Source organism: Erwinia pyri, assembly GCF_030758455.1.
GTDB lineage: Bacteria > Pseudomonadota > Gammaproteobacteria > Enterobacterales > Enterobacteriaceae > Erwinia > Erwinia pyri.
Genome location: NZ_CP132353.1, coordinates 4,110,215 through 4,340,900 on the forward strand (window position 1 = coordinate 4,110,215; position 230,686 = coordinate 4,340,900).

Sequence of the window (230,686 nt, forward strand, 5' to 3'; positions counted from 1 at the left end):
CGCGGCAAACGCCTCGGCTACCAGATGCACGTTTTTGCTGTTCAGGCCAGCCACGCACATGCGGCCGCTGGCGATCAGGTAGATGCCAAACTCATTACGCAGGCGATCTACCTGCTCTGCGCTCAGGCCGGTGTAGCTGAACATCCCGCGCTGCTTCAGCAGATAGTCGAAGTTTTTATCCGGCATAGCCGCACTCAGCGCCTCTACCAGCGCCTGGCGCATAGAGAGAATGCGCACGCGCATCGCTTCCACTTCAGCCAGCCAGTCAGCCTTCAGCCTGGTATCATTCAGCACGGTTGACACTACCTGCGCACCAAAGTTTGGCGGGCTGGAGTAGTTGCGGCGTACCGTTGCCTTGAGCTGACCCAGCACGCGGGATGCCTCTTCAGCATCATCACACACCACTGACAGTCCGCCGACGCGCTCCCCATAGAGCGAGAAGATTTTAGAGAAGGAGTTGCTGACCAGCGCCGGCAGACCCGCCGCCGCAATAGCGCGAATGGCGTAAGCATCCTCTTCCATACCGCCACCAAAGCCCTGATAGGCGATGTCCAGGAATGGGATCAGATTGCGCCCTTTCAGTACTTCGGTAACGCTATCCCACTGGGCGTTCGTCAGGTCCGCACCGGTGGGGTTGTGGCAGCAGGGATGGAGCAGCACGATGCTCTGCGCAGGCAGCGTTTTCAGTCTGGCGACCAGCTCTTCAAACTTCACGCCGTTGCTCTCTTCGTCGTACCACGGGTAGGTTTTCACCTGGAACCCGGCACCGGAGAAGATCGCCACATGGTTTTCCCACGTCGGATCGCTGACATAGACCTCAGAACCCGGGAAGTAAGTTTTCAGGAAATCTGCACCCACTTTCAACGCGCCGGAACCGCCAACGGTCTGAATGGTAGCGATACGACCCGCCTTCAGCATCGGATGATCCTCTCCAAACAGCAGCGGGGCAATCGCGCTACGGTAAGGAGGCAGGCCATCCATCGGCAGATAAAGCGACGCGTTATGCGCGCCAGCATTCAGACGCGCTTCCGCTTCTGCTACCGCCTTCAGCTGGGGGATTTCGCCCTGCTCGTCATAATATAAGCCGATGCTCAGGTTCACCTTTTGCGGTCGCGTATCCTGCTTGAAGGTCTCCATCAGGGAGAGAATTGGATCGCCAGCATAGGCATCAACGTTTTGAAACACGGTGCAGATCTCCATTAATTGGTTGGGTCAGGCTTGCGCTCTCTTTACCGGCAGCGCACTACTTCTTTTACTTCATCGCAGGACTGCTCAGACGTCATAGCGTCCGGGCCGATGGTTCATGGCGATAATCAGATTAAGGATCACCGCGCCCGCAATGGAAGCGGCCAGCATCGGCAGTGACACCACAAACAGTGAGGCGAGCACCACGCAGGTATCCACGCCCATTTGCAGCTTCCCGGCACGAATACCGTACCGATCCTGCAGCCATAACGCCAGAATATTGATGCCGCCCAGGCTGGCTTTATGCCGGAACAGTACTATAAACCCAATTCCCATTATCACGTTACCGAACAGTGTGGCGTAAAAGGGATCCAGCGCGGAAAAGTGGATGAAAAGCGGATGCAGATGGGTAAACAGCGACACCAGCCCCACTGCGCAGAAGGTTTTCACCGTAAATGCCCTTCCCATGCGGCGAAGGGCGAGCCAGTAAAACGGCAGGTTAATGATAAAGAACGCCAGGCCGAAAGAGGTGTGCGTCAGGTAGCTGATCAGAAAGGCAATACCGGCCGTGCTACCCGTTAACGCACCCGCGGTTTTCAACAGCGTGACGCCAAAGGAGACCAGAAGCGTGCCAAACAGAATGGCCAGCGCATCTTCAACAAGCGTATGGGGGATTTTAGCGGGGTGTACGACGTTATCCATAAAAGCTGATTCCAGAGAGAGCGTCTCCGGTTACAGCAAAAATCGCACCAATCCGGCCCTGAAAAAGCGTGCCGGATGGTGCCAGCGAATTAACCCATTGAATACAAGGCGCTTTACTACCTTATTTTGTGCATGAAAGACGCGCTACATCGTCATATCACGCACTAAAATTCTTTTCGCCGCACAAGTCACGCATTAAAACGCATTTTGATGCACTATTCCGGCGCAGGCTCGCACTAAACTGGTGCGCAGATGGAGGTCATCATGCCATTCTCTTTTAAGCGGGTCAGCACCACGGAGGTTTTCACGTGGGAGACGCTCTGGTGCCCCGCCACCAGTTGGCTGATTAACGCGCTCAGCCCGGCGAGATCGGCCACGGCCACCTTCAGTAAATAGTCAGCATCGCCCGTGGTTTTATAGGCATCCACAATCGCAGAGTGCTCTGCAACCATGCGGTGAAAGCTTTCAACGTAATCGGAAGTGTGGTTGATCAGACGGACCTCAATCAGCCCTATCATCCCCAGGCCAACGGCGTCAGGCGAGAGCCGCGCGTGATAGCCCAGAATCAGGCCCGCCTGCTCAAGACTGATGCGGCGGCGTGAACATTGTGAAGCGGAGAGCCCCACCAAATCGCTCAGTTCCTGGTTGGTCAGACGACCGTTAGTTTCAAGTAAAGTCAGTATCTTAAGGTCGTAATCATCAATCTGCGTCATTATCGATCCGGGCGGCTGAACAGAAACGCTACCCGGACAGATAACCGCATTTTTCATCCCGTTGTCCAACACTATTTTCTGATGGCTAACGGGATGATGCACATTTTGTGCAGAGCGGGTTAATCGTCGTCGTACTGCGGGCCTGCGTAGTTATCAAACCGCGACCATTGCCCGTTAAAGGTCAGACGCACGGTGCCAATGGGGCCGTTACGCTGCTTGCCGAGAATGATTTCCGCAATCCCTTTTTGATCGCTGTTTTCGTGATAAACCTCATCACGGTAGATAAACATAATCAGGTCAGCATCCTGCTCGATAGAGCCAGATTCACGCAGGTCGGAGTTAACCGGGCGCTTATCGGCACGCTGCTCCAGCGAGCGGTTCAGCTGCGACAAGGCCACTACCGGTACCTGTAACTCTTTTGCCAGCGCCTTAAGGGAGCGGGAGATCTCGGCGATTTCCAGCGTACGGTTATCAGACAGCGCAGGCACGCGCATCAGTTGCAGGTAGTCGATCATGATCAGGCTCAGACCGCCATGCTCGCGGAAGATGCGCCGCGCGCGGGAGCGCACCTCTGTCGGCGTCAGGCCGGAGGAGTCATCGATAAACATGTTCTTTTTCTCCAGCAGGATGCCCATGGTGCTGGAGATACGCGCCCAGTCCTCATCATCCAGCTGGCCGGTACGAATACGGGTCTGATCCACGCGCGAAAGCGAGGCCAGCATACGCATCATGATCTGTTCGCCTGGCATCTCAAGGCTGAAAATCAGGACCGGTTTGTCCTGCAGCATGGCGGCGTTTTCGCACAGGTTCATGGCGAAGGTGGTTTTACCCATTGCCGGACGGGCCGCGACGATGATCAGATCCGAACGCTGCAAACCGGCGGTCTTTTTATTGAGATCCTGGTAGCCGGTATCCACGCCGGTCACACCATCATGCGGCGTCTGATAGAGCGATTCGATCCTGGAGATCGTTGCCTCCAGAATTTGATCGACGCTTTTCGGTCCGGTGTCTTTGTTCGCCCTGCTTTCTGCAATCTGGAATACGCGCGATTCCGCCAGATCAAGCAGATCCTCGCTGGTGCGCCCCTGCGGATCGTAGCCCGCATCGGCAATTTCATTAGCGACGGAGATCATTTCACGCACAACTGCACGCTCACGCACGATATCGGCATAAGCGCCGATGTTTGCCGCACTCGGCGTGTTTTTAGAGAGCTCAGCCAGATAGGCAAAGCCGCCTACCAGGTTAAGCTCGCTTTTGGTTTCCAGCGACTCGGAAAGCGTGATCAGGTCAATGGGTTTGCCCTGCTCCAGCAGGCGCTGCATTTCGCTGAAGATCATCCGGTGCGGTCGGCTGAAGAAGTCCAGCGCCGCGACGCGTTCAGAGACGTTGTCCCAGCGCTCATTATCCAGCATCAACCCGCCCAACACGGACTGTTCCGCTTCCAGCGAATGGGGAGGCAGCTTCAGCCCTTCCATCTGCCTGTCGCGGGGTTCACGGTTTTCACCGGATTTGTTGGTGGGTTTATTTCCTGCCATAGTGATGCAATACCGAATAGTTTGGGGACGGGCAAGTATACCCTTTTGGGCTGCTGGCGTCCTCTCTCAATGACGCGGAACCCACAGGAGTAAGCATGGCAAAACGTATACAAATCAGCCAGCATGGCGGCCCGGAAGTGATGCAGCTGATTGAGACAGCAATGCCTGAGCCAGCGGCTGGCGAGGTGGTGGTTGAGCACAAAGCGATCGGCATTAATTATATTGATACCTACGTGCGCAGCGGGCTCTATCCCGCCTCGCTGCCTTGCGGACTGGGCACTGAGGCCGCTGGCGTGGTGCACAGCGTGGGCGAAGGCGTGACGGCAGTAAAGCCTGGCGATCGCGTGGTGTATGCACAGTCCGCTTTAGGCGCTTACAGCGATTTTCACGCTGTACATGTTGATAAGCTGGCTCTGTTGCCAGATAACATCTCTTACGAGCAGGCTGCCGCCTCCTTTCTTAAAGGTCTGACGGTTCACTACTTACTGCGCCAGACCTATGTCGTGCAGCCGGATGAAATCTTCCTGTTTCAGGCAGCCGCGGGCGGCGTAGGCCTGATCGCCTGTCAGTGGGCAAAAGCGCTGGGCGCGCATTTGATTGGCACCGTGGGTTCTGCAGAAAAAGCACAGCGTGCGAAGGAGGCGGGCGCCTGGGCCACCATCAATTATCGTGAAGAAGATATCGCCAGACGCGTTGCCGAGCTGACTGACGGCAAGAAAGTCCGCGTGGTATATGATTCGGTCGGCAAAGATACCTGGGAAGCTTCGCTGGACTCTCTGCAACGTCGCGGGCTGATGGTCAGCTTTGGTAACTCTTCCGGTCCGGTCAGCGGCGTCAATCTGGCGATCCTCAACCAGAAAGGGTCACTATATGTTACCCGCCCTTCACTAAACGGCTATATCACCACGCGCGATGCGCTGACGCTGGCCAGTAATGAGCTGTTTTCACTGATTGGCAGCGGCGCTATTAAAGTCGATGTGCCGGAGCAGCAGAAGTTCGCACTGGAGGATGCGCAGCAGGCGCACAAAACGCTGGAAGGACGCGGCACACAGGGCTCAAGCCTGTTGATTCCCTGATCGCCAGACGCAAACAGGGCTTCCCGCAGGAAGCCCCTTTTTCTTTTTTATAGTTCGCGCTGGTTGTAGGGTCAGAGCGATGAATGCAGGTCAATTCAATGAAAGCATCCTGCCAGAGTTCATAAGTAAATAATATGTTTAATTTCCATTTCGTCTGAGCAATATTGCGAGCTGTGATCCAGAGCGCATTTTTGCCGCGCACTTTTCCGCCAACTCATTGATATTAACGTGATAACCACCGGTCTGCTTTAGACTTTGGCTTTTTGTAAGCGCGATATATCCAGACCGCAACCACTGCCAGCGCCAGCCACGGCAACATTTTTATAACAATAACCAGCATGCCGCCAAACAGCATCACAAACGTCGCTACTACCAGCGCGGCGACGATACCCAGCAGCGAAATGCCAGTCAGCAGCAGCATCAGGAAGAAGCCGAGCACAAACAGGATTTCCATTGAACAGTCTCCCCATATAAGAATCTGAGAGAACTGTTACAAGAATCGTGCCAGATACGGAATAAACTTAAACCATTGAATTTATTGATAACAGTAAAAAGGAGCGCGGTATTAAGTGGTTAAAAAAATCACTTATTGGTCAGTAATTAACTACGCGCTGATTATGCGCTATTACCGCCACTCTGCTAGTCAGATCGGCGCCTCCAACCTTTTCCCGATGCTTGTCCTTATCGCCCTGCCAGGCCCGGTGTTAACCAAACGGCTACACAAACCGTTACCTTAAGAGCAACACCTTTCTGCGGCGCCTGGTACTGAATTTGCATCCCATCATTAAGTAAATGGTTGTTTCGCATCAGGGGTTCTCAGTGAATTTAAATACTTATAAATATTTCAATGAAGTAGCCGCCGCAGGATCGATCCGCCGTGCAGCCGATCGGTTACACGTTGCACCATCGGCTATCAGCCGCCAGATCGCCTTATTAGAACACAGTCTGGGTATCATGCTGATTGAACGCAGCAATACCGGAATTCAGTTAACGCCTGCGGGCATGATGCTTGAACGCTATACCCGAAAAATGGTTCGGGATCTGGACCGCATTCATGAAGCTATCAAAAATCTGAAAGGGCTGCGCCAGGGAGAGGTAAAAATCTGGGTGATCGAGGCAGTGGTTCAGGCGGTTCTGCCGCGCATTATGACTGAATTCAACGAAATTTATCCCGCCATCAAATTTTCCATTAACACTGAATCTTCAGACCGCACCATTGAAGCCATTATCAATGATGAAATTGATATTGGCATTGTATTTAACCTGGGCAATCGCCCCAGTGTTGAAGTTATTAAGCAGTGTCCTGCTCCCGTTCAGTGTCTGGTGTCGCCGGGGCATCCACTCGCCCACCATCACTCCGTAAGTCTGGAAGAGATCTGCTCCTGGCCCATAGCGCTACCTGTTTCCAGCTTCGGCCTGCGACAGACGTTCGACAAAGTGACCCGCGCCCAGCATCTGGTACCGCAATCCATTGTGAATACCAACAACCTTGAACTCACTAAGGCGATGGCCATTGCGGGCCGTACCCTCACCATCGGTCCTGAACTGATCGCGACCAAGGAAATTGAACACAATTTGCTTCGTGCCATTCCCATTGATAACGATGCGATGCGTGCGGCCACGATCGAGATCTGTGTGCATCGTGACCGCTCGCTCTCATTTGCCGCGCATCACTTCCTCAAGCTGGTCTGCCGGGAATTCAGTTAGCTCACCCCAACTTTCCTGTTAACGGCGTGTACCAGAACGGGCAACACGGCGTGCTGCAAACGGCACTACTTACTGCCGTAAACAGCATGATATTTATCACTCATCGCTTAGTGCCAACGCCTGACGGGGTCAGGAAAGAATCCAGAGAGGATGAGAGATGCCGAACGTCATGACTAACGGGATAAACACGCATTATGAAATGTGTGGATCGGGTCCGGCCCTGATCTTTGTCTCCGGGCTGGGCGGCACGGCCGCCTACTGGAAACCGCAGCTTGAAGCCTTCAGCAAACGCTTCACGGTCATCACCTATGACCAGCGTGGCGCGGGCACCTCCGATCATCCTGAAGGTCCTTACAGCATCGAAACGCTGGTGGACGACCTGCAATCGCTGATTAGGACGCTGAAGCTGGCGCGTCCGCTGCTGGTTGGACACTCGACGGGTGGCGCAATCGGTCAACACCTTGCTGCCCGCGATCCCGATCTGCTGGCAGGGATGGTGCTGTACGCCAGCTGGGCTAAATCAGACAGGCACTTTAACTGGTGTTTCCGCATGCGCCGCGCTCTGCTGGTTGGCAGCCCGCTGGAAGAGTATGTCCACGGCAGCGCGCTGTTTCTCTATCCGCCTGAGCATGTGAATACGCATGCGGAGGTGCTGTCGCCGGCTCTGCTCGCTTCTGTCGCCAGCTTCCCACAGCGCGAGATCATCCTGAGCCGCATTGACGCCATTATGGATCACGACGCCACCGCCGTGCTGGCCGCCATTCAGACACCCACGCTGGTGATCTGTGCACAGGACGACATTCTGACGCCGCCTTATCAGTCACGGCTGCTGGCGGAAGCCATCCCGAATGCGCAACTGGAAATCGTGCCCCGGGGCGGGCACAGCTTTTCAGAGACTGAAACGGTTCTGTTCAACAAAATTACGTTCGACTTCCTGGTGGGCGTCCGTCAGCTAACAAATTGATCTAAGAGGTTTCTTATGTCTGGTAATGACAATTGTAACGTTGAGTTTGGTGTATTTCTTCCGGTCGGCAATGGCGGCTGGATCACCTCAACCACCAGTCCGCAGCTTCCGGCGACCTACGACTACAACAAAGAGGTCACGATCCTGGCCGAGCAGTTGGGGTTCGATTTCGCCCTGTCGATGGCGAAGTGGCGTGGCTACGGCGGCCCTTCCCGTCACTGGGATGTCACGCTGGAAAGTCTGACCACCATGGCGGGTCTGGCTGAAGCCACCAGCCGCATCGGCGTCTGGGGCACCGTTCATACCATGGTGTTCCACCCGGCAGTCGTCGCCAAAATGACCGCTGTGCTCGATCAGATCTCCAAAGGGCGCTTCGGACTGAATATTGTTTCGGGCTCGAACCCCACCGATCAGGGTCAGATGGGGCTGTGGATGGACCTGGATCATGCTGAGCGCTACGAGCTGGCGGCGGAATGGCTGACCGTGTTAAAGCGTCTCTGGACGGAAGATCGTGTCGACCATCAGGGCAAGCATTATCAGCTGACGGACTGCATGTCTAACCCCAAACCCGCCTCACCGCCGCCGATTATCTGTGCGGGCGCCTCCGACCGCGGTTTCCTGTTTACCATGGAGCACTGCACCGGCAGCTTTATGCTGGGCTCTGACCATGACGACTTCATCAAAACTGGCCTGCGCGCTAAAGAGCTGGCTGCACAACAGGGCAAGCCGGATTTCAAAACTTACGGGCTGTTCACCATTGTGCCTGGTGCTACTGATGCGGAAGCTCAGGAGCGCGTGAAGCTGTTCGATTCGGGGGTTGACACCATCGCGCTGGATAACCAGACCCGCGAATACTCCGGCGACAAGAGTTTTAAGCAGAACACCATGGCTCAGCGGTTCGTCTCGCAAGGCGAGCAGCGCAACTCCATGACGCGTGCGGCGCTGGTAGGCTCCCCGGAAACCATCGGCAACAAGCTGGCAGCAATCGTTAAGGGCGCGCAGCTTGATGGCGTAACGGTAATTGTACCGGATTTCATTGATGATCTGCGCATCGTGGGCACGGAAGTACTGGAAATACTGGAGCTAAACGGCGTTAACACCAACGCCCGAGCGTATCAGAAGTCGGTAAAGAGCTGATCTGTCGTAACCTTCAGGCTGAGAACGGCGTGTCCGCCTCAGCCCCATTATGAGTCACCTTCCCCGCTTCGCGGATTGCCAGGAGTCGAGCTATGAAAATGAAAATGATGTTAGCTTTTGCGGTTTCCGCTGCCATGGGTTGTGCTTCCGTTACTTACGCGGATGAGAGTAAACCGCGCGTGGCTGCCTTGTTTACTCAGACCGTGACGCAGGGCTCATGGGATATGGCGGGCTATGCGGCGTTCAGGTCGATGGCGACTAAAGAGGGCTTTACCCCCAGCTATCTGGAACACACCACCTATGAGTCCGCGCCTTCAGTGTTGCGCCAGCTGGCCTCTGATGGTGTAAAGCTGATTATTGCCCACTCCTCCGGCTATTCGGCGGCAATCAAAGAAGTGGCCCCTTCCTTCCCCAACACGCAGTTCGTGCTCTACTCCTATGAAAGCTCCACCAACAACCTGCCAAACTACTCGGCGTGGTCGGTTGACTGGGATGAATACGGCTTTGTGCTGGGCGTGCTGGCGGCAACGGCCAGTAAAACCGGCCATATTGCAGTGATCAGCGGCGAACCGATCCCTTCTGCAGAGCGTACCGTGCAGTTCATCAAAAAAGGCGCGGCTTACGCCAATCCCAAAGTGGTGGTGGACTCTGCCTATGTAGGCTCCTTTACTGATGTTGCCCGCGCGAAAGAGATTGCTACCGGCGCTATCGCTCGCGGCGCGGATTTTGTCATTCCTTCTGCAGATACTGCCGATGCGGGCATTCAGCAGGCAGCGGATGAAGAAGGCGTGCTGACGATTGGCTCTTACACCGATCAAGCCAAATCCTTTCCCAACTCTGTGATGACCTCCACGGTGATGAACTTTGATAAATCCTATGCGGATATCGGTAAACACTGCGCTGACCATCAGCTCGGCAACCGTATTGTGACCGAAAATTTAGCCACTAAGGGCTGGACGCTCGCTAAACCTTTTGCCCATGTCGACAAAGAGGTTGAGGAGAAAGTGTTCAAGGTTATTGATGACCTTAAGGCCGGCAAAATCAAGATTGAGGAGTAACTCCATGTCCAGCCCCGTAATCGAACTCGATCATGTTTCAAAGCGCTATCCCAACGGGTTTGTCGCGCTGGAAAAAGTGAGTCTCGCCTTTTATCCCGGGGAGATCCACGCGCTGTTGGGCGAAAACGGGGCGGGAAAATCGACGTTGATGAATATTCTGTACGGCGTGCATGAAGCCACTGAAGGCGGCGTGTTGATGAATGGCCGCCAGGTGATCCACCGTCGGCCAGCTGACGCCATCGCTAACGGCATCGGTATGGTGCATCAGCATTTCAAGCTGGTCGCGCCTTTCACCGTCGCGGAGAACCTGGCGCTGGTCGCCAGAGGTGAACGCAAAAAAACCTTCCGTCGCCCTGCCAACATTCGCGCTTTTATGCAGGCATACGGCGTTGACCTTGATCCGCACACTGTCGTGGGGCGCCTGCCGCTGGCTTTGCAGCAGCGCGTGGAGATCCTGAAAGCGCTGGTAAATGACACCCGGGTACTGCTGCTGGATGAACCTTCGACCATTCTGACGCCGGGCGAGATAGCCGAGCTCTATACCACCGTGCGCCGGATTTGTGAAAAAGGTACGGCAGTGGCGGTTGTTACTCATAACGTAGATGAAGTGCTCGCCAACGCAGACCGCTACACTATTTTACGGCGAGGCAAAACCAACGGCACCGGGCTGACCCGGGGCTGTACACCCGATGAGTTGGTGGAAAAAATTGTCGGGCGTGTTGTCGTCAGCGGCACGCGTCTCGGTTCATTACGTCAGGCTGGTCCGGAACAAATGCGGTTGAGCAACGTGAATTTGCGCCCGGCAACCGGTTCGCCAGGACTGCACGCTTTCACTCTGTCGCTACATGCACGGGAAGTCATTGGCATTGCAGGTGTGGAAGGCAACGGGCAGACCGAGCTCTTTGAGCTGCTGGCAGGGCAACGGCAGCCGCACAGCGGCGACATTACCCGTAGCGGCCCGAATATCACGGTGGCGCTGGTACCACAGGACCGGCATCACGAAGGGCTTTCGCTGGACTTACCGGTTTCCCACAACCTGCTCTACCCCAAAATTATGCAAGGCGGATACCGTCGTCTGGGATTACTTAACCATGCCGCCATTGCGGAGCGCGCCAGAGAGATGATTACCGAGTCCGATATCCGGACGCATTCTCACGGCAGCCTGGCCCGCTCTCTTTCAGGGGGGAATCAGCAGAAGATCGTGGTGGCGAGAGCCATGGCGGAAGCGGCCTCCATTATCGTTGTTTATCAGCCCACGCGGGGTCTGGATATGGCTGCGGCAGAAGCGGTATTAATCCGTCTGGCCGATGCGGCTGATGCTGGTACCACCGTGCTGATTATCTCCTCAAATATCGAAGAACTTCTTCGGGTCTCCGACCGCATCGTGGTGATGAACGGCGGCAGGATCGCTGGGGAAGTAATGGGGGAGCAAATGTCCTTTGAAAGAATCGGCACGCTGATGACTTCCGGTCGGGGCGCGCAGTCGGCTGCAGCAGGAGCAGAACATGTCTGAATCGGTAAAACCTCTGGCTGATACCGGCGCCTCGCTGCGCCGGGTACTGACCAAATTAAGCGGCTCCCGCTCGTTATGGGTCACCCTGAGCGCTTTTATCGGCTCGTTAATCCTCGGCCTGGCCCTGATCGCCGCGATGGGCGTACCGCTGATTTCCGCCATGCGGGTCGCCTTTGAAGGCGCTTTTGGCAACATCCGCAGCCTGTCCGACACACTGGTATTTATGACGCCGCGCCTGCTGGTGGCGCTGGGTGCGCTAATCGCCATCCGCGGCGGTATGTTTAACCTGGGTGGAGAGGGCCAGCTACAGATGGGTGCTATCGGCGCCATGCTGCCTTTTCTCGCTTTTGGCGACATCGGCCCGGCATTGCTGCCATGTGCCATCCTCAGCGGCGCAATCTGCGGGGCGCTGTGGGGGCTAATCCCGGCCGTGCTGAAAGTATGGCGCGGCATTGATGAAATCATCGTGACGCTGATGATGAATTTTATCGCCATCTATACCCTGAAATATCTGGTTCAGGGGCCGATGCGCCCGGCGGGTTCTAATTTCAATATGTCTGCCCAGCTGCCGCCAGACGGCGTTTTCCAGCAGGTCATTGAGGGTACGCGACTGCACTCCGGCGTGTTTCTGGCATTACTGATTGCGCTCGCTGTTTGGGTATTACTGAAACACAGCGCTTTCGGGCTGAAGCTCCGCGCCAGCGGTCAGAGTCCCCGTTTTGTGCAGTTTCAGGGAGAGTCTGCGGCAAAAAACGTGCTTTCCAGCATGGCGCTTTCGGGCGCCGTCAGCGGGCTGGCAGGCGCTTTTGAAGTGCTGGGCGTGCAGTACCGTCTGATTGACGGTTTTTCGTCAGGGCTGGGTTTTGAAGGGCTTGCCGTCTCTTTCCTGGCTGGTCTCGAACCTTTTGGGGCCATTATCGTCTCGATTTATTTTGGCGCCATTAACAGCGCCGCACTGGCACTGCAAAGCACCTTTTCAATTCCAGCTGCGTTAGCGGATGTGCTTGCCGGTATGCCGATTTTATTTCTGGCAGTAATGAGCGGCGTCATGCTGGTTAAAGGGAGGCCTGTATGGAATTCAACACTGTAACGCTGGCGCTGTTTTTTGCCGGAGGCCTCAGGCTTTGTGTGCCGGTTCTGCTGGCGGCGCTGGGGGAAACCGTTTCAGAACGGGCCGGCGTTTTCACCATCGGGCTGGAAGGCGTGATGCTGTTTGGCGCGTCGTCATCAGCGGTAGGGCTGGCGGTATCCGGCTCGCCGGTTCTGGCGCTGCTGGCCGGAGTACTTGGCGGCGTGCTGGCCGCGCTGGTTCTGGCGCTGGGCACGGTATTCGCCCGCGCTAACCAGATAGTGATGGGTATAGGCTTCAATTTGTTCGCGATTGGCGCAACCTCATTGATCCGTCAAATCTGGCTTGCTGGCGCACCCGCAGCAGGATCGATGCGCTCTGTTTCTATGTTGAAGCTGCCGTGGTTATCCGATATTCCCATCGCCGGGCGCGCGCTCTTCTCGCAAAGTCCGGTGCTCTATCTGGCGGTGGTGGTCGCCTTTTCGCTCTGGTGTCTGTTCCGCTATACACGCGCCGGTCTGTTGCTGCGGGCCGTGGGCGAGAACGCGCTGGCCGCTGATGCTGCGGGCCACGCCGTACTGCGCATCCGTTTCAGCGCCACCCTGTTTACGGGAGTGATGGCGGGATTAGGCGGAGCCTATCTCTGCATCATCGCCTCCGGCGGCACTTTCGTGGACAACATGACGGCAGGACGAGGCTATCTGGCCATTGCCGTCACCATTTTTGCACGCTGGATGCCGTTGCGGGTACTGATTGTAGCCGTCTTGCTGGGTCTGCTCGAAGCCCTGCAATTCCAGGGGCAGTATCTGGGCATTGATATCGCACCTTCCCTGCTGATGGCAATGCCGTTTGTGGTCGCGCTGGTCGCCTGGGTGATGATGGGCCGGGCAGGCGCAGCGCCGACAGATTTAGGCCGTCCTTTCCTGCGGGGCTCAGGGCGGTAGTGATTCTAAAACAGGGGGTTGCGGCCCCATTCAGGAGAAATATATGAACCAGGCAATCAACCCGGAGGGGTGGATCATTGGTAAAACGGCGACCGGCCTTAATCACCTTAACTGGGGTGTGAAAGCGGGAAACCACGTGTCGGTCGCCGGCATGCTGTCTACCGATCCTGTTGACGGCAGCATCGTAGGCGTTGGGGATATTGAAGTACAGACACGCCGTGTGCTCGACAGTATCAAAGTGGTGCTGGAGTCCGCTGGCAGCAGTATGGACCATGTTGTGATGAACCAGATCTTCCTGCGCAATCTTGAGGATTACCATCAATTCAATGAGATCTACGTCAGCTACTTCCCGCAGATCCTCCCCGCACGCTTCTGCGTGAAGCTGGAGATGGTGCGACCGGAGTTCCTGGTTGAAATCGCCGCGACAGCCATTATTCCAGCCTGATCGGAGAGATCATCAGGGAGCTGGCTAACTGTCAGCTCTCTGACCAGCAACAAGAGGGTTATGCTATGCAATACCGTTATCTGGGTCGCAGCGGGTTAAAAGTGTCAGAAATCTGCCTGGGAACCATGATGTTCGGCGGTGCAACTGACGAGACCGCTTCACGCAACATTACTGCTGCAGCAGGTGATGCTGGGGTTAATTTCATCGATACCGCCGACATGTACAACAAAGGCGAATCAGAGCGGGTTGTCGGGCGAGCAATTGCCGCAGAGCGCGACCGCTGGGTACTGGCAACCAAAGTGGGCAACCCGATGGGTGACGCGCCGAATCAGCGCGGGATGTCACGCAAATGGATTAGGGAAGCGGTTCACGGTTCGCTGACGCGGCTGGGCAGCGACTATATCGATATCCTGTATATGCATAAAGCGGATTTCGCTGCGCCGCTGGAAGAGATGGTACTCGCTTTCGCCGATCTCATTCGTGAAGGCAAGATCGGCTATTTTGCGGTGTCGAATTTTAAGGCGTGGCGGCTGGCAGAGACGGTCCGACTGGCTCGTGAAGCGGGCATTACCGGACCCGTGGCGACACAGCCGCTTTATAATCTGGCGAACCGTGAGGCAGAAGTTGAGATCCTGCCTTCTGCGGCTTACTTTGGGGCCGGTACCGTCTGCTACAGCCCGCTGGCGCGCGGCATTCTCACCGGAAAATATCGCCAGGATGTAGCCCCTGACAGTGACAGCCGCGCCGGACGCGCCGATCCGCGCATGATGGAAGCGGAATGGCGGCCAGAATCGTTAAAAGCTGCCAGCGAGCTGGCAGCTTATGCTGAGAGTACCGGACGTAAACCGGCGCATCTGGCGCAAATGTGGGTGATGCGCAACAGCCTTGTCACCAGCACGCTGATTGGACCGCGAACCTTTGAACAGTGGCAGGATGGCATTGCGGCGCTCGACTGTTCCTGGAGTGTGGAAGATGAAGCCTTTTGCGATCGGCTGGTTTCACCAGGCAAAGGCACCAGCCTGGGTCCGGTCGATCCACACCATCCGATTGAAGGCCGCATAACCCGCTGGTAATAAACAACTATTTGCCTGGCCAATACTGGCCATTACTGATACAGGTCCGTTAATGACAGAATCTACCTCCCCTGCCGCAACGAAAATGAACGCTTTAGCAGAAGATGTTGCAAAGATTGCAGAAGCCTATCGTGGCGGGATGCGCCTGCTTCCGGCAGGCGTCTGCCTGATCACCGCCAGCCGTGACAATGAGCCGGGTGGCATGATTGCCACCGCTGTGACCTCTGTCAGCGCAGAGCCGCCTACGCTGCTGGTGTGCATTAACCGTAGCGCCTCCATGTTTGCAATGATTGAGGAAACGGGCCGCTTCTGCGTCAACGTATTGACCACAGACGCGCTGCCGCTGGTTGAAATATTCAGTCGTTCCGACCGCCGGGCCGAGCGTTTTCAGACCGGAGAGTGGAGCACATCAGCCCTGGGTACGCCGGTTTGTGCAGCAGCAATGGTCTCTTTTGAATGCCGTCTGGCAAAGGTTGTAGACTGGCACAGTCACGGCATTTTTCTTGGTGAAGTAACCAGCGTTTTGCACCCCAGCGCCGGTGCCGCACCGTTACTGTATATGGATCGTCAGTTCCATGCGCTCAGTGAGCTGACGGCTGCAAAAAGCTAATTCAACTTAACCAAAAGGAGTCCGGATGCTTTCTGACGACGCAATGAATGACCTGTTTCTTGAAGCACGTTCCCACAATGGCTGGCTGGACAAAGCAGTGACTGACGAGCAGCTTGCTACCCTGTATGCTCTGACGCGAATGGGACCCACTTCCGCCAATTGCAGCCCAGCCCGATTCGTGTTTGTGCGCACGCAGGAGGGCAAAGAGAAGCTCAGGCCAACGCTCTCTTCCGGCAACCTGCAGAAGACCATGAGCGCGCCCGTCACGGTGATTGTGGCGTATGACAAAACCTTTTATGAGCAACTGCCAGCGCTGTTCCCTCATGCTGATGCCAGAAGCTGGTTCACCTCCAGCCCGGCCTTTGCCGAGGAGACAGCCTTGCGTAACAGCTCACTGCAGGCCGCGTATCTGATTATGGCCGCACGTAGTATGGGTCTGGACACCGGGCCGATGTCTGGCTTTGACCGGAACAAGCTGGATGAGGCTTTTTTTCAGGGCACCACGCTGACCACCAATCTGTTGATCAACCTCGGCTATGGCGATGCTGAAAAGCTTTATGGTCGTCTGCCAAGATTGTCGCTGGAACAGGCCTGCTCTTTTGAGTGAGTAAAAGCAAAAGCGTTCTGACGGGGAATAAAAAATGCCGCTTCAGAGCGGCATCATCACAATAATTTCAATCTCCAGCATTAATTCAGGCTCGGCCAGCGCTGAGATCTGAAAAAGCGTACTGGCGGGCAGCTCCAGCCCGGCAAAAAACCGCTCACGTACTGGATGAATTTCCGCCACCAGAGCGAGATCGGTGACGTAAGTTGTGGTTTTGACTATCGCATCCCGGCTCACGCCCAGCCCTGCCAGCAGCCTGTCAATATTATCGTAAACCTGTTCAACCTGCTGTTTCATGTCGCCGATGCCGACAACGTTACCCTGTTCATCCCAGGCTACCTGACCAGTAGGAAAAACAGGTATACCTGGCCTGATTTTGATGTGGTTATAGTAGCTGCGGGCTTTTAACCCTGCGGGATTTATAATGTTCATTGCGCGCCTCGTCATGCTCTGTCCAGCTTGCAGACTAGCATTCTCAGGCAACTGGTGAAACGCGCATTCCGGCTACGCCGCGTTGCCAGTTTAGCAACGCGGCCAGGGCTCGTTAAACGGCCGCCGGGATTTTATCCGCTACCAGCGCCAGCGCCTGCTCTACCGTTTCAATATTAGCGCCAGGCTTGTGCGCATTTTCGCTGAGATGCCGACGCCACTGACGTGCGCCAGGAATGCCCTGGAACAGGCCGAGCATATGGCGGGTGATGTGGCCCAGGTAGGTTCCTTTCGCCAGCTCTGCCTCAATATAGGGATACATGGCGCGAACCACGGCGACAGGATCGGCATCCGGCAGCGTACTGCCAAACAGTTCGCGGTCAACCTGCGCCAGCAGGCCAGGATTTTGGTAAGCCTCGCGCCCCATCATCACGCCATCAACGTGCTGTAAATGCACTTTGGCCTCTTCCAGCGACTTTACGCCGCCGTTAATGGAGATGGTCAGATGTGGGAAATCACGCTTCAGCTGATAGACACGTTGGTAATCCAGCGGCGGGATTTCGCGGTTCTCTTTCGGGCTGAGACCGGAAAGCCAGGCTTTACGCGCATGGATGATAAACGTCTCGCAGCCGCCCTGCTCTGACACCTGGCGAACGAAGTCACACAGGAACTCGTAACTGTCCTGGTCATCGATGCCAATGCGGGTTTTCACCGTCACCGGCAGAGAAACTCTGTCGCGCATCGCTTTGATACCATCCGCCACAAGTGCGGGTTCCCCCATCAGACAGGCACCGAAACGCCCGTTCTGCACGCGGTCTGAAGGGCAGCCCACGTTCAGGTTTATTTCGTTATAGCCGCGCGCCTCTGCCTGGGCGGCGCACTCTGCCAGCGCAGCAGCATCAAAACCGCCAAGCTGCAGGGCCACAGGCTGCTCCAGCTGATTCCAGGCCAGGTAATCGCCTTTGCCATGCACAATGGCGCCGGTGGTCACCATTTCGGTGTAGAGCAGCGAATGCTGCGTCAGCTGGCGCAGGAAATAACGACAGTGGCGATCGGTCCAGTCAAGCATGGGGGCGACGGAAAAACGGTGTGCAGGATAAATTGGGGTCATAAAGCGCGCAAACTCGATGTGATTAACAAATGACGATAATGTGCACAATGATAACATGCCCGACAGCGGCAAGCATTACCCGCCGGGTTACGGTAGGGCCGTGACGCAAAAAGGGCGCATCCGGGATGCGCCCTTTTTGAAGAGAAAAGTCTTCAGAAGGTGAAGTTCAGCTGAGCCACTGCACCCCAGGTATTGTCATCGCCTTTCATCCCGGCCAGATCCAGGTGCACCTTGTTAAACGGTGACAGACCAAAACCGGCGGTATAAACGTTGGTATCGTTAGACTTCATATCCGCACGATAACCGGCACGCAGCTGCAACCAGCTAAGCAGACGATATTCGGCACCCACGCCGGCATACTGACTCTCTTCCTGCGTTTTAAAACGCTTGGTTGGAGTCACATCCACATCCAGCGCGGCGGTGAGGCGTTCGGTATGGAAGGCGACGCCGGGGGTAACGAGAGGGCTAATCTGGTAAGTATCTTTGTAGCCATTCACCTCTTTCGTATCCAGATCGCGGGAGATCAGGTTCTGCGCGCTCAGGCCCAGCGTCCAGTTATCCCCTACATCCGTTGCCACGCCCGCATCAAGGTTGAAGCCGGTATCGTCGTTTTTATAACGGCCCTTCTTGAAGTCTGATTTATCGTAGTTATAAACCGAGGCGCTGTAGTTATAGAGGTAGGTTTTTTGCAGCTTAGGCGTCACGCCTACCGAGACTGGATGTCCGGCAATGGTAAATTCATGCGCAACGGCAATGCCGTAATCATAGACAATCGCGCCGCGGCCTAATCCGGCAGAGGTCAGCTTGTCCTGATCGCCAGGCAACGGGAAAACGGTGCCATCAGCTACACCCTGCAAATAATCGATATCGCTTTGGGTCACATCTGCACTGACATGTGCGGTGCCGTACGCTTTAGTCACAAAGGCAAACGGCAGTACTTCATTAGGAACAGTGACCGCAACAGCCGCTCCTGCCGTGCCCGACGCCTGATTACCTTTGATCCCGCGTAGCTGACTGGCTAAATCTCCCGCTGCTGCCTGAACTCTTGGATAATCGGCAAAGCTGGTGATGCTATCCGCCAGATCCTGATAACGGTCCACGCTATCGGTTAAGTCATCAACCTTATCAATCAGCTTGTTTTTATCCGTGACCTGCAGACCCGCTGCCGGAAGGATAATGCTTACCGTGTCATCCGGCTGCGCTTTGGTCATCAACGCCGGGTTTGCCAGTACGGCGGTGCCGTAAGTGGAAGAGGCAACACCTGTACCGCCCATTGCATCGTTGCGCGCATCGTAATAGTTACCGGCGGCCAGTGCGCTGAGGGGAGCCAAAAATAAAATGGGGAACGCTGCAGGGCGGGAAAAGCTGTTCAACTTACGGATTAATTTTGCCATTTTTACTTGAGACCCATCCAGACCAAGAGGAAAACGCCATGAAAAGCGTGAAATTTTCTGCTGCCTGAATAATGAACATAGAGGCAGCTTTTCATTGCTGTGAAGTAAGTAACAATGGTGGGGCTTTTCGGCTTATTGCCGTTTTATTTATCTGTTAGCAGGCAGATTCATAAGCTGCCCGTAACGTTTTATTTATCTTAAATGCGATATCACCGCCGGTAACAAAGTAACCATTATCAACACAAGCTGCAATTCACATTAATAAAGTTTTATGGAAATTTTATGGCACGATTTCAAAGCGCCGGATCCATTAACGCTCTTTAACAAGTCAGCCTTACGGCAAATTTGAATCAGATCCAGCGTTAGTTCAACGATTTAACCCGGTAAACCCCCGGCAAAAAATGGCAGGTTGCCTGAATTCGGCGTTTCAGGGCGGGCGTGATAACATAACAATCTGATCTGGCCTGAGGGGAATATTATGAGCATAAGCAGTCCTGAAAAAATCCTGTCGCAGGCGGAAACGATCTGCCAGCAGCGCAACGTCAGGCTGACGCCTCAGCGCCTGGAAGTGCTGCGCTTAATGAGCCAGCATCATGGCGCAATCAGTGCTTATGACCTGCTGGATTTGCTGAGAGCATCAGAGCCTCAGGCCAAACCGCCTACGGTCTATCGCGCGCTCGATTTCCTGCTTGAGCAGGGTTTTGTTCACCGCGTGGAATCGACTAACAGCTATGTGGTTTGTCATCATTTCGAACAGCCTTCCCACACCTCGGCGATGTTGATTTGCGATCGCTGTGGTTCTGTAGCGGAACAGCAGGCGGAAGGGGTAGAGAATATCCTGAAATCGTTGGCACTAACCTCTGGATTCGCCCTGGCAAACAGCGTTATTGAAGCTCATGGTTTATGCCGCGATTGCGTGGAGATTGAAGCCTGTACCCATCAGGATGCGTGCCAGCACGATCATACCGTGGCGGCAAAGAAACGTGGGCGTTAAGAAGCGCTGACGCTCTAAAGCGTGGGTAGATCTCACAGGGACAGTGCCGTACAGGGATTTTAAAGCAGGAAGATAACAGAGGGATCTTGAAGTGATTAAGTGGCACATTCCTTGTGCCTGGGTAGGAGCATCGTCCTGAAACGCTAAATTCTTGTCAGAGAATTCTCTGGCTGTCAGAAACGGTGATTGTTATGGGTTTCCCATTCACTGAGTTCTTTCTCAGCCTGATCTTTACCATAACCATAACGTTCCTGAATTTTGCCAACAAGCTGATCGCGTTTACCTTCAACAACGGTCATGTCGTCATCGGTCAGCTTGCCCCATTTTTCTTTAAATTTACCTTTCAACTGTTTCCAGTTACCGCCGGCTTCGTCTTTATTCATCTTGTCTCTCCTCGACCTTAGGTTTACACAGCTTTAGGATTATCATGTCAGCGAAACAGAGAGCAACAACATAAAACGCTGCTCAATCGCCTGACGTACAGATAATTATAGTAGAAGATAAGAATCCTGCACTGTTAAGCAAAATATTCCGCCAGACTCAGAGAAGATCTAAAAGGTGCTTCTTTAAAAAAGCTTGCAGATCAGGGGGTAACGAAGAGGCAGAGGAGAGTAACAAATGATTTCACTGCACGAACCAGCTCCCATTCTGCCAGTGGCGACGCCAGATAAGCCAGAGCGTCAGGCCGCGTAGCAGCAGGAATACCGTCACCGCCAGCCATAGCCCATGGTTGCCCAGCAGCGGGACAGTAAACAGCGTCAGGCCATACCCCGCAGCCGCAATGAACATGCCATTACGCATTTCGCTGGCGCGCGTTGCCCCGATAAACATGCCATCCAGCAGATAGCACCAGACGCCGCAGACGGGCAGTACGATTTGCCAGAACAGATAGCTGTCGGCCTGCTGCTGCAAGGCCGGAATTGAGGTGAGTAAGGCGACTATCTCCGTGCCAGCCAGGCCATAAATCAGGGAAAAAGCGAGTGCCACCAGCCCTGCCTGACGACAGGCGGCGCGCCAGACCGAGAGCAGCTTCTCTGCGTTTTTAGCCCCAAAGGCTTCGCCAGAGCACGCTTCAACGGCATAGGCAAAGCCATCCAGCGCATAGGCGGTAAAGGTCAGGAACATCAGCAGCACCGCATTCACAGCGACCACTTCGCCACCCAGACGCGCGCCCAGAACAGTCAGCGAGGCGAAGCAGAGTTGCAGCAGCAGAGAGCGCAGCATAATGTCGCGATTGAGCCGCAATAGCCGCCCAATATTGCCGCACCAGGCCGTTTTTATCAGCGGCAGCGAAATACCGCGCAGCTTCAGCACGCGCCACACCATCACCAGACCGATAATCATCGTGGCATATTCAGCTATTGCCGTGGCGGCAGCGGCGCCCTGCACGCCCCATTTCAGGCCAATCACGAACCAGAGATCCAGCGCGATATTTACCACGTTCCCCACCACCAGCAGGATCACCGGCGCCCGCGCATACTGAACGCCCAGCAGCCAGCCAAGCAGCACCAGATTCGCCAGCGTGGCAGGGGCGCTCAGCCAGCGAATATTCATAAACAGCGCGGCCTGATGCAGCACTTCTCTGTCGCCGCCGACAAGGGAAAGCGCAAGATGCGTTAGGGGAGATTTCAGCAGAACAAACAGCAGGCCAGCGGCCACTGCAATCAGAAGGGGTTGCATCAGAGCACGGGCCAGCGCGGGTTTATCCCCTGCGCCAAAAGCTTGCGCCGTGAGGCCGGTAGTACTCATGCGTAAAAACAGCAGCAGCATAAAGAGAAAGCTGGTAGCCGTGGTGCCAACGGCTACGCCGCCCAGATAGGCAGGACTGTCCAGATGGCCAATGACCGCCGTATCCACCAGCCCCAGCAGCGGCACGGTGATATTCGACAGGATCATTGGCAGCGCCAGCCGCCAGAGATGTTTATCCGAGGGGGAAATTAATCGCATTATCATCCACTGTGCGACTGGCTAATAAGCACTATCGTCGCACCAGAGCGGCGCCACGATAACAGTGGCGCACCTCTCAGCAGGTGCGCCCGGATCGGACCTTTAGAGCCAGTTACCGTTGCGAATCACGCCCACGGCCAGCCCTTCAATCGACAGCGTCTGCTGACGCAGGTCTACCACGATCGGTTGGAAATCGCTGTTTTCAGGGAGTAAATGCACAATATTACCCTGTTTTTTAAGGCGTTTTACCGTAACCTCATCATCAATGCGCGCCACCACGACCTGGCCGTTACGCACATCCTGCGTTTTATGCACGGCGAGCAGATCACCATCCATAATGCCGATATCTTTCATCGACATTCCGCTGACGCGCAGCAGGAAATCGGCGCCCGGTTTAAACAAACCTGGGTCCACCTTGAAGTGCCCTTCGATATGCTGCTCCGCCAGTAAAGGCTCCCCGGCAGCAACGCGCCCTATCAACGGCAACCCTGTCTCATCTTCCATCATCAGGCGGATACCGCGTGATGCGCCGGAGACGATTTCAATCACGCCTTTACGCGCCAGCGCTTTGAGGTGCTCTTCAGCCGCATTAGGGGAACGGAAGCCGAGCTGCGCAGCAATCTCCGCCCGCGTCGGTGGCATGCCGGTCTGGTTAATGTGGTCGCGTATCAGGTCGTAAACCTGCTGCTGCCTTGCCGTTAGTGCTTTCATCCCGCCCCCTGGTTGTTTATACAGTCGACTGTGAGTATATACAGGTATTTGCGCATTGAAAACCTAAACCTGCTTAAAAAACGACGGTTCGCTAAAATCTGGAAAACATCCCGCAATTAACCCATTAACAGCATTACCCACACAAAAATAGCGAGTAATATCGTCAGCAGCACCGCGGCAGAGCCCATATCCTTCGCGCGGCCCGATAAGGGATGGAATTCGCTGCCAATCCGGTCCACAACAGCTTCCAGCGCGCTATTGAGGATCTCGACGATAATGACCAGCACCACAGACCCTATCAGCAGCACTCGCGTCATGGCATCCACGTCGAGCCAGCAGGCAACAATGGTGGCAATCACGGCAGCAACGGCTTCCTGCCGGAAGGCCGCCTCGTTTTGCCAGGCGGCGCGTATTCCTTTCCACGAGTAGCCGGCGGCTTTTATAATGCGGGTCAGTCCGGTGACGTTATTTGCCATAATGAGGGAACCCTTTGTGATGATTAACGTCAATGTCTGGGTGGCGCACATTTTGCAACACCACAGATCTCACTGGCGCTTTCTGGTATGCTTGCGGCGCTTTGCTAACAAGAGGCTTCATGTTGTCTATGTCAGGTTGGCGTAACTTATATTATAAAGTATTGAATTTACCGGTTAAATTTCTGGTAAAGAGTAAAGCGATTCCTGCCGAGCCGGTCACTGAGCTGTCGCTCGACACATCGCGCCCTATTATGTATGTGCTGCCCTATGATTCAAAGGCCGATCTGCTGGCGCTGCGTGAACAGTGCCGCAAACAGGATCTCCCCGATCCGCTGGATCCGCTTGAAATCGACGGAACGGTACTGCCTCGGCACGTCTTTATCCATGATGGCCCGCGTGTCTTCCCCTACTTCGTGCCAAACGTGGAATCGGTGAAACTGTTCCATGAGTACCTGGATCTCCACCGCAGCAATCCTTTACTGGATGTGCAGATGGTGCCGGTCTCTGTGATGTTTGGCCGGGCGCCTGGCCGCGAAGTGCAGGGTGACGATCAGCCCCATCTGCGCGTGCTGAACGGCGTACAGAAATTCGTTGCCGTGCTGTGGTTAGGCCGCGACAGCTTTGTGCGTTTCTCACCGATGGTGTCGCTTCGCCGCATGGCTACCGAACACGGTACGGATAAAAGCATTGCCCAGAAGCTGGCAAGAGTGGCGAGAATGCACTTTGCCCGCCAGCGTCTGGCTGCAGTGGGTCCCCGTCTGCCCGTCCGCCAGGATCTGTTCAACAAGCTGTTGCAGTCGAAAGCGATTGCAAAAGCGGTAGAGGATGAGGCGCGCAGCAAGAAAATCTCCCACGAGAAAGCCCAGCAGAATGCCATTGAGCTGATGGAAGAGATTGCCGCTGATTTCTCCTATGAAGCGATTCGCCTTACGGACCGCATCATGGGCTGGACATGGAGCCGGCTCTATCAGGGCATTAACGTCAACGGCGGTGAACGCGTGCGCCAGCTGGCTCAGGACGGTCATGAAATCGTCTATGTGCCCTGCCACCGTAGCCATATGGATTACCTGCTGCTCTCTTATGTGCTCTATCACCAGGGGCTGGTGCCGCCGCACATCGCTGCCGGTATCAACCTCAATTTCTGGCCAGCAGGGCCGATTTTCCGTCGTCTGGGCGCCTTCTTTATCCGGCGTACCTTTAAAGGTAACAAGCTCTACTCCACCGTGTTCCGCGAATATCTGGGTGAACTCTTTACCCGTGGCTACTCGGTTGAATACTTTGTAGAGGGCGGCCGCTCACGTACCGGTCGCCTGCTTGACCCGAAAACCGGCACGCTGTCGATGACTATTCAGGCGATGCTGCGCGGCGGTAACCGCCCTATTACGCTGGTGCCGATCTATATCGGTTATGAGCACGTAATGGAGGTGGGGACTTACGCAAAAGAGCTGCGCGGCGCTACCAAAGAGAAAGAGGGCTTTATGTCGATGGTTCGCGGGCTGCGTAAGCTGCGTAATCTCGGCCAGGGCTACGTAAACTTCGGTGAGCCGCTGCCTCTGGTGGCTTATCTCAACAAGCACGTGCCGGAGTGGCGGGAAGCGATCGACCCGATTGAAGCCCAGCGCCCCGCCTGGCTGACGCCAGCGGTCAATGATATTGCTCAGCGCGTGATGGTCAGCATCAACAACGCCGGCGCCGCAAACGCGATGAACCTTTGCGTGACGGCTCTGCTGGCCTCCCGCCAGCGTTCCCTGACGCGCGAGCAGCTCGTTGAGCAGCTCACCTGTTATGTACAGCTGCTGCGCAACGTGCCCTACTCTTCAGACTCAACCGTGCCGGAGATGACGCCGGAAGCGCTGCTTGACCACGCGCTGAGCATGAACAAGTTTGAAATTGAGCAGGATAATATTGGTGAAATCATCGTCCTGCCTCGCGAGCAGGCGGTTCTGATGACCTACTACCGCAACAACGTGCATCACATGCTGGTGATGCCGTCGCTGATAGCGGTGATCCTGATGCATTACCGTGAGCTGACGCGGGCCGAGCTGCTGCGCCAGATTAGCGTGATCTATCCAATGCTCAAAAGCGAGCTGTTCCTGCACTGGAATAAAGAAGATCTGCCGGCGGTGCTGGATCTGCTGGTGAGTGAGATGGCGCGTCAGGGACTGTTGACGGCGGATGACCAGATGCTGCGTCTCAGCCCGGCCCGTTTCCCTACGCTACAGCTGCTGGCTGCGGGTGTGCGAGAGACGCTGCAGCGCTACGCCATTACCTTCTCTATTCTCAGCGCCAATCCGTCGATTAACCGCGGGACGCTGGAAAAAGAGAGCCGGACCATGGCTCAGCGCCTGTCGGTACTGCATGGTATCAATGCGCCTGAATTCTTCGACAAAGCGGTCTTCTCGACGCTGGTGCTGACGCTGCGTGATGAAGGCTATATCAGCGATACCGGCGATGCTCAGGTTGAGCAGACGCATAAGGTCTATCAGATGCTGGCTGATTTAATCACTCAGGAAGTGCGGATGACTATCGAAAGTGCGGGACCGCACGAGTAAATAGTGACGCTGTTAAAAAGGGTCGATGAGCAATCATCGACCCTTTTTTATGGCTTGTCACAGCCAGTTGACCAGCGGAGAGGTGCTTAACGCAATACCGATAAACAGCACTAACCCCACGTAATTGTTGTTCAGAAAGGCTTTGAAGCAGGCATCGCGTTCGCGGGCGGAGATCAGCTTCTGCTGATGGATAAAGAGCGTGCCAGCCAGCAGGATTGACCAGTAAAAAGCGCCGCCAAGCTGCATCATCCAGCCAATCAGCGCCATTAATATCAGCGTCGTCAGCTGCAGAAGGCCCACGATGAGCTTATCAAAGCGACCAAACAGGATCGCTGTCGACTTCACGCCAATCTTTAAGTCATCATCTCTGTCCACCATCGCATAGAGCGTGTCATAAGCTACCGTCCAGCAGATATTAGCGGCAAACAGCAGCCAGCAAACCAGCGGCACGGTTTCGCTTACTGCCGCCCATCCCATTGGAATAGCCCAGCCAAACGCCGCGCCCAGCACCACCTGCGGCAGATGGGTATAGCGCTTCATAAACGGATAGACCCAGGCCAGCGCCAGGCCGCCAAAAGAGAGCCAGATGGTCATGGCATTCATGGTCAGCACCAGACAGAACGAGACCAGCACCAGCCCGGCAAACAGCAGTTTTGCCTCTCTGGAGGTCACCGCGCCGCTGGGTAAAGGACGTGCCTGGGTGCGCTTAACATGCCCGTCAATTTTACGATCGGCAAAATCATTAACCACGCAGCCAGCGGCGCGCATAAAGAATACGCCAAGGGTGAACACGATCAGCACGTTAAGCGGCGGGATCTCTCTGCCTGCCAGCCACAGCGCCCAAAAGGTGGGCCACAGCAGCAGCAACGAGCCAATCGGCTTGTCGATGCGCATCAGGCGGCTGTAGGCCTGAAATTTACTCACAGGAAGCGTTCTCTCCACGTTACGGGTTCCCTTTAGCCAGCAGCGACTGATAGAGCGGCGCCGGCGGTAAAAACAGTTCGGTCAATAATAGCGGCTTGCCGGAGAGACGCAGGCGGGAACGGCGTCCCCACAACTCCTTGTGCTGACCAGGCTCGATAAAATCCCGCGTCAGCGTTGAGGAAGAAAAAAGATAGCGTCCCAGCGGGCGGGTGCCCAACTGTTGCAACATCTGCTCTGGCCCGATCAGGGTTGATTCAGGGACGATTGTCCGTCCAGCGAGCCAGGGCACACCGTCGCCGCACAGCAAAATCTCACGCAGCCAGTAGCGGGGCTCCTGAGGTAAAAATGTTACCTCCTGCGCCGCATCCTCTGCACCAATAAAGCCTTCACGCACAATGTTCACCGTCACTTTTTCACAATGACGTTCAAAACGTTGTGTCATGGAATCTTCTTCCATCAACCAGTCCAGCAGCGGAGCGGTCAGCAAGGGCGAGGAGGCAGGAAGCCACTCAAGGGCGCGCAATTGCGTCAGCGCGTTTTCAGCCATTCGGCTTCTCCGGGCAAAAATTGGGGGCCACAGTGTAACGCAGAGGTTAAGGGAGAACACAGCCTGAGAAGGGAAATTAATGCGATTTTTGGCGGGGACGTTGCGCCCCTGTCGGGGCGCGCCGGAAATTATTCACGCTTCAGGCGATTGCTGTTAGCCAGCCAGAGAGTGATTACCAGAATCAGGATAGCGACAGAGTAGGCGAGCGTATCCAGCGGATTTTTATGATCAACAATGATCAGGCGAATAATGGCCGTGATGCCGATATAGACGAAATAGCGCAGCGGGAAGTGATAGCCCGACTGAAAGTATTTTACGATCAGGGCAATAAATTCGAAGTAGAGGAAATAGATCACTATTCCATCAATCAATAAATAGGAGGAGGTCTGTTCGCCGGTGTTCAGCAATACGTTGGCCAGATGAATAGTCTCCTTGCCTAAAAACACGGCCAGAATGCAGGCCAGTCCTATCAGCCCTATGTTCAGCAGCATCTGTAATAACCAGGCGATACGCGTGGCGGTAATCATGGTAAACCCTCTGAAATCACTGTTATTGATCAGGTTAATCCTGATACGCACAATATGCTTTAGTGTGAGCCAGTTCACAAGTTTTGCTTGCTGACTGCCCCGCTTTCCGGGGTAACCCCCGGGGCTTTGAGGAAAACTTTCACGCTCTGTAACAGATGCTGAGGCAGTGGTTTGTCCCAATAAAAAAGGGCGCACAAAGTGCACCCTTTTCAGACCTTCTGGCCGGGTTAGCGGAAATCGCGGTCCCTGTCGCTGGTCATGTCATACAGCTGGTATTTACGGCCCAGCATCTGGCCGCCATCACGCGTTAACGGCGTCCAGCTTACCTGTGCACGGCCACGCGTTGGCGAAGCAGTAAACAGATCCATTGGAATCGAGATGTAGAAGCCTTTGGTGAAATCCCCTTCGCCATACTCTTCCGCCGAAACGTTAGTTTTGGTGGCGTAAGCGCCCACAATCACACCGCTGTCGAACTGGCGGGAGACATCAATTGTGGCCCCTTTATCCTCGGCCAGATACTGACCCACGCTCGCTTTCACCAGTACCTGGTTATTAAAGAATGAAGGACGCCAGTAGGCCGTCAGATTACCGACTTTTGCCGTGTAGTCGGTAAACTGCATCATATTGTCCCAGTCACGCTGTTTGACGTAGTTGGCATCAATGCCCACTGCCCAGTCAGAGTCCAGCGGACGGTAGAGCACTTCGCCCCCTACGCCACCATACATGGTCTCCAGGTAGCCGCCATAGAGCTGACCGTAGAAGCCGTTGCCCAGGGCGTGCATGTAGTTGGCCTGCAGATTGTTAACGTAGACGTTGTTTTCCACATAGTCGCGAATATGGGTACGAACGCGAGGCAGTGAAGAGTCGTTTGGCGCACCGTTGTAATTGAATTTATCGTAGTTGTTTGCCAGGTTGCCGAACACGCTACCGTCAATCAGCAGGTGCTTCGTCAGCCAGTAATTTGCGTTGGCCATTACGCCGACCTGATAGAGATAGAAGCTCTCCGGGCCGCCAACAGACTGATTCAGAACCGGCGCAATGCTGTAGTTGAAGTCATCAGCATCAATATAGTAGCCCTGCTCGGTATGGCCCGGATCGACCGGCTCCACACGCTTTTGATCCAGCGTCTGCTCTTTGCCCAGCGGATAGCCTTCCAGCTGCTGGCGCAGGCTGGCGACGTTGGTTTCCGTGGTGACCTGCGGCATCCGGTCGCGGATTTCCGTGACCTTCAGCGTGTCGATGTTAGCTGGCAGGTTATTCATCAGGATCACGTTAGCGCGATCCACCCCTTCCTGGGTATTGCGATATTTTGTCTGCCGCCCGGAGGCGTAGAGCGTGTTGCCCTGCACCTGAATATTTGGCGCATCCAGCCCGGCGTTATATTTCAGATCGGTCAGCTGGCTCGCCACGGCGGTCTGCTCAAGGAATTCACCCTGCGGCTGCGGTTGATAAGCGGGTTTTGGCGAGTCAATCGAAGCCGTATGCAGATCGTTGAAGTTGGTGCGCAGCGTGAAGCCAGCCATAAAGGTATTGCCGCGCTCGTAGCTGACATTGACGTCTGCCCACTCCGTAAGGCGATAGATTGCGCCAACGTTAACTTTGCTTTTCTGTTCAAGGCGGCCGGCAAAATCATCCTGATAATCGTTGCCTTCATATTCCGCCTTCAGGCGAAGCGGCTGCCAGGGAGTCTGATACTCCACGCCGCCGAAAATCGCTGCCGGGCCTTTAAACATATCTTTGCCGCTGACAGAACCTGCCGTCCCGTTGGTATCAGAACGGTAACAGTAGCTGCTGTCTGCTTCACAGAACGGGTTTTTCACCGTGCCGCTGTTGCCCAGATAACCAAAGCCGAGACCCAGAGTGAAGTCAAACGGTCCCCAGGCTTTGGTCGCTACCAGATATTCGCTGTCAAACAGGCCAGTACCGCCCAGATCCCGCGCCCCTACGGCCACTTCCGGCAGCCAGTAACCCTCCTGCCAGAGTCGGGCTTTCAAATCGAACGCTTTATCCTTGTAGCTCTGGCTTCCGCTGAAGCTGTCCACGGCGCTGTAGCGGCGGGTTTTCACATCCGTATAGCGAATGGTCGCTTCCAGCCAGGGGAAAAGCTGAACCGATGAAGAGTAGAAGCGATACTGATCGTTATAACGGTAGTTCAGGCTGAATTCGCCATCTTTTGCCATCCGCGCGGTGGGAACCTGCAACAGGCCCACCCCGCCGAAATCGGACTGCGAAGGCCCCACCGGATCGGGAAAGGTTGCCGCCTGAGCCTGACAGGCGCAGGCGACAGAAATAGCTAACAGGCTGAGAAGATAAGATTTTTTCATCAGTCAGGGATCCGATGCGTCAAAACAGAAACAATCTGCTGGTTAAGGTCTTCATCGTCGCCAGGCAGCGTCCATGAGGAAAAGCCAACGTAAATAGTGCTGCCAGCTTCAGGCTCAACGTGGCGGCGGTTCCAGTAAGCGACAGGCACTTCACTGGCCTCACCGTTGGGGGCAATCAGCACCGCAACGTTCCGCTCTGCGCCCGACAGGTTGTCGTGATCCTGCAGGTAATCCACCACGCTCCGGCCAGGCAGCCAGGAGGTTTTACCACTTCCGGTGATAGCGCCTGCCAGGGTGATAGTGGTGGGCTTTTGCAGCGTATAGACGCTGTAATCCCCTGCCAGCGTCCGGTTGGCAGCGGGACGTACGCGAACCCAATCGGGATCAAGATTGGTGAATTGCCGCCCTGTGACTTTCACCGCGGCCACCTGTTGCAGCACGTTATCCACCACGGCCGCAAGAGTGGCATCGCCGTCCGCATGCAGGGCATTACTCCAGGCTTTCAGGCGCGCCATAACTTGCTGCTGCTGCTGAACCGCAGCGGCGGTCGCCAGTTTTTCTGCAATCACCGTACCGGGCCACCAGGTTTTTCCTGCCAGCGCGGGGCTACTGACTAACTGGGCCAGATTCTGTGCATGAGTAACCGTCGCCGTCTGCGTCTGCCCCGGGGAGTAAACCGTTACCTGACTTTCCGCACGCACGCTCAGCGAGACGCAGGCAGCGATCCCTGCGAGAAGAAGAGTTATTTTTTTCATGATTTCGCAGGCTTCAGGATAGTGGTTTCAAGAGGGAAATAGTCACCGCCCAGCGTCTGCTGTGACTGGCGAACCTCTCCGGTGGTGGTATCAATCCAGAAGGTGTTGCGCCAGGATTTGCCCTCTGAGGGCAGCTCAACCTCCTCCTGCCAGACGCGACACGCAACGTTATTGCCTGCCAGCAGCAGAACCTGATCTTTCAGACGCGTAAAGTGGGAGGTAGCGGTTGCTGCCCGGAATTTACCTGCTTCAGTCCAGCTCAGGGTACGTGTCCAGCCTGCCCCTTCCGTCAGTTCGAGTGGATTTGACAGCGGATCCTGGCTCAGATTGGTGACATCACCGAGGTTGTCAGCCAGTCCCAGCGTTTTCACCACGCGCCCATGCTGGGTGACCACCACTGATTGATCGCGGGTGATCCATTTTTGCTGGCCGTTTTCATCGAAGCCCAGCACCACAAAAATACGCTGCCCGTTATTCACGCGCAGGTACATGCTGGCATAAGGCAGATTTTCAACTTGTTGATCGGTAACCTGAACGTCATCCGGCCCGAGCAGGGCGAGTTTTACCGTCTCTCCAAGCCCTTTTTGTGTTTGTGTACAGGCCTGGAGAAGCAGGCAGCAAAGCAGCAGTGATAGGTAGCGCACCGGTGTGTGTCCCTGAGCAAAGTCTGACAATGTCAAAAAATAACCACACAAACGTGTGGTTATGATTAATTTACCGCACTTAACGCGTGGTGCTGGTGGTGGTAGTTGTAGTGGTGCCGGTATTAGAACCGTTGCCACCACTGGATGCTGCCAGAGCAACACCAACCAGTGCGCCAAGCGCACCCACACCTACTGCCGTGGTGGTTCCGGCGGAGAGTGTCCCCGCAGTAGCACCGGCGGCAGCGCCAGCTTCTTCAGGCGCAGCAAAAGCGGCTGAAGCACTGGCTAAGTACACTATGGCTGCAGCAGCACATAAGACTTTTTTCATAACATTTCCCTTCATTAAATGAATGGATACCTCACCTGAAGGTTTTCAGGCGGCTCCAGTATAAGGCAATCAATGGCCAGAATTGAGGGGGATCCTCACCGTCGCAGAGGCCCTTTTCTTTGTCTAAAATAAGCACGCTTTGCCCACTCAGGGCAACATTTGACTAAATAATTCAATATATTAGTGTTTATAACTATGTCAGGGCCACTTATTAGTATCATTCGCTAATAATGTCCTTTAGGAAGGCGAAATCACCGGAGGTGGCGCTGAAAGCGAGTTATTGCAGTAAAGGTTTTATATTTCAGAATATTAGCAAGGGATCGGCAGCAGAACCGGGTTAAATCGCCGTTTATTCTTTCAGATTTATCCTTAAGAAAATCAAAGCAAAAGGGTGATATTTAAGATTATCCTTACCTGGCAGCCTGTGACTTTATCTATTTTTGGGGGCGATAAAGCGCTTTCACCTGCTTTAGCGACTGTCTCACGTAACGGCTATCGGGGGATGAAGAGAATCAGAGGTAATGTCAACCAGGTCCATAAACAGATAAAGTCGGATCTGACAGCGGAAAGTCGGGTGCTGGTTAGTGCCTTAAGGGAACTGAAAATTCTAAAAGCACGCCAGACATAATCATTGCCTGCCCCCCGGGATTAACTGACTACTGCCTTTCCTGAACCGACATTTGCTCAAGATCGGTAATCAGGTCCGGCCCCACCGGTTTCCATGCCAGACGCTCCCGGGTCAATGCACTTGATGCAGACATCTCCTGAACAACAAAATGACTCATCCAGCCAAAATGAGCGGAGGCATCTGAGGAGGCAATAGGCACAACGGGTACATTGAGAATAAGCCCAATCGTTTCGGCAATCTTTCGCATGGAAATACCTTCTTCTGCTACAGCATGGTATCGGCTACCGGGGCTATTTTTTTCCAGGGCCAGAATATAGAGCAGCGCAACATCACCAAGATGTACCGCCGCCCAGCGATTTTTCCCTTCATCAACGTACGCTGAGATCCCCTTCTGTCGGGCAATTTCAATCAGGGAGGTGATTAAGCCCTGCTTGCAGGGGTTATGAACCTGCGAAAGTCGGATCACAGAAACATTGACGCCTTTATCTGAGACTTCGACTCCTGCCAGTTCCGATGCCTTACGCGGATTCTGATGTTCAGGATTAAAATGGTCCTCATCAGCCAGGGCGCTTTGCCCCGCTGACCCCATCCCCACGCCAGAAGTAATAATCAACGGCCGCTGCGTGCCTTCCAGTGCTTTACCCATTGCCAGAATAGCCAGCCGATCCTTTTCACAATTCGTTATGAAGGTAGAAAAATCGTGATTGAATGCGGTATGAATAACGCCATCACTCAACATTGCGCCCCGCCGCAGGCTGTCAACGTCCTCAATATCGCCAAAATGTGCCTCAGCACCTGCAGCCTTTAAAATATCAGCCCCTTGCTGGCTTCTTGTAAGCCCGACAACCTGATACCCAGCCGCGATAAGTTGACTTACTAAAGCAGTGCCGATAAAACCGGTCGCGCCGGTGAGGAAGATACGCATTGTGAGTTCACCTTAGTGTGATTAATAACGTGCTTTTGCACCCCGCTACGCAACTCTAAGTCTTTCATGTAATACGATCTATGGTGTATGGTCGCTGTTTTATGTCCGATCGTCCGGAGTAAAGATGGATCCGCTTTCACAGTTGTTATCACTGCTTAAGCCTGAGAGCTATGTTTCGGGCGGCGTTGTCCTTAATGATGGGCTGGCAGTGCAGTGGCCGCAGCATGACGGTATCAAATGTTATGCCGTGGTATCCGGGCAGTGCTGGCTATCGGTCGAAGGCGTTGCAGATTTGATACGTCTTACTGCAGGAGATTGTTACCTGTTGCCGCCAGGCCCACCTTTCAGACTCACAACGGATTTATCGGCGAAGCCTGTAGATTTTCAGGCTGTGCGTACCACAATGACCTCAGATACAGCCTTTAAGGCGGATGAAGAGCAGAGCTGTTTCCTGGTAGGCGGCCACTTTCTGCTTGCTGGCCGCCCTGCCCAAATGCTTTTGGGTTCACTGCCGCCCATTGTTCATATTCGCAAAGAGTCAGACAGCACGGCAATGCGTTGGGCGCTTGAGCGCATGGTTCAGGAGGTAAGAACTCCTCAGCCCGGCAGCGGGCTAATCGTGCAGCAACTGGCTTTTATGCTGTTAATTCAGGCATTGCGGTTGCACGCAGATGAGAGCTCCAGCACTAACGTTGGCTGGCTGTTTGCCTTGAGGGATAAGCATCTGAGTATTGCCCTGGCATGCATGCATGATAAGCCCGGGCATAGCTGGACCTTAGAAAAGCTTGCTCTGGCGGTGGGAATGTCGCGTTCAGTATTTGCAAAACGTTTCAGGGAAACGGTAGGAACTGCGCCGATAGAATATCTGACGCAATGGAGAATGCTGCTGGCGTGCGACCGACTACAACATTCAGGCGATTCTATCCTGACTATCTCAACCTCATTAGGGTATGAGTCGGAGAGCGCTTTCAGAAAAGCATTTAAACGCGTTATCGGCTCTTCTCCGGGTCAACTCTCTTTACGCAAACAGCGGTAACTCCCTGTTTATGTGCGCTGTTCCGCCAGAAAATCGATAAATGCGCGCAGCGGCGCAGAGGTAAACCGGCTGGAAAAATAGAGCCATGGCCCTTCAAACGTGCTCCACCACTCTGGCAGCACGGGGTGAAGATCGCCGCTCTGAAAACCGGGCTGCAGCCAGTTCTCAAACGTCGCAATAATCCCCTGCCCCGTGCGGGCAAGATCGATGGCAGCGGAAACGCCATTAACGCCGACGATCAGACGCCCCGGCGGATCAACAATCAGGGTCTCTCCATCTCGCTCAAACTCCCAGCTGACCAGCGCGCCGCTGGAAAATTTCAGGCGTATGCAGTCGTGATCGAGTAAATCGCGGGGAGTCAGAGGATATCCCCGTTTTTCCAGATAAGAAGGCGCGGCCGCTAAGGCCAGCCGTTGTCTCCTGGGGCCAACAGGCACAGCTATGGTGTCTTTTGCCAGGTGCTCGCCATAGCGGATCCCTGCATCACAACCCGCGGCTATCGCATCTACCAGCCGATCCTCGACCACGATTTCCACTCTCACCTGCGGATGACGTGTAAGAAACCGGTCAAGCAAAGGGGGAAGAATATCGGTCATTACCGCGCCGGTGACGTTCAGCTTAAGCACGCCCCGTACATGTTGCTGAGAGCTTGCAACATCGTTGAGCGCGGCTCTCATTTCAGCGAGCAGCGGGGAGATACGGGACGCCAGCGCCCGGCCAGCTTCTGTTGGCATGACGCTACGGGTGGTGCGGATCAGCAGCGGCGCGCCCAGACTAAGCTCCAGTACGGAAATCCTTTCGCTGACGGTTGACGGAGAGAGGCCAAGCCGCCGGGCGGCAGCTCTGAAGTTATTCTCTTCAAACACGGCGAGAAAAATCGACAAATCATTCATGTCAGGCGGCAGGCTATTGTTCGGCATAGCGATCAGCGTATTCGTATCAGCTTATATTATCAAACACTCTTGTTCAGTTTATAAGTAGATCTCTGCCAGCGGTAAGGCATTCACCTTGCCTTTACGCATAACTGAGGGGGCTAACTTGAGTAGAAAAAATGTCGTGATTACCGGTGCCAATAAAAGCATCGGCTTCGAAACCGCCCGCCAGCTGGGCTTGCTCGGCTATCGGGTATGGCTGGGAAGCCGTGACAAAAATCGGGGATTAACAGCGGTGTCTGAACTGGCGGCCCAGGGCATTGATGCACGGCTTTTGCTGGTGGATGTAACTGATAACAAGAGCGTAGAAGCTGCGGCTGAGCAGCTCCTTAAAGAGGAGGGGAAACTGGATGTTCTGATCAACAATGCCGGGATTTCCGGCGCCCAGCCTGTCGCGCCGAGTACGCAGAGTCTTACCGATATTCAACGCGTTTATGAAACCAATGTGTTCGGTGCCATACGCATGACCCAGGCCTTCCTGCCGCTACTTAAAGCCGCCTCTGGCGCTAAAATCGTGATGGTCAGCAGCGGATTAGGATCGCTGAGCTGGGTTTCCGATGCCGCTCATCCCTATTCTCAGGTTGAGGCGATGGGTTACACCAGCTCGAAAACGGCCCTGAATGCGGTGACCGTTGCCTTTGCCAGAGAGCTTGCGGCGTCTGGCATCAGCGTTAACGCAGTGGACCCCGGCTACACAGCCACAGATTTCAATGGGCATACCGGCTACCGAACCGTTGCTCAGGCCGCCGCAGGGATCGTCTGGCTGGCAGAGCTTAACGCTGCGGATATGACGGGGGGATTTTACTTCGACAAGAACCGGGCGCCCTGGTAAAACCTGCTATGGCGGCAAGCGGCTATTTTGGCAATCCTTCGCCAAAATGTTCTGCTCAGAGCGGACGATGCGCCGTCTCTTTTGCTTTCCAGAGCGCAATAAGGGTTATGCCCAGCGCCAGGCTGACATAGAGTGAAACCCAGAGCGTGCTGCCCATCTCTTTATAGAGCGTAGTGATAATCAACGGCGCAAATCCACCGCCAATGATCCCCGCCAGCGTATAGGCCAGCGACGAACCGGCATAACGCACATGGCTGGGGAACTGCTCGGTGACAAACGCCGCCTGTGGACCATACATCATCGCATGGATCAGCAAGCCGCCAATCACGCCCAGCACAATCAGCACCGGCTGCGTGCTGTCGAGCAGCACAAAGAAGAGGAAGGACCAGACGATCGCCAGCAGCGCGCCGGTAATATAGACCGGACGCCGGCCCCATTTATCGGAGAGCGCGCCAAACATCGGTACGGTAATCGCATTACCGATGGCGCCAAGCATGGTCGCTATCAGCGCCAGCGGCCGCGGCAGATGGAGTACCGTCGTGACGTAGGTCAGCGTGAACACCACCACCAGCGCGTAGAGAACGTCAGACCCGATACGCGAGCCGCCAGCTATCAGCAGCTGTTTGGGATAGCGCACGAACACCTCTTTCAGCGGGGTGTGGGTGGTTTTTTCCGCCGCCTGCATGGCGACAAACGTCGGCGTCTCCTCAACGCCACGACGCAGCCAGAGGCCAAACAGCACCAGCAGCAGGCTCAGCAGGAAGGGAATACGCCAGCCCCACGCCTGAAACTGTTCACCGCTCATTAAGACCGTTACCAGCGTAATAAAGCCGGTACCGATCAGCGTCCCGCAGGAGGGACCGACCTGAGCAAACGAGGCGTTCCGCCCGCGCTTATTAGCATCACCGTGCTCCATGGAGAGCAGCACGGCGCCCGCCCATTCGCCGCCAAGCGCAATGCCCTGCACAAATCGCAGCGCCACCAGCAGGATCGGACTCCAGACGCCCCAGACGGCATAACCGGGCAGCAATCCCATTAATGCCGTGGTCACGCCCATGATCACCAGCGTAATAATCAGCACGGCCTTGCGGCCAGCGACATCACCGAGGTGACCAAAAACAAACCCTCCCAGCGGACGCGAGATATAGCCCACCGCATAGGTGGAGAAGGCCAGGATCGTACCCACTATCGGATCAAAGCTGGGGAAAAAGACATGGTTAAACACCAGCGCGGCCATGATGTTATAGACGGTGAAGTCATACCATTCGAGCGCAGTGCCGATCGAGCTGGCCGCAGCAAGGCGACCGGTTTTCGATTTGGTACGCTTAGCGTGCACCGCCTGATGCAGGGTAGAGTCGGTATCAGTCATGAGCCATCTCCTGTTTGGTTAACTGCCAGTTGAAGACGTAGTGCTGAATATCACCCGGCAGGCTTGCCGTGGCGGCAAAGGCCAGCTGCTGGCAGCTTTGCGCGCTGCTGCAGCTAATCAGCAGTACGGGCAACATCGGGCGGTTCTCTCTGTTTTCACGCGGCAGCGGTGAGCTGAGCTGGGTATCTGGCGTAAGCAGACGGGACGAAATATACCCCGGCGTCTGGCTCACGCTCTGCTGCCACGCGGTTAACCGCGCAGGATCGGCCTCTCCCTTCAGCGTCACCACCGCCAGGTGTTGACCGGTACCTTTACCGTGCGTATGGCTGATTGCGCAGACGCGGCGCATTGGATTAACCATCTTTTGCAGATTTGTTACCGACCAGTCGGTCTGGCGCGTAAAGGCCGCATGATAATCTGCGCTGGTAAAGGCTTCCAGAGAGGTCGTTTCATAAAGGCCAAGATATTTCCGCTCCGCATCAACAGCCTGATAGCGCGTGCCGCTCAGAAAGCCTGAAATAGCGACGCGCTCCTCAACGTGTTCATGGTCATACCACTGGTTAAAATCCGCTTCGTCTTCAGCGCCAATATTGGTGGCAACAAACAGCATGCCGTGGGAATGGGTCATGTTCAGGCTCTCCAGTTAAGGGCAGTTTCCACAGCAAGCGACCAGCTGATTAGGCGGGCATCATCGCCATAGACGGAAGCAAGGCTCAGGCCAACCGGCGCGTTGCCGGGTTGATGGCAGGGTAGAGAGAGGGCGCAGCCATCCAGCATGTTGATAACGCTGGGGTTACGCAGCATCAGGGCGTTGATCTCCATATAACGTTGCGGATCGTCCAGCGAGGCAATAGTAGGGGCGATGCGCGGCACGGTAGGCATCAGCAGCGCGTCGAATCCGACTAGCGCAAGGTTGATGCGCTGCCGCCAGGCTTCACGCTGCTGATAAAGTTCAGCGGCATCCTGCTCTGTCAGCAGACTGCCGCGCTGTACCCGCACCAGCACCTGCGGGTCATAAGCCTCCGGCTGCGCCAGGGCGGTGTGTTGATGCCACTGCCAGGCTTCATAAGCGGTGATGCCGCCGCGGGCGTTCATGGTATTCAGCTCATCCAGTTCCCGTAGCGGCAGCTCTGTCAGCGTGGCGCCTGCCTTGCGCAGCGTAGCAACAGCCTTTTGCCAGGCCAGGGTAACCTCTTCATCGAGATCGTCCAGCACGCGGGTCTGCGGAATGGCAAACTGCGCCTGGCTCAGATCAAAAGTCTGAAGCTCCAGCGGCGTAGCGGCGATCGCGCTGTCCAGCAGCCAGCAGCTGCGGACGTCATGCGCTATTACCCCAATGCTGTCGAGTGACGCAGAGAGCGGCAGAGTGCCGCGCTGATCGATACGGCTGGCCGTGGGTTTAAACCCGGTGAGGCCGCACAGCGCGGCGGGAATGCGCACTGAACCGCCGGTATCGGTACCGATGGCGCCCAGAGACATGCCGCTGGCAACCGCCACCGCCGCGCCAGAGGAGGAGCCGCCGGGAATGCGTTTCTCCTGCGGCTGCCAGGGGTTGGCTGGCGTGCCGTAGTGCGGGTTGATCCCCAGTCCCGAGAAGGCGAATTCGGTCATATTGGTTTTGCCGACAATGGCGGCGCCCGCCTGCGTTAACCTGGTCACCACGCTCGCATCAGCCGTGGCTGCCGGGGCGTTAACCAGCAGGCGCGATCCTGCGGTGGTCGCTTCGCCTTTCACGTCGAACAAATCTTTAATGCTTACCGGCAGCCCATCTATCGGACTCAGCGCTGCCTGGTTTTGCCAGCGCAGACCTGCCTGGCGCACCTCGTTTTTCGCCCTCTCCTCATAGCGTCGGATAAAGACCCGTGAGCCTTCGCCCCCGGGATCGCCTGCCGCTTGTAACGCGCTTTCGGTAAAAGTCTCGGGTGCGGATGCGCCCGCCTGAAGTTGCTGGCTCGCCTGCCACAGAGTGCTCATCATCCGGCTCCTCAGGCAACGACCGGCAACGCGCCGGTACGGTAGTGGTGTTCCAGCGTGCGGCCCAGCACCGGGTCATGCAGCGCCATACGAAACTCACTGGCGGGACGGATGCCGCCAATGGCGCTCAGGGTGCCGCAGGACATGGCAAAGCCCTCGCCGGTTTTGCTCTCTTCGGGATAGCGCGCCAGCAGATCCTGCGGCGTCAGCAGTGAGGCGAGCGTGCCCTGCTGATAAATAACCCACTCGCCCTGCTCTTTGATCCAGGAGGTCAGTTCAAGCGCATCCCAGTGTTCAGCCACCTCGCTCATGCGCCAGGCGCTGTCGGCAACCGGCTTGATACAGGCCTGTTTGGAGAGTGCCACGCTGAAGGTTTCCAGATGGCGATCGGTATGATCGGAGATAAGAGAGACCCAGTACTCTCCCTGAGTGAAAAACAGGAAAGGTTCGGCCTCACCGGAGGTGTCATTGCCGACCACTTCCAGCTGAGTTTGCTGGCTGAGCTGGTTGGTTGCGACCCGGTAGAACAGCGGCACTGCACCCGGAGCGGGCACGCCAAGCGCCTCCAGCTCCCTGATATGGTGCAACACCGCATCCCGATCGCGCCCTACCCAGCCTGCAATAACAAAATGATTAACCTCAATATCCAGCGTGGCGGCGGTTTCCACGCCTGTTGTGAACTGAAGGTGCATATGGCGATCTCCGTTTGAAAAAACACTGTGAAATTTCACTGTCATTTCAAACTAGCGATTTTCATGCCAGATTTTTGTGTAATATGTCGCATAAGCAAAAAAAGGAACGTGGTGATGAGTGATTCGGTTGCTGGAAATGAGAGCCCGGGAGGCCGGGAAAAGACGCTGTCGCTCAACGATCAAGCCTATCTGGCGTTCAGGCACAGACTGATTACGCTGCGCTACAAGCCCGGCGAATACCTGAATACCGCGCAGGTGATGGACGATCTGGAGAGAGGCCGCACGCCGGTCAATCAGGCGATCCACCGGCTGGCCACCGAGGGCCTTCTGCAGATTATTCCGCGTAAAGGCGTGATGGTGGCCCCGTTGTCGATTGACGATGCGCTGGAGTTAATCGAGGTGCGGCTGGTCAACGAGACGTTGTGCGTGCAGCTCGCCAGCCAGAAGGTGATGGCGTCACAGATCGCTCAGCTGCGCGACCTGAATCAACGGATCGCTGCGGCCAGCAAGGCGCACGACAGAGAGCAGATGATGTTGCTGGATCGCGAGTTTCACCAGATGCTGGCGGAGATTGCCGGTAACCGTCGGCTTGCCGATATCCTGAGCGTGATCCACGCTCAGGCGCAGCGCTTCTGGGCTACCACCCTCTCCAGCGTCACGCATATGGAAGAGGTTATTGCGGAGCACAACGCGATTATCCTGGCGCTGGAAGAAGGGGATACGCAGCGCGCAGCGGAAGCTGCCCGTGCCCATATTCAGTCGTTCAAGCGGGCGCTACTCGCTACCTGAGTAAAAAAGCCTGTAGCGAAGTGACGAGCCAGATAAAACAAAGGGCCGGTGCATCCGCACCGGCCCCTGGGTTTCTCAGAAAAGAGATTAACCGCGCCAGTTCTTGTAACGGTTGATTAAGCCGTTGGTCGAGCTGTCATGGCTGCTGACCTCTTCGCTGCCGGACAACTCAGGCAGGATGCGGTTTGCCAGCTGTTTACCCAACTCGACGCCCCACTGATCGAAGGTGAAGATGTTGAGGATCGCGCCCTGAGTAAAGATTTTGTGCTCATACAGCGCAATCAACGCCCCCAGGCTGAACGGCGTGATGTCGCGCAGCAGGATGGAGTTGGTTGGGCGGTTACCTTCAAACACCTTGAACGGCACAATGTGCTCAACAGATTTGGCGTCTTTGCCCGCATCGGTAAACTCTTTCTCTACCGCATCGCGTGATTTACCAAACGCCAGCGCTTCGGTCTGGGCAAAGAAGTTCGACAGCAGCTTGGCATGGTGATCGCCCAGCTTGTTGTGCGTCACCGCAGGGGCGATGAAGTCACAAGGGATCAGCTTGGTGCCCTGGTGGATCAGCTGATAAAACGCATGCTGTCCGTTAGTGCCCGGTTCGCCCCAGATGATCGGACCCGTTTCGTAAGAAACCGGCGCGCCGTTACGGTCAACATACTTACCGTTCGACTCCATGTTGCCCTGCTGGAAGTAGGCAGCAAAGCGGTGCATATACTGATCGTAAGGCAGAATCGCTTCGGTTTCAGCGCCGAAGAAATTGTTATACCAGATACCAATCAGTGCCAGGATCACCGGCAGGTTCTGCTCGGCTGGCGTGGTGGAGAAGTGCTTGTCCATCGCATGCGCGCCGCTCAGCAGCTTCTCAAAGTTGTCGAAGCCAACGGAGAGAATGATGGAGAGGCCAATAGCTGACCACAGCGAGTAGCGTCCGCCAACCCAGTCCCAGAATTCAAACATGTTGTTGGTATCAATACCAAACTCGCCAACGGCTTTACCGTTGGTAGAGAGGGCAGCAAAGTGTTTCGCCACATGCTGCTCATCACCCGCCGTTTTCAGGAACCAGTCACGCGCGCTGTGGGCGTTGGTCATGGTTTCCTGCGTGGTGAAGGTTTTTGACGCCACCAGGAACAGCGTGGTTTCTGGATTGAGATCCTTCACGGTTTCCGCGATATGGGTGCCGTCAACGTTGGAAACGAAGTGCATATTCAGGTGATTTTTATACGGGCGCAGCGCCTCAGTCACCATGAACGGGCCAAGGTCTGAGCCGCCAATGCCGATATTCACCACGTCGGTAATAGGTTTACCGGTATAGCCTTTCCAGTCGCCGCTGATAATGCGCTCAGAGAAAGATTTCATCTTCTCCAGCACCGCGTTAACCTCTGGCATCACATCTTTGCCATCCACGACGATCGGGGTGTTGCTGCGGTTGCGCAGGGCAACGTGCAGCACAGCGCGATCTTCGGTACGGTTAATTTTTTCGCCAGAGAACATCGACTTGATAGCGCCCTGCAGATCGGTCTCTTTCGCCAGATCCTGCAGCTTCGCGAGGGTCTCGCTGGTGATGCGGTTTTTAGAGAAGTCTACCAGCATCAGGTCGTCGAAGGTGGCAGAGAAGTTCGCGAAGCGATTGCTGTCTTTAGCAAACAGATCAGCGATTTGAACCTCTTTCATCTCTTCGAAATGCTGCTGCAGCGCTTGCCATGCAGCGGTTTGTGTCGGATTGATATTTTTCATAACAACACACTCTTTTTATTTAAGAACCGTAAATCAGGCCGGACGCCATGTTACCCGAGGTCTCCGCCTGGATTCCCTCTTCCTGTAACAGGCCTCAACTATCGTTGGCAGGTTTCCCCACTTTTTTGTCCGGGGCTATTTATAATTCAGGCGGCGGTCAGCTTGTCCGCTCAGCGTTTCAGTATGACTAACTTGCTGTCGAAAGGAAAAATTTTATGGAGTTCTCTGCCCCACTGTTGTTGGTTATCATTGGATTAAGTTCGCTGGTAGCCCAGTGGCTGGCCTGGTTGCTGCGTCTGCCCGCCATTTTGCCGCTGCTGGTTTTCGGCATAGTCCTGGGTCCGGTAGGCCACGTTTTGCAACCGGATGCCCTGTTTGGCAGCCTGCTGTTTCCCTTTGTCTCCCTCTCTGTGGCCATCATTCTGTTTGAAGGCGCGCTGACGCTTCGCTTCGACGAAATCCGCGGGCTTGGCAACGTGGTGCGTAACCTGGTGACCGTAGGGATGATGATCACTTTCCTGGTGATCAGCGTCGCCTGCTGGGCACTGCTCGACTTTCCGCCGGAACTGGCAGCGCTGGTCGGCTCCGTTACCGTGGTCACCGGCCCAACGGTTATCGCTCCGCTGATGCGCGTGGTGCGGCCCAATAAGGCGATCAACCAGGTGCTGCGCTGGGAAGGCATCGTTATCGATCCTGTTGGCGCTATCTTCACCCTTCTGGTGTTTGAGTTCATTGTGCTGCGTCAGAAAGCTGAATCGTTAACGCACCTGTTCTGGACTTTAGGTGAAACGGCGGCGGTTGGATTAGTCGCGGGTGCGTTTTTTGGCTGGCTGCTGGGCATTGCCCTGAAGCGCGTCTGGCTGCCGGGTTATCTGCAAAACTTTGCGGTGCTGGCCGTGATGCTGACCGCGTTTGGCCTCTCCAACGCGCTGGCGGATGAGTCGGGGCTGCTGACGGTGACGGTGATGGGTATCTGGCTGGCCAATATGCGCGAAGTCGATCTCAGCGAAATTATCGCCTTTAAGGAGGAGCTTTCAGCACTGCTGATTTCCGGCCTGTTTATTATCCTGGCGGCGAGGCTGGATCTGGCTGCGCTGCTGGCGATGGGCTGGCCTCTGGTGGGGCTGCTGCTGATTGTGCAGTTTGTCGCCCGTCCTTTATGCATTGCGCTCTCCACCTGGGGCTCGTCACTGCCGCTGCGCGACAGGCTGATGCTGAGCTGGATCTCCCCTCGCGGTATTGTTGCCGCAGCGGTCAGCTCGCTGTTTGCCCTGACGCTGGAAAAAACCGGTTTTGCCGGCGCGGATAAGCTGGTAACGGTGGTATTTGCGGTGATTATCGGCACCGTGGTACTGCAAAGCCTTACCAGCTCGGTGCTGGCGCGAATGCTGAAGGTGCAGCAGCGTGAGCCGCGTGGCGTGCTGATTATCGGCGCAAACAGCGTGGCGCGTACGCTGGCGGCTTCGCTGCAAAAGCTGGATATTCCGGTACTGGTGACGGACAGCAGCTGGGAATATTACCGGCTGGCGCGCATGGAAGGGATCCCCGCCTATTATGGCAATGCCTGGTCAGAACACGCAGAGAACTTCCTCGATCTGAGCGAAACGGCTCAGGTGCTTGCACTGTCGCCCAATCGCCATCAGAATGCGCTCGCGGTCTACCACTTCAGCCATATGTTTGGTGAAAAAAACGTGGCGGCTATCCGTTCCGGTGCCGCGCTGCGCGTGAAGCGCGACAGCGAAAGCCCGCGTTTTCGTCGTCATGAGGTGCTGTTCGGTCAGCAGCAGACCTATGCCCAGCTCAGCAGCCTGCTGGCGAAAGGGGCCACCATTAAGGCTACCCGACTTAACGAAAACTTTGGCTGGCTGGAGTATCTGGAAAAAAACCAGGGGGTGATCCCGTTGTTTGTGCAAAACGAAGCGGGCGCATTGAGCGCGGTACGGGGCGAAGAGACGCCTGCCCTGCCCTGCACGCTGATTGCGCTGGTGCAAAATGAAAATTCCTCAGACGGCAGAGATTGACAGCGGCAGCAGAAAACGCTATTTGTAGCCCGCTAGTTGCGCATCTGATGCGCAAGCCAGAAGAGGCGCGTCGCCCAGGCAGTGTGTTGGAGGAGCCGAATCCACAGAAAACACATCAGGGGGAGCGACGCCGAGGTACAATCCACGCGGCGTGGGGCGTATCGACCGCAGGGGCTGAATCCTCTGGGTTGTCACCAGGATCGTGCGACAAAAACGGTCCGCACCTGATTACGGGTCCTGCAGCCTAAGCCGCTGCCGCACCCGTAACGGGTAGACAAGGTGGGGCGCTTCTGGGTGACTCGTAGTAATCCCCTTTTCTACGTCTACCCCGTTTTCGCTCTTCCCTTGTGCCAGGAATTTAATCAGACACGAGGTATGTCAACACATGTCCCAATCTTTGATCGTGGCCAAATTTGGCGGCACCAGCGTTGCCGATTTTACAGCCATGAACCGCAGCGCCGATGTGGTACTGGCCAATCCCCATACCCGTCTGGTGGTTCTTTCTGCCTCTGCGGGCGTGACTAACCTGCTGGTGTCGCTGTCTGAAGGTCAGGAGCAGGAGCAACGGGCTTATCAGCTCGATGAGATCCGCCGCATCCAGTACGCCATTGTTGATGAACTGGCCCAGCCTGAGGTGATCCGCGAGGAAGTGGATCGCGTGCTGGAAAACATCACCATGCTTTCCGAGGCCGCCGCGCTGGCGACCTCTACCGCCCTGACCGACGAACTGGTCAGCCACGGCGAGCTGCTCTCCTCCCTGCTTTTCGTGGAAATTCTGCGTCAGCGTCAGGTGCAGGCTGAGTGGTTTGACGTGCGTAAAGTGATGCGCACCAACGACCGCTTTGGCCGCGCCGAGCCCGATGTGGCTCTGCTGGCGGAGCTGGCTCAGGCTCAGCTCGCCCCGCGCCTGGCGCAGGCGCTGGTGGTGACGCAAGGCTTTATCGGTAGCGAGGCCAAAGGGCGTACCACCACTCTAGGCCGTGGCGGCAGCGATTACACTGCTGCCCTGCTGGGCGAGGCGCTGCACGCCAGCCGCATCGATATCTGGACGGACGTGCCCGGCATCTACACCACCGATCCACGCGTGGTGCCCGCGGCGAAACGCATCGATGAGATCACGTTCGAAGAAGCCGCCGAAATGGCCACCTTTGGTGCAAAAGTCCTGCATCCTGCCACGCTGCTGCCCGCCGTTCGCAGTGATATTCCGGTCTTCGTCGGCTCCAGCAAAGATCCCGCTGCTGGCGGCACCCGCGTCTGTAATCAGACGCAAAACCCGCCGCTGTTCCGCGCGCTGGCTCTGCGCCGCAAGCAGACGCTGCTGACGCTGCACAGCCTGACCATGCTGCATACGCACGGTTTTCTGGCGGAGTTGTTCAACATTCTGGCGCGCCATAGTATCTCGGTCGATTTGATCACCACCTCTGAAGTGAGCGTGGCGCTGACGCTGGATACCACCGGCTCCACGTCAAACGGCGCCAGCCTGCTGACGCAGGCGCTGCTCACCGAGCTTTCTTCACTCTGCCGCGTAGAAGTGGAAGAGAATCTGGCGCTGATCGCGATTATCGGCAATAAGCTCTCCCAGGCTTGTGGCGTGGGCAAAGAGGTGTTCGGCGTGCTGGATCCGTTCAATCTGCGCCTGATTTGCTACGGCGCCAGTAGCTATAACCTCTGCTTCCTGGTGCCGGGCAATGACGCCGAGCAGGTAGTACAGACGCTGCACCGCAATCTGTTCGAATAATCCTCTGCAAACACTGCCGTAAAAAGAACCGGGCCTGGCCCGGTTTTTTTATTTTCTGCTCCCGGCCAGAGCCGCATTTTTAAAATATTCCGCTTTAAGATAGGAATTTTCTGCAATATTGACGCTATCTGCAGCGAAAACCTGTGTTCAGATCAATATAAATTGCAAAAAAAAGTGCATGGCTTGAATTATTCCGTTCCGTAACGATAATCCCGATCCTTATCAATAAGAAGAGTAGGGGTTTTCATGCGCAAGTTTATGGCCGAGTTTTTCGGCACTTTTGTTCTGGTTTTCGGGGGATGTGGCAGTGCAGTGCTGGCGGCAGGGTTCCCGGCGCTGGGGATTGGGTTTGCCGGCGTTGCGCTGGCTTTTGGCTTAACCGTGCTGACAATGGCTTATGCCGTGGGGCACATCTCCGGCGGCCATTTTAACCCGGCGGTCACGCTGGGGCTCTGGGCTGGCGGGCGCTTTCCTGCCTCGCAGATAGTGACCTATATTGTGGCCCAACTGCTCGGCGGCATCGCCGCTGCCGCCGTGCTGTATGTTATCGCCAGTGGGCAGAGCAGCTTTGATGCGGCGGCCAGCGGTTTCGCCGCCAATGGCTTCGGTGAGCATTCACCCGGCGGCTTCTCACTGCTCTCCGGCATGGTGAGTGAAGGGGTACTTACCGCTCTCTTCCTGATCGTTATTCACGGGGCGACGGATAAGCGTGCTCCCGCTGGCTTTGCGCCGATCGCCATCGGTCTGGCGCTGACCCTGATCCATCTGATCAGCATTCCGGTTACCAATACTTCCGTTAACCCGGCCAGAAGTACCGCCGTGGCTATTTTCCAGGGCGGCTGGGCTATGGGGCAGCTGTGGATGTTCTGGCTGATGCCGGTTATTGGCGGCATCGTTGGTGGTCTCCTCTACCGTTACCTGCTGGCGCATAAAGAGTAACCCGTAACAGTCGTGGGCCAGCGCCTCTGGCCCACGCTTCCCCGCTTCCCCCGCCGTTATTTAATGCTATGATTCGGCGTTCACTTTTTCCTCGTTCCGGGAAACGTGATCTGTCTGATGGCAAAACCTGCAAAAAATAAACACAACCTCGAAAAAAGGAAGTCTGGCTATGTTCGCCACCGTTACCCGGCTGTTCCCGTTATGGGCAGTTCTGCTCTCTGTTGCCGCCTACTACTCACCCACCACTTTTCTTGGCATCGGCCCCTGGGTCACTTACCTGCTGATGCTGATTATGTTCGGGATGGGCGTCACGCTTAATATCAACGATTTCAAACGCGTGCTGACGCGTCCGGCGCCGGTCATTGCCGGTACCTTCCTGCATTATCTGGTGATGCCTCTGGCTGCATGGGGGCTGGCTAAGCTGTTTCATATGCCGCCCGATTTGTCGGCGGGTATGATCCTGGTGGGCAGCGTTGCCAGCGGAACTGCCTCTAACGTCATGATCTATCTGGCTAAGGGTGACGTTGCGCTCTCCGTGACTATCTCCTCGGTCTCTGCCCTGGTGGGCGTGTTTGCCACGCCGCTGCTGACCAAACTCTATGTGGATACCCATATTCAGGTGGATGTGGTGGGTATGCTGCTGAGCATTGTGAAGATCGTGGTGGTGCCTATCAGCATTGGTTTGGTTATTCATCACACCATGAACAGCCTGGTCAGGCGCGTGGAGCCTTATCTGCCTGCGTTCTCTATGGTCTGTATTCTGCTGATCATCAGCGCGGTGGTGGCAGGTAGTCAGAGCTTTATCGGCTCGGTGGGTCTGATGGTGATTGTGGCGGTGATGCTGCATAACGCGATCGGGCTGTTGGGCGGTTACTGGGGCGGCAAACTGTTTGGCTTTGATGAGTCAACCTGCCGCACGCTGGCGCTGGAAGTGGGCATGCAGAACTCCGGTCTGGCGGCCACGCTTGGCAAGCTCTACTTCTCGCCGCTGGCGGCGTTGCCGGGCGCGCTCTTCTCTGTCTGGCACAACCTCTCTGGTTCGCTGCTGGCGGGCTACTGGTCAGGGAAACCGATCAAGAAAAAGTAACGTCAGAACGCGCAGGCGGGCACGCCTGCGCCACTTTCCCGGCGGGAGGTCTCTGACTGGAACGCCCATCCTGCCTGCGGTCAGTCGGTTTATTGCACAGGCAACTTGTTATCCTGCACGCCTCCCGCCCGTTTACTCCTCATCCCGCGTATCGTCAGGCTGTTCAAGCACGCTGTAGGCTACCGCGCAGAACAGTGAATTCAGACGCTTCATATCGCCCAGCAGCCCCAGATGCAGCGAGCTGGTTTCAATACTCTGCACGTTTTGCTGATGCAGGCGATCCACGTGCTTATGAGAGTAACGGCGGTTAGTGATGCGAAAGCGGTGTTTAGCCCGGCGCAGACGCTTGGCGCTGGTGATATCTCTGGATAAAAACACCGACAGGCCAAGACGCAGGTTTCCGGCCAGCTGCTCAATTAACGCGTCCAGCTCGCCCAGACCTTCTACAGAAAATGCCCGCCGCGCCGTCAGCGATTTATCGGCCACGTCGCCGCTCATCCTTTCCAGGATATCGCCAGCCATTTCCAGGTTGAGCGCCATTTCGATAATCTCCGCCCAGCGTCGGGAATCCTCTTCAGGCAGATCCTCTTTCGGCATCTGCGCCAGATAGAGCTTGATGGCGGTGTAGAGCACGTCAACGTCATCATCCAGCTTGCGGATCTCCCGCTCCTCCCGCAGCTCGCCATGCACCACTTTACTGAAGGTAGCGAGCATCTGCTCCAGTACATCGCCCATGCGCAGCGTCTCTCTGGAGGCGTTAGCCAGCGCCAATGCCGGCGTGTCCAGCGCGCTTTTGTCCAGATGCCGGGGTTTCAGACGCAGCTCGGTCTCTTTTTCATCCCCGATGAGCCGCATACAGAGCCGGGCCATGGGATCGGCGAACGGCACCATAATCAGACAGCGGATCAGGTTGTAGAAGACATGGAAAAAGATCACCAGCTCTTCATCGTTGACCGGCAACCTTTGCAGCTGATCGGCCAGCGGATCAACAAGCGGCAGCACCATCAAAGAGCCGATAAATTTAAAGAGTAAGCTGCCCAGCGCCACCCGTTTGCCCGCAGCATTCGACGCGCTGTTATTCAGCATCGCCAGCAGTCCGCTGCCCAGATTGGCACCAATCACCAGGCATAACGCCACCTTAAACGAGATAACGCCGGTCGCCGTGAGCGTGGCGGTGATCAGTACCGCCGCCAGGCTTGAGTAGCTGATAATGGCAAAAACGGCACCGAGCAGCGCATCCAGCATCACATCGCCGGTGAGCGAGGAGAAGATCACCTTTACGCCCGACGCCTGGGTGATAGGCGTAGCCGCGGCCACAATCAGCTGCAGGGCCAGCAGGATCAGCCCCAGGCCGATACTGGCGCGGCCAAGCTGACCGGCCCGCGTTTGCTTCCGGCCAAGGAAAAACACCACGCCAAACAGGATAAAGAGCGGAGAGAGCCAGGAGAGATCGAACGTCAGGATCCGCGCCATGATCGCCGTGCCAACGTCTGCGCCAAGTATGATCACCAGCGCGGGCGTGAGGCCAACCAGCTCCTGGGCCACAAATGAGGTGACGAGCAGCGTGGTGGCGTTGCTGCTCTGAACCAGCGCGGTGACGCCAATGCCGGCCACAAACGCCATTGGTTTCTTTTCCACGCTCTTGCTGAGCACGCGACGTAAATCAGCGCCGTAAACGCGCATAATGCCGGTACGTACAATGTGGGTGCCCCAGACTAGCAGCGCGACGGCAGAGAGCAAATTAAGCAGGGTTAACACCGATATCGACCTCCAACTTCTTAAACCTGATACGTCCAGAACGGGTGGCCCCATTCCGCTTACGCATTAAGTTTAGTCGGTTAGCTGAAAAAATCTTTTTAATCAGCGTGATATCCGTACCGTTATGCCACTTCCCGCAGCGTGAGTTTGTCCAGATGCAGGCCCACCCGGTAACCCGCCGGATGCAGATCTTCCACAGAACGGTTAAGCACATCCACCATCAGCTCCACGTCGCGCGCCTTAACCCGGTAACGGATGACGTTGCCCAGCAGGCTGTGGCTGAGAATTTCAGCCGGGATGCCCTGTTCCGGTCCGCAGAAAGCTACCGATTCAGGACGAAGCGCCACCTGACTCCTGAAGGTATCGCCAGTGAGCCGCGAAGCCTGCTCGGCGCTCAGCAGGTTGTAATTGCCGATAAACCCGGCGGCGAAGAGGTCAACCGGCTGGGTATAGAGGGATTCAGCATTGCCATTTTGTACAATTTTTCCTTTGTTCATCAGCACGATGCGATCGGAGAGCGTCAGCGCCTCTTCCTGGTCGTGGGTAACAAACAGTGTGGTGAGATTCAGCTCTTTTTGAATGCGGCGGATCTGGTCGCGCAGATGGCGGCGAATACGGGCATCCAGCGCCGAGAGCGGCTCATCCAGTAACAGCAGGCGCGGCTGCGTCACCAGCGAACGGGCCAGCGCCACGCGCTGACACTGGCCGCCAGAAAGCTGATGGGGATAGCGCTTCGCATAGTCGTTCAGCTCCACCAGCTCCAGCACCTCCCCCACCCGACGCTGAATATCTGCAGCGGGCAGCTTCTGCATTTTCAGCCCAAAGGCCACGTTGCGCTCTACGGTCATATTTGGGAAGAGCGCATAGCTCTGAAACACCATGCCTATGGAGCGTTTCTGCGGGGTCAGCGGCACAATGTCCTGGCCCTGCAGCAGAATTTGCCCGCTGTCGACCGAGGTGAGGCCCGCCAGGCAGCGCAGCAGGGTGGATTTTCCGCAGCCGCTCGGCCCCAGCAGTGTGACAAATTCCCCTTCGCTGGCGGTAAAGTTAATCTCCTGAAAAATAGTGGTTGGGCCGTAACTTTTGTTGAGTTGGGTGACGCTTAAATAGCTCATCTTTACTCTCGCTCGCGGTTCAGGGCATTTGCCAGCCAGGTCACCAGCAGGACAACGAAGAAATAGGAGATAACCAGTGCGCTGCTGAAGTGACCACTGGCATTGCGCACGTTATAGAGATAAACCTGCAGCGTTTCATAGCTGGTGCCCACCAGCATGTTAGCAAACACGAACTCACCGATGAGAAACGAGAACGAAAGCAGCACCGCAATCAGCGCGCCCTTGCGCAGGTTTGGCAGCACCACCAGCAGGGCCGCCTGCCAGGTGCTGGCCCCCAGCAGATGCGCGGCATCAATCAGCTCGCGCATGTTGATCGCCTGCATATTGTTGGCGATGGCGCGGTAGATAAATGGCAGCGCGATGGTGAAGTAGCAGCCAATCAGGATCCACGGCGTGCCGGTCAGCATCAACGGCGGCTCTGAATAGAGCTGCAGTAACCCTACGGAAGAGACCACTGGCGGCACGGCAAAGGGCATCAGGATCAGCACGTTCATCACCGCATCGAGTCTGGGAAAGTAGTATGCGATCACAAACATTGTTGGCAGCACCAGCATCAGCGAGAACAAGAGCGCGCCAAAGCAGATCAGCAGCGAGTGCCACAGCGCCACCAGGAAGCGCGGATCGCTCCAGAGCTGCAGAAACCATTTCAGGGTAAAGCCATCAGGTAAAATGGTGGCGCCCCAGCCGGTGGCCAGCGCATAGAGCAGCGTGGCGACCAGCGGCAGCGCAAGGATCAAAAAGACCAGCCAGACAATCACCCGATGATAGATAAATTCCGTTCGCGACATTGAGCCTCTCCGTTAGCGCGCATTCTGATAACTGCGGCGTACCAGCCACTGATGAACCACGGTAATCACCGACATCAGCACCACCAGCACCATCGCCAGCGCGCTGCCCATATGCGGATCCAGGGAGATATCGCCCGAGACCAGCGCGGCAATACGCACCGGGATAACGTTGAAGTTCCCGGTCGTCAGCGCATAAATCGTGGCGTAAGCGCCCAGCGCATTCGCCAGCAGGATCACAAAGGTGCCCAGCAGCGCCGGAGTAAGAATGGGCAGACCGATATGCAGCCAGAAGCGGAACCGGCTGGCGCCGAGCAGGGCCGCTGACTCTGCCCACTCCTTCTTCACCCCGTCGAATGCCGGATAGAGCAGCAGCAGCCCCAGCGGGATCTGAAACCAGGTGTAGACCACAATCAGACCCTGCGTGGAGTAGAGCTTGAACCCTTCCATCAGGCCATATTTGCGCATCAGCAGCGTCAGGCAGCCATTCAGCCCCAGCAGGATCACAAAGGCGAACGCCAGCGGGACGCCAGCGAAGTTGCTGGTCATGTTGGTGAAGGACATAAAGAAGCGGTGCAGCTTCCCGCTGCCGAGCTGGTGCAGCGAATAGCCGCCCACCAGCGCAATAATCAGGCCATAAAAGCTCGACCAGAAGGAGATATCCAGCGAGAAGCGGATCGCCTGCTGGTAAAAGGTAGAGGTGAAGATATCGCTGTAGTTGCTCCATCCCCACGCCTCATTCATCTCGCTGTAGAAGCTGTTGATGGCGATCCAGACCAGCGGCGCAATTTGAAAGGCGAGGTAGAAGAGCGCAAAAGGAAGCAGGCAAAGCAGCGCTATCCCCCTGCCTTTCATGATGCGTCCTCCTGCACACTCAACAGTTCAGGGCAGACAGGCTTGTCGTGATCCACGCCAAGGATGTCACATAGCGTCCCGCACAGCTCCGTTTGCAGAGGAGCCGCATCGACCTGCAATGAAAACGCGCTGCCGAAGACGAACAGCGGCACCTGCGTCTCCTCTGGCAGAGTTCCGCCATGGCTGCGGTCGTCGTTCATGCCATGATCGGCCGTCACCACCACCTGGTAGCCTTCCGCCAGCCAGTTGGGCATCCAGCGCGACAGATAGCCATCCGCCATCCGGGCGCGGTTGCGGTACTGCGGCGTGGAGAGACCGAACTTGTGCCCGGCATCATCAATGTTCATGGGATGGATCAGCAGGAAATCGGGATCAAAGCGCAGACGCAGGCTCTCCGCATCCTCAAACAGGTGCGAGTCGGGATAGCCGTCATCGTAATAAAAATGGCCATACTGGATCGGCAGCGAAATGTCCTCAGTATGGCGATCGCGGGCGGGCTGCCAGGGGGAACGATTATAGAGTTCGCTCACCCAGTGGTAGGCCGCCGCCGCCGTGGTCAGCCCGGCATCGCGCGCATAGTGAAAAATACTGCGCTCGGTGCTCAGACGAGTGACCTCATTATGGATAATGCCGCTTTTCACCGGCGTGATGCCGGTGAGAATGCATTCATACAGCGGACGGGAAAGCGAAGGAAGCTCGCAGGTCATCTGGTAGAGCTGCCCTTTCCCCTGCGCGCACTCGGCATGCAGATATCCCATCGCATGCTGAGCCACTTCAAAGCTCAGGCCATCCAGCACCACCAGAATCGTTTTCATCCCTTCCCCTTATTGCTTCATGTTGACGATGACATTTTCCTGCCACAGGCGAGGCAGCATTTTGGACGCTTTATCCCAGGCTGCCGCGTCAGCAATCGGGTGGGCGTTTTTATATTCAGAGTCAGGCAGCAGTTTTGCCTGCACATCTGCTGGCAGCGTTAAATGCCCGGCACGAATAGGGCGGGCATAGCCACGCGCCAGGTTAATCTGGCCGGCATCAGAGAAGATATATTCGCGGGTCAGTTTGGCGGCGTTCGGGTGTTTGGCATATTTGTTGATGATGGTGGTGTAGCCGGAGGTGATGGAGCCGTCAGAGGGGATCACCACCTCAAATTTGCTCTTATCAATCTGATCGCGGTAGTTCAGGCCGTTGAAGTCCCAGACCACAGCAACCTGAATTTCACCTTTTTCGATGTTAGCGATAACCGGATCGGTCACGCCCAGACGGCCCTCTTTCGCCAGGTCGCTGAAGAAAGCCAGCGCAGGCTTGAGGTCTTTTTCATTGCCGCCCATAGCATAGGCCGCTGCCAGCACGCCGTTAGCGGCCTGAGCAGCAACCCCAACGTCACCGATAGTGACCACATACTTACCTTTTTTCAGGTCAGCCCAGCTGTGAGGGATATCTTTGACCTGATCCTTATTCACGATAAAGGCGATGGTGCCGGTGTAGGCCAGCGCCCAGTTACCCTCTTTGTCTTTTGCCCAGGCAGGCACCTGCTCCCAGGTGCTGGGTTTGTAAGGCTGCGCCAGACCTTTCTGCACCGCAACCGGCCCGAAAGCGGCGCCGACGTCACCAATATCCGCCGTGGCGTTGCTCTTTTCAGCGGCAAACTTCGCCAGCTCCTGGGCGCTCGACATGTCGGTATCGCTGTGTTTAATGCCATATTTGCTGCTGATATCTTCCCAGGTTCCTTTCCAGTTGGCCCAGCTGTCCGGCATGCCGACGCTGTTGACCTGACCTTCGGTTTTAGCCGCTTTTTCAAGCGCGGCGAGATCGGTATCGGCTGCATAGGCGGCCGGGAGGGCAAGCATGATGGCACTGGCTAACACAGAGGCGAACAAAGGTTTCATAACTGCGGCTCCGGATGATAAGTTGAGTGGCCTTCTGGACTAGTCCAGCAAGATCCGAGCCAATCTAGCCTGGCGGTATGACAGTTTTATGTCAGCGCGGGCGGGGGCGTGGACCAGTCCTCTTTCTCTGATAGCAGGGGAAAGGATTTTATGCGCGAAGGTCGTGCCGTTTATGTGCAGCTTCGCACCATATTGAGGCTCAGATGTGATGAAAGCGTTAACCGTAGATGTTATTTGCCAGACGCTGGCCGGCCGGATCGCCAGCGGCGAGTATACACGCCATGGGCGCCTGCCTTCCGAGCGTGAACTGAGCGAGCATTTCTCGACGACCCGCATCACGCTTCGTGAGGCGTTGGGGCAGCTTGAAGCCCAGGGCATGATTTACCGCGAGCTACGCCGGGGCTGGTTTATTGCGCCGCCCCGGCTGGCTTATGACCCGCTGCTGCGCAGCCATTTCCATGCAATGGCGGAACAGCAGGGACGCAGAGCAGAGACCGAAGTGCTGGATGCGCGGCGGGTGATCCTCTCTGCTCCGCTGGCGCAGCAGCTTGCCATGCAGCAGGGCGAAGAGGTTTACTGCATCCGCAGGCTGCGCCGTATTGATGGTCGCGCGGTGCTGTATGTAGAGCATTACCTTAACCCGCGCTACTTCCCAGAGTTGCTGAATTTTGATTTAACCCGTTCGCTGACCACACTCTATCAGCAGGAGTATGGCATCCGCTACGGACGCGTCGGTTTTACCATGCTGCCCACTCCCTTACCGGCCCTTGCGGCTCCCGCGCTGAAAGTGGCCGCAGGCAGCCCGGCGCTGTTTATCACGCGCATTAACCGGGACCAGCAGGATCGGATTATCGACTGCGACTACGAATACTGGCGCTATGACGCGTTGTATATCGATGTGCAGGTCAGGGAAGAGGGAATGAGTGCGGCTCCGGGCGGGAACGCGGCGACGGGCTGAAGAAGGGCCAGCATAAGCGCATCTCTCCTTTTTTAAGGAGATGCAGGGGTATCCCCGAGACTGAACAAACCAGCAGAAGCAGGTTCATCCCGCTGCCGTAAAGCCGTAAAAAGATGCAGGGCAAGCCGGTCTGGCGGCTCGCCCTGTACGATCACTCTGCGTCGTAGCCGAGATTAGGTGCCAGCCAGCGCTCCACTTCGCTTACCGGCATGCCTTTACGGCGGGCGTAATCTTCAATCTGGTCGCGCTGGAGCTGCGCCACGGCAAAATATTTGCTTTCAGGGTGGCTGAAATACCAGCCGGAGACCGCGGCTCCCGGCCACATGGCAAAGGATTCGGTCAGCTTCATGCCGGTATGCGTCTCCACATCCAGCAGTTTCCAGATCGTCTCTTTTTCCGTGTGTTCTGGGCAGGCTGGATAGCCCGGCGCCGGCCGGATGCCCTGATAATTCTCCCGGATCAACTCTTCATTGCTGAGATTCTCCGTGGCGGCAAAGCCCCAAATCACCTTACGCACGCGCTCGTGCAGGTACTCGGCAAAGCCTTCCGCCAGACGGTCAGCCAGCGCCTTCACCATGATTTTGTTGTAATCATCATGCTGCGCGTCATAAGCCTCTGCCAGCGCATCCTCTTCAAGGCCGCCCGTGACGGCAAATGCGCCGAGGTAATCCGCTTTACCGCTCGATTTGGGTGCCACGAAATCCGCAAGGCAGTAATTCGCAAACCCCGCTTTCTCTGTCTGCTGACGTAAGTGATGACTTACTTGCAAAACATGGGAACGGGACTCATCGCGATAGATTTCGATATCGTCGCCGACCCGGTTAGCGGGGAAGATCCCGACCACGCCGCGCGGATTCAGCGATTTTTTCGCGCTGAGTTCATCCAGCATCGCGTTGGCATCGGCAAACAAGCGCTTCGCCTCTTCACCAACCACTTCATCTTCCAGGATGCGCGGATATTTTCCGGCCAGTGACCAGGTCATAAAGAAAGGGGTCCAGTCAATGTAGTGGCGTAAGGTTTCAATGTTAGCGCTTACTTCGCTCACACCCAGCCTGTGGGGTACTGGCGGCGTATAGTTTTCCCAGTCCAGTGCCAGCTCGTTATCCCGGGCAACCTGCAAACTCACCGGCGGCGTACGGGGCTTTTTACGCGCATGCTGGATTCGCACCGTGTCGTACTCTTTTCGCGTGCGGGCAACAAACCCCTCGTACTGCGTGGCTGACAGCAGCGCGGAGACCACGCCAACGGTGCGTGAGGCATTCTGCACATAGACCGTCGGCCCGCTGTAATTCTGCTCGATTTTCACCGCCGTATGGGCTTTTGAGGTGGTTGCGCCGCCAATCAGCAGCGGCAGCGTAAAGCCCTGCCGCTCCATCTCTTTCGCCACGTTCACCATTTCATCCAGCGACGGGGTGATCAGGCCGGACAAGCCGATAATGTCGGCATTCTGCTCTCTGGCGGTTTTAAGAATTTTATCGCTCGGCACCATCACGCCAAGATCGATGATTTCGTAGTTATTGCACTGCAACACCACGCCAACGATGTTTTTGCCGATGTCGTGCACGTCACCCTTCACCGTCGCCAGCACAATTTTACCGTTGGTGCTGCCCTTCTCTTTGCTGGCCTCGATGTAGGGCTCCAGGTATGCCACCGCCTGTTTCATTACGCGGGCAGATTTCACTACCTGCGGCAGGAACATTTTGCCTTCGCCAAACAGGTCGCCCACCACGTTCATGCCCGCCATCAGCGGACCTTCAATAACCTCAATCGGGCGGCTGGCATTCTGGCGCGCCGCTTCGGTATCTTCCTCAATAAATTCGGTGATCCCTTTTACCAGCGAATATTCGAGACGCTTTTCCACTTCCCAACTGCGCCATTCGGCCTGCGGTTTGGTGCTGCCCTCATCAGACTTTGTTCCGCGGTACTTTTCCGCCAGGTTCAGCAGCCGCTCGGTGCCGTCGTCGCGGCGGTTAAGCACCACATCTTCCACTGCTTCACGCAGGTCCGCATCCAGATCATCATAGATCGCCAGCTGTCCGGCGTTGACGATCCCCATATCCATGCCGTTGCGGATGGCGTAATAGAGGAATACGGCATGAATCGCTTCACGCACCGGGTCGTTCCCGCGGAACGAGAAGGAGACGTTCGACACGCCGCCCGAAATCATCGCGTGCGGCAGTTCACGCTTGATATCTTCGCAGGCGCCGATAAAGTCCATCGCGTAGTTGTTATGTTCATCAATCCCGGTAGCAACCGCGAAGATATTGGGATCAAAAATGATGTCTTCAGGCGGGAAACCGACTTCTTCGGTCAGGATCTGATAGGCGCGGCGACAAATCTCGATTTTGCGTTCGCGGGTATCAGCCTGGCCCACCTCATCGAACGCCATCACCACCATCGCGGCGCCGTAGCGGCGTACCAGCTTAGCGTGGTGAATAAAGGCCTCAACGCCCTCTTTCATCGAAATGGAGTTAACGATGCCTTTGCCCTGAATGCACTGCAGCCCTTTTTCAATCACCTCCCATTTTGAGGAGTCGATCATGATCGGTACGCGGGCGATATCGGGCTCACCGGCAATAAGATTCAGGAAGCGGACCATTGCCGCTTCCGCATCCAGCATCCCTTCATCCATGTTGATATCGATAATCTGCGCGCCGCTCTGCACCTGCTGAAGCGCAACTTCCAGGGCTTCGTTATATTTATCTTCTTTAATCAGCCGCTTAAATTTTGCCGAGCCGGTTACGTTGGTTCTCTCACCGACGTTAACAAACAGCGACTCCGCGCTGATGGTCAGCGGCTCAAGGCCGGAAAGACGGCAGGCGACCGGCAGCTCAGGCAGGGGACGCGGCGCGATGCCTTCCACCGCTCTGGCCATAGCCGCGATATGTTCTGGCGTGGTGCCGCAGCAGCCGCCCACGATGTTCAGGAAGCCCGATTGCGCCCATTCACCAATCTGCTCCGCCATAATGCTGGCATCTAAGTCATACTCGCCAAAGGCGTTAGGCAGCCCGGCGTTCGGGTGCGCCGTAACATAGCCCTCTGCAATGCGGGAAAGTTCCGCCACATATTGACGCAGCTCATCCGGCCCCAGCGCGCAGTTCAGGCCAAACGACAGCGGCTGAGCATGGCGCAGCGAGTTATAGAAGGCTTCGGTGGTCTGGCCGGAAAGGGTGCGGCCCGAGGCATCGGTGATGGTGCCGGAGATCATCAGCGGTAGCTCGATGCCCAGCGCTTCAAATTCGCTTTGTACGGCGAAAATGGCGGCTTTGGCATTAAGCGTGTCGAATACGGTCTCGATCATGATGATATCCGCCCCGCCTTCTACCAGCGCGCGGGTAGATTCACGGTAGGCTTCCACCAGCTGATTAAAGGTTACGTTACGGAAGGCGGGATCGTTGACGTCGGGAGAGATAGAGCAGGTGCGGTTGGTGGGACCCAGCACGCCTGCGACATAACGCGGCCTCTCTGGCGTGCGGGCCGTCCACTCGTCGGCGCAGGCGCGCGCCAGCTTAGCGGCGACGTAGTTAATTTCGGCCGACAGCGATTCCATATGGTAATCAGCCATCGCAATGGTGGTGGAGTTGAAGGTGTTGGTTTCGAGAATATCGGCACCCGCTTGCAGATAGGCGTTATGGATCTCGCTTATCACGTCCGGGCGGGTCAGCACCAGCAGGTCATTATTTCCCTTCAGGTCACTCTGCCAGTCGGCAAAGCGTTCGCCGCGAAAATCACTCTCTTCCAGGCGATAGCTCTGGATCATGGTTCCCATACCGCCATCCAGCAGCATGATACGTTTCGCCAGCTGCTGCTGCAGCGCTTCTCTTCTGTTGCTCACTCTAGCCCCTTCAACCTCAACCCAACGGCAAATATGCCAGCGGACCATACTGGCACAACTTTTGCGCAGGTAAAAGCAACTGACCATGAGACATTTTCAGCCAGCGCCTCAACACCTCTGACCAGTAAGGCGGCCGTTGCATTATCAGCCAATAAAACGAAAATGATTTCCACATGGTGAAAATTAAGGAGTCAGATATGGCGACCCCCGTCGTGGTGAAACGCGGTAAGAAACCTCGTGCCGCCGCCGCTCAGCCCGCTCAACCTGCCGGACAGGTCCAGTCGCTAACCCGTGGCCTGAAACTGCTGGAATTTATCGCCGACTCCCACGGCAGCGTAGCGCTGACCGAGCTGGCTCAGCAGGCTGGTTTACCCAATTCCACCACGCATCGCCTGCTGACCACCATGCAGCAGCAGGGGTTTGTACGTCAGGTGGGCGACCTGGGACTGTGGACGATTGGCGCCCATGCGTTTGTGGTCGGCAGCAGTTTTCTGCAAAGCCGGAATCTGCTGGCGCTGGTTCACCCGATGTTGCGCAGATTAATGGAAGATTCGGGTGAAACGGTGAATCTGGCTGTTTTGGATCTTAGCGATCGTCAGGCGGTAATTATCGATCAGGTTCAGTGTACGCAGCTGATGCGCATGTCCGCGCCGATTGGCGGCAAGCTGCCGATGCATGCCTCAGGAGCCGGAAAAGCGTTTCTGGCTAATCTGAATGATGCCCAGGTCAGTGAAGTGCTGCATCGTCAGGGACTGCACCACTACACGCCGCAAACCCTGACGTCGCCGCAAAGCCTGAAAGAGAATCTGGCACTGGTGCGGAAAATGGGCTTTTCCTTCGATGATGAAGAGCACGCGCTTGGGTTACGCTGCGTGGCAGCCTCTATTTACGATGAGCATCGCGAGCCGTTTGCCGCAATTTCTATTTCCGGCCCGGTTTCCAGGGTCACCGATGACCGCGTGACCGAGCTTGGCGCAATGGTGATCAAGGCCGCGAAGGAGATTACCCGCGAGTATGGTGGGTAAAGGGTAAGGTCAAAACCTGGATTGGTGGAAAGGCGCCACCCGTTTAATTTAGCGTTGTTGGTGGGCTTAGTGTTCATACAGATCAAAACCGGGGCGGTGAAAGGCGTCACCATAGAGCATGCGGTGTTGTCTTTGATTTCAGCGCCTGAACAGGTCAAAACCGGCTGCGGTGAAAAGGCGTCACCATAGGGCACGTTATCCGAGACGCCGTGAATCCATCCATGGAGGCTTGGATGCCGCATCCCTGCGGCATACACTCGGCTAACGTGCTCTATGGCGCCACCCAAAACATGCGTTGTTGTCTTTGATTTCAGCGCTCACACAGGTCAAAACCAGATTTGCTGCTGGATTTGGATTTTGATTTTGATGTGGGTTCGGAATCGGAATTGGATTTTGTCGTGGATTTAGGTTTTCTGTAACAGGCAACACCAATGCTGATGGGAAGGGAGAGGGGGCTGATAAGCAAAAGCTAAGCGGCATGGACGCCGCTTCGCAGCCCCCACGGAAGGGTTCACGGCGTTTTTGTGTTCAGCCCCCTCTCCCTGACCAAGCCACCTGCCCTCCAGACAACTTGCCCCCGCCAAACTTTGAAGCGGATCACAATTACCATCGAATCCCACGCATTCTGATTGCGCACGCTGTGCATTCCCTGAACAATACTAAAACGTAATGTTACCGGTAACAATGTTAACAAACGGCGTGCCTTTTCACTTTGGGAGCTGAGCTATGAGCAATCAACATCACCGAATCTATGTCGTTATGGGCGTTTCCGGCAGCGGCAAATCTGCCGTCGCCGCCAGCGTTGCACGCCAGCTCTCCGCGGGCATGCTCGATGGCGATTTCCTCCATCCGCGCGACAACATTCAGAAAATGGCGGCGGGCATGGCGCTGGATGATGGCGATCGTGCGCCCTGGCTTAGCGCCCTTAATGATGCCGCTTTTGCCATGCAGCGCACCAACAGCGTGTCGATCATCGTTTGCTCTGCCCTGAAAAAGCACTACCGCGATCGCCTGCGGGCCGGTAACAGCAACCTCTCGTTTATCTATCTGCACGGGGATTTCCCGGTTATTGAAGCGCGCCTTGCCGCACGCAGCGGCCATTTCTTCAAAACCCAGATGTTGGTCAGCCAGTTCGCTGCACTTGAGCAGCCTGGCGCGGAAGAGAGCGACGTGAAAATCATCGACATCAATCAGCCGCTGGAGCAGGTGATTGCCGATGCCGTTGAACATATTCAACACTTCCAGCCACAGGAAGCCTGCGCATGAATACCGTTCACCCCATCATTGCGCAAGTCACGCAACGCATTATTGATCGTTCCGCAGAGAGCCGAAGCGCCTATCTGGCGCGTATTGAGGCCGCCCGATCCAAAACCGTGCAGCGCGCCAAACTGGCCTGCGGCAACCTGGCGCACGGGTTCGCTACCTGCCAGCCTGACGATAAAACAGCGCTGAAAAATATGGTGCGCAGCAATATCGCCATTATCACCGCTTACAACGACATGCTTTCTGCCCACCAGCCCTATGAAACTTACCCGGATAAAATCCGCCGCGCCCTGAGCCAGGTGGGTGCTGTGGGTCAGGTAGCGGGCGGCGTGCCTGCGATGTGTGACGGCGTGACCCAGGGCCAGGACGGCATGGAGCTGTCGCTGATGAGCCGCGATATTATCGCCATGTCCGCTGCGGTCGGTCTCTCCCATAACATGTTCGACGGCGCCCTGTTCCTGGGGATCTGCGACAAAATCGTGCCGGGTCTGGTTATGGCGGCCCTCTCCTTCGGTCATCTGCCGGCGCTGTTTATCCCGGCCGGCCCGATGAGCAGCGGCCTGCCGAATAAAGAAAAAGTCCGCGTGCGCCAGCTCTATGCCGAAGGCAAAGCCGATCGACAGGCTCTGCTGGAGGCGGAAGCGGCCTCCTATCATGGTATTGGTACCTGTACCTTTTACGGCACCGCTAACACCAACCAGATGGTTATGGAAGTGATGGGTCTGCACCTGCCCGGCTCTTCCTTTGTCCATCCCGATACGCCGCTGCGCGAGGCGCTGACTGAAGCCGCCGCCCGCCAGGTGACGCGCCTGACGGAAACCTCCGGCAATTACCTGCCCGTGGGCAAGCTGATTGATGAAAAAGTGGTGGTAAACGGGATTGTGGCGCTGCTTGCCACGGGCGGCTCTACCAACCTGACCATGCATATGGTGGCGATGGCGCGCGCGGCGGGCATTCAGATTAACTGGGATGACTTCTCCGATCTCTCCGAAGCCATTCCGCTGCTGTGCCGCATCTATCCCAATGGTCCGGCGGACATTAACCAGTTCCACGCCTCTGGCGGCGTAGCTTTGCTGGTACGTGAGCTGCTGAACCACGGCTTACTGCATGAAGATGTTGAAACCGTGGCCGGATCCGGTCTGCATCGCTATACCCAGGAACCCTGGCTGGATAACGGGAAGCTGGCCTGGCGTGAAGGCAGCGAAATATCGCTGGATGAGAAGGTGATCGCATGCGTATCACGCCCCTTTGAGCAGCATGGCGGCACAAAAGTGCTGCAGGGCAACCTGGGCCGCGCGGTGATGAAGACCTCTGCGGTGCCGGCTGACAATCAGATTATCGAAGCGCCCGCAGTGGTGTTTGAAAGCCAGCATGATGTTGTGCCCGCGTTTGAGGCTGGAGAATTGAATCAGGATTGCGTGGTCGTGGTGCGCTTTCAGGGTCCGCAGGCCAACGGCATGCCGGAACTGCATAAGCTGATGCCACCGCTTGGTGTGCTGATGGATCGCGGCTTTAAGGTGGCGCTGGTCACCGATGGCCGTTTATCTGGCGCATCGGGCAAGGTGCCTTCAGCCATCCATGTCACCCCTGAAGCCTGTACCGGCGGCCTGCTGGCCAAAGTCCGCAGTGGCGACATCATCCGCGTTAACGGCCGCACGGGTGAGCTGACGCTACGGGTTGATAACGACGAGCTGGCGGCACGAACCGCCTTTCAGCCAGACCTGAGTGCTGAACATATTGGCTCCGGACGCGAGCTGTTCAGCGCGCTACGCAGCCAGCTTTCGGGTGCCGAACAGGGTGCCTGCTGCATCAAATTTTAATGGAGAACCCTTTATGAATAACTGGAAAACCAGCGCTGAGCAGATCCTGACTTCCGGTCCGGTCGTCCCGGTGATCGTTATCAATAAGCTGGAATATGCAGTGCCGCTGGCGAAAGCATTAGTGGCAGGCGGCGTACGCGTGCTGGAAGTGACGCTGCGCACGGCCTGCGGCGTGGAGGCCATCCGGGCCATTGCTCAGCAAGTGCCGGAAGCGATCGTCGGTGCGGGTACGGTGATCAATTCGCAGCAGCTGCAGCAGGTTACCGAAGCGGGTGCGCAGTTTGCGATCAGCCCCGGCCTGACGGAGGATCTTCTGAAGGCGGCCAGTGCAGGTTCGATCCCGCTGATCCCCGGGATCAGCACCGTTTCTGAACTGATGCTGGGGATGGATTATGGCCTGCGCGAGTTTAAATTCTTCCCGGCGGAAGCGAACGGCGGTGTTAAGGCGCTACAGGCGATTGCCGGCCCCTTCCCTCAGGTCCGTTTCTGCCCGACGGGCGGTATCTCCCCCGCCAACTACCGTGATTATCTGGCGTTGAAAAGCGTGCACTGCATCGGTGGCTCCTGGCTGGTGCCCAACGAGGCGCTGGAGACAGGCGATTATCACCGTATTACCATGCTGGCTCGTGAAGCGGTAGCAGGCGCCTCCGCCTGATCCTGCCGCAGAGCCTGGCTTACCGTCAGGCTCTGCGGATAACGCTGGCAAAAACGCTGTCGGCGGCGATAGGCAAACACATCTTCGATATGCCCTTCCCGGATCCGCTGTTGCAGAGCACGCCAGAATTGGGCGGTAAACAGCTCTGCATGCATCTCCTCGAACAGGCGCGCAATAGCGGGATCGACACAGAGATAATGGCGGAACTCCTGCGGAAAAATATCCTCCGGCGAGACGCTGTACCACGGCTCGTGACTCAGCTCATCTTCCGGATAACGGGAGGCAGGAATTTCACGGAAATTCACCTCCGTCATGTAACTGATTTCATCGTAATCATAAAACACCACCCGTCCGTGCCGGGTCACGCCGAAGTTTTTATAGAGCATATCGCCAGGGAAGATATTGGCGGCGGCAAGCTGCTTCACGGCGTTGCCATACTCCTCAATCGCTTCGCGGCGCTGCTGCTCATCCGCCTGCGCCAGCCAGAGATTCAGCGGCATCATGCGTCGCTCCAGGTAGAGGTGGCTGACGATCACTTTGTCACCCTGCAGCTGAATTTTCTCCGGGATCTCCTGCTGCATTGCCAGCCACAGCGGCTCGCTGATGCGCGCTCTCTCCAGCGCAAAATTTTCAAACTCCTGGGTATCCGCCATACGCCCCACGCGGTCATGCTCTTTCACCAGCTGATAGCAGGCTCTGACCCGCTCCGGCGTGACCTCTTTTTGCGGCGCAAAGCGATCTTTAATCACCTTGAACACCCGTTCGTAACCGGGCAGCGTGAAGACCAGCATCACCAGCCCCCGTACGCCGGGTGCGATGACATAAGGCTCCGTGGTGGCCGCCATGAACTGCAAATACTCACGATAGCATTCGGTTTTGCCATGCTTCTGGCAGCCAATTGCCATGTAGAGCTCAGCGGTGGTTTTTCCGGGCAGGATCTCGCGTAACCACGCCACCAGCGCGGCGGGCAACGGGGCACCGACCATAAAATAGGCGCGGGCAAAGCCAAACACGATGCTGGCTTCACGCTTGCGCGTCAGGCAGGTATCGATCAAAAGCTCACCCCGCTCGCTGCGATGTATCGGCAGCAGGAAGGCATAAACGCCGCTGCTGAGCCGCAGTTTCGCCACCAGCCAGGCCGCCTTGTTGCGGAAAAAAAGCTCGTTTGCCACTTCAAGCGATCCCTCATCCAGCTCCTGCTGTGCGAAGTTTTCCCGCAGATGGGCGATCACAAAGCCAATGTCACGCTGAAGATCCTCCCAGGGCAGACGCAGCGGCAGGTCGGACAGAACGCGACTGAGTAATGCCTGCCAGTTCTTATCAGCGCGGAACGTTTTTGCCAGCGGGCGGGAGAGGATGCGCTCTCTGTCCGGCTGCGAGCTGAAGATAAACAGCCTCTCAGGCGTCAGCAGTTGATGACCATACAGTCGGCAATAGACTGAATTAAAAAAACTTTCGGCGATTTCAAAACGAGGGTAATCAGGCAACAAGCTGGTGTAAATGGCCTTCACCCGTAACAGAAAATCACCGTCAACATCCGGCCCGCCGGTGATGTGGCGTAGCTGCTCTACCACCAGCCCCACGTGACGGTCATAAAGATGAATACGCGCCTTCATTGCGGCCTGCACGGCGCTCCAGTCCGCCTGTTCAAAACGGTGCTGGGCCCCCGATGTCACCTCCAGAAAGCGACCGTACTGCGCATCAAATCCCTGCAGGATGGTGTGTGCTATCAGCGTTTCCAGTGATGACATAAGGGCCTCCTTCAGATAATCAGAACTGCTGCTCTTCCGTCGACCCGGTCAGCGCCGTAACCGATGAGACGCCGCCCTGGATGATAGTGGTCACGCTGTCGAAATAGCCTGTTCCCACTTCCTGCTGATGCGAGGAGAAGGTGTAACCCTGTTCACGCGCGGCAAACTCCGGCTGCTGGACCTTCTCCACGTAGTGACGCATCCCTTCACCCTGCGCATAGGCCTGCGCCAGATCGAACATGTTGAACCACATGCTGTGGATCCCCGCCAGCGTAATGAACTGGAAGCGGTAGCCCATCTCGCTCAGCGCCTGCTGAAAACGGGCAATGGTGGGATCGTCGAGATTTTTCTTCCAGTTAAAGGAGGGCGAACAGTTGTAGGCCAGCAGCTTACCCGGGAAGCGGGCATGGATCGCTTCGGCGAAGCGTCTGGCCAGTGTCAGATCTGGCGTAGAGGTTTCGCACCACAATACGTCGGCATAAGGCGCATAGGCCAGACCACGGCTGATTGCCTGCTCAATACCTGCATGCGTGCGGAAGAAGCCTTCAGGCGTGCGCTCACCGGTGATGAACTGGTGGTCATAGTCATCGCAGTCAGAGGTGATCAGGTCGGCGGCATCCGCATCCGTACGGGCGATCAGCACCGTTGGCACCGCCATCACGTCCGCCGCCAGCCGGGCCGCAACCAGCTTCTGAATCGCTTCCTGCGTCGGCACCAGCACCTTGCCGCCCATATGGCCGCATTTCTTGGCAGAGGCGAGCTGATCCTCGAAATGCACGCCGCCAGCGCCCGCCTGAATCATCGCCTTCATCAGCTCAAAAGCATTCAACACGCCACCAAAACCCGCTTCCGCATCTGCGACAATCGGCAGGTAGTAATCCACATAACGCGGGTCGCCCGGCTCAATCTGATTTGCCCACTGGATCTGGTCGGCGCGCTGGAAAGTGTTATTAATCCGCTCCACGACGCAGGGCACGGAATTGGCCGGATAGAGCGACTGGTCCGGATACATGCTGCCTGCCAGATTGGCATCGGCCGCCACCTGCCAGCCGGAGAGATAGACAGCCTCAATGCCAGCTTTGGCCTGCTGCAGCGCCTGCCCGCCGCTCAGGGCGCCCAGGCTGTTGATATAGCCTTTTTTCGCCCCGCCGTTCAGCAACGTCCAGAGTTTTGCCGCCCCGTTTTGAGCCAGGGTACAGGCCGGATTCACCGAGCCGCGCAGTTTAATCACCTCTTCAGCAGAGTAAGGACGAGTGATACCTTCCCAGCGGCTATCGCGCCAGGTTTGCTCAAGCTGTTCGATTTGTTGGGTACGTGGAGTCATAGCGCTATCCCCTGTTGATCAGTGAAGTAAGCTGTAGCCGGGCAGAGTCAGGAACTCCACCAGCTCGGGTTCGGTGGTAATACGTTCCATCAGCGCAGCGGCCTCGCTGAAACGTCCCTGAGCGAAATGTTGATCGCCCAGCTCCTGCTGGATGACCAGCATCTCTTCGGCCAGCATCCGGCGAAACAGCGCTTCAGTCACCTGTTCGCCGCTGGTCAGCGTTTTACCGTGGCGGATCCACTGCCAGATAGAGGTGCGGGAAATCTCAGCCGTGGCTGCATCCTCCATCAGCCCATAGAGAGGCACGCAGCCGTTGCCGGAAATCCATGCTTCGATGTACTGCACCGCCACGCGGATATTGGCGCGCATGCCCGCCTCGGTGCGTTCGCCAGCACAGGGGGCCAGCAGCTGCTCCGCTGTCACAGGCGCATCCTCTTCACGCCGCACATCAAGCTGATTTTGCCTGTCGCCCAGCGCCGCATCGAAGACCGCCATTACCGTATCCGCAAGGCCCGGATGGGCAATCCATGTGCCGTCGTGACCGTTTGCCGCTTCCCGCGCTTTATCCGCCTTCACCCGATTGAGTACCCACTGATTGCGCTCCTGCTCTTTGCTGGGGATAAATGCCGCCATGCCCCCCATCGCCAGGGCGCCACGCCGGTGACAGGTTTTGATCAGCAGTTTTGAGTAAGCCTCCAGAAAGCCCTTTTCCATCGTCACGGAGTGACGATCTGGCAGGATGCGATCGGGATGATTTTTCAGGGTTTTGATGTAGCTGAAGATGTAGTCCCAGCGGCCGCAGTTCAGCCCGACGATATGATCGCGCAGGTTGAAAAGGATCTCATCCATCTGAAATACCGCAGGCAGCGTTTCGATCAGCAGCGTGACTTTGATCGTGCCGCGCGGCAGATCGAAACGATCTTCGGCATAGCTGAAGACCTCGCTCCACCAGGCCGCTTCCTGCCAGCTTTGCGTCTTGGGCAGGTAGAAATAGGGGCCGCTGCCTTTGGCCAGCAAAGCATCGACGTTATGGAAAAAGTAGAGGGCAAAATCGAACAGGCTGCCCGGTATCGCCGCGCCGCGCCAGGTCACATGCTTTTCCGGCAGATGCAGTCCGCGTACCCGGCAGACAAGCACCGCGGGATCGGGTTTCAGCTGATAGATTTTCCCGGCTTCGTTGCTGTAGCTGATGGTTCCGTTGACCGCATCGCGCAGGTTGATCTGCCCTTCGATCACTTTCTCCCACGACGGTGCCAGCGAGTCTTCAAAGTCCGCCATAAACACATTCACGTTGGCGTTGAGCGCATTGATCACCATTTTGCGCTCGACGGGGCCGGTAATTTCTACCCGCCGGTTTTGCAGATCGGTCGGGATACCGCGAATTTTCCACTCAGATTTTTTTATGGAATCCGTTTCCGAAATAAAATCCGGCAACTCTCCCTTATCAAAACGCTGCTGCTGCTCTGCTCTTGCCAACAGCAATTCCGTACGCCGGGGCGTGAAGCGCGCCACCAGTTCACCGAGAAAATCGACTGCTGCATCCGTCAGGATCTGCTTTTCTGCCTGAACAAATGGGCGCTGGAACACCAGCTCCGTGCTAATAACCTGTTGTGTCATAGCTCTACTCCCGTCACCGATCGCATGGGAAAGCGTCCTTTGCGGGACGCTCTGCTGCTGGGTAATTTTTAACCCGCCAGGACAAGATATAATTATCTAAAATATAAAATCAAAAACTATTTCCATTTTATTTCTTTATTCAGTTTAACTATTTGAATTTAAATGCAATTAATTTTATTAATTAAAAGAAATGGCTTTCACACTATGTTTTTATTGGCAGGGTTCTGAGGAAAAAGCATGCAGGATCAACAGGATCAGGAGATTTGCGGGTGGCGATCGTGGAGGGAAAAAAGCAATAAAAAAAGGCCCGATCCTGACGATCGCGGCCCCTTTTTGCTGTAGCGGGAATTAATCCAGGCTGGGGTTCATATGGCGCAGATCAAACGGCGTGATCTGATAAACATAGTAGTTAAGCCAGTTGGAAAACAGCAGATTACCGTGGCTACGCCAGCTGGCACGCGGCGGAAGCTCAGGATTATCCTGGGGGAAATAATTATGGGGAATTTCCGGGTGCAGACCCGCTTCATAGTCGCGATGATATTCCCCGGAGAGCGTCAGCGCATCATATTCAGGATGGCCGGTGACGAACGCCAGCCGTTTGTCTTTGCTGGCAAACAGATAGGCCCCGGTCTGCTCCGATTCCGCAAAGATTTCCAGATCGGTGTAATCACGCAGCAGCTGCGTAGGGAAATCGGCATAGCGGGAATGAGGAGCCAGGAAGGTGTCATCAAAGCCGCGCGTCAGAAGCGCATGCGGATGCAGGATCTGATGATCATAGACGCCAGATAATTTGGTTTCCCGCGTCTGTTTTGGAATGCCATACAGGATATTCAGCGCGGCCTGCACGGCCCAGCAGACAAACAGCGTGGAGGTAACATGCTCTTTCGCCCAGTGCAGCACCTTCTGGATCTGCGGCCAGTACGCTACATCATCGAAATCAACCAGTCCCAGGGGGGCGCCAGTAACGATCAGCCCATCGTAATTATCATGCTGAATATCTTCAAAATTGCAGTAGAAGTTATTCAGATGCTCCATCGGCGTATTGCGGGTTTCACGGCTGTCGATACGCAGCAGCTGAATGTCGATCTGCAGCGGCGAGTTAGAGAGCAGGCGAAGAAACTGGTTCTCGGTCTCAATCTTTTTCGGCATCAGATTCAGTACCAGCACTTTCAACGGGCGGATCTCCTGCGTGCTGGCCCTGGTTGAGGTCATCACAAAGACATTTTCGTTGCGCAGAAAATTCACGGCTGGTAATTCATCGGGTACCCTGATTGGCATAACCTTGTTTCCTCATTTAACCATTTATACGTTTAGACATCCAGACAGCCAAAGATAGCGCGGCAGCCGCTGAATGTCGAGGTCTCATCAGCTAGTTGAAAATGTTTCATCTCTGATCGCTGAACATCTCGACAAACGGCAGCGTCACCGCCGCGTCTGAACTGGCATGGCGATAAAGCAGCCAGGTACGGCTTTTTACGGCTTCTCCGCCGACCGCTATCGGCATGCGGAACAGCTCCTCTGCCAGCGGCTGATAGCTGGAAACAATGGCGTAGCCCAGTCCCCGCTCGACCATAGCCAGGCAGACTTCCAGCTTGTCCACGCTCATCGCCACCCGGGGCGCCAGCGTATAACTGGCATTCCACCATCGCTCAATCAGTTTAGTGATGTGCCCACCGTGATTGATTTTGATCTGCGGCAGATGGGGTAACAGCGCCAGATCGATGGGCTGGCGGTTGATCAGGTAATAATCATCCTCATCGACCAGCCTTTTCCCCTCTTTCCAGCCGTAATCATCTTTGACCAGCGCCAGATGCACATCCCCACGCTGAAGCTTGAGGAACATCTCTTCACTGAGACCGCTCACCAGGTGCACATTGATACCCGGATGCCGCTGGCTGAACCCGGCTAACAGATCGGGCAGCCGGTAAGCGGCATAGTTACTGGAGACGCCTATCCGCAGCTCCCCCTGCTGAGGTCCATTGAGGCTTTGCAGCGTAGTGCGTAACAGCTGAAGTTCATCCAGTACCGTCTGGGCATGCTGCGCCAGATAACGCCCCTGAGCGGTGAAGGTCAGACCGCGGCCTCCCTCTTCAAAGAGCTGGATCGCCAGCTTGCGTTCAATCTGCCGCAGGCGATAGCTCAGCGCAGGCTGGGAAGTAAAGAGCACATCCGCTGCACGGGTTATGTTCTTGTACTGCCAGACAGTGCGAATAATCAGCCAGTCTTTTTCGTTCATCGTGCCCTCGCCCCCCTGAAAACCTTCATCCATAAAATATTTTTTGCCTGCATGATGCAAGCCATAAAAAAGCTCAATTGGGCAGCGAGCAAAAAAAAGCCTATATCTTTTTAACGCTCTGGTTTTACAGAATTTAACTGCACCTAATTGGGGAGCCATTATGTCGGAACGCACCATCAGCGCGCAGAAAGATAAAATTATTTATGCGCTTGAGCAGATTAGCCCGGCAATGCGCGACCTGGCGCTGAGTCTGCATCAACACCCGGAACTCAGCTTTGCAGAGCATCGCTCTGCGGCTGAACTGATCGCCCCTCTGCGCCAGGCGGGATTCACCATCGAAACCGGCACGGGCGGCCTTGAGACGGCATTCCGGGCCAGCTGGAAACAGGGGACGGGCGGCCCGACGATTGCTTTCCTCGCAGAATATGACGCCTTGCCAGAATTAGGTCATGCCTGTGGCCATAACCTTATCGGCACTGCCTCTGTGGCAGCGGCGCTGGCGCTGAAAGCCGCGCATCTGGAGTTCAACGGATCTGTTGAGGTGATTGGCACACCTGCAGAGGAGGATGGCGGCGGTAAGATCATCATGGTTGAGAAAGGAGTATTTGATGATGTCGATGCCGTCATGATGTTTCATCCGCGCGAGAAGAATATGGTGCTGCGCGGTGCACTGGCCTGTCATGACTCCACCTTTAAATTTTATGGCAAAGCGGCGCATGCGGCTTCTGCACCGCAGCTGGGCATCAGTGCGCTGGACGCGGTTATTCATACCTTTAACGGGATCAACGCGCTGCGTCAGTTCTTTACTGATGATGTACGCGTACATGGCGTGATCACCCATGGCGGCAGCGCGGCGAATATCGTCCCGGCCTATGCCGAGGCTAAATTTATTCTGCGTGCCGCAACGGTTGGCGCGCTTAGCGAGGTACGCCGCAAAGTTTATGCCGCCGTGCATGGCGCAGCAGAGATGAGCGGCGCACGCGTGGAGATAGAAGAGGGGCTGATCTACGCCGAGCGCAACAACAATCTGGCGCTGGCGGCCCGGTTCACTGACAACCTGGCGTTACTCGGCGTGGAAAGCTACGACCCGCCGGCCAGAGGCGGCGTAGGATCATCCGATATTGGCAACGTCAGCCAGGTCACCGCCGCCATTCATCCCTATCTGCGCATTGGCGACGTCACCCCGCATACGCCTGAATTTGCGGAGGCAGCCGGATCTGCAGCGGGTCTTGAAGCCATGCTGACAGCAGCAAAAGCCTTAGCGATGACGGCGTATGACTTATGTCACGACGAAGCGCAGTTAGCCGCAGTGAAAAACGAATTTATTCAGTGGCATTCACAAACGATTCTGGCAGGAGAGAAACAATGATTAAGGTAACTCGTACTCTGGCGCTGGCCTCGCTGGCACTCTGCTGTTCCTCTGCGCTGGCGGCGGGTGAAACCCTGCGCGTGGGCGCCGACCTCACCTATCCCCCGTTCCAGTACCGTGATGTGAATGGTAAGCCGACAGGCTTTGAAATCGATATCACTAACGCCGTCTGCAAAGCGATAGCGGTAAAATGCGAATATGTCGTCAGCAGCTTTGATGCTGAAATCCCTTCGCTGATGGCAAAGAAGGTAGACTTTATTTCGCCCCTCGGCGCGACCATAAAACGGAAGAAGTCGATCGACTTCAGCCACTTCATTTATCACGTTCCTTCACAGCTGGTGGCGCATAAGGGAACAAATCTGCAGCCTACGGTTGAATCTTTGCAGGGTAAAAATATCGCCGTACAGCAGGGATCAATTCAGGAAATGTACGCCAATAAATACTGGGCACCGAAAGGCGTGGAGATCAAAACTTATCCCGATCAGGATGTGATTTATCAGGATCTGGCTGCTGGCCGCCTGGATGGGGCGCTCAGCCCGGCGGTGGCCGTTACTTTCGGTTTTCTGCAGAAGCCGGAAGGAAAGGACTTTGCCTTAACCGGCCCGGAAGTACGGGATGACGTCCTGTTCAGTATTGGCTCCGCTTACGGCCTGCGCAAGGGCGATGAGAAAACGCAGCGCATGCTGAACGAAGGACTGGCTAAAATCATGGCCGACGGCACGTGGCAGAAGATCAAGCAGCACTATTTTGGCGATATCGAAATGAAAGTAACGCGTACGGAGAAAACGGATGCTGCCGAGTGAAGCTGACAGCACCACGCTGATCTCGCTGATGGAAAGCCTGCTGGATAGCTTTGAGTCGCTTAACCGCCTGTCAGGCAGTGAAGAGGCTGAACGCTCGGTGGATATCCTTATCCGGCAGCTTCGTGCCCTCGGGCTTTCTCCGATCCGGGAAAGCTGCAAGCTGTGGCTCAGCGATCCGGTGATGGGATCGCTGACGGTACCCGATTTTCCCGGCTGGCAGGGAAAAGCAAAAACGCGATCCTTTTCCGCTTCCTGCCCTGCAGGCGCAGAGGGCGAGCTGTTCTATGATTCCCGCTCGTTACAGGCGATTCCCGATAACGCTATGGCGGCCTGGGCTGCTTCCGTGCGCGGGAAAATCGTTATCGCCGATCAGGCCTTTGAGGAGTATGTGCAGCGTCTTTGCCAGGCCGGTGCGCTGGGAGTAGTGCATATCTGGGGATCGGCTGAAGAGGCTCTGCATGAAGAGACAGTCGGCCCCGTCTGGGGCACACCGGTGCCGGATGACCTCGCGCTTTATCCGTCGGTGCCGGTGATTTCCGTCAACCATCAACAGGGCCATAATTTGCTGGAGTGGCTTAATCAGCAAAAAAGCCCGGTCAGTGCAGTAATCAGGACCGAACTTAATCAGCACGTTGCTGACTGTAGTATGCCCGTTGTTGATATACCCGGTGAGAGCGATGAATTTGTCCTGCTCTCCTCTCACTACGACTCCTGGCATCAAGGCGTGACCGATAACGCTACGGGCAATGCTTTATGCCTTGCCGTCGCCGCTCATTTTCATCGGCTACAGCCGCAGCTGAAGCGTGGATTACGTATCGCCTGGTGGCCGGGACATTCTAATGCCCGTTATGGCGGATCAACCTGGTATGCTGACCGCTACCGGCAGCTGCTCCAGCAGCAGTGTGTGGCTCATCTCAATGTCGATTCGCCAGGCTGTAAAGGTGCTACGGAAGTGGTGGTGAATGCCAGTGGCGCGGAGGAGTTATCCTTCCTTAATAGATCAATACGCAACATAACGGGTAAAGATGCCCGACGCATTACGCCGCTGGGGAAAGGTGGCGATCAATCCTTCTGGGGCTGTGGCATTCCTTTGCATTTCGCCTTCCGCGAGGAGCCGGAGATCAGGACCAGCCAGTCACCGGGCAGCGGCGGAGGATGGTGGTGGCATACGGAAGCCGATACCCGGGATAAAGTAGAGAGCGCATTGCTATGGCGCGACTGCCAGATCCATATCGGCTGGCTGCATGAGTTACTGGTTGAGGCGGCATTGCCGGTTGATCCCTGCCGTTATCTGACGCAGCTGCTTGAGGAGCTGGAGAGCCTGCAAAGCGCGCTGGATCCCCAGTTTGATCTGGACCTAATTAAGGAGAGTTTACTGACGCTGCGCCAGCAGATAGCGCCCCTTGCAGGCAGCAAAGAACAGCAGCATCAGAACGTGGTTAAGCAGGCGGTTGCTCTGTGGCATCGGGCACGTTATAGCTCAACCGACGATTTTCATTATGATCGCAGCTACCGGGGCGGCGCCTGGCCAGGATTACAGATCCTGCGCGACCATAAGCTGGAGAGCACTTCACCGCAGACCTTCCTGATGCTGACCACGCAATATTATCGTCAGCGCGACCGGGCGGTGAGTTTATTGCAGGCCAGTCTGGATCTGCTTTCACAGGCTGAATAACGCAAAAATCCCCAACCTTTCGGTTTTCACAGACTCAATAACGCAAAAAACCCCAACCTTTCGGTTGGGGTTATCGCTTTATTTGATGCCTGGCAGTTCCCTACTCTCGCATGGGGAGACCCCACACTACCATCGGCGCTACGGCGTTTCACTTCTGAGTTCGGCATGGGGTCAGGTGGGACCACCGCGCTAAAGCCGCCAGGCAAATCTTTATCCGATTAATCGGCATTGTTACTGGTGCTGATACCCAGAGTCGAACTGGGGACCTCACCCTTACCAAGGGTGCGCTCTACCAACTGAGCCATATCAGCACGCTTATTTCTGTCAGAAAACGGTTTACTCACGTTTACTGCTTTTTAATTTAATGCCTGGCAGTTCCCTACTCTCGCATGGGGAGACCCCACACTACCATCGGCGCTACGGCGTTTCACTTCTGAGTTCGGCATGGGGTCAGGTGGGACCACCGCGCTAAAGCCGCCAGGCAGATTCTGTCATTCACGCCGCCCTCACAGGCCGCGCAAATCAATCCGTCACAAGCTGAAAATCTCTGTTGCGTCTCTCAGACGCCCACCAGAACGCTTCTGGTGTTGTAAGGTTAAGCCTCACGGGTCATTAGTACCGGTTAGCTCAACGCATCGCTGCGCTTACACACCCGGCCTATCAACGTCGTAGTCTTCAACGTCCCTTCAGGGGCCTTAAAGGCCCAGGGAAGATTCATCTCGAGGCAAGTTTCGCGCTTAGATGCTTTCAGCGCTTATCTTTTCCGCACTTAGCTACCGGGCAGTGCCATTGGCATGACAACCCGAACACCAGTGGTGCGTTCACTCCGGTCCTCTCGTACTAGGAGCAACCCCTCTCAATCTTCCAGCGCCCACGGCAGATAGGGACCGAACTGTCTCACGACGTTCTAAACCCAGCTCGCGTACCACTTTAAACGGCGAACAGCCGTACCCTTGGGACCTACTTCAGCCCCAGGATGTGATGAGCCGACATCGAGGTGCCAAACACCGCCGTCGATATGAACTCTTGGGCGGTATCAGCCTGTTATCCCCGGAGTACCTTTTATCCGTTGAGCGATGGCCCTTCCATACAGAACCACCGGATCACTAAGACCTGCTTTCGCACCTGCTCGAGCCGTCACTCTCGCAGTCAAGCTAGCTTATGCCTTTGCACTAACCTCACGATGTCCGACCGTGATTAGCTAACCTTCGTGCTCCTCCGTTACTCTTTGGGAGGAGACCGCCCCAGTCAAACTACCCACCAGACACTGTCCCCACGCCGGATCACGGCGCCAGGTTAGAACATCAAACGTTAAAGGGTGGTATTTCAAGGTTGGCTCCACGCAGACTGGCGTCCGCGCTTCAAAGCCTCCCACCTATCCTACACATCAAGGCTCAATGTTCAGTGTCAAGCTGTAGTAAAGGTTCACGGGGTCTTTCCGTCTTGCCGCGGGTACACTGCATCTTCACAGCGAGTTCAATTTCACTGAGTCTCGGGTGGAGACAGCCTGGCCATCATTACGCCATTCGTGCAGGTCGGAACTTACCCGACAAGGAATTTCGCTACCTTAGGACCGTTATAGTTACGGCCGCCGTTTACCGGGGCTTCGATCAAGAGCTTCTCCTTGCGGATAACCCCATCAATTAACCTTCCGGCACCGGGCAGGCGTCACACCGTATACGTCCACTTTCGTGTTTGCACAGTGCTGTGTTTTTAATAAACAGTTGCAGCCAGCTGGTATCTTCGACTGGCTTCAGCTCGGGGAGTAAATCCCTCCACCTACGCGCCAGCGTGCCTTCTCCCGAAGTTACGGCACCATTTTGCCTAGTTCCTTCACCCGAGTTCTCTCAAGCGCCTTGGTATTCTCTACCTGACCACCTGTGTCGGTTTGGGGTACGATTCTGTGTTACCTGATGCTTAGAGGCTTTTCCTGGAAGCAGGGCATTTGTTGCTTCATCACCGTGGTGACTCGTCATCACGCCTCAGCCTTAAAGCGTTCCGGATTTGCCTGGAACGCAAGCCTACACGCTTAAACCGGGACAACCGTCGCCCGGCCAACATAGCCTTCTCCGTCCCCCCTTCGCAGTAACACCGAGTACAGGAATATTAACCTGTTTCCCATCGACTACGCCTTTCGGCCTCGCCTTAGGGGTCGACTCACCCTGCCCCGATTAACGTTGGACAGGAACCCTTGGTCTTCCGGCGAGCGGGCTTTTCACCCGCTTTATCGTTACTTATGTCAGCATTCGCACTTCTGATACCTCCAGCAGTCCTCACAGACCACCTTCAACGGCTTACAGAACGCTCCCCTACCCAACAACACCTAAGTGTCGCTGCCGCAGCTTCGGTGCATGGTTTAGCCCCGTTACATCTTCCGCGCAGGCCGACTCGACCAGTGAGCTATTACGCTTTCTTTAAATGATGGCTGCTTCTAAGCCAACATCCTGGCTGTCTGTGCCTTCCCACATCGTTTCCCACTTAACCATGACTTTGGGACCTTAGCTGGCGGTCTGGGTTGTTTCCCTCTTCACGACGGACGTTAGCACCCGCCGTGTGTCTCCCGTGATAACATTCTCCGGTATTCGCAGTTTGCATCGGGTTGGTAAGCCGGGATGGCCCCCTAGCCGAAACAGTGCTCTACCCCCGGAGATGAATTCACGAGGCGCTACCTAAATAGCTTTCGGGGAGAACCAGCTATCTCCCGGTTTGATTGGCCTTTCACCCCCAGCCACAGGTCATCCGCTAATTTTTCAACATTAGTCGGTTCGGTCCTCCAGTTAGTGTTACCCAACCTTCAACCTGCCCATGGCTAGATCACCGGGTTTCGGGTCTATACCCTGCAACTTAACGCCCAGTTAAGACTCGGTTTCCCTGCGGCTCCCCTATACGGTTAACCTTGCTACAGAATATAAGTCGCTGACCCATTATACAAAAGGTACGCAGTCACACCACAAGGGTGCTCCCACTGCTTGTACGTACACGGTTTCAGGTTCTGTTTCACTCCCCTCGCCGGGGTTCTTTTCGCCTTTCCCTCACGGTACTGGTTCACTATCGGTCAGTCAGGAGTATTTAGCCTTGGAGGATGGTCCCCCCATATTCAGACAGGATGTCACGTGTCCCGCCCTACTCATCGAACTCACAGTAAGTGCAGCTTCGTGTACGGGAGTATCACCCTGTACCCTGCGACTTTCCAGACGCTTCCACTGCTGCACAAACTGATTCAGGTTCTGGGCTGTTCCCCGTTCGCTCGCCGCTACTGGGGGAATCTCGGTTGATTTCTTTTCCTCTGGGTACTTAGATGTTTCAGTTCCCCAGGTTCGCCTTGCAGCACTATGTATTCATGCTGCAATGATGCACGAGTGCACCGGGTTTCCCCATTCGGGTATCGTCGGGTATAACGGTTCATATCACCTTACCGACGCTTATCGCAGATTAGCACGCCCTTCATCGCCTCTGACTGCCTAGGCATCCACCGTGTACGCTTAGTCACTTAACCTCACAACCCACAAGCGTCCCGGAGGACACTGCTGTTGCAGGCATTTGAGAGACTCGAACGCATCGTTCTGTTCACCCTTATTACGGAGGGTAAACACGACGCGTCGTTTCAATTTTCAGCTTGTTCCGGGTTGTTAAAGAGCAAATATCTCAAACGTGACTCGTCCTTGCGGAGAGAATCAGTTTTGAGATACGGTTGATAATGTCTTTCACTCATTATCAGGATGGCGTCCCCAAGGGGATTCGAACCCCTGTTACAGCCGTGAAAGGGCAGTGTCCTGGGCCTCTAGACGATGGGGACTCTGTTACTGTTGCTCATTACTTCTATCAGACAATCTGTGTGGACACTACGCGGGAAAGTATCTTCAGGTAAGGAGGTGATCCAACCGCAGGTTCCCCTACGGTTACCTTGTTACGACTTCACCCCAGTCATGAATCACAAAGTGGTAAGCGCCCTCCCGGAGGTTAAGCTACCTACTTCTTTTGCAACCCACTCCCATGGTGTGACGGGCGGTGTGTACAAGGCCCGGGAACGTATTCACCGTAGCGTTCTGATCTACGATTACTAGCGATTCCGACTTCACGGAGTCGAGTTGCAGACTCCGATCCGGACTACGACGCACTTTATGAGGTCCGCTTGCTCTCGCGAGGTCGCTTCTCTTTGTATGCGCCATTGTAGCACGTGTGTAGCCCTGGCCGTAAGGGCCATGATGACTTGACGTCATCCCCACCTTCCTCCGGTTTGTCACCGGCAGTCTCCTTTGAGTTCCCGCCATCACGCGCTGGCAACAAAGGATAAGGGTTGCGCTCGTTGCGGGACTTAACCCAACATTTCACAACACGAGCTGACGACAGCCATGCAGCACCTGTCTCACGGTTCCCGAAGGCACTAAGGCATCTCTGCCGAATTCCGTGGATGTCAAGGCCAGGTAAGGTTCTTCGCGTTGCATCGAATTAAACCACATGCTCCACCGCTTGTGCGGGCCCCCGTCAATTCATTTGAGTTTTAACCTTGCGGCCGTACTCCCCAGGCGGTCGACTTAACGCGTTAGCTCCGGAAGCCACGCCTCAAGGGCACAACCTCCAAGTCGACATCGTTTACGGCGTGGACTACCAGGGTATCTAATCCTGTTTGCTCCCCACGCTTTCGCACCTGAGCGTCAGTCTTTGTCCAGGGGGCCGCCTTCGCCACCGGTATTCCTCCAGATCTCTACGCATTTCACCGCTACACCTGGAATTCTACCCCCCTCTACAAGACTCTAGCCTGCCAGTTTCAAATGCAGTTCCCAGGTTAAGCCCGGGGATTTCACATCTGACTTGACAGACCGCCTGCGTGCGCTTTACGCCCAGTAATTCCGATTAACGCTTGCACCCTCCGTATTACCGCGGCTGCTGGCACGGAGTTAGCCGGTGCTTCTTCTGCGGGTAACGTCAATCGGTAAGGTTATTAACCTTACCGCCTTCCTCCCCGCTGAAAGTACTTTACAACCCGAAGGCCTTCTTCATACACGCGGCATGGCTGCATCAGGCTTGCGCCCATTGTGCAATATTCCCCACTGCTGCCTCCCGTAGGAGTCTGGACCGTGTCTCAGTTCCAGTGTGGCTGGTCATCCTCTCAGACCAGCTAGGGATCGTCGCCTAGGTGAGCCGTTACCCCACCTACTAGCTAATCCCATCTGGGCACATCCGATGGCGTGAGGCCCGAAGGTCCCCCACTTTGCTCTTGCGAGGTTATGCGGTATTAGCTACCGTTTCCAGTAGTTATCCCCCTCCATCAGGCAGTTTCCCAGACATTACTCACCCGTCCGCCACTCGTCACCCGAAGAGCAAGCTCTTCTGTGCTACCGTCCGACTTGCATGTGTTAGGCCTGCCGCCAGCGTTCAATCTGAGCCATGATCAAACTCTTCAATTAAAAGTTCGATTTGCTTAAACAAGTTAAGCGGTGCTCAAGTGTAAAACACTCATAATGAATTTCATTATGTGTTCACTCTTAAGACTTGATATTTTCTGCGCCCTGCGGCGCTGATATCAATCCTGCGAGTGCCCACACAGATTGTCTGATAAATTGTTAAAGAGCGTTGCGGTAAGCGCCCTGAGGCGTTACTGCGAGGTGGCGTATATTACGCTTTCCTCCTTCGGAGTCAACAACATTTTTCAGAAGTTTTTCTCCGGCGGTTCAGCTTCCTGACCCTCTCAACCCGGCGGCCGGTAAGCCGTTGTTCCGTGTCGATGGAGGCGCATTATAGGGAGTTCCTGACGGCTGACAACCCCTAAATTGCGAAAAATAGCGCGTTCGCTGCAATCCCCAGCAAAAGGGCTGTTTATACGCAGTTATGCACAAACTTATCCACACTGACCGGCTTGCATTAAATTAGACAAGCGCCACGCAAACGTTTTCGCTACAATGCCACCGCAAAATATTTGCCTCTGTTAAGGGCGTTACCTGAGGCCGAATTCATTCTCCCTCTATATAGAGTAAGGAAAATGGCTAAGCTTGAGGTAACGATCTTATCTATGCGAACTAAAGCCAAGGGATAAACCTCATGCAACAACCTCGTCCTGTACGCCGCGCTCTGCTGAGCGTGTCTGACAAAGCCGGTATCCTCGAATTTGCTCAGGCGCTCTCAAGCCGTGGTGTCGAGCTGCTCTCCACCGGCGGCACCGCACGCCTGCTGGCAGATGCTGGCCTTCCCGTCACTGAAGTGTCTGACTATACCGGTTTCCCGGAAATGATGGATGGACGCGTCAAAACCCTGCATCCCAAAGTTCATGGCGGAATTTTAGGGCGCCGTGGTCAGGACGACGAAATCATGCAGGCGCACAGCATCTCCCCTATCGACATGGTGGTCGTTAACCTTTATCCGTTTGCCCAGACTGTGGCTCGTGAAGGTTGCTCGCTGGAAGATGCGGTTGAGAATATCGATATCGGCGGGCCGACCATGGTGCGCTCCGCAGCGAAGAACCATAAAGATGTGGCTATTGTGGTGAAGAGCAGTGATTACCAGACCATCATTGCTGAGCTGGACGCCAACAATAATTCGCTGACGCTGGAAACCCGTTTCGACCTGGCCATTAAAGCTTTCGAGCACACCGCCGCTTACGACAGCATGATTGCCAACTACTTCGGTAGCCTGGTTCCTGCCTACCATGGCGAAACGGGTGAACCTTCCGGCCGCTTCCCACGCACGCTGAATCTGAACTTCATCAAGAAGCAGGATATGCGTTACGGTGAGAACAGCCATCAGGATGCTGCCTTCTATATAGAAGAGAACGTGACGGAAGCTTCTGTCGCTACCGCGCAGCAGGTTCAGGGGAAAGCCCTCTCCTATAACAATATCGCCGACACCGACGCGGCACTGGAGTGCGTAAAAGAGTTTACCGATGCAGCCTGCGTGATCGTCAAGCATGCTAACCCGTGTGGTGTGGCAGTGGGCAGCTCAATTCTGGATGCCTACGAGCGCGCATACAAAACCGATCCTACCTCTGCGTTTGGCGGCATCATCGCCTTTAACCGCGAGCTGGATGAAGCTACCGCTCAGGCCATTATCAGCCGCCAGTTTGTGGAAGTGATCATCGCCCCATCCGCAAGCGCTGCCGCACTGAAAATTACCGCAGCGAAACAGAACGTCCGCGTGCTGACCTGTGGCCAGTGGCAGCAGCGTCAGGCGGGCCTGGATTTCAAACGCGTGAATGGAGGTCTGCTGGTACAGGATCGCGACCTCGGCATGGTGGCAGAGAGCCAGCTGCGCGTGGTCAGCAAACGTCAGCCGACTGAGCAGGAGCTGCGTGATGCTCTGTTCTGCTGGAAGGTGGCCAAGTTTGTTAAGTCTAACGCCATTGTCTATGCGCGCGACAATATGACAATCGGCATAGGCGCAGGCCAGATGAGCCGCGTCTACTCGGCCAAAATTGCGGGCATCAAAGCGAGCGACGAAGGACTGGAAGTGAAAGGCTCCGCCATGGCGTCTGATGCTTTCTTCCCGTTCCGTGACGGTATTGACGCTGCTGCTGCCGTTGGCGTGAGCTGCGTTATCCAGCCCGGCGGTTCAATCCGTGATGAAGAAGTGATTGCCGCTGCCGACGAACACGGCATTGCGATGATCTTTACCGACATGCGTCATTTCCGCCATTAATTCCGGAGCAGAGAGAACGATGAAAATTTTAGTGATTGGTAATGGCGGACGTGAACACGCGCTGGCCTGGAAAGCCTCTCTTTCACCGCTGGCGGAGACCGTTTTCGTGGCGCCAGGCAATGCAGGCACCGCGCTTGAGCCTGCCCTGCAGAACGTGAACATCAGCGCGACCGATATCCCTGCTTTGCTTAACTTTGCGCAAAATGAGCAGATTGACCTGACCATAGTGGGACCGGAAGCGCCGCTGGTGATCGGCGTGGTGGATGCCTTCCGCGCCGCCGGTCTGAAAATTTTTGGGCCGACGCAGGCTGCCGCGCAGCTGGAAGGGTCGAAAGCCTTTACCAAGGATTTCCTGGCTCGCCACCATATTCCTACCGCGGAATATCAGAACTTTACGGAAGTAGAACCGGCGCTGGCCTACACCCGGAGTAAAGGTGCGCCGATCGTTATCAAGGCCGATGGCCTTGCCGCCGGTAAAGGTGTGATTGTGGCGATGACGCTGCAGGAAGCGGAAGAGGCTATCCAGGATATGCTGGCAGGCAACGCTTTTGGCGATGCGGGCCACCGTATCGTGGTGGAAGAGTTCCTCGACGGTGAGGAAGCCAGCTTTATCGTGATGGTAGATGGCGAGAACGTGCTGCCGATGGCCACCAGCCAGGATCACAAGCGCGTGGGCGATGCCGATACCGGTCCAAATACCGGCGGTATGGGCGCCTACTCACCCGCTCCGGTGGTCACTGATGAAATCCACCAGCGTGTCATGGATGAGGTGATCTGGCCAACCGTGCGCGGCATGGCGGCTGAAGGCAATGTCTACACTGGCTTCCTGTATGCAGGCCTGATGATCGACAAGAGCGGTCAGCCGAAAGTGATCGAGTTCAACTGCCGCTTTGGCGATCCTGAAACGCAGCCGATCATGCTGCGCATGCAGTCGGATCTGGTGGATCTTTGCCTGGCTGCCGTGGACGGCAAGCTCAATACCAAAGAGTCACTCTGGGATCCTCGTCCTTCACTGGGCGTGGTGCTGGCGGCGGGCGGCTATCCGGGCGATTACAGCACGGGCGATCAAATTCACGGTTTACCGCTGGAAGCGACGCCTGACGGCAAAGTGTTCCATGCCGGGACAACGATGCAGGATGATTTGGTCGTCACCAACGGTGGACGCGTGCTGTGCGTGACGGCGCTGGGTGAAGATGTCGCCGCGGCGCAGAAGCAGGCGTATGCCCTGGCGAAATCTATCTCATGGCAGGGGAGCTTCTGCCGTAGCGATATTGGCTATCGCGCAATCGGTCGTAAGTAATTGTTCCAGGGGCCGACGTATCGGCCCCTGTTCCTCTGTCCCGCCTTCTCTGCACTCACAAATCAGCCTCTTGCGGCTCCGTCGCACACTGATCGTCGGCTGAAACCAGAATCAGCTGCGTCCCCTTAGGCGCTTCCAGCCAGGAAATGCTCACCGGCTTGCCCGATTCCTGCTGATGCTGCGTGATATAGCGAGTAAAGAAAGGATCGAAGCTGGGCTTCTCCTCACCGCCTTTGCAAAGCGTTACCGTACCCGAAGGTGACCAGTGCCCCTGCTTCAGCCATACGCGCCCCTCCAGCAGGTCGTCGCTGATTTTGAGCATGCGCCCCGCATCGAACTGATACAGCGCCACGGCGTCCGGCGAGAGCGCCTCACGTCGCCCTTCCAGCTGGCGCTGCATAAAGCTCAGGCTGCCATCCTGATCAAACCTCAGCGTCACGTCGTCCGGGTGCTCCCCTTTGATGTGGCGTTCAATCGAGATCAGCTTCTCCTGCTGCCACAGATAATCTGTGGTTTCAGTGTTGCCTCCCGTGAATGGGGTATAGACCGTTACAAGATGGCTGGAGTGGTTAGGGTTGTCTTTACGCCAGATCCTGACGGTGCCACGGTCAGCAAGATAGCCGCTGGCGGTAAAATCAGGGCGCGTGGAGCGTGAGCTGCATCCTGCCAGCATCAGCAGCATCAGCGCGAGGGTGGAGAAGGTAAACGGGTGTCGTTTCATGGGTGTGATTATCACACATTGCGGGCGGGTTTGCCGCAGCAGGCGTAGCTGAAGCAGAGAAAAGCAGAGAACCAGAACCTTAACAAAAGGGGCTTTACGCCCCCCTGTTTAAAACTTTTCACCGTCAGACGATTACTTAACAGCGTCTTTCAGTGCTTTACCAGAAACAAATGCCGGTACGTTTGCAGCAGCAATTTTGATTTCTTTACCAGTCTGCGGGTTGCGGCCAGTACGCTCAGCACGGTGGTTAACTTTAAAGGTACCAAAACCAACCAGTTGTACAGCATCACCTTCTTTCAGAGACTCAGTAATCGCAGCCAGGGTGGATTCCAGAGCAGCTTTAGCCTGGGTCTTAGACAGGTCCGCTTTGTCCGCAATTACATCAATCAGTTGAGTCTTGTTCATAAGTTATCCTTACAGTGTATTTATCGCTTGCTAAGCATCATGTGCGAGGGAAAAACCAAATTTGGCGCTCTCCTGCATTCACGCACCGCTAGCCACATTTTTCAGCCCCCCAAATGTAGACCAGACTGGGGGCGAATGTGAAGCCTTAAGGCGCTACAAATCAGGCCTGAAGTCACGTTTTATCGTGTTATTGCTGAAAATTTATACCGATGTTACTGATCCCCGACTCCCGCAGGTCAGATCGCAGTCCTTTGATCAGGTCGAGGTCCCTCTCCTCGCAGGCGCTGAGCAGGCGGAAAATCTCCCACTGGATGTCCCACTCCTCTTCTACCGCCGGGTTCTCTTTTAACTCTTCATCGGTCATTTCACGTTCAGCCTGCGTCATTTCCAGCATCGCAACGCTGGTAATGGAGGCTTCGCTGACGGCGATCGCATGCGCCAGCGTTTCACCGCTCAGACGGGAGTGCAGCAGTTCGCTCAGCGCCACGCAGGCATCAATGGCGGGATAGACGCCATACAGGTCGTAATCCTCTGCTGCCGGAATCGCTTCTTCAAACTTTTCCAGCTGCGAATCAAAATTCACTTTGGCATCTTTGATCACCAGGGTTTCCCAGATCAGATCAAGAATACGGCGATAAATTTGCGCATCCCCAAAACCGGTCTGCTGGCAAAATGCCCAGTAGTTGGGGAACATACGTTCACACAGGCAGGCCATAAAAGTAACGTGCTGCCAGCTTTCCAGTTTCTCAAGCCGCAGGTGAATGGGATTACGTAACATGTTGGGATCTCTTAAAGATAAGTGCGCGGCCAGCAGTGTAACTGAAAAGCAGAAAGCTCACACCGTTAACCCTGCAGGCCAAGTCGGACAAAAGAGGGGCGGTTAGAGGCGACGGCATCTGCCCAGCGGGTCGGCTCGGGAAGCCGGTAGCCCTGTAAGCAAGTTTCTACCCACGTCAGGGCTGTATCTGCGCTAACGCGATGCCCGGAAGAGATAAACAGCGGATTACAGCGCCTCTTGCTGCGCAGCACCCAGCCAATCTGCTCGCCTTTGTCGATCAGCGGCTGCCGTTCGCCCGGCTCATCGCCCAGCGGCTCGAACTTGCCGCACAAACGACGTTTGGCCACGCCGATAGTGGGCACGTCCACCAGCATGCCAAAATGGCTGGCTACGCCCAGGCGGCGCGGATGCGCAATTCCCTGTCCGTCAACGAATAACAGGTCGGGACGCTGCTCAAGCAGCTCCCAGGCGGCCAGCAGCGCAGGATATTCGCGGAAAGAGAGATAACCGGGGATATAAGGCATGGTGGTGGCGATACGGGCCACCCGGTGCTCTACCAGCTTCAGTGAGGGATACTCCAGAATAACGAGGGCGGCGCGTGTCACCTCGCCCCCCTGCTCAAATCCCACATCGGCGCCACCAATATAGCGTGGAGGCATAACGTCGAAGTCATCTTCGCGAACGACTTCCGCCGCCCGCGTTAACTGTTCCTGCTTTAATGCCTGAATATCCATACTTACCCCTGATGGTAAGGGCGTGACAGTTTGTGGACAGCCTCCACAAATACGCCCGCGTGTTCCGGTGGCACATCCTGATGGATGCCGTGGCCCAGGTTGAAGACATGCCCGGTGCCCTGACCAAAACCTTCAAGAATGGTCGCCACTTCCTGTTCGATGCGTGCAGGTGCAGCATAAAGCATGGAAGGATCCATATTGCCCTGCAGCGCCACTTTATCGCCCACCCGACGACGCGCATCGGCGATGTCGGTGGTCCAGTCCAGCCCCAGCGCATCACAGCCGGTCGCAGCCATCGCTTCCAGCCACTGGCCGCCGCCTTTGGTGAACATCGTCACCGGCACGCGGCGCCCGTCGTTTTCACGCTGCAGGCCATCGATAATTTTGTGCATGTAATGCAGAGAGAACTCCAGATAATCGCGTCCGGTCAGCACCCCGCCCCAGGTATCGAAGATCATCACCGACTGCGCGCCAGCACGGATCTGCGCATTGAGGTAGAGCGTAACGCTCTCTGCCAGCTTATCCAGCATCAGATGCAAGGTTTGCGGCTCCGCATACATCATCTTTTTGAGTTTGGTGAAAGCTTTACTGCTGCCGCCTTCGACCATGTAGGTCGCCAGCGTCCAGGGGCTGCCGGTAAAGCCGATTAACGGCACTTCACCGTTGAGATTTTTGCGGATGGTCCGCACGGCGTTCATCACATAGCCCAGTTCCTGCTCCGGATCCGGTACCGGCAGCTTTTCAACATCTGCACGACAGGTTACTGGCGAGGAGAAGCGTGGGCCTTCACCGGCTTCAAAATAGAGACCTAAACCCATGGCATCAGGAATGGTCAGAATATCCGAGAACAGGATCGCCGCATCAAGCGGGTAACGCCGCAGCGGTTGTAGAGTCACTTCGCAGGCCAGCTCGGCATTTTTGCAAAGCGACATAAAATCGCCGGCAACGGCGCGGGTGGCTTTGTACTCTGGCAGATAGCGACCGGCCTGACGCATCATCCACACAGGTGTGACATCAACAGGCTGGCGCAGCAGCGCGCGCAGATAACGATCGTTCTTCAGTTCACTCATCTTTAAAGGCTCTCTCAAATTCAGGCGCGCAGTATAGCATTCATTCCGCCTCGGCGCGGCAGAGGGCAACGGTATCCTCAATCAGCCGACGTGCTACCGTTCCGGCTGGCGGCAAGTGCGGCAGGGCATCAAATCGATACCAGCCTGCATCCAGCAGCTCTTTCGGGTCAATCTGGATCTCACCGCTGTCGTAATCGGCCATAAACGCCATCATTAACGACTGCGGGAATGGCCAGGGTTGTGAAGAGATATAGCGCAGATTCTTCACTTTAATGCCGCTCTCTTCCATTACTTCACGCGCGACGGTCTCTTCCAGCGTTTCGCCAACTTCAACAAATCCTGCCAGTACCGTATAGATTCCGTTACGGTGTTTGGTGTGCTGGGCCAGTAAAATTTCTTCGCCCCGGCGGATGGCGACAATGATGCAGGGGGCAATTTGCGGGTAGTAACGCTGGCGGCAATGCTGGCAAAGGCAGGCTCTTTCCGTTTTGCTGTGATGCATCTCATGGCCGCAGTAGCCGCACCATTTGTGGGATCGATAAAACTCCGCCAGCTGGATCCCTTTGCCCGCCAGCTGAAAAAGCCCGACATCCTGATCGAGGATCTGGCGTAACGATCCCATCTCCTGTGGCCGGTTTTCACAGATCAGATAAACAGGATCGCCCTGCCACTCGCCTATCAAAGATCCGGTAGATCCTGCCAGCCCATTCTCTTCTGCGTTGCCATAGGGTAATTGACCTTTGGGCAACCACAGTTTATGTTCATGACTGACAACCCACCAGCCAACGTCTACGCTTGAAATCTCACGTTGCATAAATTTGCTCATCCTCAACATGCAGAATTTTGAATTACTGGATTGGGGCTAGACAGAAATATTACATACCTGGAGTCACACATGCTTAACCAGTTAGAAGTCCTTACCGCGCGCGTTGGCGGATGCAGCGACCTGGTAGACTTCTGTCTGCGCTCCCGCAGGCAGTTGCTGATTGCCTATTATCATCTGGTTGGCATCAAGCCTAACAAGGAATCGCTGACTACGCTCGACGAAAACGCACTGGACAATTTCTGTCAGGGCCTGGTCGATTATCTCTCTACCGGTCATTTCACCGTTTACGAACGCTTTATTGAAGAGATGGAAGGCAGCGAGCAGCTGGCTAAAGCGGCCATTATCTATCCTTCGCTGCAGGCCAATACTGAAATCATTATGCGCATTTACGATACGCATCTGGAAGGCGCTATCGACCATGATAACTACCTGGAATTCCAGAACGCCCTCTCTGAAGTAGGGGAAGCGCTGGAAGCCCGCTTTACGCTGGAAGATAAATTCATCCAGCTGGCGCTGGAGAAAAGCGCGGATAAAGCAGTCGCCGCTAACGACAGCGCGCTGGCCCGCCCGGCGTAAAAGTTATCACTTTGTAAAAACCTTGTAGTTTTAAAAAAGCCCCTTTATGCTGAAGGGGCACTACAGGTGAGGTTACTTTTTCACCACCTACGTTTTGTCGGACGCTTGAGTCGGGCAAAATTCTTCTTGTCGGAGTGCCCTTAGGGGCTGAGACCGTTTATTCGGGATCCGCGGAACCTGATCAGGTTAGTACCTGCGAAGGGAACAAGAGTAAACATTCAGTGACGGTGTGGATCCGTACGTTTTCACACCCTGCGCTTACTCCTCCGAACTCCAGGCAAGCACATTCCCTTTTTTCAGGAACGCGCTATGTCTACCAGTAAAAAACCGTCCCGCCGCGAACAGCGTGCAGAAGCACAACAATTTATCGACTCCCTTCAGGGCACAGCTTTCCCTAACTCCAGACGTATCTGGCTAAGTGGATCCCGTGAGGATATTCGCGTACCGATGCGCGAGATCCAGCTCAGCCCGACCCAAACCGGCGGCAGCAAAGAGAAGCCGCTATTCGAAGCCAACGAGCCGGTGCCGGTCTATGACACCGCAGGCCCCTACGGCGATCCTGAAGCGAAAATTGATGTGCACCGTGGGCTGGCTCGTTTGCGCCAGGCGTGGATTAGCGAACGCGGTGATACGCAGCCCATAGAGCAGCTCAGCTCAGTTTATACTCAGCAGCGGCTGGCGGATGAAGGGTTGGATCATCTCCGCTTTGAACATCTTCCTCGCCCTCGCAAGGCGCTGGCTGGCCGCTGCGTCACCCAGCTTCATTACGCTCGTCTGGGTATTGTCACCCCGGAGATGGAGTTTATCGCCCTGCGTGAAAACATGGGGCGTGAACGCATCCGTGGCGAGGTGCTGCTGCAACAGCATCCCGGCAACAGCTTTGGCGCCAGCCTGCCTGAGAATATCACCCCGGAGTTTGTTCGCCAGGAAGTGGCCGCCGGGCGCGCCATCATTCCCGCCAATATCAATCACCCGGAATCTGAGCCGATGATCATTGGCCGTAATTTTCTGGTGAAAATCAACGCCAACATCGGTAATTCCGCCGTCAGCTCCTCTATTGAAGAGGAGGTGGAGAAGCTGGTGTGGTCAGCACGCTGGGGTGCCGATACGGTGATGGATCTCTCCACGGGCCGGAATATTCATGAAACTCGCGAATGGATATTGCGTAACAGTCCGGTCCCCATTGGCACCGTGCCGATTTACCAGGCGCTGGAAAAGGTGAATGGCGTGGCGGAAAGTCTCACCTGGGAAATCTTCCGCGACACCCTGCTGGAGCAGGCTGAACAGGGTGTGGACTACTTCACCATCCACGCCGGCGTCCTGCTGCGCTACGTGCCGATGACCGCAAAGCGACTGACCGGGATCGTTTCACGCGGCGGCTCGATCATGGCGAAATGGTGCCTTTCGCATCACAAAGAGAGTTTCCTCTATGAGCATTTCCGCGAAATCTGCGAACTGTGCGCGGCCTATGACGTTTCGCTGTCGCTGGGCGATGGCCTGCGTCCCGGCTCTCTGCAGGACGCCAACGATGAGGCGCAATTTGCTGAGCTGCATACGCTGGGCGAACTGACCAAAATCGCCTGGGAGTATGACGTGCAGGTGATGATTGAAGGCCCCGGCCACGTGCCGATGCAGATGATCCGCCGCAATATGACAGAACAGCTGGAGCACTGCCATGAGGCGCCCTTCTACACCCTTGGCCCGCTGACGACAGATATCGCGCCGGGGTACGATCATTTTACCTCCGGCATTGGTGCCGCCATGATTGGCTGGTTTGGCTGCGCCATGCTTTGCTACGTCACGCCAAAAGAGCATCTGGGACTGCCCAACAAGGAAGATGTTAAGCAGGGGCTGATTACCTACAAGATTGCTGCACATGCCGCAGACCTGGCAAAAGGTCATCCTGGCGCACAGATCCGCGATAACGCCATGTCGAAAGCCCGTTTCGAATTCCGCTGGGAAGATCAGTTCAACCTGGCGCTCGATCCCCATACGGCGCGAGCCTACCACGATGAGACGCTGCCGCAGGAGTCGGGCAAGGTGGCCCATTTTTGCTCAATGTGCGGGCCTAAATTCTGTTCGATGAAGATTACCCAGGAGGTGCGCGACTATGCCGCCCGCCTGGAGGCGGAAGCGCAGCCAATTGAAGTCGGGATGGCCGAAATGTCCGAAGCGTTCCGCACGCGCGGCGGCGAACTCTATCATCCTGCCGACGCGCTGATTCGGGAGGAAAAAGCATGAGCCGCGGCCCTTTTCCCGCAACTGCCGCGCGGCTTGGTCTCTATCCGGTAGTGGAGAGTGTGGCATGGCTTGAACGCCTGCTGGATGCTGGCGTGCGTACGCTGCAACTTCGTATTAAAGATCTTCCGGAAGCGGCGGTAGAGCAGGATATCGCCCACGCGGTCGCGCTGGGCAAACGTTATCAGGCCCGCCTGTTTATCAATGATTACTGGCGTTCAGCCATTAAATATCAGGCCTATGGCGTGCATCTGGGTCAGGAGGATCTGGATGTGGCGGATCTGGATGTCCTGCATCGCGCGGGCTTACGTCTCGGCCTCTCCACACATGACGACGCGGAGCTGGATCGCGCTCTGGCAGAGCAACCTTCCTATATCGCACTGGGGCATCTGTTCCCGACGCAGACCAAAGTCATGCCCTCATCGCCACAGGGACTCAGTGAACTGCAACGCCATCTCTCCCGCCTGAAGGGCATCTCCACCGTAGCGATTGGTGGGATCACTCTGGAGCGTGCGCCGCAGGTGCTGGCCACCGGCGTGGGCAGCATCGCCGTGGTCAGCGCTATCACCCAGGCCGCTGACTGGCGGGCAGCCACAGCCGACTTGTTGGCGCTGGCCGGGACAGGAGATGACGCTGATGCTAAATGACAGCGATTTTCTCCGTTACAGCCGCCAGCTGCTGCTGGAGGAGTTTGGTCCTGATGCCCAGCAAAAGCTGCAGGATGCCAGCGTCCTGATTGTCGGCCTTGGCGGGTTAGGCTCCCCGGCGGCACTCTATCTGGCAGCTGCGGGCGTCGGGAGGCTGGTGCTGGCCGATGATGACACTGTGCATATCAGTAATCTTCAGCGACAGATCCTGTTTCGTACCGCTGAAACCGGGCAGTCAAAAGTCGCGCTGGCGAAAAAGCATCTGCAGTCACTCAACCCGCAGGTGGAGTTTATTGCGCTGGAGCGCCGGATGACCACAGCCACGCTGCAGGAGAGCGTGGAGTGGGTCGATCTGGTGCTGGACTGTAGCGACAACATGGAAACCCGCCATGCGGTCAATGCCGCCTGCGTAAAGAGCGCCACGCCGTTGATCAGCGCCAGCGCCGTGGGGTTCGGCGGCCAGCTGCTGGTTCTTACGCCGCCGTTTGCGCAGGGCTGCTACCGCTGCCTGTGGCCTGATGAAGCAGAGCCGCAGCGCAATTGCCGCAATGCCGGCGTGCTGGGGCCGGTGGTGGGGGTAATGGGTACGTTACAGGCATTAGAAGCCCTGAAAATGTTAGCGGGTCACCCTTCCCCTCTGGACGGTAAGCTGCGGCTTTTTGACGGGCGGCAGCAGACCTGGCGGACGTTAAACCTGGAGCGCAGCACGAGCTGCCCGGTGTGTGGAGAGCACGATGCAGATCGTTGTTAATGATGATGCGCTGACGCTTGAAGGAGCGGTGACGCTGGCTGAGCTGCTGGAGCAGCTTTCCCGTCGCCAGCCCGGCACTGCGCTGGCCGTAAATCAACAGATTATTCCGCGCGATCGCTGGGCGGAATATCTTTTACAGGAGGGCGATGAGCTGGTGATTTTCCAGGCCATCGCCGGAGGCTGATATGCTGCAAATTGCTGATAAAACATTTTCATCCCGCCTGTTTGCAGGCACGGGAAAATTCTCCAGCCCCACGCTGATGCTGGAAGCTTTAAGGGAGTCTGGTAGCCAGTTGGTGACGATGGCGATGAAACGCGTGGATTTACGGGGCGGCGATGACGCTATTCTTCGTCCGTTACAGGCGCTGGGTGTAGCACTGCTGCCGAACACCTCCGGCGCTAAAACGGCCGAAGAGGCGATTTTTGCCGCCCGCCTCGCTCGTGAGGCGCTGGGAACCCGCTGGCTGAAACTGGAGATCCATCCTGACGTACGTTATCTGCTGCCCGATCCTATCGAGACGCTGAAAGCAGCTGAAATTCTGGTCAGAGAGGGATTTACCGTGCTGCCCTACTGCCATGCCGATCCTGTTTTATGTAAACGTCTGGAGGAAGCGGGTTGCGCGGCCGTGATGCCGCTGGGTGCGCCTATTGGCAGTAATCAGGGGCTGAAAACCCGCGATCTGCTGGAAATTATCATTGAGCAGGCGAACGTCCCGGTGATTGTTGATGCCGGTATCGGCGCGCCAAGCCATGCCAGTGAAGCGCTGGAAATGGGCGCGGACGCGGTGCTGGTCAATACCGCTATCGCCTCCGCTCGGGATCCGGTGCAGATGGCCAGAGCCTTCAGGCTGGCTGTAGAAGCTGGCGCGCTGGCCTACCGAAGCGGCCCTGGTTCGCGCTTGCAACAGGCCGTGCCCACCAGCCCACTGACCCGGTTTTTGCAGGCCGGAGGTGAAGGATGAAAAGTTTCGTCTCTCAGTGGGAAAAGCTGGAATGGGATGACATTCGCCTGCGCATTCACAGTAAAACCGCGGCCGATGTTGAAGCTGCGCTGAATGCAGCCAAAGTGGGGCGCGAAGAGCTGATGGCGCTGCTCTCGCCCGCCGCGATCCACTATCTTGAACCGCTGGCGCAAAAAGCGCAGCGGCTGACGCGGCAGCGGTTCGGTCATGCCGTGAACCTGTTTGTGCCGCTCTACCTCTCTAACCTCTGCGCGAACGAGTGTACCTACTGCGGCTTTTCCATGAGTAACCGCATCAAGCGTAAGACGCTGGATGCCGCAGAGATTGCGCGTGAATGCGAAGCGATCCGTGCGCTGGGTTTTGACAACCTGCTGCTGGTGACCGGCGAACATCAGGCGAAAGTGGGCATGCCCTATTTTCGTGAGCATCTCCCCTCGATCCGTCAGCATTTCAGCTCTCTGATGATGGAAGTGCAGCCGATGAGCGAAGCGGAGTATGCCGAGCTGAGAACGCTGGGGCTTGATGGCGTGCTGGTTTATCAGGAGACCTATCATTCAGCGGTCTACAGCCAGCACCATCTGAAGGGAAACAAACAGGACTTTTTCTTCCGGCTGGAAACGCCTGACAGGCTGGGGCGGGCGGGCGTCGATAAAATTGGTTTAGGTGCGCTGATTGGTCTTTCCGACAGCTGGCGTACCGACTGCTATATGATGGCGGAGCACCTGCTGTGGCTGCAAAAAAGCTGGTGGCAGAGCCGCTACTCCGTGGCATTTCCCCGGCTGCGCCCCTGTGCGGGCGGCATCCAGCCCGCTTCGGTGATGGACGAAGCGCAGCTGGTACAGGTTATCTGCGCCTTCAGGTTATTTGCGCCTGAGGTGGAGCAGTCTCTTTCAACCAGAGAGTCACCACAGTTCCGCGATAAGGTGGTGCCGCTGGCGATCAATACCCTCAGCGCCTTCTCGAAAACGCAGCCCGGCGGCTATGCGGAGACGCAGAGAGAGCTTGAGCAATTTTCCCCGCATGATAATCGTCATCCTCAGCAGGTTGCCGAAGCGTTAATCCAGGCGGGAATGCAGCCGGTATGGAAAGACTGGGATCGCTATCTGGGACGGTAAGAAATAAAAGCCGGCGAGACGCCGCAGGCTTTTGCGCTTATAAGAGCCTGACGTTGAACTCTCCGGCGCCCTCTCGCAAAGAGTTACGCCGGGAGCGATCCTGCATTTTTAGCAGAGGCAGAGTGCTGCTGTTGAGCTGGCAGAGGCTCATCAGGGTGGGTCAGTTTTCCTCCCCCATACTGATCCTGCCCTCCTGCGCCTTTAAAGAGAGGGGCGTGGCGATACCGCATTGCTCCATCGCTCTTTCCACCGCAGCTCCCAGTATCTCAAGTGCCCTGCCCGTTTTTTCCGTGAAGGGCTGGGCATAGCTCAGTCGCAAACAGTTGCGATATTTGCCTGAAGCGGAAAACAGCGAGCCGACCGCTACCTGTAATTTTGCTTCCCGTAGCTCTTTATTGAGCCGGACGGCATCGAACGCTTCAGGCAGTTCGATCCACATCAGAAAGCCACCTTGTGGCCGCGTAACGCAGATCCCACAGGGAAAATAGTGCCGTACCCAGTGGGTAAAAATCTCCAGATTACGCTGGTAATGTTGCCGCATCCGCCGCAGGTGCGCCGGATAATGTCCCAGCCGCACGAATTCTGCGGCAGCCATCTGCGTCTGGGTGGCGGTAGAACCGGTGACGATATATTTCATATGCAGTACGCGGTCCAGATAGCGTCCCGGCACCACCCATCCCACCCGCAGCCCTGGCGCCACAGTTTTGGAAAATGAGCTGCAGAGCAGCACACGCCCTTCATCATCAAAGGACTTGATCGTTGAGGGCCTGGGATATTCATACGCCAGTTCGCCATAGACATCGTCTTCGACAATGGCGACGTCAAACCGTTGCGCCAGCGCCAGCAGCGCACGTTTGCGGGCTTCCGGCATAATGAATCCCAGCGGATTGTTGCAGTTCGGCACCACCACTACCGCTTTTATCGGCCACTGCTCCAGGGCCAGTTCTAACGCCTCCAGGCTGATGCCGGTTTCTGAATCGGTGGGGATCTCAATCGCCTTAATACCAAAACCGCGCAGCGACTGCATGGTGCCGTGAAAGGTGGGTGATTCAACGGCCACAATATCGCCCGGCTGGCATACCGCCCGAATAGAGACAGAGAGAGCCTCATGGCAGCCGGTGGTGATGACAATGTCTTCGGGTACCAGATGGCATCCGCCATCTACCGCCAGCCGGGCAATTTGTTCGCGCAGTTCAGGCACGCCATAGATATTGTCATAGTTCAGCATCCGCACATCCTGCTGATGGCCGATTCGGCTCATGATCTTCCAGAGCGGTTTAAGCGTTGGCTGATTGAGATCGGGCATGCCGCTGCCGAGCTGCAGCACATCTTTCTCCTGCCGGGCATTCAGCAGCTCAAGCACCGCGTCCCACTGCGTGATTTCCACAGGGCGCTGCGCAGGACGGGTAAGCGGCGGGACGGGCGGCTCCGCTTTATGGGGCGTGACAAAATAGCCGGAACGGGGCTGCGGCGTGATCAGCCGTCGCTCTTCCAGCAGGTGATAAGCCTGCTGGACGGTACTGATGCTGACGCCATGCTCACTACTGAGCGTCCTGACTGAGGGCAGACGCTCACCACTCAGATAGAGCCCTTGCTCAATCCGCTGCGCCAGTAGCTCCGCCAGATGTTGATACCTTGTCATTGTATGCTCCCCACCAGCCATTTATCCCCGAAACCAGTACAGATTTCATCGAACTTCACCATTCAGAACCACTATCCACCAATCTGTATGTTAAAGAAAGGTGATTTTTGAATCTGTATTGATCCGCCCGTTCCGCGCAGACTAACGCTATACCCCGCTGAGGAGAAGAGCATGGAATTTAACGAAAACCGGGCTGCGCGGCCTTTTGCAGCATCACCGTTTCATCTGATCTACAAATTGCCTTATCGTTTGTGGAAAGCCTGGTACGCCAGAAAGCATACGAAGAGGATCCTGAGCAGATTAAGCCCGGCTCAGCTCAAGGATATTGGTCTGACGCGACAGGATGTGGAGCGTTATAAATAAATGCCGTAGATGAGCTTAAGCTCAGCCTGCGCCGGGAAGAATGACTGGCTTCTTTGAATCAGGGCTTTTGTACGACGGGATAACTCGCTGCGGTGAACGGAGCCTTATGCCCGGCGAGATAACTCATTGCGCTGAACGAAGACGGTATTGAGTATTTATGATGCTGACGGGATTAAATGAAGTCAGGATGGCGTTGTGCATTGCTCAGCACCATCCTGCTTAACTGATCCGATCTTCATCCAGAGATGAACAAAGGGGGAGAATCGATTAATTTCCGCGATAGGTTGAGTAACCATACTGACTCAGCAACAGCGGAATATGGTAATGCTCGCCACTCTTCTCTACATGGAAAATAACCGGAATTTCCGGGAAGAAGGTCGGCTGATGCGTACTCTTGTAGTAGTCACCCGTTTTGAAGACCACTTTATAATCCCCCGCCGCCATCGACTTATTTGCCGGATAAAGCGCCGCGATACGGCCATTGCTGTCGGTCTTGCCTTCTGCCAGCTTGACCCAGCCCGCATCAGAACGTTGTTCCAGCTCTACGCTGACTCCCGCAGTGGGCACGCCCGTTTGCAGATTAAGCACGTGGACGCTGATGGGATTTTTCGGCGCAGTAGTCTCAGCCGCACAGGCTGAAAGAGAGGCTGTCATCAGGGTGGCGGCGACCAGAGTCTTAACAGATTTCATTTTCATTGTTTTCTCTTAAAGGTTAATTGCTAGCAAAATATAATAATATGATTAGCAATTAGCGAATAAGCGCCAACAAATGTGAAATTTCCCAGAACGACAGGCATAAAAAAACCGCTCCGGAGAGCGGTTTTTACGTCAGGAGGTCAGCGACGATTAATCGTCGTTGCCGCCCAGACCAGCGTTCAGCAGTTCTGCCAGGCTGGCAGAAGCTTCATCCGCAGTCACCTGAGGAACAACCGGCGTTTCGCCAGCTGCTTTACGGCGCATACGATCCTGATGATAAGCGTAACCGGTACCGGCTGGGATCAGACGGCCAACGATAACGTTCTCTTTCAGGCCGCGCAGTTCGTCGCGTTTGCCCGCAACGGCTGCTTCGGTCAGTACGCGCGTCGTTTCCTGGAACGATGCGGCAGAGATGAAGGATTCGGTCGCCAGTGATGCTTTGGTGATACCCAGCAGATCGCGCATATAGGTTGCTGCGATTTTGCCGTTGGCTTCCAGTTCACGGTTAGAAATTTTAACGCGTGACACTTCAACCTGCTCGCCGTCCAGGAAGTCAGTGCTTCCTGCGCTGGCGATGGTTGCTTTACGCAGCATCTGACGAACGATGACTTCGATGTGCTTATCGTTAATCTTAACGCCCTGCAGGCGGTAAACTTCCTGCACTTCGTTAGTGATGTAACGGGTCACCGCATGCACGCCACGCAGACGCAGAATGTCATGTGGAGACTCTGGGCCATCGGAAACCACGTCACCACGCTCAACACGCTCACCTTCGAACACGTTCAGCTGACGCCATTTCGGAATCATCTCTTCGTAATGATCGCTGCCATCAATCGGGGTGATAACCAGACGACGCTTCCCTTTGGTCTCTTTACCGAAGGAAATAATGCCGCTGATTTCAGCCAGGATTGCCGGCTCTTTCGGACGACGCGCTTCGAACAGGTCAGCAACGCGTGGCAGACCACCGGTGATGTCCTTGGTACCGCCAGATTCCTGCGGAACACGAGCCAGGGTATCACCCGAGCTGATCTTGATACCGTCCTCCAGCTGCACAATCGCTTTACCTGGCAGGAAGTACTGAGCAGGCATATCGGAGCCTGGGATCATTACGTCATTGCCGTTGGCATCAACAATTTTCAGCGCTGGACGCAGATCTTTACCACCGGCAGTACGTTCAGCACTGTCCAGGATCACCAGAGAGGAGAGACCGGTCAGGTCATCCGTCTGGCGGGTAATGGTCTGGCCGTCAATCATGTCAGTGAAGCGAATGAAACCGCTCACTTCGGTGATAACCGGCATGGTATGCGGATCCCAGTTTGCTACGGTCTCGCCCGCTGCAACCTGCTCGCCGTCGCCTTTCGCCATGGTAGAACCGTAAGGAACTTTATAGCTCTCTTTGGTCCGGCCAAATTCGTCGATCATTTTCAGCTCGGTGTTACGTGAAGTAACAACCAGCTTGCCAGCGGAGTTGGTTACCGACTTAGCATTGATCAGCTTCAGCGTACCCTTGTTCTTCACCTGGATGCTGGATTCAGCAGCCGCACGAGATGCCGCACCACCGATGTGGAACGTACGCATCGTCAGCTGTGTACCCGGCTCACCGATGGACTGTGCTGCGATAACGCCGATGGCCTCACCTTTGTTGATGATGTGACCACGTGCCAGATCGCGTCCATAACAGTGGGCGCACACGCCGAAGTCAGTTTCGCAACTTACTACGGAGCGAACTTTCAGGCTGTCAACAGAGTGCTCTTCCAACAGGTCACACTGCTGTTCGTGCAGCAGGGTGTTGCGTGGCAGCAGAATGTCGGCAGTACCCGGCTTCAGCACGTCTTCTGCGGTCACACGACCCAGAACACGTTCGCGCAGTGGCTCTTTAACATCGCCACCCTCGATAACCGGAGTCATCATGATACCTTCATGGGTACCACAATCATCTTCGGTCACCACCAGATCCTGTGCCACGTCAACCAGACGACGGGTCAGGTAACCGGAGTTCGCGGTTTTCAGTGCGGTATCCGCAAGACCTTTACGAGCACCGTGCGTGGAGATGAAGTACTGGAGTACGTTCAGACCTTCACGGAAGTTCGCGGTAATTGGCGTCTCGATGATTGAGCCATCTGGCTTAGCCATCAGACCACGCATACCGGCCAGCTGACGGATCTGGGCAGCAGAACCACGCGCACCGGAGTCAGCCATCATAAAGATGCTGTTGAAGGAAACCTGACGCTCTTCCACGCCATCGCGGTTGATCACGACTTCGGTAGAGAGGTTTTCCATCATCGCTTTAGCAACGCGTTCGTTGGCCGCAGCCCAGATATCGATCACTTTGTTATAACGTTCGCCAGCGGTAACCAGACCAGACTGGAACTGCTCCTGAATCTCAGCCACTTCCGCTTCCGCTTCGGTGATGATTTCCACTTTCTTGGCCGGGATAACCATGTCGTCGATACCTACAGACGCACCAGAGCGCGCAGCGTAGGCGAAACCGGTGTACATGGTCTGGTCAGCAAAGATAACGGTCGGCTTCAGGCCCAGGATGCGGTAACAGGTGTTCAGCATCTTGGAGATAGCTTTCTTGCCCAGCGCCTGGTTCACGATTGAGTACGGCAGACCTTTAGGCACGATCATCCAGAGGATGGCACGGCCAACGGTGGTATCGATGATGCTGGTTTTAGCAACCCACTCATCCTGCTCGTTCTTTTCGTGCTCGGTGATACGCACTTTCACGCGAGCGTGCAGAGAGGCCAGACCGGCGCGATAAATACGCTCCGCTTCTTTAGGGCCAGTCAGCACCATGCCTTCGCCTTTGGCGTTAACACAGTCGCGGGTCATGTAGTAGAGACCCAGTACAACGTCCTGAGAAGGAACGATGATTGGCTCACCGTTCGCTGGCGACAGGATGTTGTTGGTGGACATCATCAGCGCACGCGCTTCCAGCTGGGCTTCCAGCGTCAGCGGTACGTGAACAGCCATCTGGTCACCATCGAAGTCGGCGTTATAAGCCGCACAAACCAGCGGGTGCAGCTGGATAGCTTTACCTTCGATCAGCACTGGCTCAAAGGCCTGGATACCCAGACGGTGCAGCGTTGGCGCACGGTTCAGCAGTACCGGGTGTTCGCGGATCACTTCGTCCAGGATATCCCAAACGACAGCTTCTTCACGCTCAACCATTTTCTTGGCGGCTTTAATGGTGGTAGCAAGACCACGCAGTTCCAGCTTGCCGTAGATGAACGGTTTGAACAGCTCCAGCGCCATTTTCTTCGGCAGACCACACTGGTGCAGACGCAGGTATGGACCCACGGTGATAACGGAACGACCAGAGTAGTCGACACGTTTACCCAGCAAGTTCTGACGGAAACGACCCTGCTTACCTTTGATCATATCGGCCAAAGATTTCAGAGGACGCTTGTTAGAACCGGTGATCGCACGACCGCGACGGCCGTTATCCAGCAGCGCATCGACCGCTTCCTGCAGCATACGTTTTTCGTTACGTACGATGATATCTGGCGCAGCCAGATCCAGCAGGCGCTTCAGACGGTTGTTACGGTTGATCACGCGACGATAGAGATCGTTCAGATCGCTTGTTGCGAAACGACCGCCGTCCAGCGGTACCAGCGGACGCAGATCCGGTGGCAGCACAGGCAGCACGGTAAGGATCATCCACTCTGGCTTGTTACCAGACTGAACGAACGCTTCCAGCAGCTTGATACGCTTGGTCAGCTTTTTGCGTTTGGTTTCGGAGTTGGTTTCGGTCAGCTCTTCACGCAGCTGCTCGCACTCCTGCTCCAGATCCATGTTTTTCAACAGGGCCTGGATCGCTTCCGCACCCATTTTCGCGTCAAACTCATCGCCAAACTCTTCCAGCGCATCCAGATACTGCTCTTCAGTCAGGATCTGACGACGCTCAAGGTTGGTCATGCCGCCTTCGACAACCACATAAGATTCGAAGTAGAGCACGCGTTCAATGTCACGCAATGGCATATCCAGCAGCAAACCGATGCGCGAAGGCAGCGATTTCAGGAACCAGATGTGCGCAGTAGGTGAAGCCAGCTCGATGTGACCCATACGCTCACGGCGTACTTTGGTCTGTGTAACTTCAACGCCACACTTCTCACAGATAACACCGCGGTGCTTCAGGCGCTTGTACTTACCGCACAGGCACTCATAGTCTTTTACTGGCCCGAAAATACGCGCGCAGAAAAGCCCGTCACGTTCTGGTTTGAACGTACGGTAGTTAATGGTTTCCGGCTTTTTAACTTCACCAAAAGACCAGGAACGGATCATGTCTGGCGAGGCCAGAGCAATTTTGATCGCATCAAACTCTTCGGTCTTAGTTTGCGCTTTCAGAAACTTAAGTAAGTCTTTCACGGATTAGCTCCCGTCGGAGTGAGACTTCTCAGCACGCCCGGGGCCGGGCGTGCTGTAACCAGTACAAATTCGAGTGCTTACTCGTCTTCAAGCTCGATGTTAATACCCAGCGAGCGGATCTCTTTCAACAGTACGTTGAAGGATTCCGGCATGCCCGGTTCCATCTGATGGTTGCCGTCAACGATGTTTTTATACATCTTGGTACGGCCGTTCACATCATCAGACTTCACGGTCAGCATTTCCTGCAGGGTATAAGCGGCGCCGTATGCTTCCAGTGCCCACACTTCCATCTCACCGAAGCGCTGTCCACCGAACTGCGCCTTACCACCCAGCGGCTGCTGAGTAACGAGGCTGTAAGAGCCGGTAGAACGCGCATGCATCTTGTCATCCACTAAGTGGTTGAGTTTCAGCATGTACATATAGCCAACGGTAACCTGACGTTCGAACTGCTCGCCGGTACGACCATCAAACAGCGTGATCTGACCGGAAGAAGGCAGGCCGCCGAGCTGCAGCAGCTCTTTGATTTCGCTCTCTTTCGCGCCGTCAAACACCGGTGTGGCGATTGGCATCCCTTTCTTCAGGTTTTCAGCCAGACGCAGCACTTCGTCGTCGGTGAAGGTGTTCAGGTCGACTTTCTGACGCACATCGGTGCCCAGATCGTACGCGCGCTGAATAAACTCACGCAGTTTAGACACTTCTTCCTGCTTTTTAAGCATAGCGTTGATCTTATCGCCAATGCCTTTTGCAGCCATACCCAGGTGGGTTTCAAGAATCTGTCCAATGTTCATACGTGAAGGTACGCCCAGCGGGTTCAGTACGATATCGACCGGCGTACCGTTCTCATCGTATGGCATATCTTCGATCGGGTTGATCTTGGAGATAACACCTTTGTTCCCGTGACGACCTGCCATTTTGTCACCAGGCTGGATCTGACGCTTAACGGCCAGATACACTTTCACGATTTTCAGCACGCCAGGTGCCAGGTCATCGCCCTGAGTGATTTTACGGCGCTTCGCTTCGAGTTTTTTCTCAAACTCGCGCTTCATCTCGTCGTACTGCTCTGCCAGCTGCTCCAGCTGGTTTTGCTTCTCTTCGTCGGTCAGGCCGAGTTCCAGCCAGCGCTCGCGTGGCAGCTTGTCCAGTTTTTCCGCTTCAACGCCGCCTGCAACCAGCAGGTAGTTGATACGGCTGAACAGACCAGCTTCGAGGATCTGCAGTTCTTCAGACAGGTCTTTCTTCGCCTGCTTCAGCTGCATCTCTTCGATTTCCAGCGCGCGCTTGTCTTTTTCCACGCCATCGCGGGTAAAGACCTGCACGTCGATAACGGTACCAGAAACGCCATTTGGTACGCGCAGAGAAGAGTCCTTAACGTCAGACGCTTTCTCACCGAAGATTGCACGCAGCAGCTTCTCTTCTGGCGTCAGCTGGGTTTCACCTTTCGGCGTTACCTTACCAACCAGAATGTCGCCACCGGTCACTTCAGCACCGATATAGACGATACCGGACTCATCCAGTTTAGAGAGCGCAGCTTCACCCACGTTAGGGATGTCAGCGGTGATCTCTTCTGGCCCCAGCTTGGTGTCACGAGAGACGCACGCCAGTTCCTGAATGTGGATAGTGGTGAAGCGATCTTCCTGTACCACGCGCTCGGAGACCAAAATGGAGTCTTCGAAGTTGTAGCCGTTCCACGGCATGAACGCGACGCGCATGTTCTGACCCAGTGCCAGTTCGCCGAGATCCGTTGAAGGACCATCAGCCAGCACGTCACCACGTTCAATTGGCTCACCCAGGTTCACGCAAGGCATCTGGTTGATGCAAGTGTTCTGGTTAGAACGGGTATATTTGGTCAGGTTGTAAATGTCGATACCCGCTTCGCCCGGATACATTTCGTCTTCGTTAACTTTGATAACGATACGGGATGCATCAACGTACTGAACGGTACCACCACGTTTCGCTACGGCTGTAACACCGGAGTCAACCGCTACCGCGCGTTCCATACCGGTACCAACCAGCGGCTTATCAGCGCGCAGAGTTGGAACCGCCTGACGTTGCATGTTTGCACCCATCAATGCGCGGTTGGCGTCATCGTGCTCCAGGAACGGGATCAGTGACGCACCGACGGAAACCACCTGCTGGGTGGAAACGTCCATGTAGTCAACCTGATCGCGGCTGAAGAGGCTCGATTCGCCTTTGCTACGGCAGGTCACCAGATCGTCTACGAAGTGACCTTCGTCGTCGAGGTTAGTGTTCGCCTGAGCGATAACGTAGTTACCCTCTTCAATAGCAGAGAGGTAATGAATTTCATCGGTCACCACGCCTTCGCGAACGCGACGGTATGGGGTTTCCAGGAAACCGTACTCGTTGGTCTGTGCGTACACAGACAGGGAGTTGATCAGACCGATGTTTGGACCTTCAGGCGTTTCGATTGGACATACGCGACCGTAGTGCGTCGGGTGTACGTCTCGAACTTCAAAGCCTGCACGCTCACGCGTCAGACCGCCCGGGCCCAGTGCAGAGATACGACGCTTGTGCGTAATCTCAGACAGCGGGTTGTTCTGGTCCATAAACTGAGAGAGCTGGCTGGAACCAAAGAACTCTTTCACTGCGGCAGAAATCGGCTTGGCGTTGATCATATCCTGAGGCATCAGGGTATCCAGATCGCCCAGAGAGAGACGCTCTTTCACCGCACGCTCAACACGGACCAGACCTACGCGGAACTGGTTTTCCGCCATTTCGCCAACGGAACGAATACGACGGTTGCCGAGGTGGTCGATATCATCCACTTCACCAATACCGTTACGGATACCAATAAGCTTACGCATCACTTCAATGATGTCGTCTTTGCTCAGGATACCTGAACCTTCGATCTCGTCACGCAGCAGAGAACGGTTGAACTTCATACGGCCAACCGCAGAGAGATCGTAGCGGTCTTCAGAGAAGAACAGGTTCTCGAACAGGTTTTCAGCCGCTTCACGCGTTGGTGGCTCACCAGGACGCATCATGCGATAGATCTCAACCAGCGCGCTCAGGCGATCGCTGGTTGGATCGACGCGTACGGTTTCAGAGATATAGGCACCGTGATCCAGATCGTTGGTGAACAGGGTTTCAATGCGCTTGTGACCCGCCTGGCTCAGTTTAGCCAGCAGATCCAGCGACAGCTCCATGTTCGCGGCAACAATCAGTTCACCGGTGCTCTCGTCAATGTAGTCTTTACCTACTACCTTGCCGGCGATGTATTCAACAGGAACTTCGATGTGCTCAACGCCATCTTTTTCCAGCTGACGAATATGACGTGCAGTAATACGACGGCCTTTCTCAACGTAAACAGTTCCGTTGGATTCGATATCGAAAGAGGCAGTCTCACCGCGCAGGCGCTCAGGAACAAGTTCCATCTGCAGCTTGTTGTCGCGGATTTCGTACACGATTTTTTCAAAGAACAGGTCAAGGATCTGCTCAGTGGTGTAGTTCAGTGCACGCAGAATGATGGTCGCAGGCAATTTACGGCGACGGTCAATACGAACGAACAGGTTGTCTTTCGGATCGAACTCAAAGTCCAACCATGAACCACGGTAAGGAATAATACGTGCGTTATAAAGCACTTTACCCGATGAGTGGGTTTTACCCTTATCGCTGTCGAAGAAGACACCAGGACTACGATGCAGCTGAGAAACGATAACCCTTTCTGTACCGTTGATCACAAAGGTACCGTTATCGGTCATGAGTGGAATTTCACCCATGTAAACTTCTTGCTCTTTGATGTCCTTAACGGTGCCTTCCGGCGCTTCGCGCTCGTAGATCACCAGACGCAGTTTAACGCGCAGGGGTGCAGAGAACGTGACGCCACGAATCTGACACTCTTTCACATCAAAGACAGGTTCGCCTAAACGGTAGCTGACGTACTGCAGCTCAGAGTTACCGCTATAGCTTTGGATCGGGAATACGGAACGGAAAGCAGCTTCCAGACCATATTGACCTTCCGGATCTTGCTCGATGAACTTCTGGAACGAGTCAAGCTGGATAGAAAGGAGATAAGGAATGTCCAGAACTTGTGGACGTTTTCCAAAATCCTTACGGATGCGTTTTTTCTCGGTATAGGAGTAAACCATAGGGTTCCTCAGCTCGCTGAAAAGTAGAACCTCTCTGTCCGTCCAGGGGGGACAGTTCATGCAACACTATTATGAGACGCGGAAAGAAGACTCCCCTTCCGTAATACCTCTTTCTATCACTCTTAAATCATTTCGTTGCTGGGGCAATAACGCATAAAGCGCCAGGAGAGCAATATATTAAGTCGTCGATAGAGAAAGATATTAAGCAAATCAATGACTAAATAGTGTGAAACGTCATTGACGCTATAGAGCGCAAAAAGGCTGGTGACCGAAAAGTCACCAGCCATCAGCCTGATAATTTAGGCTGCAACCTGAAAGGTTGGCTTATTTAACTTCAACTTCTGCGCCAGCTTCTTCCAGTGCTTTCTTCAGTGCTTCTGCGTCGTCTTTGCTGATGCCTTCTTTCAGGGCAGCAGGTGCAGACTCAACCAGGTCTTTAGCTTCTTTCAGGCCCAGACCAGTTGCGCCACGTACTGCTTTGATCACGGCAACTTTGTTAGCGCCGATAGCTTTCAGTACAACGTCAAACTCGGTTTTTTCTTCTACAGCTTCAGCAGCAGCAGCAGGACCTGCAACAGCAGCAGCAGCTGAAACGCCGAATTTTTCTTCCATAGCGGAGATCAGTTCAACGATTTCCATTACAGACAGGGCGGCAACGCCTTCGATGATTTGTTCTTTAGTGATAGACATTTTAAAATGTTCCTGAATTCAGTGTAGATAAAGGTTACGTAAGCAAGAGTCGGAAAAGAAAGGCTTAAGCTTAAGCAGCTTCAGTTTCTTTCTGATCGCGGACTGCAGCCAGAGTGCGAACCAGTTTGCCGGCAGCGGCTTCTTTCATGGTTGCCATCAGGCGTGCGATTGCTTCATCGTAAGTAGGCAGAGTTGCCAGGCGGTCGATCTGAGCCGCACTGATTAACTCGCCTTCAAAGGCCGCAGCTTTGACCTCAAATTTTGCATTCGCTTTCGCGAACTCTTTGAACAGACGAGCAGCAGCGCCCGGGTGTTCCATAGAGTATGCAATCAAGGTCGGACCGACGAACGTGTCTTTCAGGACCTCAAACTGAGTTCCCTCAACGACGCGGCGCAGCAAGGTGTTACGAACAACACGCATGTAAACGCCAGCTTCACGACCTGCTTTACGCAGTTCAGTCATTTTGCCTACTGGTACGCCACGAGAATCCGCAACTACCGCAGACAGCGCGCCTTTGGCTACTTCGCTGACTTCAGCAACAATCGCTTGTTTGTCTTGAAGATTTAAGGCCATTAGCTTGTGCTCCTGGATTTTGCCGGAGATGAATTTCTCCGGAACTCACTTCACCTGGCCGAAACCAGGCGCTTAAACACGGTGAGCAGAATCCAGCAAAGACTATAAAAATATTCTTCAGGTTCTGTCACCGTCTACGCAGGAGATTAAGCCTCTTACGAGACACCTGCGGTCTTGGACGGAGGCCTGGATAAGGCCAGGCTCCAACCGAAAATTCTGGTTCCGCGATTAACGGAACAACGGGCGTAAGATTCTAATGGAAACTTTCGCCCGCGTAAAGCAGATTAGTTTGCTACAGCGTTCAGGCCAGCCTGATCAACCGCAACACCTGCACCCATAGTGGTGGACAGGCTAACTTTCTTGATGAAAACGCCTTTCGCCTGAGAAGGTTTTGCTTTTTTCAGCGCAACCAGCAGGGATTCCAGGTTTTCTTTCAGCTTATCTGCATCGAAATCAACCTTACCGATAGTGGTATGGATGATGCCGTTTTTGTCGTTACGGTAACGAACCTGACCTGCTTTAGCGTTCTTAACGGCTTCAGCAACGTTAGGGGTTACGGTACCCACTTTCGGGTTAGGCATCAGACCGCGTGGGCCCAGTACCTGGCCCAGCTGGCCAACAACGCGCATTGCATCTGGAGATGCGATAACCACGTCGAAATTCATTTCGCCTTTTTTGATCTGGTCAGCCAGATCTTCCATACCTACCAGCTCAGCGCCTGCAGCTTTAGCAGCTTCAGCGTTTGCGCCTTGGGCAAATACGGCAACGCGAACGGAACGGCCAGTACCGTGTGGCAGTACAGTTGCACCGCGAACGTTCTGGTCAGATTTACGAGCATCAATGCCCAGGTTTACAGCTACGTCAACGCTTTCAACGAACTTGGCAGTAGCCAGTTCTTTCAGCAGAGCGACAGCTTCGTTGATGTCATACTGTTTAGTTGCATCAACTTTGTCACGGATCACGCGCATGCGCTTGGTCAGCTTAGCCATTTCTTAGTCCTCTACTACCAGGCCCATGGAACGAGCAGTACCTTCAATTGAGCGAGCCATCGCTTCAATATCAGCACCAGTCATATCAGAAGCTTTGGTTTCTGCGATTTCACGTACCTGAGCACGCGTTACTTTACCTACTTTGTCTTTGTTCGGCTTGCCGGAACCAGACTTGATACCAGCCGCTTTCTTCAGCAGGATTGGTGCTGGAGGCGTTTTGGTAATGAAGGTGAAAGAACGGTCAGAATAAACGGTAATCACTACTGGAGTAGGCAGGCCTTTTTCCAGGGATTCTGTTTTGGCGTTAAACGCTTTACAGAATTCCATGATGTTAACACCCTGCTGACCCAGAGCCGGGCCTACTGGCGGACTTGGGTTTGCCATACCGGCTGCAACCTGCAGCTTGACGTAGGCTTGTACTTTCTTAGCCATGATAATTCCTCTATTGGGTTCAGACGCTCCGTAAAGAGCTCCCCGTAATTAATATTCACACGCTGTAGCCAGCGCATAAAAACAAAAGGCGCGAAATTGTAGGGCAATTTCGCGCCTCTCGCAACTGATATTCAGCTACAAAGCTCAACTTTTGATCGGGTCACTGCCTGAACATTGACTCGATGTGCCTTGTTATCAGCCTTTTTCAACCTGTCCAAAGTCCAGCTCAACCGGCGTAGCACGCCCAAAGATTGAAACGGAGACTTTCAGGCGGCTTTTTTCGTAATCCACTTCTTCAACAACACCATTGAAGTCTGCGAAAGGACCGTCACTGACACGGACCATTTCACCAGGCTCAAACATGGTTTTAGGACGTGGCTTATCACCCACCTGCTGCAGGCGGTTCATGATCGCGTCGACTTCTTTATCGCTGATAGGTGCCGGACGATCGGAGGTGCCGCCAATGAATCCCATGACACGCGGCACGCTGCGCACTAAGTGCCAGCTTGCATCGTTCATAACCATCTGGACAAGGACATAGCCTGGGAAGAACTTGCGCTCGCTTTTACGACGCTGGCCACCACGGATCTCCACCACTTCTTCGGTTGGAACCATGACTTCGCCAAACAGCTCTTCCATGTTATGTAATTTGATATGCTCACGCAGCGATTGTGCTACGCGGCCTTCGAAACCGGAAAACGCCTGAACGACGTACCAGCGCTTTTTTGGAGCTTCAGACATCTCAGAACCTCAGGCCAGTGATAAACGATACCAGACGAACCAGAATTCCATCCAGTCCCCACAAAATCAGTGACATCACGGCAGTTACCGCGGCAACGATTAACGTGGTGTGCAACGTTTCCTGACGAGTCGGCCAGATGACCTTACGAACTTCGGTGCGCGCTTCACGAGCAAATGCCAGTGTCGCTTTACCTTTGGTCGTCAGCAGCGCAATGCCACCGGCTGCTGCAATCAGGATAACGACGGCCAGCGCGCGCAGCGGCAGCGTGACTTCACGGTAATAGTAGTTGCCTACGATGGCCACGATCAGCAGCAATGCTACAACTAACCATTTACCCGCTTCCAGGCCACGCCCGCTCCCTTGAGCTTCGGTATTAGCACTCATAAACCAACCTGCCACAATAAATCAGAAACTGTTTTACCCGTAAAACAGGGCAACCAAGCCGAGGAGGCTGTGAGGCGAAACTCGGCATATAACGCCATGCTACAGAGCCTGCCTCAGCAATGATTATGGTTGAAAATCACTGATGAGCCAGGTTCTATGTTACAGCGTGCAAAAAGGGCATCAAATGATGCCCTTTTAAAGCGCGTTGCGTCAAATATTATCAGCGATTAAGCGATAACTTTAGCAACAACGCCCGCACCAACAGTACGGCCGCCTTCACGGATTGCGAAACGCAGACCGTCATCCATCGCGATTGGGTGGATCAGGGTAACAACCATCTGAATGTTGTCACCAGGCATTACCATCTCAACGCCTTCTGGCAGTTCGATGGTACCGGTCACGTCAGTAGTACGGAAGTAGAACTGAGGACGGTAGCCTTTGAAGAACGGAGTATGACGGCCGCCTTCATCTTTAGACAGAATATAAACTTCTGACTCGAACTTGGTGTGTGGCTTGATTGAGCCTGGCTTAGCCAGAACCTGGCCACGCTGAATTTCTTCGCGCTTGATACCACGCAGCAGAACACCACAGTTCTCGCCTGCACGACCTTCGTCCAGCAGCTTACGGAACATCTCAACGCCGGTACAGGTTGATTTCACGGTATCTTTGATACCAACGATCTCAACTTCTTCACCCACTTTAACGATACCGCGCTCTACACGACCGGTAACAACAGTACCACGGCCGGAGATAGAGAAGACGTCTTCGATAGGCAGCAGGAATGGCTTGTCGATTGCGCGCTCTGGTTCCGGGATGTAGTTATCCAGGTGGCCAGCCAGCTCAATGATTTTAGCTTCCCACTCAGCGTCGCCCTGCAGCGCTTTCAGTGCAGAACCACGAACGATTGGCAGGTCATCACCAGGGAAGTCATAGGCAGAGAGAAGTTCACGCACTTCCATTTCTACCAGTTCCAGCAGCTCTTCGTCATCAACCATGTCACACTTGTTCATGAACACGATGATGAAAGGAACGCCAACCTGGCGACCCAGCAGGATGTGCTCACGGGTCTGAGGCATTGGGCCGTCAGTTGCAGCAACAACCAGAATTGCACCGTCCATCTGCGCAGCACCGGTGATCATGTTTTTCACATAGTCGGCGTGGCCTGGGCAGTCAACGTGCGCATAGTGGCGAGTCGGGGTGTCATATTCAACGTGTGAAGTGTTGATGGTGATACCACGTGCTTTTTCTTCTGGTGCGTTATCGATCTGGTCGAATGCACGTGCAGAACCGCCGTAGGTTTTAGCCAGAACGGTGGTGATAGCAGCAGTCAGGGTAGTTTTACCGTGGTCAACGTGGCCGATAGTACCAACGTTGACGTGCGGTTTGGAACGTTCAAATTTTTCTTTAGACATCGCTTGTCCCTCTAAGACACGGATAAATCGGTGATATCACCACATCAACCAGGCAAAGCCTGAACTGTTGAATTTTAACGTACAGAGAAAGAATCAGGGAGGGAGATTTAGAAGTGGTGCTGATACCCAGAGTCGAACTGGGGACCTCACCCTTACCAAGGGTGCGCTCTACCAACTGAGCCATATCAGCACGGCTTGGAGCGGGCAGCGGGAATCGAACCCGCATCATCAGCTTGGAAGGCTGAGGTAATAGCCATTATACGATGCCCGCATCCTGGAACTCGGCTACCTGTTCTGTCTGTAGCTTTTGAACAACAAGAAGATGCCCTCTTGCTATTCGAGTCAACCCGCAAATGCTTGATGACCCAGACTGCGCTGGTGCTCAGTCGAAAATCTTCATGTCATTTCAACCTGAACTTCCGGAAGAAATGGTGGTGGGGGAAGGATTCGAACCTTCGAAGTCGATGACGGCAGATTTACAGTCTGCTCCCTTTGGCCGCTCGGGAACCCCACCAGGGGTATTTCTTTACTTGATGGTGCCGGCTACCGGAATCGAACTGGTGACCTACTGATTACAAGTCAGTTGCTCTACCAACTGAGCTAAGCCGGCATCAAGTGGTGCGCATTCTAGGAAGAGCTGGGCTTCGATGCAACAAAAAAATCGCGATAATTGTTCTTATGCTTACTATTTGTGCAATTCTTCGCAAATTAGCCCTTCGCTACAGAAATTCCGTTCAAAGAACCGCCATTCTAGCGATTATTTCACCACTGTGCGTTCAGCGGCTTGCTGCAAAAAACTGCCCGATAGCGAAGGAATTTCTCAGCAGAGACAAAAAAAGCGCTTTTTGTTTCATTCATTATCACTCCTTTTCTCTGCGCGATGCTTCTCCTCCTTGTCTCTCCTGCACTTTCTGCCGCGTTAATCAGGTTCCCCGACTGATTGCCAGCAGATTATTCAATAAATGCGGCCCTCGTTACGTTTGCGCTCGCAGAATGTATTTTTCCTTCAGGTAGTGCACGTCTGGTGTTAACCTCCTGCCCATTGTTTTCTGAAATTTACCTTAGTTACGTAAGCAGACTCTGGCGGCCGTAGCGCCGAGAAGTCGAAAACGATCACGACAGGCAAATTCTTGCTGGCAGAAGCATGCATATGAGCAAAAAAGATTCCCTGATAACGACACCCTATTTGCAATTTAACCGCGCACAATGGGCTGCGCTGCGTGATTCAGTGCCAATGACGCTGAGTGAAGAGGAGATAGCGCAGTTAAAGGGGATAAATGAAGATTTATCTTTAGAGGAAGTTGCAGAGATCTATCTGCCCCTCTCGCGTCTGCTGAATTTCTACATCAGTTCTAATCTTCGGCGGCAAGCCGTGCTCGAACAGTTCCTCGGCACCAACGGGCAGAAGATCCCCTATATCATCAGCATTGCTGGCAGCGTTGCCGTTGGCAAAAGCACCACAGCTCGCGTCCTTCAGGCGCTCTTAAGCCGCTGGCCAGAGCATCGTCGTGTAGAGCTGATCACTACCGACGGCTTCTTACACCCTAATCAGGTGTTGAAGGAGCGGGGATTGATGAAGAAGAAAGGTTTTCCCCAGTCTTATGATATGCACCGTCTGGTCAACTTCGTTTCCGATTTGAAATCAGGCGCTTCACAGGTTACGGCGCCGGTTTATTCCCATCTTATTTATGATGTTATTCCTCAAGGCGATAAGGTTGTACAGCAACCTGATATTTTAATTCTGGAAGGACTGAATGTTTTGCAAAGCGGGATGGATTATCCTCACGATCCGCACCATGTATTTGTTTCTGATTTCGTGGACTTTTCAATTTATGTAGATGCGCCCGAAAACCTGCTGCAAAAATGGTATATTAATCGGTTCCTGAAATTCCGTCAGGGTGCCTTCACCGATCCCGATTCCTATTTCCATAACTATGCCAAACTTTCAGAAGAAGAAGCGGTAGGCATCGCCACCCAGCTGTGGGAAGAAATTAACTTTATGAATCTTAAAGAAAATATTCTTCCTACGCGTGAGCGAGCCAGCCTGATCATGACGAAAAGTGTTGATCATGCCGTCGATCTGGTGAGATTGAGGAAATAAAAAAAGGGGCGAAAGCCCCTGTTTTTTTAATCCTGTGGGCGCAATGATATTTCGCCGCCGACCCAGGATTTTTTTACACCGTCCTGTTCCAGAATTAATCCACCCTGCTGATCAATTCCTCGTGCAATACCAGGGATTTCTTTATCGCCAATAAGCAACTTAACAGGTCGATTAATAAAGTTATCGAGTTCACTCCAACGCTGAATAAAAGGTGCCAATCCTTCACGTTCAAAAATCGGCAAAGATTCTCGCATCGTATTTATCAGGCGTGCCGTTAGCGTATTCCGGTCGACATTAACGCCTGCCTCCTGCAAGTTTATCCAGCCCTGATTCACAATAGCCGCGTCAGGCGTTCGCATAGCGAGATTAATGCCCGCTCCAATCACCAGCTGCGCTGCATCACCGGTTTTTCCGGTCAATTCCACCAGGATACCCGCCAGCTTGCGGTCATTCAGATAGAGATCGTTAGGCCATTTGACTCTGACTTCATCGGCTCCCAGCGAGCGAAGAACTTCCGCAATCACAATGCCAATGACCAGACTGAGACCCATCGCCGCCATAGGTCCCTGATCGAGGCGCCAGTACATCGAGAGATAGAGATTTGAGCCAAAAGGAGAGAACCATTGACGCCCACGTCTCCCTCTTCCTGCCTGCTGATATTCCGCCACACAGGCGTCACCCGATCGCAGTGTATCCATCTTTTCCAGCAGATACTGGTTAGTAGAATCGATTACCGGGATAACGGCCAGCCGGCCTTCATTCAGCTGTGCGGCAATCTTCTCTTCATTCAGTAACTGCATAGGGGCTGGCAGGCTGTACCCCTTGCCAGTTACCGTAAATACGTCAATGCCCCAATCTTTAAGGGTTTGAACATGCTTATTAATAGCAGCCCGGCTCATTCCAAGCCGTTCGCCCAGCTGCTCTCCCGAATGGAATTCACCATCGGACAGAATATCGATCAACGTTAAAGGGACAGTATTACCTTTCATGCAATAACTCCAACGGCATCCTTTTCTCCCTGAGCGCCAACAAAACGCACCTCAGGCTCCAGCCATACGTTAAATTTAGCGCCTACCCGCTGGCGCACTTCATGTGCCAGCGCCACGATATCACTGCCTGTCGCCTGGTTCTGATTAATCAATACCAGTGCCTGCTGAAGATGAACAGCAGCGCCACCAATGCTGAACCCCTTAAGCTCACACCTGTCAATCAGCCATCCTGCAGCCAATTTACAGCTGCCATTAGCCTGCGGGTAGAGTGGCATATCGGGATAGAGATCGACAATTTTCGCCGCCAGTTCAGCGCTGACTACAGGGTTTTTGAAAAAACTCCCTGCGTTTCCTACTTTTTCAGGGGCGGGTAGCTTACTTGTACGGGTACGGCAGACAGAATCGAAAATTTCCTGCGCTGTAACGCTACCGGGCGTTAATTTGCTCAGTTCTCCATACGTTAATACCGGGATCCACTTTTTAGGCAGTCTCATCCCTACTGCAGTAATGGCATAGCCCTGTTGGTAATGATGCTTAAATACGCTGTCGCGGTAGCCAAACTGGCACTCTTCTGCACTGAGGCGTAGCGTACTGCCTGAGGAGAGATCCAGCAGATCGACATATTCGCAGACGTTTTTCAGCTCCACGCCATATGCGCCAATATTCTGTATAGGGGCAGAACCCACACAGCCTGGGATCATGGCGAGATTCTCCAGGCCCGGCACGCCAATTTCCAGCGTGTGCTCTACCAGCCGGTGCCAGTTTTCACCAGCCCCTACATGCAGATGCCAGGCCTCTTCCCCTTCCTCTATGGTTATGCCCTTCAATCTGTTAATGATTGCCATACCTGCAAAATCTTCCAGAAACAGAATATTGCTGCCTTCACCAATCAGCAGTGCCGGCAGATCTTTTTGCTGTGTTTCCTGCCAGGCTGCGATCAGATCTTCTGGCGTATTCGCGATGACAATCTGTTTTGCCTGGACATTGAGATTAAAGGTGTTGAAAGGTTTTAAAGAGTGGGACTGGCTGGACATGTTACGGCCTTTACGAATTTATCTGCTATTAGTTTACCCGATTCACAGCTGCTCCGTTGAGGGATTTCTTCAGGTTGAACCTGTCAGGGTGATCCGGGATAGTGGCGCGTTGCGTGAAGGCTTAACTGGGTTGATATCTCAGGACGTCAAAGGGGAAAATAGTTCGTGCTGCCGGTTATTTACGGTTATGAAACAGGTTTCCTGCCTGTACTGCTTTTGGACGAGGCATAAAAAAGGGCCCCGTGCGTCAGCGCGGGGCCCTTTTCTGTCTTTTCTGTCTTTCTGTAAAACGCAGACGCAAAAAACCCCGGCCTTGCGGTCGGGGTTATTGCTTTATTTAATGCCTGGCAGTTCCCTACTCTCGCATGGGGAGACCCCACACTACCATCGGCGCTACGGCGTTTCACTTCTGAGTTCGGCATGGGGTCAGGTGGGACCACCGCGCTAAAGCCGCCAGGCAGATTCTGTCATTCACGCCGCCCTCGCAGGCCGCGTAAATCAATCCGTCACAAGCTGAAAATCTCTGTTGCGTCTCTCAGACGCTCACCAGAACGCTTCTGGTGTTGTAAGGTTAAGCCTCACGGGTCATTAGTACCGGTTAGCTCAACGCATCGCTGCGCTTACACACCCGGCCTATCAACGTCGTAGTCTTCAACGTCCCTTCAGGGGTCTCAAGGACCCAGGGAAGATTCATCTCGAGGCAAGTTTCGCGCTTAGATGCTTTCAGCGCTTATCTTTTCCGCACTTAGCTACCGGGCAGTGCCATTGGCATGACAACCCGAACACCAGTGGTGCGTTCACTCCGGTCCTCTCGTACTAGGAGCAACCCCTCTCAATCTTCCAGCGCCCACGGCAGATAGGGACCGAACTGTCTCACGACGTTCTAAACCCAGCTCGCGTACCACTTTAAACGGCGAACAGCCGTACCCTTGGGACCTACTTCAGCCCCAGGATGTGATGAGCCGACATCGAGGTGCCAAACACCGCCGTCGATATGAACTCTTGGGCGGTATCAGCCTGTTATCCCCGGAGTACCTTTTATCCGTTGAGCGATGGCCCTTCCATACAGAACCACCGGATCACTAAGACCTGCTTTCGCACCTGCTCGAGCCGTCACTCTCGCAGTCAAGCTAGCTTATGCCTTTGCACTAACCTCACGATGTCCGACCGTGATTAGCTAACCTTCGTGCTCCTCCGTTACTCTTTGGGAGGAGACCGCCCCAGTCAAACTACCCACCAGACACTGTCCCCACGCCGGATCACGGCGCCAGGTTAGAACATCAAACGTTAAAGGGTGGTATTTCAAGGTTGGCTCCACGCAGACTGGCGTCCGCGCTTCAAAGCCTCCCACCTATCCTACACATCAAGGCTCAATGTTCAGTGTCAAGCTGTAGTAAAGGTTCACGGGGTCTTTCCGTCTTGCCGCGGGTACACTGCATCTTCACAGCGAGTTCAATTTCACTGAGTCTCGGGTGGAGACAGCCTGGCCATCATTACGCCATTCGTGCAGGTCGGAACTTACCCGACAAGGAATTTCGCTACCTTAGGACCGTTATAGTTACGGCCGCCGTTTACCGGGGCTTCGATCAAGAGCTTCTCCTTGCGGATAACCCCATCAATTAACCTTCCGGCACCGGGCAGGCGTCACACCGTATACGTCCACTTTCGTGTTTGCACAGTGCTGTGTTTTTAATAAACAGTTGCAGCCAGCTGGTATCTTCGACTGGCTTCAGCTCGGGGAGCAAGTCCCTCCACCTACGCGCCAGCGTGCCTTCTCCCGAAGTTACGGCACCATTTTGCCTAGTTCCTTCACCCGAGTTCTCTCAAGCGCCTTGGTATTCTCTACCTGACCACCTGTGTCGGTTTGGGGTACGATTCTGTGTTACCTGATGCTTAGAGGCTTTTCCTGGAAGCAGGGCATTTGTTGCTTCATCACCGTGGTGACTCGTCATCACGCCTCAGCCTTAAAGCGTTCCGGATTTGCCTGGAACGCAAGCCTACACGCTTAAACCGGGACAACCGTCGCCCGGCCAACATAGCCTTCTCCGTCCCCCCTTCGCAGTAACACCGAGTACAGGAATATTAACCTGTTTCCCATCGACTACGCCTTTCGGCCTCGCCTTAGGGGTCGACTCACCCTGCCCCGATTAACGTTGGACAGGAACCCTTGGTCTTCCGGCGAGCGGGCTTTTCACCCGCTTTATCGTTACTTATGTCAGCATTCGCACTTCTGATACCTCCAGCAGACCTCACAGTCCACCTTCAACGGCTTACAGAACGCTCCCCTACCCAACAACACATAAGTGTCGCTGCCGCAGCTTCGGTGCATGGTTTAGCCCCGTTACATCTTCCGCGCAGGCCGACTCGACCAGTGAGCTATTACGCTTTCTTTAAATGATGGCTGCTTCTAAGCCAACATCCTGGCTGTCTGTGCCTTCCCACATCGTTTCCCACTTAACCATGACTTTGGGACCTTAGCTGGCGGTCTGGGTTGTTTCCCTCTTCACGACGGACGTTAGCACCCGCCGTGTGTCTCCCGTGATAACATTCTCCGGTATTCGCAGTTTGCATCGGGTTGGTAAGCCGGGATGGCCCCCTAGCCGAAACAGTGCTCTACCCCCGGAGATGAGTTCACGAGGCGCTACCTAAATAGCTTTCGGGGAGAACCAGCTATCTCCCGGTTTGATTGGCCTTTCACCCCCAGCCACAGGTCATCCGCTAATTTTTCAACATTAGTCGGTTCGGTCCTCCAGTTAGTGTTACCCAACCTTCAACCTGCCCATGGCTAGATCACCGGGTTTCGGGTCTATACCCTGCAACTTAACGCCCAGTTAAGACTCGGTTTCCCTGCGGCTCCCCTATACGGTTAACCTTGCTACAGAATATAAGTCGCTGACCCATTATACAAAAGGTACGCAGTCACACCACAAGGGTGCTCCCACTGCTTGTACGTACACGGTTTCAGGTTCTGTTTCACTCCCCTCGCCGGGGTTCTTTTCGCCTTTCCCTCACGGTACTGGTTCACTATCGGTCAGTCAGGAGTATTTAGCCTTGGAGGATGGTCCCCCCATATTCAGACAGGATGTCACGTGTCCCGCCCTACTCATCGAACTCACAGTAAGTGCAGCTTCGTGTACGGGAGTATCACCCTGTACCCTGCGACTTTCCAGACGCTTCCACTGCTGCACAAACTGATTCAGGTTCTGGGCTGTTCCCCGTTCGCTCGCCGCTACTGGGGGAATCTCGGTTGATTTCTTTTCCTCTGGGTACTTAGATGTTTCAGTTCCCCAGGTTCGCCTTGCAGCACTATGTATTCATGCTGCAATGATGCACGAGTGCACCGGGTTTCCCCATTCGGGTATCGTCGGGTATAACGGTTCATATCACCTTACCGACGCTTATCGCAGATTAGCACGCCCTTCATCGCCTCTGACTGCCTAGGCATCCACCGTGTACGCTTAGTCACTTAACCTCACAACCCACAAGCGTCCCGAAGAACACTGTCTGTTGCAGGCATTTGAGAGACTCGAACGCATCGTTCTGTTCACCCTTATTACGGAGGGTAAACACGACGCGTCGTTTCAATTTTCAGCTTGTTCCGGGTTGTTAAAGAGCAAATATCTCAAACGTGACTCATCCTTGCGGAGAGAATCAGTTTTGAGATACTGGTTGATAATGTCTTTCACTCATTATCAGGATGGCGTCCCCAAGGGGATTCGAACCCCTGTTACAGCCGTGAAAGGGCAGTGTCCTGGGCCTCTAGACGATGGGGACTCTGTTACTGTTGCTCATTACTTCTATCAGACAATCTGTGTGAGCACTACGCGGGAAGGTATCTTCAGGTAAGGAGGTGATCCAACCGCAGGTTCCCCTACGGTTACCTTGTTACGACTTCACCCCAGTCATGAATCACAAAGTGGTAAGCGCCCTCCCGAAGGTTAAGCTACCTACTTCTTTTGCAACCCACTCCCATGGTGTGACGGGCGGTGTGTACAAGGCCCGGGAACGTATTCACCGTAGCGTTCTGATCTACGATTACTAGCGATTCCGACTTCACGGAGTCGAGTTGCAGACTCCGATCCGGACTACGACGCACTTTATGAGGTCCGCTTGCTCTCGCGAGGTCGCTTCTCTTTGTATGCGCCATTGTAGCACGTGTGTAGCCCTGGCCGTAAGGGCCATGATGACTTGACGTCATCCCCACCTTCCTCCGGTTTGTCACCGGCAGTCTCCTTTGAGTTCCCGCCATTACGCGCTGGCAACAAAGGATAAGGGTTGCGCTCGTTGCGGGACTTAACCCAACATTTCACAACACGAGCTGACGACAGCCATGCAGCACCTGTCTCACGGTTCCCGAAGGCACTAAGGCATCTCTGCCGAATTCCGTGGATGTCAAGGCCAGGTAAGGTTCTTCGCGTTGCATCGAATTAAACCACATGCTCCACCGCTTGTGCGGGCCCCCGTCAATTCATTTGAGTTTTAACCTTGCGGCCGTACTCCCCAGGCGGTCGACTTAACGCGTTAGCTCCGGAAGCCACGCCTCAAGGGCACAACCTCCAAGTCGACATCGTTTACGGCGTGGACTACCAGGGTATCTAATCCTGTTTGCTCCCCACGCTTTCGCACCTGAGCGTCAGTCTTTGTCCAGGGGGCCGCCTTCGCCACCGGTATTCCTCCAGATCTCTACGCATTTCACCGCTACACCTGGAATTCTACCCCCCTCTACAAGACTCTAGCCTGCCAGTTTCAAATGCAGTTCCCAGGTTAAGCCCGGGGATTTCACATCTGACTTGACAGACCGCCTGCGTGCGCTTTACGCCCAGTAATTCCGATTAACGCTTGCACCCTCCGTATTACCGCGGCTGCTGGCACGGAGTTAGCCGGTGCTTCTTCTGCGGGTAACGTCAATCGGTAAGGTTATTAACCTTACCGCCTTCCTCCCCGCTGAAAGTACTTTACAACCCGAAGGCCTTCTTCATACACGCGGCATGGCTGCATCAGGCTTGCGCCCATTGTGCAATATTCCCCACTGCTGCCTCCCGTAGGAGTCTGGACCGTGTCTCAGTTCCAGTGTGGCTGGTCATCCTCTCAGACCAGCTAGGGATCGTCGCCTAGGTGAGCCGTTACCCCACCTACTAGCTAATCCCATCTGGGCACATCCGATGGCGTGAGGCCCGAAGGTCCCCCACTTTGCTCTTGCGAGGTTATGCGGTATTAGCTACCGTTTCCAGTAGTTATCCCCCTCCATCAGGCAGTTTCCCAGACATTACTCACCCGTCCGCCACTCGTCACCCGAGGAGCAAGCTCCTCTGTGCTACCGTCCGACTTGCATGTGTTAGGCCTGCCGCCAGCGTTCAATCTGAGCCATGATCAAACTCTTCAATTAAAAGTTCGATTTGCTTAAACAAGTTAAGCGATGCTCAAGTGTAAAACACTCATAATGAATTTCATTATGTGTTCACTCTTAAGACTTGATATTTTCTGCGCCCTGCGGCGCTGATATCAATCCTGCGAGTGCCCACACAGATTGTCTGATAAATTGTTAAAGAGCGTTGCGGTAAGCGCCCTGAGGCGTTACTGCGAGGTGGCGTATATTACGCTTTCCTCCTTCGGAGTCAACAACATTTTCAGAAGTTTTTCTCCGGCGGTTCAGCTTCCTGACCCTCTCAACCCGGCGGCCGGTAAGCCGTTGTTCCGTGTCGATGGAGGCGCATTATAGGGAGTTCCCGCCGGGTGACAAGTGTTTATTGCAGAAAAATGACTGACAGCGTCATTTTTCATCAAAGCGCCTCTTTTACCTTCACTTTGCCTGATAATGCAGCAAATTCATGGGCAAAGCGCTCTACCTGAACCCAATCTGTATACTCGACTTCTTTACTGGCATCCGTCTCGCCGCCGGTCATACGCATAATAAGCTGAATCATGATGCGGTCGAAGAAACCATAACGCGGATAACGCAGTGCACCCGCGAAGACAGCACAGCAGTCAGGCTCCCAGGGAGACTGCAGCAGGAACTTGCGCGTGTAGGCATTGGTCTGTGGCGTACGCTTCTCAGGTTTACGCGCGGTAAGGTTCACCGAAAAGAAGCCGCTCTCCCTTTCCTTTATCTGTAGCAAATGCTGTTTGACGAATTTGGTCACGGCGGGATGGAAGTGCCCGTAGCGTATAGAGGCGCCAATCAGCACACGATCGTACTCCGCCCAGTTCACGGATGAAGCGTGCAGGATATTCAGTACGTCACACTCCTGCTGCTCTTTTATCTGGTTAGCTATATAAGCCGCGATTTCACGCGTCTGGCCATCACGGCTGGAAAAAAGGATTAACGCTTTCATATTCAATACTCGTTTCAGTTACTCGCGCCAGAAGGTTGGCGTAAACAGGACTAACAGCGTGAACACTTCCAGACGACCGAAAAGCATCGTCAGGATTAAAATCCATTTCGCCGTATCGTTCATCGTAGTGAAGTTATCCGCCACTACTCCTAAGCCCGGCCCAAGATTGTTCAGGGTGGCGGCCACGGCAGCAAATGCGGAAAAGTCATCCACACCGGTCGCAATAATTGCCAGCATACTCAGCAGGAACACCAACGCGTAAGCAGAGAAGAAGCCCCAGACCGCTTCAAGGATCCGTTCAGGCAGCGCGCGCTGGCCCAGCTTGATGGTATATACCGCATTCGGGTGAACCAGACGCTTTAGCTCACGAGAACCCTGCTTGAACAGCAGCAGGATACGGATCACCTTCAGTCCCCCGCCGGTCGACCCGGCGCAGCCGCCAATAAAAGCAGAACAGAGCAGCAGAACAGGAAGGAACAGCGGCCAGCGCGCAATGCTGTCTGTGGTGAAGCCAGCGGTCGTCGCCATGGAAACTACCTGGAAGAAAGCCTGATTCAGCGTCTGCATCCCGCTGTGGTAAACATCATGGAACCAGAGCATCACCGTGCAGATGATCACCAGCGTAAGCTGAACCCCGATGAACATGCGGAATTCCGGATCACGCCAGTAAACGCGAAGATTGCGCCCGCTGAACATTGAGAAATGCAGGCCATAATTACAGCCGGAGATCAGCAGGAAGATGGCGATGATGGTATTGATCGTTGGGCTGTTGAAGTAGCCAATACTCGCATCATGGGTAGAGAATCCGCCGATGGCGATTGTCGAGAAGCTGTGCCCGATGGCGTCAAACAGCGGCATTCCGGCCAGCCAGAGCGCCAGCGCGCAAATCACCGTCAGTAAAACGTAGATTAGCCATAGCGTCTTAGCCGTTTCTGCAATGCGGGGGCGCATCTTGTTATCTTTCAGCGGGCCGGGCATTTCAGCGCGATAGAGCTGCATCCCCCCTACCCCCAAAATCGGCAGGATAGCCACCGCGAGCACAATGATCCCCATTCCGCCCAGCCACTGCAGCATTTGCCGGTAAAAGAGAATGGCCTTGGGCAGTGAATCCAGCCCCACCAGCGTGGTAGCGCCGGTGGTGGTCAGGCCGGAGAAGGATTCAAAGAAAGCGTCCGTTACGGAGAGGTTGGGATGTTCAGCAAAGATAAACGGCATAGCCCCCACGCTGCCCAGCACGGTCCAGAACAGCACCACGATCAGGAATCCTTCGCGCGGCTTTAACTCTTTCCGCTGTTTGCGGTTAGGCCACCACAGCAGTGAACCGATGAGCAGCGCCATAAAGAAGGTCTGGGTAAATGCACGGCCCGCACCGTCACGGTAGATCAGAGCGACCAGGCCCGGCACGATCATCGTCCCCGAGAACAAAATAACCAGCAGCCCCACGATGCGGGTAATGGTGCGATAATGCATGTAACCGTTCCTTTCCTGACAATGAAAGTTAGTCGAGCGGGGTGAGCGTCAGCGCCCCTCTGCTAAAGTCTGTGAGATTTTGTGCAAAGCCCGCTACCTGAGAATGCGGCAGGGCCAGCGTTAATGAAACGCACGCTAAAAATTCACTGTGTAAAAGCTGGCCGTTGAACCGGGCAGTCATTCTTTCAATCTCTGCAAGCTGAGCATAGTCACAGGAGAGCGTAAAAGTGAGCATCGGGACTTTCTGCACGCGCGGCAGCTGTTTCAGCGCCTGTTGCACTCCGCCGCCATACGCTTTTACCAGCCCGCCGGTTCCCAGCTGAATACCGCCGTAATAACGAACCACCACGGCGGTGATCTCCCCGATATGGTTACCCATCAGCTGCGCCAGCATCGGTTTACCCGCCGTACCGGAAGGCTCTCCGTCATCAGAGAACCCCAGTTGCTGTGAATCCGAAGGAGCACCGGCTACCCATGCCCAGCAATGATGGCGGGCGGTGGGATGTTCGTTTTTGATCTGCTGAACAAAAGCCCGGGCTGCTGCCACACCGTCAGTATGAGCCAACAGCGTGATAAAGCGGCTTTTTTTGATTTCCTCGCTGAAGCTGAACAGCTCAGCGGGGATGTCATAGGCGTCCATCACTCCAGCTTCAGGTCACGGGTCATGTTTTCCACGCCCTGCTCGCGGATAATCACATTATCCTCAATACGGATGCCGCCATAGGGCTTGAGCGCATCAATACGATCCCAGTTGAAATGCTGACTGAATTGACTTTCGCGCCATGGGGCCAGCAGTGAATCGATAAAGTAAATACCAGGTTCAATGGTCACGACCATCCGCGGCTCAAGAATACGCGTGCAGCGCAGATAAGGATATTGCTGCGGCGCGGCCAGATGGGTGCCGCTGTCGTCCTGCATAAATCCGGCAACATCGTGTACCTGCAGGCCCAGAGGATGACCAAGACCGTGCGGCATAAAGGGCCCGGTAATATCTTCTGCCACCAGCGCTTCTTCACTTATGCCTTTTACCAACTGATGTTTAAGCAGCAGTTTCGCAATACGCTGATGCATTTGCTGATGATATTCGCTGTAGCGCACGCCCGCCTTCAGGGTGCCAATCAGCGCCAGCTCTTCCTGATTCATCTCTTTAATCAGCTGAGCATAGTCACTGTCAGGCTGCGCTGCATAAGTACGGGTCAGATCCGCCGCATAACCGTTATATTCCGTTCCGGCATCAATCAGGAAACTGCGCGTCTGCTCTGGCGGAAGATGATCCAGTTTGGTGTAGTGCAGTACGGCGGCATGCTCATTAAGCGCGATGATATTGCCGTAAGGGACATCGGTATCACGATGACCGGTTGCGCTGAGGTAAGCGTTGTTGATATCAAACTCGCTCATCCCGGAGAGGAACGCCTCTTTCGCTGCCCGATGACCGATCACCGCGGTTTTCTGCGCTTCGCGCAGGCAGTAAAGCTCATAATCGGTCTTGTAAGAACGATGATAATGCAGGAAATCGAGCACTGCTTTGGGGTTGGTCCGGTCACTATTGATACCGAACTGGGCGGCGCGTGCTGGCACCGGGCCGATATAAGCGACGTTATCGCGTTGGGCAGGTAACAGCTGAGCGATCTCTTCGGCATTTTTCAGCGCAACGATCTCAATCTCATCCGTCCAGAAGCTCTGCGGCAGAGGCTCCACATTGTGCCAGTAATCCACCGGCGAATAGAACCACAGCCTGGGTTTGTTAACGCCATCCACCCACAGCCAGCAGTTCGGCACGGCGGTGACCGGCAGCCAGGCTTTAAACTGGGGATTCACTTTAAAGGGATAGGTATGATCGTCGAGGAAAACGGTGAGCAGCTCTCCTGAATGGATCAGCAGGGCATCCAGCTTGTTACGCTCCAACACCTGCTGAGCCCGTGCCTGTAGTGTTTTCAGATGGTCCTGATAAAGGGTGACTAACGATTCCATAACTCTGTCTCCATTACCGTGAAATTGCGCGCATCTTATCACACCCCCTTCAGGGATGCCGTTATGCCTCGCCTGTGATCTTGTTTGCAAATCCGCAAAGTCTCGTTTGCAAATAATTAACATCCCTTCCACACTCACGATCATCTGGTATGACCAGATCCCCTTATTGCGGCTTCAGGAGATTCACATGCTCTACAAAGGCGACACGCTAACACTGGACTGGCTGGAACCGGGCATCGCCGAGCTGGCCTTTGATGCGCCGGGCTCGGTCAACAAGCTGGACACGCAAACCGTTGCCAGTCTGGGGGAAGCGCTCACGGTACTGGAGCAGCAGCCTGAGCTGAAGGCGTTGCTGCTCAGTTCCCGGAAACCGGCATTTATCGTCGGCGCAGATATCACTGAGTTTCTCTCCTTATTTGCTGCCCCGGCTGAAAAACTTACGCAATGGCTGACGTTTGCCAATGCCATTTTCAACCGGCTTGAAGATCTGCCCGTTCCGACCTTATCGGCTGTTCAGGGCTATGCGCTGGGCGGCGGCTGTGAATGCGTGCTCGCCACCGATTTTCGTATTGTGACGCCGGATGCCCGCATCGGCCTGCCGGAAACCAAACTGGGGATTATGCCGGGCTTCGGAGGGTCGGTGCGCCTGCCCCGACTGCTGGGTGCCGACAGCGCGCTGGAAATTATTGCTGCAGGCAAGGATGTGGATGCAGAGCGGGCGCTGGCGCTGGGCCTGGCCGATGCTATTGTCCCGGCAGAAAAACTTCAGCAGGCAGCCATCGCCATCCTGCAGGAGGCGATAGCTGGCAAGCAGGAGTGGCGCGCCCGCCGTCAGCCGAAGCTGGAACCGCTGAAGCTCAGCAAAATTGAAGCGGCGATGAGTTTTACCATTGCCAAAAGTATGGTGCTGCAAACCGCAGGAAAACACTATCCCGCGCCGCTGATGGCGGTGAAAACCATCGAAGCTGCCGCAAATATGTGCCGCGACGAGGCGCTGAAGCTGGAAACCAGTGCCTTTGTGCCGCTGGCTCGTTCCAGTGAGGCGCGGGCGCTGGTCGGTATCTTCCTTAACGATCAGGCAGTCAAAGCCAAAGCGAAAAAACTCACCAAAGATATCGCCACGCCGAAACAGGCTGCCGTACTCGGCGCCGGGATTATGGGCGGCGGGATAGCCTGTCAGTCCGCCTCTAAAGGCGTGCCGGTGATAATGAAAGATATCAATCCAGCCTCGCTTGAACTGGGTATGAAAGAGGCAGCTAAATTACTGAACAAGCAGCTTGAACGGGGCAAAATCGACGGCATGAAGCTGGCCGGTATCATCGCCACTATTGAGCCAACGCTGGACTATGCCGGTTTTGAGCGGGCGGAGATGGTGGTGGAGGCCGTGGTTGAAAATCCAAAGGTAAAAGCAGCGGTGCTGGCGGAGACGGAAAGCTATCTCAACCCAACGGCCGTTCTGGCTACCAATACTTCAACTATTCCTGTCAGCCAGTTAGCCACTGTGCTGAAGCGTCCCGAAAATTTCTGCGGTATGCACTTCTTCAACCCGGTACATCGTATGCCGTTAGTGGAGGTGGTCCGGGGTGAAAAAACCTCAGAGGCGACGCTGGCAAAAGTGGTGGCCTGGGCCAGTAAGATGGGCAAAACACCGATCGTCGTTAACGACTGTCCCGGCTTTTTCGTCAACCGCGTGTTATTCCCCTATTTTGCCGGTTTCAGCCTGCTGCTGCGCGACGGCGCTGACTTCCGGCAGATTGATAAAGTGATGGAAAAACAGTTTGGCTGGCCAATGGGTCCGGCGTGGCTGCTGGACGTAGTCGGTATCGATACCGCTCATCATGCCCAGACGGTGATGGCCGACGGCTTTCCTTCCCGAATGAAGAAAGATTATCGTGACGCCATTGATGTGCTGTTCGATATGAAACGTTATGGCCAGAAAAATAAGCTGGGGTTTTATCGCTGGGAAACGGAGGGCAAGTCTAAAAAGGTAGCTGACCCGGAAGTTGATGAGATGCTGCAAAGCGTATGCCAGCCGAGGCGCGTTTTCAGCGATGAGGAAATTGTTTCCCGCATGATGATCCCGATGATCAATGAAGTGGTGCGCTGTCTGGAGGAGGGCATTATCGCCTCCCCTGCCGAAGCGGATATGGCGCTGGTCTACGGCCTGGGCTTCCCTCCTTTCCACGGCGGCGCGTTCCGCTATCTGGATACGCTGGGAAATGCCCGCTTCGTTAGTCAGGCACAAGCGTTCAGCCAGCTTGGTGCGCTCTACCACTGCCCAGAAGGATTGGTTGAAAAAGCGAACGGCAGCGACAGCTGGTACCCACAGGCCGCGCCAATTGGCGAAGCCACACTGAAAATGGCGTGAGGAGATGAAAATGGAAAAAGTCGTCATTGTTGATGCAGTCCGCACGCCAATGGGTCGTTCTAAAGGGGGCGCTTATCGTCACGTTCGTGCGGAAGATCTTTCGGCCCATCTGATGCGCAGCCTGCTAAGCCGTAATCCGGCGCTGGAAGCAAACCAGCTGGATGACATCTACTGGGGTTGCGTGCAGCAGACGCTGGAACAGGGTTTTAATATTGGCCGTAATGCCGCTCTGCTGGCTGAAATTCCGCATAGCGTCCCGGCAACCACCGTAAACCGCCTGTGCGGTTCCTCAATGCAGGCCCTGCATGATGCGGCACGCGCTATTATGGTTGGCGATTCGGCGGCCTGCCTGATCGGCGGTGTTGAGCATATGGGCCACGTGCCGATGAGCCACGGCGTTGATTTTCATCCCGGGCTGAGCAAAACCGTCGCTAAAGCGGCTGGCATGATGGGGCTTACCGCAGAGATGCTGGCGCGCATCCATGGCATCAGCCGTGAGCAACAGGATGCCTTCGCCGCGCGCTCTCACCAGCGCGCCTGGGCCGCTACGCAGGCCGGGCACTTTGCCAGTGAAATTGTGCCAACCAGCGGACATGATGCTGATGGCGTGCTTCGTCGCTATGATTTTGATGAGGTTATTCGCCCGGATACTACCGCAGAAGGGCTGGCAGCCTTGCGCCCTGCCTTCGATCCGGTCAACGGAACGGTAACGGCGGGCAGCTCTTCGGCACTCTCCGATGGGGCAGCAGCGATGCTTATCATGAGCGAAACCCGCGCCCGGGAGCTGGGCCTGAAACCTCGTGCTTACGTTCGCTCCATGGCCGTGGTGGGCTGCGATCCTTCCATCATGGGCTACGGGCCGGTTCCCGCTTCACAGCTGGCGTTAAAACGAGCGGGATTGTCGGTAACGGATATCGGTGTGTTTGAACTGAATGAAGCGTTTGCTGCCCAGACGCTGCCTTGCATCAAGGATCTGGGGCTGCTTGAAGTGATGGATGAAAAGGTTAACCTCAATGGTGGCGCTATTGCGCTGGGACATCCTCTGGGCTGTTCAGGCGCGCGGATCGGCACCACGCTGTTGAATCTGATGGAAAGAGGGGATTGCCAGTTTGGCCTGGCAACGATGTGCATCGGCTTAGGTCAGGGGATTGCCACCGTCTTTGAAAGAGTCTGATACGTTGTTCTGGAAGTTCTGCTGCGATTCTTCCCGCCCGTCAGGGGCGGGCTTTTTCGGAGCGGGGAGAGCGAACGCTGTCCCCGGCATCCTCAGATAAAGGCAAAAGCATCGCCATACATCTGTTCTTCTTTAGCTCCACGCTCTGCACAAAAACGCTCGCGGGCTATTTTCGCCATCTCGAAACGGCCGGCAATATAGATATCATGGCCATCAAGGCTGCCGTAATCATTCATCACCGCGGTGAGCACCGTACCGTTGCGTCCCTGCCAACCCTCTTCTGGCTGCTCAACAACCGGAATGATTTTCAGGTTTGGATGCTTAACCGCCAGCGCTTCCAGCTCTTCCAGATCATACAAGTGCTTCAACTCACGCCCACCCCAGTACAAGGCGATGTCGCGATCGGGCTGCTGTGAAAGCGCCGTCAACAGGATAGAGCGGACATAGGAGAAACCGGTTCCCCCGGCGATGAGCACCAGAGGACGCTCGCTCTCTTCACGTAACCAGGCATCACCGTGCGGAATATCTACGGTTATCTTCCGCTGCTGCTGGATCCGCTCCATCACGGCCATCGCATACAGGTTCAGATCGGACGCGCCGATGTGAAGCTCAATAATGTCTTTCTCCATGGGGGTAGAAGCCAGAGAGAACGGACGTTTGTCACGCTCATCCATCACCACCATCAGATACTGGCCAGCACGGAAGCTGAAATCAGCCTCCGGCACCATACGTACTCGGTACACAGTATCGGTAATCGCCTCTACTGAGGTCACTTTGCAGCTTAACGTTGTCATGCGTTCCCTCTGTCGGGTCGAAATTTATTTGCCGGGCGCACTGTTGCGCGCAGGCGTCTCACTGAAGATGCCTAACTCATCCCATATCTCATCGATACGGGCGGTGACCGCAGGATCTTTGCGAATGGGACGTCCCCACTCCCGCGTCGTTTCGCCAGGCCATTTGTTGGTTGCATCCAGACCCATTTTTGATCCCAGCCCCGAAACAGGTGAGGCGAAGTCAAGATAGTCAATCGGCGTATTTTCCACCAAAACGGTGTCCCTGGCCGGATCCATGCGCGTAGTGATCGCCCAGATAACATCGTTCCAGTCACGAGCGTTAACGTCATCATCGCAGACAATAACAAATTTCGTGTACATAAATTGCCGCAGGAAAGACCAGACCCCCATCATGACGCGCTTGGCATGGCCCGCGTACTGTTTTTTCATGGTCACGACGGCCAGACGGTAGGAGCAGCCTTCAGGCGGCAGATAGAAGTCGACAATTTCCGGGAACTGCTTTTGCAAAATAGGCACGAAGACTTCATTCAGCGCCACGCCCAACACCGCAGGTTCATCCGGTGGACGGCCGGTATAGGTGGAGTGATAGATGGCATCACGACGCTGCGTAATATGCGTCACGGTAAAGACCGGGAAGCTGTCTACTTCATTATAGTAACCGGTGTGATCGCCGTAAGGACCTTCCGGCGCCATTTCACCCGCTTCTATATAGCCTTCCAGGACGATTTCGGCACTGGCTGGCACTTCCAGATCGTTAGAAACGCACTTCACAACTTCGGTTTTAGTACCACGCAGCAGGCCAGCAAAAGCATACTCGGACAGGGAGTCCGGCACGGGCGTTACCGCCCCGAGGATGGTGGCCGGATCGGCACCCAGCGCCACCGAAACCGGGAATCTTTCCCCCGGGTGATGCTGGCCCCACTCCTGGAAATCGAGCGCGCCGCCGCGATGAGAGAGCCAGCGCATAATCAGCTTATTCTTGCCGATCACCTGCTGGCGATAGATGCCAAGGTTCTGCCGCTCTTTATGGGGACCCCGCGTAACGGTCAGCCCCCAGGTGATCAAGGGCGCCGCATCTTCTGGCCAGCATTTCATTACCGGGATTTTATGCAGGTCAACGTCATCGCCCTGCCAAATCTGCTGCTGACAAGGGGCATCACGCAGCCGCTTAGTGGGCATGTTCAGCACCTGCTTCCACTGCGGCATTTTATCGAAGAAATCACGGAAACCGCGTGGAGGTTCAGGTTCTTTCAGAAATGCCAGCAGACGACCCACGTCACGGAGTGCCGAAACATCTTTCTGCCCCATGCCCATCGCCACCCGGTCTGGGGTGCCAAACAGATTGCACAAGACCGGCATGTCGTACCCTTTCGGGTTTTCAAACAGCAGGGCCGGGCCGCCAGCCCGCAGGGTGCGGTCGGCAATTTCGGTCATCTCAAGATCGGGATCAATCTCTTGCTTAATGCGCTTGAGTTCCCCGCGTTGCTCAAGCAGCGCAAGGAAATCACGTAAGTCGTGGTATTTCATGACTTCTCATCAATACGGTCAGTGAATCGGACATTATAGGGAGGATTGGCACGCTATGCTTAGGTTTTCGTAGCGCATGGGTTATGGCTCGCAAATTCCGGCGTGGGGCGCATCGTGGTGGGATCCCGCTATAACTCTGGCGACGAGTTTGGTATTCTTAGCGGCCCTGTAATCAAAAAGTGACGTTATGGAATCCTGGTATCTGCTTTATTGCAAACGTGGCCAGCTGCTTCGCGCGAAAGAACATCTTGAGCGTCAGGCGGTGCATTGTCTCAGCCCAATGATTGCATTAGAGAAACTGGTTCGGGGAAAACGCACGCAGGTGGATGAGCCGCTCTTCCCGAATTATCTGTTTATTGAATTCGATCCCGAAGAGATTCATACCACCACTATCAGCGCCACGCGCGGCGTCAGTCATTTCATCCGTTTTGGCAGCCTGCCGGCAAACGTTCCGCATGACGTTATTGCCGCGTTGCAAACCGATACGCCAATCAAAATGGTGGATCCGGAACTGCCCCAGCCTGGCGATCGCGTTCTGATCACCTGCGGCGCTTTTGAAGGATTGCAGGCCATCTTTACCGAACCCGACGGTGAGGCGCGCTCAATGTTGCTGCTGAATTTGCTCAACAAACAGATTACGCGCAGCCTGGACAACAAACAGTTCCATAAGCTCTGAGGCTGCTGTCAGCTTACTCCGGCAAACGGAACAACTTACGGGCATTTTGATCGCACTGAACAGCCAGCGCTTCAGCTTCTTCTCCCCGCAAACCCGCTACTACCTGCACAATATGCGGCAGGAAGCAGGGTTCATTACGCCTTGAAGGCGGCCTTGGACGCATATCGCGCGGCAGCAGATAGGGCGCATCCGTTTCCAGCAAGAGCCGGTCTGCCGGGATTAAGGGCATCAGTTCACGCAGTTCCACGCCCCGACGCTCATCGCACACCCAACCCGTAATGCCCACAGACAATCCGGCGGCCAGGCAAGCTTCCAGCTCTTCCCGCGTCCCGGTGAAGCAGTGAATAACGGCGCCAGGCAGCCGGGGTAACCAGGGCGTCAGTACGGAGAGAAAACGCTCGTGAGCATCACGGCAGTGAAGGAACACCGGCATACCCAGCTCTGCCGCCAGCTCCAGCTGTGCGTTAAAAGCATAAACCTGCTGCTCGGGTACGGAAATATTGCGGTTGAAGTCCAGGCCACATTCGCCAATAGCCACAACTTCCGGGCTTTCAGCCAGACGTTTCAGGGTAGCCGCCGTCTCAGCCGACCATTCGCTGGCATGGTGAGGATGCACGCCCGCCGTAGACCAGCAATAGCCCGGACGGCGCATAGCCAGGCTCTGTGCCTGCTGGCTTTCCAGCGCATTGGTGCCCGTGAGCAGCAATCCGCGTACGCCCGCCTCTTTTGCACGTTTAACGACCTGGTCGCGATCTTTTGCAAACTGCGTGCTGGTCAGGTTAACGCCAATATCGAACATAGGATTTCCAAACGGTAACCGCCCTTTCGGGCGGTTAGTTTACTTTATCTAAGGTGAGCGCTGGACCTGCTCTGCGCTATTCTGAACCGCTCTCTTCCGGGTCCATATCCTGACGACGCTTGCCAACATAGAAGCGCGCGAAGAACACGCCAACTTCAAACAGGCAGTACATTGGAATCGCTAAAAGCGTCTGCGAGAAGACGTCAGGCGGCGTTAACAGCATTCCCACCACGAAAGCACCTACCAGAACATAGGGACGCTTCTTCTTGAGATCTTCCGGCGTGGTCAGGCCAGTCCAGCAAATCAGTACGATGGCGATCGGCACTTCGAAAGAGACGCCGAAAGCCATAAACAGCGCCATCACAAAATCGAGATAGTTGTTGATGTCAGTGGCAATCAATACGCCCTGCGGCGCCGTCTTGGCGAAGAAGCCAAAGGCCAGCGGAAAGACAATAAAGTAGGCGAAAGCCATCCCTATATAGAATAGGAATGAACTGGAAAAGAGCAGAGGCATAACCAGCCTGCGTTCATGCCGGTAGAGCGCGGGCGCAATAAAGGCCCAAATCTGATAGAGGATCACCGGCACCGCAAGGAATACCGAGACGATTACCGTCAGCTTGATAGGGGTGAAGAATGGAGAAGCCACGTCGGTAGCAATCATGCTGGCCCCCGCTGGCATCTGCCTGATCAGCGGTGCGGAAACAAGCTGATAGATGTCATTGGAAAAATAAGCCAGGCAGACAAAGATGCCCACAACGGCAATAATACAGTTCAACAAGCGCTTACGGAGTTCAATCAAATGACTGATAAGCGGTTGGGTATCTTCAACAGCCATGTTTATCGTTCATCGCTCGGTAATGTAGTGGAAACGGGAGCGCGGCTGGACAAATGTGGCATTTCGCCGCTCGTTGTCACCGCTGGCTTAGGTTCAGCGCCTGCCGCCGGAGCCTGAACGGGCGCGGTAGCTGCATCAGGCGCTGTCGTTGGTACCTTAGCAGACGCAGCAGACATCTCAGGTGCTTGTGCTGGTACTCCGGCAGGCACAGCAGCCATATCAGGTGCTGTCGCAGGGGCACTTGCCTGATGATCGGCTTCCGCCGGCGTCACGCCTTCGTGAGAATCTTCAGGCCTTTTCACCAACGGATTATGGATGGTGTTAGCTTCGTCATCGGCTTTTTCATGGTCGCCCAGATAGGAACGCTTCATGGATTCGGCTGACTGTTTCAGCTCATCCATTGAGGCTTTCAGTTCAGGAGAAAGGCTGTTCTTGCTGGCCTCTTCAACCTTTTTCAGGCTCTCCTGCAACTCCTGTAGCTTGAGTTCCTGAGCCAGCTCGTTCTGCACGCTGGTGGCCAGCGAACGCAGAGCACGGATCCAGCCGACAACGGTTCTGACCGCCACCGGTAAACGCTGAGGACCCAGTACGACCAGCCCGATAACGAACACCAATATCAGTTCACTAAAGCCTATGTCGAACACGGTTTATACCTTGTCGTTCTTAACGTCTTCTTTCTTCGCTTCTGTATGCGCTTTGTCAGCCAGTGTGGCGTTAAAGTCTGCATCATTGGCATGATCTTTCTCTTTATCTTTCTCGTTTTCATCACCCATGGCTTTTTTGAAGCCTTTGATTGATGAACCCAGATCGGACCCCAGGTTACGCAATTTGTTAGTGCCGAACAGAAGAACAACGATTACGGCAATGATAACTAATTGCCAGATACTGATACCGCCCATGATTTTTGCCTCTGATGGTAAATGGTAAAGCCTGTTTTGCAGTATATATCAGCTCAGGTTGCACTGACGATGAACAAAGCCCTAACCATTCAGGATAAGGCCCTGTTTACTTTTTATGACATTCAGTCGGTCTTGCGCCAGCCAACCAGCCAGCTAACCAACCCCGCCGCGATCATTCCTGCCGAAATCCACTCCCACTCGGGCTTGGTCAGCAGAATAGCCGTGCCGCTCAGCAGCAGCGTGGCCCCGACGCCGAACAGGTAACGGGACTTATGCTGTCTGACCCGCTCATTCTTCAAATCGTTAGCCAGTTTATCCACGCTGTGCTGCAAATGCTTGTGCTGACGGAGACTGTCATAAAAAAGCTCCGGCAACTCCGGCAGCTTTTCGGCCCAGAATGGCGCTTTTTCTTTCAAGGCGCGTACGATCGCTGGGATACCGATTTGATCTTTGATCCACTCTTCCAGGAACGGTTTTGCGGTTTTCCACAGATCCAGCTGGGGATAAAGCTGACGCCCTACTCCTTCAACATACAGCAATGTTTTCTGCAGGAGAACCAGCTGCGGCTGAACTTCCATATTGAAACGCCTGGCGGTGTTGAACAAGTTCAACAACACATGACCAAAGGAGATCTCTGCCAGCGGCTTCTCAAAAATAGGTTCGCAAACGGTGCGGATGGCGAATTCAAAATCTTCCACATTGGTGTCTGGCGGTACCCAGCCAGAGTCAACGTGCAGCTCGGCAACCTTGCGATAGTCACGGTTAAAGAAGGCGATAAAGTTCTCAGCCAGATAGCGCTTATCCTCTTTATTCAGCGACCCGACAATGCCGCAGTCAATACCGATATATTGCGGATCTTCCGGGTGTTCATAGCTGACAAAAATGTTGCCGGGATGCATATCAGCATGGAAGAAGCTGTCGCGGAATACCTGGGTAAAGAACACCTGCACGCCGCGCTCGGCCAGCAGCTTCATGTTTACGCCATGCTGCTCAAGCGCCACCACATCGGAAATAGGAATACCGTAGATCCGCTCCATTACCAGCATGGTTTCGCTACCGTAATCTGAGAAGATTTCCGGCACGTAAAGCATCTTGCTGTTATCGAAGTTGCGGCGAAGCTGAATGGCATTGGCCGCTTCACGCAGCAGATTGAGCTCATCAATCAGCGTTTTTTCATAGTCCGCCACCACTTCCTGCGGACGCAGACGACGCCCATCCGGCAACAAGCGCGGTACCCAGCGAGCCATGCGGTTGATCAGCTTCATATCTGCTCTGATCACCGGCAGGATATCGGGGCGAATCACTTTAATCACCACTTCCCGGCCATTCTCTTTCAGGGTAGCGGTGTGCACCTGGGCAATAGAGGCGGAAGCCAGCGGTTTGATCTCGAAATTATCAAACAGGGTTTCCACAGGACAACCCAGCGACAGTTCAATTTGCTGCTTGGCCAGCACCCCCTCAAACGGCGCCACGCGATCCTGTAACATCGCCAGCTGGTCGGCAATCTGCGGTGGGAAAAGATCGCGGCGGGTAGACATCATTTGACCAAATTTGATCCAGACTGGCCCCAGTTGTTCCAGCGCCAGGCGTAACCGCTCACCCAGCAGCCGTTCTTTATGCTTATTGGGTATCCAAAATAGCGATTTTCGCCACAGAATCAGAGGGAGAGCAAAGCGGGTTTTCGGGATCAGCTCATCAAGGCCGTAGCTCAGGAATACCCTGATGATAAAGTACAGGCGTCGTATTTCACCAAAGCTCATTTGGCCTCCAGATGGGTCAGACGGGCTTCCAGCGCAGAAAAGTCGCGGTTTAACGCTTCGACTTCTTCAGTAAACCAGGCTGCCTCTAACGCGCCGGGCGCAAGACGCCACTCTTCGGTCACTGCCTGCCCTAAATAATCCTGCTTGCGCTGCAGATCCCCGCGAAGAAACTGAAAACCACGGCGGGCAAACTGGCTGATGCTTTGTGCCATTACGTCGCCAGTCCAGGGGGCAAGATATTCCGCAGGATCAAGTTCAGCCAGATCGATCAGAGCAGAGAAGTGCTGTACGACCTGCAGATCGCCCTCTACCTCCAGCTCTCCGCTGCGGATCAGGCTGGTCAGCTGCTGACGATCGCGCAGTTTACGCAGCGTTGTCAGCTGAGTTTTCACCGTGCAGTCAGGCTTATCGCTCCATTCTCCCAGAACGTCCACCTGCCTTTCACTGAAGATAAACGTGAGCGGTTGTTTGAGTTCTGCCAGCACAATGGCCAGGCTTTTGCCGTTGAGGCGCTGGCGGGCAGCCTTCAGGCCACGATCGCGATAAAGGACCTGATTAAGCGCCGTTTCCAGCCCCGCAGTTAACAGCGGCGTTAAAGTCATTCGCTTTCCTGTTTAGAACTTGAACCCACGGTGCAGTGCAACGATGCCACCAGTGAGATTGTGGTAGGTAGTATTTTCAAAGCCCACCTCTTCCATCATCTGCTTCAGCGTCTGCTGATCGGGATGCATGCGAATAGATTCGGCCAGGTAGCGGTAGCTTCCCGCATCTTTTGCTACCAGTTCGCCAATCCGCGGCAGAATATGGAAAGAGTAGGCATCATAAGCTTTGCTCAGCGGCTCCAGTACCGGTTTGGAAAACTCCAGCACCAGCAGGCGGCCGCCTGGTTTCAGCACGCGGAACATGGAGGCCAGCGCCTTCTCTTTTTCCGTCACGTTGCGCAGACCAAAAGCGATGGTAATGCAGTCAAAGTGGTTGTCAGGGAACGGCAGGGCTTCAGCGTTAGCCTGAACATAGCTCACGTTGCCGACGATACCGATATTACGTAATTTTTCCCGGCCTACTTTCAGCATGGAACTGTTGATATCGGCCAGAACCACTTCGCCAGTCTCGCCCACAATGCGCGAGAATTTAGCGGTAAGGTCACCCGTTCCACCCGCCAGATCCAGCACGCGCTGTCCGCGACGGACACCGCTGCAATCAATGGTAAAACGCTTCCAGACGCGATGAATACCAAACGACATCAAATCGTTCATCAGGTCATATTTGGCCGCAACGGAATGGAAAACATCAGCCACCATTTCAGCTTTGTCGCTTTTCGCTACGGTACGAAAGCCGAAATGGGTGGTGTCCTTTGATTCATCTGCCATTTGTTTTGCCTTCTCTGCAATCAATTATCTGCCAAGTGTACCAGAGTCACGCAGGCCAGGCACGCAGCCTCGCGGCTTATTCATTAACGCGGGCAGCGCCCTTATCCGCGGCCAAACCGAGTTCAGGGGCGGTTTCCTCCTCCTCTTCATCAAAGAGGTTTTCAGGGGAATCTGGCATCGCCTGTTCAACCAGTCGGGGATTGATCGGCCTTTTTACCTCGACCCCAAGATGGCGGAAGCTTTCGGTCTGGGCTATCAGATTACCCCGGCCTTCAGAGAGCTTTTTCATCGCCTGGCGATAGCTCTCCTGCGCCCTCTCCATGTTCTGCCCCACGGCGGACATGTCATCCACAAACAGCCGCATTTTGTCATACAGCTTCGCGGCGCGATCGGCAATGCGTTGCGCATGGCGGCTCTGGTGTTCATAACGCCACAAATTGTTAATGGTCCGCAGCGCCACCAGCAAGGTGGTGGGGCTGACCAGCATAATATTCAGATTGAGCGCTTCGTTGATCAGCTCCGGCTGACGATCGATCGCTAACAAAAAGGCTGGTTCAACAGGGATAAACATCAACACATAATCCAGAGAGCGTAAACCGGGTAATTGTTGATAATCTTTACGACTTAGCAGGCGAAGGTGACCACGTATTGAGGCAATGTGTTCGCTGATGGCAACTTCACGCTCTGCTTCATCCTCGCCGTTGAAATAGCGTTCGTAGGCTACCAGCGTCATTTTGGCATCGATCACCACGTCCTTGCCCTGCGGCAGGCGCACAACAACGTCAGGCTGCATCCGGCCATTTTGCTCCAGCTGAATGTTTACCTGCGTTTCATACTCATGCCCTTCACGCAGGCCGGAAGCCTCCAACACTCTGCTCAGTACCACTTCGCCCCAGTTGCCCTGCGTCTTGTTATCCCCCTTGAGGGCTTTGGTCAGGTTGATCGCTTCCTGCGCCATTTGCGCATTGAGCTGCTGCAGATTACGAATTTCGTGGGAAAGGGTATGCCGCTCACGCGCCTCCTGACCAAATCCTTCCTGCACCTGGCGGCGGAACCCTTCTAACTGTTCCCGTAGCGGGGAGATCAGGCTGTTCAGGCTCTGCTTATTCTGCTCATCAACCCGGCGGCCGCTGTTTTCAAAGATGCGATTCGCCAGATTTTCAAATTGTGCATTCAGCCGCTGCTCGCTGTTCACCAGCAAACGCTGCTTCTCTTCGGCAGCCATGCGCGTCTCTTCAAGGCGGATAGTGACTTCCCGCAGCTCCGCTTCCTGCGAACTGTTGATTTCTAACTGATTACGTAATTCGCGCGTCAGCTGTTCCGCTTCATTACGCCAGTGATCCAGATGGTGGAGTTTTTCCTGGGACGCAGACAACGCGCCATGAAGCTGACGCAGTTCCAGCTCAGTGTGCCGTTGCGCCTGCTGTTGGGCTTCCAGCTGTTGCTGGAGCCTGTCGCGTTCCTCGCGAAGCTGGCTGGCGGACTGCACAAGCAGCTGCCGCTCCGTTTCCTGTTTCGCAGAAAGTTGCTGCCCGCGAAACCAGGCAATCATCCATCCCGCTAACAGGCCTGCCAGCCCAAGACAAATACCGTAGCTGATTGTTGCATCCACCCTTATTCTCTCCTGCCCTGACTTTGCTACGGAAAAGGTAGAGCCGCACTGTATGAATGTCCAGACAAAACGATGGCAGGAAGCGCTATACAGAGGATTTCAGTGGGAATCTGGAGGCAGATCGGGAAACAGCGGCAGAGGAAGGAAAAGGAGAGGAGAATCACCGAGAGATCCTCCTCTGTTTCAAATCATCAGATCAGACGGCGTGCGGCATCAACCACGATGCGTACCGCATCGCTTTCGGTTCTTTTCATGGTTTCTGCATCCGGGATCTCCTGTTGAGTCCGGTTAACAATCACGCCGGCAACCATGCCTGCGCGCAGTCCCTGGCTCGCACACATGGTTAACAATGTGGCGGATTCCATCTCATAGTTCAGCACTCCCATCTGCTGCCACTCCTGCATTGAGTTCTGAAAGCGGCTCACCACGCGCCCTGAATAGGTATCGTAGCGTTCCTGGCCCGGGTAAAATGTATCAGAAGAGGCAGTGATACCGATATGCGTGGTTGCGCCTGCCGCTTTAGCCGCCTCGACTAACGCAGTAGTACAGGTGAAGTCGGCCACGGCAGGGAATTCGAGCGGTGCAAAGTGCAGGCTGGCGCCATCAAGACGAACAGAACCCGTGGTGACCAGTACGTCACCAACATTGATATCTGGCTGAATAGCTCCCGTCGTACCGACACGCAGGAAAGTACGCACGCCCAGCTGAGCCAGCTCCTCTACTGCGATAGAAGTGGAAGGACCGCCGATGCCGGTAGAACAAACGATTACCGCTTTGCCATCCAGCTCTGCACGCCAGGTAGTGAATTCACGGTGTGAGGCGAGATGAACCGGGTTATCCATCAATGCCGCGATTTTTTTTACCCGTTCAGGATCGCCCGGCACAATCGCCAGCGTCGCACCCTGCAAATCCGCTTTAGTTAAACCCAAATGAAAAACGTCTGAGTGTGCCATTTCAAACTCCTGTAACGGGAAAGGGGGATAAGGATCAGGCGGTCACAATAGTGCAAAGCCTGGAAAATTTATGTGAGATTACTCACTTAAGTTAATGAAACTTGCAGTGAATAAAAACTTAAATGTGACACAGATCGCATTTAATCACTGTGTCATCGGCGATTGCCACAAGTTGTGGTGTCGGTAAGCTGATGGCAGTGTTAATGGTGAAGAGAAAAGCATCCCCTGACCCAAACGTAATCCTGGCTATAGTTAGCTGATTGCGCTAATGCATGCACGGAGAGGACAATGAAAACCGAAGAAAATATGACTCAAAAAATGAGCAATAATGGGTTCGCTCCCGCGGTATCGCCTACCGCATCGACCACAATTATCACTGACAGCGAAGCGATTTTGTCAGGCGAAACATCCATTCCCACCCAGGGCGAAAATATGCCCGCGTTCCATGCCAAGCCCCGTAATGCCAGCGGTCCGCTGCCGGTGATCCTGGTGGTTCAGGAGATTTTCGGGGTACATGAGCATATTCGTGATATCTGCCGCCGCCTGGCGCTGGAAGGCTATCTGGCGGTGGCGCCGGAGCTCTATTTCCGTCAGGGCGATCCTGCCGAATATAATGATATTCCAACGCTTTTCAGCGAATTAGTCAGCCAGGTTCCCGACACTCAGGTGCTTGCCGATCTGGATCATGTCGCCAACTGGGCCTCACGCCACGGCGGCGATATGCGTAATATGGCGATCACCGGTTTTTGCTGGGGCGGCCGCATTACCTGGCTCTACGCGGCGCACAATCCGCAGCTAAAAGCCGCCGTTGCGTGGTATGGCAAACTGGTTGGCGAAAAGACCCTGAAGCAGCAGAAGCAGCCGGTGGATATTGCCGTTGACCTTACTGCGCCGGTATTAGGGCTTTATGGCGGTCTGGATGAGAGTATTCCGCAGGAGAGCGTGGAGAAGATGCGTCAGGCGCTGCGTGCCGCCAACGCAAAAGCGGAAATCGTCGTTTATCCCGAGGCGGGACATGCATTTAACGCTGACTATCGCCCAAGCTATCACGAAGAGTCCGCAAAGGATGGCTGGCAGAGGATGCTTGCCTGGTTCCGGCAATATGATGTGAAGTAATAAAAAAGGGGCGCAATAGCGCCCCAGCACAACAACACAACAACAGAAAAATCAGGCTTCGATCTTACGCAGGTTTTGCGCCGCCTGAACCATATTAGCCAGAGCCTGGCGGGTTTCCGGCCAGCCCCGCGTTTTCAAACCGCAATCCGGGTTTACCCACAAACGCTCCGTCGGGATGCGTTTTGCCGCTTTCAGCAGCAGCGCCTCTATCCACTCCACCTCTGGCACATTTGGCGAGTGAATATCGTAAACGCCCGGTCCAATGTCATTCGGATAATCAAATTCCTCAAACGACTCCAGCAGTTCCATATCGGAACGTGAGGTTTCGATGGTGATCACGTCCGCATCCAGTGCGGCGATAGAGTCCATGATGTCGTTAAACTCGCAGTAACACATATGGGTATGAATTTGGGTGTCATCCTGCGCCACAGCGGCGTTGAGGCGGAACGCATCGACTGCCCACTCCAGATAGGCAGCCCAGTCCGACTGACGAAGCGGCAGCCCTTCACGCAAGGCAGGCTCATCAATCTGAATAATGCCAATCCCCGCTTTCTCGAGATCTGCCACCTCATCCCGCAGCGCCAGAGCGATCTGTTTTGCGATGGTTTCCCGGGTAACGTCTTCGCGGGGGAATGACCAGCAAAGGATAGTCACCGGGCCGGTCAGCATACCTTTAACCGGTTTATCGGTCAGAGACTGCGCATACTTCGCCCACTCAACGGTGATCGCTTGCGGGCGGCTGACGTCACCAATGATCACCGGCGGCTTCACGCAGCGCGAACCGTAACTCTGCACCCAGCCGTTTTGCGTGAAGGCGAAACCGTCCAGATTCTCACCAAAATACTCAACCATGTCATTACGTTCAGCTTCACCGTGCACCAGCACGTCCAGCCCCAGGCGCTCCTGTTCGGCAATGGCCTGCTTAATATGTTCAGCAATGCCGGTGCGGTAGTGGCTGCTATCCAGCCGACCCTGTCTGAAGTCCAGACGCAAACCACGGATCTCAGTAGTCTGCGGGAAAGAGCCAATGGTGGTGGTCGGCCAGGCGGGCAGCTGGAAGCGCTTACGCTGGGCTTCTGCCCGCACGGCGTAGCTGTTATTGCGCAGGCTCTCTTCAGGCGTGATGCCAGCCAGCCGTTTGCCAACCGCCGCATTATGCACGCGGGGTGAGTGGCGACGGGCGCGGATGGGCGCGCTCCACGCTTCCAGCGACTGCGGATCGTTGTTGTTTAACGCATGACTCAGCAGCGAAAGCTCGGCACACTTTTGCAGCGCGAAGGCGAACCAGCTTTTCACCTCATCATCCAGACGCGTTTCGGTGCTGAGATCGATAGGACTGTGCAGCAATGAACAGGATGAACCTATCCAGAGCTGCTGGCGTTGGGCCAGCAGCGGCTGAAGACGTTCAAACCAGCTGCTGAGATCGGCGCGCCAGACATTGCGGCCATTGATAACGCCTACGGAGAGCAACCACTCTGCCGGGATTTTTCTGTTCAGCTCAGCGATATCATCTTTGCCATGGACCAGGTCAACGTGCAGGCCCTGAACCGGCAGCGTACGGATAGTGTCAATGTTGGTACCGGCGCTTTCAAAATAGGTAGTGAGCAGCAGTTTTGTGGATCCCTGCAGCGCTTCATAAGCTGGCTTAAAGGCATCCAGCCACGACTGAGGCAGTTCCAGAACCAGCGCTGGCTCATCAATCTGCACCCAGTCGATATTGCGCGCTGCCAGCTCAGCCAGCACCTGCTGATATACCGGCAGAATGTCGTTCAGCAAGCTCAGGCGGTCAAACTGTTCGCCCTTTACTTTACCCAGCCACAGATAGGTTACCGGACCCAGCAGCACAGGTTTCACCTTATGCCCCAGCGCCAGCGCTTCATCCACCTCTTCCAGGATCTGCCTCCAGCTCAGCTTAAACTGCTGGCCTTTGGTGAATTCCGGCACCATATAGTGATAGTTAGTGTTGAACCATTTTGTCATCTCGGCTGCGGCTGCGGGTTCGCCGGTTGGCGCGCGACCACGGCCCAGGCGGAACAGGGTATCCAAATCGACCGAGCCATCTTTATTTTGATGGCGGGCCGGGACATTGCCCAGCAGCAGGCTGGTTGTCAGAACGTGATCGTACCAGGCGAAGTCTCCCACCGGCACCAAATCCACACCCGCCTGCCGCTGCTGCTGCCAGTGGCGGGCACGTAATTCGCGCCCCACGGCCAGCAGTTCTTCCTGAGACGTGGTGCCTGCCCAGTAGCTTTCCTGGGCCTTTTTCAGTTCGCGACGCAGGCCGACGCGGGGAAATCCGAGTGTATGGTTCAGAATGGTCATCAGCGCTTTCCTCAGTTGCTGCCCGTTGTGGTTGCAATCAGGCTTTTAGACGTCCAGATGTTTACACATCTATAATCCGCAGGTACTGTAGTAACCACAAGCGCAAATTGTTCACTGTCGTTGTGAAGGACTCTCATGATCGAACTTAAACACCTGCGAACGCTGCAGGCGCTGCGGACAACCGGCTCACTGGCAGCAGCAGCAGCCCAGCTACATCAAACGCAGTCGGCGTTATCTCATCAGTTCAGCGACCTGGAACAGCGTCTGGGCTTCCGTCTGTTCGTGCGCAAGAGCCAGCCGTTACGCTTCACGCCGCAGGGAGAGATCCTGCTGCAGCTGGCGGAGCAGGTGCTGCCGCAAATTCAGCAGGCGCTTCAGGCGTGTCATGAGCCGCACCAGACCACGCTGCGCATCGCCATTGAGTGCCACAGCTGTATCCAGTGGCTGACGCCCGCGCTGAATAATTTTCGCCAGAGCTGGCCGCAGGTGGTGATGGATTTCAAATCGGGAGTCACGTTTGACCCGCAACCAGCCCTGCAGCAGGGCGAGCTGGATCTGGTTCTTACTTCCGATATTCTGCCGCGCAGCGGGCTGTTCTATTCACCGATGTTTGATTTTGAAGTAAGGCTGGTGCTGGCGCCGGACCACGCTCTGGCGCAAGTTGAGCATATCTCCCCTGAGGATCTGGCTAACGAAGTGCTGATGATTTATCCGGTTCAGCGCCAGCGTCTGGATATCTGGCGACACTTTTTACAGCCCGCGGGCGTCAGCCCGGCGCTGAAAAGCGTTGATAATACGCTGCTGTTAATTCAGATGGTGTCGGCAGGCATGGGCATTGCCGCGCTGCCTCACTGGGTGGTAGAAAGCTTTGAAAATCAGGGCGTGGTGGTTACCAAAACGTTGGGTGAAGGGCTATGGAGCCGCCTTTATGCCGCCGTCCGCGATGGCGAGCAGCGTCAGCCGGTTACCGAGGCTTTTATCCGCTCTGCCCGCCAGCATGCCTGTGACCATTTACCCCGCGTGAAAGATGCTTCCCAACCCGGGACGCCCCTGCCTGGTACGCTGGCTCACTCCTGATTTATCTCTCCCGCTTAATCTCTGGCGGGTTTTCCTGCATCAGGGGCCATTTGTCTCTATAATGCGCCCAACAGACTTTGATCCCTGATGAGATTTTTATGACGAATAATGATGTTCTGCGCAGCGTGCGCTACATGCTGGATTTAAGCGATGCCCAGGTCGTAGCGATCCTGGCGCTGGCAGAAACCGAGGTCAGCGAAGCGGAAGTGCACAGTTTCCTGAAAAAAGAGGATGAGCCAGGCTACCGCGACTGCCCGGATGTGATTATGGGCTACTTCCTGAACGGCCTGATTTTCCAGCGTCGCGGAAAGAGCGAAGAGGCCCCTGCCCCCTCTATCGAACGCAAAATGACTAACAACATCATCATGAAGAAGCTGCGTGTTGCGTTTGATCTGAAAACCACTGACATTCTTGAGACCCTCAAGCTGGCGGACTTTGCCGTAGGTCAGTCTGAGATTGGCGCTATCTTCCGTAAGCCTGGCCATAAAAATTACCGCGAATGCGGCGACCAGATCCTGCGTAACTTCCTTAAAGGGTTAACGCAGAAGATCCGCCCGGCGGTAAAAGCGAAATAATGCGTAAAGGGCAGCACTCTGCTGCCCTTTACAGTTTCCGGAAGCGGATGCCGATTACCGGTTTTTAATAACCCAGTGTCGGTGGACTAACAGAGAAGCGAAAATGACCGCTGCGCCAATGATAAAACTTGGCCAGTGCGGCTGCTGCTGCCAGATAGCCAGGTTGACCAACAGGCCTGCAGGCACATGCATATTGTTCATAATCCCCAACGTCCCGGCATCCACCTGCGTCGCGCCGTAGTTCCACATGAAATAGCCTAATCCTGAAGCGACAACGCCCAGCCAGATCAGAATGCCCCACTGGAGGGAGGTCGTGGGTAGCTTTTGCGGATTCCCCCACAGGAACCAGGCCAGCACCGCGATTAACGCCGCCCCAAGGTAGAACCAGGAGAAGGCGGTATGCTGTGGCATCGGACGGATCTCCTGCAACCGTTTATAGCCCACCATACCGACAGCAAAGATAATGTTTGCCAGCTGTACCAGCATCAGGCCGAACCAGAAATGTTCGCTCACCTTGTCATAACGGATGATGGCTGCACCGCCCACCGCCAGCAGCGCGCTCAGGGCATATCCCCAGCGCACGCCGCGCCCTTTCAGAAGATCGTAAATCAGCGTGACATAGAGCGGCGTCATCACGGTAAACAGCAGAAATTCTGACACGCTGAGGTAGAGATAGGCCTGGAAACTCACCAGATACATCACCCCGAGCTGTAAAGCGCCAACGCCCATATAGAGCAGCAGCGTGGAAGGCCGGTAGCCTTTCCAGCGCAAAAAGGGCAGGAATACTACCGCTGCCAGCAGCAGGCGAACCAGTACGGAAAACACGCTGTCTACCTGCCCGGCCAGGTATTCACCTATCAGGCTGAAAGAAAATGCCCACAAGATTGTGGTGACAATCAGTAACGTCACAATAAAAACTCTGCAGTGAAAAGTGGCCGTAGTGTAGCGAAATGCACGAAGTCACAGGGAATTATTTGGTTTACATCTGAGCATTTAAAATACATCTGCACTGTGGCTTTGAAAGATGTTCGCTAACGAAAGTCATTTTCTTAACGCTTTCCAAACCCAACTTTTTATCATTCCCCCTTCACAAGCCTGACACGTTTTGTCGCGCTAATTCACAGATACGGTTTTTTTGTCATAAAAATGTAACATTTGAGTTTCGCTTCACAGTCTGCTGAGCGTTTTACGCCTATTCTTTGCGCGAAAAGGAACATTGTGTCCGTTTTTCCGGCAATCCTTTCGTTATGACGCGCCATAAGGCGCTAAAAAGAGAATAAACCGCCCATCGGAGGCTCACATGTTAAGTATTTTTAAGCCAGCCCCTCACCAGCCTCGTGTAGAGGCCGGCAAGGTAGATCCGCTCTACCGCAAGCTGCGCTGGCAAATTTTCCTGGGAATTTTCTTCGGTTATGCTGCCTATTATCTGGTTCGCAAAAACTTTGCTCTCGCCATGCCCTATCTGATTGAGCAGGGTTTTTCCCGTGGCGACCTCGGGTTTGCGCTCTCTGGCATCTCTATCGCCTACGGCTTTTCAAAATTTATCATGGGCTCGGTCTCTGACCGCTCTAACCCCAGAGTCTTTTTGCCTGCCGGGTTGATCCTGGCCGCCGCGGTTATGCTCTTTATGGGGTTCGTCCCCTGGGCCACCTCCAGCATTATGGTGATGTTCGTGCTGCTGTTTTTATGCGGCTGGTTTCAGGGAATGGGATGGCCTCCCTGTGGCCGCACTATGGTGCACTGGTGGTCGCAAAAAGAGCGCGGAGGGGTGGTTTCCGTCTGGAACTGCGCGCATAACGTAGGCGGCGGCATTCCTCCTCTGCTGTTCTTGCTGGGCATGGCGTGGTTTAACGACTGGAAAGCGGCGCTCTATATGCCAGCCTTTGGCGCTATCGTGATTGCCCTCTTTGCCTTTGCCATGATGCGCGATACGCCGCAATCCTGCGGCCTGCCGCCGATTGAAGAGTACAAAAATGATTATCCGCCGGACTATGATGAAAAACATGAAGAAGAGCTGACCGCCAGGCAAATCTTTATGCAATATATTTTGCCGAATAAATTGCTGTGGTATATCGCGCTGGCGAACGTGTTTGTCTATCTGCTGCGTTACGGCATTCTTGACTGGTCACCTACTTACCTGAAAGAAGTGAAGCATTTCGCGCTGGATAAATCCTCCTGGGCTTACTTTTTCTATGAATATGCAGGGATCCCCGGCACGCTGCTGTGTGGCTGGATGTCTGACAAAGTCTTTAAAGGCAATCGTGGCGCCACCGGCGTATTCTTTATGGTGTTGGTCACCATTGCCACCGTAATCTACTGGATGAACCCGGCAGGTAATCCCGGCATTGATATGGCTTGTATGATCGCCATCGGCTTCCTGATTTATGGGCCTGTCATGCTGATTGGCCTGCATGCGTTAGAGCTGGCTCCGAAAAAAGCGGCCGGAACAGCGGCAGGGTTTACCGGTTTATTTGGTTACCTGGGCGGCTCTGTGGCAGCCAGCGCTATCGTCGGCTATACCGTAGACTTTTTCGGCTGGGACGGAGGCTTTATCATCATGATTGGCGGCTGTGTACTGGCTGTGCTGTTGCTGGTGTTAACTATGCTGAGTGAAAACAAGCATAAACAGCAGCTGAAGCAGGCGGAATAACGGGAGAGTCCATGTTAATTAAAACAGTCGTGGCCACCATCCTGATGGCCTCTTCACTCTGCGCTATGGCTGCGCAGTCGGACAAAATTGTTATTGCCCATCGGGGAGCCAGCGGCTATTTGCCGGAACATACGCTTCCTGCCAAGGCGATGGCCTATGCCCAGGGAGCGGACTTTCTGGAGCAGGATTTGGTCATGACCAAAGATGACCGGTTAGTCGTGCTGCACGATCATTACCTTGATCGTGTGACAGATGTTGCCGACCGTTATCCTACCCGTGCCAGAAAGGATGGACGTTACTACGCTATCGACTTCACGCTGGCCGAGATTAAAGGCCTGAAATTCTCAGAAGGGTTTACCGTAGAGAACGGCAGGAAAAAGCAGACGTTCCCAAAACGCTTTCCTCTGGGGAAATCTGACTTCCGCGTCCACACCTTTGAGGAGGAGATCGAATTCATTCAGGGACTGAATTACTCTACAGGTAAAAACATCGGGATTTACACGGAGATTAAAGCGCCCTGGTTTCATCGCCAGGAGGGCAAAGATATCTCCGCTAAAGTGCTCGATGTCCTGAAGAAGTACGGTTACAGCGATAAAAAAGATCCTGTGTACCTGCAGTGTTTTGATTACAACGAAGTGAAGCGGATCAAAACGGAGCTGGAGCCACAGCGAGGGATGAACCTCAAGCTGGTCCAGTTAATCACTGAAACCAGCTCGAAAGAGACGCAGGAGCAGCAGAACGGCAAATGGGTGAACTACAGCTACGACTGGATGTTTAAACCTGGCGCCATGAAGCAAGTGGCTGAGTACGCCGATGGAATTGGGCCGGATTATCATATGCTGGTGGCGGCGACATCGACTAAGGGTCATATTCGTCTGACCGGGATGGTGAAAGAAGCGCACCAGGCCAGAATGGTGGTTCATCCTTATACCGTCCGGGCAGACCAGCTTCCCGCTTGGGTAGATAATGTCGATCAGCTCTACGATGTGCTCTACAACCAGGCTAACGTAGACGGCTTATTCACTGATTTCCCTGATAAAGCAGTTCACTTCCTGCATCAGTAAACCTCTTCCGCCCCGGTGCGCCTGGGCGGAAGATGGCTGGCTACACGTTGTAAAGCTTACGCAGATAGTGGGGCACAGCGTTATCCGCATTGGATCCAATCACTTCCAGCTCCGGCAGCAGATCTTTCAGACGATGGTGCGAATTGCTCATGATGCACCCCTTGCCAGCCATGGTCAGCATCTCTTTATCATTCATACCGTCACCAAAGGAGATGCACTCTTTCAGGCCAAAGCCCAGAGAGCGGGCAACGGCGTCCAGCGCATGGCCTTTCGACACCCCGCCCGCCATCACTTCCAGACAGGTCGGCAGCGAGAAGCTGACGTTAACGCGATCGCCCCAGCGAGCCACCAGCGCCTCCTCGAGCGGGATCAGCAGCTCAGGTTTACCACAGGTAAAGAACACCTTGCTGATGCCATCCGTTGCCAGCGAACCTGGCTCATAGATCTGGTAATTGAAGTCAGACTCGCGGAAGAAATCCATCTCTTCAGGACGGTTACGGTTCAGGAACCACTCTTCATCGCGGTAGACGTTGGTAAAAATATCCTCATGGCTGTGATGCAGCGCAAACAGCTCGCGGGCAATGTCTTCATCCAGATTGTGGCTGAAAACCAGCTCGCCAGCGGTGTTGTGCACGCGCGCGCCGTTAGAGGTGATCATAAAAGCGTCAATCCCCAGACTGTCCCGCATTTGCGCCACATCAATGTAGTGACGGCCGGTGGCGAAGATAAAATTCACCCCCTTGCGAGTCATCAGCTGCAGCGTTTCACGGGCGAAAGGAGATAAACGGTGATCCGGTGACAACAGCGTGCCGTCAAGATCGGAAGCAACAATAGGGTACATAAAACCTCTGGTTAGTCTGTTATCGGGCAGTCTGGCTGGCCCGCTACTGAGTCACATCTGAGTAGTGCAAAATCAATGCCTGGAGAAAAACGCCACGATGGCTTCCAGCGCTTCGGCACGCATGCTGTCTTTTTCAAACAAGATCTCATGACGCGCGCCTGCAATAACCTGCGGTTTTCCCCCTTCACAGGGCTGCCCCGCGGCGGTCATAGCCTGACAAAACAGATCCTGAGCCCGGTTATCCACCACCTTGTCCGCACCGGCCTGCAACAGCAGTAGCGGTGTGGCGATCTCCTTCGCCCGGCTGATAATACTCTGCCCGGCCTGCATCCCTTCACGCACCCAATGATAGGTTGGGCCGCCCACGCGCAGGCCGGGGTCATCAGCATAGAAACGCAGGTTGCGCCGGTAGCGCTCACGGCTGTGGGTCAGTTCATTGATGCCAAAAGGTCTGGCACGCCATTTTCCGGTGCCGATGGCATAACCGTCCCGCAGCGCCGGGCGTTTCTCAGCCCACTCCAGGATGCGGTTCGCCATCCAGACCGGCATCGGGAGAAAGATACCGAACATCGGCGAAGCCAGCACCACCGCGTCAAAAGCCGCAGGTTCTCTTGCCAGCATCAGCGTTAAAATTGCCCCGCCCATGGAGTGAGCCAGCGCATAACGGTGCCGGTAATGGCCGCCAGCCACTTCCCTGCGATAAAGCGTTTGCAAATCGTCGACATAATGGTCAAACGCTTCGACGTGACCCCGGTGAGAATCCTGCAGCAGGCGGCCAGAGCGGCCCTGACCACGATGGTCAATAATGATGATGTCATAACCGCACTGAAACAGATCATAGGCCAGCTCAGGATATTTCACATAGCTTTCGATCCTTCCCGGACAGAGCAGGATAACTTTGTCGTGACGTGCAGAAGTGAAACGGACATAGCGTATTTTGACGTTTTCCACGCCGGTGAATTCGCGCTCTTCACGCTGCTGCCAGAAGTCCAGCAGCGGCCCCGTAGCAAAAGCAGCAAACGCTTTTTCACGCGTTGGCCAGCCCTTTTTTTGACTCGTCATCGGCTTCAGCCCTTACTCCCTTTTCACCACCCGGAAGGGATAATCTCATTCCGTAGCGCAACCGCAAACAATGACGTATTGTGTCATACTTCTGCGCTATCAGGGAGCGTTACCCATGACCATCGAATGGTGGCTGGCTTATCTTTTAACCACCAGCATCTTAAGTCTTTCACCCGGTTCCGGGGCGATCAATACCATGAGTACCGGCATCAGCCACGGCTATCGTGGCGCAGTGGCCTCCATTTCCGGCCTGCAGGTTGGCCTGTCACTGCACATCCTGCTGGTGGGCATTGGCCTGGGCGCCCTCTTCTCACAATCTCTGCTGGCTTTTGAGATCCTGAAGTGGGCCGGGGCTGCCTATCTGGTCTGGCTGGGCATTCAGCAGTGGCGCTCTGCCGGTGGCATCGATCTGCAGGCGGTGGCAAAAGCGATGCCGCGCAGAAAGCTGTTTAAGCGCGCGGTTCTGGTGAACCTGACTAACCCGAAAAGCATTGTTTTCCTGGCGGCGCTGTTCCCGCAGTTCATCCTTCCTCATCAGCCGCAGGCTGTGCAGTATCTGGTATTGGGCGTGACGACGGTGGTGGTCGATATCATCGTGATGATTGGCTACGCCATGTTGGCTAAACGCATTGCCGGGTGGATCAAAGGGCCGCGTCAGATGAAATTGCTGAACAGAACGTTTGGCGGAATGTTTATGGCGGTAGGCGCGCTGCTGGCCTCGGCAAGGCGCATTGCCTGAGAGTGTCAGGCCGGGTCAGTCACCCGGCCTGAAACATTAGCGTGAAAGGATCAGGTGGATGCCAAAACCGGCAAACAGGAGACCCGCAAAACCATCAATCCATTTTGCCAGACGCTGATAACCCTGACGCATCGCTGGCAGGGCAAAGATGCTGGCCACCAGGCTGAACCAGACAAACGTTTCCCCGACGATCAGTAAAAACAGCCCCCAGCGCTCCCCCGCTCCCACATCATCCCCGACAAACAGAGAGAATACGCTGCCAAAGTAGATTACCGCTTTTGGGTTAGAGAGGTTGGTGAGAAAGCCTTTCAGGAAAGTTTTGCCCTTTTTCGGCAGCACGACCGTTGGGGCATCTGGCTGAGTGGCCTGCCTGTGCTGCTGGCGCGCAGAGCGCAGCATCTGCCAGCCCATCCATAGCAGGTAAAGCCCGCCGCCGACCATGATCAGCTGATGCAGCCAGGCCATCTGCTGCAGGATCAGGTTCAGCCCCATCAGCGCCACGCCCGCCCAGATAACAATGCCCAGGGTGATCCCGGTAACGCCCAGCATCGCTTCCTTTCTGGAGCGGCTGACCGCAGTTTGCGACACGAAAAAGAAGTCCGGTCCCGGACTCATCAACGCCACAAAGTGAACCAGCGCCACCGTCAGGAATAACATCATTTTCTCTGCTCCTTTGACTCTTTATCCAGGGAAACTACTCTTCATCATCAATATGTTCTTTAATCATCACCAGGAAAGGCTTGCCAAATCGCTCCAGTTTTCTCTGACCTACGCCGTTAATACTCAGCATCTCTGACGCGGTGATCGGCAGCTGTTCAGCCATCTCTATCAGCGTGGCATCGTTAAAGACGACATAGGGGGGAATGTTTTCCTCATCGGCAATCGCTTTACGCAATTTTCGCAGCTTGGCGAACAGCTTGCGGTCATAGTTGCCGCCAAAAGATTTCTGGCTGTTATTACGGGGCTTAACGCTGACCAGCCTTGGCACCGCCAGCATCAGCGGCGCTTCGCCGCGTAAGATCGGACGGGCCGCTTCCGTCAGCTGTAACGCCGAGTGCATGGCAATGTTCTGCGTCACCAGCCCGAGGTGGATCAGCTGGCGCAGCACGCTCACCCAGTGCTCATTGCTCTGATCTTTACCGATACCGTAGACGGGTAATTTATCGTGCTGCATATCGCGGATGCGCTGATTATTCGCCCCACGCAGCACCTCAACGATATAGCCCATGCCAAAGCGCTGCCCTACGCGATAAATGCCGGAGAGCGCTTTCTGCGCCTCTACCAGCCCGTCATAACGACGCGGCGGATCCAGACAGATATCGCAGTTGTCGCAAGGCTGCTGACGCCCTTCACCGAAGTAGTTCAACAAGACCAGACGACGGCAGGTTTGCGCTTCAGCAAAGGCGCCCATCGCATTGAGCTTATGCCGTTCAATATCCTGTAACGGACCCGGCGCTTTTTCATCCAGGCAGCGACGCAGCCAGGCCATATCCGCCGGGTCGTACAGCATCAGCGCTTCCGCGGGCAGGCCATCACGACCGGCACGGCCGGTTTCCTGATAGTAGGACTCAATATTACGCGGGATATCGAAGTGCACCACAAAACGCACGTTGGGTTTATTAATGCCCATACCAAAGGCGACGGTCGCCACGACAATTTGCAGGTCGTCACGCTGAAACGCTTCCTGGACCTGCGCGCGATGAGCGTTATCCATCCCGGCATGATAAGCGCCGACGCTCAGCCCACGGCTTTGCAGCCTGGCGGCCGTGTCTTCCACCTTCGCCCGGCTGTTACAATAGATGATGCCGCACTTACCGCGCTGATCCTGCACATAGCGCAGCAGCTGCTCGGTAGGCTTGAATTTTTCCACCAGCGTGTAGCGGATATTGGGGCGGTCAAAGCTGCTGATCTGGATCAGCGGATCGTTTAACTGCAGCAGCCGCGCGATATCGTTTCGCGTCGTTTCATCGGCTGTTGCCGTCAGCGCCATCACCGGCACATCAGGCAGGCGCTGACGAAGCTGGCCCAGCGCACCGTACTCAGGACGGAAATCATGTCCCCACTGAGAAATACAGTGCGCCTCATCCACGGCCAGCATCGCCGGATTCCAGTGCAGCAGGTTATCGAGAAAATTGTCCATCATCAGACGTTCTGGCGCGATATAGAGCAGCCTGATCCGTCCCGTACGGCATCCAGCCATCACCTCCTGCTGCTCTTCACGGTTCTGCGAAGAGTTGAGACAGGCGGCGGACACGCCGTTGGCCAGCAGCTGATCCACCTGATCTTTCATCAGTGAGATCAGCGGAGAAACCACCAGGGTCAGGCCCTCTCTGACCAGCGCCGGAATTTGATAGCAGAGTGACTTACCGCCGCCGGTCGGCATCACGACCAGACAGTCACGCCCTTTCAGCGAAGCCTGAATAATGGATTGTTGTCCTGGGCGAAAGTGCTGGTAGCCGAAGGTCTCTTGCAGTACCTGTTCCGCCAGCGCTTCCTGATTGATTACTGCAGCCGTAGACACGTATTCCCCAAATCTGATGATGGGTGAGCGAACTTGAGTCGCTCACCGGAAAGGCATTAAAACAGGTCGTTCAGCATCACACCCACACCCACGCGCGTCTGGCGGTGGTTATAGTCAATCAGCGATTCGCCGTAGCCGCTGAACACCTGGGTATAGAAACGAACGTGGTTAGTGATCGGGTAGCTCCAGCCCATTTCCGCGCCGCCGTAGCCGCTATTCCAGTTATAGTTGCTCTTAACGCTGAAAATGCTTTCGCCCCATTGATAGCCAACGGTCAGACGATAATACCCCATGTACTTGGTGATATCCGGGTTATCATCATCATTTTCACTTTCTGGAATGCGGTACCAGGGTTTAGCTTCTACCATCCAGTTGCCGTTCTGCGCCATCAGGCGGGCGTAGACCCGGTTCCAGCTGCGTGAAGTGGGTTCAGAGCGCCCGTTTGACTGATGGTTCAGGCCCGTTTCCACATCTCGCAGTGTCCAGCCAGCGAAGCTATAATCTGTCGCCCAGCCCAGAAAAATCTGCGGCTGATAGTCGGTTTCGCGAAACGGCGAAGAACCGGCACGGTTAGAGAGCTGCCACCACGATCCCTGAGTATACGAGGCTGCCAGCACCGAGTTGTCACCCAAAATGCCACGCCACAGGGGAAAGGCCAGACTGAGCTGGAATTTTACTTCATCATGCTTGGCGGTGTCTGCCCAGTTATAGCTCTCGATAGCCTCTTTGTTGATATTGCTGGTGTCCGTATAGAGAACGTAGTTGCTTTCGTAAGGGAAAAGAACGAAAGGATTGTCATGCTTTTCCAACAGGTTAGCGATAATACTGCCACGCACGGCGGGCTGGTCGTGGACCTCGGTAACCGTGGCTTCTTGTGCCAGAACTAACGTGGGAAACAGGAAGGCTGCTGCCAGCAATCCTCTCAGCATAGGCATAATGTTCTCCAGAACAGAAACGGGATAAGTGGATAAAAAGCACGCCATTCTACACAGAAACCGGTACGGAGATTAGCGCTGTTTTTGTAAATAAAAGCGCGCTCTGGTCTGGCACAGACACTCTGTTATTCTGTAGCGACCATTTTTTGTGAGGACTTTTCATGAACTCTGCTGTTCCTCTGGCTCAGGAGGCTGCACGCCGCCTGATCGGTGATATTTTTGTCTGTGACATGCCTTTTAATCAGGCGTTGGGCCTGAAACTGGAGAGGCTTGAGCCGGACTATGCTGAGCTGAGTTTTGCTAACCAGAGCAAACTGGTGGGAAATGCCGCCCAGAAAATTTTGCACGGCGGCGTGATTGCTTCGGTGCTGGATGTGGCAGCGGGATTAGTCTGCGTAACCAGTGCGCTGACCCGCCAGGAGAGCATCACGGAAGAGGAGCTACGGCAGCGCCTTTCCAGAATGGGCACAATTGATCTGCGCGTTGATTATCTTCGACCGGGGCGCGGCGAAAGGTTTATCGCTACCAGCAGCCTGCTGCGCGGTGGGAATAAAGTTTCCGTCGCCCGTGTAGAGCTGCATAACGATGCGGGCGTGTATATTGCCAGCGCAACCGCCACTTATCTTACCGGTTAGCTGGTGAGCCAGCCTAATTATCCCTATCTCAATCATTGTTCTCTACGGAGCCACATTACATGGATGCGCAACAAACCCGACAGGGGATCTTCTTTGCTCTCGGCGCTTATTTCATCTGGGGCATTGCACCAGCCTATTTCAAACTGCTCCAGCAGGTTGCTCCGGGCGAGATCATCACTCATCGGGTGATCTGGTCCTTCTTTTTTATGCTGCTGCTGGTCAGCCTGAGCCGTAACTGGGGCAAAGTGAAGCTGATCCTGCAGCAGCCGAAAAAGGTGCTGCTGCTGGCGGTTTCCGCTACGGTAGTCTGTGGGAACTGGTTGATTTTTATCTGGGCGGTTAATAATCACCATATGCTGGAAGCCAGCCTGGGCTACTTCATTAATCCCCTGTTGAACGTGCTGGTGGGGATGCTGTTCCTGAAAGAGCGCTTCCGCTGGATGCAGTGGCTGGCGGTAGCGCTCGCCGCCTGTGGCGTACTGGTGCAGCTGTGGAAGTTTGGCTCGGTGCCGATCGTTGCACTTGGCCTGGCCGTGACTTTTTCATTATATGGTCTGATACGGAAAAAGATTGGGGTGGATGCGCAAACCGGTATGCTGATTGAAACCAGCTGGCTGCTGCCGGTGGCGGCTCTCTATCTGTTCGGCATTGCGGACAGTCCCACCAGTCATCTTGACCAGAATCCGTGGTCACTTAACCTGCTGCTAATTGCCGCTGGTGTAATCACCACTATTCCGCTGATGCTGTTCACCGCGGCCTGCAGCCGGTTACGGCTCTCCACCGTGGGCTTTTTCCAGTATCTGGGCCCCACGCTGATGTTCCTGCTGGCGGTGATCTTCTACGGCGAACAGCTGACGCAGGATAAAGCCGTGACCTTTGCCTTTATCTGGGCAGCGCTGGCGCTGTTCATTTTCGATGCCGTCTGGACGCTGAAGCGCAGGCCCGCCGCTATCACCGCAAGTTGAGAGATAAAAAAACCCCGCATAAGCGGGGTTCAGTTTTTGCAGCGCGGCGTTAAAGCCAGTTCTTACGCTTGAAGTAGGCATAGGGGGCCAGCCCCGCCAGGATCATCAGCGCTATCGCACCCGGATAGCCGAAGCTCCATTTCAGCTCGGGCATAAACTCAAAGTTCATCCCGTAGCTGGAAGCGACCAGCGTTGGCGGCAGAAAGACCACCGAGACCACCGAGAAGATCTTGATGATGCGGTTCTGTTCGATATTGATAAAGCCCATCGCCGCCTGCATCAGGAAGTTAACCTTCTGAAACAGCGATTCATTGTGCGGCAGCAGGGATTCGATATCGCGCAGTATTTCCCGCGCCTGCTCCAGCTGATTGCCCGGCAGCCGCGCCTTGCGCACCAGGAAGTTCAGCGCGCGCTGCGTATCCATCAGACATAAACGCACCTTCCAGCCGATATCTTCCAGTTCTGCCAGCGTTGAGAGTGCCGCATCAAACTCATCGCCCTGGTGCCCTTCCATGATCACCCGGCTTAGCTTTTCCAGATCGCTGTAGATGTTTTCGATTTCATCAGCCAGCTGTTCGATTTTGGTTTCAAACAGATCCAGCAGTAATTCGTAGGCGTTGCCGTCAATCAGTACCTGGTTACGGGCGCGCATCCTGTAAAGGCGAAACGCAGGCAGTTCCCGCTCACGAAGGGTATAAAGGCGACCTTCACGAATGGTAAACGCCACCGTGGAGTTACCGGCATGGTCTTCCGCATCTTCATAAAAGAAAAAGGAGTGGATATGCAGCCCGTCTTCATCTTCGAAGAAACGCGCCGAAGCCTCAATGTCTTCCAGTTCAGGACGGGTCGCCAGGCTCTGGCCCAGTTCGTTCTGGACGCGATCGCGCTCGTTCTCTTCGGGTTCGATCAGGTCAACCCATACCGAACTGGTCAGCTCATCGTCAGGTTCTTCCAGCTCAAGGCGGGTTAAGCGGCTTTGATCGAGTTTAAATGCGCTCAGCATAGCTGTACTCCCAATTCACGGTCATAAATGGGACAAAGCGCTTGTACACGGGAAACAGAGGTTTCAGTCAGTGACTAATCTGACTCAGAGCGACGGAGATGCGGGAGTCGCCAACAACCACGAAGGCTATCGGCAGAAGAGGATAGCCTTAGGAGTTGTACCTGCTGAACAGGTCAATGAGCCAGTATCTACTGGGTGTGTCCAAGGCGAATGTCCTCTCAGGGTTATGGTGCGCGCATGTTACGCTGTGCTGAAAATGGCGTCAACATCAGAGCCGGGATAAATGTGCGCCAAATATTGACAAGCGTTAGCAAAGGTTAACAGCCGAACGGGACGAAAAAATCCGTCCCGCCGACAGGGGCTTAGACGGTTTCAAGTTTGGCGTAAGCGGCCACCAGCCACTTAATGCCCTGGCCCTGAAAAGCGACCTGCAGACGGCTGTGTTCGCCGCTGCCTTCCAGATTAACGATGGTGCCTTCGCCAAACTTGGCGTGCCGCACCCGCTGGCCTAATTTGAAGCCGGTGTCATTCTGCGCCACCGGCGTCCCCATCCGCTGATGATTTACCGGGCGGGTAACGCTGGCCCGCAGGCGCACCTCTTCCACACACTCAACCGGCAGCTCGCCGATAAAGCGTGAAGGGCGATGATAGACCTCTTTGCCATAGAGCCGGCGGGTTTCCGCATAGGTGAGCGTGAGCTTCTGCATGGCGCGCGTTACGCCAACATAAGCGAGACGACGCTCTTCTTCCAGCCTGCCGCCCTCATCCAGCGACATCTGGCTGGGGAACATCCCCTCTTCCACGCCGACGATAAAGACCTGTGAGAATTCCAGCCCTTTGGCGGAGTGCAGGGTCATCAGCTGCACGGCATCCTGCCACTTATCGGCCTGACCTTCGCCCGCCTCCAGCGCAGCATGAGAGAGGAAAGCCTGCAGCGGCATCAGATCTTCATCTTCATCCTGATAGCTGTACTGCCGCGTGGCGTTCACCAGCTCCTCAAGGTTTTCAATTCGCGCCTGGCCCTTCTCGCCCTTCTCCTGGTCATACATCAGCCACAGGCCGGAATCTTTGATCACCCGGTCGGTCTGCACATGCAGCGGCATCTCGCTGGTTTCCTGTGCCAGTGAATCCACCAGCTCAGTAAAGCGTTGCAGCGCAGAGGCCGCACGGCCCGCCAGCGCCTTTTCCTGCAGCAGCGCGCGCGAACTTTGCCACAAGGTAAGCTGGCGTTCACGAGCGGTCTGCCTGACCACATCCAGCGTCCGGTCACCGATGCCACGCGTGGGGGTATTCACTACGCGCTCGAACGCCGCATCATCATTGCGGTTAGCGATCAGCCGCAGATAAGCCAGAGAGTCCTTAATTTCCTGACGCTCGAAGAAGCGCATACCGCCATAGATCCGGTAAGGCATGCTGGTTTGCAACAGCGCCTCTTCCAGCACGCGCGACTGGGCGTTGCTGCGGTAGAGAATAGCGCAGTCGTTCAGCGCACCGCCCTTCTCCATCCAGACCTTGATGCGGTTCACCACGAAACGGGCTTCATCCAGCTCATTGAAGGCGCAGTAGATAGCGATCGGCTCGCCGTCACTGCCGTCCGTCCACAGCTCTTTACCAAGACGACCGCTGTTATTGGCAATCAGGGCGTTCGCCGCTTTCAGAATATTGTTGGTGGAGCGGTAGTTCTGCTCCAGACGGATCGTTTCCGCCCCCCTGAAGTCGTTGAGGAAACGCTGAATGTTCTCTACCTGCGCCCCACGCCAGCCATAAATCGACTGATCGTCATCGCCAACAATGATCACTTTTCCGCTGTCGCCCGCCAGCATGCGGATCCAGGCGTACTGAATGTTGTTGGTATCCTGGAATTCGTCCACCAGCACGTTGGTGAAGCGCTCGCGGTAGTGGTTAAGGATATGCGGCTTATTGAGCCAGAGTTCATGGGCGCGCAGCAGCAGCTCGGCGAAATCGACCAGTCCGGCACGATCGCACGCTTCCTGATAAGCCTGATAGATCCGCAGCCAGGTTTGCTCGATGGGGTTGCCGTAGCTTTCGATATGCTTCGGCCTTAAGCCTTCATCTTTTTTGCCGTTGATGTACCACATGCCCTGGCGCGCGGGCCACTGCTTCTCATCCAGGTTCATCGCTTTAATCAGGCGCTTCAGCAGCCGCAGCTGATCTTCGCTGTCGAGGATTTGGAAATCCTGCGGCAGGTTGGCATCCAGGTGGTGCGCACGCAGCAGGCGGTGTGCCAGCCCGTGGAAGGTCCCGATCCACATCCCGCCCTGACTGGTGCCGATCAGCTGCTCGATGCGGTGGCGCATCTCCGCTGCGGCCTTGTTGGTAAAGGTCACCGCCATAATGGAATAGGGAGAGCAGTTCTCTACCGCCAGCAGCCAGGCAATCCGGTGAACCAGCACGCGGGTTTTGCCGCTGCCAGCCCCTGCCAGCACCAGCAAATTGCTGCGCGGCGCGGCTACGGCCTCGCGTTGTTTGTCATTTAAGCTGTCTAGCAGGTCTGAAACGTCCATAGGCACCGTCAGGAAAGGGGGAGCGACAGGCGCTCCACTGGATATTTAACCAGTTTATTATATCAGTGCAGTCAGCGATGCCAACTGCGAAATTTCCAGCGTGGGAAGCAGACGCGCATCCGCAATATGCCGCAGGTTGCCGTTATGCAAATTGATCCAGCAGGCTTGCATGCCGCAGCGCACTGAACCTGCCACGTCAGTGGTCAGATCATCGCCCACATGAAGGATGCTTTTCAATGGCAGATTGAGCTTTTCAGCGGCCGCGTGGTACATATCTTCATAAGGCTTGGCGCGCCCGTCCGGCCCGGCACGCAGGATAAATTTAAAATATTTATCCAGGCCAAACAGGTGAGGTTCCGCATTACCGTTGGTGATCGCCACCAGCGGGATACGCTCTGCCAGCGCCGCCAGCGTAACGTGCGTCTCTTCCGGCACCTCAATTTTGCTGCGCCAGTGGGCGAAGTTTGCCATCACTGCCCGGGAACCTTCATCAGCCTCACGGGCAGTGAGTCCCGCTTTCAGCATCACCAGCTCCACCGCACGCCGGCGCCATTCACTGACGTCATGGTAGATCTCCGGCTCCTGCTCGCGCAGGCTGTCGCGCAGCTGCTGATAGTGTTCAACGCTGAATTCATTCAGGGCCGGATGGTAAGACTGAAGAAACGCATGGGACTCTTTGGTGGTACGCAGGATCACCGGATGGTTATCGTACAGCGTGTCGTCCAGGTCAAAAGTCATCGCTGCCACAGGGCGCAGCGGTCGGTAAAAGTGCATCACGATTTTCCTCGTTTGGCACGGGGATGGGCAGCATCGTAAACCGACGCCAGGTGCTGGAAGTCAAGATGGGTATAAATTTGCGTGGTGGTGAGATTTGCATGGCCAAGCAGCTCCTGAACCGCACGCAGGTCACCGCTCGACTCCAGCATATGCGTGGCAAAGGAGTGGCGAAGCTTATGCGGATGGATATGGCTGGAGACGCCCTGCTTCACGCCCCACTCGGCAAACCGTTTCTGTACGTTGCGGGCCGACATGCGTTTGCCCTGCTTTGACAGAAACACCGCCTGGTCCTCTGGCGCAAACAGCTCGCGCATCGCCAGCCAGTGCTCCATCCACTGCACGGCGGTGCGGCCTATCGGCAGACGCCGCTCTTTACTGCCTTTCCCCACTACCCAGACTTCGCCAGAGGCTAAATCCAGATGGCCGGTATCAATTCCGACCAGCTCGGAGAGACGCAAGCCGGCACCGTACATGATCTCCAGCATGGCGCGATCGCGCACTGCCAGCGGATCGTTTAAGTCGATATCCAGCAGGCGGCTGACTTCATCCACGTCAATATTTTTGGGCAGATGGCGCGGCGCGCGCGGCGTCGCCACCCCTTTGGCGGGATTGGCCTTAAGAACGCCCTGGCTGATTTGCCAGTCGAGGAAGCTGCGCAACGCCGAAAGGCGCAAGGCCAGGCTGGCGGGTTTCAGACCACCGCGGCGGCTTTTTGCCGCCAGTGACCGGACCTGAGCAGCATCCAGCTTATCCCAGGCAGAGAGATTCATTTCGCCAAGCAACGCAATGCAGGCAGAGAGCTGCCGCTGATAGTTGGTCTGCGTAAGCGGGCTGAGCTGCCGCTCCACCTTCAGGTAGCGCAGGAAGCCCTCTACGGCAGGCAGGAGCGGCGAGTCGCTACTCATGCGCGTTCAATCCAGCGCGTCAGGAGTTCAGGTAACATCAGGGACAAATGCTGCAACAGCACGGTGCCCATTCCTGACTGATAGTGCTGGCTGTCGCGGCTACTGAAAATCAGCACGCCCAGGTCGCCCTGCTCGCCCATCAGTGACATGGCGACCGAGCCGATCGCTTTGGCCTGAGGCAGCAGTAAAAGCAGCTCGGGACCGTTAAGGTTGCCCAGATAATGCTGCTGTTTGCCCAGGCGCTGAATACGCACCGCCTCAAAAGCAGGACGGGAAAGCGCCAGCTGAGTAAAGTCCGAAGGTGCGCCGATGCGCCATTTTTCACTGAACAGACGCACATTCGCCCCCGCCAGACCAAGCTCTCTCGCCCAGCGGTGCAGCCGGTTAAGCATATCGTGCAGGCTGTCGGCAGAAGCCAGGCGCGCCTGCAAAGATAACAGGCGAGCGAACAGCTGCTGGTTGGCGCTGGCCTGCTCCATCAGCAGGGTGATCTCTTCTTCCAACTGGGTGATGTGGTTGCGCTGGCGAGCCAGCTGCCACTCAACCAGAGAAACCGTGCCGCGGACGGGGTGCGGCACCAGCATCTGTTCGACCTGGCGGGCATTGCGGATAAAGAAGTCCGGATTTTGCAGCAGGAAGTCGCTGACGGCCCGATCGTCCAGCAGCTCGCCGATCGCCTGTTGTTCTCCGACATTTTTCATAAATGGATAAATCCGTCATAAACGTGGGTGGCAGGTCCGGTCATATACAGCGGGTGGCCCGGGCCTTTCCAGGCAATGTTCAAGCTGCCGCCAGGCAGGTCGACACGGACTTTTTCCGCCAGCAGCGCCTGCTGAATACCTACCGCAACGGCGGCACATGCCCCGCTGCCGCAGGCCTGAGTTTCTCCCGCGCCACGTTCATAAACGCGCAGGCGAATATGTTCGCGGCTCACGATCTCCATAAAGCCGACGTTGACCCGCTCCGGGAAACGCTCGTGGCTTTCCAGCACCGGCCCCAGGCTCTCTACGACGGCGGTTTTCACATTCTCTACGGTCAGTACGCAGTGCGGGTTGCCCATTGATACCACGCCGCACATGATCGTCTGTTCCGCCGCGCGCATCAGGTAGAGGTTTTCCGCTTTGTTGGCGCGGAAAGGAACCTGCTGCGGTTCAAAATTGGGCTCGCCCATATTGACGCAGACCAGTTCATCCTGCGTCACGCTGAGCACCATACGGCCCGTTTGTGTACTGACGCGGATATCGCTCTTGTTGGTCAGCCCTTTCAGCCGCACGAAACGGGCGAAACAGCGCGCGCCGTTACCGCACTGGGCAACTTCACTGCCATCGGCATTGAAGATACGGTAATGAAAGTCGAGATCGGGATCGTAGGGCGGCTCAACGATCAGCAGCTGATCGAAGCCGATCCCCAGATGACGATCTGCCAGACGCCGGATCAATTCTGGAGAGAAATAGACGTTTTGCGTCACGGCGTCGACAACCATAAAGTCATTGCCCAGACCGTGCATTTTGGAGAACTGCATTTTTGGCTCCAACGAGTGCGTCATAATTTACTGAGCCGATGGCGTTTCCGCTTCAGTGGTCGAGGTTCCGCTCTCTGTGCCATTCTGAGAAGAGATCGTGGCTGAGCTCTGATTTGTTGAGGTACCGGACGCCGTACCGCTGTTCTGGTCGGTTGAGGTTGATTCGACAGAGGAACGATCGGTGGAGGAAGCCTGGTCACTGCTGTCAGTTGTTTGCTGCTTTGGCTGTTCCTGCGGCGGGAAGTACAAAGGTCCTTTCAGTCCGCAACCTGCCAGGCTGGCCACAGCCAGTACCAGCGCCATCCGGCAAATCATTTTGTTCATGCTTATTCTGCTCGTTATCGGTGCCTGTTGATTGCCTATCATCGCAGGTGAAGTGCCAAAAGCAACAGGAAAAGCACTCTTAATGCGGCGGAAGCCATTCCGCCAAAGCATGCATATCGCGGCGGAAGGCGTTCCGTCAAAGCACTCTTATCGCGGCAGAGCATCAATGCATTTGATAGCGCTGAGCGTAGTCGCCGTTGGCATCGTAATCCGGGACGGTGGCGCAAAGCTGGGCCAGCGTCTGGCTACGGAAAGGAATAACCTGGAAACGGTTATCAACGTTCACAATCTGATAGAACTGCGGCAAATTGAAATTGATAAAGCTGGAACCATAGGTAAAACGGTCATGCGAAGAGGAGTAGAAGCGGCTGACGTCACGCACAAGCTCCTCTTTACTGCCTTCACAGTGGTGATAGATCTCTACCCGGTTGGTTTCATCCAGAATATAGATATTGAAGCCGCGATCGTCTTTGGTATCTTCAAAGAAGAACTGAATAAGCCCTTCACTGGCATAGCCGTTCACTACCGCAGGCAGGCGAGACTGGTCAGTTTCCACCTTGATCGACAAACCGTGCAGTTTGTTATTAGAGATAGCTCCGTAGAACTCCACGGCGTTTTCCAGCTTCTGTACAGAGACGCTGAGGCGCTCAAAGAACAGCCCCCAGGTTTGCCCCGCAACGCGGACGGCCTTGAAACGCCCCGGTTCCTGACGCGTACTGGAGAGGCGCAGCTCAATACATTCTGAAACCAGCTGCTGAACGCGGGTGCGGATCAACCCACGCAGATGCTGGCTGTAGCAGAACACCTCAACGGAATCTGGCGGGGCGGCATCCTGATGCATTTTGCCGAGGATCGTTTTCAGCCCTTCAATCATCGCCTGCTCGCCGTTGAAATGCAGCGTTCGCACCTCATTCCACGAGTTGCGATAGAGCAGATCGATACTGCCAATCAGGCATTGCTGCTGCTGACCAAAGCTGAACACATCCAGCTTGCGGAAATCAAAATGCACCACCTGATTACGGAAGGCGGCCGTCGGGTCATATTCCAGGTTGACGATAATCGCCAGATGACGAATTTCACACGGGCTGTAGAGCGCTTTCGGCGTGGGGGAAGGCACACGCAGCGGGAAATGGTGTGAGACATCCGCCACCAGCTCCTGCAGCCGGGCCAGATCGCAGGTCTCATTGCCTTTAATATGCAGATGCGTTTTGCTGGTCAACAGGCCGTTGAACCATGCCCAGGCCACCAGCTTGTTGAGATAACGGTTATATTCCAGCGGCTGATGGCTGATAATCGACTGCATATCGGGCGACTGGTTATAGAGATACCAGCCGGCGCGGTTAGCGCGCCCGTGCGGAACATGAATAAAGGTCAGATGAGACTCAGAGAGATCGGGTGAAATCTGTGGGTTCACCAGGGTCACTTTACCCGGCAGCGCTTCAAATGCCGCATAGAGCTTACGGGTCAACACGCCAATATCCTGCGGGCTGGCGCTGACGCTCAGGTTATTGCGGCGGGCAAAACGGATCAGGTTACGATAACTCTGCATCATCGCATCCAGCAGTTCATTGTGCGCTTCCCGTACGCGACCAATCTTCCAGTCCGCGCGGCTGTCCAGAATGGTAAGACGCTCGGCATCCCAGCCCCACTCCGTCACCAGTTGGTTAAGAATTTCACGCCGCCAGCCTGAGTTTTCGGTCTCTACCGAGAGCTTTTCACACACTTTCAGATAGAAACAGCGGCGAACCAGGTCAAGCCGCGCATGGTCATCAATGCTGGTGAGATAGTGCGTCACCCTTTCCAGCATCATGCAATAAGGGTCGAGGCCGTAAGAGACGATTTCACCATCATGCAGGCGCTGTTTAATATCCATCGCCAGCAATTTAGTGCTGGGGTATTCCCAGGAGTACGCTTCAAGCAGCAGCGTTTTAAGCACTGCTTTGTAAGGCGAGTCGATACTTTTATAGAGCTGCCACAGGCTGGCGCCAAAGTACTCTTCCGCAGAGAGCGTATCCAGGCCGCCGAGGTCAAGCCACTCATTCGGGGTCAGTACACCCTTTTGGTAGAGTGACATAACGTAGTCGTCGTAGTGCTCCTCTTCCTCGCCCGGCACCATATTCCACAGAATACGCTTACCGGCGAGCCGGACGGCGGTGCGGTAAAATTCATCCAGTAACAGGATATGCTGCGTTGAACCGCAGTCCTCGCCACCGAGGCTGCCGCTTTCGTTATGGCGGAAGCGATTTTCATCAATCAGGAAAAAGCTCGCTTCCACGCCCATCGCCGCACACCATTTTTGCAGCAGGATGCATTTTTTCTGCAGCGCCAGCCGCTCTTCATTATCCAGCCAGGACTGGTGACAGACCCAGATATCCAGGTCAGAGGTCAGGTTTTGCCCTACGGAAGAGGTGCTGCCCATGGAGTAGACGCCGGTGATCGGCAGTTCTCCCTGGGGAGGTGTGGCCGCAAAGTATCCAGATTTTTGTTCTAAATCAGTAAGATAATCAGACTGGCTTTCATCAGGCGTGTAAAAGCTGATGCCATGTGGAACGTTACCTTCAAGGTAACCCGGCATCAGCGGATGATGATAATGTAATAAGGTTGGCAGCAGACTGTAAACCTGTTGGAACGATGGTCCCATGGCAGCCAGAGCGCGATCGACGCGCAGCTGGTTGATGGCATCCAGTCTCTGTTTCAGTGTCTCTATGTAGAGGTACAAGACGTCTCGCCTGATTGTCCCAGTGCTGATAAAAAAACCCTGTTTCCCAAATCCGCCGCTTGATTTGAATATAATCGTGCGAATTATTGCTGGAAACGTGATCAATCTAACACCTGGCAGATTGACCGTAAAGAAAGTTGCGCTACACAACAGTTTAGCACGTTTTACGATCGCCCGACTTTTCGATCCCTCAGCCTGCCTTCTTCCTGCCGTTAAAAACCGTGGAAACTGACAGCATTCCCGTATCAATGATAGGATAATCAATGAACGATAAAAACGGTAAGAAGCATGTTAGACAAAATTTTAAGAATTGCCACCAGGCAAAGTCCGCTTGCACTCTGGCAGGCACATTATGTTCAGCAGCGTCTGATGGCTTGCCATCCGGGGCTGCGCGTCGAACTGGTCCCGATGGTCACCAAGGGTGATGTGATCCTGGACACGCCGCTGGCGAAGGTCGGCGGCAAGGGATTATTTGTCAAAGAGCTGGAACAGGCGATGCTCTCCGATCGCGCAGATATCGCCGTTCATTCAATGAAAGACGTGCCGATTGAGTTCCCTGAAGGGCTGGGGCTGGTCACTATCTGCGAGCGGGAAGATCCGCTTGATGCCTTTGTTTCTAATCAGTTCGATTCGGTAGACGCTCTGCCTCAGGGTGCCGTGGTCGGTACTTCAAGCCTGCGTCGTCAGTGTCAGCTCAGCGCCCGTCGCCCGGACCTGGTTATCCGTTCGCTGCGTGGGAATGTGGGAACACGTCTGGGCAAGCTGGATGCCGGTGAGTACGATGCTATTATTCTCGCCGTTGCGGGGCTGAAACGTCTTGGCCTGGGCGACCGTATCCGCCACGCCATGCCGGCCGAAGAGTCGTTGCCTGCCGTGGGCCAGGGTGCAGTGGGAATTGAATGCCGACTGGACGATGCTCAGGCTATTGCCCTGCTCTCAGCGCTGAATGACGAAGAGACCGCTATTCGCGTTAAAGCGGAGCGGGCGATGAACACGCGCCTGGAAGGTGGCTGTCAGGTTCCTATCGGCAGTTTTGCGCTGCTGCAGGGTGATGAGCTCTGGCTGCGCGGCCTTGTGGGGTCGCCAGATGGCAAAGTGATGGTTCGCGGTGAACGACGTGGCCCGAAGGAAGAAGCTGAGAAAATGGGCATATCTCTGGCTGAAGAGCTGCTGGACAACGGCGCCCGTGAAATCCTTAAAGAAGTCTATCAGGGAAATCCGCCGCAATGAGTATCCTGGTCACCCGCCCCGCCCCGGCTGCCGATGAGCTGGTCAGCCGATTATGCCAGCAGGGGCGGGCGGCCTGGGCGATGCCTTTAATAGAGTTCACGCCAGGCGTGGATCTCGACAAGTTGGCAGATAGCCTTGCCCGCCTGCAGCCGGGTGACCTGGTTTTTATCCTCTCTCAGCACGCTATCCATTACGCGCAGCCAGCAATGTTACGCGCAAAGGCTGCCTGGCCTGACAGCTTGAACTATTATGCTATTGGTCGCACCACCGCGCTGGCACTTCACGCCGCCAGCGGCCTGGAGGTTGTCTGGCCGCATGAGCGTGAGACCAGCGAAGTGCTGATTCAGCTTCCCGCCCTGCAGCAGGTTGCCAACAAACGGGCGATTATTTTACGCGGTAACGGTGGGCGGGAGTTGCTTGCGGAGACCTTGCAAGCTCGTGGCGCTTCTGTAGAGTTTATTGAATGCTATCAACGCTGTGCAAAAATTTACCAGGGCGCGATTGAAGGCCGTCGCTGGCGCGACAGAGAGGTTGATACCCTGGTAGTCACCAGTGGAGAGATGCTGCAACAGCTTTATTCGCTGTTCCCCGAGATCGATCGCGAGGAATGGCTTCTGCACTGCCGACTGGTTGTCGTCAGTGAACGTTTGGCTACCCGCGCCAGGGAACTGGGCTGGCGAGACATCAGGGTGGCCGATGGTGCCGATAACGACGCCTTGCTGCGCGCGTTACGCTAAACTTAAATATGGGATGTGCCACAATGACGGAACAAAAAGATTCCTCCGCCATGGTTGATGAAACCACCCCAGCGGTTGAGACCTCTACACCAGAACCACGCAAGTCGAAAAATAGCGGCACGGCGTTAGGCATTCTGGCGATAGCGATCGCGCTGGCTATTGGCGTGGGACTTTATATAAATGGTAAACACCAGGCTCAACAGCAGGCCGCGGCTAACCAGACGCTGGCTAATCAACTTTCCGATCTGCAACAGCAGGCCGCCAGCGATAAGCAAACGCTGACGCAACAGCTGGCTAAGCAAACCAGCGCGTTAGAGACTGCCCATCAGCAGCAAGCAGCTACCAGCCAGCAGCTGGATGAGCTGAAAGAAAAAGTTGCCACTATCTCCGGCAATGATGCCCACACCTGGCTGCTGGCTCAGGCTGATTACCTGGTGAAACTGGCTGGCCGTAAATTGTGGAGCGATCAGGATGTCACTACCGCTGCGGCTCTGTTAAAAAGCGCCGATGCCAGCCTGGCCGATATGAATGACCCCAGCCTGATCGATGTTCGCCGGGCGTTAACCCAGGATATCAGCGGCCTCTCTGCGGTGAGCCAGGTGGACTATGATGGCATCATCCTGAAGCTGAATCAGCTCTCCAACGGGGTCGACAATCTGCGCCTTGCGGATAACGACAGCGATGACAGCCCAATGGATCAGGACAGCGACGAGCTCTCTTCTTCCCTGCGCGAATGGCGTCAGAATCTGGTCAAGAGCTGGCATAACTTTATGGATGACTTTATTACCATTCGCCGTCGTGATACCACGGCTGAGCCTCTGCTGGCACCGAATCAGGATGTCTACCTGCGTGAAAATATTCGTTCGCGTCTGCTGATCGCTGCTCAGGCTGTTCCGCGTCATCAGGACCAGATTTACAAGCAATCCATCGATACGGTCTCCGCCTGGGTTCGTGCATGGTTCGACACCAACGATCCGGCCACCAAAGCCTTCCTTACTCAGCTCGACGACCTGAGTCAGCAGAGCGTTTCTATGGATGTGCCTGATGCGCTGCAAAGCCAGCCAATGCTGGATAAACTGATGCAGACGCGCGTGCGTAACCTGCTGGCGCAGCCCAGTGCCGGGCAACAGCAGCAGGGAGAATAAGCATGCTTAAAGTGCTGATACTGTTTATTTTACTGATTGCAGGCGTGGTGCTTGGCCCGCTGCTGGCGGGTCATCAGGGCTATGTACTGATCCAGACTGACAGCTGGAATATTGAAACCAGCGTCACCGGGCTGGCAATCATCCTGATCCTGTCACTGATCGTTATCCTGGTCGTTGAATGGATCCTGCGGCGCTTATTACGCACCGGCGTAAAAACACGTGGCTGGTTCAGGGGCCGCAAACGCAGCCGCGCCCGTAAGCAAACCAATGCCGCGCTGGTCAAACTTGCTGAAGGTGATTATCGTCAGGTTGAGAAGTTGCTGTCGCGCAATGCCGATCATGCTGAACAACCCGTCGTAAACTACCTGCTGGCAGCGGAAGCGGCGCAACAGCGTGGCGATGAAACCCGCGCTAACCAACACCTGGAACGCGCAGCCGAGCTGGCCGGAAGCGATCAGCTGCCGGTTGAGATCACCCGCGTACGTGTGCAACTGGCACGTAATGAGGATCACGCGGCGCGTCATGGTGTTGACCGCCTGCTGGAAGTGGCTCCACGCCATCCGGAAGTGCTGCGTCTGGCTGAACAGGCTTATGTCCGTACTCAGGCCTGGAGCGCCCTGCTCGACATTCTCCCGGCGATGGAAAAATCCCAGGTTTCCGATCCGGCGCATCGTCTGGCGCTGCAGCAGGAGGCGTGGCTTGGCCTGATGAATCAGGCAATGGCCGACCAGGGCAGCGAAGGGCTGAAGCGCTGGTGGCAGGCTCAGAGTCGTAAAACGCGTCATGAAACGGCCCTTCAGGTCGCCATGGCGGATCATCTGATCGTCTGTAACGACCATGAGACGGCGCAGGAAATCGTGCTGGATGGTCTGAAGCGCGCTTATGATGAACGTCTGATCCTGCTAATGCCGCGTCTCAAAACCGGTAATCCTGAGCAGCTGGAAAAAGCGCTCCGTCAGCAAATCAAACAGCATGGCGCAACGCCGCTGCTGCACAGCACGCTGGGTCAGCTGTTGATGAAGCATGGCGAGTGGGAACAGGCAGCGGAAGCGTTCAGGGAGGCGCTTAAGCAGCGTCCGGATGCATTTGATTATGCGTGGCTGGCAGATGCGTTAGACCGCCAGCATAAGCCTGAAGAAGCTGCAGAGATGCGCCGTGACGGGTTATTACTGACCCTGAAAAACGCACCTTAAGCTTTGCCGTGCAATCAACCGGGCCTGGCGCCCGGTTTTTTTACGCCTTTTATCCACCCTGCAGATAAAAAAACACCTGCACTAAGGCAGGTGTAAAAATCAGGTCGGTAAGACAATTTGGCTGGTATCCGACTCAACGTAATGTCCCGGACTCCAGTAAGGCCTGAGCGATACTGGCGGTTGGACAACAGATACCGTAAAGGGCTCTGCATCATTCCCGGATTTATGAAGCGTTAACAATCATAAGGAGTGGAATGAGCATCTACAGCGAGATTATTGCACAAAGCGTGCCACAGACCATCAGTTCAGATCATAAATTTTTTATCATTTGATTCTGAAAGGTTTTTATTTTACCAGCGAGGTTTATAAGGGGATGATTCTATCTTTTCCCCCTCAAAAGCGTGGTGAAAGTCTCTGAACAGAGACAGAATTAGCAGCTAAAATACATTTCTATATTTTTCAAAGAGATAAATGTCGCAAAGTAGCGACGGCGTGGTGAGCTTTTTGTTTATCAGTGCGCAGAAAGCAAAAAACCCCGCCGAAGCGGGGTTTTTCAATGTTGGTCGGCGAGAGAGGATTCGAACCTCCGACCCACTGGTCCCAAACCAGTTGCGCTACCAAGCTGCGCTACTCGCCGAATACTGCGGTACTCATCTACTGCGGCTTCAGATCCGTGGACCTTAAGCAAAAAAACCTGCCTCGGCAAGTTTTTGAAAGTGGTCGGCGAGAGAGGATTCGAACCTCCGACCCACTGGTCCCAAACCAGTTGCGCTACCAAGCTGCGCTACTCGCCGAATACTGCTTCTTCACATAACTGCTGATTTTGTGGTGCGAAGAGAGGGACTTGAACCCTCACGTCCGTTAAGACACTAACACCTGAAGCTAGCGCGTCTACCAATTCCGCCACCTTCGCATACCTGACAAAATCTGGGGTGGCTAATGGGACTCGAACCCACGACAACTGGAATCACAATCCAGGGCTCTACCAACTGAGCTATAGCCACCACATCTACTTCTGCACTTCTTTAACGCTTTTGGTACTTAACGCGGTAAAACTACCACCGCAGCTCTTGCGCACAAAATTAATGGCGCGCCCGACAGGATTCGAACCTGAGACCTCTGCCTCCGGAGGGCAGCGCTCTATCCAGCTGAGCTACGGGCGCGTAGCGCCGTTGCGGATGTGCATACTACGGACTTGAGCCGATCCTGTCCAGGGCTTTTTATCACTAAATATCGCGTTTGATTACGCTTTGTGCGTTCTGTCTAAATGACGAACGTTTTCCGGCCCTTTACGGGCCAATATGGCCCCTTTCGCCCCTTTAAGCCTGCCGAAAAAAGCATTCTTAAAGATCGCCGCGCCAGTGATAGTTAAGATATTTCAGCAATCTGAGCTGTCTGCGCAGGCGTGATGGCTGTGAAATAAGCCGGTAAAGCCACTCCAGCCCCATTTTCTGCCAGATCAAAGGCGCACGCTTAACCTGTCCGGTGAAAACGTCATAGGTGCCGCCTACGCCCATATAGAGAGCCTGCGGCCAGAGCAGCTTGCAATCCCGCATCAGGATCTCCTGACGTGGCGACCCCATTGCCACCGTCACGATCTGCGCGCCGCTGGCCTGAACGCGGGCAAACAAGGCTTCGCGATCGGCAGGTGCAAAGTAGCCATCCTGTGAACCCACAATGTTCACATTCCACTGGCGGCGCAGCTTATCTTCGGTTTGCGTCAGCACCTCCGGCTTTCCGCCAATCAGGAAGACGGGCGTTCCTTCCTTTCCTGCCCGTTCCATGAGCGCTTCCCAGAGATCGGCACCCGCTATACGGGAGACGACCGCTTTGGGGTATTTTTTACGGATTGAACGTACGATGCTGATGCCATCCGGATATTTGTATTCCGCTTCACTAATCAGCTGCTGGATCTCCGGCTGGCTTTCCGCCGTCAGCACCTTTTCAGCATTAATGGCAACCAGCGTCCCGGTTTTCAGCCTCTGATCCTGATAGAGGTAATCCAGAAAAGCGGGCATATCGCGAAAACCCAGCAGCGTGAAGCCCCGGATTTGGTAAAGCGGTACGGAAGGGAGATCCATGATGCGTTCCTTGAGGTCAAATGCAGCAAATCGGGCCCGGAGGCCCGATAAAAATCAGTTATGAACCGGCACCGCCGGGGCACGGGTTCGAATCAGACCCGCACTGTCCAGCAGCCAGAACAGCAGCTTTGCCACCACAACGGCAGCAGCAAAAATCAGACAGAAAAAGACGATTCTGGAGGCGAACGCATCAAGCCCCTCGCGGGCAAGCACAATCATATTGAATACCGCGCCAAAGCAGAAACTTTGCAAAATGGCCGCTTTATAGCGGTTGGTCTCCTGCTGCCCTTTCTGGTAGAGCCAGTCGAACCATTTAATGATCAGCCCCACGCCGACCGCTCCCAGCGGAATAAACCAGGCACCCCCCATCACCACCAGCGAACCTATCAGCGTCGGGGATATCGCCAGACCAGAATGGTTCTCCAGCACCTCCCAGGTGAAATAGTTTGCGCTGTTTAACACCATGGAGGGACGGTCAGGCCAGAGCCAGCTCGGGATAAACACATAAAAATCCCGCACGATGGGCGCCAGCCCCTGAAAATCAATTTTGTCGTAATTTTGCAGCAGCAGGCCCAGATTCTCCCAGGGAGAGAAGGTATCCCTGGTCAGATAGAGAAAAGTATAAAATGCCTCAGCGCCGCTGACCTCCAGGTTATAACGACGGAGCGCCAGCCAGAACATGCCGACCACCCCCGCTATACCTGCCACAGCCAACATCCAGAGCGTGATCCAGCCGCGAATGATGCCGATAAACAGAAACAGGGCGAAGGCAATAATGATGTTTGCTCTGGTACCGCCTACGATCGCATAGGTCAGCAGCCCGAATGCCACCGTGGTCACCAGGAAAAAGAGCCAGCTGCGAAAACCCGGCTTGAGGAAATAGACCACCAGCATCGCCGGGATAAAGAAATAGAAAAAGCGCTTCAGGGCCACGCCAGAAACCTCAGCAGAGAAGATCTGGCTGTAGCTGTGCAGCTTAAAGAGTAAAAAGCCGTTGTGCAGGAAGAAAACCAGCACGGTACCCAGCGCAATCAGCGCGAGAATTCCCCATATCAGGTGCGCCTCGACCCTGTTGATGCTGAAAACCTGTCGCCCCGGCTTCTCAGTCGCTGCCCTGAGGCGCGTTTTGTAGCTGACATAATAGATAGCGTAAAAGCCGGTTGCTGAAAGCAGCGCCTGGAGCAGGTATTCCGCCGGAACCACCGCCACATTAAAACCAAACACCAGCGTGCAGGTCAGCGGGAAGCCGAAAAAGAATGTCAGTAAAAAAAGCAGCGAAAAGAAGACGTTAAAATTAAATTTCACCCGACGAAACTCACGCCAGGTCAGCGTCAGGATCAGGCCAAGCGACAGCAGATAGACGACCAGCAGTCCCGCAAATTGCATCAGCGTCATGCCGTTTCTCCTTCCGCCAGAGCCAGCGCCTGTTTCCAGCCCTTTAGATAAGCGGGCTCAAAAAAGGCAATTGAAGTTTTATCCAGTAGCGTCATCTGCCGACGGGCTTCACTCACTACTCCGGCATCAAGCGCATCGCCAGCAAACAGCACCGGAATCTGCTGCTCGGTGAGGTCCTGCCAGAATGGATTTTTGCGATTGACGACAAAGGGTACGTTAGCCTGGATCAGCAAACAGAGCGTGCCGATCCCCTGCTGGCGTTCAAAAATAAAATACCCCAGATCGCACCCTGAGATCAGCCGTAAATAGGCTTCGAATTCCAGCTTTTCCGTGAGGATCTGTAACCGCTCTGCGGCAAACAGCGCCAGCCCCGCTTCGCGCACCTGCTGAATGTAGGCCTCATTATTCTCCGGATAGCCCAGCGGCACGACCACGTTGACCTCATCGCCAAACTGCTGATGGATCTCCTGCAGCGCCTGCAGATGACGATTACTGGCATCGCCGGAGTTTCCGACCAGAATGGTCATTGTTTTCTGCTTTTCAGCCGGCAAAGGGGCCTGCGACAGCCGCGTGGGGAAATAGAGCAGAGAAGCGGGGACCGCGGGATGGCGCTGCTGAAAATGGCTGATATCTCCGCGCGTGGCAAAGACCTGCCCCACCCGCTTTTGCGCCAGACGCCGCATAAAATAGAAGAGGCGGAACTTCAGCCCGCCAGCCTCCTCATAAAGATCCGCGCCCCAGATATGCCAGTACACCTGGGCCGGTTTGAGCTTGCCTGTGAGGATCGCCAGCCAGATCCAGGGATTGAACTGCCCATGAAAAAAGAAGCGTATCTCTCTGTCGGCTCTGGCCTGTGCCACTACGGCATCCGCCAGGTCGCGTTTACTGGCAAACCAACGGATAGCCAGGTTATCAGCAGCAGAGAACTCCCCCGCTTTTCCTGCAACCCAAAACTGGCGGGGTTCGCTGTCTGGCACAGCTTCTGCCACAACATCATTAAAGAAGTGCAGCACAGTCTGATTGTGATGCGGGACAGGTGAGCCAAGAACGTGAATCAATGTTGTCATACTTTTCTACGATAAAGAAAAAAGGTGCCCGCGCAGAGGACAAAATAAATCAGATAGGTTGCCATATAGGCCTGAGCCGCTCCGGTGGCGCCGTGTAACGGGATCAGCCAGCGCGCAAACAGCGTCAGCAGCAGAAACTGGCTGATTTCGGTCAGAGCATAAAAACGGAGTGAAGCTTTGGCAATCACCAGATAACCGAATACATAAGAGCCAACCTTAAAAACATCGCCGGTGAGCTGCCAGATAAAGAGGTCGCGCATCCCGGTGAACTGACTGGAGAAAAGCAGCCAGATAGCCACATCACGCAGCAGCCAGACCAGCAGGCTGACAACCATTACGGCCGGTAAAACAAAGCTCAGAGAACGAAAGATTTCGCGCGAGATCGCCTGCTTATTGGTGAGACGCGACAGCGTGGGCAGCAGATAAACGCTGAAGGAGGCGGTGATAAACTGCAGGTAGGCATCTGAAATAGTGGTAACGCCCTGCCACAGCCCCACCTGCTCCCAGCCATTATGCTCTGCCAGCAGATTTCGCATCATTATCCACGCCACCGGCAGCGTAACGGAGGTCATCAACGCCATTAAGGTAAATTTGCTCAGGTTACGGGCAACCTCGCTGTGCCAGCTGGGCTTGAGAAAGCGCAGCGGCAGATGCTCCCGCTTTGCCAGCAGGATCGCCGCAGGTATCACCACCAGGGCTGGCACCATCGCCATCCCCACCAGCGCCCCGCTGTAGCCACCGAGCCAGTAACAAACGAACCAGGCCATAACGCCGATCAGGCTGCCGAGGATCAAAGCCAGCGCATTGCCTTTGGCGTCCCGATAGCCTTTCACCACCGCCAGTGCCAGATTAGCCCAGGCGATGCCAGCCTGCAGAAAAGCCACAATCCGCACCACGTTCTGGTATTCACTCTGCCCAAACAACTTCACGCTTATCGGCGCGGCAAACAGCAGGAATAGCACAGCCAGCAGGGTCGAGAACCCCAGCACCATTGCGGAAGCCGTACCGGTCACGGCCCGTAACTGCTGCGGATCGTGCTGATACTCCGCAACATATTTGGTTACGCCGTTGAAGATACCCGCCCCCGACAGCACGCCGAGCACGGTGATCAGCTGACGAAAATTGCCAGCCAGCCCCACGCCCGCCGGGCCAAAAGAGAGCGCCAGCATTTTAACCACCAGCAGCCCGGCCGCAATTTTGACCAGGGTGGACGCTGCCGTCCACACAGAAGCTTTAGCCAGTGACATATCAGGAGAAATAGCTCAGCAGCGAGCTAATCACCGTCTGCTGATTGTTATCGGAGAGGTTATAGAACAGGGGCAGACGCAACAGGCGCTCGCTTTCAGAGTGAGTAAAGCGATCTTCCCCCTGGAAGCGACCAAAGCGCTCTCCTGCGGGTGATGAGTGCAGCGGGATATAGTGGAAGACCGCCAGAATTTCAGCCTCTTTCAACCACTCGATGAGCGCAGTCCGATCGTCATTGTCACGCAGCTTGATGTAAAACATGTGCGCGTTGTGCTGGCAGTCGGCTGGAATAACCGGCAGGGAAATGCGTCCGCTCCCGGCAACGGGCTGCAGCGCACTGTAATAATTTTGCCAGAGCCGCAGGCGCTGATCGTTGATGCGGCTGGCCGCTTCCAGCTGCGCCCAGAGATAAGCAGCCTGCAAATCCGCCATCAGGTAGCTTGAGCCGATATCCCGCCAGGTATATTTATCCACCTGACCACGGAAAAACTGGCTGCGATTGGTGCCTTTTTCGCGAACGATCTCGGCACGCTCTACCAGGGCGGGATCGTTGATCAACGTTGCGCCGCCCTCGCCGCCTGCCGTGTAATTTTTAGTTTCATGGAAGCTGAAGCAGCCAATATGCCCTATCGTCCCCAGCGCCTTGCCTTTCCAGGTGGACATCACGCCCTGCGCGGCATCTTCGATGACATAGAGCTGATGCTTGTCTGCCAGCGCCATAATCACATCCATCTCACAGGCCACCCCGGCATAATGTACCGGGACAATCGCTCTGGTTTTCTCGGTGATCGCTGCTTCAATCAGGGTCTCATCGATATTCATGGTGTCCGGACGGATATCCACAAAGACGATAGTCGCCCCGCGCAGCACAAAGGCATTGGCGGTAGAGACAAAGGTATAGCTTGGCATGATCACTTCATCGCCAGGCTGGATGTTAATCAGGATGGCGGCCATTTCGAGTGAGGCGGTGCAGGAGGGGGTCAGCAGCACTTTCCTGCTGCCAAATTTGTTCTCCATCCACTGCTGGCAACGCCGGGTAAAACCGCCGTCGCCGCAGAGTTTGCCGCTGCCCATCGCCGATCGCATATAGTCGAGTTCGGTTCCCACTACCGGTGGGGCGTTAAACGGGATCATAATTTACCTGTAGAGCCAGTAAGCGGTGCGTTCGATAACGCCCCCGCAGCGTTGATAAAGCCGGAGAGCAGGCAGATTAGCCAGCTGCGTGGCAACATGGAGCCGGGTCAGACGCCGGGCGCGGCACCAGTCGGCGGCGGCTTCTACCAGTCGCTGTCCCACGCCCAGACCCTGCGCTTCCGGTAGCGTGGCCAGCAGCCCGATTCTGGCGCTGCCATCAGCGAGTTCCCGTAGTGAAACAAACCCTTGCAGGCTTCCCTGACTATTCACAGCCAGCAGGCACTGATGATCAAAGGTGCCCAGCACCGCATTTTCAATCCATTGCGCATAGAGCCTGCCGCTGGCATCAGGCTGATACCAGGGCGCGCGGAAGCGGCTGTGGGCAAAGGCGCCTGCCGCCGCTACACGCAGCGCGGGAATATGTTCCTGCCGCGCAATTTTAATCCCTTCTGGCCGACTCGCTGAGTCAATCCCCAGCACAAAGTCCGCCTCCCCTTCCACCAGGCGGAAGCCCAGCGAGGTCAATGCATCCAGCTCGGCAACCTGCTGTGTCAGCACCTTTGCCTGAAGAATGTCATAGCCTGCGAACAGGGAGTCGCTTAGCGGCGTTTCGCCGCTGAATTCAATCAGCCCGCTCTGCAACCGGAAGAACGCATTCTCCCACTGCAGCGGTTTAATATTGACGAGGACGGGCATGCAGAAGATCTACCAGATATTGGCCGTAGCCGGTTTTTGCCAGCGCCTGCGCAGAGCGAAGGACATCGTCATCCGTCAGCCAGCCGTTACGCCAGCCAATCTCTTCAAGGCAGGCAATTTTAAATCCCTGACGTTTTTCTACTGTTTGCACAAAGGTGCTGGCTTCAATCAGACTGTCATGGGTACCGGTATCCAGCCAGGCAAAACCGCGCCCGAGCAGCTGTACTGAAAGTTCACCCTGCTCCAGATACATCTGGTTGATGGAGGTGATCTCAAGCTCGCCCCGCTCAGAAGGTTTCACCTTTTTGGCGAACTCCACCACGCGGTTATCATAAAAATAGAGGCCCGTTACCGCCCAGCGAGATTTAGGGCTGCTGGGTTTTTCTTCGATCGAGAGCGCCCGGAAGGCATCATCAAACTCAACCACACCAAAGCGTTCAGGGTCCATCACCTGATAAGCGAAAACTGTTGCGCCCTGGGTTTTGGCCGCCACCTGCCGCAGTTTTGGACTGAATCCCTGGCCAAAATAGATGTTGTCCCCTAACACCAGACAGCACTCTTCACCGTTGAGGAAGGATTCGCCAATAATGAACGCCTGAGCCAGCCCATCCGGATGTGCCTGCTCAGCATAGGTGAGCTGGATACCAAACTCTTCGCCTGTCCCTAACAGCCGCTGAAAATGCTGTTTATCCTCCGGCGTGGTTATGATCAGAATATCGCGGATCCCCGCCAGCATCAGCACGGAAAGGGGGTAATAGATCATCGGCTTATCGTAAACGGGCAGCAGTTGCTTCGAGATGCCACGGGTGATGGGATGTAACCGGCTTCCGGAGCCGCCCGCCAAAACGATACCTTTCATGTCATTCTCCTCAGGGCATTCATAATGAGAGCCCTAAACGCTCGCCCTGGTAACTGCCATCCAGAATGCTTTGCCACCACTGCGGGTTTGCCAGGAACCAGCTGACGGTTTTACGCATTCCTGTTTCAAACGTTTCCTGTGGACGCCAGCCCAGCTCACGCTCGATTTTACCGGCATCGATAGCGTAGCGGCGGTCGTGGCCCGGTCTGTCGGCAACAAAAGTAATGAGTTCGCGAAAATCAGCGATGCCGTTGGGCTTAACGGGAGCCAGTTCATTCAATAAATCACACAGCGTTTCAACGACATCGAGATTACGCCGCTCGTTGTGCCCACCAATATTATAGGTCTCGCCCACCCTGCCAGCGGTGACCACCTGATAAAGCGCCTCAGCATGGTCATCCACATAGAGCCAGTCCCGAATCTGGGCGCCATCGCCATAAACAGGTAAGGGCTTGCCCGCCAGAGCATTGATAATCATCAACGGGATCAGCTTCTCGGGGAAATGATAAGGACCATAATTATTGGAGCAGTTGGTGACGATGGTCGGCAAGCCGTAAGTCCGCTGCCATGCCCGCACTAAATGGTCACTGCTGGCCTTAGTCGCCGAGTAGGGACTGCTGGGTGCATAGGGGGTGTTTTCGGTAAAGTAATCGCTGTCTGTTTCGAGATCGCCGAACACTTCATCCGTGGAAATATGATGAAAGCGGAAACCCTCTTTTTCATCCGCAGGCAGAGATGCCCAGTAGCGGCGGGCCGCTTCCAGCATCGTATAAGTCCCTACGATATTGGTTTCAATGAAAGCGCTGGGGCCATCAATCGAGCGATCGACATGGCTCTCAGCCGCAAGATGCATAATCAGGTGGGGACGAAAATCAGCTATCACCGCCTCAATCGCCTCACGGTCACAAATGTCGACTCTGGTAAAAGAGAAACGGGGATTTTCAGCCACCGCGCTCAGCGAAGCCAGGTTGCCTGCATAAGTCAGCTTATCAATAACCTGCACGTGATCGTCAGTGGTGGCGATGATATGTCTCACCACTGCCGAACCAATAAAGCCGGCTCCTCCGGTGATCGCTATTCGCCTCACTGCCAGACTCCTTTGGTATCAACAACTTGATGCGCCCGGACGCGTTGGCGATCGAGCGCTTTAAATTGCGCATGATCGACCAGCATTACCAGCACATCCGCCTGCAGTAAGGCTTCATCAAGCGAGACCAGCTCGGCCTTCTCTTTTAAAGAGCGGGGAAGCTGGTGGATATTGGGTTCAACAACCAGCATGGTGCCGGGATGCCAGCCGGCAATCATTTCAGCCACATGCATGGCGGGGCTTTCCCGCAGATCGTCAATGTCTGGCTTAAAGGCCAGCCCGAAGCAGGCGATCGTCAGCTCGCTGGCACGTTTGTCGCTGCTGGTCAGGCTCTCTGCCAGCGCTTTTTTTACCTGTTCAAGCACCCACTGAGGTTTGCTGTCGTTCACTTCACGCGCCGTGCGGATCAGGCGTGCCTGAACCGGATTTTGCGCCACAATAAACCACGGATCGACGGCAATACAATGTCCGCCAACTCCCGGGCCAGGCTGCAAAATGTTCACCCGGGGATGACGGTTCGCCAGGCGAATCAGCTCCCAGACGTTGATCCCCTGATCGGCACAGATCAGCGACAGCTCGTTAGCAAAGGCGATATTGACGTCACGGAAGCTGTTTTCAGTCAGCTTACACATTTCAGCCGTGCGGGCATTGGTCACCACACATTCGCCTTCCAGAAAAATAGTGTAGAGATCGCAGGCGCGCTGAGAGCAAACCGCCGTCATACCGCCAATCACCCGATCGTTTTTGAACAGTTCAATCATCACTTTGCCCGGCAGTACGCGCTCAGGGCAGTAGGCTATGTTCACATCGGCCGCTTCGCCCGCCTGCTGGGGGAAGCTCAAATCAGGACGCGAGGAGGAGAGCCAGGCCGCCATCTGTTCTGTGGCGCCCACGGGCGACGTGGATTCGAGGATCACTAAATCGCCCTTTTTCAGCACCGGCGCTATCGACTCTGCGGCGGCTTTAACCCAGGAGAGATCGGGCTGATACTCATCCTTAAAGGGAGTGGGCACCGCAATCAGAAAAGCATCGGCCGCTTCCGGCTGCGTGGAGGCCCGAAGAAAACCCTGTTCAACCGCCGTTTTCACCACGCGGTCCAGGTCCGGCTCAATAATATGAATTTCGCCGCGATTGATGGTCTCAACCGCCTGCGCATTGATATCGATGCCAATGACCTTTTTTTGCCGTGAAGCAAAGGCCGCAGCGGTAGGCAGGCCAATGTAGCCTAAGCCAATGATGGAGATGGTATTGAAAGTCATAACGAAACCCGGTTATTTTTCAGCGCCTGCACGATACGTTCGCAGGCCAGGCCGTCCCCATAAGGGTTGTGGGCACGGCTCATAGAGTGATAAGCCTCCTCATCCGTAAGCAGACGAGTGACTTCATTAACAATTTTCTGTGTGTCGGTGCCTACCAGCCTCACCGTACCCGCTTCAACCGCTTCGGGCCTTTCCGTGGTGTTCCGCATCACCAGCACCGGTTTCCCCAGTGAAGGGGCTTCCTCCTGAATGCCGCCTGAATCGGTCAGGATCAGCCAGGAGCGTACCATCAGCCAGACAAAGGGCAGGTACTCCTGCGGTTCAATCAGAAAGATATTGTCGATATCGCTAAGGATGCGGTTAACCGGCTCGCTGACGTTAGGGTTGAGGTGCACCGGATAAACAATTTGCGCATCCGGATGCAGCCGGGCGATTTCCGCCAGCGCGCTGCAGATACGCTCAAACCCGCCGCCGAAGCTCTCGCGTCGGTGGCCGGTGACCAGGATCAGCTTTTTCTCAGCTATCAGGAACGGATAGCGCGTGGCCAGCCCCTGACGTAGCGCTTCATCACTTAACACCCTGTCCCTGACCCAGAAGAGCGCGTCAATCACCGTGTTGCCGGTGACAAACATCCGCTCGCTACGCAGGTTTTCACGCAGCAGATTCTGGCGGGCATTTTCGGTCGGTGTGAAGTGCCAGGAGGCAAGGTGGCCCGTGAGCGTGCGGTTGGCTTCTTCAGGCCAGGGGGAATAGAGATCCCCGGTGCGTAATCCTGCCTCAACGTGCCCTACAGGTATACGGTGATAAAATGCCGCCAGGCTGGCGGCAAAGGTAGTCGTGGTGTCGCCATGCACCAGCACCACATCGGGCTTAAATTCGGCAAATACCGCTTTCAACCCTTCAAGAATACGGCTGGTGATTTCTGTCAGCCCCTGACCCGGACTCATAATGTTGAGATCGTAATCCGGAACAATAGCGAACAGCTGCAGCACCTGATCCAGCATCTCGCGATGCTGGGCGGTGACGCAAAGACGCGCCTCAATCTCGCTATCCTGTGCGAGCGCATGAACCAGCGGCGCCATTTTGATCGCTTCCGGACGCGTGCCAAAAACAGTTAATACTTTCACTGTTACTCTCTTTCATTCGTCTGTCTGGTAATGACAAGGGTGGACGCTTACTGACGCTTCCGGCGGGCCAGTGCTATCCCGGCACCAGTCAGGGCCCCTACAGCACCCCACATGATCATCAGAAACAGGCGACGAGGGCTGTCACGTTTTACCGGTTCTTCCGGCGTACGCAAATAGCGATAAGTCTGGAAAGTCTTCACCAGCGTTGGGCCTACATTCAGCGTCGCTAACATGGCTCTGTTTTGATCATAGTCCAGATCGTAGCTGGGTCCGCTGGCCTGAAGATTCTCCAGCCTGGCCTGCAACAGCGGGCGGCCCAGCAGGAAAAGTTCAGAATCTGGCAGCTGTTCGGAGGGCGTATCCGTTTTGGCCTGCTCGAAACCCTGCTGCTGAGCGATTTTCAACGCCTGCTGCACGCTGTTTACCTGCCGGTCATAGATCGCTTTCGCTACGGCTTCCTGCCTTTTAACCTGAGCTTTCAGCTGCGTGGTTTTAGCGGCCCATGCGCCGGTGAGCTCCTCATTCAGGTGCGTTGCAGCACGCTGACTGGCAAAGGCCACATACTGGCGCAGAAGCGTATTGGCCTCTTTCGCCGTTTCGGCAACCAGCCGCACGGAGTCATTCAGGTTTTTAGCCGCATCGGCTGGCTGATACTGAATATTGGCGATCATCTCATCCAGCAGAGCTGCATCTTCGCTCACGCTGCCGCTTTGCCGCTGCTTAAAATAGTCGGTTTGCAGCCAGAACTCGCGGCGGGTGTCATACGCAGAGAGCTGCATAACAAACTCCTGGTACGCCTCATCCATTACCGAAGGTGGCAGAGCCGCAGACTGACTGGCCCGATAATCCAGGTTATTCAGAAACTGCTGCTGGGAGTAGTAACTGCTTAACATGTTGACGGTGGGACGATCGGTTACCGCAGTGGTGCTCCACTTGGGCGTCATCAACAGGGAACTGAGCCAGGCCAGCAGGACAAAAACCAACGCGCTCCCGGCAATCCATTTTTTACCCTGCCATAACGTGCAGCAGAGCCCGCGAATATCCAGTTCGTTATGGTTAACGTCAGGATGCGTCATACTTCGTGTTCCTTTTATCAGGGCAAAATCAGTCTGTCTGGGACGCTTTACTGTTGCGGCGCATACGGCGTTTAAAACGCTTCAGAAGACGCGCTACTCGCCATGCGCGTTTGATGCAGTAGCCATAGAGCATAAAGGCGAGCAGGAACAGCACCAGCATCATCCATTCAGGAATGAAAGAGAGGTATTCGCCCAGCACGCCTACCGCTGCCAGCAGCGCGGCTGCCGCGGTGATCAGCACAAAGGCCTGGCGGGAGGTGAAGCCGGCCCGCATGATCAGATGGTGAATATGCTGACGGTCGGCAGAGAAAGGACTCATGCCCTTACTGAGGCGGCGGTACATTATTGCCACCATATCCATCAGCGGGATAGCAATTAACCACAACGCTGTGACCGGGGTAATGGGATGATTTTTCCCCTGCGTGGCTTCAAGCAGGATCCAGATAATGGTAAAGCCGATTAAGGTACTGCCAGCATCGCCCATAAAGACTTTATAGCGACGACCGAAGAGCCCCATATTAAGCAGAATGTAAGGGACGATCGCTGCAATCATGGCGAAACACCACATTGCCAGGCTCTGCTGTCCATCCAACAGCAGAATAATACCCATAGCCAGGAAAGTGACGCAGGATAAGCCGCCCAGCAGCCCGTCGATGCCATCAACCATGTTAAACGCATTGATCGCAGCCCAGACGGCGAAGAGCGTCAGCACATAACCAAACGGCCCGACAACCAACTCCCACGGGCCAAAAATATAGCCCAGGCTGAGCAGATAAAGATTCGCGGCTGCCATCATCACGCCCGCCACACCAGCCTGCACAGCGGCGCGGAATTTGACGCTGATATCGTAACGATCGTCAATCGCTCCAATCAGCACCAGTACGCCTGCGCAACCGAGATAAAGCAGGGAATGGGGGACATAATAATCTGTAATGGAGAAAGTAAAACATATCCCGGCAAACACAGAGATACCGCCCACAAGCGGGATCACCCCCTGATGGCGTTTACGATAGTTGGGTTTGTCCACTAACCCAATTCGTTTAGCTGCTTTCCGTGCAAAAAAAAGAAATGCAAGTGAAAACAGGAAGATAAACGCAAGCTCAGTACTCAAATTGAGTAAATTCACATTAACCAGCTCTCTGCTATGAATCTAATTGTATTCTCGGCATACATTGTGCCAAACACGTCACTAAGATTCTGTTTTTTTTTGAGCAAGAAGAACGCATTGCATCCCGAAGACGATACTTTTGCCCTGATCCGTTGAACGCTGTCTCAACTCAGTCTCGAAATATCGTATAACTCAAAAACGAAAAACGCCACGTCTGAGCGTGGCGTTCCCCGAGTTTTCTTATCTTTGCGGCCGCAGGCGACTTTTCATTCCCGAAAAGCAAAAAAGTGGAGATTGAGCAAGCCCTGCCCCCGCTTTTTACGGCAGATAACACGCTCTTAAGAGCGTTTCATCATATCGAAGAACTCATCGTTGGTTTTGGTCATGGCCAACTTATTGATGAGGAACTCCATGGCGTCGATTTCACCCATTGGATGAATAATCTTACGCAAGATCCACATCTTCTGCAGCTCTTCAGAAGTGGTCAGCAGCTCTTCTTTACGCGTACCTGAACGGTTGTAATCGATAGCAGGGAACACACGCTTCTCGGCGATTTTACGCGCCAGATGCAGTTCCATGTTGCCTGTACCTTTAAACTCTTCGTAGATCACTTCGTCCATTTTCGAACCGGTATCAACCAGTGCGGTGGCGATAATGGTCAGGCTTCCACCCTCTTCTACGTTACGCGCAGCACCGAAGAAACGCTTTGGACGGTGCAGGGCGTTAGCATCCACACCACCGGTCAGAACTTTACCGGAAGCGGGAACCACGGTGTTATAAGCACGCGCCAGACGGGTAATGGAGTCCAGCAGGATGATCACATCTTTCTTGTGCTCAACCAGACGCTTGGCCTTTTCAATCACCATTTCAGCAACCTGCACATGGCGGGAAGCGGGCTCATCAAAGGTCGAGGCGATCACTTCGCCTTTCACCAGACGCTGCATCTCGGTAACTTCTTCCGGACGTTCGTCAATCAGCAGAACCATCAGTACGCAGTCTGGATGGTTATAAGCGATGCTGGTTGCGATGTTCTGCAGCAGCATGGTCTTACCAGCTTTAGGCGGCGCCACGATCAGACCACGCTGACCACGACCAATTGGAGAAGCCAGATCCAGCACGCGTGCGGTCAAATCTTCTGTTGAACCGTTGCCACGTTCCATACGCAGACGGGAGTTTGCGTGAAGCGGGGTTAAGTTTTCGAACAGGATTTTGTTGCGGGCGTTTTCAGGCTTATCGAAGTTAACTTCATTAACTTTCAGCAGGGCGAAATAGCGCTCACCTTCTTTCGGCGGGCGGATCTTGCCGGAAATGGTGTCACCAGTGCGAAGGTTAAAACGGCGAATTTGGCTTGGGGAAACGTAGATATCATCAGGACCGGCGAGGTAGGAGCTGTCTCCAGAACGGAGGAATCCAAATCCGTCCTGCAGTATCTCCAGGACGCCGTCGCCGAAGATATCTTCGCCGCTTTTCGCGTGCTGCTTGAGGATAGAGAAAATGATGTCCTGTTTGCGCATGCGAGCCTGATTTTCAAGCCCCATATTTTCGCCGAGTGTAATCAGGTCAGAAACCGGCGTATTTTTTAATTCGGTAAGATTCATAATGGTGGGTTCTTAAACTCGGGGTAAATCTCGGAATGATTGTCGTAAGTGGTATGGCGAAAAATCCATGCCTGTTAATGGCACTCTTGTCAGCATCCCGACGATCACGTGTAGGAAAACGCGAATCAGATACGAGGAGACGGTAAGGACAAGACGCCGGAAATTCTGATGATGCTAACCGTCAGATTGCTGAATGCCCGTAAGGAGAAGATGGTACGGCGTTCAACAAGGAGTAAATCTAAGATTCAAACTACAGGTAAGTGCGTAGTGCAGTAAAAACAACTTAGCATGACTGATGGCAAACGTCTAGCGGCGAGCTAAAAATATGCCGGGCGGCTGGCGGGGAGCAAAATCTTTCTCCGCACCAGTCCCCGGACTGGCTGTTAGCCCAGGTTCGCGTTCAGGAACTCTTTGAGCTGGCCTTTAGACAGCGCGCCGACTTTGGTCGCCGCTACTTCGCCGTTTTTGAACAGCAGCAAAGTAGGAATACCACGAATCCCGTACTTAGGCGCGGTGCCCGGGTTGTCGTCGATATTCAGTTTTGCGATTGTCAGCTTGCCGTCGTACTCTTCAGCAACTTCATCGAGGATCGGGGCGATCATTTTGCAAGGACCACACCACTCTGCCCAGAAGTCGACCAGCGTCAAACCTTCTGCTTTTAATACGTCAGATTCGAAGCTGTCGTCGGTCAGGTGAACAATTTTATCGCTGCTCATGTCTTACTCCAAAAGATTATGCCTGGCTGGTTGGCGTAAAATCTGCCAACTTAGGTTGACTTTATTTCACCGGATACGCTTTCGTAAAGCAATAGTAAGCTGATATTCTACCACACTATGAGCAAAACACACTTAACTGAACAGAAGTTTTCCGACTTCGCCCTGCACCCTCAGGTGATTGAAGCCCTTGAAACTAAAGGGTTTCATAACTGCACGCCGATTCAGGCGCTGGCATTACCTTTCACGCTCTCAGGGCGTGATGTAGCGGGACAGGCGCAAACCGGTACCGGGAAAACGATGGCGTTTCTGACGTCAACGTTCCATCATCTTCTTTCTCACCCTGCACCAGAAGGGCGTCAGGTGAATCAGCCGCGTGCGCTGATCCTCGCCCCGACCCGTGAATTAGCGGTGCAGATTCATGCCGATGCGGAACCGCTGACGCAAGCCACCGGCCTCAAGCTCGGTCTGGCTTACGGCGGCGACGGTTATGATAAACAGCTGAAAGTGCTGGAGAGCGGCGTAGACATTCTGATCGGCACCACGGGTCGCCTGATCGATTACGCCAAACAGAATCACGTTAATCTTGGCGCCATTCAGGTGGTGGTGCTCGATGAAGCGGATCGCATGTTCGATCTGGGCTTTATCAAAGATATCCGCTGGCTGTTCCGTCGTATGCCGGCAGCGAATCAGCGTTTAAACATGCTCTTCTCCGCCACGCTCTCTTTCCGGGTTCGTGAATTGGCATTTGAAAACATGAACAATGCCGAATATGTGGAAGTGGAGCCAGAGCAGAAAACCGGCCACCGCATCAAAGAAGAGCTGTTCTATCCTTCTAATGAAGAAAAAATGCGCCTTCTGCAAACCTTGCTGGAAGAAGAGTGGCCGGATCGCGCCATTATCTTCGCCAACACCAAACACCGTTGTGAAGATATCTGGGGCCATCTGGCTGCGGATGGTCATCGTGTCGGGCTGTTGACCGGTGATGTGGCTCAGAAAAAACGTCTGCGTATTCTGGACGACTTCACTAAAGGGGATCTGGATATCCTGGTCGCGACTGACGTTGCCGCCCGTGGTCTGCATATTCCAGCCGTGACGCACGTCTTTAACTACGACTTACCGGACGATCGTGAAGATTACGTTCACCGTATTGGTCGTACCGGGCGTGCTGGCGCCAACGGGCACTCAATCAGCCTCGCCTGCGAAGAGTACGCGTTGAATCTGCCCGCTATCGAAGAGTATATCGGCCACAGCATTACCGTAAGCCGTTACAACAGCGATGCGCTGATGAGTGACCTGCCGCCAGCGAAACGGTTAACCCGCAGTCGCTCCGGCACCGGTCCTCGTCGCGGCGGCAACAACAATCGCCGCAGCGGTGCGCCACGCAACAATAACCGCAAACGTTCAGGTTAAGGCTGCCATGCTGAGCGCGTCATCACTCTATGCTGCTATCGATCTGGGATCGAACAGTTTTCATATGTTGGTGGTGCGCGAGGTTGCCGGCACCATCCAGACCGTGGCGCGCATTAAGCGCAAAGTGCGTCTGGCGGCTGGCCTGGATAGCGAAAGTCATCTCTCTGATGAGGCGATGGAGCGAGGCTGGCAATGCCTGCGGCTGTTCTCAGAGCAGCTGCAGGATATCCCCGCAGAACAAATTCGCGTTGTAGCCACCGCCACGCTCAGGCTCGCGGCAAATGCAGGAACCTTCCTGCAAACCGCTCAGCAAATTCTTGGTTCTGCCATAAATGTAATCAGCGGTGAAGAAGAAGCACGGCTGATTTATCAGGGCGTAGCGCACACCACCGGTGGGTCAGATAAAAGGCTGGTCGTCGATATTGGCGGCGGCAGCACGGAACTGGTGACCGGCAGCGGTTCGCAAACCACCTCTCTTTTCAGCCTGTCGATGGGCTGTGTAACCTGGCTGGAGCGCTATTTTGGCGATCGTCATCTGGGAAAAGAGAATTTCGAACAGGCTGAACAGGCCGCCCGGACGATGATTCGCCCGATCGCTGCGCAGCTGCGCGCGCACGGCTGGCAGGTCTGCGTCGGCGCCTCCGGCACGGTGCAGGCGCTGCAGGAGATCATGATGGCTCAGGGCATGGATGAACGTATCACCCTGAGTAAACTGCAGCAGCTAAAGCAGCGTGCCATTCAGTGCGGCAAGCTGGAAGAACTGGAGATCGAAGGGCTGACGCTGGAGCGGGCGCTGGTTTTCCCCAGCGGCTTGTCGATTCTGATTGCCATTTTCACCGAACTGAGTATCAGCAGTATGACGCTGGCAGGCGGCGCGCTGCGTGAAGGGCTGGTGTATGGCATGCTGCATTTGCCGGTGGATCGGGATATCCGCAACCGCACGCTGCACAATATCCAGCGCCGTTTTAATATTGATGCGGAACAGGCCGAGCGCGTGCGCCTCCTTGCAGAGAGTTTTGTCCGTCAGGTAAGCCAGAGCTGGAAGCTGGATGAACGCTGTCGCGAGCTGCTGGACAGCGCCTGTCTGATGCATGAAATTGGCCTCAGCGTGGATTTCAAACAGGCGCCGCAGCACGCCGCCTATTTAATCCGTCATCTCGACCTTCCTGGCTTTACCCCCGCACAGAAAAAACTACTGGCTACCCTGCTGCAAAATCAGGTGAACAGCATCGATCTGGCATTACTCAGCCAGCAAAATGCCGTTCCTCCGCGGATGGCGGAAAGACTGTGCCGGTTGCTGCGGCTGGCCATTATTTTCTCAAGCCGCAGGCGGGATGACACCCTGCCCGCCGTGCGGCTGCATGCTGATGATGATGCATTACATGTGACGTTACCGGCTGGCTGGCTGGAGGTGCATCCGTTGAGGGCTGAGCTGCTGGAGCAGGAGTGTCACTGGCAGAGCTATGTGCACTGGCCGCTGACCGTTGGCTGAAGCGCCTGATAAAACCCCGCCTGGCGGCAGGCAGTAAAAAAGGGCCTGTGGCCCTTTTATTTCGTACAAAACCAGCGTGCTTATCTGCTTTTCGCCTTTTCCAGCATCGCCTTCAGGTTAGCCACGCGGCTCTGCCCCGTCTGCATCCGCTCCTGGGCGCTGACTACCTTACGCTCGCTTTCCCATTTTAGATCATCCTGCGGCAGCTCCAGCAGGAAACGGCTCGGCTCAGGACGGATCACCTCACCATACTGACGGCGCTCGCGACATAAAGAAAACGTCAGCTCCTTACGCGCACGGGTAATGCCCACGTAAGCCAGTCTGCGCTCCTCCTCCACGTTATTCTCATCAATGCTGCTCTGATGCGGCAGCAATCCTTCTTCCATACCGACCAGATAGACGTAGGGAAACTCCAGCCCTTTCGACGCGTGCAGCGTCATCAACTGAACCTGATCTGCATCTTCCTCGCTTTCACCGCGTTCCATCATGTCGCGCAGCGTAAAGCGCGTCACCACCTGAGTCAGCGTCATCGGCTCATCAATGTCGCTGCCTTCCAGCATCTCCGTCATCCACTGGAACAGCGTGTTGACGTTCTTCATGCGCATCTCAGCCGCTTTCGGGCTGGCAGAGGTTTCAAACAGCCAGCTCTCATAATCCACGCCACGGATCAGGTCCCGTACTGCAGCCACCGGCTCACGCTCGGCCAGGTGCGCCACCTCCTGAAGCCAGAAGGTAAAACGCTGGAGTGATTCCAGGCCGCGGCCGGAAAGCGTCTGTCCCAACCCCATATCAAAACTGGCAGTGAACAGGCTTTTATTTCGCTGCATGGCCCATTCGCCCAGCTTCTGCAGCGTCGCGGGGCCAATCTCGCGCCGGGGTGTGTTCACGATGCGCATAAAAGCGCTGTCATCATTAGGGTTGGTCAGAACGCGCAGGTAGGCCAGCAGATCCTTGATTTCCGGTCTGGAGAAGAACGAGGTCCCCCCGGAAATGCGATAAGGAATGCGGTTCTGCATCAGCATCTTTTCAAAAACCCGCGACTGGTGATTGCCACGATAAAGAATGGCGTAATCCTTGTACTGGGTCTTATTAATAAAGTGGTGGGCTATCAGCTCGCCGGTCACACGCTCGGCTTCGTGATCCTCATGATTTGCCGTCACCACTTTCAGCTCGGCGCCGTAACCCAGTTCCGAAAAGAGCCGCTTCTCAAACACATGAGGGTTATTGGCAATCAGGATATTGGCCGCTTTCAGAATGCGCTCTGATGAGCGGTAGTTCTGCTCAAGTTTGATCACCTGCAGCGCGGGAAAATCTTCCTTTAGCAGCACAAGATTTTGCGGCCGCGCGCCGCGCCAGGAGTAGATAGACTGATCGTCATCTCCTACCACGGTAAAGCGGGCACGGGAACCCACCAGCAGTTTCACCAGCTCGTACTGGCTGGTGTTGGTATCCTGATATTCATCCACCAGCAGGTAACGGATGCGCTGCTGCCACCTTTCCCGCACCTCCAGGTTGCGCTGGAAAAGCAGCGTTGGCAGTAGAATCAGATCGTCGAAGTCGAGCACGTTGCAGGACTTCAGGTGTTTGTCATACAGCCCGTAGCAATGAGCGAAAAGTTTATCTCTTTCCGACTGGGCGCCTGCAGCCGCGCGGGCTGGATCCATCAGATCGTTTTTCCAGTTAGAGATCGTCGAAATCAGCTGTTGCAGCAGATTTTTATCGTTCTCCAGCCACTCTTCGGTCAGATCTTTCAGCAGCGCCAGCTGATCCTGGTCGTCAAACAACGAGAAGTTGGATTTCATCCCCAGAGCTGCATATTCACGTTTGATGATCTCCAGCCCCAGCGTATGGAAGGTTGAAATCATTAAACCACGCGCCTCTTTGCGCCCCAGCGTTTGCGCCACGCGCTCTTTCATCTCTCGCGAGGCTTTATTGGTAAAGGTTACCGCCGCAATATGCCGGGCCTGGTAACCACATTCACGGATCAGGTGCGCTATTTTATTGGTGATCACGCGCGTTTTGCCCGACCCCGCACCGGCCAGTACCAGACAGGGTCCGGTAACGAATTCGACGGCATGTTGTTGGCCAGGATTCAGACGCATAGGGAAGTCGCTCGATGAAATGACAGAAGGAAAGAGAAATTCAGCGTGGTAGTATAGCCAGCAGCATCCATACGACTCAAGGTACGATCATGGCAAAAACCGCAGCAGCACTCCATATCCTTGTAAAGGAAGAGAAACAGGCGCAGGAGATTCTGGCTCAGCTGGAACAGGGCGCAGATTTTGAGAAACTGGCCAAAAAGCACTCCACCTGCCCTTCGGGCAAGAAAGGCGGCCACTTAGGCGAGTTCAAACAGGGTGCAATGGTACCCGCTTTCGATAAAGTGGTGTTTTCCTGCCCGCTTCTGGTGCCTTACGGCCCACTGCATACCCAGTTCGGTTATCACGTGATTAAAGTGTTGTACCGCAACTAAGTAGTGTGCAGACGAAAGAAAAGAGCGGAATTCCGCTCTTTTTTATTTCAGGCCGGACACGCCGCTATCAGCCTGCTACAGCGATACGCTTCATGTCGGTCATGTAGCCACGCAGTTTACGACCAACGGTTTCGATTGGGTGATGGCGAATCGCTTCATTGACGTCGCGCAGCTGCGCGTTATCAATATCAGTTGAAGTAGCCTTCTCTTTGCCCAGATCGCCCGGCTGCAGGGTAGTCATGAACTCTTTCAGCAGCGGAACGGCCGCATAAGAGAACAGGTAGTTACCGTATTCAGCCGTGTCGGAAATCACCACGTTCATCTCATACAGACGCTTACGGGCGATGGTGTTGGCAATCAGCGGCAGCTCGTGCAGTGATTCGTAGTAAGCAGACTCTTCAATAATGCCCGCAGCCACCATGGTTTCAAACGCCAGCTCAACGCCCGCCTTCACCATGGCAATCATCACTACGCCTTCATCGAAGTAATCCTGCTCGGCAATTTTACCTTCAAACTGCGGTGCCGTTTCAAAGGCGGTTTTACCGGTCTCTTCACGCCAGCCCAGCAGTTTTTTATCATCATTTGCCCAGTCAGCCATCATGCCGGAGGAGAATTCGCCGGAGATAATGTCATCCATATGCTTCTGGAACAGCGGAGCCATGATGGTTTTCAGCTGCTCGGAGAGCGCATACGCACGAACTTTCGCCGGGTTAGAGAGGCGATCCATCATCAGGGTAATGCCACCCTGCTTCAGCGCCTCGGTCACGGTTTCCCAGCCGAACTGGATCAGTTTTTCGGCATAAGCGGGGTCGGTCCCTTCCGCTACCAGCTTGTCGAAGCAGAGCAAGGAACCAGCCTGCAACATGCCGCACAGAATAGTCTGCTCGCCCATCAGGTCAGATTTCACTTCTGCCACGAAGGAGGACTCCAGCACGCCGGCACGATGACCACCGGTCGCTGCGGCCCAGGCTTTGGCAATCGCCATGCCTTCGCCTTTTGGATCGTTTTCCGGGTGAACCGCAATCAGCGTCGGCACGCCGAAGCCACGCTTGTACTCTTCACGCACTTCGGTGCCCGGGCACTTCGGCGCAACCATTACCACGGTGATATCTTTACGAACCTGCTCGCCCACTTCAACGATGTTGAAGCCGTGAGAGTAACCCAGCGCTGCGCCCTCTTTCATCAACGGCTGAACAGCCTGCACTACCGCGGTGTGCTGCTTGTCCGGCGTCAGGTTAACTACCAGATCGGCCTGCGGGATCAGCTCTTCATAAGTCCCTACTTTGAAACCATTTTCAGTAGCTTTACGCCATGAAGCGCGTTTTTCAGCGATCGCTTCAGCGCGCAGGGCATACGCGATATCCAGACCGGAGTCGCGCATGTTAAGCCCCTGATTCAGGCCCTGAGCACCACAACCAACGATGACGACTTTTTTCCCTTTCAGGTAGCTTGCTTCGTCAGCAAATTCTTCACGTGACATGAAGCGACATTTACCTAATTGCGCCAGCTGATTGCGCAGGTTCAAAGTATTGAAATAGTTAGCCATGGAAACTCCGTAGTTGGGTCGGACTTTTATCTGGTGATGAGTCATGACGCTGCTCACCCTGAATAATTCCTATCATATGACAGGAAACGCATTGCTTAAATTGATATATTAACAACGTGATATTGCAAGAACTGCAACGCAAAAATGAGGCCTGTAGCGCATGGATTTACGTGACCTGAAACTGTTCCTTCACCTGGCCGAAAGCCGCCACTTCGGCCGTAGCGCACGAGCAATGCATGTCAGCCCCTCCACCCTTTCGCGCCAGATACAGCGCCTTGAAGAGGATCTGGGCCAGGCGTTATTCCTGCGTGACAACCGGACAGTTACGCTCACCGATGCCGGGGAACAGCTTCGCCAGTTTGCGCAGCACACGCTTTTGCAGTACCAGCAGCTGCTCCATTCGATTGGCCAGAACGGCCCCTCGCTCAGCGGGGAGCTTCGCCTGTTCTGTTCAGTGACGGCGGCTTACAGTCATTTGCCGCCGATCCTTGACCGGTTTCGTGCTGAACATCCGCTGGTAGAGATCAAACTCACCACCGGCGATGCGGCTGATGCGGTGGAGAAGGTCCAGAGTGCCGAAGCCGATATTGCCATTGCCGGCAGGCCGGAAACGCTTCCTGCCAGTATAGGTTTTACGCCGATTGGACTGATCCCACTGGTCCTGATTGCCCCGGCTCTGCCTTGTCCCGTTCGTACCCAGGCTACTCAGCCAGAACCGGACTGGTCAGAGATCCCGTTTATTCTGCCGGATCAGGGGCCTGCGCGGCAGCGCATCGATCTCTGGTTCCGCCGTCGGCGTATCCCCAATCCGCTGATTTACGCCACGGTGTCGGGTCATGAGGCAATAGTGTCGATGGTGGCGTTGGGTTGTGGCATTGCGCTGCTGCCGGATGTGGTGCTGGAGAACAGCCCGGAACCGATTCGTAACCGCATTCTTGAACTGGATAACGTGGAGATGGTGGCCCCGTTTGAGCTTGGCGTTTGCGTACAAAAAAAGCGGCTCAATGAGCCGCTTATTGATGCCTTCTGGTCACTGATGTAGCTAACCTGCCAGGAAGAAACTGAATGCCGGGTTATCGGTTTCGTCATGGAAATCATAACCCAGCGCCTGCAGATGCTCTTCAAACTGCGGTTCGCTCTCGCTCAGTTCAAATCCTGCCAGCACCCGGCCATAATCGGTGCCGTGGCTGCGATAGTGAAACAGGGAAATGTTCCAGTGCGTGCCGAGCGTTTGCAGGAAGCGTAGCAGCGCACCCGGCGCTTCAGGAAACTCAAAGCTGAACAGGCGTTCACGCAGCGGCTTGGAGGGACGTCCACCCACCATATAGCGCACATGCAGCTTGGCCATTTCGTCATCGGAGAGGTCAACAACTTTATAACCGCCCTCATCCAGCAGCGACAGGATCTCACCCCGCTCTTCAAGGCCACGCGTCAGACGCACGCCGACAAAAATGCAGGCGTTGTCGGCATTAGCGTAACGGTAATTGAACTCGGTGACGGAACGGCCGCCCAGCAGCTGACAAAATTTCAGGAAGCTGCCTTTCTGCTCTGGAATAGTGACGGCCAGCAGCGCCTCTCGCTGTTCTCCCAGCTCGCAGCGTTCAGACACGTAGCGTAAACCGTGGAAGTTTACGTTCGCTCCTGAAAGCACATGCGCCAGACGCTCTCCCTGGATCTGATGCTGCTGAATATATTTTTTCATCCCGGCCAGCGCCAGCGCGCCCGAAGGTTCTGCCACCGCCCGGACATCCTCAAACAGATCTTTCATCGCCGCACAGATAGCATCGCTGTCCACGGTGATGATGTCATCCAGATATTCCTGGCACAGACGGAAGGTTTCGTTGCCGATGCGCTTTACCGCCACACCTTCGGCAAACAGCCCGACGCGCGGCAAATCGACAGGATGTCCCGCTTCCAGTGCTGCTTTCAGGCAGGCGGAATCTTCAGCTTCTACCGCGATCACTTTAATCTGCGGCATCAGCTGTTTGATCAGCACCGCAACGCCAGCCGCCAGGCCACCGCCGCCCACGGGAACAAATACCCGATCAAGATGGGCATCCTGCTGCAACAGCTCCATCGCCAGCGTGCCCTGCCCGGCAATCACCATCGGATGATCAAAAGGCGGCACGAAAGTGTAGCCCCTGAGCTCCGCCAGTTCGATCGCTTTGGCTTTGGCTTCATCGAAATTAGCACCAAACAGGAAGGTCTCACCGCCAAATGCCCTTACCGCATCCACTTTGATATCGGCAGTCGCTACTGGCATCACGATCAGCGATTTAATGCCTAACCGCGTTGCCGAAAGCGCCACACCCTGAGCATGGTTTCCAGCGGAAGCCGTAATCACTCCACGCGCTTTCTGCTCTTCATTCAGCGTTGAGATCATCGCATAAGCGCCACGCAGCTTGAAGCTGTGCACCGGCTGGCGATCCTCACGCTTGACCAAAATGGTATTGCCCAGACGGGAAGAGATCTTCTCCATCTTTTGCAACGGCGTAACCTGCGCCACTTCGTACACCGGCGAGCGGAGAACCGCCCGCAGATACTCCGCGCCGCAAGGCTCGGCGGGTAGCGGTTGAGACTCAGCCATAATTGTTAGCCTCCCAGCTTGCTCTTGTCACGTACCGCGCCTTTGTCTGCGCTGGTTGCCAGTAAGGCATAAGCGCGCAGGGCATAGGAGACTTCACGCTCACGACCGTGTGGCGTGTAAGCCTCGCTGCCACGGGCCTCCTCCTCTTCGCGACGGGCGTGCAGCTCGTTGTCCGGCACCTCCAGCTTGATGCCGCGATTAGGGATATCGATGTCGATCATGTCGCCATCTTTCACCAGCGCAATAGTGCCGCCGCTGCCTGCTTCGGGTGACACGTGGCCGATGGAAAGCCCGGAAGTTCCGCCCGAGAAGCGACCGTCGGTGATCAGCGCACAGCTTTTACCCAGGCCCATCGATTTCAGATAGGTGGTTGGGTAGAGCATTTCCTGCATGCCCGGGCCGCCTTTAGGTCCTTCGTAACGGATAACGACCACATCACCCGCTACGACTTTATTACCCAGGATTGCGGCTACGGCATCGTCCTGGCTTTCATAAACTTTGGCCGGACCACGGAAGGTATGGCTCTCTTTTTCCACGCCCGCGGTTTTGACGATGCAGCCATCTTCCGCCATGTTGCCGTACAGCACCGCCAGACCACCATCCTGACTGAAAGCGAATTCACGCGAGCGAATACAGCCTTCCTGACGGTCATCATCCAGCGTCTCCCAGCGGCAGTCCTGCGAGAAGGCCTGCGTGGTGCGGATCCCCGCAGGGCCAGCCCGGAACATCTTTTTCACATCTTCATTTTTGGTCAGCATGATGTCGTACTGATCCAGTGTTTCCTGCAGGCTGAGGCCCAGCACGTTACGCACGTCCTGATTCATCAGACCGGCACGGCTCAGCTCGCCCAGAATGCCGAACACGCCACCAGCGCGGTGAACGTCTTCCATATGGTATTTCGGCGTGCTTGGCGCCACTTTACAGAGGTGAGGCACCTTACGTGACAGGCGATCGATATCGGACATATTGAAGTCGATATCGCCTTCCAGCGCAGCGGCCAGCAGATGCAGAACAGTGTTGGTGGAACCGCCCATAGCGATATCCAGCGTCATGGCGTTCTCAAAAGCGGCTTTATTAGCGATGCTGCGTGGCAGCGCCGTTTCATCATCCTGCTGGTAATAACGTTTAGTCAGTTCAACGATACGCTTGCCGGCATTCAGGAACAGCTCTTTACGGTCCGCGTGGGTAGCCAGCAGCGAGCCGTTGCCCGGTTGCGAAAGGCCCAGCGCTTCGGTCAGACAGTTCATCGAGTTAGCGGTAAACATGCCGGAACAGGAGCCGCAGGTCGGGCAGGCTGAACGTTCAATCTGCTCGCTATCGGCATCACTGACATTAGGGTTTGCACCCTGAATCATCGCGTCTACCAGGTCCAGCTTAATGATTTTGTCGGAGAGCTTGGTTTTACCCGCTTCCATCGGGCCGCCGGAGACGAAGATCACCGGAATATTCAGACGCAGGGAAGCCATCAGCATTCCCGGGGTGATTTTGTCGCAGTTGGAGATACAGACCATGGCGTCAGCACAGTGAGCATTTACCATGTACTCGACGGAGTCCGCAATCAATTCACGCGACGGCAGAGAGTAAAGCATGCCGCCATGCCCCATTGCGATCCCATCATCCACCGCAATGGTGTTGAACTCTTTTGCCACGCCGCCAGAAGCTTCAATCTGTTCGGCAACCAGCTTCCCCATATCACGCAGGTGAACGTGGCCCGGGACGAACTGGGTAAAGGAGTTAACTACCGCAATGATTGGCTTGCCGAAATCATCATCGGTCATTCCGGTTGCGCGCCATAAGGCACGGGCGCCGGCCATATTGCGGCCATGGGTGGTGGTTGCGGAACGTAACTTAGGCATGCTCATACTCCAGAATCAGATAGTGCGCGGGCGTCATACGACGCCCGCTCAGGTATTTTTTTATTATGGGTTAACTGAATCCAGCCAGCCCCATTTGTCTTCCGTTTCGCCGGTGAACAGGCCGAAGAACGCAGACTGAATACGTGCGGTAACCGGGCCACGCTTGCCTTCACCAACCTGAATACCGTCAACGCTACGGACAGGGGTGATTTCAGCAGCAGTACCCGACATGAAGACTTCATCAGCCAGATAGAGAGATTCGCGCGACAGCACCTGCTCGCGAACTTCGATACCCATATCTTTTGCCAGCTTGATGATGGCATCACGGGTGATCCCCGGCAGCGCAGAAGAGGTGAATGGCGGGGTAAACAGAATGCCATCCTTCACTTCGAACAGGTTTTCACCTGCGCCTTCAGAGATGTAACCCTGCGTATCCAGGGCGATACCTTCCTGGTAGCCGTGGCGACGCGCTTCGCTGCCTACCAACAGAGAGGAGAGGTAGTTACCGCCCGCTTTTGCCGCAGTTGGGATGGTGTTTGGCGCTACGCGGTTCCACGAGGAAACCATCGCATCAATACCCTGCTCCAGGGCTTCTGCACCCAGATAGGCACCCCACGGGAACGCAGCGATGATCACATCAGTGCTGAAACCTTCTGGTGGGTTAACGCCCAGGCCGACATCACCAACAAACACCAGCGGACGGATATAAGCACTTTTAAGTTTATTCACGCGCAGAACTTCGCGGCACGCTTCCATCAGTTCATCAACGCTCTGGCTGACCGGGAAACGGTAAATCTTGGCAGAATCATGCAGACGCTGCATGTGCTCACGATGGCGGAAGACTACCGGGCCTTTGTGCGAGTCGTAGCAGCGGACGCCTTCAAAAACAGACGTACCGTAGTGCAGTGCATGGGACATCACGCTGACTTTCGCGTCTTCCCACTTAACCATCTCGCCATTGAACCAGATAAAGTCAGCTTTCTTCGTCATTCTTATTTCCTTTCGCGCTCAGGCGCGGATTTGTTGTGTTGTCTGTTGTTGGATCTGGACGTACGCGACATCCATCAGCTTGTTTAATTGTGTTGACAGTAAATCGACTGGACGCTGACTGGCAACGGTCATTTCAATATTAATATTGTCGGCGTTGCTTCCTGTTGCCATGTTCATGGCGCAGACCTGGAAACCGCGATGGCGCACGACACGTAATATACGCTCCAGTATTTCGGGTCTGAAACGGGCTTCGATAGACAATTGATGCTGCATCATGAGGTTTTCTCCATCATATTTTCGTTGCTGGCACCCGGCGGCACCAGTGGCCAGACGTTCTCATGCTCGTCAATTGCGACATGGAGCATGTAAGGGCCTTCACTCTGCAGCAAAGCGTCTAGTGCGGCGTCGACCTGATCTTTACGGGTAATGCGCTGGCCAGGAATATTGAAAGCGCTGGCCAGGGTGAGGAAATCGGGATTATCAGACAGATTGGTTTCGCTGTAGCGTTCTGAGAAGAAGAGCTGCTGCCACTGACGAACCATCCCTAAACGCTGGTTATCGATCAGTACAATTTTTACCGGCAGCTGCTTGCGTTTAAGGGTTCCCAGCTCCTGCACGTTCATCATGAAGGAGCCATCACCCGAGACACAAATTACCGTGTCTTCAGGGCGGGCAACCTGCGCGCCCACCGCGGCTGGCAGACCAAAGCCCATCGTACCTAATCCGCTGGAGGTGATGAAGTTTTCCGGACGGTTAAAGCTCATATGCTGAGCGGCCCACATCTGATGTTGGCCTACATCTGTGGTGACCACTGCGCTTGCTGGCTTACGGTCTGATAACTGTTTCAGGAACAGCGGCGCGAAAATAGCTTCGCCGGGGTGGTCGTAACGCCAGCCGTTTTCCGCTTTCAGCTGCTGGACGTGCTGACGCCATGCCGCGATCTCTACCGGCTGATACAAATCCGGCAGCATTTTATTCAAGTCGCCTCGCAGGGCAACGTGCGCCTGACGCAGCTTATTCAGTTCAGCCGGGTCGATATCCATATGAATAACGCTGGCTTCAGGGGCGAAGGTATTCAGTTTTCCGGTAACACGGTCATCAAAGCGCGCCCCTACAGCGATCAGCAGATCGCATTGTTGGACAGCGTAGTTTGCGGCTTTGGTGCCATGCATGCCCAACATGCCCAGATAGCAGGGATCTTGTTCATCCGGGGTGCCCAGACCTTTAAGCGTTGCCACGCAGGGAATACCGGTCTCTTTAGCGAACGCTCGCAGCGCTTCAACCGCACCCGCCATGCCCACGCCGCCGCCAACATACAGAATCGGCTTTTTCGCCTGAGCCAGCAGCGCACGTGCCTGCTGCAGCGCCTGATGAGGATGGTCAGTTTCAGCTTCTACCGGCATCAGATGCGCCGTGAACTCGCCAACAGCTAACTGGATATCTTTAGGGATGTCGATCAGTACCGGGCCGGGACGGCCAGACTGCGCAATCGCAAAAGCTTCAGCCATCACTTCCGGAAGTTCTTCCAGCGTTTCCACCAGAAAGCTGTGCTTGGTGCAGGAGAGGGACATTCCCAGTACATCAATTTCCTGGAATGCATCCGTCCCGATAAAGGCAGAAGAGACCTGCCCGGTGATAGCAACAACCGGAACGGAATCCATCATGGCATCCGCCAGGCCAGTGATCAGGTTGGTGGCGCCGGGGCCAGAGGTAGCAATGCAAACGCCCACTTTCCCGGTGGAACGCGCGTAGCCAATCGCGGCCATCGCTGCGCCCTGCTCATGGCGGCAGAGTAGGTGTTCGACGCCTCCGTCATAGAGCGCATCATAGACGGGCATGATCGCCCCACCCGGATAGCCGAAAACAGTCTCGACACCCTGCGCACGCAACGCCTGAACCACCCACTGAGCACCATTCATAGTTATTTCCCCGCCTTCGGCCTGGAACAACAGCATTTTATTCTACTGTTCATCTTCTGTTCCTCTGTCGTTGATAACCTGCCAAAAAAAAACCCCCGGACCTTTCGGTGCGGGGGTTCTTCTGAAATCAGGCTTGATTTTTAAGCCTTTCTTTCTCCGAGCGTAGCCCCGCACGGCGTGATAATAATCACGACGACGCTAATGACGACCAGGCTTAGGACTCGTAGAAGGGCTTTCATTTGTATTCGGTATATTCGCTAATTCGAAGTAATGCCTACAGAGTTATCACAGTTAGCGAGGTAAATTCAACTTTTTTCACCATTTAATTTTATTTCACTCATCGCAAAAAACGTAAAAATAAAGGTTATTCAGACAATAAGACAAATAGTGAAAAATATTCATTACGTCCCCGCCGTAACAAATACCGGACAAAAAAAGCGCTTCTCGTTACAGGAATATGCCTCTTACTTTTTGTATGAATAGTGTGGCTTGCGGCAAAAGTATGCGGGCTGGCTCGGCAGAACCGCTATCTCTGCTGGAAAATAAAGAGCAGAAAGAAGAGTCTGTAGCGAACAAGGAGGTTTTATGTCGCTATCTGTAGCCTACACCCGGGCCGCTATCGGAATTACCGCGCCCCTGGTATCTGTTGAAGTCCATCTCAGTAACGGACTGCCCGCGCTTTCACTGGTAGGACTCCCTGAAACCACCGTCAAAGAGGCACGCGATCGGGTGCGCAGCGCGATCATTAATTGCGGGTTCACCTTTCCGGCAAAGCGGATTACCGTCAATCTTGCCCCGGCCGATCTGCCTAAAGAAGGTGGCAGATACGATCTTCCTATCGCGATTGCCATTCTGGCGGCCTCAGAGCAGATCCCTGCGGACAAACTGGCGCAGTTTGAATTCCTGGGCGAGTTAGCTTTAACAGGCGCTCTGCGGGGCGTTCAGGGAGCAATCCCTGCTGCGCTGGCAGCCACGCAGGCGCAGCGTCAATTAATCCTCTCTACGGATAATCTGAACGATGTAGGGTTGATTCAAAATGGCGAAAGCTTGCTCAGCAATCATCTGCTCGATGTCTGCCATTTTTTAGCAGGAGAGATCGAGCTCAAAGTAGCCTGTTGTGACTGCTCTGCCGCCCCCTGGCTGGGTGGAGATCTGGATGAGATTGTTGGACAGCAGCAGGCAAAGCGGGCGTTGGAGATTTGTGCCGCAGGAGGCCATAATCTTCTGCTGGCTGGTCCCCCTGGCACCGGGAAAACCATGCTGGCCACCCGGCTCAATGGCCTGATGCCGCCATTGAGCGAGAAAGAGGCCCTGGAGAGCGCGGCCATTGCCAGCCTGGTCAGTAGCGGCATGATGCATCAACAATGGCGTCAGCGGCCTTTCCGGGCGCCTCATCACACTTCATCACGTTATGCTCTGGTAGGCGGTGGCGCCATACCAAAACCCGGCGAAATCTCTCTGGCTCATAACGGCGTGCTGTTTCTAGATGAATTACCAGAATTTGATCGTAAAACGCTGGATGCACTCAGGGAGCCACTGGAGTCGGGGGAAATATCTATTTCACGTGCGCGGGCCAAGGTAACCTATCCCGCCCGCTTTCAGCTGATAGCTGCCATGAATCCCAGTCCGACAGGACACTACCAGGGCATGCATAATCGCAGCACCCCCCAACAAACCCTTCGCTATCTTAATAAGCTTTCCGGGCCCTTTCTGGACAGGTTTGACTTATCCCTTGAGGTCCCTCTTCTTCCTGGCGGCTCGTTAAGCCGACAGAGTAAAGCCGGCGAGAACAGCCAGACCGTCCGGGAAAGAGTGCTGGCAGCCCGCTTGCGCCAGATTAACCGCGCCGACAAAATCAATGCGTTGCTAACGCCTAAGGAGATCCAGCGTGATTGTAAGATAAGTATTAAGGATGCGGAGTGGCTGGAGGAGGTGCTTAACCAACTGGGATTATCTGTAAGGGCCTGGCAACGCATTCTTAAAGTTGCCCGAACAATTGCCGATCTGGCACAGCAAGAAGATATCCAGCGCGCGCATTTGCATGAAGCGCTGAGTTATCGGGGGATCGACAGGTTACTCATTCACTTGCAAAAGAGCCTGGAATAAAAAAAGGGGCCGGAGCCCCTTTTTCCTTAATCATCGCTATCCGTATAGTCTTCAACGCCTTCCATCTGTGGTTTACCACCAGAAAGAGTATGAAAACGCTTTGGACGTTTGATACGTGTCATATACTTTGACCAGACCCGTTCTGCTTCACTCTGTGGTTCGCGAATACCGCGACACACTTCAATGAACAGACGCTCTTCTTCCGTCACAGGCTCACGCTTTGCCAGATCCAGCTCATTAAAAGCGTAACCATAACGCTCAAGAAGTTGGGCTTCTTTGATGGTGAAATCACCGTGACGCGAGAATCCGCGAGGGTAATGTTTGTTATCAAAAAAACGATTCGTTGTTGCGAAGCTTTCCGCCATTTTACACGCTCCTGACTCTTATATGGCCGTGCTATTTATGGCGCGGAGTATTAGATAGGCTTGACAGAGTGTAAAACAAAACATTTAAATCATAACGACAAATGTTTTTTAGGAGATGGATGTGGATACGGAATTATTGAAGACCTTTCTGGAAGTGAGCAGAACCCGCCACTTTGGACGTGCCGCTGAAGCGCTCTATCTCACTCAATCTGCCGTTAGTTTTCGCATCAGGCAGCTTGAAAATCAGCTGGGAGTGAATCTTTTTACCCGTCATCGTAACAACATACGGCTCACCTCCGCCGGTGAACGCCTGTTGCCTTACGCCGAGAGCCTGATGAGTACGTGGATGATGGCAAAAAAGGAGGTCTCGCACACTCAGCAGCATCACGAGCTCTCTATTGGAGCCAGTGCATCGCTGTGGGAAGCTTACCTTACGCCGTGGCTTCAGACGCTCTACGAGAACCGGGAAAGCCTGCATCTTGAGGCTCGCGTTGCTCAGCGTCATTTACTGGTGAAGCAGCTTCATGAGCGTCAGCTGGATCTGCTGATCACTACTGAGGCACCGAAGATGGATGAATTAACCAGTGAGCAAATCGGGCATATCTCGTTAACGCTGTACCGGTCGAGAAAATCGGATAAACGCGAGAAATATGACTACATTAAGCTGGAATGGGGCGCAGATTTTCATCAGCATGAAAGTTATCTGGCCGGTGCCGATGATGTGCCGGTGTTGACCACAACTTCGGCTCATTTAACCCGACAGCTGCTTCATACTACTGGCGCCTGTGCCTTTTTACCGGATATCTGGCATAGCGAATATCCGGATCTGACCATCATTCCCGATACGCCAGTGGCGGTGAGGCCGCTGTATGCGGTGTGGTTGCAGAACAGCGATCAGCAAGCACATATCCGTCAGTTGCTTAAGTTCCCGGTGAACACGCAGTAAATTGACCATAACAATCATCCATAACGGTCATTTAGTGGCCGTTATTCGTTTGTTTTACAGCCAGCATTTGGCAAATTCAGGTCAGGGAGCGACGTTTCAGCTGGGAAATTCAGGGTGTTGATTAGCGAACGCTGATTAATTCTGCGTTCTGATGCAGGAGGATGAATTTATTGAGGACAAAAAAAAATCCTTTGCCGGAGCAAAGGATTATTTTTATTTTGGCAGGGGCGGAGAGACTCGAACTCCCAACACCCGGTTTTGGAGACCGGTGCTCTACCAATTGAACTACGCCCCTAAAAGGGTGGCGGAACGGACGGGGCTCGAACCCGCGACCCCCTGCGTGACAGGCAGGTATTCTAACCAACTGAACTACCGCTCCACCGATTCTGTACTGACTTCAGAAAAATGCTTCTGATTTCAGGTGTTTCGCCCTTTCCGCGTCACCGGAAGGTCATGATCCCGGAGGATCTAAATTAATGCCTGGCAGTTCCCTACTCTCGCATGGGGAGACCCCACACTACCATCGGCGCTACGGCGTTTCACTTCTGAGTTCGGCATGGGGTCAGGTGGGACCACCGCGCTAAAGCCGCCAGGCAGATTCTGTCATTCACGCCGCCCTCACAGGCCGCGCAAATCAATCCGTCACAAGCTGAAAATCTCTGTTGCGTCTCTCAGACGCTCACCAGAACGCTTCTGGTGTTGTAAGGTTAAGCCTCACGGGTCATTAGTACCGGTTAGCTCAACGCATCGCTGCGCTTACACACCCGGCCTATCAACGTCGTAGTCTTCAACGTCCCTTCAGGGGCCTTAAAGGCCCAGGGAAGATTCATCTCGAGGCAAGTTTCGCGCTTAGATGCTTTCAGCGCTTATCTTTTCCGCACTTAGCTACCGGGCAGTGCCATTGGCATGACAACCCGAACACCAGTGGTGCGTTCACTCCGGTCCTCTCGTACTAGGAGCAACCCCTCTCAATCTTCCAGCGCCCACGGCAGATAGGGACCGAACTGTCTCACGACGTTCTAAACCCAGCTCGCGTACCACTTTAAACGGCGAACAGCCGTACCCTTGGGACCTACTTCAGCCCCAGGATGTGATGAGCCGACATCGAGGTGCCAAACACCGCCGTCGATATGAACTCTTGGGCGGTATCAGCCTGTTATCCCGGAGTACCTTTTATCCGTTGAGCGATGGCCCTTCCATACAGAACCACCGGATCACTAAGACCTGCTTTCGCACCTGCTCGAGCCGTCACTCTCGCAGTCAAGCTAGCTTATGCCTTTGCACTAACCTCACGATGTCCGACCGTGATTAGCTAACCTTCGTGCTCCTCCGTTACTCTTTGGGAGGAGACCGCCCCAGTCAAACTACCCACCAGACACTGTCCCCACGCCGGATCACGGCGCCAGGTTAGAACATCAAACGTTAAAGGGTGGTATTTCAAGGTTGGCTCCACGCAGACTGGCGTCCGCGCTTCAAAGCCTCCCACCTATCCTACACATCAAGGCTCAATGTTCAGTGTCAAGCTGTAGTAAAGGTTCACGGGGTCTTTCCGTCTTGCCGCGGGTACACTGCATCTTCACAGCGAGTTCAATTTCACTGAGTCTCGGGTGGAGACAGCCTGGCCATCATTACGCCATTCGTGCAGGTCGGAACTTACCCGACAAGGAATTTCGCTACCTTAGGACCGTTATAGTTACGGCCGCCGTTTACCGGGGCTTCGATCAAGAGCTTCTCCTTGCGGATAACCCCATCAATTAACCTTCCGGCACCGGGCAGGCGTCACACCGTATACGTCCACTTTCGTGTTTGCACAGTGCTGTGTTTTTAATAAACAGTTGCAGCCAGCTGGTATCTTCGACTGGCTTCAGCTCGGGGAGCAAGTCCCTCCACCTACGCGCCAGCGTGCCTTCTCCCGAAGTTACGGCACCATTTTGCCTAGTTCCTTCACCCGAGTTCTCTCAAGCGCCTTGGTATTCTCTACCTGACCACCTGTGTCGGTTTGGGGTACGATTCTGTGTTACCTGATGCTTAGAGGCTTTTCCTGGAAGCAGGGCATTTGTTGCTTCATCACCGTGGTGACTCGTCATCACGCCTCAGCCTTAAAGCGTTCCGGATTTGCCTGGAACGCAAGCCTACACGCTTAAACCGGGACAACCGTCGCCCGGCCAACATAGCCTTCTCCGTCCCCCCTTCGCAGTAACACCGAGTACAGGAATATTAACCTGTTTCCCATCGACTACGCCTTTCGGCCTCGCCTTAGGGGTCGACTCACCCTGCCCCGATTAACGTTGGACAGGAACCCTTGGTCTTCCGGCGAGCGGGCTTTTCACCCGCTTTATCGTTACTTATGTCAGCATTCGCACTTCTGATACCTCCAGCAGACCTCACAGTCCACCTTCAACGGCTTACAGAACGCTCCCCTACCCAACAACACATAGTGTCGCTGCCGCAGCTTCGGTGCATGGTTTAGCCCCGTTACATCTTCCGCGCAGGCCGACTCGACCAGTGAGCTATTACGCTTTCTTTAAATGATGGCTGCTTCTAAGCCAACATCCTGGCTGTCTGTGCCTTCCCACATCGTTTCCCACTTAACCATGACTTTGGGACCTTAGCTGGCGGTCTGGGTTGTTTCCCTCTTCACGACGGACGTTAGCACCCGCCGTGTGTCTCCCGTGATAACATTCTCCGGTATTCGCAGTTTGCATCGGGTTGGTAAGCCGGGATGGCCCCCTAGCCGAAACAGTGCTCTACCCCCGGAGATGAGTTCACGAGGCGCTACCTAAATAGCTTTCGGGGAGAACCAGCTATCTCCCGGTTTGATTGGCCTTTCACCCCCAGCCACAGGTCATCCGCTAATTTTTCAACATTAGTCGGTTCGGTCCTCCAGTTAGTGTTACCCAACCTTCAACCTGCCCATGGCTAGATCACCGGGTTTCGGGTCTATACCCTGCAACTTAACGCCCAGTTAAGACTCGGTTTCCCTGCGGCTCCCCTATACGGTTAACCTTGCTACAGAATATAAGTCGCTGACCCATTATACAAAAGGTACGCAGTCACACCACGAAGGTGCTCCCACTGCTTGTACGTACACGGTTTCAGGTTCTGTTTCACTCCCCTCGCCGGGGTTCTTTTCGCCTTTCCCTCACGGTACTGGTTCACTATCGGTCAGTCAGGAGTATTTAGCCTTGGAGGATGGTCCCCCCATATTCAGACAGGATGTCACGTGTCCCGCCCTACTCATCGAACTCACAGTAAGTGCAGCTTCGTGTACGGGAGTATCACCCTGTACCCTGCGACTTTCCAGACGCTTCCACTGCTGCACAAACTGATTCAGGTTCTGGGCTGTTCCCCGTTCGCTCGCCGCTACTGGGGGAATCTCGGTTGATTTCTTTTCCTCTGGGTACTTAGATGTTTCAGTTCCCCAGGTTCGCCTTGCAGCACTATGTATTCATGCTGCAATGATGCACGAGTGCACCGGGTTTCCCCATTCGGGTATCGTCGGGTATAACGGTTCATATCACCTTACCGACGCTTATCGCAGATTAGCACGCCCTTCATCGCCTCTGACTGCCTAGGCATCCACCGTGTACGCTTAGTCACTTAACCTCACAACCCACAAGCGTCCCGGAGGACACTGCTGTTGTAAGCATTTGAGAGACTCGAACGCATCGCTTATTCATTCTTATTACGGAGAATGAACACGACGCGTCGTTTCAATTTTCAGCTTGTTCCGGATTGTTAAAGAGCATAATACTTCGCAGCACACCGTTGCCGGTACGCTCTGAAGTATTTTTGAGTAAACTGCATGGTGGAGCTAAGCGGGATCGAACCGCTGACCTCCTGCGTGCAAGGCAGGCGCTCTCCCAGCTGAGCTATAGCCCCATACAGTTACTGCAGAGACCATCTACTACCACTCAACTGATTACGTTCTTTTCCTTACGGAAAACACGTTGAGGACATCACTCTTTGGGAGGAATGTAATTCTTTTCTGAACAAGGCGTGGCTTCGCGCCGCATAGTTCGCTATGCAAGTGAAGTCACAACGCGGGACAGGAAAGAATTTGGTAGGCCTGAGTGGACTTGAACCACCGACCTCACCCTTATCAGGGGTGCGCTCTAACCACCTGAGCTACAAGCCTGTAGAGGTTTTTTCTGCTCGTTACTTTTTCATCAGACAATCTGTGTGAGCACTACGCGGGAAAGTATCTTCAGGTAAGGAGGTGATCCAACCGCAGGTTCCCCTACGGTTACCTTGTTACGACTTCACCCCAGTCATGAATCACAAAGTGGTAAGCGCCCTCCCGGAGGTTAAGCTACCTACTTCTTTTGCAACCCACTCCCATGGTGTGACGGGCGGTGTGTACAAGGCCCGGGAACGTATTCACCGTAGCGTTCTGATCTACGATTACTAGCGATTCCGACTTCACGGAGTCGAGTTGCAGACTCCGATCCGGACTACGACGCACTTTATGAGGTCCGCTTGCTCTCGCGAGGTCGCTTCTCTTTGTATGCGCCATTGTAGCACGTGTGTAGCCCTGGCCGTAAGGGCCATGATGACTTGACGTCATCCCCACCTTCCTCCGGTTTGTCACCGGCAGTCTCCTTTGAGTTCCCGCCATCACGCGCTGGCAACAAAGGATAAGGGTTGCGCTCGTTGCGGGACTTAACCCAACATTTCACAACACGAGCTGACGACAGCCATGCAGCACCTGTCTCACGGTTCCCGAAGGCACTAAGGCATCTCTGCCGAATTCCGTGGATGTCAAGGCCAGGTAAGGTTCTTCGCGTTGCATCGAATTAAACCACATGCTCCACCGCTTGTGCGGGCCCCCGTCAATTCATTTGAGTTTTAACCTTGCGGCCGTACTCCCCAGGCGGTCGACTTAACGCGTTAGCTCCGGAAGCCACGCCTCAAGGGCACAACCTCCAAGTCGACATCGTTTACGGCGTGGACTACCAGGGTATCTAATCCTGTTTGCTCCCCACGCTTTCGCACCTGAGCGTCAGTCTTTGTCCAGGGGGCCGCCTTCGCCACCGGTATTCCTCCAGATCTCTACGCATTTCACCGCTACACCTGGAATTCTACCCCCCTCTACAAGACTCTAGCCTGCCAGTTTCAAATGCAGTTCCCAGGTTAAGCCGGGGATTTCACATCTGACTTGACAGACCGCCTGCGTGCGCTTTACGCCCAGTAATTCCGATTAACGCTTGCACCCTCCGTATTACCGCGGCTGCTGGCACGGAGTTAGCCGGTGCTTCTTCTGCGGGTAACGTCAATCGGTAAGGTTATTAACCTCACCGCCTTCCTCCCCGCTGAAAGTACTTTACAACCCGAAGGCCTTCTTCATACACGCGGCATGGCTGCATCAGGCTTGCGCCCATTGTGCAATATTCCCCACTGCTGCCTCCCGTAGGAGTCTGGACCGTGTCTCAGTTCCAGTGTGGCTGGTCATCCTCTCAGACCAGCTAGGGATCGTCGCCTAGGTGAGCCGTTACCCCACCTACTAGCTAATCCCATCTGGGCACATCCGATGGCGTGAGGCCCGAAGGTCCCCCACTTTGCTCTTGCGAGGTTATGCGGTATTAGCTACCGTTTCCAGTAGTTATCCCCCTCCATCAGGCAGTTTCCCAGACATTACTCACCCGTCCGCCACTCGTCACCCGAAGAGCAAGCTCTTCTGTGCTACCGTCCGACTTGCATGTGTTAGGCCTGCCGCCAGCGTTCAATCTGAGCCATGATCAAACTCTTCAATTAAAAGTTCGATTTGCTGCAACAAGTGCAGCGATGCTCAAGTGTAAAACACTCATAATGAATTTCATTATGTGTTCACTCTTAAGACTTGATATTTTCTGCGCCTTGCGGCGCTGATATCAATCCTGCGAGTGCCCACACAGATTGTCTGATAAATTGTTAAAGAGCAGTGCCACATATTCTCGTGTGGCGCGGGGTGAAGATATTACTCTTTCCCGCTGAAGAGTCAAGGATTTTCTCACTTTTCTCTTCCTGACCCGGCGACCTGTAAGCCGTTGTTCCGTGTCAGTGGAGGCGCATTATAGGGAGTTCCTGACAGGCCGCAAGGGGTAAATGCAAAAAACTTTTCAACCGTCTAAATTTCACTCAGAAAGGGGGGGGAGAGGCAGTTTTTCAAGCCTTTCGAAGCCATAGCGCTGTAAAACGGGCATTAATTGTACTGCCTGCTCGGTAATATCCATACAGAAAGCGAGATTACTCTCTGCTGAGAGCGCTTCTGGCGACTCATTTTCTAACAGCCAGGCAGTACGGCGGGCAATTGCCGCCCCGGAATCGACCAGTCGGGTCCCTTCAGGCAGCACCTGTTGCAGTTCCTCATTCAATAAAGGGAAGTGCGTACAACCTAAAACTACCGTGTCTGGCGGCTCTTTCATTCGCAGCCAGGGTTGCAGAATGCGCCGCACCTCTTCAAGCGGAACGGGCTTGCCCTGCAGTTTGGCTTCCGCCAGCTCAACCAGTTCTGCTGAACCCAGCATCTCGGTTTTACACTCTCCGGCAAAACGAGCCACCAGCTCATGTGTATAAGGACGCCTGACGGTCCCTCTGGTCGCCAGTAAACCGACTATGCCATTACGCGTCAGACGCGCGGCAGGTTTAATAGCAGGGACAACGCCAACTACCGGAAAGCCGAAACGGGCACGAAGTGCAGGGAGAGTCACAGTGCTGGCAGAATTACAGGCTATGACGGCTAACGCCAGAGGATAGCGTTGGGTGACGGCTTCGACGATATCGACCACACGGTGAACGATAAACTCTTCAGACTTTTCGCCGTAGGGAAACGCCACGTTGTCGAAGGCATAAAGGTAGTGAAGATCCGGCATCAGCTGCCGGAGCTCATCATAGACTGAAAGCCCACCGACGCCGGAATCAAAAACCAGCACGGTGGGACGCTCTTTAGAAGGTGTAGCTGCCGCTGAGGTAATACTCCCTTCCTGGAGTTTGATAGCCATATACCGTCTCGTAATCTTTATCGAACAGGTTAGCTATTCTACCACGAACGGTTAACTGAGACGTTACCGGATAAGAAACGGCGAGATCCCACAGGCTGACTCCGCCCAGTTTCACGGTACGGGTAGTATAGGAAGTGTTGTAGTCCTTATCGTAACGCTCCCCCAGGTATTGATAACTTAATGACCAGTCAAAATCATAAATCGTATAATCAAGCTGATACTTGATTTGCTGTTTAGCACGGCGCAACAGAATTTCATCTGTTTTGCCATTCCGCGGATCCAGATAATCATAGGACAGAGTATGGTTCAGCGGTCCGGTATCAAAGGATGCTGTAGCCTCGACCCCTTTAATTGTGGCCTTACTGATATTGAAATAACGATAAGTCGTTGGATCACTGTCGATCAGGTCGTCAATATCGTTGCGATAGCCCGAAAGACGCCAGCTCACCGGCCCCGTCAGCCCTTCAAAGCCCCCTTCCCACTGCTTACTTTTTTCCGGATCCAGATCGCGATTACCGTAAGCTTCGCTGTATATCTGATTAAGGTTAGGTGCTTTGAAAGCCGTACCGTATGAGGCAAAGAGACTGTATCCGTCAACGAATTCCCACGCGGCGCTGGTTTGCCAGGTATTATGCCAGCCAAAGGCGTTATTATCGTCACCGCGAACAGCCCCCTCCACCGTTACGCTACCCAGCTTTTGCTGTACTGTGGCATAAACGCCTGTATTACGCTGTTCCTGCCCTTCGCTTACATTATTAGTATTGGGCTCAGAGGTCTGCTTCTGCCAGTCTAAACCTGCGCTGACGGTGCCATAACCGAGCGCGACAGTATTACCCCACTGCAGGTTATATTGTTCAACCTCATCCAGTGAGCCTGGGCTGGCATAGCGTCCCAAACGCGGATCGTAATTATAATCTTTGGTGTGACTGTAGCTGGCGATGAGCTGTGTGGAATAGATATCACGGTTGAATCGCAGGCCAGTATCCCAGGTCTGGCTATAGAGCTGACGGGTATCGACCAACGCGCCAGGCACGGCATAGCTAAGGCTATTGTCATAGGCCGTACGGTTGTCATAACCGTACCCGCGCACGAAGCCGCTTAACTCTTCGTTGAACTGCTGCTCCAGAGAACCATAAAGCGATTTGCTCATAAAGCCATCGCGATCCTTTTGAGCAGGATCACCAAAAGCATCCGGGTAGTTAGCGACGACATCATACCCTTTGGTATAGGTGTAGTTGCCTGCCAGCGTGACGCGGGTGTTTTGCCCCAGCATCTGTTGGGTGGAGCCGTCATATGACTGATAGCCGTTGGAGCCGGCGCCAGCCGTCAGCGTAGTGCCCGGCTTGCTGCGCCCGGTGATAATATTCACCACGCCGCCGATCGCATCAGAGCCGTAAACGGCAGAGCGCGAGCCCCGGATGTACTCAATACGTTGAACCAGCGAAATCGGGATTTGGCTGAGATCGGAAGAACCGCTGATGCCAGCCTGATTAAGGCGAATACCGTCGATCAGCACTAATACATGCCTTGATTCCGTTCCCCGGATAAACATTGAAGCTTGCTGGCCCATCCCGCCATTCTGTGCGATATCCACGCCCGGCAACCGACGCATCACATCCGTCAAACTTTTGGACTGCCAGCGATCGATCTCTTCACGGGTAACCACAGTAGTAGGTGCCAGCACGGAAGAGACCGGCTGAGCAAAGCGGTTAGCGGTAGTAACCAGCGTGGTATCAGCGTCCTGTGCGAAGCCATTTTGCGCCCAGAGGGAAATCGCCGTTGCGCTGAAAGCCAACAGAGGCGTTTTTTTGATTATCATTTTTGACAAAGCATCCAAAAAATCATGCAGGATGCCGCAGGCCTACGATCGATAGCACGCGATGATCGTATGAAGTGCGACGTAATACCGGCAGGTCTTCGGGCTCGGAATCATTAAATGGCGAAGACTTCCCATCGTGAGACAGTGTCAGCATTGCAATCGCCACGACATTCCATACCGCTGCGCGTCAGCTCCAGCTTTGCACTGGATTCCCTTTTAACTTATTGAAAGGCCGGAAAGCGCATCTTATGTTCATCCCCAGGAGAAGTCCAGATATCCAGACATCCAAAAGCAGTCAGCGCAGCACAATGCTGGACATTGCGTATCAGATCCCTACAATCGCCCGGCAATAAAAGTCTCTCAACCCAGGAAATCGCATGACGCCCGAACAGCTGCCCGTTGAACAATATGATGCCCAACTTGAGGAAAAAGTTATCCGTCTCAGGACGTTGATGACCCCTTTCGCCGCACCGGACGTTGAGATCTTTCGTTCACCGGTCAGCCATTACCGTATGCGGGCGGAATTCCGTCTCTGGCACGAGGGCGACGATCTCTACCACATCATTTTTGACCAGCAGACCCGGGAGCGTATTCGGGTAGAGAGCTTCCCGGCCGCCAGCCAGCTTATTAACGCAGTGATGCCGCGACTGATCGCCTTGATTCGCGATAATAAAGTGCTGCGCCATAAGCTGTTTCAGGTCGATTATCTCTCCACAATGAGCAATCAGATTGTGGTGTCGCTGCTCTATCATCGCGCCCTGACTGAGGAGTGGCAGCAAGCGGCGGAAGGATTGCGGGATGCATTACGGGCAGAGGGGTTCGATCTGCACCTGATTGGCCGCGCAACCAAAACCAAGATTTGCCTGGATCGTGATTATGTTGACGAATCTCTGCCGGTAGCCGGGAAGGAGATCGTCTATCGTCAGGTAGAGAACAGCTTCACGCAGCCGAATGCGGCGATGAATATTCAGATGCTGGAATGGGCGCTGGAGGTCACGAAAAATGCCTCAGGAGATTTGCTGGAGCTCTACTGCGGCAACGGTAACTTCTCACTTGCTCTCGCCCGCAATTTCAACCGCGTACTGGCGACAGAAATTGCCAAGCCGTCCGTTGCCTCGGCGCAGTACAACATCGCGGTGAATAACATTGATAACGTACAGATTATTCGTATGTCAGCGGAAGAGTTTACGGAAGCGATGAAAGGCGCGCGGAAATTCCAGCGCCTTGAAGGCATCGATTTGCAGAGTTACCAATGCGAAACGATTTTTGTTGACCCGCCACGCAGTGGTCTGGATGCAGAAACGGTAAAAATGGTGCAGGCCTATCCCCGTATTCTTTATATTTCCTGCAATCCGCAAACGCTGTGTGACAATTTGGCAACGCTTGCCGAAACGCATAAGGTGGAAAAACTGGCGCTGTTTGACCAGTTCCCCTATACGCATCATATGGAGTGCGGCGTACTGCTGACCCGACGCTAGCCGCTGGGCGACCCGGCGTCGCCTGAATTAGTTGGTTTTACGCGCGCGCAGTTTCAGGCCAATCCAGAAGACCAGCGCCACCATCAGAATGGTTGGGATAAAGTTGGAACCGATATCCGGATACTCCGCGCGCACAATGGCACTGTATAAAAGAATACCCAGCAGGAAGAAGGCGGCAGCAAGCCCGGGCATGCCGTCTGGCATGGAACGGTTAAGATAGCGTTGATGCAGGCACCAGGCAGAGAGGCCAAGCGCAATAAGCGGGAAAACAGAGAACGGCACAAGCGAACTGAACAGCACCGAAAACGATCCGTTGATCGATAATCCGGTCAGAAATGCCAGCAACAGCGTACCTCTGTCCCGGCCAGCGGCTAAACTCATGTCACTTTCCTTTAGTCATGGGATTCCAGCGTTACCGCCAGCCTCTCCTGTTCACGACGATACCAGTAATAAGCGCCCTTCGAAATCATTCGCAGCTGCAACACCAGACGCTCTTCCAGCTTGCGACGCTGGTCAATATCGATATCCAGTGCTTCAGCACCGGCGTTAAATACGATAATTACCATAGCTTCCGCCTGCGCTTCTGTGAAGCTCCGGGGCATGCGATTTTCAATTTCCAGATAATCCGCCAGTTCAGCAATGAAATGCTGGATCTCACGGGCTACGGCGGCACGGAACGCTGCCGAGGTGCCTGAACGCTCCCGCAACAGCAGACGGAAGGCGTTTGGATTGTTGCCAATAAACTCCATAAAGGTGGAGACAGAGGTGCGAATCACGCTGCCGCCTTTGGCAATACGCTGACGCGCCTGGCGCATCAGTTGACGAAGCATCAGCCCGCTTTCATCCACCATCGTCAGCCCTAATTCATCCACATCACGAAAGTGACGATAGAATGAGGTGGGCGCGATCCCTGCCTCTCTGGCGACCTCTCTCAGGCTCAGGCTGGCGAAACTCCGCTCGGCACTTAGCTGGCTAAATGCCGCTTCAATCAGCGAACGTCTCGTCCGTTCTTTCTGTTGCGCTCTGACGCCTAAGGTAGCCATGTTTGTGCCTGTTTTACTTGCTTGTCCGGCACTATAACAAAAATTTCAGCGTACAGCGGCATCTACTTTGTGAACGCCTGTTAACCCCACACTTTGTCAAATGATGGCAAAAAAGTCGGTTAGAATTGGGAAGTGGTCAAGGGGATGTTATGATCTCGTTGAAAAATTGTATAAGAAAATAGGACGTATTGGTATGCAACAGTCTTATGATTACGACGCCATTGTGATTGGTTCCGGTCCCGGCGGTGAAGGCGCTGCGATGGGGCTGGTCAAACAGGGCGCACGCATTGCCGTTATCGAGCGCTATCACAACATCGGCGGCGGTTGTACGCATTGGGGAACCATCCCCTCCAAAGCGCTGCGCCATGCTGTCAGCCGCATTATCGAATTCAACCAGAATCCGCTCTACAGTGACCACACCCGTCTTCTCCGCTCCTCGTTTGCTGATATTCTTAACCACACGGAAAACGTGATCAGTCAACAAACCCGGATGCGTCAGGGCTTTTATGAGCGCAATCGCTGCGAACTCTATCAGGGTGATGCGCGGTTTATTGACGCCAATACGATTGAGATAGAGAGCCATGACGGCACCGTCGAGCGTCTGACGGCAGAAAAATTCGTTATCGCCTGCGGCTCACGCCCCTATCACCCTGCTGACGTGGACTTTACCCACCCGCGCGTTTACGACAGCGACTCTATCCTGAATCTGCATCATGAACCTGGCCACGTTATCATCTACGGCGCCGGGGTCATTGGCTGTGAGTATGCTTCGATCTTCCGTGGGCTGAACGTGAAGGTTGACCTGATCAACACCCGGGATCACCTGTTGGCGTTTCTCGATCAGGAGATTTCAGATTCGCTTTCCTATCACTTCTGGAACAGCGGCGTGGTGATTCGCCACAACGAAGAGTTTGAAAAAATTGAAGGCGTCAGCGACGGCGTGATCATGCATCTGAAGTCAGGCAAAAAGGTGAAAGCTGACTGCCTGCTCTACGCTAACGGACGTACCGGGAACACCGATTCACTGTCGCTGGAAAATGTGGGTCTGGAAGCGGACGGACGCGGCTTGCTGAAGGTAAACAGCATGTACCAGACCGCCCAGCCGCACATCTATGCGGTGGGTGATGTGATCGGCTATCCAAGTCTGGCTTCTGCCGCCTACGACCAGGGCCGTATCGCTGCACAGGCGATGATCAAAGGGGAAGCGACTGCCCATCTGATTGAGGACATCCCTACCGGCATTTATACCATTCCGGAGATCAGCTCCGTAGGAAAAACCGAACAGCAGCTGACGGCGATGAAAGTGCCTTATGAAGTGGGCCGTGCACAGTTTAAGCATCTGGCGCGGGCGCAGATTGTCGGCATGAACGTGGGAAGCCTGAAGATCCTCTTCCATCGTGAAACGAAAGAGATCCTGGGGATCCACTGCTTTGGCGAGCGAGCGGCGGAGATCATCCACATCGGCCAGGCGATCATGGAGCAGAAAAACGGTGGCAACACGATTGAGTACTTCGTGAATACCACCTTTAACTATCCAACCATGGCCGAAGCGTACCGCGTAGCGGCGTTAAACGGCCTGAACCGGCTGTTCTGACGGCGTATCCATATAGCCCTGCATATGGGTTTTAATCGCCTCTGCCAGATGCTCATAGCGGCTGCGCAGTGGCGACCCAGGGCGATAGACCAGGGCTATCGTGCGCTGTGGCACCGGTTTATAGCAGGAGAGATAGCAGACGCCGTCCCTTACCCGCTCTTTCGGCACGGCCAGCGACGGCAGTAACGTGATCCCGCTTCCGGCGGCAACCATGTTACGCAGCGTTTCAAGGCTTGTTGCCCGGAAATGGGTATCTTCATCCGCACCCGCCTGGAAGCAGAATCCCATCGCCTGATCGCGCAAACAGTGGCCATCTTCCAGCATCAGCAACTTTTCACCAGCCAGTTCGGACATCGGCACGCGATCGCGGTCATGCCACGGGTGATCCTGATACACTGCCAGCTTCATTGGCTCATCAAACAGCGGCACTTCGATAAAGGCTTCCGACTCTTTCACCAGCGCCAGGATAGCGCAGTCCAGCTTACCGCTGTCCAGCTGTGCCAACAGCTGCTGGGTCTGCGCTTCGTGCAGATACATCTCCAGCTTCGGAAACGTTTGATGCAGCGTCGGAATAATCTGCGGTAGCAGATAAGGCCCGACCGTCGGGATCAGGCCAATATGCAGCGGCCCGGACATCGCTTCACCCTGCTGGCTCGCCATCTCCTTCAGCACTTTCACCTCACGCAGCACCGTGCGTGCCTGATCGACCAGCAGCAGTCCGGCCTGAGTAAACAGCACCTTTCGGCTGGTGCGCTCTAATAACATCACGCCCAGTTCATCTTCAAGCTTGCGGATCTGCCCGCTCAGGGTAGGTTGGCTGACATGACAGGAATCTGCCGCACGCCGGAAATGGCGGTGCTCGGCCAGTGCCACCAGGTATTCAAGATCACGAATATTCATTTTTATCCTCCGGGCCACGATAGTCCGTGGCGATAGATAGGATAGCAATCAACGATTAGCCCTATCAAGTGCAGACAGCAATAATGTCCCCCGTTCGCAAGAGTCCCCTTAAATAAGAGGTAGTTTATGTTTGCAAGTCAGGAAGGTAAGTCCGTCCCACAGGTCACTTTTCACACACGTCAGGGCGACAACTGGGTCGACGTCACAACTGATGAGCTGTTTAAAGACAAAACTGTGATTCTTTTTTCATTGCCAGGCGCCTTTACGCCAACCTGTTCGTCCAGCCATTTGCCGCGCTATAACGAGCTGGCTGACGTATTTAAAAAGCATGGCGTGGACAGCATCCTTTGCGTCTCCGTGAATGACACCTTTGTGATGAACGCCTGGAAAGCCGATCAGCACGCTGAGAACATCACTTTTATTCCGGACGGTAACGGCGAATTTACCCGCGGTATGGAGATGCTGGTTGAGAAAGCGGATCTGGGCTTTGGTCCCCGCTCATGGCGTTACTCCATGCTGGTACGCAACGGCGTGGTGGAAAAGATGTTTGTAGAACCCAACAAGCCGGGCGACCCGTTTGAAGTCTCTGATGCCGACACCATGCTGCGCTATCTGGCGCCGGAAGTTAAGTTACAGGAGTCCGTTTCGCTGTTCACCAAGCCAGGCTGTTCGTTCTGTGCCAAAGCCAAACAGATGCTGCTGGATCGCGGTATTCAGTATGAAGAGATTGTGCTGGGTCAGGATGCCACCACCGTCAGCCTGAGAGCTGTCACCGGTCGTGCAACCGTGCCACAGGTCTTTATCGGTGGACGCCACATCGGCGGTAGCGATGACCTTGAGAAGTTTTTTGTAGCGTAAGAATAAGCTGGACGGGTCAGGCCACACTGACCCGCCCTCTTATGTGCCGAGAACGTAAAATAAAGTCGAAATATTTTTTGGCGGGCCTTTGTGCCCGCCTTTTTTTTAATCAGGCCAGACGGTTCTTCGCCTCTGTAATTGCCAGAGAGACCTGGTGAGGGGAAACGCCGCCTTTGGCATTACGCTTATCCAGGCAGGATTGCAGCGACAGAACCGGATAAACATCGTCGTTAATCACACTGCTGAAGGCCTGCAGCTCTTCCAGCTTCAGCGCTTCCAGCGCCACGCCTTTCTGAATAGCAGCGACCACCACTTCACCCACAATGTGGTGAGCTTCACGGAACGGCACGCCTTTGCCAACCAGGTAATCCGCCAGTTCGGTGGCGTTGGCATAACCCTGCTCCGCCGCTTCCTGACAACGAGGGCGCTTCACCTGAATACCTTCCAGCACCAGCGCCGCCATATGCAGGCAGTCTGACCAGGTATCCAGCGCGTCAAATAGCCCCTCTTTGTCCTCCTGCATATCTTTGTTATAAGCCAGCGGCAGGCCTTTCAGGGTCATCATCATGCCGGTGAGCGCGCCCTGTACACGTCCACATTTACCGCGGATCAGCTCCAGCGCATCGGGATTTTTCTTCTGCGGCATCAGGGATGAGCCTGAAGTCACCTTGTCAGAGAGTTCGACAAAGCCAGATTCGCCGGTATTGAAGAAAATCAGATCTTCCGCGAAACGGGAGAGGTGCACCATGCCGATAGAGGCATCGGAAAGCAGCTCCAGCACATGGTCGCGGTCAGAGACCGTATCCAGGCTGTTGCGGGTGGCAGACGCGAAGCCTAACCAGCCTGCCAGCTGCTCACGGTCGATTTCATAGGCGGTACCGGCCAGGGCGCCACAGCCTAACGGACTGACGTCCAGACGTTTGAGCGTATCCTGCAGGCGGCTTTCGTCACGGGCCAGCATCTCTACATACGCCAGGCACCAGTGCGCAAACGTCACCGGCTGGGCACGCTGCAGGTGAGTGTACCCCGGCATTACGGCATCCTGATTGGCTTCGGCCGTTGCCACCAGCGCCTGCTGCAGCTGACGCGAGGCGATCAGCAGTTCACTGACCTGCGCTTTGCACCACAGTTTGAGATCGGTCGCCACCTGGTCATTACGGCTGCGGCCGGTATGCAGCTTTTTGCCGAGTGCGCCCACTTTCTCAATCAGGCGTCCCTCAACATAGCTGTGAATATCTTCGGCATCGCTTTCAAGGATCTGCTGCGGGTTCGCCCGCACCTCTTCCAGCAAGACGTTCAGCGCGCTTTCCAGCTGCTGCTGCTCTTCGGCTGTCAGAACATTGACCGTTACCAGCGCTTTGGACCAGGCAACGGATCCGATAATATCCTGCTCTGCCAGACGATAGTCGAAGCGCAGTGAGTCATTAAACTGTTTGAAACGTTGATCTGCTGCCTGCGTAAACCGTCCACCCCAAAGTGCCATGTCAGTGCTCCATTAATTCGTTTGGTGAGAAATAGAATGCGGAGCGCCAGGGGAGCGTTCGTCTCTCCCCGGCGCTGAGTGCCTTAGCGGCAGATTACTTCTTTTCGTTCAGCGCACGAATGCGTGAAGAGAGTGAGAACAGACGGATGAAACCGCCGGCATGACGGTGATCGTACACTTCATCTTCGCCGAAGGTAGCAAACTCTTCTGAATAGAGGCTGTTAGCCGATTTCTTCTGAATCGCAGTCACCTGGCCTTTATAGAGCTGCAGCACCACTTCACCATTTACGTCTGCTGCCAGGGATTCAGCCGCAGCCTGAATCGATTTGCGCAGCGGCGCAAACCAGCGACCGTCGTAAACCACATAAGACATCTCATGACCCAGCTGCTCGCGCCATTTGAAGCTGTCGCGATCCAGAACCAGCTGCTCTACCGCACGCAGCGCATTCACCATGATGGTGCCGCCAGGCGTTTCGTAGCAGCCGCGGGATTTGATCCCCACCAGACGGTTTTCCACGATATCGATACGCCCCACACCGTGCTTCGCACCGATCGTGTTCAGCGCTTCCAGACACTGGTACGGGCTGAGTGTTTTGCCGTTGACGGCAACCACACGCCCTTTCTCTACGGAAACGGTGACCTGCTCAGGCTGATCCGGCGCTTCCAGCGGATCCACGGTCCAGACCCAGCAATCTTTATTCGGCGCATTCCACGGGCTTTCCAGCACGCCGCCTTCGGTGGAGATGTGCCAGGCGTTTTCGTCACGGCTGTAGATCTTCTCCAGCGATGCGGTGGTCGGGATATTGCGCTCTTTCAGGTAGTCCAGCAACGCTTCGCGGGAACGCAGGTCCCATTCACGCCATGGCGCTACAACTTTCAGCTGAGGAGCCAGCGCGGTGTAGGTGGTTTCAAAACGAACCTGGTCGTTACCTTTACCGGTCGCACCGTGGCACAGGGCATCTGCACCCACTTTCAGCGCCAGCTCAACCTGGGCTTTGGCGATGATCGGACGCGCCATAGAGGTCCCGAGCAGGTAGGTGCCCTCATACAGCGCACCGGTCTGCAGAACGGGATAGACGTAGTCGCTGATGAACTCTTCACGCAGATCGACCACGTGGCATTCAGAGGCACCGGACTGCAACGCTTTCTGCTCAACGCCTTCCAGATCGCCGCGCTCCTGACCGATATCCGCTACAAACGCCACCACTTCACAGCCGCCGTAGTTCTCTTTCAGCCATGGAATGATCGCGGAAGTATCCAGACCACCGGAGTAAGCCAGTACGATTTTCTTGATGCTCTTGTCTTGCATTGTCTTTTCCTTGAATACTTTGTTAAGCGAGGATCCGGGTGCCAATCGACACGCCGTTAAACAGGGTTGGCAGCTGCTCAGCATGGCGCCAGCTGGCGATGTCCACCGGACGGCCCAGCGTACGGGCCGCGTCCAGGGCAGCATGCACTTTCACAATCATGCCGTCAGTAATGACGCCTTCAGCAATCAGCTTTTCGGCGTAAGCGGCGGTCATCTCTTCTATCCGCTGGCCTTTGCCATCCAGAATGCCGCTGACATCGGAGAGCAGGATCAGATCTGCGCCCAGCGTGGCGGCCAGCGCGGTCGCTGCCTGGTCGGCATTGACGTTCATTAACTTGCCATCCTGAGTGATGCCGATGGAGCTGATTACCGGCAGGAAGCCCGCCGTCAGTAAGGTATTAATCAGCACCGGCGAACCTGGCGTAGCCTGCCCGACGTGGCCAAGCTCTTCATCGAAGGCTTCAACGTTAACGCTGCCGCCGTCGCCCAGGCAGAGTCCGACCGCCTCAATGCCCTGTTTCTTTGACCAGGCAAGCAGGGTCTTATTGGCGGTTCCGGCCAGCGCACCGGTGATGATATCGATCTGATCGGCTGGCGTGACGCGCAGGCCATTTTTCTTTTTCACCGGCAGCGACAGCTTGCTCATCAGCTCGTCAACCAGACAGCCGCCGCCATGCACGATCAGCAGCTGACGCTGGTGCGTGGCGCGGTAAGCCACCAGCGCATCGAACAGACGCGCCAGCGCTTCTTCGCTGTCCAGCAGCACGCCGCCGAGTTTGATAATTAAAGGATTGGTCATAATCGTATCCGCTGATTAAATAAGTGACTGAGTTTCCGGGAAGCCGAAGCGAATATTCAGGCACTGTACCGCCTGAGATGACGCCCCCTTCAGCAGGTTATCCTCTGCCGAAACCACAATCAGATGTTCCCCCTGCACGGCGAAGCCGATATCACAGAACGGCAGCCCGACCACGCCTTTAATTGACGGCACACCTTTGTCATACAGACGAACCAGCGGCTTATCGTGATAGGCATTATGGAAGGCTTCAGCCACATCCTCGCGCGTGACGCCTGCTTTCAACCGACAGGTGGTGGTCGCCAGGATACCGCGAGGGAAGTTGCCCAGATGCGGGGTGAAAATCACCGGCACGCCAAGGTGCGCGGCAATTTCTGGCTGATGGCGGTGGGTGAAGATGCCGTAAGGCTGCAGGCTGACTTCACAGAAGCTGGTCCCCATGGCCGCTTTGCGTCCGGCGCCGCTGACGCCGCTGGTGGCATTGATCACCGGCCACTGTGCGTTATTCAGTAAATCCGCTTCGATTAGCGGCTTCAGCGCCAGCTGCGCCGCGGTGGGGTAGCAACCCGGTACAGCGATCAGCTGAGCTTCTTTAATTTGGTCATGCTGCCATTCAGCCAGACCATAGACCGCTTTTTCCAGCCATGCCTGATGCTGATGTGAGAAGCCATAATAGTCGGTGAAGAAGCTTTCGCTGTTTACGCGGAAAGCCGCAGAGAGATCGAATACCACGCAACCTGCAGCAAGAAACTCCGGCGCAAGGTCATGGCTGACTTCGTGCGCGGTCGCCAGGAAAACAACATCCACCTTCTCCGCATACTCTGCCGCGCCGCTCAGGGGCATCAGCGGCATATCAAGGATGCCTTTCAGCTGCGGATGAAGATCGGAAAGCAATTTTCCTGCGTCCGGGCTTTGCGCTGAAACCGCCAAAGCGGTTATGTTCACCTGTGGATGACGATTCAGATAAGTCGCGAGCTCTACGCCAGCATAGCCACTGGCACCAACAATCAGCGTGTTCAACATCAGACTGACTACCTTATTCGGTTCGGTCTCAAAATTTCGGGATGCAGCAGTTTACGCTGGGTTCCCATGCGAGCGGCGCTGGACTCTGGAACGTTGCCATCCGTACGCCATTAATGTATTTTTATTCACTATTACTGCATGAATATTGATACTATCCTAACGCAAGGACTGTCAACAGTGAAGACAAAATTACCGCCTTTTATCGAGCTCTACCGTGAGTTGATTGCCACACCGTCAATCAGCGCAACCGACATCGCCATCGATCAGAGTAATGAAACTTTAATCAATATGCTGGCTGGCTGGTTTCGCGACCTTGGTTTCAGTGTTGAGGTGCAGCCCGTCCCCGGTACGCGTCATAAATTCAATATGCTGGCGAAAACAGGCAGCGGCGCGGGCGGCCTGCTGTTAGCAGGTCATACCGATACCGTGCCGTTTGACGATGGCCGCTGGACGCGCGATCCCTTCACGCTGACGGAGCACGATAACAAGCTCTATGGGCTGGGCACCGCGGACATGAAAGGCTTCTTCGCCTTTATTTTAGATACCCTGCGCGATGTTGATGTGACAAAGCTGGAGAAACCGCTCTATATCCTGGCCACCGCCGATGAAGAAACCACCATGGCCGGCGCGAAATATTTCTCCGAGAACACCACTATTCGTCCCGACTGCGCCATTATCGGCGAGCCAACGTCGCTGAAACCGGTTCGTGCCCATAAAGGTCATTTATCGCAGGCGATCCGTATTCAGGGCCAGTCTGGCCACTCCAGCGATCCGGCTCGTGGCGTGAACGCTATTGAACTGATGCATGAATCGATCACGCATTTGATGGGCCTGCGTAACACGCTGAAAGAGCGCTATCATCACGACGGCTTCGCTATCCCCTATCCCACCATGAACTTTGGCTACATCAACGGTGGTGATGCACCGAACCGCATCTGCGCCTGCTGTGACATGTATATGGATATCCGCCCGTTACCCGGCTTGTCACTGAACGAGCTGGAAGGATTGCTGAATGAGGCGCTGGCACCGGTCAGTGAGCGCTGGCCAGGACGCGTGACCGTCAGCGAGCTGCATCCGCCTATTCCGGGCTACGAATGTCCGCGTAATCATCAGTTAGTGCAGGTTGTGGAGAAATTGCTGGGAACAGAGACGGAAATCGTTAACTACTGCACCGAAGCGCCCTTCATTAACGAGTTATGCCCGACGCTGGTGCTGGGTCCGGGATCGATCAATCAGGCACACCAGCCGGATGAATATATCGATACCGCATTTATTAAACCAACGCGCGAACTGATCGCCCAGGTCGTGCAGCATTTCTGCCACCATTAAATGACATTCGGGGCATTTCACTACAGAATCAGCGTCTTGCCCCAGAATTGTTCCGACTTTCATGATAAGAATAACTTATCTCGCTTCGCCGTAATTAAATTTCATAAATTCCCGTGATTTAGCCGCAGAATTCGTCAGATTTAAGTCATTTGACGAACGGTTACGAACGTGGCTAGATAAAAGGTAACGTTATGCCGGCAACGGTGAAATAAAGTGACATAACAAGAAGGGTGTCAGGGATCATATGAACGAACAATATTCCGCAATGCGAAGTAATGTCAGTATGCTCGGCAAACTGCTCGGGGATACGATAAAGGATGCGCTTGGAGAGAACATCCTTGAGCGGGTGGAAACTATCCGCAAGCTCTCTAAGTCATCCCGTGCGGGAAATGACGCTCATCGCAAAGAATTGCTGTCAACGCTGCAAAACCTGTCAAATGATGAGTTGCTGCCTGTGGCACGCGCCTTCAGCCAGTTTCTGAATCTCACCAACGTTGCCGAGCAGTACCATACCATTTCGCCCAAAGGTGAAGGGGCCCATCACCCTGAGATGCTCAGCAAGGTCTTTGACCGGCTGAAGCAGCAGCCAAACCTGACCGAAGCGCAGATCCGCGAAGCGATCGAGTCACTTTCACTGGAGCTGGTGCTGACCGCTCACCCGACAGAAATTACCCGCCGGACGCTGATCCACAAGCTGGTGGAGGTGAACAGCTGCCTGAAGCAGCTCGATCACAACGATCTTTCTGATTACGATCGATCGCTGATTATGCGCCGTCTTCGCCAGTTGGTGGCCCAGGCCTGGCATACCGATGAGATCCGTAAATATCGCCCTTCCCCGATCGATGAGGCCAAGTGGGGCTTTGCCGTGGTGGAGAATAGCCTGTGGGAAGGCGTGCCTGGCTTCCTGCGTGAGTTGAATGAGCAGGTTGAAGCCTCGTTCGGCGTGAAGCTGCCGGTAGACTTTGTGCCGGTTCAGTTTACCTCCTGGATGGGTGGCGACCGCGACGGGAACCCGAACGTTACCGCTGATATTACCCGCCATGCGCTGCAGCTCAGCCGCTGGAAGGCAACGGATCTCTTCCTGCGTGATATCGCAGTGCTGGTTTCTGAACTCTCCATGTCGGAATGTACGCCAGAGGTTCGTGAACTGTGCGGCAATCCTGAAGCGCTGGAACCTTACCGTGAGATCATGAAGAACCTGCGCGGTCAGCTGATGAGCACCCAGTCTTACCTGGAGCGTCGTCTGAAAGGTGAACGTCTGCCGCGTCCGGCCGACCTGCTGATTTCCAATGACCAGCTGTGGGATCCGCTCTACACCTGTTATCAGTCGTTGCAGGCCTGTGGCATGGGCATTATCGCTAACGGGCAGCTGCTGGATACGCTGCGCCGCGTGAAATGCTTCGGCGTGCCGCTGGTGCGTATCGATATCCGCCAGGAGAGTACCCGCCATACTGAAGCCATCGCCGAAATCACCCGCTTCCTGGGCTTAGGCGATTATGAAAGCTGGTCGGAAGCGGACAAACAGGCGTTCCTGATCCGCGAGCTGAATTCAAAGCGCCCGCTGTTACCACGTCAGTGGCAGCCGAGTGCCGAAACGCGTGAAGTGCTGGAAACCTGCCGCGTCGTCGCTGAAGTGCCGAAAGGCTCTGTTGCCGCCTACGTGATTTCGATGGCGAAAGTCCCCTCCGACGTGCTGGCAGTGCATCTGCTGCTGAAAGAAGCTGGCATTCCGTTCACCCTGCCAGTCGTGCCGCTGTTTGAAACGCTGGACGATCTGAACAACGCCAATGATGTGATGAACCAGCTGCTGAATATTGACTGGTATCGCGGCATCATTCAGGGCAAGCAGATGGTGATGATTGGCTATTCCGACTCGGCAAAAGATGCGGGCGTCATGGCGGCAAGCTGGGCGCAGTATCAGGCTCAGGATGCGTTAATTAAGACCTGCGAGAAAGCCGGTATCGCGCTGACGCTGTTCCACGGACGCGGCGGCTCTATTGGCCGTGGCGGCGCACCTGCCCATGCGGCACTGCTCTCCCAGCCGCCAGGCAGCCTGAAGGGCGGTCTGCGCGTCACCGAACAGGGTGAGATGATCCGCTTTAAATATGGCCTGCCGGAAGTCACCATCAGCAGTCTGTCGCTCTATACCGGCGCCATTCTGGAGGCTAACCTGCTGCCTCCGCCGGAGCCAGAGGCAGCGTGGTGCGGCATCATGGACCAGCTCTCTGCGGACTCCTGCGCGATGTACCGTGGCTACGTGCGGGAAAACAAGGATTTCGTCCCCTACTTCCGCTCGGCAACGCCTGAGCAGGAGCTGGGCAAACTGCCGCTCGGCTCTCGTCCGGCAAAACGTCGCGCCAGCGGCGGCGTGGAGTCGCTGCGGGCCATTCCGTGGATCTTCGCCTGGACGCAGAACCGCCTGATGCTGCCCGCGTGGCTGGGTGCCGGTGCCGCGCTGCAAAAAGCGATGGAAGCTGGGCATCAGGATCAGCTGGAAACCATGTGCCGCGACTGGCCATTCTTCTCCACCCGTCTCGGTATGCTGGAGATGGTGTTCTCCAAAGCGGATTTGTGGCTGGCTGAATATTATGACCAGCGTCTGGTTGAACAGCCGCTCTGGCCACTGGGGAAACAGCTCAGGGATCAGCTCGATTCCGATATCAAAGCGGTGCTGACTATTGCCAACGATGCGCACTTAATGGCCGATCAGCCGTGGATTGCCGAGTCCATAGCGCTGCGAAACGTCTATACGGATCCGCTGAACGTGCTGCAGGCCGAGCTGCTTCACCGTTCCCGTCAGCTTGAAATAAAAGGCGAAGAGCCTAATGCTGATGTGGAACAGGCGCTGATGGTAACAATAGCGGGCGTGGCGGCCGGGATGCGTAATACCGGTTAAGTACAGCGTCCGGGTGGGGGCCATCTGCACAGCTTGCAGCGTGGCCTCCAGGCCCGACAGACTGAATGCAGTTATAAAAAAAGACGCCCTGAGGCGTCTTTTTTTATGTGTTTGTTCTCAGGCAACCGAGGCGACAGGCCTTACGCCCAGCGTATGGCAAATAGCGTAGCTCATCTCTGCACGGTTCAGGGTATAGAAATGGAAGTCCTTCACGCCTTCACGGCTGAGGATTTTTACCATATCCATCGCCACGTTAGCGCCAACCATTTTGCGCGTTTCCGGATCTTCATCCAGCCCGGCAAACATGCTGGTCATCCAGCCCGGCACACGCACGTTGGTCATGGCAGCGAAACGTTGCAGCTGTTTGAAGTTTGATACGGGCAGAATACCCGGCACGATTTCCACATCAATGCCTGCCGCTACACAGCGGTCGCGAAAGCGCAGATAGCTTTCCACATCAAAGAAAAACTGGGTAATCGCCCGGTTGGCTCCCGCATCAATTTTGCGCTTAAGGTTGATCAGGTCCGCCTGAGCACTTTTGGCTTCGGGGTGAACTTCCGGGTAAGCCGCTACAGAGATATCGAAATCACCCACTTCTTTCAGTAAACCTACCAGATCCGCACCGTACATTTCCGGCTTTCCGCCGCCTGGCGGCAGGTCGCCACGCAGCGCCACGATATGGCGAATGCCGTTATCCCAGTAGTCCTGAGCGATAGTACGCAGCTCATCGCGTGTGGCATCAATACAGGTGAGGTGAGGTGCCGCTTCCAGGCCAGTGCGATCTTTAATGCCCTTGATGATGCTGTGCGTCCGGTCACGCTCACCAGAGTTAGCGCCATAGGTCACCGACACAAATTTAGGTTTCAGGCTACTGAGACGATCGATAGAGTTCCACAGGGTTTGTTCCATTTCACTGGTACGCGGCGGAAAAAACTCGAAAGAGACGTTAATTTGCCCGTTCAGTTCGGCCAGACTTTGGTTCAGCGCTTCGCGCTGGTTGGCGTGGAAAAAACTCATACCTGCTTACCTCATCAATCACTCAGGAAATGCTGCTTTATAGCGAACATCCATACGTTTAGACGTCCAGACATTCAAAATGACGTAAATCGGTTATTCAGTCAACAGATAAATAGTGAGCTGGGGTGACCTTTTTTCAACCAGGATGAAAAAAGCTCATGAGAAGAGAAGGATAAAGAAGAGAGGTGGGCCAGCAAAAAAAGGCCCACCTGAAAGATTAAAGCAGTTGAGCAAGACGATTGAGATCGGACTGGATAGCACCAGCTGTGACGTCACGACCTGCACCCGGACCACGGATCACCAGCGGGTTATCGCGATACCAACGGCTTTCAATCGCGAAGACATTGTCACAGGGCAACAGAGAGGCGAGCGGATGATCGTTGCGAACGGCTTCCACACCGACGCGCGCCTTACCATTTGCATCAAACCGGGCAACATAACGCAGCACCAGCCCCATCTCCTGAGCCGCCTCAAACCGCTGCTGCATCTGCTCGTTCAGCGCTTCACCATTTTCAAAAAAGTGATCGACCGACTCCCCTTCACAGCTTTTTGGTACCAGAGACTCTACGCGCACCTGACCAGGTTCGATCTCATAACCCGCTTCACGTGCCAGAATCACCAGCTTGCGCATCACGTCCTGGCCGGAGAGATCCACACGCGGGTCGGGCTCCGTCAGTCCCTGCTGCCAGGCCTGATCCACCAGTTCGGTAAACGGCACCGTGCCATCGTATTGTAAAAACAGCCAGGAGAGCGTACCGGAGAAAATCCCGCTGATGGCAAGAATGCTGTCGCCGCTTTCACGCAGATCCCGCACGGTATGGTTGATCGGTAATCCGGCCCCTACGGTGGCATTGTAAAGCCACTGACGGCCAGTTTTAGCAAAGGCATCACGGATCTGGCGGTAGCGGTTGCCGCTTGAGGCACCTGCTATCTTATTGGCGCTGATGACGTGGAAACCGTGGCTGGCGAAATCCAGGTACTGGTCGGCAAGCGTATCGCTGGCGGTGATATCCAGCACGACCAAATCATCAAACGGGTGCGCCCGCATCCAGAGGAACAGCGACTCTTCATCCTGCTCCACCGCTTCCTCTTCAAAAAAAGCCATCGCCCGACTGGCATCCACGCCCTCATAACTCAGCAGACTACGGCGGCTGTCCACCACGCCTGCCAGCAGGAACTCAAAGCCGGTACGGGCAG

The 230,686-nt window shown here is 54.9% G+C and carries 188 protein-coding genes, 16 tRNA genes, 10 rRNA genes and 3 riboswitches (2 of these 217 cut by a window edge); of the genes, 66 read left to right on the forward strand and 148 right to left on the reverse strand.

What is annotated here, in order from left to right; all coding sequences use genetic code 11:
* The 4 genes from Q3V30_RS19485 to dnaB all read right to left on the reverse strand — a co-directional run.
* Positions 1 to 1,185, reverse strand: the 5' portion of a protein-coding gene (locus Q3V30_RS19485; protein ID WP_306208626.1) for an amino acid aminotransferase. It extends 9 nt beyond the left edge of the window; only the first 1,185 of its 1,194 coding nucleotides appear in the window; the start codon lies at positions 1,183 to 1,185; the stop codon falls past the left edge of the window.
* A gap of 87 nt (positions 1,186 to 1,272) precedes the next feature.
* Positions 1,273 to 1,887 carry a YitT family protein gene (locus Q3V30_RS19490; RefSeq protein WP_306208628.1) on the reverse strand — a complete coding sequence of 205 codons (615 nt, stop codon included), beginning with the start codon at positions 1,885 to 1,887 and terminating at the stop codon, positions 1,273 to 1,275.
* 236 nt (positions 1,888 to 2,123) lie between these two features.
* Positions 2,124 to 2,600 carry an Lrp/AsnC family transcriptional regulator gene (locus Q3V30_RS19495; protein ID WP_306208629.1) on the reverse strand — a complete coding sequence of 159 codons (477 nt, stop codon included), beginning with the start codon at positions 2,598 to 2,600 and terminating at the stop codon, positions 2,124 to 2,126.
* 119 nt (positions 2,601 to 2,719) lie between these two features.
* Positions 2,720 to 4,135, reverse strand: coding sequence for a replicative DNA helicase (gene dnaB, locus Q3V30_RS19500; protein WP_306208630.1), 1,416 nt, complete (start codon positions 4,133 to 4,135; stop codon positions 2,720 to 2,722).
* A 95-nt stretch (positions 4,136 to 4,230) separates the two neighbouring features.
* On the opposite strand from dnaB, the gene Q3V30_RS19505 reads away from it, so the two are divergent.
* Positions 4,231 to 5,211, forward strand: a complete 981-nt coding sequence (locus Q3V30_RS19505; protein WP_306208632.1) for a quinone oxidoreductase — start codon at positions 4,231 to 4,233, stop codon at positions 5,209 to 5,211.
* 223 nt (positions 5,212 to 5,434) lie between these two features.
* On the opposite strand, the gene pspG is transcribed toward Q3V30_RS19505, so the two are convergent.
* Positions 5,435 to 5,665: an envelope stress response protein PspG gene (gene pspG / locus Q3V30_RS19510; RefSeq protein ID WP_306208634.1), complete on the reverse strand. Its 231-nt coding sequence runs from the start codon at positions 5,663 to 5,665 to the stop codon at positions 5,435 to 5,437.
* Between the two features lie 365 nt (positions 5,666 to 6,030).
* Here pspG and Q3V30_RS19515 point away from each other — a divergent pair, with 365 nt between their 5' ends.
* The 11 genes from Q3V30_RS19515 (at position 6,031) to Q3V30_RS19565 (ending at position 16,338) form a co-directional block, all read left to right on the forward strand.
* Positions 6,031 to 6,918, forward strand: a complete 888-nt coding sequence (locus Q3V30_RS19515) for a LysR family transcriptional regulator (protein ID WP_306208636.1) — start codon at positions 6,031 to 6,033, stop codon at positions 6,916 to 6,918.
* A gap of 157 nt (positions 6,919 to 7,075) precedes the next feature.
* The gene (locus Q3V30_RS19520) at positions 7,076 to 7,882 is read left to right on the forward strand and encodes an alpha/beta fold hydrolase (protein WP_306208639.1); all 807 of its coding nucleotides are present in this window, start codon (positions 7,076 to 7,078) and stop codon (positions 7,880 to 7,882) included.
* 15 nt (positions 7,883 to 7,897) lie between these two features.
* Positions 7,898 to 9,019, forward strand: coding sequence for an LLM class flavin-dependent oxidoreductase (locus tag Q3V30_RS19525; RefSeq protein WP_306208641.1), 1,122 nt, complete (start codon positions 7,898 to 7,900; stop codon positions 9,017 to 9,019).
* 92 nt (positions 9,020 to 9,111) lie between these two features.
* Positions 9,112 to 10,077 carry a BMP family protein gene (locus tag Q3V30_RS19530; protein WP_306208643.1) on the forward strand — a complete coding sequence of 322 codons (966 nt, stop codon included), beginning with the start codon at positions 9,112 to 9,114 and terminating at the stop codon, positions 10,075 to 10,077.
* A 4-nt stretch (positions 10,078 to 10,081) separates the two neighbouring features.
* Positions 10,082 to 11,590 carry an ABC transporter ATP-binding protein gene (locus Q3V30_RS19535; protein ID WP_306208645.1) on the forward strand — a complete coding sequence of 503 codons (1,509 nt, stop codon included), beginning with the start codon at positions 10,082 to 10,084 and terminating at the stop codon, positions 11,588 to 11,590.
* A complete protein-coding gene (locus tag Q3V30_RS19540; RefSeq protein ID WP_306208647.1) occupies positions 11,583 to 12,680 on the forward strand; it encodes an ABC transporter permease in 1,098 nt (365 codons plus the stop codon). Before Q3V30_RS19535 ends, Q3V30_RS19540 begins: the two co-directional genes overlap by 8 nt.
* The gene (locus Q3V30_RS19545; protein WP_306208649.1) at positions 12,662 to 13,603 is read left to right on the forward strand and encodes an ABC transporter permease; all 942 of its coding nucleotides are present in this window, start codon (positions 12,662 to 12,664) and stop codon (positions 13,601 to 13,603) included. Before Q3V30_RS19540 ends, Q3V30_RS19545 begins: the two co-directional genes overlap by 19 nt.
* 43 nt (positions 13,604 to 13,646) lie before the next feature.
* Positions 13,647 to 14,048 carry a RidA family protein gene (locus Q3V30_RS19550; RefSeq protein ID WP_306208651.1) on the forward strand — a complete coding sequence of 134 codons (402 nt, stop codon included), beginning with the start codon at positions 13,647 to 13,649 and terminating at the stop codon, positions 14,046 to 14,048.
* Positions 14,049 to 14,113: 65 nt separating this feature from the next.
* A complete protein-coding gene (locus Q3V30_RS19555; RefSeq protein WP_306208653.1) occupies positions 14,114 to 15,121 on the forward strand; it encodes an aldo/keto reductase in 1,008 nt (335 codons plus the stop codon).
* A 52-nt stretch (positions 15,122 to 15,173) separates the two neighbouring features.
* Positions 15,174 to 15,731 carry a flavin reductase family protein gene (locus Q3V30_RS19560; RefSeq protein ID WP_306208655.1) on the forward strand — a complete coding sequence of 186 codons (558 nt, stop codon included), beginning with the start codon at positions 15,174 to 15,176 and terminating at the stop codon, positions 15,729 to 15,731.
* A 25-nt stretch (positions 15,732 to 15,756) separates the two neighbouring features.
* Positions 15,757 to 16,338 carry a malonic semialdehyde reductase gene (locus Q3V30_RS19565; protein ID WP_306208657.1) on the forward strand — a complete coding sequence of 194 codons (582 nt, stop codon included), beginning with the start codon at positions 15,757 to 15,759 and terminating at the stop codon, positions 16,336 to 16,338.
* Positions 16,339 to 16,380: 42 nt separating this feature from the next.
* Here Q3V30_RS19565 and Q3V30_RS19570 read toward each other — a convergent pair whose 3' ends face one another.
* The 3 genes from Q3V30_RS19570 to Q3V30_RS19580 all read right to left on the reverse strand — a co-directional run bounded on the left by Q3V30_RS19570 (position 16,381) and on the right by Q3V30_RS19580 (position 19,269).
* Complete coding sequence (locus tag Q3V30_RS19570) at positions 16,381 to 16,767, reverse strand: RidA family protein (RefSeq protein WP_306208659.1); 387 nt, start codon at positions 16,765 to 16,767, stop codon at positions 16,381 to 16,383.
* 112 nt (positions 16,768 to 16,879) lie between these two features.
* Positions 16,880 to 17,875, reverse strand: a complete 996-nt coding sequence (dusA, locus tag Q3V30_RS19575; RefSeq protein ID WP_306208661.1) for a tRNA dihydrouridine(20/20a) synthase DusA — start codon at positions 17,873 to 17,875, stop codon at positions 16,880 to 16,882.
* Between the two features lie 152 nt (positions 17,876 to 18,027).
* Complete coding sequence (locus Q3V30_RS19580; RefSeq protein WP_306208663.1) at positions 18,028 to 19,269, reverse strand: conjugal transfer protein TraF; 1,242 nt, start codon at positions 19,267 to 19,269, stop codon at positions 18,028 to 18,030.
* 478 nt (positions 19,270 to 19,747) lie between these two features.
* Here Q3V30_RS19580 and zur point away from each other — a divergent pair, with 478 nt between their 5' ends.
* Positions 19,748 to 20,263 (forward strand): zinc uptake transcriptional repressor Zur, encoded by a 516-nt coding sequence (gene zur, locus Q3V30_RS19585; RefSeq protein ID WP_306208665.1) that lies wholly within the window; start codon positions 19,748 to 19,750, stop codon positions 20,261 to 20,263.
* A gap of 173 nt (positions 20,264 to 20,436) precedes the next feature.
* Here the strand turns inward: zur and Q3V30_RS19590 are convergent, their stop codons facing one another.
* The 4 genes from Q3V30_RS19590 to Q3V30_RS19605 all read right to left on the reverse strand — a co-directional run bounded on the left by Q3V30_RS19590 (position 20,437) and on the right by Q3V30_RS19605 (position 23,397).
* Complete coding sequence (locus tag Q3V30_RS19590; RefSeq protein ID WP_306208667.1) at positions 20,437 to 20,646, reverse strand: CsbD family protein; 210 nt, start codon at positions 20,644 to 20,646, stop codon at positions 20,437 to 20,439.
* Positions 20,647 to 20,887: 241 nt separating this feature from the next.
* Positions 20,888 to 22,210: an MATE family efflux transporter DinF gene (gene dinF, locus Q3V30_RS19595; protein WP_306208669.1), complete on the reverse strand. Its 1,323-nt coding sequence runs from the start codon at positions 22,208 to 22,210 to the stop codon at positions 20,888 to 20,890.
* Between the two features lie 102 nt (positions 22,211 to 22,312).
* The gene (lexA, locus tag Q3V30_RS19600; RefSeq protein ID WP_306208672.1) at positions 22,313 to 22,921 is read right to left on the reverse strand and encodes a transcriptional repressor LexA; all 609 of its coding nucleotides are present in this window, start codon (positions 22,919 to 22,921) and stop codon (positions 22,313 to 22,315) included.
* Positions 22,922 to 23,037: 116 nt separating this feature from the next.
* Positions 23,038 to 23,397 carry a diacylglycerol kinase gene (locus Q3V30_RS19605; RefSeq protein ID WP_306208674.1) on the reverse strand — a complete coding sequence of 120 codons (360 nt, stop codon included), beginning with the start codon at positions 23,395 to 23,397 and terminating at the stop codon, positions 23,038 to 23,040.
* A gap of 128 nt (positions 23,398 to 23,525) precedes the next feature.
* On the opposite strand from Q3V30_RS19605, the gene plsB reads away from it, so the two are divergent.
* Complete coding sequence (gene plsB / locus Q3V30_RS19610) at positions 23,526 to 25,949, forward strand: glycerol-3-phosphate 1-O-acyltransferase PlsB (protein ID WP_306213258.1); 2,424 nt, start codon at positions 23,526 to 23,528, stop codon at positions 25,947 to 25,949.
* Between the two features lie 57 nt (positions 25,950 to 26,006).
* Here plsB and ubiA read toward each other — a convergent pair whose 3' ends face one another.
* The 8 genes from ubiA to Q3V30_RS19650 all read right to left on the reverse strand — a co-directional run bounded on the left by ubiA (position 26,007) and on the right by Q3V30_RS19650 (position 33,551).
* Positions 26,007 to 26,873, reverse strand: coding sequence for a 4-hydroxybenzoate octaprenyltransferase (gene ubiA, locus Q3V30_RS19615; RefSeq protein ID WP_428979219.1), 867 nt, complete (start codon positions 26,871 to 26,873; stop codon positions 26,007 to 26,009).
* Positions 26,874 to 26,892: 19 nt separating this feature from the next.
* Positions 26,893 to 27,420, reverse strand: a complete 528-nt coding sequence (ubiC, locus tag Q3V30_RS19620) for a chorismate lyase (protein ID WP_306208678.1) — start codon at positions 27,418 to 27,420, stop codon at positions 26,893 to 26,895.
* A gap of 128 nt (positions 27,421 to 27,548) precedes the next feature.
* Positions 27,549 to 27,947, reverse strand: a complete 399-nt coding sequence (psiE, locus tag Q3V30_RS19625) for a phosphate-starvation-inducible protein PsiE (RefSeq protein ID WP_306213259.1) — start codon at positions 27,945 to 27,947, stop codon at positions 27,549 to 27,551.
* A 227-nt stretch (positions 27,948 to 28,174) separates the two neighbouring features.
* A complete protein-coding gene (locus Q3V30_RS19630; RefSeq protein ID WP_306208680.1) occupies positions 28,175 to 30,271 on the reverse strand; it encodes a YjbH domain-containing protein in 2,097 nt (698 codons plus the stop codon).
* Positions 30,271 to 31,026: a capsule biosynthesis GfcC D2 domain-containing protein gene (locus Q3V30_RS19635; protein WP_306208682.1), complete on the reverse strand. Its 756-nt coding sequence runs from the start codon at positions 31,024 to 31,026 to the stop codon at positions 30,271 to 30,273. The genes Q3V30_RS19630 and Q3V30_RS19635 overlap by 1 nt, the downstream gene beginning before the upstream one ends.
* Positions 31,023 to 31,670 (reverse strand): YjbF family lipoprotein, encoded by a 648-nt coding sequence (locus Q3V30_RS19640; RefSeq protein ID WP_306208684.1) that lies wholly within the window; start codon positions 31,668 to 31,670, stop codon positions 31,023 to 31,025. The genes Q3V30_RS19635 and Q3V30_RS19640 overlap by 4 nt, the downstream gene beginning before the upstream one ends.
* Before the next feature lie 79 nt (positions 31,671 to 31,749).
* Positions 31,750 to 31,998, reverse strand: coding sequence for an exopolysaccharide production protein YjbE (gene yjbE, locus Q3V30_RS19645; RefSeq protein WP_306208686.1), 249 nt, complete (start codon positions 31,996 to 31,998; stop codon positions 31,750 to 31,752).
* 656 nt (positions 31,999 to 32,654) lie between these two features.
* On the reverse strand, positions 32,655 to 33,551 hold the full coding sequence (locus Q3V30_RS19650) for an SDR family oxidoreductase (RefSeq protein ID WP_306208688.1): 897 nt from the start codon (positions 33,549 to 33,551) through the stop codon (positions 32,655 to 32,657).
* 124 nt (positions 33,552 to 33,675) lie between these two features.
* On the opposite strand from Q3V30_RS19650, the gene Q3V30_RS19655 reads away from it, so the two are divergent.
* A complete protein-coding gene (locus tag Q3V30_RS19655; protein ID WP_306208690.1) occupies positions 33,676 to 34,587 on the forward strand; it encodes an AraC family transcriptional regulator in 912 nt (303 codons plus the stop codon).
* Between the two features lie 8 nt (positions 34,588 to 34,595).
* Here the strand turns inward: Q3V30_RS19655 and Q3V30_RS19660 are convergent, their stop codons facing one another.
* Positions 34,596 to 35,507, reverse strand: coding sequence for a LysR family transcriptional regulator (locus Q3V30_RS19660; RefSeq protein WP_306208692.1), 912 nt, complete (start codon positions 35,505 to 35,507; stop codon positions 34,596 to 34,598).
* A 118-nt stretch (positions 35,508 to 35,625) separates the two neighbouring features.
* On the opposite strand from Q3V30_RS19660, the gene Q3V30_RS19665 reads away from it, so the two are divergent.
* Complete coding sequence (locus Q3V30_RS19665; protein WP_306208693.1) at positions 35,626 to 36,351, forward strand: SDR family oxidoreductase; 726 nt, start codon at positions 35,626 to 35,628, stop codon at positions 36,349 to 36,351.
* Between the two features lie 55 nt (positions 36,352 to 36,406).
* Here Q3V30_RS19665 and Q3V30_RS19670 read toward each other — a convergent pair whose 3' ends face one another.
* The 4 genes from Q3V30_RS19670 to Q3V30_RS19685 are packed head-to-tail and all read right to left on the reverse strand — an operon-like array spanning position 36,407 to position 40,386.
* On the reverse strand, positions 36,407 to 37,720 hold the full coding sequence (locus Q3V30_RS19670; protein ID WP_306208695.1) for an MFS transporter: 1,314 nt from the start codon (positions 37,718 to 37,720) through the stop codon (positions 36,407 to 36,409).
* Positions 37,713 to 38,348, reverse strand: a complete 636-nt coding sequence (locus Q3V30_RS19675; RefSeq protein WP_306208697.1) for a DUF4286 family protein — start codon at positions 38,346 to 38,348, stop codon at positions 37,713 to 37,715. Before Q3V30_RS19675 ends, Q3V30_RS19670 begins: the two co-directional genes overlap by 8 nt.
* 2 nt (positions 38,349 to 38,350) lie before the next feature.
* Positions 38,351 to 39,694: an amidase gene (locus Q3V30_RS19680; protein WP_428979271.1), complete on the reverse strand. Its 1,344-nt coding sequence runs from the start codon at positions 39,692 to 39,694 to the stop codon at positions 38,351 to 38,353.
* Positions 39,695 to 39,705: 11 nt separating this feature from the next.
* On the reverse strand, positions 39,706 to 40,386 hold the full coding sequence (locus tag Q3V30_RS19685) for a DUF2848 domain-containing protein (protein WP_306208701.1): 681 nt from the start codon (positions 40,384 to 40,386) through the stop codon (positions 39,706 to 39,708).
* Positions 40,387 to 40,500: 114 nt separating this feature from the next.
* On the opposite strand from Q3V30_RS19685, the gene Q3V30_RS19690 reads away from it, so the two are divergent.
* Positions 40,501 to 41,175, forward strand: a complete 675-nt coding sequence (locus Q3V30_RS19690) for a GntR family transcriptional regulator (RefSeq protein ID WP_306208703.1) — start codon at positions 40,501 to 40,503, stop codon at positions 41,173 to 41,175.
* 87 nt (positions 41,176 to 41,262) lie between these two features.
* Here the strand turns inward: Q3V30_RS19690 and pgi are convergent, their stop codons facing one another.
* Positions 41,263 to 42,912, reverse strand: a complete 1,650-nt coding sequence (pgi, locus tag Q3V30_RS19695) for a glucose-6-phosphate isomerase (RefSeq protein ID WP_306208704.1) — start codon at positions 42,910 to 42,912, stop codon at positions 41,263 to 41,265.
* A gap of 215 nt (positions 42,913 to 43,127) precedes the next feature.
* On the opposite strand from pgi, the gene Q3V30_RS19700 reads away from it, so the two are divergent.
* The 4 genes from Q3V30_RS19700 to panS all read left to right on the forward strand — a co-directional run bounded on the left by Q3V30_RS19700 (position 43,128) and on the right by panS (position 48,697).
* On the forward strand, positions 43,128 to 44,933 hold the full coding sequence (locus Q3V30_RS19700) for a cation:proton antiporter (protein ID WP_306208706.1): 1,806 nt from the start codon (positions 43,128 to 43,130) through the stop codon (positions 44,931 to 44,933).
* A 52-nt stretch (positions 44,934 to 44,985) separates the two neighbouring features.
* Positions 44,986 to 45,231: riboswitch (Lysine riboswitch) on the forward strand.
* A gap of 87 nt (positions 45,232 to 45,318) precedes the next feature.
* Entirely contained in the window at positions 45,319 to 46,671 is a 1,353-nt protein-coding gene (gene lysC / locus Q3V30_RS19705; RefSeq protein WP_306208708.1) for a lysine-sensitive aspartokinase 3, read from the forward strand.
* A gap of 246 nt (positions 46,672 to 46,917) precedes the next feature.
* On the forward strand, positions 46,918 to 47,610 hold the full coding sequence (aqpZ, locus tag Q3V30_RS19710; protein WP_306208710.1) for an aquaporin Z: 693 nt from the start codon (positions 46,918 to 46,920) through the stop codon (positions 47,608 to 47,610).
* Between the two features lie 169 nt (positions 47,611 to 47,779).
* A complete protein-coding gene (gene panS, locus Q3V30_RS19715) occupies positions 47,780 to 48,697 on the forward strand; it encodes a ketopantoate/pantoate/pantothenate transporter PanS (protein ID WP_306208711.1) in 918 nt (305 codons plus the stop codon).
* Positions 48,698 to 48,829: 132 nt separating this feature from the next.
* Here the strand turns inward: panS and Q3V30_RS19720 are convergent, their stop codons facing one another.
* The 6 genes from Q3V30_RS19720 to Q3V30_RS19745 all read right to left on the reverse strand — a co-directional run bounded on the left by Q3V30_RS19720 (position 48,830) and on the right by Q3V30_RS19745 (position 55,096).
* The gene (locus Q3V30_RS19720; protein ID WP_306208713.1) at positions 48,830 to 50,455 is read right to left on the reverse strand and encodes a Na/Pi cotransporter family protein; all 1,626 of its coding nucleotides are present in this window, start codon (positions 50,453 to 50,455) and stop codon (positions 48,830 to 48,832) included.
* A 122-nt stretch (positions 50,456 to 50,577) separates the two neighbouring features.
* Complete coding sequence (locus tag Q3V30_RS19725) at positions 50,578 to 51,570, reverse strand: ABC transporter ATP-binding protein (RefSeq protein WP_306208715.1); 993 nt, start codon at positions 51,568 to 51,570, stop codon at positions 50,578 to 50,580.
* Between the two features lie 2 nt (positions 51,571 to 51,572).
* A complete protein-coding gene (locus tag Q3V30_RS19730) occupies positions 51,573 to 52,358 on the reverse strand; it encodes an ABC transporter permease (protein ID WP_306208716.1) in 786 nt (261 codons plus the stop codon).
* 12 nt (positions 52,359 to 52,370) lie between these two features.
* The gene (locus tag Q3V30_RS19735) at positions 52,371 to 53,210 is read right to left on the reverse strand and encodes an ABC transporter permease (RefSeq protein ID WP_306208718.1); all 840 of its coding nucleotides are present in this window, start codon (positions 53,208 to 53,210) and stop codon (positions 52,371 to 52,373) included.
* On the reverse strand, positions 53,207 to 54,025 hold the full coding sequence (locus tag Q3V30_RS19740; protein ID WP_306208721.1) for an alkaline phosphatase family protein: 819 nt from the start codon (positions 54,023 to 54,025) through the stop codon (positions 53,207 to 53,209). The genes Q3V30_RS19735 and Q3V30_RS19740 overlap by 4 nt, the downstream gene beginning before the upstream one ends.
* Before the next feature lie 9 nt (positions 54,026 to 54,034).
* Positions 54,035 to 55,096, reverse strand: a complete 1,062-nt coding sequence (locus Q3V30_RS19745) for an ABC transporter substrate-binding protein (RefSeq protein ID WP_306208723.1) — start codon at positions 55,094 to 55,096, stop codon at positions 54,035 to 54,037.
* A 208-nt stretch (positions 55,097 to 55,304) separates the two neighbouring features.
* On the opposite strand from Q3V30_RS19745, the gene Q3V30_RS19750 reads away from it, so the two are divergent.
* On the forward strand, positions 55,305 to 56,054 hold the full coding sequence (locus Q3V30_RS19750; protein ID WP_306208725.1) for a UTRA domain-containing protein: 750 nt from the start codon (positions 55,305 to 55,307) through the stop codon (positions 56,052 to 56,054).
* Positions 56,055 to 56,205: 151 nt separating this feature from the next.
* On the opposite strand, the gene metH is transcribed toward Q3V30_RS19750, so the two are convergent.
* The gene (gene metH / locus Q3V30_RS19755) at positions 56,206 to 59,889 is read right to left on the reverse strand and encodes a methionine synthase (protein WP_306208727.1); all 3,684 of its coding nucleotides are present in this window, start codon (positions 59,887 to 59,889) and stop codon (positions 56,206 to 56,208) included.
* Between the two features lie 197 nt (positions 59,890 to 60,086).
* On the opposite strand from metH, the gene iclR reads away from it, so the two are divergent.
* The 4 genes from iclR to Q3V30_RS19775 all read left to right on the forward strand — a co-directional run bounded on the left by iclR (position 60,087) and on the right by Q3V30_RS19775 (position 64,652).
* A complete protein-coding gene (iclR, locus tag Q3V30_RS19760) occupies positions 60,087 to 60,914 on the forward strand; it encodes a glyoxylate bypass operon transcriptional repressor IclR (RefSeq protein ID WP_306208729.1) in 828 nt (275 codons plus the stop codon).
* Positions 60,915 to 61,640: 726 nt separating this feature from the next.
* On the forward strand, positions 61,641 to 62,180 hold the full coding sequence (gntK, locus tag Q3V30_RS19765; RefSeq protein WP_306208731.1) for a gluconokinase: 540 nt from the start codon (positions 61,641 to 61,643) through the stop codon (positions 62,178 to 62,180).
* A complete protein-coding gene (gene edd / locus Q3V30_RS19770; protein ID WP_306208732.1) occupies positions 62,177 to 63,997 on the forward strand; it encodes a phosphogluconate dehydratase in 1,821 nt (606 codons plus the stop codon). The genes gntK and edd overlap by 4 nt, the downstream gene beginning before the upstream one ends.
* Positions 63,998 to 64,010: 13 nt before the next feature.
* Complete coding sequence (locus Q3V30_RS19775) at positions 64,011 to 64,652, forward strand: bifunctional 4-hydroxy-2-oxoglutarate aldolase/2-dehydro-3-deoxy-phosphogluconate aldolase (RefSeq protein WP_306208735.1); 642 nt, start codon at positions 64,011 to 64,013, stop codon at positions 64,650 to 64,652.
* On the opposite strand, the gene aceK is transcribed toward Q3V30_RS19775, so the two are convergent.
* The 5 genes from aceK to Q3V30_RS19800 form a co-directional block, all read right to left on the reverse strand.
* The gene (gene aceK / locus Q3V30_RS19780) at positions 64,601 to 66,403 is read right to left on the reverse strand and encodes a bifunctional isocitrate dehydrogenase kinase/phosphatase (protein ID WP_306208736.1); all 1,803 of its coding nucleotides are present in this window, start codon (positions 66,401 to 66,403) and stop codon (positions 64,601 to 64,603) included. The genes Q3V30_RS19775 and aceK overlap by 52 nt on opposite strands.
* Before the next feature lie 19 nt (positions 66,404 to 66,422).
* Positions 66,423 to 67,727 carry an isocitrate lyase gene (gene aceA, locus Q3V30_RS19785; protein WP_306208738.1) on the reverse strand — a complete coding sequence of 435 codons (1,305 nt, stop codon included), beginning with the start codon at positions 67,725 to 67,727 and terminating at the stop codon, positions 66,423 to 66,425.
* Positions 67,728 to 67,745: 18 nt separating this feature from the next.
* Entirely contained in the window at positions 67,746 to 69,344 is a 1,599-nt protein-coding gene (gene aceB / locus Q3V30_RS19790) for a malate synthase A (RefSeq protein WP_306208740.1), read from the reverse strand.
* Positions 69,345 to 69,692: 348 nt separating this feature from the next.
* Positions 69,693 to 70,622 carry a homoserine O-acetyltransferase MetA gene (gene metA / locus Q3V30_RS19795; RefSeq protein ID WP_306208743.1) on the reverse strand — a complete coding sequence of 310 codons (930 nt, stop codon included), beginning with the start codon at positions 70,620 to 70,622 and terminating at the stop codon, positions 69,693 to 69,695.
* A gap of 106 nt (positions 70,623 to 70,728) precedes the next feature.
* The gene (locus Q3V30_RS19800) at positions 70,729 to 71,580 is read right to left on the reverse strand and encodes a LysR family transcriptional regulator (protein ID WP_306208745.1); all 852 of its coding nucleotides are present in this window, start codon (positions 71,578 to 71,580) and stop codon (positions 70,729 to 70,731) included.
* Positions 71,581 to 71,740: 160 nt separating this feature from the next.
* On the opposite strand from Q3V30_RS19800, the gene Q3V30_RS19805 reads away from it, so the two are divergent.
* From Q3V30_RS19805 to Q3V30_RS19815, 3 genes are read left to right on the forward strand one after another with little or no spacing between them, the layout of a single operon-like run.
* Complete coding sequence (locus tag Q3V30_RS19805) at positions 71,741 to 72,949, forward strand: M20 family metallopeptidase (protein ID WP_306208747.1); 1,209 nt, start codon at positions 71,741 to 71,743, stop codon at positions 72,947 to 72,949.
* Positions 72,946 to 73,752: a transporter substrate-binding domain-containing protein gene (locus Q3V30_RS19810; RefSeq protein WP_306208749.1), complete on the forward strand. Its 807-nt coding sequence runs from the start codon at positions 72,946 to 72,948 to the stop codon at positions 73,750 to 73,752. The genes Q3V30_RS19805 and Q3V30_RS19810 overlap by 4 nt, the downstream gene beginning before the upstream one ends.
* Positions 73,739 to 75,427, forward strand: coding sequence for a M28 family peptidase (locus Q3V30_RS19815; protein WP_306208750.1), 1,689 nt, complete (start codon positions 73,739 to 73,741; stop codon positions 75,425 to 75,427). Before Q3V30_RS19810 ends, Q3V30_RS19815 begins: the two co-directional genes overlap by 14 nt.
* 87 nt (positions 75,428 to 75,514) lie before the next feature.
* Here the strand turns inward: Q3V30_RS19815 and rrf (Q3V30_RS19820) are convergent.
* The 6 genes from rrf (Q3V30_RS19820) to Q3V30_RS19845 all read right to left on the reverse strand — a co-directional run bounded on the left by rrf (Q3V30_RS19820) (position 75,515) and on the right by Q3V30_RS19845 (position 80,835).
* Positions 75,515 to 75,630: ribosomal RNA gene (gene rrf / locus Q3V30_RS19820) — 5S ribosomal RNA — on the reverse strand.
* 32 nt (positions 75,631 to 75,662) lie between these two features.
* Positions 75,663 to 75,738, reverse strand: a tRNA-Thr gene (locus Q3V30_RS19825).
* 55 nt (positions 75,739 to 75,793) lie between these two features.
* Positions 75,794 to 75,909, reverse strand: a 5S ribosomal RNA gene (rrf, locus tag Q3V30_RS19830).
* A 109-nt stretch (positions 75,910 to 76,018) separates the two neighbouring features.
* Positions 76,019 to 78,923, reverse strand: a 23S ribosomal RNA gene (locus tag Q3V30_RS19835).
* Positions 78,924 to 79,147: 224 nt separating this feature from the next.
* A tRNA-Glu gene (locus tag Q3V30_RS19840) sits at positions 79,148 to 79,223 on the reverse strand.
* Between the two features lie 69 nt (positions 79,224 to 79,292).
* A 16S ribosomal RNA gene (locus tag Q3V30_RS19845) occupies positions 79,293 to 80,835 on the reverse strand.
* Together the 16S, 23S and 5S rRNA genes with 2 tRNA genes alongside form the textbook arrangement of a ribosomal RNA operon.
* 631 nt (positions 80,836 to 81,466) lie before the next feature.
* Here Q3V30_RS19845 and purH point away from each other — a divergent pair.
* Positions 81,467 to 83,056, forward strand: a complete 1,590-nt coding sequence (purH, locus tag Q3V30_RS19850; RefSeq protein WP_306208752.1) for a bifunctional phosphoribosylaminoimidazolecarboxamide formyltransferase/IMP cyclohydrolase — start codon at positions 81,467 to 81,469, stop codon at positions 83,054 to 83,056.
* 19 nt (positions 83,057 to 83,075) lie between these two features.
* Entirely contained in the window at positions 83,076 to 84,356 is a 1,281-nt protein-coding gene (gene purD, locus Q3V30_RS19855) for a phosphoribosylamine--glycine ligase (RefSeq protein WP_306208754.1), read from the forward strand.
* A 55-nt stretch (positions 84,357 to 84,411) separates the two neighbouring features.
* Here purD and Q3V30_RS19860 read toward each other — a convergent pair whose 3' ends face one another.
* The 6 genes from Q3V30_RS19860 to nudC form a co-directional block, all read right to left on the reverse strand.
* A complete protein-coding gene (locus tag Q3V30_RS19860; RefSeq protein WP_306208757.1) occupies positions 84,412 to 85,077 on the reverse strand; it encodes a DUF1481 domain-containing protein in 666 nt (221 codons plus the stop codon).
* 132 nt (positions 85,078 to 85,209) lie between these two features.
* Positions 85,210 to 85,482: a nucleoid-associated protein HU-alpha gene (hupA, locus tag Q3V30_RS19865; protein WP_002438605.1), complete on the reverse strand. Its 273-nt coding sequence runs from the start codon at positions 85,480 to 85,482 to the stop codon at positions 85,210 to 85,212.
* A gap of 187 nt (positions 85,483 to 85,669) precedes the next feature.
* On the reverse strand, positions 85,670 to 86,260 hold the full coding sequence (locus tag Q3V30_RS19870) for a YjaG family protein (protein ID WP_306208772.1): 591 nt from the start codon (positions 86,258 to 86,260) through the stop codon (positions 85,670 to 85,672).
* 65 nt (positions 86,261 to 86,325) lie between these two features.
* A complete protein-coding gene (gene nfi / locus Q3V30_RS19875) occupies positions 86,326 to 86,994 on the reverse strand; it encodes a deoxyribonuclease V (protein ID WP_306208774.1) in 669 nt (222 codons plus the stop codon).
* Between the two features lie 2 nt (positions 86,995 to 86,996).
* On the reverse strand, positions 86,997 to 88,064 hold the full coding sequence (gene hemE, locus Q3V30_RS19880) for a uroporphyrinogen decarboxylase (RefSeq protein ID WP_306208776.1): 1,068 nt from the start codon (positions 88,062 to 88,064) through the stop codon (positions 86,997 to 86,999).
* A 40-nt stretch (positions 88,065 to 88,104) separates the two neighbouring features.
* Positions 88,105 to 88,878, reverse strand: a complete 774-nt coding sequence (gene nudC, locus Q3V30_RS19885) for an NAD(+) diphosphatase (protein WP_306208778.1) — start codon at positions 88,876 to 88,878, stop codon at positions 88,105 to 88,107.
* A gap of 81 nt (positions 88,879 to 88,959) precedes the next feature.
* On the opposite strand from nudC, the gene rsd reads away from it, so the two are divergent.
* The 7 genes from rsd (at position 88,960) to thiH (ending at position 95,179) form a co-directional block, all read left to right on the forward strand.
* Positions 88,960 to 89,466: a sigma D regulator gene (gene rsd / locus Q3V30_RS19890; protein ID WP_306208780.1), complete on the forward strand. Its 507-nt coding sequence runs from the start codon at positions 88,960 to 88,962 to the stop codon at positions 89,464 to 89,466.
* A gap of 120 nt (positions 89,467 to 89,586) precedes the next feature.
* Positions 89,587 to 89,687, forward strand: a riboswitch (TPP riboswitch).
* 88 nt (positions 89,688 to 89,775) lie between these two features.
* Positions 89,776 to 91,707 (forward strand): phosphomethylpyrimidine synthase ThiC, encoded by a 1,932-nt coding sequence (gene thiC / locus Q3V30_RS19895; protein WP_306208781.1) that lies wholly within the window; start codon positions 89,776 to 89,778, stop codon positions 91,705 to 91,707.
* Positions 91,704 to 92,351: a thiamine phosphate synthase gene (gene thiE / locus Q3V30_RS19900; RefSeq protein WP_306208783.1), complete on the forward strand. Its 648-nt coding sequence runs from the start codon at positions 91,704 to 91,706 to the stop codon at positions 92,349 to 92,351. The genes thiC and thiE overlap by 4 nt, the downstream gene beginning before the upstream one ends.
* Complete coding sequence (locus tag Q3V30_RS19905; RefSeq protein ID WP_306213260.1) at positions 92,341 to 93,102, forward strand: HesA/MoeB/ThiF family protein; 762 nt, start codon at positions 92,341 to 92,343, stop codon at positions 93,100 to 93,102. Before thiE ends, Q3V30_RS19905 begins: the two co-directional genes overlap by 11 nt.
* Entirely contained in the window at positions 93,086 to 93,286 is a 201-nt protein-coding gene (gene thiS, locus Q3V30_RS19910; protein ID WP_306208785.1) for a sulfur carrier protein ThiS, read from the forward strand. Before Q3V30_RS19905 ends, thiS begins: the two co-directional genes overlap by 17 nt.
* Before the next feature lies 1 nt (position 93,287).
* The gene (locus Q3V30_RS19915) at positions 93,288 to 94,064 is read left to right on the forward strand and encodes a thiazole synthase (RefSeq protein WP_306208788.1); all 777 of its coding nucleotides are present in this window, start codon (positions 93,288 to 93,290) and stop codon (positions 94,062 to 94,064) included.
* Positions 94,061 to 95,179: a 2-iminoacetate synthase ThiH gene (gene thiH / locus Q3V30_RS19920; RefSeq protein WP_306208790.1), complete on the forward strand. Its 1,119-nt coding sequence runs from the start codon at positions 94,061 to 94,063 to the stop codon at positions 95,177 to 95,179. The genes Q3V30_RS19915 and thiH overlap by 4 nt, the downstream gene beginning before the upstream one ends.
* 160 nt (positions 95,180 to 95,339) lie before the next feature.
* Here thiH and Q3V30_RS19925 read toward each other — a convergent pair whose 3' ends face one another.
* Complete coding sequence (locus tag Q3V30_RS19925; protein ID WP_306208792.1) at positions 95,340 to 96,821, reverse strand: aminotransferase-like domain-containing protein; 1,482 nt, start codon at positions 96,819 to 96,821, stop codon at positions 95,340 to 95,342.
* A 171-nt stretch (positions 96,822 to 96,992) separates the two neighbouring features.
* Between Q3V30_RS19925 and Q3V30_RS19930 the strand changes: the two genes are divergently transcribed.
* The gene (locus Q3V30_RS19930) at positions 96,993 to 97,184 is read left to right on the forward strand and encodes a DUF1127 domain-containing protein (protein ID WP_306208794.1); all 192 of its coding nucleotides are present in this window, start codon (positions 96,993 to 96,995) and stop codon (positions 97,182 to 97,184) included.
* A gap of 267 nt (positions 97,185 to 97,451) precedes the next feature.
* Here the strand turns inward: Q3V30_RS19930 and uraH are convergent, their stop codons facing one another.
* The 14 genes from uraH to Q3V30_RS20000 form a co-directional block, all read right to left on the reverse strand.
* Positions 97,452 to 97,874: a hydroxyisourate hydrolase gene (gene uraH, locus Q3V30_RS19935; RefSeq protein ID WP_306213261.1), complete on the reverse strand. Its 423-nt coding sequence runs from the start codon at positions 97,872 to 97,874 to the stop codon at positions 97,452 to 97,454.
* Positions 97,875 to 98,030: 156 nt separating this feature from the next.
* Positions 98,031 to 102,251 carry a DNA-directed RNA polymerase subunit beta' gene (gene rpoC, locus Q3V30_RS19940; protein ID WP_306208796.1) on the reverse strand — a complete coding sequence of 1,407 codons (4,221 nt, stop codon included), beginning with the start codon at positions 102,249 to 102,251 and terminating at the stop codon, positions 98,031 to 98,033.
* A gap of 77 nt (positions 102,252 to 102,328) precedes the next feature.
* On the reverse strand, positions 102,329 to 106,357 hold the full coding sequence (gene rpoB / locus Q3V30_RS19945) for a DNA-directed RNA polymerase subunit beta (RefSeq protein WP_306208800.1): 4,029 nt from the start codon (positions 106,355 to 106,357) through the stop codon (positions 102,329 to 102,331).
* 324 nt (positions 106,358 to 106,681) lie between these two features.
* Complete coding sequence (rplL, locus tag Q3V30_RS19950; RefSeq protein ID WP_024966036.1) at positions 106,682 to 107,047, reverse strand: 50S ribosomal protein L7/L12; 366 nt, start codon at positions 107,045 to 107,047, stop codon at positions 106,682 to 106,684.
* Between the two features lie 70 nt (positions 107,048 to 107,117).
* Entirely contained in the window at positions 107,118 to 107,621 is a 504-nt protein-coding gene (gene rplJ / locus Q3V30_RS19955; protein ID WP_306208803.1) for a 50S ribosomal protein L10, read from the reverse strand.
* 284 nt (positions 107,622 to 107,905) lie between these two features.
* On the reverse strand, positions 107,906 to 108,610 hold the full coding sequence (rplA, locus tag Q3V30_RS19960) for a 50S ribosomal protein L1 (protein ID WP_306208805.1): 705 nt from the start codon (positions 108,608 to 108,610) through the stop codon (positions 107,906 to 107,908).
* Between the two features lie 3 nt (positions 108,611 to 108,613).
* On the reverse strand, positions 108,614 to 109,042 hold the full coding sequence (rplK, locus tag Q3V30_RS19965) for a 50S ribosomal protein L11 (RefSeq protein WP_306208807.1): 429 nt from the start codon (positions 109,040 to 109,042) through the stop codon (positions 108,614 to 108,616).
* Between the two features lie 195 nt (positions 109,043 to 109,237).
* A complete protein-coding gene (gene nusG, locus Q3V30_RS19970) occupies positions 109,238 to 109,783 on the reverse strand; it encodes a transcription termination/antitermination protein NusG (RefSeq protein ID WP_306208808.1) in 546 nt (181 codons plus the stop codon).
* A 1-nt stretch (position 109,784) separates the two neighbouring features.
* On the reverse strand, positions 109,785 to 110,168 hold the full coding sequence (gene secE / locus Q3V30_RS19975; protein WP_306208810.1) for a preprotein translocase subunit SecE: 384 nt from the start codon (positions 110,166 to 110,168) through the stop codon (positions 109,785 to 109,787).
* Between the two features lie 227 nt (positions 110,169 to 110,395).
* Entirely contained in the window at positions 110,396 to 111,580 is a 1,185-nt protein-coding gene (tuf, locus tag Q3V30_RS19980; RefSeq protein ID WP_306208812.1) for an elongation factor Tu, read from the reverse strand.
* Positions 111,581 to 111,694: 114 nt separating this feature from the next.
* A tRNA-Thr gene (locus Q3V30_RS19985) sits at positions 111,695 to 111,770 on the reverse strand.
* A gap of 6 nt (positions 111,771 to 111,776) precedes the next feature.
* Positions 111,777 to 111,851, reverse strand: a tRNA-Gly gene (locus Q3V30_RS19990).
* Between the two features lie 158 nt (positions 111,852 to 112,009).
* Positions 112,010 to 112,094, reverse strand: a tRNA-Tyr gene (locus Q3V30_RS19995).
* A 20-nt stretch (positions 112,095 to 112,114) separates the two neighbouring features.
* A tRNA-Thr gene (locus Q3V30_RS20000) sits at positions 112,115 to 112,190 on the reverse strand.
* Positions 112,191 to 112,730: 540 nt separating this feature from the next.
* Here Q3V30_RS20000 and coaA point away from each other — a divergent pair.
* A complete protein-coding gene (coaA, locus tag Q3V30_RS20005) occupies positions 112,731 to 113,681 on the forward strand; it encodes a type I pantothenate kinase (protein ID WP_306208814.1) in 951 nt (316 codons plus the stop codon).
* A 26-nt stretch (positions 113,682 to 113,707) separates the two neighbouring features.
* Here coaA and birA read toward each other — a convergent pair whose 3' ends face one another.
* From birA to pepQ, 10 genes are all read right to left on the reverse strand, one after another.
* Positions 113,708 to 114,670, reverse strand: coding sequence for a bifunctional biotin--[acetyl-CoA-carboxylase] ligase/biotin operon repressor BirA (birA, locus tag Q3V30_RS20010; protein WP_306208816.1), 963 nt, complete (start codon positions 114,668 to 114,670; stop codon positions 113,708 to 113,710).
* Positions 114,667 to 115,704, reverse strand: coding sequence for a UDP-N-acetylmuramate dehydrogenase (murB, locus tag Q3V30_RS20015; protein WP_306208818.1), 1,038 nt, complete (start codon positions 115,702 to 115,704; stop codon positions 114,667 to 114,669). Before murB ends, birA begins: the two co-directional genes overlap by 4 nt.
* A gap of 342 nt (positions 115,705 to 116,046) precedes the next feature.
* Positions 116,047 to 116,162, reverse strand: a 5S ribosomal RNA gene (gene rrf / locus Q3V30_RS20020).
* A gap of 109 nt (positions 116,163 to 116,271) precedes the next feature.
* Positions 116,272 to 119,176, reverse strand: a 23S ribosomal RNA gene (locus Q3V30_RS20025).
* Between the two features lie 226 nt (positions 119,177 to 119,402).
* Positions 119,403 to 119,478, reverse strand: a tRNA-Glu gene (locus Q3V30_RS20030).
* Between the two features lie 69 nt (positions 119,479 to 119,547).
* Positions 119,548 to 121,090, reverse strand: a 16S ribosomal RNA gene (locus Q3V30_RS20035).
* Between the two features lie 394 nt (positions 121,091 to 121,484).
* Entirely contained in the window at positions 121,485 to 122,036 is a 552-nt protein-coding gene (gene hemG / locus Q3V30_RS20040) for a menaquinone-dependent protoporphyrinogen IX dehydrogenase (RefSeq protein WP_306208820.1), read from the reverse strand.
* An 18-nt stretch (positions 122,037 to 122,054) separates the two neighbouring features.
* Positions 122,055 to 123,506, reverse strand: a complete 1,452-nt coding sequence (gene trkH, locus Q3V30_RS20045) for a Trk system potassium transporter TrkH (RefSeq protein WP_306208822.1) — start codon at positions 123,504 to 123,506, stop codon at positions 122,055 to 122,057.
* A gap of 28 nt (positions 123,507 to 123,534) precedes the next feature.
* Entirely contained in the window at positions 123,535 to 124,146 is a 612-nt protein-coding gene (locus Q3V30_RS20050; RefSeq protein WP_306213262.1) for an IMPACT family protein, read from the reverse strand.
* The gene (gene pepQ / locus Q3V30_RS20055) at positions 124,146 to 125,477 is read right to left on the reverse strand and encodes a Xaa-Pro dipeptidase (RefSeq protein WP_306208824.1); all 1,332 of its coding nucleotides are present in this window, start codon (positions 125,475 to 125,477) and stop codon (positions 124,146 to 124,148) included. Before pepQ ends, Q3V30_RS20050 begins: the two co-directional genes overlap by 1 nt.
* Positions 125,478 to 125,664: 187 nt before the next feature.
* On the opposite strand from pepQ, the gene fadB reads away from it, so the two are divergent.
* Together fadB and fadA are read left to right on the forward strand one after the other, a co-directional pair.
* On the forward strand, positions 125,665 to 127,845 hold the full coding sequence (gene fadB, locus Q3V30_RS20060) for a fatty acid oxidation complex subunit alpha FadB (RefSeq protein WP_306208826.1): 2,181 nt from the start codon (positions 125,665 to 125,667) through the stop codon (positions 127,843 to 127,845).
* A 10-nt stretch (positions 127,846 to 127,855) separates the two neighbouring features.
* The gene (fadA, locus tag Q3V30_RS20065; protein ID WP_306208828.1) at positions 127,856 to 129,019 is read left to right on the forward strand and encodes an acetyl-CoA C-acyltransferase FadA; all 1,164 of its coding nucleotides are present in this window, start codon (positions 127,856 to 127,858) and stop codon (positions 129,017 to 129,019) included.
* Between the two features lie 92 nt (positions 129,020 to 129,111).
* Here fadA and fre read toward each other — a convergent pair whose 3' ends face one another.
* On the reverse strand, positions 129,112 to 129,813 hold the full coding sequence (fre, locus tag Q3V30_RS20070) for an NAD(P)H-flavin reductase (protein WP_306208830.1): 702 nt from the start codon (positions 129,811 to 129,813) through the stop codon (positions 129,112 to 129,114).
* A 24-nt stretch (positions 129,814 to 129,837) separates the two neighbouring features.
* Positions 129,838 to 131,340, reverse strand: a complete 1,503-nt coding sequence (ubiD, locus tag Q3V30_RS20075; protein ID WP_306208832.1) for a 4-hydroxy-3-polyprenylbenzoate decarboxylase — start codon at positions 131,338 to 131,340, stop codon at positions 129,838 to 129,840.
* Positions 131,341 to 131,527: 187 nt separating this feature from the next.
* Here ubiD and rfaH point away from each other — a divergent pair, with 187 nt between their 5' ends.
* Positions 131,528 to 132,016 carry a transcription/translation regulatory transformer protein RfaH gene (gene rfaH, locus Q3V30_RS20080; RefSeq protein ID WP_306208834.1) on the forward strand — a complete coding sequence of 163 codons (489 nt, stop codon included), beginning with the start codon at positions 131,528 to 131,530 and terminating at the stop codon, positions 132,014 to 132,016.
* 13 nt (positions 132,017 to 132,029) lie between these two features.
* Here the strand turns inward: rfaH and tatD are convergent, their stop codons facing one another.
* The 9 genes from tatD to udp all read right to left on the reverse strand — a co-directional run bounded on the left by tatD (position 132,030) and on the right by udp (position 140,244).
* On the reverse strand, positions 132,030 to 132,815 hold the full coding sequence (gene tatD, locus Q3V30_RS20085) for a 3'-5' ssDNA/RNA exonuclease TatD (RefSeq protein WP_306208836.1): 786 nt from the start codon (positions 132,813 to 132,815) through the stop codon (positions 132,030 to 132,032).
* 76 nt (positions 132,816 to 132,891) lie between these two features.
* Positions 132,892 to 133,650 carry a Sec-independent protein translocase subunit TatC gene (gene tatC, locus Q3V30_RS20090; RefSeq protein WP_306208838.1) on the reverse strand — a complete coding sequence of 253 codons (759 nt, stop codon included), beginning with the start codon at positions 133,648 to 133,650 and terminating at the stop codon, positions 132,892 to 132,894.
* Between the two features lie 2 nt (positions 133,651 to 133,652).
* On the reverse strand, positions 133,653 to 134,294 hold the full coding sequence (tatB, locus tag Q3V30_RS20095; RefSeq protein ID WP_306208840.1) for a Sec-independent protein translocase protein TatB: 642 nt from the start codon (positions 134,292 to 134,294) through the stop codon (positions 133,653 to 133,655).
* A 3-nt stretch (positions 134,295 to 134,297) separates the two neighbouring features.
* Positions 134,298 to 134,549: a twin-arginine translocase TatA/TatE family subunit gene (gene tatA / locus Q3V30_RS20100; protein ID WP_306208842.1), complete on the reverse strand. Its 252-nt coding sequence runs from the start codon at positions 134,547 to 134,549 to the stop codon at positions 134,298 to 134,300.
* A gap of 122 nt (positions 134,550 to 134,671) precedes the next feature.
* Positions 134,672 to 136,309 carry a ubiquinone biosynthesis regulatory protein kinase UbiB gene (gene ubiB, locus Q3V30_RS20105; RefSeq protein ID WP_306208843.1) on the reverse strand — a complete coding sequence of 546 codons (1,638 nt, stop codon included), beginning with the start codon at positions 136,307 to 136,309 and terminating at the stop codon, positions 134,672 to 134,674.
* Positions 136,306 to 136,911 carry a ubiquinone biosynthesis protein UbiJ gene (ubiJ, locus tag Q3V30_RS20110; protein ID WP_306208846.1) on the reverse strand — a complete coding sequence of 202 codons (606 nt, stop codon included), beginning with the start codon at positions 136,909 to 136,911 and terminating at the stop codon, positions 136,306 to 136,308. Before ubiJ ends, ubiB begins: the two co-directional genes overlap by 4 nt.
* 12 nt (positions 136,912 to 136,923) lie before the next feature.
* The gene (ubiE, locus tag Q3V30_RS20115; protein WP_306208849.1) at positions 136,924 to 137,679 is read right to left on the reverse strand and encodes a bifunctional demethylmenaquinone methyltransferase/2-methoxy-6-polyprenyl-1,4-benzoquinol methylase UbiE; all 756 of its coding nucleotides are present in this window, start codon (positions 137,677 to 137,679) and stop codon (positions 136,924 to 136,926) included.
* Between the two features lie 76 nt (positions 137,680 to 137,755).
* A complete protein-coding gene (rmuC, locus tag Q3V30_RS20120) occupies positions 137,756 to 139,291 on the reverse strand; it encodes a DNA recombination protein RmuC (RefSeq protein WP_306208851.1) in 1,536 nt (511 codons plus the stop codon).
* Positions 139,292 to 139,482: 191 nt separating this feature from the next.
* Positions 139,483 to 140,244: a uridine phosphorylase gene (udp, locus tag Q3V30_RS20125; RefSeq protein WP_306208853.1), complete on the reverse strand. Its 762-nt coding sequence runs from the start codon at positions 140,242 to 140,244 to the stop codon at positions 139,483 to 139,485.
* Between the two features lie 288 nt (positions 140,245 to 140,532).
* Between udp and Q3V30_RS20130 the strand changes: the two genes are divergently transcribed.
* Positions 140,533 to 141,360: a dienelactone hydrolase family protein gene (locus tag Q3V30_RS20130; protein ID WP_306208856.1), complete on the forward strand. Its 828-nt coding sequence runs from the start codon at positions 140,533 to 140,535 to the stop codon at positions 141,358 to 141,360.
* Positions 141,361 to 141,411: 51 nt separating this feature from the next.
* Here the strand turns inward: Q3V30_RS20130 and metE are convergent, their stop codons facing one another.
* A complete protein-coding gene (gene metE / locus Q3V30_RS20135; protein WP_306208858.1) occupies positions 141,412 to 143,682 on the reverse strand; it encodes a 5-methyltetrahydropteroyltriglutamate--homocysteine S-methyltransferase in 2,271 nt (756 codons plus the stop codon).
* Positions 143,683 to 143,817: 135 nt separating this feature from the next.
* On the opposite strand from metE, the gene metR reads away from it, so the two are divergent.
* The gene (gene metR / locus Q3V30_RS20140) at positions 143,818 to 144,759 is read left to right on the forward strand and encodes an HTH-type transcriptional regulator MetR (protein ID WP_306208860.1); all 942 of its coding nucleotides are present in this window, start codon (positions 143,818 to 143,820) and stop codon (positions 144,757 to 144,759) included.
* A 98-nt stretch (positions 144,760 to 144,857) separates the two neighbouring features.
* The gene (locus tag Q3V30_RS20145; RefSeq protein ID WP_306208862.1) at positions 144,858 to 145,334 is read left to right on the forward strand and encodes a YehS family protein; all 477 of its coding nucleotides are present in this window, start codon (positions 144,858 to 144,860) and stop codon (positions 145,332 to 145,334) included.
* Positions 145,335 to 145,388: 54 nt separating this feature from the next.
* On the opposite strand, the gene Q3V30_RS20150 is transcribed toward Q3V30_RS20145, so the two are convergent.
* The gene (locus Q3V30_RS20150) at positions 145,389 to 146,243 is read right to left on the reverse strand and encodes a carboxylate/amino acid/amine transporter (protein ID WP_306208863.1); all 855 of its coding nucleotides are present in this window, start codon (positions 146,241 to 146,243) and stop codon (positions 145,389 to 145,391) included.
* 391 nt (positions 146,244 to 146,634) lie between these two features.
* On the opposite strand from Q3V30_RS20150, the gene glpT reads away from it, so the two are divergent.
* Positions 146,635 to 147,984 carry a glycerol-3-phosphate transporter gene (gene glpT / locus Q3V30_RS20155; protein WP_306208866.1) on the forward strand — a complete coding sequence of 450 codons (1,350 nt, stop codon included), beginning with the start codon at positions 146,635 to 146,637 and terminating at the stop codon, positions 147,982 to 147,984.
* Positions 147,985 to 147,995: 11 nt separating this feature from the next.
* Positions 147,996 to 149,048, forward strand: coding sequence for a glycerophosphodiester phosphodiesterase (gene glpQ / locus Q3V30_RS20160; RefSeq protein ID WP_306208868.1), 1,053 nt, complete (start codon positions 147,996 to 147,998; stop codon positions 149,046 to 149,048).
* A gap of 40 nt (positions 149,049 to 149,088) precedes the next feature.
* On the opposite strand, the gene yigL is transcribed toward glpQ, so the two are convergent.
* On the reverse strand, positions 149,089 to 149,889 hold the full coding sequence (gene yigL, locus Q3V30_RS20165) for a sugar/pyridoxal phosphate phosphatase YigL (protein WP_306208870.1): 801 nt from the start codon (positions 149,887 to 149,889) through the stop codon (positions 149,089 to 149,091).
* 72 nt (positions 149,890 to 149,961) lie between these two features.
* Complete coding sequence (gene pldB, locus Q3V30_RS20170; RefSeq protein WP_306208872.1) at positions 149,962 to 150,951, reverse strand: lysophospholipase L2; 990 nt, start codon at positions 150,949 to 150,951, stop codon at positions 149,962 to 149,964.
* A 115-nt stretch (positions 150,952 to 151,066) separates the two neighbouring features.
* Between pldB and rhtB the strand changes: the two genes are divergently transcribed.
* Entirely contained in the window at positions 151,067 to 151,690 is a 624-nt protein-coding gene (gene rhtB, locus Q3V30_RS20175; RefSeq protein ID WP_306208874.1) for a homoserine/homoserine lactone efflux protein, read from the forward strand.
* A 36-nt stretch (positions 151,691 to 151,726) separates the two neighbouring features.
* Here rhtB and rhtC read toward each other — a convergent pair whose 3' ends face one another.
* Genes rhtC through pldA form a run of 3 tightly spaced genes read right to left on the reverse strand, consistent with a single transcriptional unit; the run spans position 151,727 to position 155,146 of the window.
* Positions 151,727 to 152,350 carry a threonine export protein RhtC gene (rhtC, locus tag Q3V30_RS20180; protein WP_306208876.1) on the reverse strand — a complete coding sequence of 208 codons (624 nt, stop codon included), beginning with the start codon at positions 152,348 to 152,350 and terminating at the stop codon, positions 151,727 to 151,729.
* Positions 152,351 to 152,384: 34 nt separating this feature from the next.
* Positions 152,385 to 154,211, reverse strand: coding sequence for an ATP-dependent DNA helicase RecQ (gene recQ, locus Q3V30_RS20185; RefSeq protein ID WP_306208879.1), 1,827 nt, complete (start codon positions 154,209 to 154,211; stop codon positions 152,385 to 152,387).
* A gap of 56 nt (positions 154,212 to 154,267) precedes the next feature.
* Entirely contained in the window at positions 154,268 to 155,146 is an 879-nt protein-coding gene (gene pldA, locus Q3V30_RS20190) for a phospholipase A (RefSeq protein ID WP_306208881.1), read from the reverse strand.
* A gap of 161 nt (positions 155,147 to 155,307) precedes the next feature.
* On the opposite strand from pldA, the gene Q3V30_RS20195 reads away from it, so the two are divergent.
* Positions 155,308 to 155,781, forward strand: a complete 474-nt coding sequence (locus Q3V30_RS20195; RefSeq protein ID WP_306208883.1) for a thioesterase family protein — start codon at positions 155,308 to 155,310, stop codon at positions 155,779 to 155,781.
* 59 nt (positions 155,782 to 155,840) lie between these two features.
* Complete coding sequence (gene rarD / locus Q3V30_RS20200; RefSeq protein WP_306208884.1) at positions 155,841 to 156,746, forward strand: EamA family transporter RarD; 906 nt, start codon at positions 155,841 to 155,843, stop codon at positions 156,744 to 156,746.
* Positions 156,747 to 156,795: 49 nt separating this feature from the next.
* Here the strand turns inward: rarD and corA are convergent, their stop codons facing one another.
* The 9 genes from corA to Q3V30_RS20240 form a co-directional block, all read right to left on the reverse strand.
* Positions 156,796 to 157,749, reverse strand: a complete 954-nt coding sequence (gene corA / locus Q3V30_RS20205; RefSeq protein ID WP_306208885.1) for a magnesium/cobalt transporter CorA — start codon at positions 157,747 to 157,749, stop codon at positions 156,796 to 156,798.
* Positions 157,750 to 157,897: 148 nt separating this feature from the next.
* Positions 157,898 to 157,954, reverse strand: coding sequence for a YsgD/CorL family protein (gene ysgD / locus Q3V30_RS22780; protein ID WP_428979272.1), 57 nt, complete (start codon positions 157,952 to 157,954; stop codon positions 157,898 to 157,900).
* A 157-nt stretch (positions 157,955 to 158,111) separates the two neighbouring features.
* The gene (gene uvrD, locus Q3V30_RS20210; RefSeq protein ID WP_306208886.1) at positions 158,112 to 160,274 is read right to left on the reverse strand and encodes a DNA helicase II; all 2,163 of its coding nucleotides are present in this window, start codon (positions 160,272 to 160,274) and stop codon (positions 158,112 to 158,114) included.
* Positions 160,275 to 160,331: 57 nt separating this feature from the next.
* Entirely contained in the window at positions 160,332 to 161,048 is a 717-nt protein-coding gene (gene yigB, locus Q3V30_RS20215) for a 5-amino-6-(5-phospho-D-ribitylamino)uracil phosphatase YigB (RefSeq protein WP_306208888.1), read from the reverse strand.
* A complete protein-coding gene (gene xerC / locus Q3V30_RS20220; RefSeq protein WP_306208890.1) occupies positions 161,048 to 161,956 on the reverse strand; it encodes a tyrosine recombinase XerC in 909 nt (302 codons plus the stop codon). The genes yigB and xerC overlap by 1 nt, the downstream gene beginning before the upstream one ends.
* Positions 161,953 to 162,657 (reverse strand): DUF484 domain-containing protein, encoded by a 705-nt coding sequence (locus tag Q3V30_RS20225; RefSeq protein ID WP_306208892.1) that lies wholly within the window; start codon positions 162,655 to 162,657, stop codon positions 161,953 to 161,955. Before Q3V30_RS20225 ends, xerC begins: the two co-directional genes overlap by 4 nt.
* Positions 162,654 to 163,478 (reverse strand): diaminopimelate epimerase, encoded by an 825-nt coding sequence (dapF, locus tag Q3V30_RS20230; RefSeq protein ID WP_306208894.1) that lies wholly within the window; start codon positions 163,476 to 163,478, stop codon positions 162,654 to 162,656. The genes Q3V30_RS20225 and dapF overlap by 4 nt, the downstream gene beginning before the upstream one ends.
* 27 nt (positions 163,479 to 163,505) lie before the next feature.
* Complete coding sequence (gene lptM / locus Q3V30_RS22785) at positions 163,506 to 163,802, reverse strand: LPS translocon maturation chaperone LptM (RefSeq protein WP_428979220.1); 297 nt, start codon at positions 163,800 to 163,802, stop codon at positions 163,506 to 163,508.
* A 163-nt stretch (positions 163,803 to 163,965) separates the two neighbouring features.
* Positions 163,966 to 166,521, reverse strand: coding sequence for a class I adenylate cyclase (locus Q3V30_RS20240; protein ID WP_306208896.1), 2,556 nt, complete (start codon positions 166,519 to 166,521; stop codon positions 163,966 to 163,968).
* A gap of 288 nt (positions 166,522 to 166,809) precedes the next feature.
* On the opposite strand from Q3V30_RS20240, the gene hemC reads away from it, so the two are divergent.
* From hemC to hemY, 4 genes are read left to right on the forward strand one after another with little or no spacing between them, the layout of a single operon-like run.
* On the forward strand, positions 166,810 to 167,751 hold the full coding sequence (gene hemC, locus Q3V30_RS20245) for a hydroxymethylbilane synthase (protein ID WP_306208898.1): 942 nt from the start codon (positions 166,810 to 166,812) through the stop codon (positions 167,749 to 167,751).
* Complete coding sequence (hemD, locus tag Q3V30_RS20250) at positions 167,748 to 168,488, forward strand: uroporphyrinogen-III synthase (RefSeq protein ID WP_306208900.1); 741 nt, start codon at positions 167,748 to 167,750, stop codon at positions 168,486 to 168,488. The genes hemC and hemD overlap by 4 nt, the downstream gene beginning before the upstream one ends.
* A 23-nt stretch (positions 168,489 to 168,511) precedes the next feature.
* Positions 168,512 to 169,633: a uroporphyrinogen-III C-methyltransferase gene (gene hemX / locus Q3V30_RS20255; RefSeq protein ID WP_306208902.1), complete on the forward strand. Its 1,122-nt coding sequence runs from the start codon at positions 168,512 to 168,514 to the stop codon at positions 169,631 to 169,633.
* Between the two features lie 2 nt (positions 169,634 to 169,635).
* Positions 169,636 to 170,826, forward strand: coding sequence for a protoheme IX biogenesis protein HemY (hemY, locus tag Q3V30_RS20260; protein WP_306208904.1), 1,191 nt, complete (start codon positions 169,636 to 169,638; stop codon positions 170,824 to 170,826).
* Positions 170,827 to 171,386: 560 nt separating this feature from the next.
* On the opposite strand, the gene Q3V30_RS20265 is transcribed toward hemY, so the two are convergent.
* The 19 genes from Q3V30_RS20265 to trxA form a co-directional block, all read right to left on the reverse strand.
* A tRNA-Pro gene (locus tag Q3V30_RS20265) sits at positions 171,387 to 171,463 on the reverse strand.
* Between the two features lie 80 nt (positions 171,464 to 171,543).
* Positions 171,544 to 171,620: transfer RNA gene (locus Q3V30_RS20270), tRNA-Pro, on the reverse strand.
* A 32-nt stretch (positions 171,621 to 171,652) separates the two neighbouring features.
* Positions 171,653 to 171,739 (reverse strand) — tRNA-Leu (locus tag Q3V30_RS20275).
* A 15-nt stretch (positions 171,740 to 171,754) separates the two neighbouring features.
* Positions 171,755 to 171,830 (reverse strand) — tRNA-His (locus tag Q3V30_RS20280).
* Positions 171,831 to 171,912: 82 nt separating this feature from the next.
* Positions 171,913 to 171,989: transfer RNA gene (locus Q3V30_RS20285), tRNA-Arg, on the reverse strand.
* A gap of 180 nt (positions 171,990 to 172,169) precedes the next feature.
* Positions 172,170 to 172,910 carry a lipopolysaccharide N-acetylmannosaminouronosyltransferase gene (gene wecG / locus Q3V30_RS20290; protein ID WP_306213263.1) on the reverse strand — a complete coding sequence of 247 codons (741 nt, stop codon included), beginning with the start codon at positions 172,908 to 172,910 and terminating at the stop codon, positions 172,170 to 172,172.
* 51 nt (positions 172,911 to 172,961) lie between these two features.
* Positions 172,962 to 174,302 carry an ECA oligosaccharide polymerase gene (gene wzyE / locus Q3V30_RS20295; RefSeq protein WP_306208906.1) on the reverse strand — a complete coding sequence of 447 codons (1,341 nt, stop codon included), beginning with the start codon at positions 174,300 to 174,302 and terminating at the stop codon, positions 172,962 to 172,964.
* Positions 174,299 to 175,369: a TDP-N-acetylfucosamine:lipid II N-acetylfucosaminyltransferase gene (locus Q3V30_RS20300; RefSeq protein ID WP_306208908.1), complete on the reverse strand. Its 1,071-nt coding sequence runs from the start codon at positions 175,367 to 175,369 to the stop codon at positions 174,299 to 174,301. The genes wzyE and Q3V30_RS20300 overlap by 4 nt, the downstream gene beginning before the upstream one ends.
* A complete protein-coding gene (gene wzxE / locus Q3V30_RS20305; protein WP_306208910.1) occupies positions 175,366 to 176,616 on the reverse strand; it encodes a lipid III flippase WzxE in 1,251 nt (416 codons plus the stop codon). Before wzxE ends, Q3V30_RS20300 begins: the two co-directional genes overlap by 4 nt.
* Before the next feature lies 1 nt (position 176,617).
* Positions 176,618 to 177,748, reverse strand: a complete 1,131-nt coding sequence (gene rffA / locus Q3V30_RS20310) for a dTDP-4-amino-4,6-dideoxygalactose transaminase (protein WP_306208912.1) — start codon at positions 177,746 to 177,748, stop codon at positions 176,618 to 176,620.
* Positions 177,749 to 177,751: 3 nt separating this feature from the next.
* On the reverse strand, positions 177,752 to 178,444 hold the full coding sequence (gene rffC / locus Q3V30_RS20315; protein ID WP_306208914.1) for a dTDP-4-amino-4,6-dideoxy-D-galactose acyltransferase: 693 nt from the start codon (positions 178,442 to 178,444) through the stop codon (positions 177,752 to 177,754).
* On the reverse strand, positions 178,422 to 179,303 hold the full coding sequence (gene rfbA / locus Q3V30_RS20320; protein WP_306208915.1) for a glucose-1-phosphate thymidylyltransferase RfbA: 882 nt from the start codon (positions 179,301 to 179,303) through the stop codon (positions 178,422 to 178,424). The genes rffC and rfbA overlap by 23 nt, the downstream gene beginning before the upstream one ends.
* Before the next feature lie 19 nt (positions 179,304 to 179,322).
* The gene (gene rfbB, locus Q3V30_RS20325) at positions 179,323 to 180,390 is read right to left on the reverse strand and encodes a dTDP-glucose 4,6-dehydratase (protein WP_306208917.1); all 1,068 of its coding nucleotides are present in this window, start codon (positions 180,388 to 180,390) and stop codon (positions 179,323 to 179,325) included.
* Positions 180,387 to 181,649, reverse strand: coding sequence for a UDP-N-acetyl-D-mannosamine dehydrogenase (wecC, locus tag Q3V30_RS20330; protein ID WP_306208918.1), 1,263 nt, complete (start codon positions 181,647 to 181,649; stop codon positions 180,387 to 180,389). Before wecC ends, rfbB begins: the two co-directional genes overlap by 4 nt.
* Positions 181,646 to 182,776 (reverse strand): non-hydrolyzing UDP-N-acetylglucosamine 2-epimerase, encoded by a 1,131-nt coding sequence (wecB, locus tag Q3V30_RS20335; RefSeq protein WP_306208920.1) that lies wholly within the window; start codon positions 182,774 to 182,776, stop codon positions 181,646 to 181,648. Before wecB ends, wecC begins: the two co-directional genes overlap by 4 nt.
* A gap of 47 nt (positions 182,777 to 182,823) precedes the next feature.
* Positions 182,824 to 183,852 carry an ECA polysaccharide chain length modulation protein gene (wzzE, locus tag Q3V30_RS20340; protein ID WP_306208922.1) on the reverse strand — a complete coding sequence of 343 codons (1,029 nt, stop codon included), beginning with the start codon at positions 183,850 to 183,852 and terminating at the stop codon, positions 182,824 to 182,826.
* 28 nt (positions 183,853 to 183,880) lie between these two features.
* Positions 183,881 to 184,978, reverse strand: coding sequence for a UDP-N-acetylglucosamine--undecaprenyl-phosphate N-acetylglucosaminephosphotransferase (gene wecA / locus Q3V30_RS20345; RefSeq protein ID WP_306208924.1), 1,098 nt, complete (start codon positions 184,976 to 184,978; stop codon positions 183,881 to 183,883).
* Between the two features lie 320 nt (positions 184,979 to 185,298).
* Positions 185,299 to 186,558 (reverse strand): transcription termination factor Rho, encoded by a 1,260-nt coding sequence (gene rho, locus Q3V30_RS20350; RefSeq protein WP_306208926.1) that lies wholly within the window; start codon positions 186,556 to 186,558, stop codon positions 185,299 to 185,301.
* A gap of 383 nt (positions 186,559 to 186,941) precedes the next feature.
* Positions 186,942 to 187,274: a thioredoxin TrxA gene (trxA, locus tag Q3V30_RS20355; RefSeq protein WP_034898144.1), complete on the reverse strand. Its 333-nt coding sequence runs from the start codon at positions 187,272 to 187,274 to the stop codon at positions 186,942 to 186,944.
* A 117-nt stretch (positions 187,275 to 187,391) separates the two neighbouring features.
* Here trxA and rhlB point away from each other — a divergent pair, with 117 nt between their 5' ends.
* Together rhlB and gppA are read left to right on the forward strand one after the other, a co-directional pair.
* The gene (gene rhlB, locus Q3V30_RS20360; RefSeq protein ID WP_306208927.1) at positions 187,392 to 188,684 is read left to right on the forward strand and encodes an ATP-dependent RNA helicase RhlB; all 1,293 of its coding nucleotides are present in this window, start codon (positions 187,392 to 187,394) and stop codon (positions 188,682 to 188,684) included.
* A gap of 7 nt (positions 188,685 to 188,691) precedes the next feature.
* Positions 188,692 to 190,176, forward strand: a complete 1,485-nt coding sequence (gppA, locus tag Q3V30_RS20365) for a guanosine-5'-triphosphate,3'-diphosphate diphosphatase (protein WP_306208928.1) — start codon at positions 188,692 to 188,694, stop codon at positions 190,174 to 190,176.
* A gap of 80 nt (positions 190,177 to 190,256) precedes the next feature.
* On the opposite strand, the gene rep is transcribed toward gppA, so the two are convergent.
* Complete coding sequence (rep, locus tag Q3V30_RS20370) at positions 190,257 to 192,278, reverse strand: DNA helicase Rep (protein WP_306208929.1); 2,022 nt, start codon at positions 192,276 to 192,278, stop codon at positions 190,257 to 190,259.
* A gap of 89 nt (positions 192,279 to 192,367) precedes the next feature.
* On the opposite strand from rep, the gene ppiC reads away from it, so the two are divergent.
* Positions 192,368 to 192,649 carry a peptidylprolyl isomerase PpiC gene (ppiC, locus tag Q3V30_RS20375; RefSeq protein ID WP_306208930.1) on the forward strand — a complete coding sequence of 94 codons (282 nt, stop codon included), beginning with the start codon at positions 192,368 to 192,370 and terminating at the stop codon, positions 192,647 to 192,649.
* A gap of 67 nt (positions 192,650 to 192,716) precedes the next feature.
* Here the strand turns inward: ppiC and ilvC are convergent, their stop codons facing one another.
* The gene (gene ilvC, locus Q3V30_RS20380; RefSeq protein ID WP_306208931.1) at positions 192,717 to 194,195 is read right to left on the reverse strand and encodes a ketol-acid reductoisomerase; all 1,479 of its coding nucleotides are present in this window, start codon (positions 194,193 to 194,195) and stop codon (positions 192,717 to 192,719) included.
* Positions 194,196 to 194,355: 160 nt separating this feature from the next.
* Here ilvC and ilvY point away from each other — a divergent pair, with 160 nt between their 5' ends.
* On the forward strand, positions 194,356 to 195,237 hold the full coding sequence (gene ilvY / locus Q3V30_RS20385) for an HTH-type transcriptional activator IlvY (protein WP_306208932.1): 882 nt from the start codon (positions 194,356 to 194,358) through the stop codon (positions 195,235 to 195,237).
* Here ilvY and ilvA read toward each other — a convergent pair whose 3' ends face one another.
* From ilvA to ilvL, 6 genes are all read right to left on the reverse strand, one after another.
* Positions 195,238 to 196,785: a threonine ammonia-lyase, biosynthetic gene (ilvA, locus tag Q3V30_RS20390; RefSeq protein WP_306213264.1), complete on the reverse strand. Its 1,548-nt coding sequence runs from the start codon at positions 196,783 to 196,785 to the stop codon at positions 195,238 to 195,240.
* A 2-nt stretch (positions 196,786 to 196,787) separates the two neighbouring features.
* A complete protein-coding gene (ilvD, locus tag Q3V30_RS20395) occupies positions 196,788 to 198,638 on the reverse strand; it encodes a dihydroxy-acid dehydratase (protein WP_306208933.1) in 1,851 nt (616 codons plus the stop codon).
* A 63-nt stretch (positions 198,639 to 198,701) separates the two neighbouring features.
* Positions 198,702 to 199,628: a branched-chain amino acid transaminase gene (locus Q3V30_RS20400; protein ID WP_306208934.1), complete on the reverse strand. Its 927-nt coding sequence runs from the start codon at positions 199,626 to 199,628 to the stop codon at positions 198,702 to 198,704.
* A gap of 18 nt (positions 199,629 to 199,646) precedes the next feature.
* Complete coding sequence (gene ilvM, locus Q3V30_RS20405) at positions 199,647 to 199,904, reverse strand: acetolactate synthase 2 small subunit (RefSeq protein ID WP_306208935.1); 258 nt, start codon at positions 199,902 to 199,904, stop codon at positions 199,647 to 199,649.
* Positions 199,901 to 201,547, reverse strand: a complete 1,647-nt coding sequence (gene ilvG, locus Q3V30_RS20410; RefSeq protein ID WP_306208936.1) for an acetolactate synthase 2 catalytic subunit — start codon at positions 201,545 to 201,547, stop codon at positions 199,901 to 199,903. Before ilvG ends, ilvM begins: the two co-directional genes overlap by 4 nt.
* Positions 201,548 to 201,687: 140 nt before the next feature.
* Positions 201,688 to 201,786: an ilv operon leader peptide gene (gene ilvL, locus Q3V30_RS20415; RefSeq protein ID WP_306208937.1), complete on the reverse strand. Its 99-nt coding sequence runs from the start codon at positions 201,784 to 201,786 to the stop codon at positions 201,688 to 201,690.
* Positions 201,787 to 202,132: 346 nt separating this feature from the next.
* On the opposite strand from ilvL, the gene Q3V30_RS20420 reads away from it, so the two are divergent.
* The gene (locus Q3V30_RS20420; protein ID WP_306208938.1) at positions 202,133 to 203,653 is read left to right on the forward strand and encodes a YifB family Mg chelatase-like AAA ATPase; all 1,521 of its coding nucleotides are present in this window, start codon (positions 202,133 to 202,135) and stop codon (positions 203,651 to 203,653) included.
* A 26-nt stretch (positions 203,654 to 203,679) separates the two neighbouring features.
* Here the strand turns inward: Q3V30_RS20420 and Q3V30_RS20425 are convergent, their stop codons facing one another.
* Entirely contained in the window at positions 203,680 to 204,018 is a 339-nt protein-coding gene (locus Q3V30_RS20425) for a MaoP family protein (RefSeq protein WP_306208939.1), read from the reverse strand.
* Positions 204,019 to 204,139: 121 nt separating this feature from the next.
* Between Q3V30_RS20425 and hdfR the strand changes: the two genes are divergently transcribed.
* Positions 204,140 to 204,964, forward strand: a complete 825-nt coding sequence (hdfR, locus tag Q3V30_RS20430; RefSeq protein ID WP_306208940.1) for an HTH-type transcriptional regulator HdfR — start codon at positions 204,140 to 204,142, stop codon at positions 204,962 to 204,964.
* A 219-nt stretch (positions 204,965 to 205,183) separates the two neighbouring features.
* Here hdfR and Q3V30_RS20435 read toward each other — a convergent pair.
* The 9 genes from Q3V30_RS20435 to btuB all read right to left on the reverse strand — a co-directional run bounded on the left by Q3V30_RS20435 (position 205,184) and on the right by btuB (position 213,763).
* A tRNA-Trp gene (locus Q3V30_RS20435) sits at positions 205,184 to 205,259 on the reverse strand.
* Positions 205,260 to 205,266: 7 nt separating this feature from the next.
* Positions 205,267 to 205,343 (reverse strand) — tRNA-Asp (locus Q3V30_RS20440).
* 99 nt (positions 205,344 to 205,442) lie between these two features.
* Positions 205,443 to 205,558, reverse strand: a 5S ribosomal RNA gene (gene rrf, locus Q3V30_RS20445).
* Between the two features lie 109 nt (positions 205,559 to 205,667).
* Positions 205,668 to 208,570: ribosomal RNA gene (locus tag Q3V30_RS20450) — 23S ribosomal RNA — on the reverse strand.
* Positions 208,571 to 208,770: 200 nt separating this feature from the next.
* A tRNA-Ala gene (locus Q3V30_RS20455) sits at positions 208,771 to 208,846 on the reverse strand.
* A gap of 179 nt (positions 208,847 to 209,025) precedes the next feature.
* Positions 209,026 to 209,102: transfer RNA gene (locus Q3V30_RS20460), tRNA-Ile, on the reverse strand.
* 74 nt (positions 209,103 to 209,176) lie between these two features.
* A 16S ribosomal RNA gene (locus Q3V30_RS20465) occupies positions 209,177 to 210,718 on the reverse strand.
* A gap of 359 nt (positions 210,719 to 211,077) precedes the next feature.
* Positions 211,078 to 211,944: a glutamate racemase gene (gene murI / locus Q3V30_RS20470; protein ID WP_306208941.1), complete on the reverse strand. Its 867-nt coding sequence runs from the start codon at positions 211,942 to 211,944 to the stop codon at positions 211,078 to 211,080.
* Positions 211,889 to 213,763: a TonB-dependent vitamin B12 receptor BtuB gene (gene btuB, locus Q3V30_RS20475; protein WP_306208942.1), complete on the reverse strand. Its 1,875-nt coding sequence runs from the start codon at positions 213,761 to 213,763 to the stop codon at positions 211,889 to 211,891. Before btuB ends, murI begins: the two co-directional genes overlap by 56 nt.
* Positions 213,764 to 213,835: 72 nt before the next feature.
* Positions 213,836 to 214,014, reverse strand: a riboswitch (cobalamin riboswitch).
* Between the two features lie 126 nt (positions 214,015 to 214,140).
* On the opposite strand from btuB, the gene trmA reads away from it, so the two are divergent.
* Entirely contained in the window at positions 214,141 to 215,241 is a 1,101-nt protein-coding gene (gene trmA / locus Q3V30_RS20480) for a tRNA (uridine(54)-C5)-methyltransferase TrmA (RefSeq protein ID WP_306208943.1), read from the forward strand.
* Positions 215,242 to 215,268: 27 nt separating this feature from the next.
* Here the strand turns inward: trmA and Q3V30_RS20485 are convergent, their stop codons facing one another.
* Entirely contained in the window at positions 215,269 to 215,622 is a 354-nt protein-coding gene (locus Q3V30_RS20485; protein WP_306208944.1) for a YijD family membrane protein, read from the reverse strand.
* A gap of 11 nt (positions 215,623 to 215,633) precedes the next feature.
* Complete coding sequence (gene fabR, locus Q3V30_RS20490) at positions 215,634 to 216,284, reverse strand: HTH-type transcriptional repressor FabR (protein ID WP_306208945.1); 651 nt, start codon at positions 216,282 to 216,284, stop codon at positions 215,634 to 215,636.
* 193 nt (positions 216,285 to 216,477) lie between these two features.
* Here fabR and sthA point away from each other — a divergent pair, with 193 nt between their 5' ends.
* Entirely contained in the window at positions 216,478 to 217,878 is a 1,401-nt protein-coding gene (gene sthA / locus Q3V30_RS20495) for a Si-specific NAD(P)(+) transhydrogenase (protein ID WP_306208946.1), read from the forward strand.
* Here sthA and oxyR read toward each other — a convergent pair.
* Complete coding sequence (gene oxyR, locus Q3V30_RS20500) at positions 217,852 to 218,778, reverse strand: DNA-binding transcriptional regulator OxyR (RefSeq protein WP_306208947.1); 927 nt, start codon at positions 218,776 to 218,778, stop codon at positions 217,852 to 217,854. The genes sthA and oxyR overlap by 27 nt on opposite strands.
* Before the next feature lie 126 nt (positions 218,779 to 218,904).
* On the opposite strand from oxyR, the gene Q3V30_RS20505 reads away from it, so the two are divergent.
* Positions 218,905 to 219,636, forward strand: a complete 732-nt coding sequence (locus Q3V30_RS20505; protein WP_306208948.1) for a glutathione peroxidase — start codon at positions 218,905 to 218,907, stop codon at positions 219,634 to 219,636.
* Between the two features lie 109 nt (positions 219,637 to 219,745).
* Here Q3V30_RS20505 and argH read toward each other — a convergent pair whose 3' ends face one another.
* The 4 genes from argH to argC form a co-directional block, all read right to left on the reverse strand.
* Positions 219,746 to 221,119, reverse strand: coding sequence for an argininosuccinate lyase (argH, locus tag Q3V30_RS20510; RefSeq protein ID WP_306208949.1), 1,374 nt, complete (start codon positions 221,117 to 221,119; stop codon positions 219,746 to 219,748).
* A gap of 94 nt (positions 221,120 to 221,213) precedes the next feature.
* The gene (locus Q3V30_RS20515) at positions 221,214 to 222,428 is read right to left on the reverse strand and encodes an argininosuccinate synthase (RefSeq protein ID WP_306208950.1); all 1,215 of its coding nucleotides are present in this window, start codon (positions 222,426 to 222,428) and stop codon (positions 221,214 to 221,216) included.
* 22 nt (positions 222,429 to 222,450) lie between these two features.
* The gene (argB, locus tag Q3V30_RS20520) at positions 222,451 to 223,227 is read right to left on the reverse strand and encodes an acetylglutamate kinase (protein WP_306208951.1); all 777 of its coding nucleotides are present in this window, start codon (positions 223,225 to 223,227) and stop codon (positions 222,451 to 222,453) included.
* Between the two features lie 15 nt (positions 223,228 to 223,242).
* Complete coding sequence (gene argC, locus Q3V30_RS20525) at positions 223,243 to 224,247, reverse strand: N-acetyl-gamma-glutamyl-phosphate reductase (protein ID WP_306208952.1); 1,005 nt, start codon at positions 224,245 to 224,247, stop codon at positions 223,243 to 223,245.
* Positions 224,248 to 224,424: 177 nt separating this feature from the next.
* Between argC and argE the strand changes: the two genes are divergently transcribed.
* Both argE and ppc read left to right on the forward strand, forming a co-directional pair.
* Positions 224,425 to 225,576, forward strand: coding sequence for an acetylornithine deacetylase (argE, locus tag Q3V30_RS20530; protein WP_306208953.1), 1,152 nt, complete (start codon positions 224,425 to 224,427; stop codon positions 225,574 to 225,576).
* 244 nt (positions 225,577 to 225,820) lie between these two features.
* Positions 225,821 to 228,472 carry a phosphoenolpyruvate carboxylase gene (gene ppc, locus Q3V30_RS20535; RefSeq protein WP_306208954.1) on the forward strand — a complete coding sequence of 884 codons (2,652 nt, stop codon included), beginning with the start codon at positions 225,821 to 225,823 and terminating at the stop codon, positions 228,470 to 228,472.
* 117 nt (positions 228,473 to 228,589) lie between these two features.
* Here the strand turns inward: ppc and metF are convergent, their stop codons facing one another.
* Together metF and Q3V30_RS20545 are read right to left on the reverse strand one after the other, a co-directional pair.
* Positions 228,590 to 229,489 carry a methylenetetrahydrofolate reductase gene (metF, locus tag Q3V30_RS20540; protein ID WP_306208955.1) on the reverse strand — a complete coding sequence of 300 codons (900 nt, stop codon included), beginning with the start codon at positions 229,487 to 229,489 and terminating at the stop codon, positions 228,590 to 228,592.
* Positions 229,490 to 229,706: 217 nt separating this feature from the next.
* A protein-coding gene (locus tag Q3V30_RS20545; protein WP_306208956.1) for a bifunctional aspartate kinase/homoserine dehydrogenase II crosses the window boundary here: on the reverse strand, positions 229,707 to 230,686 show its end. It continues 1,450 nt past the right edge of the window; only the last 980 of its 2,430 coding nucleotides appear in the window; its start codon lies beyond the right edge, outside the window — the gene reads right to left on this strand; its stop codon occupies positions 229,707 to 229,709.

What these genes read in the sequence shown, in the direction of transcription:
- metE (WP_306208858.1), bottom strand. Translation starts at nt 143,682, where the DNA reads ATGACCATTCTGAACCATACACTCGGATTTCCCCGCGTCGGCCTGCGT.
- Q3V30_RS20050 (WP_306213262.1), bottom strand. Translation starts at nt 124,146, where the DNA reads ATGGACGCCTATGACATCCCCGCTGAGCTGTTCAGCTTCAGCGAGGAA.
- Q3V30_RS19535 (WP_306208645.1), top strand. Translation starts at nt 10,082, where the DNA reads ATGTCCAGCCCCGTAATCGAACTCGATCATGTTTCAAAGCGCTATCCC.
- Q3V30_RS19685 (WP_306208701.1), bottom strand. Translation starts at nt 40,386, where the DNA reads ATGCACCTTCAGTTCACAACAGGCGTGGAAACCGCCGCCACGCTGGAT.
- fadB (WP_306208826.1), top strand. Translation starts at nt 125,665, where the DNA reads ATGCTCTACAAAGGCGACACGCTAACACTGGACTGGCTGGAACCGGGC.
- Q3V30_RS19630 (WP_306208680.1), bottom strand. Translation starts at nt 30,271, where the DNA reads ATGAAAAAATCTTATCTTCTCAGCCTGTTAGCTATTTCTGTCGCCTGC.
- metF (WP_306208955.1), bottom strand. Translation starts at nt 229,489, where the DNA reads ATGAGTTTTTTCCACGCCAACCAGCGCGAAGCGCTGAACCAAAGTCTG.
- Q3V30_RS19690 (WP_306208703.1), top strand. Translation starts at nt 40,501, where the DNA reads ATGAGTGATTCGGTTGCTGGAAATGAGAGCCCGGGAGGCCGGGAAAAG.
- Q3V30_RS19550 (WP_306208651.1), top strand. Translation starts at nt 13,647, where the DNA reads ATGAACCAGGCAATCAACCCGGAGGGGTGGATCATTGGTAAAACGGCG.
- Q3V30_RS19635 (WP_306208682.1), bottom strand. Translation starts at nt 31,026, where the DNA reads ATGAAAAAAATAACTCTTCTTCTCGCAGGGATCGCTGCCTGCGTCTCG.
- wzzE (WP_306208922.1), bottom strand. Translation starts at nt 183,852, where the DNA reads ATGACGCATCCTGACGTTAACCATAACGAACTGGATATTCGCGGGCTC.
- Q3V30_RS20515 (WP_306208950.1), bottom strand. Translation starts at nt 222,428, where the DNA reads ATGCAAGACAAGAGCATCAAGAAAATCGTACTGGCTTACTCCGGTGGT.
- nudC (WP_306208778.1), bottom strand. Translation starts at nt 88,878, where the DNA reads ATGCAACGTGAGATTTCAAGCGTAGACGTTGGCTGGTGGGTTGTCAGT.
- ilvM (WP_306208935.1), bottom strand. Translation starts at nt 199,904, where the DNA reads ATGATGCAGCATCAATTGTCTATCGAAGCCCGTTTCAGACCCGAAATA.
- rfbA (WP_306208915.1), bottom strand. Translation starts at nt 179,303, where the DNA reads ATGAAAGGTATCGTTTTGGCGGGCGGCTCCGGAAGCCGGTTACATCCC.
- hemG (WP_306208820.1), bottom strand. Translation starts at nt 122,036, where the DNA reads ATGAAAGCGTTAATCCTTTTTTCCAGCCGTGATGGCCAGACGCGTGAA.
- Q3V30_RS20485 (WP_306208944.1), bottom strand. Translation starts at nt 215,622, where the DNA reads ATGAGTTTAGCCGCTGGCCGGGACAGAGGTACGCTGTTGCTGGCATTT.
- Q3V30_RS19750 (WP_306208725.1), top strand. Translation starts at nt 55,305, where the DNA reads ATGAAAGCGTTAACCGTAGATGTTATTTGCCAGACGCTGGCCGGCCGG.
- hupA (WP_002438605.1), bottom strand. Translation starts at nt 85,482, where the DNA reads ATGAACAAGACTCAACTGATTGATGTAATTGCGGACAAAGCGGACCTG.
- ubiJ (WP_306208846.1), bottom strand. Translation starts at nt 136,911, where the DNA reads ATGACTTTAACGCCGCTGTTAACTGCGGGGCTGGAAACGGCGCTTAAT.
- murI (WP_306208941.1), bottom strand. Translation starts at nt 211,944, where the DNA reads ATGGCTATCAAACTCCAGGAAGGGAGTATTACCTCAGCGGCAGCTACA.
- Q3V30_RS19560 (WP_306208655.1), top strand. Translation starts at nt 15,174, where the DNA reads ATGACAGAATCTACCTCCCCTGCCGCAACGAAAATGAACGCTTTAGCA.
- dusA (WP_306208661.1), bottom strand. Translation starts at nt 17,875, where the DNA reads ATGACCCCAATTTATCCTGCACACCGTTTTTCCGTCGCCCCCATGCTT.
- Q3V30_RS19520 (WP_306208639.1), top strand. Translation starts at nt 7,076, where the DNA reads ATGCCGAACGTCATGACTAACGGGATAAACACGCATTATGAAATGTGT.
- Q3V30_RS19590 (WP_306208667.1), bottom strand. Translation starts at nt 20,646, where the DNA reads ATGAATAAAGACGAAGCCGGCGGTAACTGGAAACAGTTGAAAGGTAAA.
- wecC (WP_306208918.1), bottom strand. Translation starts at nt 181,649, where the DNA reads ATGACTTTCAATACCATCTCCATCATTGGCTTAGGCTACATTGGCCTG.
- Q3V30_RS19860 (WP_306208757.1), bottom strand. Translation starts at nt 85,077, where the DNA reads ATGAAACGACACCCGTTTACCTTCTCCACCCTCGCGCTGATGCTGCTG.
- Q3V30_RS20505 (WP_306208948.1), top strand. Translation starts at nt 218,905, where the DNA reads ATGTTTGCAAGTCAGGAAGGTAAGTCCGTCCCACAGGTCACTTTTCAC.
- aqpZ (WP_306208710.1), top strand. Translation starts at nt 46,918, where the DNA reads ATGCGCAAGTTTATGGCCGAGTTTTTCGGCACTTTTGTTCTGGTTTTC.
- corA (WP_306208885.1), bottom strand. Translation starts at nt 157,749, where the DNA reads ATGCTGAGCGCATTTAAACTCGATCAAAGCCGCTTAACCCGCCTTGAG.
- gntK (WP_306208731.1), top strand. Translation starts at nt 61,641, where the DNA reads ATGAGCAATCAACATCACCGAATCTATGTCGTTATGGGCGTTTCCGGC.
- aceB (WP_306208740.1), bottom strand. Translation starts at nt 69,344, where the DNA reads ATGACACAACAGGTTATTAGCACGGAGCTGGTGTTCCAGCGCCCATTT.
- dinF (WP_306208669.1), bottom strand. Translation starts at nt 22,210, where the DNA reads ATGCGATTAATTTCCCCCTCGGATAAACATCTCTGGCGGCTGGCGCTG.
- rep (WP_306208929.1), bottom strand. Translation starts at nt 192,278, where the DNA reads ATGCGTCTGAATCCTGGCCAACAACATGCCGTCGAATTCGTTACCGGA.
- ubiC (WP_306208678.1), bottom strand. Translation starts at nt 27,420, where the DNA reads ATGGCTGAAAACGCGCTGACGCAATTGCGCGCCCTTGAGTGGCTTCCT.
- lptM (WP_428979220.1), bottom strand. Translation starts at nt 163,802, where the DNA reads ATGAACAAAATGATTTGCCGGATGGCGCTGGTACTGGCTGTGGCCAGC.
- Q3V30_RS19700 (WP_306208706.1), top strand. Translation starts at nt 43,128, where the DNA reads ATGGAGTTCTCTGCCCCACTGTTGTTGGTTATCATTGGATTAAGTTCG.
- dapF (WP_306208894.1), bottom strand. Translation starts at nt 163,478, where the DNA reads ATGCAGTTCTCCAAAATGCACGGTCTGGGCAATGACTTTATGGTTGTC.
- argH (WP_306208949.1), bottom strand. Translation starts at nt 221,119, where the DNA reads ATGGCACTTTGGGGTGGACGGTTTACGCAGGCAGCAGATCAACGTTTC.
- Q3V30_RS19810 (WP_306208749.1), top strand. Translation starts at nt 72,946, where the DNA reads ATGATTAAGGTAACTCGTACTCTGGCGCTGGCCTCGCTGGCACTCTGC.
- yjbE (WP_306208686.1), bottom strand. Translation starts at nt 31,998, where the DNA reads ATGAAAAAAGTCTTATGTGCTGCTGCAGCCATAGTGTACTTAGCCAGT.
- ilvG (WP_306208936.1), bottom strand. Translation starts at nt 201,547, where the DNA reads ATGAATGGTGCTCAGTGGGTGGTTCAGGCGTTGCGTGCGCAGGGTGTC.
- tuf (WP_306208812.1), bottom strand. Translation starts at nt 111,580, where the DNA reads ATGTCTAAAGAAAAATTTGAACGTTCCAAACCGCACGTCAACGTTGGT.
- argC (WP_306208952.1), bottom strand. Translation starts at nt 224,247, where the DNA reads ATGTTGAACACGCTGATTGTTGGTGCCAGTGGCTATGCTGGCGTAGAG.
- Q3V30_RS19680 (WP_428979271.1), bottom strand. Translation starts at nt 39,694, where the DNA reads ATGAGCACTCTGTGGCAGGCGAGCCAGCAACTTCAGGCGGGCGCATCC.
- lexA (WP_306208672.1), bottom strand. Translation starts at nt 22,921, where the DNA reads ATGAAAGCACTAACGGCAAGGCAGCAGCAGGTTTACGACCTGATACGC.
- fadA (WP_306208828.1), top strand. Translation starts at nt 127,856, where the DNA reads ATGGAAAAAGTCGTCATTGTTGATGCAGTCCGCACGCCAATGGGTCGT.
- trmA (WP_306208943.1), top strand. Translation starts at nt 214,141, where the DNA reads ATGACGCCCGAACAGCTGCCCGTTGAACAATATGATGCCCAACTTGAG.
- Q3V30_RS19490 (WP_306208628.1), bottom strand. Translation starts at nt 1,887, where the DNA reads ATGGATAACGTCGTACACCCCGCTAAAATCCCCCATACGCTTGTTGAA.
- rarD (WP_306208884.1), top strand. Translation starts at nt 155,841, where the DNA reads ATGGATGCGCAACAAACCCGACAGGGGATCTTCTTTGCTCTCGGCGCT.
- purH (WP_306208752.1), top strand. Translation starts at nt 81,467, where the DNA reads ATGCAACAACCTCGTCCTGTACGCCGCGCTCTGCTGAGCGTGTCTGAC.
- Q3V30_RS20130 (WP_306208856.1), top strand. Translation starts at nt 140,533, where the DNA reads ATGAAAACCGAAGAAAATATGACTCAAAAAATGAGCAATAATGGGTTC.
- edd (WP_306208732.1), top strand. Translation starts at nt 62,177, where the DNA reads ATGAATACCGTTCACCCCATCATTGCGCAAGTCACGCAACGCATTATT.
- rhtC (WP_306208876.1), bottom strand. Translation starts at nt 152,350, where the DNA reads ATGATGTTATTCCTGACGGTGGCGCTGGTTCACTTTGTGGCGTTGATG.
- Q3V30_RS19650 (WP_306208688.1), bottom strand. Translation starts at nt 33,551, where the DNA reads ATGCGTATCTTCCTCACCGGCGCGACCGGTTTTATCGGCACTGCTTTA.
- xerC (WP_306208890.1), bottom strand. Translation starts at nt 161,956, where the DNA reads ATGAGTAGCGACTCGCCGCTCCTGCCTGCCGTAGAGGGCTTCCTGCGC.
- rhtB (WP_306208874.1), top strand. Translation starts at nt 151,067, where the DNA reads ATGACCATCGAATGGTGGCTGGCTTATCTTTTAACCACCAGCATCTTA.
- btuB (WP_306208942.1), bottom strand. Translation starts at nt 213,763, where the DNA reads ATGATAATCAAAAAAACGCCTCTGTTGGCTTTCAGCGCAACGGCGATT.
- Q3V30_RS19670 (WP_306208695.1), bottom strand. Translation starts at nt 37,720, where the DNA reads ATGACTGATACCGACTCTACCCTGCATCAGGCGGTGCACGCTAAGCGT.
- hemD (WP_306208900.1), top strand. Translation starts at nt 167,748, where the DNA reads ATGAGTATCCTGGTCACCCGCCCCGCCCCGGCTGCCGATGAGCTGGTC.
- rhlB (WP_306208927.1), top strand. Translation starts at nt 187,392, where the DNA reads ATGAGCAAAACACACTTAACTGAACAGAAGTTTTCCGACTTCGCCCTG.
- Q3V30_RS20400 (WP_306208934.1), bottom strand. Translation starts at nt 199,628, where the DNA reads ATGACGAAGAAAGCTGACTTTATCTGGTTCAATGGCGAGATGGTTAAG.
- fre (WP_306208830.1), bottom strand. Translation starts at nt 129,813, where the DNA reads ATGACAACGTTAAGCTGCAAAGTGACCTCAGTAGAGGCGATTACCGAT.
- ilvD (WP_306208933.1), bottom strand. Translation starts at nt 198,638, where the DNA reads ATGCCTAAGTTACGTTCCGCAACCACCACCCATGGCCGCAATATGGCC.
- ppc (WP_306208954.1), top strand. Translation starts at nt 225,821, where the DNA reads ATGAACGAACAATATTCCGCAATGCGAAGTAATGTCAGTATGCTCGGC.
- hemC (WP_306208898.1), top strand. Translation starts at nt 166,810, where the DNA reads ATGTTAGACAAAATTTTAAGAATTGCCACCAGGCAAAGTCCGCTTGCA.
- ubiE (WP_306208849.1), bottom strand. Translation starts at nt 137,679, where the DNA reads ATGGCAGATGAATCAAAGGACACCACCCATTTCGGCTTTCGTACCGTA.
- Q3V30_RS19745 (WP_306208723.1), bottom strand. Translation starts at nt 55,096, where the DNA reads ATGAAACCTTTGTTCGCCTCTGTGTTAGCCAGTGCCATCATGCTTGCC.
- glpQ (WP_306208868.1), top strand. Translation starts at nt 147,996, where the DNA reads ATGTTAATTAAAACAGTCGTGGCCACCATCCTGATGGCCTCTTCACTC.
- thiS (WP_306208785.1), top strand. Translation starts at nt 93,086, where the DNA reads ATGCAGATCGTTGTTAATGATGATGCGCTGACGCTTGAAGGAGCGGTG.
- tatD (WP_306208836.1), bottom strand. Translation starts at nt 132,815, where the DNA reads ATGTTCGATATTGGCGTTAACCTGACCAGCACGCAGTTTGCAAAAGAT.
- murB (WP_306208818.1), bottom strand. Translation starts at nt 115,704, where the DNA reads ATGTCCAGCCAGTCCCACTCTTTAAAACCTTTCAACACCTTTAATCTC.
- trkH (WP_306208822.1), bottom strand. Translation starts at nt 123,506, where the DNA reads ATGCATTATCGCACCATTACCCGCATCGTGGGGCTGCTGGTTATTTTG.
- aceK (WP_306208736.1), bottom strand. Translation starts at nt 66,403, where the DNA reads ATGTCATCACTGGAAACGCTGATAGCACACACCATCCTGCAGGGATTT.
- Q3V30_RS19545 (WP_306208649.1), top strand. Translation starts at nt 12,662, where the DNA reads ATGGAATTCAACACTGTAACGCTGGCGCTGTTTTTTGCCGGAGGCCTC.
- thiC (WP_306208781.1), top strand. Translation starts at nt 89,776, where the DNA reads ATGTCTACCAGTAAAAAACCGTCCCGCCGCGAACAGCGTGCAGAAGCA.
- Q3V30_RS19915 (WP_306208788.1), top strand. Translation starts at nt 93,288, where the DNA reads ATGCTGCAAATTGCTGATAAAACATTTTCATCCCGCCTGTTTGCAGGC.
- sthA (WP_306208946.1), top strand. Translation starts at nt 216,478, where the DNA reads ATGCAACAGTCTTATGATTACGACGCCATTGTGATTGGTTCCGGTCCC.
- Q3V30_RS19540 (WP_306208647.1), top strand. Translation starts at nt 11,583, where the DNA reads ATGTCTGAATCGGTAAAACCTCTGGCTGATACCGGCGCCTCGCTGCGC.
- ubiD (WP_306208832.1), bottom strand. Translation starts at nt 131,340, where the DNA reads ATGAAATACCACGACTTACGTGATTTCCTTGCGCTGCTTGAGCAACGC.
- rffA (WP_306208912.1), bottom strand. Translation starts at nt 177,748, where the DNA reads ATGATCCCGTTTAACGCCCCACCGGTAGTGGGAACCGAACTCGACTAT.
- pgi (WP_306208704.1), bottom strand. Translation starts at nt 42,912, where the DNA reads ATGAAAAATATCAATCCGACACAAACCGCTGCATGGCAAGCGCTGCAG.
- ilvL (WP_306208937.1), bottom strand. Translation starts at nt 201,786, where the DNA reads ATGAAAGCCCTTCTACGAGTCCTAAGCCTGGTCGTCATTAGCGTCGTC.
- Q3V30_RS20420 (WP_306208938.1), top strand. Translation starts at nt 202,133, where the DNA reads ATGTCGCTATCTGTAGCCTACACCCGGGCCGCTATCGGAATTACCGCG.
- coaA (WP_306208814.1), top strand. Translation starts at nt 112,731, where the DNA reads ATGAGCAAAAAAGATTCCCTGATAACGACACCCTATTTGCAATTTAAC.
- Q3V30_RS19565 (WP_306208657.1), top strand. Translation starts at nt 15,757, where the DNA reads ATGCTTTCTGACGACGCAATGAATGACCTGTTTCTTGAAGCACGTTCC.
- Q3V30_RS19735 (WP_306208718.1), bottom strand. Translation starts at nt 53,210, where the DNA reads ATGAAAGGCAGGGGGATAGCGCTGCTTTGCCTGCTTCCTTTTGCGCTC.
- Q3V30_RS19655 (WP_306208690.1), top strand. Translation starts at nt 33,676, where the DNA reads ATGGATCCGCTTTCACAGTTGTTATCACTGCTTAAGCCTGAGAGCTAT.
- rpoB (WP_306208800.1), bottom strand. Translation starts at nt 106,357, where the DNA reads ATGGTTTACTCCTATACCGAGAAAAAACGCATCCGTAAGGATTTTGGA.
- birA (WP_306208816.1), bottom strand. Translation starts at nt 114,670, where the DNA reads ATGAAAGGTAATACTGTCCCTTTAACGTTGATCGATATTCTGTCCGAT.
- psiE (WP_306213259.1), bottom strand. Translation starts at nt 27,947, where the DNA reads ATGATTACCGCCACGCGTATCGCCTGGTTATTACAGATGCTGCTGAAC.
- rplL (WP_024966036.1), bottom strand. Translation starts at nt 107,047, where the DNA reads ATGTCTATCACTAAAGAACAAATCATCGAAGGCGTTGCCGCCCTGTCT.
- rplK (WP_306208807.1), bottom strand. Translation starts at nt 109,042, where the DNA reads ATGGCTAAGAAAGTACAAGCCTACGTCAAGCTGCAGGTTGCAGCCGGT.
- aceA (WP_306208738.1), bottom strand. Translation starts at nt 67,727, where the DNA reads ATGACTCCACGTACCCAACAAATCGAACAGCTTGAGCAAACCTGGCGC.
- purD (WP_306208754.1), top strand. Translation starts at nt 83,076, where the DNA reads ATGAAAATTTTAGTGATTGGTAATGGCGGACGTGAACACGCGCTGGCC.
- pldA (WP_306208881.1), bottom strand. Translation starts at nt 155,146, where the DNA reads ATGCCTATGCTGAGAGGATTGCTGGCAGCAGCCTTCCTGTTTCCCACG.
- dnaB (WP_306208630.1), bottom strand. Translation starts at nt 4,135, where the DNA reads ATGGCAGGAAATAAACCCACCAACAAATCCGGTGAAAACCGTGAACCC.
- Q3V30_RS19730 (WP_306208716.1), bottom strand. Translation starts at nt 52,358, where the DNA reads ATGTCGCGAACGGAATTTATCTATCATCGGGTGATTGTCTGGCTGGTC.
- wzyE (WP_306208906.1), bottom strand. Translation starts at nt 174,302, where the DNA reads ATGACGCTGATGCAATTTGCGGGACTGCTGGTCGTCTATCTGCTGTCG.
- Q3V30_RS20300 (WP_306208908.1), bottom strand. Translation starts at nt 175,369, where the DNA reads ATGACAACATTGATTCACGTTCTTGGCTCACCTGTCCCGCATCACAAT.
- Q3V30_RS19495 (WP_306208629.1), bottom strand. Translation starts at nt 2,600, where the DNA reads ATGACGCAGATTGATGATTACGACCTTAAGATACTGACTTTACTTGAA.
- hemE (WP_306208776.1), bottom strand. Translation starts at nt 88,064, where the DNA reads ATGAGTGAACTGAAGAACGATCGTTATCTGCGCGCGCTGCTGCGCCAG.
- secE (WP_306208810.1), bottom strand. Translation starts at nt 110,168, where the DNA reads ATGAGTGCTAATACCGAAGCTCAAGGGAGCGGGCGTGGCCTGGAAGCG.
- nusG (WP_306208808.1), bottom strand. Translation starts at nt 109,783, where the DNA reads ATGTCTGAAGCTCCAAAAAAGCGCTGGTACGTCGTTCAGGCGTTTTCC.
- Q3V30_RS19505 (WP_306208632.1), top strand. Translation starts at nt 4,231, where the DNA reads ATGGCAAAACGTATACAAATCAGCCAGCATGGCGGCCCGGAAGTGATG.
- zur (WP_306208665.1), top strand. Translation starts at nt 19,748, where the DNA reads ATGAGCATAAGCAGTCCTGAAAAAATCCTGTCGCAGGCGGAAACGATC.
- metA (WP_306208743.1), bottom strand. Translation starts at nt 70,622, where the DNA reads ATGCCAATCAGGGTACCCGATGAATTACCAGCCGTGAATTTTCTGCGC.
- yigB (WP_306208888.1), bottom strand. Translation starts at nt 161,048, where the DNA reads ATGCACTTTTACCGACCGCTGCGCCCTGTGGCAGCGATGACTTTTGAC.
- Q3V30_RS20195 (WP_306208883.1), top strand. Translation starts at nt 155,308, where the DNA reads ATGAACTCTGCTGTTCCTCTGGCTCAGGAGGCTGCACGCCGCCTGATC.
- oxyR (WP_306208947.1), bottom strand. Translation starts at nt 218,778, where the DNA reads ATGAATATTCGTGATCTTGAATACCTGGTGGCACTGGCCGAGCACCGC.
- uraH (WP_306213261.1), bottom strand. Translation starts at nt 97,874, where the DNA reads ATGAAATCTGTTAAGACTCTGGTCGCCGCCACCCTGATGACAGCCTCT.
- argB (WP_306208951.1), bottom strand. Translation starts at nt 223,227, where the DNA reads ATGACCAATCCTTTAATTATCAAACTCGGCGGCGTGCTGCTGGACAGC.
- rfaH (WP_306208834.1), top strand. Translation starts at nt 131,528, where the DNA reads ATGGAATCCTGGTATCTGCTTTATTGCAAACGTGGCCAGCTGCTTCGC.
- pspG (WP_306208634.1), bottom strand. Translation starts at nt 5,665, where the DNA reads ATGGAAATCCTGTTTGTGCTCGGCTTCTTCCTGATGCTGCTGCTGACT.
- Q3V30_RS19740 (WP_306208721.1), bottom strand. Translation starts at nt 54,025, where the DNA reads ATGAAAACGATTCTGGTGGTGCTGGATGGCCTGAGCTTTGAAGTGGCT.
- Q3V30_RS19555 (WP_306208653.1), top strand. Translation starts at nt 14,114, where the DNA reads ATGCAATACCGTTATCTGGGTCGCAGCGGGTTAAAAGTGTCAGAAATC.
- Q3V30_RS19800 (WP_306208745.1), bottom strand. Translation starts at nt 71,580, where the DNA reads ATGAACGAAAAAGACTGGCTGATTATTCGCACTGTCTGGCAGTACAAG.
- Q3V30_RS19580 (WP_306208663.1), bottom strand. Translation starts at nt 19,269, where the DNA reads ATGGCAAAATTAATCCGTAAGTTGAACAGCTTTTCCCGCCCTGCAGCG.
- Q3V30_RS19775 (WP_306208735.1), top strand. Translation starts at nt 64,011, where the DNA reads ATGAATAACTGGAAAACCAGCGCTGAGCAGATCCTGACTTCCGGTCCG.
- Q3V30_RS20225 (WP_306208892.1), bottom strand. Translation starts at nt 162,657, where the DNA reads ATGAAAAATGTCGGAGAACAACAGGCGATCGGCGAGCTGCTGGACGAT.
- Q3V30_RS19675 (WP_306208697.1), bottom strand. Translation starts at nt 38,348, where the DNA reads ATGACCCATTCCCACGGCATGCTGTTTGTTGCCACCAATATTGGCGCT.
- glpT (WP_306208866.1), top strand. Translation starts at nt 146,635, where the DNA reads ATGTTAAGTATTTTTAAGCCAGCCCCTCACCAGCCTCGTGTAGAGGCC.
- rffC (WP_306208914.1), bottom strand. Translation starts at nt 178,444, where the DNA reads ATGCCCGTCCTCGTCAATATTAAACCGCTGCAGTGGGAGAATGCGTTC.
- rplJ (WP_306208803.1), bottom strand. Translation starts at nt 107,621, where the DNA reads ATGGCCTTAAATCTTCAAGACAAACAAGCGATTGTTGCTGAAGTCAGC.
- fabR (WP_306208945.1), bottom strand. Translation starts at nt 216,284, where the DNA reads ATGGCTACCTTAGGCGTCAGAGCGCAACAGAAAGAACGGACGAGACGT.
- pldB (WP_306208872.1), bottom strand. Translation starts at nt 150,951, where the DNA reads ATGACGAGTCAAAAAAAGGGCTGGCCAACGCGTGAAAAAGCGTTTGCT.
- Q3V30_RS19530 (WP_306208643.1), top strand. Translation starts at nt 9,112, where the DNA reads ATGAAAATGAAAATGATGTTAGCTTTTGCGGTTTCCGCTGCCATGGGT.
- rplA (WP_306208805.1), bottom strand. Translation starts at nt 108,610, where the DNA reads ATGGCTAAGCTGACCAAGCGCATGCGCGTGATCCGTGACAAAGTTGAT.
- ubiB (WP_306208843.1), bottom strand. Translation starts at nt 136,309, where the DNA reads ATGAGCTTTGGTGAAATACGACGCCTGTACTTTATCATCAGGGTATTC.
- Q3V30_RS19605 (WP_306208674.1), bottom strand. Translation starts at nt 23,397, where the DNA reads ATGGCAAATAACGTCACCGGACTGACCCGCATTATAAAAGCCGCCGGC.
- yigL (WP_306208870.1), bottom strand. Translation starts at nt 149,889, where the DNA reads ATGTACCCTATTGTTGCTTCCGATCTTGACGGCACGCTGTTGTCACCG.
- Q3V30_RS19570 (WP_306208659.1), bottom strand. Translation starts at nt 16,767, where the DNA reads ATGAACATTATAAATCCCGCAGGGTTAAAAGCCCGCAGCTACTATAAC.
- pepQ (WP_306208824.1), bottom strand. Translation starts at nt 125,477, where the DNA reads ATGGAATCGTTAGTCACCCTTTATCAGGACCATCTGAAAACACTACAG.
- udp (WP_306208853.1), bottom strand. Translation starts at nt 140,244, where the DNA reads ATGGCACACTCAGACGTTTTTCATTTGGGTTTAACTAAAGCGGATTTG.
- trxA (WP_034898144.1), bottom strand. Translation starts at nt 187,274, where the DNA reads ATGAGCAGCGATAAAATTGTTCACCTGACCGACGACAGCTTCGAATCT.
- plsB (WP_306213258.1), top strand. Translation starts at nt 23,526, where the DNA reads ATGTCAGGTTGGCGTAACTTATATTATAAAGTATTGAATTTACCGGTT.
- Q3V30_RS19930 (WP_306208794.1), top strand. Translation starts at nt 96,993, where the DNA reads ATGGAATTTAACGAAAACCGGGCTGCGCGGCCTTTTGCAGCATCACCG.
- ilvY (WP_306208932.1), top strand. Translation starts at nt 194,356, where the DNA reads ATGGATTTACGTGACCTGAAACTGTTCCTTCACCTGGCCGAAAGCCGC.
- hemX (WP_306208902.1), top strand. Translation starts at nt 168,512, where the DNA reads ATGACGGAACAAAAAGATTCCTCCGCCATGGTTGATGAAACCACCCCA.
- tatA (WP_306208842.1), bottom strand. Translation starts at nt 134,549, where the DNA reads ATGGGCGGTATCAGTATCTGGCAATTAGTTATCATTGCCGTAATCGTT.
- nfi (WP_306208774.1), bottom strand. Translation starts at nt 86,994, where the DNA reads ATGGATATTCAGGCATTAAAGCAGGAACAGTTAACGCGGGCGGCGGAA.
- ppiC (WP_306208930.1), top strand. Translation starts at nt 192,368, where the DNA reads ATGGCAAAAACCGCAGCAGCACTCCATATCCTTGTAAAGGAAGAGAAA.
- lysC (WP_306208708.1), top strand. Translation starts at nt 45,319, where the DNA reads ATGTCCCAATCTTTGATCGTGGCCAAATTTGGCGGCACCAGCGTTGCC.
- rho (WP_306208926.1), bottom strand. Translation starts at nt 186,558, where the DNA reads ATGAATCTTACCGAATTAAAAAATACGCCGGTTTCTGACCTGATTACA.
- tatC (WP_306208838.1), bottom strand. Translation starts at nt 133,650, where the DNA reads ATGGCTGTTGAAGATACCCAACCGCTTATCAGTCATTTGATTGAACTC.
- thiH (WP_306208790.1), top strand. Translation starts at nt 94,061, where the DNA reads ATGAAAAGTTTCGTCTCTCAGTGGGAAAAGCTGGAATGGGATGACATT.
- ilvC (WP_306208931.1), bottom strand. Translation starts at nt 194,195, where the DNA reads ATGGCTAACTATTTCAATACTTTGAACCTGCGCAATCAGCTGGCGCAA.
- Q3V30_RS19805 (WP_306208747.1), top strand. Translation starts at nt 71,741, where the DNA reads ATGTCGGAACGCACCATCAGCGCGCAGAAAGATAAAATTATTTATGCG.
- Q3V30_RS19925 (WP_306208792.1), bottom strand. Translation starts at nt 96,821, where the DNA reads ATGACAAGGTATCAACATCTGGCGGAGCTACTGGCGCAGCGGATTGAG.
- Q3V30_RS19815 (WP_306208750.1), top strand. Translation starts at nt 73,739, where the DNA reads ATGCTGCCGAGTGAAGCTGACAGCACCACGCTGATCTCGCTGATGGAA.
- Q3V30_RS20425 (WP_306208939.1), bottom strand. Translation starts at nt 204,018, where the DNA reads ATGGCGGAAAGCTTCGCAACAACGAATCGTTTTTTTGATAACAAACAT.
- gppA (WP_306208928.1), top strand. Translation starts at nt 188,692, where the DNA reads ATGCTGAGCGCGTCATCACTCTATGCTGCTATCGATCTGGGATCGAAC.
- metR (WP_306208860.1), top strand. Translation starts at nt 143,818, where the DNA reads ATGATCGAACTTAAACACCTGCGAACGCTGCAGGCGCTGCGGACAACC.
- wzxE (WP_306208910.1), bottom strand. Translation starts at nt 176,616, where the DNA reads ATGTCACTGGCTAAAGCTTCTGTGTGGACGGCAGCGTCCACCCTGGTC.
- panS (WP_306208711.1), top strand. Translation starts at nt 47,780, where the DNA reads ATGTTCGCCACCGTTACCCGGCTGTTCCCGTTATGGGCAGTTCTGCTC.
- Q3V30_RS19525 (WP_306208641.1), top strand. Translation starts at nt 7,898, where the DNA reads ATGTCTGGTAATGACAATTGTAACGTTGAGTTTGGTGTATTTCTTCCG.
- uvrD (WP_306208886.1), bottom strand. Translation starts at nt 160,274, where the DNA reads ATGGACGTTTCAGACCTGCTAGACAGCTTAAATGACAAACAACGCGAG.
- Q3V30_RS19905 (WP_306213260.1), top strand. Translation starts at nt 92,341, where the DNA reads ATGCTAAATGACAGCGATTTTCTCCGTTACAGCCGCCAGCTGCTGCTG.
- Q3V30_RS19725 (WP_306208715.1), bottom strand. Translation starts at nt 51,570, where the DNA reads ATGAGCTATTTAAGCGTCACCCAACTCAACAAAAGTTACGGCCCAACC.
- Q3V30_RS19660 (WP_306208692.1), bottom strand. Translation starts at nt 35,507, where the DNA reads ATGCCGAACAATAGCCTGCCGCCTGACATGAATGATTTGTCGATTTTT.
- Q3V30_RS19870 (WP_306208772.1), bottom strand. Translation starts at nt 86,260, where the DNA reads ATGTTACGTAATCCCATTCACCTGCGGCTTGAGAAACTGGAAAGCTGG.
- hemY (WP_306208904.1), top strand. Translation starts at nt 169,636, where the DNA reads ATGCTTAAAGTGCTGATACTGTTTATTTTACTGATTGCAGGCGTGGTG.
- iclR (WP_306208729.1), top strand. Translation starts at nt 60,087, where the DNA reads ATGGCGACCCCCGTCGTGGTGAAACGCGGTAAGAAACCTCGTGCCGCC.
- thiE (WP_306208783.1), top strand. Translation starts at nt 91,704, where the DNA reads ATGAGCCGCGGCCCTTTTCCCGCAACTGCCGCGCGGCTTGGTCTCTAT.
- Q3V30_RS20145 (WP_306208862.1), top strand. Translation starts at nt 144,858, where the DNA reads ATGACGAATAATGATGTTCTGCGCAGCGTGCGCTACATGCTGGATTTA.
- rsd (WP_306208780.1), top strand. Translation starts at nt 88,960, where the DNA reads ATGCTTAACCAGTTAGAAGTCCTTACCGCGCGCGTTGGCGGATGCAGC.